The organism is Streptomyces sp. NPDC005374 (assembly GCF_042872225.1).
Lineage (GTDB): Bacteria > Actinomycetota > Actinomycetes > Streptomycetales > Streptomycetaceae > Streptomyces.
In genome coordinates, this window is sequence record NZ_JBIAKA010000001.1 from 111639 (window position 1) to 336206 (window position 224568).

Sequence of the window (224568 nt, forward strand, 5' to 3'; positions counted from 1 at the left end):
CGCCAAGCCCGCGACCGGGCTGCCGCCGTCCGGCCGTCCATCACCATGCGGCTGCGCCGGGGATCGGTCCGCAGGCTGCTCGGGCTCCGGTGCGGCGCCGTGGTCCTCGTTCGGGTCCATACCCGCCTCCTTCTGATCGGCGGGAGCATGGCTGCCCGGCACATCCACTCCAACATCCCCCTGTAAGAGGGCACTCGCGCGGCTCCCCGTTGACGAGCGTGGTTTGTCGGATGTTCGGCCCGACTTCTGTCGCCACTGGTCATACCCGGTCCCGGTGTGGCCAGTTGTAGTCCTTGGTGCGCCATGCGCACTTGCACGCGCCCCAATGTCCCGAACTACCGTTCCCGGCCAGCCAGAGCACGCGGACCGTGGGGGATGCATGGCGAGAACCGCGCGACAGATCCTGAACGCACTCAGCCGCTCGACGAGCGTTCACGTCCACTCGACGACAGAACTGGCCGCGCACGTGGACTCCGCGGCGGCGGCCATCGACAAGAAGCGCCGGGAAAAGGGCCAGGAAGCAGCACGCAGGAAGACCGACCTGCGGCCGGTCGCGCCGGCCGAGCACGGGCGATCCATCGACCTGACGCCGTGGCAAGTCCTGCACGCCGTAGCGCGCGGCTACGTCCTGGCCGGCCAGGGCATGGGACGCGGGCTGGCAGAACACTGGCTCAGCCTGAAGTTCTGCGAGGCACTCGACGGCAACCGCGCCGGTTCCATGGATCTCACCGACAAGGGCCGCTCCTCCGAGAGCTGGTACAAGGGCATGCAGGCCCGGGAACTGGCCGTCGGCTTCGGGCTCACGGTGGCGGAGCACATCGTGCAGCAGCGCTACCCCGACCACATCATCTCGGTCGTCGACACGAACACGCTGCTGCGAGCCGGCTGGCCCCTGAGCGTCTCCCAACGGAACAAGGGCTCACGGCCCCGGCCCGACTACATCATCGAGGCATGGAAACCCGGCGAGCCGTCGAAAGTCACCTTCGTGGCCTGCCGCGGAAACCACCAGAAGCCCAGCAAACGCACCGGCCGAACCCGCAGCACCACGATCCAGCAACTGGTCAAGGGAGCAGAACTGACCGAAGGCATGCAGATCGGCCCCTGGAACACCACGCCCTGCCTGATGCTGTCCACCGAACTCATGGGCCAGGGCGGGGTCGTGGTCAATGTGCTGCAATCCCCAGGCGAGGCTCTGCTCCCCCTCCGAATACCCGGCGCCCTGAATGATGCCGACGAGGAGATCAGGGACAAGCCCGGAATCCCCTACCCCAACGCCATACGCGTACCGGCCCGCGACGGTCGACGGGCGCGGACGGTCGACGGCTTCCAGGTCGGCGAGGACGACCTCGCCTGGTTCGGCCAGCTCCTGGCCCGAACCGCAGCAGCCGGCCTGACCGCTTTCTCCGGCGGACGGAAATACACGGCCGGTTATCTCACCGCCCGCCAAGGACGAGAGCACTACGACACGCCCGCCTTCGCCGCGACATCGAGCGTCGACGATGCGGACATCGAGGTCGGCGACACGAAATTCGTCGGCACGGACAATGTCTTCCGCATGGGGACCGCACGCATCGAGGCATTCTCCGGAATGGACTCAGAACTGTACGAACTGATCAAAGACGGCCGCGTGGAGGAGTACCGGCAAGCGGTCTACGAACTCCACTCCAAACGGCGCGACTCCCATGCAGCTGGGAGATGGAACGACCCGATCTCGTTCCAGGGCGACGGCACCATCATGGCCCTGAGTATTTTGCCCATCCGCAAACGGCGCCCGCTCTGAAGCAAGGGCTCACACGTTCTTGGTGCTTCTGCGTTCGCCGCTTCGGGCAGCGCAACATAGCTCGGGATCGCCGGTTGGCCAAATCGGCGATCCCCTGGATCATTGACAGTCCACCGCCACCACCTGCCCGTACGACGAAAGGCCGCATCCCGAACTCAACTTCACAACTCCACACGAGGTCCGCCCATATTCACGACCGGGCGGGCCAGTCCCCCACACCCACGCCGAGCACCTCCAGGCGACGGGAGATCGGGGCCGTTTCGGCCTTGGTGTGCGTCGGCCGGCCTTCGCCCGCCGGTTTGCGGCCGTCGGCACCCCTGCCCGGCGTCCGCCCCGCCTGTTCGCCGTCGAGGTTCGCGAGGCCACGCCCTTGCGACCAACGCCGATTGCCGCATGGGCCAGCCGGGTGCCCGCTACGGCACCACGTCGACGATGAGCCTCGACCCGCCGGAAGCCGGAAATTCAGCACGGCCGCACGCCCTCAGGGCATCCGGACGAGAAGCGGCGGGACACGCCCGTCGGCCACCGCTGACCCCGGCACCGCGTGGGAGCGCCCCCGCCGAGCCCGGCGCACAACCGGCTCGCTTGGCTTGCCCGCGCGCTCCGGACTGCCTCCCTGTTCGATTGAGCGGCGCACCATATACCCCTACGCTCGTCCGAGGAAGTCGTGATCTACGTCATGGTGCATGGATCGGCAGCCACAGGGAACGATACGGACAAGACAACCAAAGGGGCCATTTCATTCTCGCGGGACATGCGCGGGACGGCGGGCCTGACAACCTGTCAGGTAAGCCGCTGACCTGCGAAAACACGCGGGAATCCCACGGCCTCCGGAGCCGTGTGCGCAGGTTCGAATCCTGCCGGGGGCACCCTTCATATGGTGCCCAAAGACCCCGTCACCAGCGGAAACGCTGAGGCCGGGGTCTTCGCGTATGTGCAGGCAGATGCCGCCAAAAGCAGCCGTTTGCCAGTGATCACGTAATGACGACGTAATGATCTTGATCGGCTTCGCGCCAGGCCAGAAGGCGTTTCGCGAGGTTCCTGTCCCGTCTCAGCCAACCCTGGGCAGTCTCAGTCCCTCTGGGCAATTGGGTCGGCGTCTCAGTCGTTTGGGGGCACGGGAGGTCTGGCCATTCGTGCCTTCGCTGTATCGCGTCAGCGCACCTCTGGACGGATTCCGTATTCGGCCAGCCACGCCACCAAGTCCTCCCGAGAAGCCCCGACCAGTCTCCCGCCGGTGAAGCGAGCGTCGACCGTGACCTCCGCCACGCACTCCACAGGAGGCACGAAAGCCAGGGCCGCTTCATCGCTGGTGAACTCGGCCTCCGCCAGGACCAAGCCCTGCAGAGGACCGTCGAAGACATCAACGCCCAAGGGAGGCACGCTGAACCGCGTCTTGGACAACAGCGCAGCTGGCAACGAGGCAAGCACGTCGTACTCGGCTGGAGACAAGTAGGTATTTGTGATCAGCCCTTGCACGGCACCCGGCCGATCGGCGGGCACTTTCTGGGTGAGTTTGAGTTCACAACCACCGACATCCCGGCGCTCGGCCCGTCGCAGACGCAGACGCGTCCCCACCAGGTACCGGTCTGTGATCACACGGGTGACAGTGACCGACGAAGGAGCCGGAGGCTCTGCCAGCAAGAACCGTCTCTCCCTCTCGACACGCGCATACTTACCCTTGCTGACGACATCACCTTGCACACGACCGGCCCGCTCCATCATGAGCCGAGCTTCTCAGCTCGCCCTGATTCGTACAGGATGCCCACGATCATTTGAGACACGAGCCCGCGCTTGTCTCATCCGATCGTGGGCACCCCAGTTCACCGGCCCGCTCTGCCCAAGATCGATTGAGACAGGACAACTGCCATGGGGACCGTCAGAAGTCACCGAAGGTCGTTTCCTGCGAGGAACCGATGGGCTGCCCGCAGACCTGCCTCGTCCCTGGCCCACAGCCCCCACTTGGCCTGCCTCTCCTGCTGAAACAGTTCAGCGAACGTCCGCCACAGGTGTACTCGAAACCCGTCGGACTCCCACCACCACTCCGTGTTCCCGGAACCTTCCCGGATCAGAGACAGCTGTGAAGCCGCTTCCCTGACCCCTGCAGCGGACTGCCCTACGTTCGGCTCCACCACTGGGATCCAACTCTCGCACTCCCAGTACAGCGCGTCCGCCTCGATCAGGGCGTCGGCGTCCGCGAACACCGCCACGTCTGCGGCGAAGCGGTACACGACCGCGCTGTCGCTCCGCAGGGTCACGGAGTAGGGGTGCGCCACCTCGTGGTCGATGAACTCCCCCAGCGGCCCGTGGCCCACGCTTTCCTGGTAGTACGGCCACGGCTCGAAACGAATCTCCTCCTGGAACGACCAGGCCGAGGTGCGATAGACGAGCCCGCCGTAGCGCTCCTGGGCCCGCCGGAGCCCGGCGAGCGCCATCGTGGTGTCCACCTCGGGAAACGGCGCGAGCCGCGCGATGACCTCGGTGTCGTCCGGGTTGTCCTGCACGGGGAAAGGAACGGTGCGGGCCCGTGCGGCGATGAAGCGCCGGCCCCTGTCCGTCAGCCCTCCCGGTGGGTTGAGGATGTGCTGCATCAGGTCATCATCTCCACGGCCGTTCCACGCTCGCGCTGCAGGGGCGGAACACGGTTATTCGAAACCGTGGAGCTGGACCAGATCAACTGAGACGGCATCCGGCGTCCCTCGGCCAGGACCACATCAGCTGAGATTCGCGGCACCCCCACGTCTCAACCGAACTGGTCGCCGCATGTCAGGGGTCCAACTCGGAACCAGATCAATTAAGACGGGACACCTGTGGACAGGCCGGAGCCCTCGACCGATGGCAGTCCGGGCCCTGGCATTCGATCGAAGACGTCGTCCAGGTCAGACCGAAGAATTGTTGATCTGCTCGCGGGTGAGACGCACCGGCTCACCGGTGGCGTTGTCGAATCGGCGCCGCACCAAGATGCTGAACCCGAGATCGTGCAGAGCCATCTCAGCAACGTTGGTGTTCCACGGGTCCCGGCCATTCAGCGCATCCCGCGCGAGCGCCAGGGCGGGGACATTCTTCCCGCCGACCACGGCGAGCACCTCGTACTTATCGTCCTCAGGCGTATGCAGGGCAGCGACGGCGACGTCCGCCAGTGTAAGGACGGCATAGCTACCGTCCTTCAGGCGAACGCGGGTCTCTGCAGGGGTGCTCATGGGCTCGGACACTTTGGTGTCTCCTCAATCGGACCCGGCCGGATCGCTCTCCGACCCCACAGCCCAGGAGGGTATACAGCTTCCGACACGCCGGGACCCCAGACAACGAGCAGTCTGGGGTCCCGTATTGGTCAAGGCGGCTCGCTCCGCTCCCCGCGCGCGGCCCGGCCCCCGGCCGGGCCTGCGCTCCTGTCTCCGCCCCGCTCCAGCCCGGCCGCCGCCCGTACCGCGCGCACAGCATGCAGCCGCCTGATGCGAGAGAAGGGGGACGTTGTGGCTGGGGCGGTCGGTGGAGCGGCTTTACGGAGCCACTTTGGCGCGAGCCTCGAAGATCATGGCCCCAACGTCGTGCTTTACCGGGCAGGTCCACAGACTGCCCGACGCGCCGGAAGCTTACGGGGCCATGATCACTCGCGCCAAAGCAGCGCCACCCCAAAGCCGCTCCACCGACCGCGTTGTGCCGGGCCCCCGTTTTACCTAGGTGACTTTCGAAGCTCACGGATAAAAAGGTCTACTGACTTACAGCGCCAATCATCTGCCATCAGCATTTCCATGGCCGATTCCAAGGCATACTCGCGTCCTATTTCCGCGCAATCATTGCCGTCGAGGTAGCGCTCATTGAAATCCCGCAGTTGCGGCACTTCGATTCGCTCACCTTCTAGACGCCCCAGCCACTCACTCATTACATGTTCGTCATGCACGTCCACATAGTCCGGCGGGGAGTCCAGAATCTCGACAGGGAGTCCACCGCCACCATTTATCAGTGCACGCGAAGACTCGAATACAGCCTCAAATGCGGAATCAGTACCATTTTGCGCGGGAAAAAGAGACGAGCCACTAGCGGAAATATGCAGAAGCCAGACAGCACCGGGAAGCGTGGTCGGTTCGCGCATTTGCCGACGGTACTCCTCCATGACAATCGAATGCAGATCTGTCGTCAGCCAGCGATAAGACTCGGGATGCCCTCGAAGCAGCATGCCAGCCATGCCGTAGACGTAGGGAGCCACACCTATCACGAAGGAGTCGTAGTCTCGGCTCAGTCCAAAATAGGGTCCAATGGTGCGCATCCCATAACCGGACCTCTCCTGCCACTCCTCCAGCTTCCCAGGCCCGTCCCCATCGGACAGTCGCCCACGGGATATAAGCATCGAGATCTCCAACAGGCCAGGAATATAATCCCCGATGAAGCCACCGTATCGGCCGACCACATCGCGTCCAGCACCGTGAATACACTCCAGGGAATCCAGATAGAGGGATACCAGTGAAGGATTCCGCAAACCAATGCGCGCGAGCCCACCTAGGTAGTTCGCAGAATACTTAAGACCCTGCAGCTTGGAAAGTACAGAAATCTTGTCAACTGCTTCCCATGCGCCATCATCAAGTGTTGCGCTCACGCGCTCCAAGTCGATGCTCTTCGTCACGCGTCGATGCTGCGAAAGGACGTCGACTACAAGACGCTGAATTTCCCCCTCTAACTCTAGCGTGTAGACACGATAGTTGTGCGAGCCCCACTGGCGACGCAGGTTGGCAATGCGTTCATTGGTCGCACTTCCTTTGAGCACGACATGAAACAGGAATAGCGGTTTAACGAAGTCATCGACGTCTCGAGACAGGACCTTCATGGCATTGTTTGCCATGCCAGAGCTGGCTTTGCTCTCTACCTCAAATATCATCAGAGGAATCCACCTGTCGCCTGCGGCGTACCACGCCAAATCGACTGCTGCACCTTTTCCGCCTACGCGACGTTCTCGCTCCACCTCATAGCCGAGACACTCACCGAGCTTGGCAAGGGCATCTATGACTTGCAGCCCCGGGTCCAGGACGTGCTCAGGCATAGGTCACTTCCAGTTAGGCCAGAGGAAGGCTGATAGCCGGATATGCAAAGTCAGAATGAGAGGTTTTCGAGATCTTCGACGATAGCTTGGAGCAAGGCGGCCTGTACAAACTGAAACCGCTCAGGAGCGAGCGTGTGGGGTGACGTATCCCCGGATGCGTACTTAGCGAATGCAGCGCCGATCTTGACTCTCTTCTTTGCTACATCGCCAGCTTTACCATGATCTACATCATGCTGGAGACCTGTCCGAAGAAGGTTAACGTCCTCAAACGACGAGGGGATCTGCTCTAGGCGCTGTCCAGGGCCTTCCCGTAGCGTGAAGTACAAGTCACCGATCATCTTCGAGTAGCCTTCGAAGTTCTCTACTGGCTCACGAATTACTGAAAGTGCCGTCACTGTCCTATTGGTTAGCTTAATAAAGTCCTTCCCTGTCTTCGCTGAATGCTCCTCATTCCTGAGTGATACCAGAGATGCGACACGCTGCCCGAGCCGATCGATCTCTTCCCGAAGCCCTGAAACACCCTCTTGAGTGCCAAAGACATCAATCCATGACGGGTCGGATAGCAGCAGCTTACGCATCAGGATTTCGTGACGGATGCGCGGACCGGCTTTCACATTCGCAGACAATGTACGCTGATAATCCAAGTAAGAGCCATCCGTAGCGCGAGTCCCTAGCTCGTTTTGATGAGCTAGCTCCGCACCAAACTTTTCGACGAATCCTCTGAAGCGTTCCTCCGTGCCATCAGCGCGTCCCGTATCGACAATATTCGCGGCTAGCGTGATGAGGGACTGAATAGTGCTCCGATTCCGCAGGAAGGTGCTTTTCCCCGCAAACACGCGGTCCAAGTAGTCAAGTGTTCCGGTCAGGCGAGCCGCGATCTGTGAATTCTCAGAAAACGCAACGTGGGACTCGGCAAACTCTTTCAAGTCCTCATAACGCAGCCGCATTCCGAAGCCCTCGGATTCGAGCGCCAGCGTCTTCACTGCAATATCGAAGTAGGCTTTCCGAGAATTACTAGCAGCCACTTTCTCCTTGAAGAAATTGTGAGCGGCAAGCTGTCGCGCAAACCTGGTCAGACTACTGTTGATGGAATTCAACTTCTCTGCGGAGGTCAGCATCATTCCTTGCTGCAGGCGCTGAAAGAAGCCCTGGATTTCATCGTCCGTCGCATCAGTGATTTCGTCATACTGAATCTCGAAATCGTCGAAACTGTCGGTCACGGTGTAAGGAAGCTCGGAATATGTATGGCCGCCAAATTTCTGGGCGGTCTCCTCCGAGAGACGGAGTTTGTTTTCAAAAAACTCCCAGATTGCGGAGAGTCGCTGCTGACCATCGACAACGTCGAACTCGTCGGGATCACTCGCAGTTTTGGCAAAATAGAATTTAGGAAGCTTCCACCCGTTAAGGATGGAGTCGATGAGCAACTGCTTTCGCTCTGGCGACCAAACCTCGTCCCGCTGCCAATCCGGGATGTCATACCGGCCTCGGCGCTTGAAGATTTTGTCAAGCGCGATGCTGCGCGGTTCCATCTTCATGTGCTTCTCCAAGACGTTGCCACCAGGCATGGATCTTGAAGACACGGTAGCGTCTGAGCGCACTGTCTGAGCGCGAAATTGCTTATCTTGACGATCCTCGTGCCGTGTCCCAAGAAGATCACAGCCGATCAGCTACGGCCGACCGGCCTACGGGACCCCGAATGACCACCTGGCAGAGGATTCGGGACGACGAGACTGTGCCAGAACCACGGGGAATGGCGGGGACCAAGTCGTTGGCCAGGCGCTTGCCGTATCAGTTCCGCCGCAGGTCAACGCAGCAACTGCCGCCAGAAGACGCAAGCTTCCCAAGCTGAGGGCTCAAGACTGTTGTCACGGGCCGGCCGTCGTGGCTTGCTCTGGTGGACGGCATGGCAGCGTGGCTGAGGCCTGTGGGGGTGCAGTGGAGCACACGCGTGCGTGATCGGTCGGCGGGCCCACCGTCGTGGCTGGCTGTCTTCGGCTGAGGTTGAGGCGGGGCGTATCGAAGGTGCCCTCAGTCGAGCGGGGCAAAGTCGGGCCGTCCCTGGGCCGTCCGAAGGAGTTGTCACTTGTATTGGGGCTCCATCGGCTTGGGTCATAGCGGGGCCGACGTAGAACCGTGGCCGCTGATGGTGCATCAAGGCGGCAGCAAGTCCCGTGCCCCCTGCACAGGTTGAGCGGACTCAAAGACGTGGCTGACTGTCAGTGACTCGGCGTAACATACGGGGTCATCTGTGCGGATGATCTCAAGAGTGGACGAACGATGTCGGACCTGACGGCCAAGCTGGGCCCTGAACAACTGATGCTCATGCAGACCATGGCCGGGCCGTTCTTGAAGGATGGGCGCTGGCCAGTCTGGCACCACGTGGTAGCGGAGATGGATCGTAAGGGCCTGGATGCCGAGAAGCTACTTAAGTCGCTTCCCGTTGTGGGCTCGACTGCCATTGGCGGCCGGTCATACGGACTGGCGTGGTACGACCGCAATACCATCGCGGATGACAGTCGCCCCACGCTCACCGTGGCGGCTGGCCTGCACTTGAAGCAGCTAGAGGATGTCTTCGGCGCCTGGCTCACTCCCGTGGTGCACTACCTCATCAAGCGTCAGCTTGAAGCTCCGTCGTCACCAAACCAGGTACAGAGGAACTTCGTGGAGGCGTCTGAGATCGCCGAGAGGTTTCCCACCATGAGCAAGGAATATCTGACCGTTTTGCCTGAGATCTTCCGGCATGAGCCCCCGCTAGCCCGTGGGGGCCAGGGCTACTACAGCGCGCCTAATGGCCGCCAAACATGGCGGTATGAACTTCACCGGGAGCTGCTCAAACTCAAGGGGATCACCAGTCTGACCGACTATGTGAGCCGGGTTGTTGAGCTAGTCGAGGAGGATGAACGGGCTCTCGAAGCCATCTTGGCGGGCATCCAGCGTAACCAATCGACCGAGGTCCCGCCCGCTATTGCGCCAGTCGTCGACCCGCCGCCGCAGTACGTCAATGAGGACCTCATTAGAGAGCTTGAGGATAAGCAGGGACAGACCCGGCTGAGTCCAGACAAGCTCTTGCAGCTCATGCGCGAACTAAACGCCTGTTTCCGGGACGGGCATGCCTACGCCTGTCATGCTCTGGTGCGCGCCATCATCGACCATGTGCCGCCGATTCTCGGGCAGAAGTCCTTCCAGACGGCGGCCAGCAACCACGCCTGGCCAACCGAGGCAGACCGGAAGTACGCCAAAAAGCTGTTGGAATTCAAGAACCAGGCGGACGACGTGATGCACCGGCAGATCCGGACCAGCCGGGGGGTTATCACGATGCATGATGTCCCCCTGCCCTCGTACATCAACGCGCTATTGCGTGTGTGCATCGACCAGCTCTAGCGATCTGGATGTTGCGGTGCGACCAGAACCGGCCCCTCGCTCCGTTGGTCGCCTTGCTGCTGCGACGTGCGCTCGCACGATCACTCGACTGAAAGCCGTCTCACCAACGAGCCGTTGCGCCTAGTCTCGGCGTGTGGAGCAGGATGAGGACATCTGGAGCAAGCTGATCTTTGTGTCGATCGTCTGCACAGATCGCGGCCAGCATCGTCGTACTCGGTTGACCACGGCGAGAATGCGCCGGAGCGAGCGAGGTATGAACTGGCCGCTGGAGCGCTTCGCGCCTCCCATGCCGGACGCCAAACCGCAGTCGTTCATTTGCCGTGAGGCGTACACGTTCGTTTGCCCCCGTTGCACCCGCACGCCGCAGGTCAAGGCCGACAAGTGGTGGATGCTTCTGGAGGCTGTAGTCATGGGCCACCAGAGAGAGTTCGACATCTCGCTGCTACCCTGACCACGTCACACAACGTTGTGACCCCTGTGCGAGGACGGGGTGACATTCCAGTCGGTTGCTCATTGGCCGGCGTTCGTTACAGCCTGCTCATCCGGTGGGTAGCTTCGAGCTGCCCACGGAGAGTAAGTGCACGGGTTCGCCTACGACTTGGTCGTCAATCTCACCAGCGCTTGTGTAACAGGCGCTCTTCTCGCTACTGGCAAACGTGCGTTAACCATCTGGCGCAGTCGACGTCAACCGGATGCAGGGCACCGCGAAGAAGACGCGGACTCGTGACGCCCCGCTGAGCGCGTGCCGCGAGAGTCCAGGGGGCTGCTGGGCCTGCCGAGCCGTCTGCGTTTTCGTCTCCTCCAACCCCGTTCACTGGCATTCAGGCGTGACCTGGGGCCGGTCACGCACCACGGACAGAAGGTTTCTGACATCCACTGCTGACATCAACGCCGCCGGACGGGGACGTACACCAGCGTCACTGTCCGGCCGTCGCACCAGTCGCCGACGGCATCTGGAGCGGAACTGGATCGAACTCCTAAAGCGGGTGTCGCAGGGCAGCAGTTCCAACGGCAGTGACGGCAGTGCAGCGCTGACGACAACGACGGCGGACGGTAAGGGCACTCAGCAGCTCAGCATGGCGTTGGCGTAGGTCGTTCAGGCGGCGTTACCAAGGCACGCCCGCATCTTCTAAGCTCATGTTCACTTATTGAGTCACGACTGGGAATCCGGCGCCATGCTCATGGAGTTGCGGAATCAAGCGTGCGCCGCGCCGCGGCCGTGAACCACCCGCGGATTCCCTCGCGGGCTTCCTGATTGCTCTTCAGCTCAGTGAGGATCGCAGTCGCTTGGTCAAGGAAGACTGCGAAATCATCGCTGCCCTCGTGCGCCTGAGCGATCGCAGCGTTGGCGAGTTCCTCGGCCCGATCGAAGGCCTCAAACATCGCGTCCGCTCCAGGAGGCACTCGAACGTCCTCGATTGCCTCCGCCGCAAGCTCTTGCATCTGCCTTACCGCCTGCTCCATGGCCTCAACAGCGGATGCCATCGCGGGTGCTGTCGCGTTGGTGATGCGTTCGGCTGCCGGCTGCTGCGCCTCTGCGACTTCCATGAGTTTGGTGGCTAGGTCCACGTCGCGCCGAATGCTGATGGCAAGCTCTTCCGCTGCCCGAGCCACCTCGGCTGGCCCCAGGATGTCGATCCGCCTCGCACGCTCTGCCATGCGGCCAGTAGCTTCCTTCAGAGGGTTGATTCCCGGCGGGTCGGAGTTCCCCGGCAAACCGACGGAGTCAACGATGCGAAGGCACTCGTCCCAGGCTGCCAGAAAACCTTCGTACGCCTGCAGCCGCTGTTGACGAAGCCAGTGAGCGTGATCGACGTTGGCTTGATCGCGAACTTGCTGCAAGGTGACTTCCGCACTGATCAACGCTCCTTTCTTCGCGGCACGCGCACCAACGATTGTGCCTGCTAGTCCGAACACCGCAGCCACAAGGGCGAGGACGAGTTCCTTCATGACCAGACATCATCGCGGCAGCGACCGTCAGGCAGAATGGTGCGGCTCATAGCCTGGTGCGATAGCGCAACAGGCCCCCTCATACCGGGGCCGGAACCCGGCCGTCTGTGGGCCGTCCGAGGGCAGCCACCAACGACAGATGACGACAGTCGGCAACAGTCCTTCCCCTGCTCAGAGAGGGGAGTGTCGATGCCGCCGCGGGTACTCATCAGTGAAGGCGAATTGAGGAACAACGTAGGGGTGGAGCAGATCTGGGCGCTGTGTGGCTGACAGGGCGTACCCGCCTACGGAGCACAGAGCTGCGGCTGGCGGGCAGTGGCCACTGCCTCGGGATGGAGGTCCGTCACACGGCTACACCTTGCAGAAGCCGAGGCCCTTCAATGCGGCGTTGATTTGCTTGGCCTGCACTTCGGTCGTCGTGACGTCCTTGTACGAGAAACGCTGCGAAGCGACGTAGTCCAGGTTGCTGCCCCCACCATTGATTGCCGAGCACTGGTTGCGCGCGGCATCGATCGCCTTGTCCTCGTACTTCACAACGTCAGGGTTGGCCGCGGCGAGCGCCCGGAGGAGTGCGGCGCGGTCGGCGCCGGTGGGCTCCTTCGGGATGCCAGCGTCCGCCAGCGCGTCGTCCTTCTGCTCCTCGGTCAGCTCCTTCACTGACTCCTTCGCCGTGGCGGACTTCGAGGGCTTCGAGGTCGTCTTGTCGTTGCTTGCTGGGCTGGAGCACGCGGCGAGCGCGCAGGCGAGCGCGGCGACGGTGACGGCGATGGTGCGGATGCGCATAGTCCCCCCTGGACACGGTGGCTGAGGGGGCATTATCGCGGCAGGTGGGGCGCGGATTGGTGGTTGTGGCTGTTCCGTGACGGTTACTCACCCAGCTTGCAGGAGGAGTAGAGCTTGAGTTCGTAACCCTCCTCACAACAGCGTCAATGAACTATGAAGCTGATGGATTTCTACGCCGGAAGGGGTGGCTTGACGGCGCCTCAAATCCCCCTGAGCTGGGAAAAGGTTGCATGCCGCGGTGGCTGTCGGCGGCCCCGGTATGATTTCAAGCAGAGACCGAACAGCTCCTCTTTCGAGCCGCGTTGGGGGTGCGGCCTCCTGCTCCGGCCTGCAAAGGGCGGGTCGGCGAGGAAGGGAGGTCTCCCCGATGTGTAACCCGTCCGAAGACTCTGAGGATTACTCCGAGGAGCTTGAGGAGCGTTCGGAAGAGTCGGAAGGACCCGACGGCTCAAACGATCGCGGTCGCTGGACGAGCTACCAGAAGTGGTCGCTCGGGATGGCGGCGTCCGGGGTGGTGGTAACCATCATCATCGGTGCGGCGCAGTTCCTCGCCACTCGCTAAGAGCGTGACGAGTCTTCGGTCGGCCGGTTCCGGGATGCAGCGAGCCCGGTCGGTAGGTGCTCGACCGGGCTCGTGAACTGCGTAGGAGGGCCTGGTCTCGGGTGATGGCCGGGGCCGGGCTCTCCGCCGCGTAGACAGAGCGTCTACGCATACACGGAATAGTACACCGGCGCAAATCTCCGGCCAGGCCGTGGATGGCTCCACGGCAGTAAATCCGCAGCTCCGAGCCCTATGCGACCGTGACACTCAGCTTCACCGATTGCCCACGGATGACTATTCAGCCGAAGGCCGTACGGCTGCTTTCATCTTGCTCTCGACGTCGAACCAGACCGCGCCCTCGGCCTTCGCGTGTTCACCCACAGCCATCTGGACAGCCTGAGCGGCGTCCCGCCAGCCCTCCCCTGCCTTGTCGTATGTGGCGGTCTGCTCGTCGGTCTAGCCGCCCCCCTTGGCTGGGGCTGAGGGCCCTGCCGTTCGTCCGGGCTGCGGCGCTGGGGCGCCGGTCCCGGCCGAGCGGCAGGGCAGCTGACCGCCGAGGAGCAGTTCAAGCCGCAGTTGCTTCCCGCGGAGGGAGCAGAGGGTTGTCCGTCACCGCCTCACGCGATTCCGCAGCCAATCCGGCCGTTATCAGTGCCGCCAGCAGCTCGGCCGCTTCAGGCCGAACGGTCCCGAGGTCCACCAACCCGTCACCGAAGACGTTCACGTCGGCCACCAGGCCGGGAAAGTCGGAGTCCAGCCCGAGTAACACGAGCTGATCAGCCAGAGCGCCGGCGCTTCGTCGTGCGCGGTTCCAGCCGCGTACGTAGGGCACGCCGGGCGACAGGTTCTCCGCTCGCTTGGCTACCACTCCGCGCCGGTCGGTCATGGCGTCAGGCCCTTCCCTTGTGTTCTTCGGTGATGGTTGGTTCGTGATCGTCGTCGTTACGGTCTCGCCCGAAGCCGCTTGCCAGTGCCAGACGCAGGAGCTCTGCGAGACGCTCAGCCGTGTCAGGGGACACTCGGCCCAGTTCGACGAGGCCGTGCCCGAAGGCGTTCAAGTCCGCGCGCAGGTAGGGGAAGTCCTTCTCCAGGCCAGCGCGCACCAGGACGTCCCGCAGGGCGGTGGTCGCGTTTCGGGCCGCGTACCAGCCGTCGCTGTCGAGAGGCGACCACGCGGCAGCGTCTCGACCGCCGGTCGGCTCATCCGACATCCGTGTTCGTCTCCTCGGGGAGGGCAGCGACCGCCGCGTAGGGCGTTGGGTACTGCTCGTCGAAGCGGTCGATGCGCGCTAGGAGTTCCACGGAGGCGACCAGCGCGGTTGCGAGGGCCACAGGGCGCAGTGGATTGGCCTCCGGCCTGCGTGTGGGGGCGCGGAGCCACTGATAGCGGTCATCCGACAAAGGGATGGGGCCGGGGACGACAACGGCGCAGCCGCGGCCGAGGTACCGGTACGGCGGCGTCGATGACGTTTCGCGTTCCAGGTAGTGCGTGAAGGTCTCGCGGCTCTCCGAGCCGAGGAAGAACCCGACGCGCTGCGCCTTGCGGTCGACGACTGTCGGTCCGAACGGCATCCCGCTTCGTAGGAGGCGGTCGAACATCTCGGTCCCGAGACGCTGTTCGACGCTCACCACGTCGAAGAGGCGGCCGGTAGACAACAGGCACGGCATCCGAGGGTCGTCCGCCCAGACTTGCCGACACTCCGCAGGGTTGTCCGCCGCTGCGGAGAGCCACTCCATACCCCTTCTGGCCATCCTCTGCACTTCATCTCACCTCGGTCGGATTCAGTTGCGGCCGCAATGCCGCCCTGCGTCCAGACTCAGGGACCATGCCCCGGTCGGGGCAGATGACGAGGGATGACGGGGGATGACGCGTCGCGCATGGACGCGTCATCCCCCGTCACGAGTCAACGACCATGGATCTTCGGTTACTTGCAGCGCGCGGTCAGGAACAGCGCGTACATTCGGTCGAGAGGCCGAAGAGTCGTGCGCCGCAGAAGTCGCATCTACGGACAGGCGGGGAGGGAATGGTCGCGCCTTCGCTGGAGCCGATCAGCGTTCGCTTACGGCAAGCTCGGGTGGGCCGGGGCTGGAGTCAGCCGCGGTTGGTGCGCGAGCTGCGTCATGTTGCGCTCCGCCGAGGCCACCAGCTTCCCTCTGACGCCAGTGTGAAGCGGCGCATCGCCAGTTGGGAGAACGGGCACAGCACGCCGGACGACTTTTACGCTCCGATGCTGTGTGAGGCGTACGACCTCAGTGCCGGCGAGTTGGGGCTGAACCACGAAGGCGAGCGGGACACCGGACTTCTGGACGCCAGCTATCCGGCGAGTCCCGAAGGAGCGATCGATACCGTCGGCCAGCTGTGGCGCGCGGATCTCAACAGGTACGAGCCCCTGTTACAGGCCGAGCCGTCCGAACCAGCGTGGAACGAAGCCTCGCTCCGGTGGCTGGTCGCGCCCGAGCCGGCCGTTCCTCCGCAACGTCGGGACGGAATGCGCGTCGGCTTTGGAGACGTGGCAGCAATCAAGACCACCGCGGACATGTTCGCCGAGTTGGACGACCTTTTCGGTGGCGACCATGCCCGGCACGCAGCAGTCCAGTACCTCAGTACCGAGGTGACACCGCTCCTGCGAGGGCAGTACACAGAGCAAGTCGGACGGGCACTGTTCTCCACCGTGGCGGAGGCAACCCTCCTGGCCGGTTGGATGTCGTACGACGCCTGCCGCCACGGCTTGGCACAGCGGTACTTCCTTCAGGCTCTCCGATTGGCTCAGGACGCGAACGATCGTCGCCTCGCGGGAAGCATCCTGTCCGCGATGAGTCATCAGGCGACGTTCCTCGGTCGCTACACCCAGGCCGCCACGCTCGCCCGCGCGGCGCTCATGGGCATCTCCCCCGTAGCCACTCCGACGCTTCGCGCCCAGTTTCATGCCATGGAGGCCCGCGCGCTTGCCCGGACAGGGGATGTACGGGCCTGTGAAGCCGCCTTGGGCGCAGCCACGAATTCACTGGCGAGCAGGAACAACGACGACGAGCCCGAGTGGATCAGTTACTTCGACGAAGCTGAGCTTGCCGCTGAGGCCGCTCATTGCTTCCGAGACGTCAACAGCGCGCGGAAGGCCGTACTCCACGCCGAGAACGCCATGAGCGGCAGCCACGTGCGGAGCGACTTCTTTGCGACCATGGTTCTGGCCGACGCCCACCTTCGTGCCGGAGACGTCGAGGAAGCCTGCCGCGTGGCGCTCGATGCCCTCGACTTGGGCGAGCAGCTCAAGTCGGCCCGCTGTGTCAGCTACCTGGCCGAGTTCCGGCAGAACCTTGCGGGGGTCGGCACCAGCAAGGACGTACAGCTCTTCACCGATCAGGTCCGAGAGCACAGACTGTGGATCGCGTCGGACGAGCGTGCTGGTGCTTGAGAGCTTCTCTCAGCGCTTGCTCAGAACGGACCCCACTCGTCTCGGCCCTCCCCCGTGCGAAGTGACCGGACCCGCCGGGCAAACTCAGCGGCAGCCCGGTCGTTCCTCGTAACCTGGTGGCCGAGCCAGGCCACCATCATCAGTTCACGCAGGTCCGCAAGGGTCTCGTACCCGGGCCAGTTCATCAGATCGAAGCCGTACCGGTGCACGAACTCCGCGTACTCGGCCTGCGTGTGCCAGCCGTACCGTTCGTAGAACATCGACGTCTGGACCAGGTCCCACTCACGTGGCGCGAGAGCGAAACCGTCCAAGTCGATGAGCACGGCGTGCCCGTCCCGGTGGCGGAGGATGTTCCCGATGCTGGCATCCCCGTGGATCATGCCGAAGGGGAGGACGAAGTCCAGCCGGTCGTAGTCCTTGCCCAGGCTCGCCGCTCGCTCCTCCAGGAACGTCTGGTCCTCCCCTGAGATGCCCTCCAGGCTCTCCAAGGACGCCGCCACCTTGGCCAGTGGGTCGAAATACGGCAGACGCAGAGATTCCGGCTCATCGAGCCAGTGCAAGCGGCGCAGAAGGTCGGCGAGTTCGCCGACGGTCCCATACTCCTCGTGCTCCTGAACGCTCTCCCAGAAGGTGACCACCCGGCCGCCGACGACGAGTGGTTGGGCGACCTCCGCCGGCACACGCATGGCCGGGAAGTCCTGTGTCTCAAGCCACCGGGTCACGTGCACGGCCCGTTCCATCTCCGCCAGCACCGACCGATCGCGCGCGATGCGGACGATCACCGGTAACGACGTCAGGCGGTAGACCGCGTTCGAGCCGAGGCGTAGCAACTCGGCCCCGCGGGGGTCGAGTTCGGCCGTCGCGCACGCCTCTCGAAGGAGCGGCTCCAGGCCCTCCGCCGTGAACTCCGCGCCGCCGTCCGGTTCCCCACTGCTGCCCGAGATCATGCTTCGACCTTACGGGCCGGACCAGCCGCCCGACAGGCTGCCCACGCAATAGGGACGTAATGATCTTGATGATCGAAGAACATGACCGCACCTCCCCCGCAGGTCAGCAGCCCAAGAGCGCAATGGTCTCTGCTGGCCTCCGGAGCCGTGTGCGCAGGTTCGAATCCTGCCGGGGGCACCTTGCATTAGGTGCCCAAAGACCCCGTCAGCAGCGGAAACGCTGAGGCCGGGGTCTTCGCGTATGTGGGGGCGGATGGAGTCCTGAGCGGCCGTCAGCCTCGGGGCTCCGGACGGATCCAGGGGCCGCACCGTGCAGGGGTGCTGTTCGCTAGTCGGCTGTGACACCCCAGTAGCCGATCTGTTCGGGGCGGCCGTCATGGTAGAGCACCGTGCAGTTTCCTTGGGCACGGCCCGGGAAGGCCAGCCAGTAGGAATCGAGGGCGTCGTCCCACTCCTCGTGTGTGGGTCGGCCTTGGGGAGCCCACGCGCGTACTTCAGCGTCGGTCAGCGGCCGCATGAACGGACCGTCGTCGGTATCCGTGGCGTCGATCATGAGGGGGAAGTCCAGCACAGTGCTCGTACCGCCGGTGAAGATGTACTCCTGCCATTTCGGATCGCGCCACAGTTCTTCGATGGATCGACCCGCGAAGCCGTGGTCGTCCCGCGCCAGGGTCGCTTCCTGAACCTGCCGGAATGCGACCGTCAGGTCCTGCTGGTACGGGCCCGTGTGACGCCACTCGTCGCCGCCCATCGTCGTCCCCTCCTCATCCCCATCTGAACTGCTCGAACGTAACAGCGCACAGCTCTTCGATCTTGCGGTTGCCGGTCTTCTGCCGAACGTCGATGCACTTCGCGTAGCGGTCAGGAGGACCTCAACGCGCTGTCGCCCGCGCGTTCGGCGGCCTCACTTGCGTCGACTCGAACCGCCCCGTCCAGAGCTTGCCGACGCTCGGACGAGCGGATCGCCGGCTCAGGCCCGGTCGACAGATGCTCTGGTCCGAGCCGGCAAGAGGACGAGGTGCAGGTTCTGTCCGGGGTCATGCCCTTGGCAGAGGGGGCGGTCCCCTGACACGATCAAGCCGTGGTCGACGTGGAGAAGATCGCGAGGTGGGCGAAGACCTTCCTCGACGTGGTGGGTGGACCCGTACTCGGTCTGATGCTGCTGTCCCTCGGCATTCAGACCTACCGCGACGGTGGATCCGTAGGTTGGCCCATTGCGGGATCCGCCCTGCTCCTGATCAATCTGTGGGTGGCCTGGCGACGAGTCGCCCAACTCAGGAAGCCGACGTCAGCGACGTAGCCCACGCGCAGGTAGCCACCCATCCGCTGCCTCCCGCCTAAGGGACGAAGGTCGCAGAACCCAGTGCTCCATGTCCTGCTGCCGGGGGCCGTCACGCGCATACGGCCCTCGTGAGCCATCCGCGGACCGAAAGATGGATCTCGCCCACGTGGTGGACGAAGGGGAGGGCGACGCCAGCGTTGCCGAGTGGCGCGAAAGCCGTGAGCGGTTCTGGAGCGTTTCCGCCTCATCTCGGGGCTTCGCGACTCCGGTTGGTCATTCGCCTGGTCCACATGTGCCGCGGTGCCCTGGCGAGTCCGAGTCCGTTCGCACGTGATTGCGAAGTTTGGGGCGTCCTGGGTTGGTGAGGCGCTCGGGATGCGCGAACCACTTCTCACAGCCGGATCTCAGGAAAGACCCGCAGTCGAGCGTCCGAAGGAGCGGGACGCCTTCTTCGACAACGCCAAGTACCTGGCGATCGTGCTGGTCGCGGTGGGGCATGCGTGGGAGCCGTTGCGGGACGGGAGTCGGGGGGTGTCCGCGCTGTATCTGCTCGTGTACGCCTTTCACATGCCGGCGTTCATCGTCGTGTCCGGGTACTTCTCGCGGAACTTCGACTGGAGTCCCGGGCGGCTGCGGCGGTTGGTGACGGGGCTCGTCGTGCCGTATGTGGTGTTCGAGACGGCGTACACATTCTTCACCCGGTGGACCGACCAGGTGCCGGACCGGCCGGTGAGTCTGCTGGATCCGCTGTATCTGACGTGGTTCCTGGTGGCGTTGTTCGTGTGGCGGCTGACCACGCCGCTGTGGCAGCGGGTGCGTCATCCGGTGCCGATCGCGCTGGCCGTGGCGATGCTCGCGACCCTCACGCCGTCCATCGGGGACGACCTCGACCTCCAGCGCGTCCTGCAGTTCCTGCCGTACTTCGTGCTGGGGCTGTTTCTTCGGCCGGAGCACTTCCGGCTGGTACGGCGGCGTGCGGTGCGGGTGGTGGCGGTGCCGGTGTTCGCCGGTGCGCTCGTGGCGGCCTACTGGGTCGCGCCGCGGATGAGCGGAGCCTGGTTCTACCACCGGGACAGCGCCCAGGAGTTGGGCGGACCCGCCTGGTCGGGTCCGGTGATGACGCTGGTCGCCTTCGGGTGCTCGCTGGTGCTGGTCGGCTGCTTCCTCGCCCTGGTGCCGGGGCGGCGGACCTGGTTCACCGTGCTGGGCGCGGGCACCCTCTACGGCTATCTGCTGCACGGCTTCCTCGTCCAGGGCGCCCGCTTCTGGGGCTGGTACGGGCCCGCGTGGGTCCACGGGCCGTTCGGTGTCGGCGTGGCCGCCCTCGTCGCCGCCACCGTCGTGACCCTGCTGTGTACGCCACCCGTCCGGCGGGCCCTTCGGTGTGTGGTGGAGCCGGAGATGCGGTGGGCGTTCCGGCGGGAGGCGGCTCATGCCGGGCGGGCCTGAACCGCTGCGCCCGTCGTCGCCGGTCCCCCTCGGAGCGACGGCGGCGCTCACCCCTCCGCACAGCCGTGTGACAAGATGCTTCGGCCATTGCCCACCAGAAAGGGACGATTCCCATGTCCAGGGTCGAGCTGACCACCAACTTCGGCCGCATCGTTCTCGAGCTGGCCGACGCCGAGGCACCCAAGACCGTCGAGAACTTCCTGACGTATGTCGGCAACGGGCACTACGACGGCACGATCTTCCACCGGGTGATCGACGGCTTCATGGTCCAGGGCGGTGGCTTCACCCAGCAGATGCAGCAGAAGTCCACCCTGGAGCCGGTCCAGAACGAGGCCGACAACGGGCTGAAGAACGACGAGTACACCGTGGCGATGGCGCGTACCAACGCCCCGCACTCCGCGACCGCCCAGTTCTTCATCAACGTCGGGGACAACGAGTTCCTCAACTACAAGTCCCAGACACCGAACGGCTGGGGCTACGCCGTGTTCGGCAAGGTCGTCGAGGGCAAGGACGTCGTCGACCGGATCAAGGTCGTGCCGACCGGCAGCAGCCGTGGTCACGGTGACGTGCCGGTCGAACCGGTGGTCATCGAGTCCGCGAAGCTCGTCGGCTGACGTCGCCGAGTAGCTGACGGGACCGAGACCGGGACCTGCGGCTGCCGAGCCGTTTCGGGGGCAGTACGCAGGTCATGCGGTCTTCTTGCGGGCGGTCGTCTTCGCGGTCGTCTTTTTCGCCGACGCCGTCTTCTTCGCGGTCGCGGTCTTCGCGGTCGCGGTCTTCTTCGCCGATGCCGCCGTCTTCCTCGTTCCCTGTGACGACTTCGCCGTCGCCTTCTTGGCGGCCGTCGTCCTCTTCGTGGCGGACGTCGACTTCTTTCCGCCCGTCTGCTTCGGTGCGGCCCGCGCCGACTTCCGCTGGGGCAGCTGTCTGACCTCCGCCGGTTCCTCGCCCCGCGACTCTTTGGCGTCCCGCACGCTCTTCTCCAGCGCCGCCATCAGGTCGAGGACCTTGCCGCTGCGGGCCGGTTCGGGACTCTGGGGCGGGGCCTCGCCCGCGGCCTTCGCGGCGACGACCTCCTCCAGGGCCTCGCGGTACTCGTCGTGCAGTTCGTCGAGGTCGATCTCGCCGAGGGTGTCCATCAGGGCGTCGGCCAGGTCGAGTTCCTTGTCGCTGACGGTGACCTTGGTGTCGGGGGCGAGTCCCTCGGGCGCGCGGACCTCGTCCGGCCACAGCAGGCCGTGCAGCGCGATGGCGTCCTCCACCACCCGCAGCATGCCCAGCCGTTCCCGCCCGCGCAGCGCGAACTTGGCGATGGCCACCTTGTTGCTGCGCTTCAGCGCCTCCCTCAGCAGGATGTACGGCTTCGCTGCGGGGACGCCGCCCGCCTGGAGGTAGTACGAGGCGTCCATCTGGAGCGGGTCGATCCGGTCGCCCGGTACGAAGGCGACGATCTCGATGGTCTTCGCCGTCGGAAGCGGCAGGTGGGCCAGGTCCTCGTCGGTGATCGGAATGACGGTGCCGTCCGCGTCCTCGTACGCCTTGCCGATCTCGGCCTGGGTGACCTCGCGGTCCTCCAGTTCGCACACCTTGCGGTAGCGGATGCGGCCGCCGTCCTCGGTGTGGATCTGGCGGAAGGAGATCGAGTGGCTCTCGGTGGCGTTCACCAGCTTGATCGGAATGCTGACCAGGCCGAACGAGATGGCGCCGTTCCATATGGATCGCACGATCAGCACCTTTCATGGCGTTATGAGCAACTTTCCGTGGGATTCTCATGGTATGACGCCGATCACAGAGGTGGACGGGCGGAGGGTCACGCTCAGCAACCTGGAGAAGGTGCTGTATCCGGCGACCGGCTTCACCAAGGGCGAGGTGCTGCACTACTACGCCACGACCGCCGAAGTCCTGCTCCCCCATCTGCGTGACCGCGCGGTCTCCTTCCTGCGCTATCCGGACGGCCCCGAGGGGCAGGTGTTCTTCGCCAAGAACGTCCCTCCTGGCACGCCCGACTGGGTCACCACGGCCGAGGTGCCGCGCTCGGAGGGGCCGGCCCGCATGGTGCTGGTCCAGGACCTCGCGAGTCTGATGTGGGCCGCGAATCTGGTCACCGAGTTCCACACCCACCAGTGGGTGGTCGACGCGCCCGACGAGGCCGACCGTCTGGTCCTCGACCTGGACCCGGGTCCGCCCGCCACGATCGTCGCGTGCTGCGAGGTCGCGCTGTGGCTGCGGGAGCGGTTGGCCGCGGACGGTATCGAGGCGTACCCGAAGACCGCCGGGTCGAAGGGGCTGCATCTGCTGGCGGCGGTCCGGGGGGCGTCTTCCGACCAGGTCTCGGAGTACGCCAGGAAGCTCGCGGTGGAGGCGGAGCGGGCGATGCCCCGGCTGGCCCTGCACCGGATGACCCGCAGTCTGCGGCCCGGGAAGGTCTTCGTCGACTGGAGTCAGAACGCGGCCCGTAAGACCACGGCCACGCCGTACACCCTGCGGGCCCGGGAGCGGCCGCTCGTGTCGGCGCCTGTGACGTGGGCGGAGGTGTCGGAGTGTGGGGCGTCGGGGCAACTCGCCTTCCAGGCCGGGGACATGGAGGCACGGCTACAGGATTACGGTGACCTGTTGGCTCCGCTTCTCGATGGTCACGGGGCGGCGGCGTTGCCGTGAGCGGCCCGTCCGGGGTGGGGGGGTGGGTTGGCGAGTGCGGGTGTGTTGTGGCTGGGTGCGCCCCTGGGTGGGTGCCGGTCGGGTGGCTTGGTGGGTGCAGGGCGCTTGTGCTCGGGTGCGCGGTTCCCCGCGCCCCTGGGTGGGTGCCGGGGCGGGAGACCTGGCGGGTACAGCGCGATTGTGCTCGGGTGCGCCGTTCCCCGCGCCCCTGGGTGGGGGCCGGGGCGGGAGACCTGGCGGGTACAGCGCGATTGTGCTCGGGTGCGCCGTTCCCCGCGCCCCTGGGTGGGGGCCGGGGCGGGCGGCTTGGCGGGTGCAGGGCGCTTGTGCTCGGGTGCGCGGTTCCCCGCGCCCCTGGGGTGTCGGGTCAGGTCTTTGTCCAGGTGTGGCGGTCTCTTGCCATGGCGTGGAGGGCCTCCACGTCCGCCGGTTTGAGTACGCCGCCGAGGCGGACGAGGTCGTCGAGGTCCGTGTCCTTGAGGATGCGTGTCTCGCGAGGCCGGAGGGTGATCGCGATGTCCGTGGGGCCGACGAGGGCGAGGACCGGGTGGACCTCGGCCGTGAGGGCGTAGGTGGCCCGGTCGGCGTCGGCACGGACGCGGCGCAGCACCGGCCGGGGTTCGCGGCGGCCGAGGGCGACCATCGGGTCGGCGACCGTGACGCGCTGCTTGCGGGCGTACAGGGTGTGCACGGCGAACAGTCCGCCGGGGCCGATAGTCAGATGGTGGATGCGGTCGCCGCCGGGGAGGGGGACGGAGTGCAGGGTGTGCCAGCCCGCGCCGTCGAGGCGGTCCAGCGCGTCGCCCACCGTCTGCTCGGCTTCCAGGGCGTGCCGACGGGGGTCGCGGCGGAGCCGGTGCGAGGGCCCCGGGTCCCGGTCGAGGGCGATCTGGAGGGACTCGCCGGGCCGGTTGGGTGCGAGGTCGTCGTCGGGATGGAGGGAGAGCCGGGCCAGTTCGGCGGGCGTCGGCACGGGGGGTGGGCCCACGGCCACCCGGCCGGTCAGGAAGGGACCGAGGGCGTCCAGCACGTCCTCTCTGCGGTCCTCGCTCAGCAGATTGATCCGGGCCGCCTCACGGTCGTACCAGGCGATGTTCCTGCCGTCCGTGAGGCAGACGTACAGCCGTTCCTGACCATGGCGCCAGGTCGGTACGACGCGTAGTCCGCTCATGCACCATCACCCCACGGACCATGGGAACAGGCGGGGTGCTGCGCAGGCAAGAAGGCGGTTACCTTTGAGGTGCGTTGCAGGGCTTGTCGCAGGGGCTTGGGGAGGCGCTGTTGCGGACCCGCAGGAAGCAACCCGATGTACCGGCTCCGGACCGGGCGTGGGACGAGATCGTGCCCGGGCTGTGGATGGGCGGGCACGAGTTCCGGGGCCTTTCCGGGCAACGGGAGTTCGCCGTCGTACGGGACGAGTTCGATGTCGTGCAGACGCTGTTGCGGCTGCCGGGGCACGGTCCCGATCCCGGTGTCGAGCACCATGTGTGGCCGATCCCGGACGGCCCGCTGGACGGCACCCAGCTCGCGGGGGTGATGCGCCTCGCGCGGGCCGCGAGCGACGCACTGGACGAGGGCCGCAGGGTCCTCGTCCGCTGTTACCACGGCTACAACCGCTCGGGCCTGGTCGTGGCGCACGCCCTGGTCCGCAGGGGGCATACGGCCGACGAGGCGATCCGGCTGATCCGGGGCCGGCGCTCGCCGTGGGCGCTGCACAACGAACTGTTCGTCGAGTACCTCCGGGCCGGTCTCCCGACGGCCCGGCTGCTGGAGGAGCTGACCGAGTAGGCCGCCCGGAGCAGCCGGAACGCAAAGAGGACTTGCACACGAATAAGGTGGCCGGGGCCGACGCACGCCCCGGCCCGGACCTCAGGCGCAAACCCCAGGAGCACAGTGCCACCCGCCCGCCGCGCGCCCCGTACGACCCGTGCCGTCGCCGCCGTCGCCCTGCTGCTGGTGGCCGCGGCGGGCTGCGGTGACGCGGGTGACCTGGTCGGTGCGGGGTCGACGCCGACCGCGATCAGCCCGGACCGGCTGTGGCCGCGGCTGACGCCCGCCTCCAGCCCCGCCTTCACGATCGACGAGGTGGACCGGCACGTCGTCAAGGGCGTCGCCGTGCCCGGTGACGACATCCGCGCGGTGGACCCGGTCGCGGTCGTGCGCGCCGAGATCAAGTCGGCACCCGCCGACTACGCCGCGGGCGGCTACGTACGGACGGCCCGCCTGATGGCCGACTGCGGCAGGAGCGGCGCGGCCGGGAAGGCGTGCCCCGTCCTCGAGCCGTACTACCGCGATCTGACCGGTGACGGGCGCGACGACCTGACGCTGGGCTTCCTCCAGTTGCCCGGCAACATCACCGCCGTACGCGTGTACACCGTCGAGAAGCACCGGCTCGTGCAGGTCATGCACTGGGAGGACGCGGTCAGCGGGGTGGAGCTGGCCGGGCGGTCCGTCATCATCCGTTCGCCGTCCGAGGTGGCCGGGTACGAGTACCGCCTCCAGTGGACCTGGGACCAGGTGCAGAAGGCGATGCTCCTCACCCACGACGAGATGCTCCGGACGGGCAAGAGCACCCGTGCCCCCGGCGGCTCGCCCAGCCCGTCCGCGAGCGCGCGATGAGACTCGCGCTCCCCCGCTGGTCCGGCACCCTCGCGGTGAAGGCCGCCGTCTTCATCACCGTCATGTGCTGCGCGCTCGCCGCGCTGCTCGGTGTCCTCGTGCACGTCTCGGTGACGAACCAGACCGTCGGCGAGGCACGTGACCTGGCGCTGAGCCGGCTGAAGGACGCGACCGAGGCGTACGAGGCCGGGGACACGCTGAAGTGGGACGCCGGTGTGGATCCGCCGGATCTGCCCGGGTCGTTGCGGGCGTTGGCGGCAGCTGGCGACCGCGGCACGATGGTCGGCGTGCACCGCGGGCGGCCCACGATGTGGGCGGCGGGTCCGGCCGACGGGAACCGGTCGCTGGCCGTGGAGGTCGACTACTCGCAGAACGCGCGGACGATCGCGGCGCTCGACCGGGCGATCCTGTGGTCGTCGGGGCTGGCGATCACGGCGACGCTGCTGGTGGGGGCGTTCGCGGTCACCCGGGTGACCAAGCGGCTGCACACGACCGCGCGGGTGGCCCGGCGGATCAGCGCGGGCGACCTCGACGCGCGCGTCGACGATCCGCGCACGAAGGATCCGTCGCGGCCGCAGGACGAGGTGGCCGCGGTGGCCGCCGCGCTGGACTCCATGGCGGCGTCACTGCAGGGGAAGCTGCTGAGCGAGCAGCGGTTCACGGCGGATGTCGCGCATGAGTTGCGGACCCCTCTGACCGGGTTGCACGCGGCCGCCGAGCTGTTGCCGCCGGGGCGGCCCACGGAGCTGGTGCGGGACCGGGTGGGGGCGTTGCGGACGCTGACCGAGGACCTGTTGGAGATCTCCCGGCTGGAGACCGGGCGGGAGCGGCTGGAAGTGGACACGGAACGGCTGGCCGCGGTGGCCGAGCGGGTGGTGCGGGTGTCGGGGACCGACACCGAGGTCGTCGTGGTGCGGGATGCGGCCGTGGACACCGACCGGCGGCGGCTGGAGCGGGTGCTGGGGAATCTGGTGGCCAACGCGCATCGGCACGGGCGGGGACCGGTGTCCCTGACGGTCGACGGGACGGTGGTGACCGTTCGGGACCACGGGGACGGGTTCCCCGACTATCTCGTCGAGCACGGGCCGCAGCGGTTCCGTACGGAGGGCGGGGCGCGGGGGCACGGGCTGGGGCTGACCATCGCGGTGGGACAGGCGGAGGTGCTGGGGGCCCGGCTCGCGTTCTCGAACGCGGATGACGGTGGGGCGGTCGCGACCCTGACCTTGCGGTAGTGCCTGGCCGGCTTCTCCCAGGAAGGGCCCCACGCCGAGTTCTCCTATGGCCCAGTTCGAAAGGCGACCTTCCCGGCCGCCTCCTAACGTGGCGAATAGTCAGGTTCGTACCCCGTTCACGGAGGCTCCCATGTCCCTGCGCTCACGACTCTCCATAGCCGTCGCCGTCGGCGCTCTCGCCGTCACGGCCCTCGGCACGCCCGCCGTCGCCGAGGACGACTGGGGGGACTCCGGCAGCGACTGGGGGAACCAGCAGGACCAGGGGCAGGGGCAGGGACATGAGCAGGGGCAGGGGCAGGGGCAGAACCAGTGGCAAGGACAGGGACAGGGTCAGAATCAGGACCCGAGTCACCAGAACAGCAACCAGAACCAGGTCAGCAACCAGAACAGCAACCCGCGGCTCTACAAGGGCGTCGTGACGGCCAGTTCGCTCGCGCTGCGCAGTGCGCCGAACCGGGGCGGGCAGATCATCCGGTGGGCCGCGAACGGCGACTCCGTCACGATCTTCTGCAAGACCGGCGGCCAGAACATCGACGGCAACTCCACCTGGTACCTCCTCACGGACGGCACCTGGGCCTGGGGTTCGGCCCGGTACATCCACGTCTTCGGTGCCACGCCACGCACGTGCTGACACCCCGCACGAGCTAGGCAGACATCACGTCTGATTTGGGTAGGTTCCGGACATGACCAAGGCCGGAACCACCGTGGCCCCCGCGGACGCCGCCGTTTCCGCGGCACGCCTGCCCCGGCGCCGTGGCATCGAACTGGCCCTCCTCGTCCTCGCCGTCCTGCTCTGCGTGTACGGCTACTGCGCTGTCGGCCTCGCCAAGAACGGCACCCTCCCGCCCGGCGCCGCCGGTTACGGCGCCGGGCTCGGCACGCTCGCGCTGCTCGCCCATATCGCCGTACGTCTGCGGGCGCCATACGCGGATCCGCTCCTGCTGCCCATCGGTGTGCTGCTCAACGGCCTGGGGCTGGTGCTCATCCACCGGCTCGACCTGGAGACGCCCGGCGACCGCGCGGCCCCCGCCCAGCTGGTGTGGTCCACGGTCGGGGTGACCCTGTTCATCGTGGTCGTGCTCGCGCTGCGCGACCATCGCGTGCTCCAGCGGTACGCCTACGTCTGTGTCGCCGCCGCGCTGGTGCTGCTGATCCTCCCGATCCTGTTCCCCGCCGTGAACGGCGCCCGCATCTGGATCCGGATCGCCGGGTTCTCCATCCAGCCGGGCGAGTTCGCGAAGGTGCTGCTCGCGGTGTTCTTCGCCGCGTACCTGGCAGCCAACCGGAACGCGCTGGCGTTCGCGGGCCGACGGTTCTGGGGCCTGCAACTGCCCACCGGGCGGGTACTGGGCCCCCTCCTCGCCATCTGGCTGGTCAGCGTGGGGGTGCTGGTCCTGGAGCGGGATCTCGGCACCTCGCTGCTGTTCTTCGGCCTGTTCGTCGTTCTCCTGTACGTCGCCACCGGGCTCACCGGCTGGATCGCGCTGGGGCTGCTGCTGGCCGCCGTCGGTGCCTTCGCCGTGGGCTGGCTGGAGCCGCATGTGCACAGCAGGGTGGAGGACTGGCTGCATCCGTTCGCGTCGATCAAGGCGGGCCAGGGCCCGAACCAGCTCGCGCAGTCCCTGTTCGCGTTCGCCGCGGGCGGGATCCTCGGCACCGGGCTCGGGCTCGGGCACTCGATCCTGATCGGCTTCGCGGCGAAGTCCGACTTCATCCTGGCGACGGCCGGCGAGGAGCTGGGCCTGGCCGGACTGTCCGCGATCTTCCTGCTGTACGGCCTGCTCGTGGAGCGCGGCTACCGGGCGGGGCTCGCGCTGCGGGACCCGTTCGGGCGGCTGCTGGCGACGGGTCTCGCCTCGATCGTGGCGCTCCAGGTGTTCGTGATCGCGGGCGGGGTCGGCGGGCTGATCCCGCTCACCGGCATGGCGATGCCGTTCCTCGCGCAGGGCGGCTCGTCGGTCGTCACCAACTGGGCGATCGTGGCGCTGCTGATCCGGGTGAGCGACTCGGCCCGCGGTCAGTACGACGGAGAGGAGACCCCGTGACGACGCGAGGGCCCGGCATGACCCGTTACATCCGGCACGCCGCCGTCTTCTGCGCCCTGCTGCTGACGGCGCTCCTCGTCAACGCCGTCCGCCTCCAGGTCGTCGAGGCCCGCGCCCACGACGAGAACCCGGCCAACCGCCGGGAGAACATCGCCCGTTACGACCGGCAGCGCGGCGACATCCTGGTGGGCGGGCGGCCGGTCACGGGGTCCCGGGACACCGCGGAGCAGCTGCGCTACGAACGGACGTACACGGACGGGCCGTTGTACGCGCCGGTCACCGGTTTCGCCTCGCAGGAGTACGGCACGACCCTGCTGGAACACGCCGAGGACGGGGTCCTGTCGGGCGCGGACCCGCTGCTGACGCCGTTCCCGCTGTGGAACGACTTCACGCGCAGGCACAACCCGGGCGGGAACGTCGTCACCACGCTCAACGGGGCCGCGCAGAGGGCGGCTTACCGCGGGCTCGGCGGGCGCAAGGGGGCGGTGGCCGCCGTGGAGCCGTCGACGGGGCGGATCCTGGCGCTGGTGTCCTCACCGTCGTACGACCCGGGGGCACTGTCGGGCAACGACCCGCGGGTGGGCAGGTCCTGGGCCCGGCTCAACGCCGACGTGGACAGGCCGATGCTCAACCGGGCGGTACGGCAGACCTATCCGCCGGGGTCGACGTTCAAGGTCGTCACCGCGGCTGCGGCACTGGACGCCGGCGTGGTGACGGACGTGGACGCGCCGACCGACTCGCCCGCGCCCTACCGGCTGCCCGGGACCCGGACCTCGCTGACCAACGAGTCCGACGGCTGTGCGGATCTCTCCCTGCGGGAGGCCTTCAGATGGTCGTGCAACACGGTGTTCGCGAAGCTCGGCGTGGACGTGGGGGTGGGTGACATGACGGCCACCGCGCACGCCTTCGGCTTCAACGACCACTCGCTGCGGATCCCGTTCTCGGTGGCCCGGAGCACCTTCGATCCGACCGTCGACAAGGCGCAGTTGGCGCTGTCGTCGATCGGTCAGTACAACACCCGCGCGACCCCGCTGCAGATGGCGATGGTCTCGGCGGCCGTCGCCAACGGCGGTCAGATCCGCACGCCCTATCTGGTGGAGCGGACCACCACGGACGCCGGCGCCATCGTGGCGACGGCGGGCTCCCGTCCGGTACGGCAGGCGATGCAGCCCTCGACGGCCGCACGGCTGAAGGAGCTCATGGCGCAGGTGGTCACCGAGGGCACCGGCACCAACGCCGCCATTGCCGGAGCCACCGTGGGCGGCAAGACCGGCACGGCCCAGCACGGCGTCGGCAACGCCGGGACGCCCTATGCCTGGTTCGTGTCCTGGGCGCAGGGCGATCGGGACATGGAACCGAAGGTCGCGGTGGCCGTGGTGGTGGAGGACGCGTCGACGGACCGGGGGGACATCACCGGCGGCGGGGTGGCGGCGCCGATCGCCCGGGCGGTGATGGAGGCGGTGCTCAACTCCAAGGAGTGAGACGGGGGTTGAGGAGCGCGGGCTACCGACCTAACGTTCGGTCCATGATTGAAGCCCATGCATACGAACTCGCCCAGGTGAACATCGGCCGCCTCAGCGCACCTCTGGACTCGGCGCAGTTGAAGGACTTCGTCGACAACCTCGACCCCGTCAACGCCGACGCGGACGCCGCCGACGGCTTCGTCTGGCGCCTGGAGGGCGAGTCGGGCGACGCGACGGACGTGTCCGTCTTCGGCGACGAGTGGCTGATCATCAACATGTCGGTGTGGCGGGACACCGACGCGTTGACGGCGTACATGTACCAGGGCCGGCACCGCGAGATGCTCGCCCGCCGCCGGGAGTTCTTCGAACGGGTGCAGGAGGCGATGGTGACGATGTGGTGGGTTCCGGCCGGTCACCGCCCCACGGTCGCCGAGGCCGAGTCCCGCCTGCTGCACCTGCGCACGAACGGCCCGACGCCGTACGCGTTCACACTGCGCACGCCGTACCCGGCGCAGGGGGCGCAGCCGGTCACGGCCCTGGAGATCCCGGACGACCTGGGCTGCTCGGTCTAGATCGGCTTGCGCATCTCCGAGCGGATCCGGAGGGTGGTCGCCGCCGCCTTGTCCAGGTCGACCTTGAACGGGTCCTGGTTCATCGTGTCCGGCGCCAACTCGGCCACCGCCGCGCCCGTGTTGCCGTCGCCCCAGGCGCAGACGGGGACCGTCATCGCCGTGGCGGCCTGGCCCTTCGTGAGGACCTCGCAGGTGACGGTGATCCCGTCGGCGCCCTCGGGGTGAAAGTCCTCCGCGGATACGGCGAGCTGGATACCCTCGCCCCGCGCCGCACCCGACAGCAGGCTCTCCCGCATCCGGTCGGGGTGCTTGAACTGCCCGTACATGCCCGAGACCACGAGTCCGCCCTTGGCCTGGTCACCGCCCAGGGTGTACTCGCCGACGGCCGCCTTCAGGTCCTTGTAGCCCCAGGCGCCGTCCGCCTCCTTCTCGATCGACCGGGCGGCCGGGGAGTCGGAGAGGTCCTGGTCGAGTTCGTAGCGGCCGTCCAACAGCGTCTTGGGCAGGTCGAGGGTGTACTCGGCCGCCGGGAAGGGGGTACCCGTCTCCTCGACCCCGCGCATGAGCGAGCCCGCCACGCCCAGGGCGACGAGTCCGCCCACGACGGCGAGGATCACCATGAGCGGACGCCGCTTCGGGGGCGGGGCGACAGGCGGCGCGCCCCAGCCGTACGGCTGCTGCTGGGGGAACGGAGCACCGTACGGCGGCTGTTGGGGGTACGGGTTCCCGTACTGCGGTTGCTGCTGCGGTTGTGGCTGCTGCACGGGCGGTGCGCCGTACGGCTGTTGCTGACCGTACGGGCCCGGGGCGTAAGGGCCCTGCGGAGCCTGGGGAAACTGCTGGCCGTATGGATTCTGCGGCCCGTACGGACCCTGGGGCGTGGACACGTCAGTACGTTACTCCATGTGAGCGGCCCCCTCCTCGATGGCTTCACCCACCTCGGCGACCCGCTCCCGCTCCTCCGCCGCGAAGCGCTCCGCGTCCAGTTTCTCGGCGAGTTCCTCGTCCTGGGCCATGAGGAGGTCGAGATTGGAGTCGCCCATCTCGAAGACGCCCATGTCCACGTAGGCCTGTTGGAGGCGTGGGCCCCACAGGCCGATGTCCTTGACGCAGGGGACGATCCGGGAGAAGAGCAACCGCCGGAAGAGAGCGAGGAATTCGGACTGCTCGCTGTACTCCTCGGCCTCCGCCCTGGGGATACCGAAGTTCTCCAGGACCTCCACTCCACGCAGCCGGTCGCGCATCAGGTAGCAGCCCTGGATCACGAACTCCTCGCGTTCACGGAGTTCGGCGTCGGAGAGCTGCTTGTAGTAGTCCCGCAGTGCCATGCGCCCGAAGGCCACGTGCCGGGCCTCGTCCTGCATGACGTACGCGAGGATCTGCTTGGGCAGGGGCTTGTCGGTGGTGTCGCGGATCATGCCGAAGGCGGCCAGCGCGAGGCCCTCGATCAGGACCTGCATGCCGAGGTAGGGCATGTCCCAGCGCGAGTCGCGGAGCGTGTCGCCCAGCAGGGACTGGAGGTTGTCGTTGACCGGGTACAGCATCCCGATCTTCTCGTGCAGGAAACGGCCGTAGATCTCCGCGTGCCGGGCCTCGTCCATGGTCTGGGTCGCCGAGTAGAACTTGGCGTCGAGGTCGGGGGCGGACTCGACGATCCTCGCGGCGCACACCATCGCGCCCTGCTCGCCGTGCAGGAACTGGCTGAACTGCCAGGAGGCGAGGTGCTTGCGGAGTTCACCCTTGTCCTGGTCGGTGAACTTCGCCCAGTACTTGGTGCCGTAGAGGGAGATGGACTCGTCGGGGGTGCCGAGGGCGTCGCACGGATCGACTTCGAGGTCCCAGTCGATACGCGTCCGCCCGTCCCACTGCTTGTCCTTGCCCTTCTGGTAGAGGGCGAGGAGGCGGTCGCGGCCGTTGTCGTACTCCCAGCTGAAGCGGGCCGCGCCGGTCGCCGGTACCTGCCAGTGGGGGTCCTCGGGGTCCGTGGTGTACAGGTCGAATGTCGGCATGTGGGGCAGGCTGCCGCTTCGTAGACGCCGGGTCAACAAGTCGTGCGCGAGGGATTGACGGGCTTGCTGACAGGCAGTCTCATAAGAGCCATGACGAGTCTGACAGAAGTCGACGCGCTCGCAGGGCTGCGTGACGCGCTCGGTCTGCTCAAGGACCGGGAGCAGGTGGCCCAGCGGCTGCTCGACTCCTCCGCGAAGCACTCCTTCGATCCGGACAGGGAACTGGACTGGGACGCGCCCTTCGAGGAGGGCAAGTGGTTCTGGCCGCCGGAACTGGTCTCGCTCTACGACACCCCGATGTGGCGTCGGATGAGCGAGGAGCAGCGGATCCTGCTGTCGCAGCACGAGGCCGCGGCGCTGGCCTCGCTGGGGATCTGGTTCGAGCTGATCCTCATGCAGCTGCTGGTCCGTCATATCTACGACAAGGCGGCCACGAGCGCCCATGTGCGGTACGCGCTCACCGAGATCGAGGACGAGTGCCGGCACTCGAAGATGTTCGCGCGGCTGATCTCGCGGGGCGGTACGCCCTGGTATCCGGTGAGCCCGGCCCATCAGCGGCTCGGGCGGCTGTTCAAGACCATCTCCACGACGCCGGGGTCCTTCACGGCGACGCTGCTGGGCGAGGAGGTCCTCGACTGGATGCAGCGGCTGACGTTCCCGGACGAGCGCGTGCAGCCGCTGATCCGGGGCGTGACACGGATCCACGTGGTGGAGGAGGCCCGGCACGTGCGGTACGCCCGCGAGGAGCTGCGGCGGCAGATGGTCACGGCTCCGCGCTGGTCGCAGGAGTTCACGCGGGTCACCTCCGGGGAGTTCGCGCGGGTGTTCTCCGTGGCCTTCGTGAACCCGGAGGTGTACACGAACGTGGGCCTCGACCAGCGGGAGGCGCTGGCGCAGGTTCGCGGCAGCGGGCATCGGAGGGAGGTCATGCAGACGGGCGCTCGGCGGTTGACCGACTTCCTGGACGACATCGGGGTGCTGCGGGGTGTCGGGCGACGGCTGTGGAGGTCGTCGGGACTGCTGGCCTGATCGTCGGGTGCGGGCCGGTGGGGGCTGGTCGCGCCCCGCGGCGGAGCCGCTGATGTCACAGCCCCGCGCCCCTGGGTGGGTGCAGTCACGCCTTTTAGGGGCGCGGGGAACTGCGCGACCAGCCACGACGCGCCCGCAGGCGCCGACTACGCTGCACCCATGACCCCTGCCGCGCCCGCCTATCGGAGACTCGGTGTCGAGGAGCGCCGAAGCCAGCTCCTCGAAGCCGCCCTCACACTCTTCGCGCACCGCGTCCCCGAGGACGTCTCCCTCGACGACGTGGCGGAGGCGGCCGGAGTCTCCCGCCCCCTCGTGTACCGGTACTTCCCCGGTGGCAAGCAGCAGCTGTACGAGGCCGCGCTGCGGTCCGCCGCCGAAGAGCTCCAGGACTGCTTCGACGAGCCCCGCGACGGCCCCCTCCTCCCCCGGCTCTCCCGTGCCCTCGACCGTTACCTCGCCTTCGTCGACCAGCACGACGCCGGTTTCAGCGCCCTGCTCCAGGGCGGCAGCGTCGTCGGGACGTCCCGGACCACCGCCATCGTCGACGGCGTACGACGGGCCGCCGCCGAGCACATCCTCAGCCACCTCGGCGTCGCCGAACCCGGTCTGCGGCTGCGGATGACCGTGCGGATGTGGATCACGGCCGTGGAGGCGGCCTCCCTGATCTGGCTCGACGAGGGCAAGGAGCCCCCGGTGGAGGAGCTGCGGGACTGGCTGGTGGAGCAGTTCGCCGCCGTTCTCACGGTGACAGCGAACCGTGACCCGCAGACCGCCGCGCTGGTCACGGCCCTCGCGGCGGATGGCTGACACTGGTGCCGTGAAGAGCGAAGACACCCCCTTCGAGGGCGGCCCCATGGACGGCCGGGTGCTGCCCGTGCTGCTGGGACCGACCGGGCAGCCGCCGAAGACGTACCGCATCCCCGTCCCCGATGCGGCCGGCGGCCCGCCCACCGTGCTGGTGTACAAGCGCGCGCCGAGGGGGCACACCAGGAGGCTGGGGATCCAGACGGGGTGGAAGTACGAGTACTCCGCCGGAGGTGAGGCAGGGGAGGGGAAGGCGGACGGCGGCCTGAAGTGGCCCTGGTCCAAACCCGACAGGCCGGACGCCGGGCAGAACTCCACCGACGGGTGACGACGTTGCGCCGAACCGCCCACACCCGGCGCGCGAAAACCCGGACGCCGCCTGATGCTCGCCGTGCGGACCAGAGGGGCTGCTCCGCGCGGGAGGTGATGACGTGTCAGGAAGGCTTCTGCGTCTGGTGTGTACGGCGGCGGTGGTGGCCGGCACGGTCCTCGCACCGCTGCCCGCGGCCGCCGTACCGGAGCCGGAGCCGCGCGAACGCTCCGTGGCCGACCTGCTGACGGACCTTCAGCGGCTGTACCGGGAGGCCGAGAAGGCCACCGAGACCTACAACGCCACCGAGGAGAAGCTGAGGCTCAAGCGCGCCGAGCTGACCCGGCTGGACTCCGCGCTCACCGAGGCCCGTCTCTCCCTGCACGACAGCCGGGGGGCCGCGGGGCGGCTGGCCCGGCAGCAGTACCAGAACAGCACCGACATCTCGCCGTACGTCCGCCTCCTCCTCGCCCGTGACCCCCAGCACGCCCTCGACCAGGGCCATGTCATCGGCCAGTTGGCGAAGGAGCGGGCCGACACCGTCGGCCGTCTCACCGGCACCGAGCACCGGGCCGACGAACTCGCCCGCAGGGCACGCGGGGCGCTCGACGACCAGCTCACCCTCGCGGCCCGGCAGAAGAAGGACCGGGACGACGTACGGGACAGGCTCGACGACGTGGCCGGGCTGCTCGCCTCCCTCACCGCCGAACAGCTCACCAGGCTGGCCGAGTTCGAGGAGCAGGGCGTTCAGAAGGCGCAGCAGGAGCTGACCGCTTCGGGCGCCCTCGGCGACGACGACCGGGAGCCGTCACGGGAGGGCGAGAAGGCCCTGGAGTACGCCCGCCGCCAGCTCGGGAAGCCGTACGAATGGGGCGCGGAGGGCCCGAAGACGTACGACTGCTCGGGCTTGACGTCCCAGGCCTGGGCACATGCGGGCACCGCGATCCCGAGGACCAGCCAGGAACAGTGGGCGCGGCTCCCGAGGATCGACCTGGAGGACCTGCGCCCGGGAGACCTGGTGATCTACTTCCCGGAGGCGACCCACGTGGCGATCTACCTGGGGCAGGGAGAGGTCATCGAGGCCCCGAGAACGGGCGAGAAGATCAAGGTGTCCCCGATCGCGTCCCACCCGCTCCTCGGTGCCGTACGCCCGGACGAGGCCGGTCAGGCCCCCGCCACCGACGCGAGGTACGCCCCCGTCTTCTCGGGCTCGTAGAAGTAGTTCTCGAAGTCGGCCGGGTCGTCGAAGCCGTTGGCGAAACGGTCCGCCACCGGCTGCAGCTGCCCGGCCGCGCCGATCAGGTTCAGGATGTGCTCCGGCGGCGGCGCGAGCATCGCGTTCGTCCACTTGGTGACGTGCCGGGCGGTGTCCCAGTAGCGTTCGAACGTCGCCCGCATCCAGGCCTCGTCGAACTCCTTCTCCCCCTGGTCGAGGATCGACGCGAGATACGAAGCGGCGCACTTGGAAGCGGAGTTGGAGCCCTGCCCGGTGATCGGGTCGTTGGCGACGACGACGTCGGCGACGCCGAGGACCAGTCCCCCACCGGGCAGGCGGCCTATCGGATTGCGCACTGTGGGCGCGTACCGGCCGGCCAACGTCGCGCCGGCGTCGGTGAGTTCGGTCTTCGTGGCCCGGGCGTACTCCCAGGGCAGGAACGTCTCCATGAGCCGCAGGGTCAGGGAGAGGTGTTCCGCCGGGTCCTTGACGCCGTTGAAGACGTCGAGCGGGCCGCCGGGTACGCCCTCCCAGAACAGGATGTCGGCGCGCCCGGAGGTGGTGAGCGTCGGCATGACGAACAGTTCGCCGACCCCGGGGACGAGGTTGCAGCGGACGGCCTCGGTGTCCGGGTGCTCGGGGCGCGGGCCCAGGCCGTGGACGTAGGAGACGGCGAGGGCGCGCTGCGGCTGGGTGTACGGAGAGCGCTCGGGATCGCGGGCGAACATCGACACCAGCTCGCCCTTGCCCGCCGAGACCAGCACGAGGTCGTACGTGCGGGAGAAGTAGTCGAGGTCGCCGACGGCCGCGCCGTGGATCACGAGCTGGCCGCCGCGCTGGGCGAAGGTCTCCATCCAGCCGGCCATCTTCACCCGCTGGTCGACCGACTGCGCGTACCCGTCGAGGGTGCCCAGCCAGTCGATCGCGCGCTGCGAGGGCCCCGGGTCGAAGGAGCCGGGAGCCGCCACCGAGACACCGAGTCCCTTGATCTTCGGGGCCTGGGACTCCCAGAAGTTCAGCTGGAGGTCGCGCTCGTGCTGGAGTGCCGTGTCGAACATGCACTGCGTCGACATGACCCGGCCGGCGCGGATCTCGTCCGCCGTCCGGTTGGACATCAGGGTGACCTCGTACCCGTGCGACTGGAGGCCGAGGGCGAGCTGGAGTCCGGACTGGCCGGCTCCGACGACGAGTATCTTCCGCATGCGGGTGATGGCTCCTAACCAGGGCTACTCGGGGGTGACGTCCAGCGCGTGGCCGACGAGGGACAGGAGCGTCTCGATCGCCGAGATCCTCCTTCGCGCGTCCATGATCATGACAGGTATGTGCGCGGGGATCGTCAACGCCTCCCGCACGTCCTCCGGTTCGAAGCGGTCACTGCCCTCGAAGTGGTTGACCGCGACGACATACGGCATCCCGCAGCTCTCGAAGTAGTCCAGCGCCGGGAAGCAGTCCTTCAGCCGCCTGGTGTCGGCGAGGACGACCGCGCCGATCGCGCCGCGCACCAGGTCGTCCCACATGAACCAGAACCGCTCCTGGCCCGGCGTGCCGAAGAGGTAGAGCACCAGGTCGTCGTCGAGCGTGATGCGGCCGTAGTCCATGGCCACGGTGGTGGTGACCTTCTCCGGGGTGCCGGTGAGGTCGTCGAGCTGCTCACTGGCCTCGGTCATCAGCGCCTCCGTCTGGAGGGGCTCGATCTCCGAGACGGTGCCCACGAGGGTGGTCTTGCCCGCGCCGAAGCCGCCGGCCACGACTATCTTCGTGGCGACGGGGGCCCGGGTGCGGTCCGTCTGCCAGGACTTCAGGTTGTCGTCGGTGTCCTCGAACGCGAGGTCCCTAAAGGCGACGGAGTCCACTCAGCACCCTTTCCAGCAGAGCGCGGTCGGGACGGCCCGTACCGTGACCGGTACCGGTGCCGTACACACGGATCTTTCCCTGGTCCGCGAGGTCGCTGAGGAGCACGCGGACCACACCGAGCGGCATCTTGAGCAGCGCGGCGATCTCGGCCACCGTGCGCATCCGGCGGCACAGTTCGACGATGGCCCGCAGCTCCGGCATGACCGACCTCAGCGAGCCGTTGGTCAACTCCTTGCGCTCCTCGGGGGCTTCGATAGCCGCAACGAACGTCTCCACCAGGAGGACGTGACCGAAGCGGGTACGGCCGCCGGTGAGGGAGTACGGCCGCACCCGTGCGGGTTTGCGGTCGCCGCCGCGGACCGGGAGCTCGGGCCTGTTCGTCATCGGGCGCTCCCCGTCCCGTCGTTCTCCAGCGACTGCCGTAGCTCGCTGCGGAGTTCGGGGGTCAGGACGTGGCCCGCACGGCCGACGAACAACGCCATGTGGTAGGCCACCACGCTCATGTCGCAGTCCGCGGAGCCGTGAACGCCGAGCAGCGAACCGTCGCTGATCGACATCACGAAGAGGCTGCCCTCGTCCATCGCGATCATGGTGTGCTTCGTGGAGCCGTACTCCATGAGCTTCGCGGCACCGAGAGTGAGGCTGCCGATGCCGGAGACGATGGTCGCGAGGTCCGCGGCGGAGCCACGGGGGCCGGACGGCCTGGCCTCGCGTGTCTCCCGTGCTTCCGCGTTCCGCTCGGCGTCGGAGGAGAGCAGGAGCAGGCCGTCCGAGGAGACGACGGCCACGGACTGGACGCCCGGTACCTCCTCGACGAGATTGGTCAGCAGGAAGTGGAGATTGCGGGCTTCACGACTCAGTCCGAAGGTACTGGGCGCGGTCAACTGCTTGCCTCCTCGGCTGTGCCCCCCGTGACTTCTTCGGATGCGGTGCTGTGCGTGTCCGGCAGTCTGGTCTCGCCGGTCTTTTCCTCGATCTCCACCGCCACGTCGCGGTAGCCTGCCTCCGCCCCCCGGCGGAAGCCACCCAGCCTGCGGCGGAGGGCGTCGGCGTCGACCGCGCTGTTGCGCTGACGGGGTGCCGGGGCGGACGCGGTGATCTTCGGGGTGCGCTTGGGGAGGCCCTTGTCGGTCAGGGGCTCCGCGTCGGCGCGGGTGTGTTCCTCGTCGGCGCGAGCGTGTTCCCCGTCGGTGTTCCCGCCCGTGTCACCCGTACCGCTTTCGCCGTCGGGTTCCGCGGGGCTCATGGGGCTTGTACAGCTCGACGGTTCGTAGGGCGCGACAGGTTCGTAGGCCGCGACGGGCTCGACGGGCACGACGGGTTCGTCGGCCGTCGGCTCCGGCGGCACCGGGGCGAGGAGCTCCATCGTCGTCTCGGCGGGGGACTCCGGCCTGCCGTGTTCCGTCGGCTCGTCCACGGCCGCCTCGCGCACGGCCTCCTCCGCCAGCGTCACCAGCGGGTCGCCGGTCCCCGAACGGCCGCTCAGGACGTTGGAGTTGACCTCCGCGTCCGCTCCCGGCAGGGAGTAGGAGTGGCTCACGTCGCCCACCGGGCCGTCGGCGGCCGGGACGGCGGACGTGGGGGCGGCGGTGAGCAGGGTCTTCGGGAGGACGATGACCGCGGCCACGCCTCCCTGCTTCTGCTCGCGCAGCTGCACGCGCACGCCGTGCCGGTGGGCGAGGCGGGCCACCACGTACAGGCCGAGGCCGAGCCCCTCGTCGCCCTCGTCGTACGACTCGTACGCGGCCTCCGGATCGAAGTCGGCGAGCCGGGAGTTGAGGGTGCTCATCCGCTCGGCGGTCATGCCGATGCCCTCGTCCTGGACGGAGAGCATGACCTCGCCGCTCTCCAGCAGCCAGCCGGAGACCTCGACGGGCAGGTCGGGCGGGGAGAACGAGCTGGCGTTCTCCATCAACTCGGCCAGCAGGTGCGAGAGGTCGTCCGCGGCGAACCCGGCCACATGGGCGTGCGGCGGGAGGGCCGCGATACGGACCCGCTCGTAGCGCTCGATCTCGCTGACCGCGGCCCGCACGACGTCGACCAGCGGGACCGGGCCCGCACTCTGTTGCACGTGTTCCGTACCGGCCAGGACGAGGAGGTTCTCGCTGTGCCGGCGCATGACGGTGGCGAAGTGGTCGAGCTTGAAGAGGGTGGCCAGCCGCTCGGGGTCCTGCTCGCGCTCCTCCAGGCCCTCGATGACCGCGAGTTGACGCTCGACGAGGCCGAGGGTGCGCAGGGCGAGGTTGACGAAGGTGGCGCCGATGGTGGTCCGCAGCCGCTCCAACTGGGCCCCGGAGTCCGCGAGTTCACTCTTGAGCTGCTCGCGGGCGTCCGCCATCTTCTGCCGCTGGCCGACCAGGTGCTTGCGGTCGGACTCCAGGGTGGTGACCCGCTCGGCGAGGGCGACGGCGTGCGCGTGCAGGGCGTTGACGGAACGGACGACCTGCGCGAACTCGTCGTTGCGGCCGGTGAAGGCGACCGCTTCCTCGGCGGTGGGGTCCTCGGCCCCGGCGAGCCGGGCGGAGCCGCGGCGCAGCACGGACAGGGGGCGGGTGAGGGTGCGGGCCATGGCGGTGGCGATGCCGACGGCGAGCAGTATCAGCGCGCCGAGGATCGCGACTCGCAGTTCCAGCGCGGTGACGTCGTCGTCGCGCAGCTGGGCGAGCTCCTTGACCCGGCGCTCGAAGAGCGCGGACTCGGTGCCGCGCATGAGGTCGACGCGGGCGGAGAGGGCCGCGTCGAGCTTGGCGGTGCTGGTGCCCAGGTCGCCGGTGGAGAGGGTGGGCTGGTCGGTGAGGGCGGCGAGGTACTTGTCGGCGGAGTTGACCTCGGGGCCGGTGACCGTGGAGTCGTAGCTCGCCACGGCGGTCGCGGGCGCGGAGTCGTGGAAGTCGGCGAGGCCCGCGTCGGAGCGCAGCCGGGCCTGCTGGGCGGCTGCGCTGAGCGCGTCGCGCTGCTTGGCGTCGGCCGCCGAGGACACCTTCTTGGTGCTGGTGAGGCCGGTGATCGGGTCGTAGACGCTCTGGGTCGTCGTCGGCACGTTCAGCGCGGCGAGCAGCAGCCCACGGGTGGCGGCGGCCTGCTGTACGGCGGAGTCGAGTTCGGCGAGGGAGTAGGTGCCGGAGCCCGCGCGGGCCGGCATCCGCTCGGCCAGTTCCTCGGCGAGCCGGTGGAGCTGGGTGATGGCGGCGGAGTAGGCGTTGTGCGCCTCGAGGGCGGTGCTCTTGCCGGTGAGCGCGGACCGTCGTACGGCGGCGATGTCGTCGAGGTCGGCGCGCAGGGTCGCGGAGACGTCGGTGTCGGCGCGCAGTTCCTCGACCTGGCGGTCCACGCGGGCGCTCGACTGCTCGGTCGGCGCCTTCGTCCTGGGCCGGCCGGCCGCGAGGTAGGAGGTGACCTCGTCGCGTTCGTCGGCGAGCGAATGGGCGAGGTCGAGCGCGTCCTGGGTCTGTCCGGCGAAGGTCACCAGGTCCTGGGAGTCGTGGAGTTCTCCGGAGGCGGTGACCAGGGAAGGGGCACCGGCTCCGGCGACGGCGGCGGCCACGACGGCGGCGGCGAGAATCAGCCGGGTGCGGACGTGGGTGGGGCGGCCCTTGCCGACGGGAGTCTCGGGGGCGCCGGGCGTGGCGGGTGTGCGCTCCGCGCCCGTGCCGGAGGCCGTCTGCTTGCCTGTGCGACGAGGCCGCGTCTTCTGCACCGCTGCTCGCATTCCTGAACTCGTGAAACCCATGGGCCCGTGGTGACGCTCCGTCAACTGGCGTGCACACCGGGGTACGATTCCCGACCCTCCCAGCGCCGGTGGGCGGTGGCCGCGCATCGCCGGGGCCGCCACCCGAAGGAGTGAACCCCGTAGGGGAGTTGGCGGGCAAGTTCCTGAGGCACCCGCACGAACCCTGCACGGCTTGCCGGTTGGACGCCGACCACGACCGGTGGCAGTATTCGCCAGCACGTCCGCCCGGAACAAACCATTCCACCCCAAACCCGGCGCCTGACCTGCGCGACTGCGTCAATTCCGCACCCGTTGCCGCTCTTTGGCGAAGATCGTGAAGGGCTCGTGCAGACTGGCCGAATGCGTACGGAACTTGTCTCGGAGCCCGGCGATCCGAACCGCCCCAACGAGGACTTCGCGAGCGTCGCTCTACCCGCGTCCGGGCGGGGCGGCGCGGTGATCGCCCTCGACGGAGTGACCCCGCCCGACGGTCCGACGGGCTGTCCGCACAGCGTCCCCTGGTTCACGGCACGGCTGGGCGGGGCGCTGACCGAACTGGCCGTTTCGCTCCCGGATGTTCCGCTGACCGGGGCGTTGTCCCGGGCGATCACGCGCACGGCGGAGGCCCACGACGAGGGCTGTGACCTTTCTCACCCGCGTACTCCCCAAGCGACGGTGGTGATGGCGCGCTGGTCCCCGTCGACGGTCGAGTACCTGGTGCTGTCGGACTCGGCACTCCTGGTGGAGGCCCCGGACGGCACGGTGACCCCGTATCTGGACGACCGCCTCGCCCGCCTCCCCCGCGCCTCTCTGGCCACGGATGCCCTGATCGACGCCGGCCTGCGCAACAAGGAGGGCGGATTCTTCACGGCGGCGGCGGATCCGGCGGTGGCGCGGCGGGCGGTGACGGGAGTGCTGCCCCGCTCGTCGGTCCGCACCCTGGTGGCCATGACGGACGGGGCGACCCGATGGGTGGAGAAGTTCGGGGAGGGCGACTGGGGCGACTGCCTCACCTTCGTACGGAAGGAAGGGGCGCAGGCGCTGGTGGACCGGGTCCGGGAGCTGGAGCGGGCGGACGCGGAGACCCGGACGTATCTCCGGCGGAGCAAGACGCACGACGACGCGACGGTGGTGTACGCGGAGCTGGAGCAGGTCGCGAGCTCGGTCGGGGGTACCGGTTCCCGGCAGCCCTAGGGGATGCCCGGGCGGGCGCCGAAGGGGGCGCGGAGACCGTCTCCCGCCGGTTCGCCACCGGTTCACCGCCGGCCGCCTCGGCCCCAGAGGGCATCTCGTAGCTCACCTTCGTGGCGCGGACGGGGGCGCGGCGGCTACCTCTCCATTCCCCGGTTCAGCTGGTGCAGCAGCCGTGCCAGTTCGGTGACCTCGTCGGAGTCCCAGTGCGCCAGCCGGCCCGCGTACCGGGCCCGCCGTGCGTCCCGGACGCGTTTCACCCGGGAGCGGCCCTCCTCGGTGAGGTCGACCAGCCAGGCGCGCCCGTCGGCGGGGTCCGGTTCGCGAGTGACCAGGCCCAGTTCCTCCAGGGCGCGGAGCTGGCGGGACATGGTCGCCTTGCCGACGCCGATGTAGCCGGCCAGTTCGGTGGCCCGCTGGCGGCCGCATTCATCCAGACGGACGAGCAGCCCGTAGGCCGCCGTCTCCAGGTCGGGATGGACCTCGCGGGCCATCTCCCCCTGGTTGGCCCGGGCGCGTCGCAGCAGGACGGTCAACTCCCGTTCGAGCGCCAGGAATCCGGGCTGGTCCACACCGCTCGGCGACGCTTCGGCCGCACCCCGGCGCCCGCCGTCGTTTCCGTCTTCGTGCACGTCAGCCCCTGCCTCGGATTTCGCGGTCCTGGAAGTTCCCGCCAAATTGCGCCATCACCCCAGCTCCGTAAGTATTTCGCAGGGCTGGACCAATGGCAGCCTCCGGTCCCCCTTCCCACCCCCTCGCCCGAGTTCGTAACTTCTCCACCGCGCAGCTACTGGCATGCCCATGCCAGTCGTGGCACGGCACCGCATGTTCCCCCACCCCCCACCGAGCGTCACCGAGCCTTCGGAGGCACGCCATGACCGTGCACAGACCTGGACCGATATCCGCCCGGCGCCTCTTCCTCGCCGGACTCCTGCTCGCCGCGTTCTCCCTGCTGCATCTCCCCCGCCTCGCCGAAGCCTCCGAGGCCTTCGACGCCACCGCCACCCCGGCCCGCGGCTCCGCCCACATGGGAATGGGCGTCGTAGCGCATGACGGCCAGGGCGGCTTCCCCTCCGACACCCGCGCCGCCCGCACGGAGGGTGTCGACGTCGCCAGCTACCAGGGCAACGTCTCCTGGCCGACCCTGTGGAACAGCGGGGTCCGATGGGCGTACACCAAGGCGAGCGAGGGGACGTACTACACCAATCCGTACTTCAGCCAGCAGTACAACGGCGCCTACGGCGTCGGAATGATCCGCGGCGCGTACCACTTCGCCACCCCGGACACCACGAGCGGCGTAACGCAGGCGAACTACTTCGTCGACCACGGCGGCGGCTGGTCCCAGGACGGCAGGACGCTGCCCGGCGCGCTCGACATCGAGTGGAACCCGTACGGCGACGCCTGCTTCGGCAAGAGCCAGAGCGCGATGGTCGCCTGGATCCGTGACTTCCTGAACCAGTACGAGGCACGGACCGGCCGGAACGCCGTCATCTACACGGCCACCAGCTGGTGGACCCAGTGCACCGGCGACTACGGCGGCTTCTCCGCCAACCCGCTGTGGATCGCCCGGTACGCCTCGACTGCGGGCACCCTCCCGTCCGGCTGGAACTCGTACACCATGTGGCAGTACACCTCCTCCGGCCCGACGGTCGGCGACCACGACAAGTTCGCCGGTGACCTGGACCGCGTGCAGGACCTCGCCAACGGCTGACCCGTCGTCGTACGGCGAAGGCCCGGGCCTCCCTCACGAGAACCCGGGCCTTCACTTCATCCGGCAGCGCCCGTCACGCCGCTACCGGAACCTCCGGCACGGCCCCCTCGGTCGCCGGGGACAGCGCCAGCTCCAGGACCTGGCGGACGTCGGTGACGGCGTGGACGTCGAGCTTGTCCAGCACCTCCGCCGGGACGTCGTCCAGGTCGGCCTCGTTGCGCTTGGGGATGATGACGGTGCTCACCCCGGCGCGGTGCGCGGCGAGCAGCTTCTGCTTCACGCCGCCGATCGGGAGGACCCGGCCGGTCAGCGAGACCTCACCGGTCATCGCCACGTCCGTGCGGACCAGGCGGCCCGAGAGCAGCGAGGCCAGCGCCGTCGTCATGGTGACGCCCGCGCTCGGGCCGTCCTTCGGGACCGCGCCCGCCGGGAAGTGGATGTGCACACCCCGGTCCTTCAGATCGCCCACCGGGAGCTCCAGCTCGGCGCCGTGCGACCTGAGGAAGCTCAGCGCGATCTGCGCGCTCTCCTTCATCACGTCACCCAGCTGGCCGGTCAGCGTCAGACCCGCCGCGCCCGTCTCCGGGTCGGCCAGTGACGCCTCGACGAACAGCACGTCCCCGCCCGCTCCGGTGACCGCGAGTCCGGTGGCGACACCGGGGACCGCCGTACGGCGTTCCGCGGGGTCCTGGGCCGACTCGGGCACGTGGTGCGGCCGGCCGATCAGACCGCGGAGCTCCTCGTCGGTGACGGTGAACGGCAGTTCCCGCTCGCCGAGTTCGTGCTGGGCCGCCACCTTGCGCAGCAGCCTCGCGACGGACCGCTCCAGGGTGCGGACGCCCGCCTCACGCGTGTACTCGCCGGCGAGCTTGCGCAGGGCGCTCTCGTCGATGACGACCTCGTCCTTGGCGAGCCCCGCCCGCTCCAGCTGACGCGGCAGCAGGTGGTCACGGGCGATGACGATCTTCTCGTCCTCGGTGTAGCCGTCGAGGCGGACCAGCTCCATACGGTCGAGCAGGGCCTCCGGGATGGCTTCCAGGACGTTCGCCGTCGCCAGGAACACGACGTCGGACAGGTCGAGCTCGACCTCCAGGTAGTGGTCGCGGAAGGTGTGGTTCTGCGCCGGGTCCAGGACCTCCAGGAGGGCCGCCGCGGGGTCGCCGCGGAAGTCGGAGCCCACCTTGTCGATCTCGTCGAGCAGGACCACCGGGTTCATCGACCCGGCCTCCTTGATGGCCCGTACGATCCGGCCGGGCAACGCGCCGACGTACGTCCGCCGGTGTCCGCGGATCTCCGCCTCGTCCCGCACACCGCCGAGGGCGACGCGGACGAACTTGCGGCCCATGGCGTGCGCGACGGACTCGCCGAGGCTGGTCTTGCCGACGCCGGGAGGCCCGACGAGGGCGAGCACGGCACCGCCGCGCCGGCCGCCGACGACACCGAGTCCGCGGTCGTTACGGCGCTTGCGGACCGCCAGGTACTCGGTGATCCGCTCCTTCACGTCCTCCAGGCCCGCGTGCTCGGCGTCGAGGATCTCCTTGGCGCCCTGGATGTCGTACGCGTCCTCGGTCCGCTCGTTCCAGGGGAGTTCGAGGACGGTGTCCAGCCAGGTCCGGATCCACGACCCCTCGGGCGACTGGTCGGAGGACCGCTCCAGCTTCTCGACCTCCTTGAGCGCGGCCTCCCGCACCTTCTCCGGCAGGTCGGCGGCCTCCACACGCGCGCGGTAGTCGTCGGACTCCTCACCGTCCTGCTCGCCGTTGAGTTCGCGCAGTTCCTTGCGTACGGCTTCCAGCTGACGGCGGAGCAGGAACTCCCGCTGCTGCTTGTCGACGCCCTCCTGGACGTCCTTGGCGATGGTCTCGGCGACGTCCTGCTCGGCGAGGTGGTCGCGCAGTTGTCCGGTGGCGAGCTTGAGGCGGACGACCGGGTCGGCGGTCTCCAGGAGTTCGACCTTCTGCTCGGTGGTCAGGAAGGGCGAGTAACCGGAGTTGTCGGCAAGGGCGGAGACGTCGTCGATGGCCTGGACGCGGTCGACGACCTGCCAGGCGCCGCGCTTGCGCAGCCAGGCGGTGGCGAGGGCCTTGTACTCCGTGACCAGTTCGGTGACATGGCCGGGAAGCGGTTCGGGAACGGTCTCGTCGACCCGGGTCCCCTCGACCCAGAGGGCGGCGCCCGGGCCGGTCGTCCCGGCACCGATCCTCACCCGGCCCCGGCCGCGGATGAGAGCGCCCGGGTCGCCGTCGGCCAGCCGGCCGACCTGCTCGACGGTGCCGAGCACACCGGTGCTCGCGTAGGTCCCGTCGATGCGCGGCACCAGGAGGACCTTCGGCTTCCCGATTTCCGAGCGGGCAGCGGCCTGAGCGGCCTCCACCGCGGCGCGTACGTCGGCGTCGTTCAGGTCGAGCGGAACCACCATTCCGGGCAGCACGACCTCGTCGTCGAGCGGCAGCACAGGCAGAGTGAGCGGTGTGGACGTCGAAGCCATGATCTCCCCTTCGGCATGCAAGTTGAGCTATGCCGACTCAATGCACGTGAGCCTCCGAATGTTCCCCGCCCAACTCCCTGTTCGCTGTGGGCGATCACGACTGCCGGAATCGGCGCTTCGCCGCCTATCGTGAGCACGGTAATAGACGAAGATGCTCATCAGTCATTACAGGGGGTCTCGTGAGCGGGATCGTACGGGCATGGGTGGACGGCTGGGTCCTGTCCCGCGGGGCCGCCCCGCCTCAGCGGGAGCCGTGGGGCTTCACGGTGGATGTCGGCCTCACCGCACAGGTGTCGCGCCACGTCTTCGATGCGCTGGGCGACGACGTGGACGAGACGGTCGTGCGCAAGGTGGCGGACGGAGTGACGGGGACCGGCGTGTGGCTCAAGGTGTTCCAGAGCCCGGCGGTGGTCGGGGGCTGGCTGGGCGAGGGCTGGTGGGTGGACCCGGAGCCGGGCTACCTGATGACGGTCCCGCTCGCGGCGGCGGAGACCGGGGGTACGTCCGTCCCGGACGGTTACCGGATGCGCACCTGGTCCGTCGGCCGGGTCACGCGCCTGCTCGTCGTCGCGCCGGACGGCTCCCTCGCTGCGCGCGGCCAGGTCACCCCGACCGGTGCGACCGCCGTCTTCGACCAGATAGAAACCGCCCCCGCCCAGCGGCGCCGGGGCCTGGGCAGCATCGTCATGCGCACGCTCCAGGCCACGGCGGCCGCCGAGGGAGCCGGGACCGGCGTCCTCGCGGGAACGCCGCCGGGGCGGGCTCTGTACGAGTCTCTGGGCTGGCATGTGCAAGCTCCGCTCACCAGTGCGAAGTTCATGGGACCGGACGCCGGGTGACCGTCCGTGGCCGCCCGTGGGGAACCCGGAGGCGGCTGCCTGCGGTGCTCCCCTCCGGCCGCACGTCGGACAACGCCTTGCCGCTCCTCGCTCTTCCCGGCGGTGCGGCAGGCCCTAGCGGGCCGAGGGCACCTGCCGGGCGCGGTGCCGGCGCCGTACCAGCGGCCAGGTCGCGACACCGATCGCCAGGGCGATCAGATGGCCCCAGTTGGTCATCGGGTCGGTGAAGGCGATCAGGTCTGTCACCAGCGTCCAGGTGAAGAGAGCGAGCAACGGCCACCGCAGCCACGGCCTGAGCAGCCCGGTCAGCGCGCCGAGGCTCGCGGCCACGCCGAAGCTGACGCCGTAGTCCAGGCGGTGCAGTGAGCTGGCGGGGAGGTGCCCGACCAGGACCGCGAGCCCGATGGGGAGTTCGGTGGCGAGGGTCGCCCCCACGTGCCCGAGGAGGAAGACCCCTGCCGTGCGCACGCCCCCGATCCGCCGTTCCAGTGCGGTGAGGACGAACAGGAGGGCGAGGGCGTACGGCGAGAGGATCCCGCCGGCGATCCAGAGCGCGCTGGCGAGCAGCACCAGTACGGGCGTCCGCACGAGGTGCGCGACATCGGTGCTGGAGCCCTGGTGCAGGGTGTGCACGAGAGTGGGGTCCAGGTGCGCGGCGACCAGGGAGACGGCGGTCAGGACGGCGCCGTAGCCGAAGGTGAACGGTGTTCCGGTGGGGGTGGGGAGCAACCGCCACACGCGGGGGACGCGCACCCGGCGGGCCGGGGCCGCCGGCGCCGCTTCCGGCGGCTCGACGGTGACCACCGTGCCGCTCCGCTGCCGGGGCATGCCGTCGAGCAGCCCGGCGGCATCCGGAAAGCAGGCGTCCGCGGCAGGCGTGGTCGCGTCGGAAGGAGCTGTCGGCACGGTCCGTTCCAAGGTGAGGTGCTCCTTCCGCTTCACCCCAGCCTTCGCGCCCGACCCCCTCGCTGTCTGTGACCGACGCCACCTCGGCCCCGATTCACAGGCACTTCTCAAGAAGCCCGGCCCTGGACGCCGTAGCTGCCAGGATGGACCGATGCCCACCTCGTACGACATCCCCGAAGTCCTGGACCGCCGCGAGGGCCCGTACGGCGAGGTCGTCCTGCGGCGGCACGGCGACCTGCTCCAGATCGTCGCCAACGGCTGCTTCCTGATGGACACGTCCGACGGCCGGTCGGAGCGGTTACTCGTCGACGCGGCACTCGGCGCGCTCGACGACCGCGCGGACCCGCACGTCCTCATCGGCGGCCTCGGTGTCGGCTTCTCGCTCGCACACGCCGCCGCGAATCCGCGCTGGGGCCGGATCACGGTCGTCGAGCGGGAACCGGCCATCATCGACTGGCACCGCCGAGGGCCGTTGTCCGAGCTCTCGGCCAGGGCATTCGCCGATCCGAGGACGAACATTCTGGAAACGGATCTAGTCGGATTCGTCAATGAGACATGCGCCACTTTCGACGCGCTGTGTCTCGACATCGACAACGGACCCGACTGGACGGTCACGGAGGGCAACGGCGGACTCTACGCGCGTGCCGGACTCACAAGCTGCGCAAGGGTGTTGAAGCCGGGCGGGGTACTGGCCGTGTGGTCCGCCCGACCCTCTGCGGAATTTGAGGGATCCCTAGCAAATGCCGGGTTCCAGCAGGTACGTACCGAGGAGATCCCCGTTGCCCGGGGCGTTCCCGACGTCGTCCATCTCGCCGTCCGACCTGGATAGCAAAGCTGTGATGACTCCCCGTACTCTGCTTCCCTACGCCGATCATTCAAGCGTCAATCGCAGTCATGCGCAGACAAGGAATCACCCCACATGGTTCCGGAAAGCACTCCCCAGGGGCGGGCGATGGAGCAGACACACACCTCCCACAACGGTTCGACGGCCACTCCGGGCGCACAGCGCCGGGTCCTGGTCGTCGAGGACGATCCGACGATCGTCGACGCCATCGCGACCCGCCTGCGCGCCGAGGGATTCCTCGTGCAAACAGCGGTCGACGGTCCGTCGGCGGTGGACACGGCCGAGGCCTGGCAGCCGGACCTGCTGATCCTCGACATCATGCTGCCCGGTTTCGACGGTCTGGAGGTCTGCCGCCGCGTGCAGGCCGCCCGTCCGGTGCCGGTCCTCATGCTGACCGCGCGGGACGACGAGACCGACATGCTCGTCGGGCTCGGCGTCGGCGCCGACGACTACATGACCAAGCCGTTCTCGATGCGTGAGCTGGCCGCGCGCGTGCACGTCCTGCTGCGGAGGGTCGAGCGTGCCGCACTGGCCGCCACCACACCCCGCTCCGGCATCCTGCGTCTCGGCGAGCTGGAGATCGACCACGCGCAGCGCCGGGTGCGGGTCCGCTCGGAGGACGTGCACCTCACGCCCACCGAGTTCGACCTCCTGGTGTGTCTGGCGAACACCCCGCGCGCGGTGCTCTCCCGTGAGCAGTTGCTGGCCGAGGTGTGGGACTGGGCGGACGCCTCCGGCACCCGCACCGTCGACAGCCACATCAAGGCACTGCGCCGGAAGATCGGTGCCGAACGGATCCGCACGGTGCACGGCGTCGGCTACGCCCTGGAGACCCCGACGCCATGAGCGACGGTCCGGCCGGCCGGAGAAGCCCCAAGGAGCCCTGGGGCGGCGTGAGCCCGTTCTCGATCAAGACGAAGCTGGGCGCGCTGGTCGTCATCGCGGTCCTCATCACCACCGGGCTGATGGTGATCGCGATGCGCACAGCCACCGAGCTGCGCTTCATCACGGTCTTCTCGATGATCGCCACACTGTTGATTACGCAGTTCGTGGCGCATTCGCTCACCGCGCCACTGGACGACATGAACGCGGTCGCCCGGTCCATCTCGCACGGCGACTACACCCGCCGGGTCCGCGAGAACCGCCGGGACGAACTGGGCGACCTGGCCCAGACGATCAACCGCATGGCGGACGACCTGGAGGCCCAGGAACGTCAGCGCAAGGAACTTGTGGCAAATGTCTCCCATGAGCTGCGCACACCCATCGCGGGTCTGCGCGCGGTGCTGGAGAACATCGTCGACGGGTTCACCGAGGCCGACCCCGAGACCATGCGCACGGCCCTGAAGCAGACCGAGCGGCTCGGGCGGCTGGTGGAGACGCTGCTGGACCTGTCCCGGCTGGACAACGGCGTCGTACCGCTGAAGAAGCGCCGTTTCGAGGTGTGGCCGTATCTGTCGGGCGTGCTGAAGGAGGCCAACATGGTCGCCACCGCACGCGCGGGCATCGCCTCCGGGTCCGGCAGCCACACCCGCAACGACGTCCATCTGCACCTCGACGTGTCCCCGCCGGAGCTGACCGCCCACGCCGACCCGGAGCGCATCCACCAGGTCGTCGCCAACCTCATCGACAACGCGGTCAAACACAGCCCGCCGCACGGCAGGGTCACCGTCAAGGCGCGGCGCGGGGCGCTGCCCGAGTCGCTGGAGCTCGAGGTTCTCGACGAGGGCCCCGGCATTCCGCGCTCGGACTGGCACCGCGTCTTCGAGCGGTTCAACCGCGGCCAGGTCATGCGGCCGCACGGTCCGGGCAGCGACGGCGGCACCGGACTGGGGCTCGCGATCGCGAGCTGGGCGGTGGATCTGCACGGCGGCCGGATCGGGGTGGCCGAATCCGAGCGTGGCTGCAGGATTCTTGTCACTCTGCCGGGACTTCCCTCTCTGCCAAGTTGACGTAAAGTTCGAACCGGAGCCACAAGATCCACCTCTGTTCTGCGCTGACGGACACGTGTGATCAGGCAGAGGGCCGCGCCGTCGTCGCGAAGGGCCCCGCCGGGCCCTTCCCTCAGGCATGCCTCACACTGCGGAACCCCGCTTGTTTCCCGCCATTTCCACGCGCGAAACCCGCTCTTTCATGTGACTTACACGACGATGGACCGGCCCGGCCTGACCTTCGCGGTCTTGGGGGCGTAGCCTTTATTCCCGCTGTCCATCACCTTGTGAGAAGCGGAAGAGGGCGGTTGCCGCCGTGTCGCCACAGTCCCCCAGTAACTCGAGCATCTCGACCGACGCAGACCAAGCGGGCAAGAACCCCGCTGCCGCGTTCGGGCCGAACGAGTGGCTCGTCGACGAGATCTATCAGCAGTACCTCCAGGACCCGAATTCGGTAGACCGAGCCTGGTGGGACTTCTTCGCCGACTACAAGCCCGGAGCGGCCTCCGCTCCGGCTCCGGCGGGTACTGCGGCCGCGGGGGCCGCAGGGACCACCTCCCCATCGGCTCCGGCGCCCTCCGCGGCTCCGGCTCCCGCCGCTCCGGCCCAGGCCCCCGCGCCGGCTCAGGAGACCGCTCCCGCGGCCGCCAGGCCCGCCGCCGCGGCTCCGGCCCCCGCCAAGGCCGCTGCTCCGGCCGCCGCCCCGGCTCCGGCCGCCAAGCCGGCCGCCGCGAAGCCCGCCGCCACCGGTGGCTCCGGCGCCGAGGGCCCGGAGTTCGTGACCCTGCGCGGTCCCGCCGCCGCGGTCGCGAAGAACATGAACGCCTCCCTGGAGCTGCCCACGGCCACGTCCGTGCGCGCGGTCCCGGTGAAGCTGCTCTTCGACAACCGCATCGTCATCAACAACCACCTGAAGCGCGCCCGGGGCGGGAAGATCTCCTTCACCCACCTCATCGGCTACGCGATGGTGCAGGCCATCAAGGCCATGCCGTCGATGAACTGGCACTTCGCGGAGAAGGACGGGAAGCCCACCCTCGTCAAGCCGCCGCACGTCAACTTCGGCCTGGCCATCGACCTGGTGAAGCCCAACGGCGACCGTCAGCTGGTCGTCGCGGGCATCAAGAAGGCCGAGACGCTGAACTTCTTCGAGTTCTGGCAGGCCTACGAGGACATCGTCCGCCGCGCCCGTGACGGCAAGCTGACGATGGACGACTTCTCCGGCGTCACGGTCTCCCTGACGAACCCGGGCGGCCTCGGCACCGTGCACTCGGTCCCGCGTCTGATGCCCGGTCAGTCGGTCATCATGGGCGTCGGCTCCATGGACTACCCCGCAGAGTTCCAGGGCACCAGCCAGGACACCCTGAACAAGCTCGGCATCTCGAAGGTCATGACGCTCACGTCGACCTACGACCACCGGGTCATCCAGGGCGCCGCCTCCGGCGAGTTCCTGCGCGTCGTCGCGAACTACCTCCTCGGCGAGAGCGGCTTCTACGACGAGATCTTCGAGGCGCTGCGCATCCCCTACGAGCCGGTCCGCTGGCTCAAGGACATCGACGCCAGCCACGACGACGACGTCACCAAGGCCGCCCGCGTCTTCGAGCTGATCCACTCCTACCGGGTCCGCGGCCACGTCATGGCCGACACCGACCCGCTGGAGTACCGCCAGCGCAAGCACCCCGACCTGGACATCACCGAGCACGGCCTCACCCTGTGGGACCTGGAGCGGGAGTTCGCGGTCGGCGGCTTCGCCGGCAAGTCCCTGATGAAGCTGCGCGACATCCTCGGTGTACTGCGCGACTCGTACTGCCGCACCACCGGCGTCGAGTTCATGCACATCCAGGACCCGAAGCAGCGCAGGTGGATCCAGGACCGCATCGAGCGCTCGCACACCAAGCCGGAGCGCGAGGAGCAGCTGCGCATCCTGCGCCGGCTGAACGCCGCGGAGGCCTTCGAGACCTTCCTGCAGACGAAGTACGTCGGCCAGAAGCGGTTCTCCCTGGAGGGCGGCGAGTCCGTCATCCCGCTGCTCGACGCGGTCATCGACTCCGCCGCCGAGTCGCGCCTGGACGAGGTCGTCATCGGCATGGCCCACCGCGGCCGGCTGAACGTCCTGGCGAACATCGTCGGCAAGTCGTACGCGCAGATCTTCCGCGAGTTCGAGGGCAACCTCGACCCGAAGTCGATGCACGGCTCCGGCGACGTCAAGTACCACCTGGGCGCCGAGGGCACCTTCACCGGCCTGGACGGCGAGCAGATCAAGGTCTCGCTGGCCGCGAACCCCTCCCACCTGGAGACGGTCGACCCGGTCATCGAGGGCATCGTCCGCGCCAAGCAGGACATCATCAACAAGGGCGGCACGGACTTCACGGTCCTGCCGGTCGCCCTGCACGGTGACGCGGCCTTCGCGGGCCAGGGCGTGGTGGCCGAGACCCTGAACATGTCGCAGCTGCGGGGTTACCGCACCGGCGGCACGGTCCACATCGTCATCAACAACCAGGTCGGCTTCACGGCCGCCCCGGAGTCCTCCCGCTCGTCGATGTACGCCACGGACGTGGCGCGCATGATCGAGGCCCCGATCTTCCACGTGAACGGCGACGACCCGGAAGCGGTGGTGCGCGTCGCGCGCCTGGCCTTCGAGTTCCGCCAGGCGTTCAACAAGGACGTGGTGATCGACCTCATCTGCTACCGCCGCCGCGGTCACAACGAGTCGGACAACCCGGCCTTCACCCAGCCGCTGATGTACGACCTGATCGACAAGAAGCGCTCGGTGCGCAAGCTGTACACCGAGTCCCTCATCGGTCGCGGCGACATCACCCTGGAAGAGGCCGAGCAGGCCCTGCAGGACTACCAGGGCCAGCTGGAGAAGGTCTTCACGGAGGTCCGCGAGGCCGTCACGGCCCAGTCGGCCGCCGGGCCCGTCTCGGACCCGCAGGCCGAGTTCCCGGTCGCCGTGAGCACCGCGATCTCCTCGGAGACCGTCAAGCGGATCGCCGAGTCCCAGGTCAACATCCCCGACACCTTCCACGTCCACCCGCGTCTGCTGCCGCAGCTCCAGCGCCGGGCGTCGATGGTCGAGGACGGCACGATCGACTGGGGCATGGGCGAGACCCTGGCCGTCGGTTCGCTGCTCCTTGAGGGCACCCCGGTCCGTCTGTCGGGCCAGGACTCCCAGCGCGGCACCTTCGGCCAGCGTCACGCGGTCCTCATCAACCGCGAGACCGGCGAGGAGCACACCCCGCTCCAGTACCTCGCCGAGGAGCAGGCCCGTTACAACGTCTACAACTCCCTGCTCTCCGAGTACGCGGTCATGGGCTTCGAGTACGGCTACTCGCTGGCCCGGCCCGACGCGCTCGTGCTGTGGGAGGCGCAGTTCGGCGACTTCGTCAACGGCGCGCAGACGATCGTCGACGAGTACATCTCGGCGGCGGAGCAGAAGTGGGGCCAGACGAGCGGCGTCACGCTCCTGCTCCCGCACGGCTACGAGGGCCAGGGCCCGGACCACTCCTCGGCCCGCGTCGAGCGCTTCCTCCAGCTGTGCGCGCAGAACAACATGACGGTCGCGATGCCGACCCTCCCGTCGAACTACTTCCACCTCCTGCGGTGGCAGGTGCACAACCCGCACCACAAGCCGCTGGTCATCTTCACCCCGAAGTCGATGCTGCGCCTCAAGGCCGCCGCGTCGAAGACGGAGGAGTTCACCTCGGGGCAGTTCCGCCCGGTCATCGGCGACTCGACGGTCGACGCGGCAGCGGTCAAGAAGGTCGTCTTCTGCACCGGCAAGGTCTACTACGACCTCGACGCCGAGCGTCAGAAGCGCGGTGTCACGGACACGGCGATCATCCGCATCGAGCGCCTGTACCCCCTGCCCGGTACGGAGATCCAGGCCGAGATCGCCAAGTACCCGAACGCCGAGAAGTACCTGTGGACCCAGGAGGAGCCGGCGAACCAGGGCGCATGGCCCTTCATCGCCCTCAACCTGATCGACCACCTGGACCTGGCGGTCGGCGCGGACATTCCGCACGGAGAGCGGCTGCGGCGCATCTCGCGCCCGCACGGCTCCTCCCCGGCGGTCGGCTCCGCGAAGCGGCACCAGGCGGAGCAGGAGCAGCTGGTGCGTGAGGTGTTCGAGGCGTGAGCCTCTGACATCGCCCGACCTGTGGGCCCGTTCCCGAACGACTCGGGGACGGGCCCGCAGTGCCTCCTCCGGCGCCTACGCGCGCGTCTAGGCTGGTAACCCGTCCATCGCCGACACCTACGCAGGAGAGCAGCCCCATGTACTTCACCGACCGCGGCATCGAGGAACTGGAGAAGCGGCGCGGCGAGGAAGAGGTCACGTTCGAGTGGCTCGCCGAACAGTTGCGGACGTTCGTCGACCTCAACCCGGACTTCGAGGTACCGGTGGAGCGGCTGGCGACGTGGCTGGCCCGGCTGGACGACGAGGACGAGGACGAGTAACCCCGCTGAGCAGGAACAGTGCGGACACGAGGCGCTCCTTCGGGGGCGCCTCAAGCGTTTCGGGCGCGCGGGGCGACGCGTCTCAGGCTCGTGGGACGTCCGCTCTCGCCCCTCGACTGGATCCGATCCCAGCCCCCTTCGAGCACACCCCGCCCCGGTCCTGAGTCCCGGACACATCGCATTGAGACCCCCGCATACGCCGGATCCCGGACCGGCGGGCACACATCCGGCCCCAGACCCTGCCGACGCTCCCTGCGTGCCGCAGGCGCCGGGGCGTGGCCTCCAGGCCTGCCTCAGGCATCCCCCGAACGAGTGCCTTGACTTTCGACAGCCACGATATATCGTGAATTGCAGGAGACGCGATATGGCGCGTTGCTACGGGGAGGTCTGCACCATGTCCGAGTGGTCCGTCACTGAGCCCAGGAAGCTCACCTTCGACGAGCCGGTACGAGAACTCCACGTACGCATCGTCAATGGAACGGTGAACGTGGTGGGCACCGAGGAAGGTTCCGCACGCCTTGAGGTCTCCGAGATCGAGGGGCCGCCTCTGATCGTCACCCAGGAGAACGGAACCCTCACGGTGGCCTACGAGGACCTGCCCTGGAAGGGCTTCCTCAAGTGGCTCGACCGCAAGGGCTGGCGACGCAGCGCGGTCGTCTCCCTGGCCGTGCCGGCCGAGACCCGCGTCGAGGTGGGCGTGGTCAGCGCCGGGGCCGTGGTGTCCGGCGTGCGCGGGCCGTCGGTGGTGAAGGGGGTCAACGGCGACACGACACTCGTCGGCCTCTCCGGCACCGTCCGCGCCGACACCGTCTCCGGGAACCTGGAGGCCCAGGCCGTCACCGGCGACCTGCGGTTCAACTCGGTCTCGGGGGATCTCACTGTCGTGGAAGGCTCCGGTCCCTCCGTGCGGGCCGACTCCGTCAGCGGCTCGATGATTCTCGACCTCGATCCGGACGGCCCCACCGACGTACGGCTGACCAGTGTCTCCGGCGAAATCGCCATCCGGCTGCCCCAGCCCGCGGACGCGGAGGTGGAGGCCAACACCGCGAGCGGGACGATCTCCAACGCCTTCGACGGCCTGCGGGTGCACGGCCAGTGGGGCGCCCACAAGGTCACCGGTCGCCTCGGCGCCGGCACCGGCAAGCTCCGCGCGACCACCGTCTCCGGCTCCATCGCCCTTCTCCGCCGCCCGCCCAAGGAGGACGAGGAGGAGCCGTGGGATAAGCCGGACCCCTTTGTGAAGGACACGGACACGCCCCCGGATCCGGCCGCGCACACAGGCGCGGGCAACGCACACAGGGCTGCGGGGGACAATTCCGGTTCCGGCCGGGCCGACGGCCCAGGTCCGACGGACGATCAGACCGGCGACCCGACCAACAACCCGACCCGCGCCCCGGCCGACGGCACGACCGACAAGAAGGTGCTCTGACATGCCCCCCGTCTTCGCCCACGGCCGCCTCCGCCTCTACCTGCTGAAGCTGCTGGACGAGGCCCCGCGCCACGGCTACGAGGTGATCCGGCTCCTGGAGGAGCGCTTCCAGGGCCTGTACGCCCCCTCGGCGGGCACCGTCTACCCCCGGCTGGCCAAGCTGGAGGCCGAGGGCCTGGTCACCCACACCACCGAGGGCGGCCGCAAGGTGTACTCCATCACGGACGCGGGCCGCGCCGAACTGGCCGACCGCAGCGGTGAGCTGGCCGACCTGGAGCTGGAGATCCGCGAGTCGGTCGCCGAGCTCGCCGCCGAGATCCGGGCCGATGTGCGCGGCGCGGCCGGCGATCTGCGGCGCGAGGTGCGGGCGGCCGCCACCGAGGCCCGCCGGGGCAGCGCCGCCAAGGGCGGGGGCGAACACGAGGGGCCCTTCGGGGACTTCACCGAGTTCGGCGACAAGGAGGCGTGGCGGACCGCCAAGGAGGAGATGCGCCGCGTCAAGCAGGAGTGGAAGGAGCAGGCCCGGCGCGCCAAGGACGAGAGCCGCCGCGCCCGCGACGAGGCCCAGCGGGCCCGCCGACAGGCCAAGGAGGCCCAGGAGCGGGCCCGGGAGCAGGCTCAGGAGGAGGTGCAGCGCATCGCCCGGCGGGTCCAGGAGCAGGTGCAGGACCACTTCGCACGCGGCGACTGGCCGACGGGGGTGCGCGAGGGGCTGACCGAACTGGCCAAGGAGTTCGGCGAGTTCGGGAAGGACTACGGCAAGGAGTTCGGGAAGGACTTCGGCTTCGGCAGGGGTGGTGCCAGGTCCGAGAAGGCCGAGGGAACACCGCCCGGCGCCGAGTACTCGCACTCCCCGGAGGACTTCCCCGCCGAGTACGAACCGTCCTGGGCCCACGAGGACCCGACCGGAAACCCGGCCCGCGACCTGGACCGTCTGCTCGACCGCTTCCGCGACGACATCCGCGACGCCGCCCGCGACCACGGCATCACGGCGGATCAGCTCCGTGACGCCCGCCGCCACCTGTCGACGGCGGCGGCCCACATGGGAGCACTACTACGAGCCCCGAAGGCATGAACCACGCCGCCCCTGGCAGTACAGCCTCCCCCGGCCCGCCGGTGAGGTTGTACTGCCGGGCAAAGCGGCCGGCGACCCGCCCCTCCCCTCTCGCTCAGCCGGCCTTCGCCTCTCCCCCGCCGTAGAGGACACGGACGACCGCCTCGTACGTCACGCCGTGGTCGGCGAGAACTTCCGCCGGCACGCCCGGCCGGACCGTGAGGGCCAGCAGGAAGTGCTCGTCGCCGATATGGCGGTCGCGCCGGGCCACGGCCATGCGAAGAGCCTTCTCCACGATCTCCTTGGCACCCCGCCCGAAGGACCGTCGCCCGGACCACCGCCCCCGGTCCGTGCGGTCGCCGGACATCGCTCCGACCCCATGCGCCTCCTCGACCCGGGCGACGATCTCGGAGACGTCGATACCGAGCCCGGCCAGCGCCTCGGCGTCCGCCTGGGACAGCCCGGCCCTTCGTCGCGCCTCACCCAGCGCCTCCCGGACCTCGTCCCCACGCTCGGCGAGTCCGAGAGCGGCCAGCGCGAGGGAGGCCCGGCCGGTCTCCCGGTCCAGCAGCGCGAGCAGCAGGTGCTCGGCATCCACGGCCCCCGCACCCGCCTTCTCGGCGTGCTCGACCGCGCCCACGACCACCGCCCGGGCATCCTTTGTGAACCGCTCGAACATCAATGCCTCCCGTACTTCTTGTGCACGGCCTGTCTGCTCACCCCGAGTTCCGCGGCGATCTCCTGCCACGACCAGCCCTGATTGCGGGCGCTGCGCACCTGCACGGACTCCAGTTGCTCCAGCAGCCTGCGCAGTGCGGCGACGGCGCGCAGTCCGACCCTGGGATCACGATCGCCCGCGCGTTCGGCGAGATCCGTTGCTTCGGTCATGACGTCAACCTACATTGACACCATCGGCACGTCAACCATGGTTGACAAACACCGACGGCCGACCCACAACCGGGCCGGCCGTCGTCAAGAGAAAAGCAGGTCAGCCGTTGGTGAGCACGACCTTCCCGAACTGCTCACCGGAAGCCACCCGTTGGAAGCCCTCGCGGGCGCGGTCCATCGGAAGCACCTCGTCGATGACGGGACGCACCCCCGTGGCAGCGCAGAACGCCAACAGATCCTCCAACTCGTCCTTGGTCCCCATGGTCGACCCCACGACCTTGAGCTCCAGGAAGAAGATCCGGGTCAGTTCGGCGTGCGAGGGACGGTCGCCGCTCGTCGCACCGGAAATGACCAGCGTGCCGCCCGGCTTGAGCGACTTCACGGAGTGCGACCAGGTGGCGGCGCCCACGGTCTCGATGACGGCGTCCACCCGCTGCGGCAGCCGCGCACCCGACTCCACGGCCTCCACGGCACCGAGCTCCAGCGCACGCTTCCGCTTGGCCTCGTCCCGGCTGGTCGCGAAGACCCGCAGCCCCGCGGCCTTCCCCAGCACGATCGCGGCAGTGGCGACACCACCACCGGCGCCCTGCACCAGCACGGAGTCACCGGGCCGGACGCCCGCGTTGGTGAAGAGCATCCGGTACGCGGTCAGCCAGGCCGTCGGCAGACAGGCGGCCTCCGCGAACGACAGTTCCTTCGGCTTGGGCAGGACGTTCCAGGTCGGCACGGCGACCTGCTCGGCGAACGTGCCCTGATAGCGCTCGGTGAGGATGGAACGGGGTTCCTTGGGACCGACCCCGTGTCCGCTCTGCCCGATGACGGAGTGCAGGACGACCTCGTTGCCGTCCTCGTCGATTCCGGCGGCGTCACAGCCGAGGATCATCGGCAGCTTGTCCTCTGCGAGGCCCACGCCGCGCAGGGACCACAGGTCGTGATGGTTGAGGGAGGCGGCCTTGACGTCGACGACACTCCAGCCGGGTCGGGCTTCGGGGGCCGGGCGCTCCCCCGACTCCAGTCCGGAGAGCGGGTCGTCGCGGTCGATTCGGGCGGCGTAGACAGCGAACATGGCCTTGACGATAGGGTCCGCCGGCGACCCGGGGGAACCGGACGACGCTGTGACACACGCCCTCTTGCGAAACCGCTCGCCGACTGACGTGCCTCGCGATGTCGTACGCCAGCTGCGGGCCCACTGTGGCTGATCGCGCAGTTCCCCGCGCCCCTGAGGAGGGGCAGCGAACGCACCTTTAGACGCGCACGAAGTGGGGGCTGGTCGCGCAGTTCCCCGCGCCCCTGAGTGGGGACAGCGAACGCACCTTTAGACGCACGCGGAGTGGGGGCTGGTCGCGCAGTTCCCCGCGCCCCTGAGTGGGGACGGCGAACGCACCTTTAGACGCGCACGGAGTGGGTCGCGCCCCTGGGGAGTTGCAGTCGCCGGCGGCGTGAAGGGGACGGGGTGGGGGGTGTCCGCCCGCAGCGGCCGGCGTCCGGAACCGAGCACCACTCAAGGAACCGAGCCGCCGGACCGAGGACGGACACCCCCCCCCCCCGGGGCCGCCCCCCCCCCCCCCCCCCCCCCCCCCGGCCCCGACCCACCCACCCACCTCAGGGGCGCGGGGAACTGCGCAAAAACCCCCGCCCCCACCGAACCCGCACCCGATCAGCCGCCCCCAAAGGCAAAGAAATGGCCCCGCCCGGACCGAAGACCCGAACGGAGCCACCCCAGCGAAACGATCATGCTCAGCGGCGAGCGACACCCTCCGCGCGAGCCGCCGCGGCGACCGCCGCCGTGACCGCCGGAGCCACCCGCTCGTCGAACGGCGACGGAATCACGTAATCCGCCGCCAGGTCGTCACCGACCACCGACGCCAGCGCCTCCGCCGCCGCGATCTTCATGCCCTCCGTGATCCGCGAGGCCCGCACCTGAAGGGCCCCCGCGAAGATCCCCGGAAACGCCAGCACGTTGTTGATCTGGTTCGGGAAGTCGGACCGCCCGGTGGCCACCACGGCCGCGTACTTGCGCGCGACATCCGGGTGCACCTCGGGATCCGGGTTGGCCATCGCGAACACGAAGGCCCCCTTGGCCATGGAGGCGACGGCCGCCTCCGCGACCGTACCGCCGGACACCCCGATGAAGACGTCGGCGCCGGCCAGCGCGTCCTCCAGCGACCCCGAGAGACCGGCCTTGTTCGTGAACCCGGCCACCTCCCGCTTGACGGACGTGAGGTCGTCCCGGTCGGCCGACACGACACCCTTGCGGTCGGCGACGGCGACATCCCCGATGCCCGCCTCGACGAGCATCTTGGCGATGGCGACACCGGCCGCACCCGCGCCGGAGATCACGGCACGCAGATCCCCGATGCCCCGCCCGCTGAGCCGCGCAGCGTTCCGCAGGGCCGCCAGCGTCACGACCGCGGTCCCGTGCTGGTCGTCGTGGAAGACGGGGATGTCGAGCCGCTCCTGCAGCCGCCGCTCGATCTCGAAGCACCGAGGAGCCGAGATGTCCTCGAGGTTCACGCCGCCGAAGGACGGCGCGAGACGGACCACCGTCTCGATGATCTCGTCGACGTCCGTGCAGGCCAGCGCGAGCGGAACCGCGTCCACGCCACCGAACTGCTTGAACAGGATCGCCTTGCCCTCCATCACCGGGAGGGAGGCTTCGGGCCCGATGTCACCGAGCCCCAGCACGGCCGTACCGTCCGTCACGACGGCGACGACCGACGACTTCCACGTGTAGTCGTGGACGAGTTCCGGCTGCTCGGCGATGGCGCTGCACACCTTCGCCACGCCGGGCGTGTACGCGAGGGACAGGTCGTCCTTGTCGCGGATCGGCACGGTGGCCTGCACAGCCATCTTGCCGCCGCGGTGCAGCGCGAACGCGGGGTCGAAGGTATCGAGGGGCTCCGCCCCGCCGTCCTGGCCCGTATCGCTGTCGCTGCGAGGATTGACGATCTCCGCTGCCACTTTGTCTTACCCCTTAGGTCTTCATGGTTTGAGGGTGACCGCTCCTGGTTGAGGAACGGGCGGGCACCGCGCACGGGCCTGGTCGTGGACACATACGGATACGTACGGGCCGGTACGCGACGGGCGCGCCGCACACGCGCCCTGAGCCCCGGATGAGGGGTGTAAAGAACCTTCTTACCGGACGACCGCCGCCGAGGACGAGCCCAATAGGCGCAAGGTCACATGCCGCTACGCAAATCGATCATCGATCATCGAACGGCGGTGACATGAATCATGGGGGCGCTTTCCGGACAGCCGCCGGAAGCACCCTGCCGACCACCGAGCGGACGCTCAGGTCACTGCGCGTCACCGAGGTCCGCTCACCCGCGCCACGGGAGACACCGAAAATGTTGCGGCCGGAATGCCAGATTCCCGCAGATGGTCCGGTCGTGATGTACGGACATGGTGCGGTTCGGGGGTCACCCGTTATCCGATTTTGACATGACCGTCGCCCAGAATGGTCCAGTCCGAATGGCAAGATGCCGTAATCACAAGAGGTCGCGACACTCGAAGGCGTGTGCTCTCGTCGACCTACGGAACCAAGGCCACACCTCACCGACCGAGGCACAGCCGAGGTTCCGAGGCAGCCGGCGGTCCCGTCGGCAGCCGTCCCGCCCATCGGCAACTCCACCCATCCGCCGGAGGAACCCACCATGACCGCAAGCTCCACCCGTCGTACGACCGTCGCGCGCTCCAGGACAGCCGCGGTAGGTGCGATCGCGGTCGCAGGCGCCCTGATCCTCACCGGTTGCGGTGACCAGACCGGAAGCGGCAGCTCCGAGAAGTCGAACAACAGCGCGCCGCTGTTCGACAAGCTGCCCGCGGAGATCCAGAAGGCCGGTGTCATCAAGATCGGCACCAACGCCGAGTACGCCCCCATGGAGTACCAGGAGGGTGGCAAGATCGTCGGCGTCGACCCCGACATCGCGGCGGCGCTGGGCAAGAAGCTGGGCGTGGAGTTCAAGTTCACCTCCGGCTCCTTCGACGGCCTGATCAGCTCCCTGAACTCCGGCCGGTACGACGTCGCCATGTCCTCCATCACGGACACCAAGGCCCGCCAGGAGGGCCTGGACGAGAAGGGCAAGAAGCTCGGCCCGGGCGTCGACTTCGTCGACTACTTCACGGCCGGCACCGCCATCTACGTCCAGAAGGGCAACCCGAAGAACATCAACTCGGTCGACGACCTGTGCGGCCAGACGGTCGCCGTGCAGACCGGTACGACGTACGAGCAGATGCTGAAGGACCAGTCCAAGAAGTGCACGGACGCCGGTAAGAAGAAGATGACCCTCGAGACCTTCGACAACGACACCGAGGCGCAGACCCGGGTGAAGTCGGGCGGCGCCGCCGCGGGCGTCAACGACTACCCGGTCGCCGTCGACATCGCCCGCAAGGCCGACGGCGGCAACGCCTTCGAGGTGGTCGGCGAGCAGGTCGACGCCGGCCCCTTCGGCCTCGCCGTCAACAAGGACAACAAGGAGCTCACGAGCGCCCTGGAGGCGGCCGTGAACGCCATCATCGAGGACGGCACGTACAAGAAGATCCTGGAGAAGTGGGGCGCCGAGACCGGCGCGATCGACAAGGCCGCGGTCAACGGCGGCAAGTGACGGACCCCGCACCACTGAAGGGCAGTCACTGTGACTGACAAGATCGACAAGGGTCCGGCGGACACCCCTCCGGCCTCCCTCGCCCCCGAGGCGATCAAGGCCGTCCCCGTACGCCACTACGGCCGCTATGTCAGCGCCGTCGTCGTACTGGCCCTGGTGGCCCTGCTGGTCAACGCTTTCGCCACCGCGAAGAAGATCCAGTGGCACGCCGTCGGCGACAAGCTGTTCGACTCCACGGTCCTCACCGGCGCCGGCCACACCCTGCTGATCACCGTTCTGGCGATGATCCTGGGCGTGGTCCTGGGCGTCGTGCTGGCCGTGATGCGGCTCTCCAGGAACCCGGTGACGAGCTGGGTGGCCTGGGCCTACATCTGGTTCTTCCGCGGGACGCCGGTCTACGTCCAGCTCCTGCTCTGGTTCAACCTGGCGCTGATCTTCCCGCTGCTGAATCTCGGTCCGATCTACAAGGACCAGATGACGGACGTGATGACCCCGTTCATGTGCGCCCTGCTGGGTCTCGGCCTGAACGAGGCGGCCTACATGGCGGAGATCTGCCGTGCCGGTCTGCTGGCCGTCGACGAGGGCCAGACGGAGGCCGCGCACGCGCTCGGCATGAGTCACGCCAAGACGCTGCGCCGGATCGTGATCCCGCAGGCGATGCGGGTGATCGTGCCGCCGACGGGCAACGAGTTCATCAACATGCTGAAGACCTCGTCGCTGGTGTACGCGGTGACGTACAACGAGCTGCTGCGTGCCACCTCGACGATCGGCTCGACGTCGTACGCCGTGATGGAGATGCTGTTCGTGGCGTCCATCTGGTACCTGGTCATGACCAGCGTGTTCAGCGTCTTCCAGTACTACCTGGAGCGTCGCTTCGCCCGCGGTTCGTCGCGGAGCCTGCCGCCGACGCCGTGGCAGCGGATCAGGGTCAACATGATGGCGTTCAGCCGTGAAAGGGGCTCGGTATGACCGCCATGGTGAAGGCCGAGGGCGTCCACAAGTCCTTCGGTCTGGTCGAGGTCCTCAAGGGCATCGACCTGGAAGTGAAGCAGGGCGAGGTCTTCTGCCTCATCGGCCCCTCGGGCTCCGGCAAGTCGACCTTCCTGCGCTGCATCAACCACCTGGAGAAGATCAACGCCGGCCGGCTCTACGTCGACGGCGGGCTGGTCGGCTACCGCCAGAAGGGCGACAAGCTGTACGAGCTCAAGGACAGCGAGGTCGCACTGCAGCGCCGGGACATCGGCATGGTGTTCCAGCGGTTCAACCTGTTCCCGCACATGACGGCCCTCGAGAACGTCATGGAGGCGCCGGTCCAGGTCAAGGGCACGGGCCGGACCCAGGCCCGGGAACGCGCGACGGAGCTGCTGGAGAAGGTGGGTCTGGCCGACAAGGCCAAGTCCTACCCGGCGCAGCTCTCCGGCGGCCAGCAGCAGCGGGTCGCCATCGCCCGGGCGCTCGCGATGGACCCGAAGCTGATGCTGTTCGACGAGCCGACCTCGGCCCTGGACCCGGAGCTGGTCGGTGACGTCCTCGACGTCATGCGCGACCTCGCCGAGTCCGGGATGACGATGGTCGTCGTCACCCACGAGATGGGCTTCGCCCGCGAGGTCGGCGACAGTTTGGTCTTCATGGACGGCGGTGTGGTCGTCGAGTCCGGCGACCCCCGCGAGGTCCTGACCAACCCTCAGCACGAGCGCACGCAGGCGTTCCTGTCGAAGGTGCTCTAGCGGTACGACACCGAAAGGGGCGGTACGGGATTCCCGTACCGCCCCTTTCGCGTGGGCGTCTACTTGAGCGCGAGCAGCAGGGTGTCCGAGGGCGAGGACCACACCGGCCGGGCCTCCCCGAAGCCCTTCTCGCGCAGCACGCGCGCGTGCCAGGCGGCGGACGGCATGTCTCCGTCGGCGTGTTCGCCGTAGATCTCGAAGCGCCTGGCCGTCGGCGCGGCGAGGACCGGGTCCTGCGCGGCGAGCTGCCACCATTCGGCCCAGTCGAGGGCGCCGTCCTGCCTGGCCTGGTCCATGTGGGCGTGGCGCCGGGCACGTTCCGCCGCGTTGATCCGGGGCGTGGCTTCGTCGATCATGTGGTCCGCGTTCATGAAGACACCGCCGTCGCGGACGAGTTCCGCGACCTGACCGTAGAGGGCCGCGAGGGGTTCGCTGTGCAGCCAGTGCAGGGCGGTGGCGGTCAGGACGGCGTCGTAGGAGTCGTACGGCAGTTTCGTGGGCCAGTCCGGGTCCTTGAGGTCGGCGGTCACGAAAGAGACCCGCTCGTCGTCCGCGAAGGTGCCCTCGGCGATGGCGAGGAGCGCGGGGTCGAGGTCGACGCCGGTGCTGGTGGCCTCCGGGAACCGGGCGAGCAGCCGGGCCGTGATGGTTCCCGTGCCGCAGGCGAGGTCGAGTACGCGCGGCCGGGGCCCGACGAGTGCCTCGACCATGTCGAGCATGATCCGGAACCGGTCCTCGCGGTCCGGCATGTACACCTCTTGCTGCCGGTCCCAGCTCTTCTGCCAGGCCTTCCAGTCGGTGGTGAGTTCGGCCGTCATGGGAGCCCCTGTCCAGTCGCAGTCGTAATACCCTGGAAGCACGATCAGCTGTTACCCGACCGCACGACGACGATAGAACGCCTCCGTAAGGACTACAAGTGGAACTGGCCTATTACTCGGATTACGCCGTCCGGCTGGTCAACAGCGAGGACCCGGCCCGGGGCAAGGACTCCCTGACCTCGGTGGAGGCCGTTCGCGACCTGTTCGGCGGCAACGGCACGGGGGCCCGCCGGGCCACCGACGCCGACGTCACCCGGTTCCGTTCGGTCCGGGCCCGGCTGCGCTCGGTCTTCGAGGCGGCGGACGGCGACGACGAGACACTCGCCGTGGACCTGCTGAACTCACTGCTGCTCGAGTTCCCGGTGAGCCCGCAGATCTCCGGGCACGACTTCCGTGACGACGACGGCCGCCCGCTGTGGCACATGCACCTGGCGGACCACCCGTCCAACGCCACCGCCGGTTACGCGGCCATCGCCGCGATGGGCCTGGCCTTCCACCTCACCGAGTACGGCGTGGACCGGCTGGGCCTGTGCGAGGCGGCCCCCTGCCGCAACGCCTACCTCGACACCTCCACCAACCGCTCCCGGCGCTACTGCTCCGACCGCTGCGCCACCCGCGCCAACGTGGCCGCCTACCGCGCCCGCAAGCGCCTGGAGGCGGACCGGTCGGGGAAGACGGGCCGTACGGCGGACAGCGCCCAGCGCACGGCGGCCAGCGGCGAGCGCTGACCCGACTGAAGCGGCCGGTACCGGAGCCGTGCCTTCCCGAGGACGAGGTCCTCCGGTACGACGCCGTAGTCCGTGCTGTCGCCGCCCGCGAACGTGTTGTCCCCAAGCACCCACCAGCCGCCTTCGCGCCGCTCCACCGCCCGTTTGACGACGAGCAGGTCCTGCTGGAAGGGATGCCGCAGGATCACGATGTCCCCGGCGCCGATCCTGGCGCCCCAGTGCACGACGAGCTGGTCCCCGTGCCGGAGCGTGGGCACCATCGACGGCCCGGTGACCTCGGCCACCCCCACGAAGGGCAGCAACGACCGCCCCCGCTCGGTCTCCTGCGACAGCTCCGGCATCCCCGGCACCTCCCCGGTACGTTCATCCACCAGTCCCAGTCTGACCCCGGACTTTTGTCCTAAGCCCATGGGGGCACCCGCGATTTCGCCACTCCCAGGGAGTAATGTCGCACCTGAGAAGACGATCACGAGGAAGGAACGCTCCATGCTTTCCCGCCTGTTTGCCCCCAAGGTCAAGGTCAGCGCACACTGCGACCTGCCCTGCGGTGTGTACGACCCGGCCCAGGCCCGCATCGAGGCGGAGTCGGTGAAGGCCGTGCAGGACAAGATGGCCGCCAACGACGACCCGCACTTCCAGGCGCGGGCCACGGTCATCAAGGAGCAGCGCGCCGAGCTCGCGAAGCACCACGTTTCCGTGCTCTGGAGCGACTACTTCAAGCCCCCGCACTTCGAGAAGTACCCGGAGCTGCACCAGCTGGTCAACGACGCCCTCAAGGCCCTCTCGGCCGCCAAGGCCTCGACGGACCCGGCCACCGGTCAGAAGGCTCTGGACTACATCGCCCAGATCGACAAGATCTTCTGGGAGACCAAGAAGGCCTGACCTCCGCGTCAGCCTCCACCGACCCGCGATCGGTGCACCATCGCAGGTCAACGGGATCCGAAGGGGCCCGACCGGTTCCACACCGGCCGGGCCCCTTCGGCGTGAACGAGTCGGAGAACGGCACATGAGCGCAACACCCGGACTGTGGAAAGTCGTCATCTCCCTGGAGGCCACGGCGGAGCAGGTGGAGGCCCTCACCGACCGCTTCGTCGAGACCATCTGCCCGGATCCGGCCCACGAGGGCCCGTGCGGGACACCGTGGGCCCTCCACGTCGTCGAGGGCGGCTCGCTCGGCACCGGCGAGCAGAAAAGGCTTCGCAGGGCCATCGAGGAAACCATGGAGGGCTGAGAACTTCCGGGTATACGGCCGCGCTACCGGGACTTGATCCCCTGGACCACGGGGGTGCCGGCCGGGCTCGCCTACGTCGGGGTGGAGGTCGCCGACGCGGATCTGATGCGAGCCCAGGTGGACCCCGCGTTCCAGCGCACGGAACTCACACCACCGCGGAGCGAGGTCGCCGACCCGGGCGAACGGCTGCGCAGGACGGGCGCGATGGCGCTCGCCGCCGACACCGTGACCGAGGCCGCGCGGCGCCCGTCATCGAGGGCCGGCTGACATCGCACAGCCGGCCGGAGCACCCGCTGTCCGTGGTCGCGGTGAACGCGCTCACCGGTGAGACCCGCATCTTCGACCGTTCCTCGGGAGCCGCCCTGGTGGACGCCGTGGCCGCGAGCTGCGCCATCCCCGGCATCTGGCCCGCCGCGGACCGTCGACGGCACCCCCTGCATCGACGGCGGCGCCCCGATGCCCTGACGAGGACTCCCTCACCGCGTTCGGCGACGATCCGCTGTCCCCGGCCGGCAGGACCCGCGGGGCAGGCCGGTTGCGCCCAGGGCAGGACGGCGGCACGAGCTGTCGCCGCCCTGTGGACCGGGCCGTAGCGCCGGACAGCCGCCGGTCCGTCTAGTCCTCGCCCGCCTCCAGCAGCCCCGCCGCCGCGCCCACGATCCGCGGGTCCGCGGTGCCGACGACCTCGTGGTCCTTGTCGGAGTAGTCGAAGCGGGCCAGCACACTGCGCATGGCCTCGACGCGGGCCCGCTTCTTGTCGTTGCTCTTGACCACCGTCCAGGGAGCGAAGTCGGTGTCCGTCTCGCGGAACATGGCGACCTTGGCGGCGGTGTAGTCGTCCCAGCGGTCCAGGGACGCGAGGTCCATGGGGCTGAGCTTCCACTGCCGTACGGGGTCGATCTGGCGGATGGTGAAGCGGGTGCGCTGCTCGCCCTGGGAGACCGAGAACCAGAACTTCAGCAGGTCCACGCCGTCGTCCACGAGCATCCGCTCGAACAGCGGGGCCTGCCGCATGAAGCGCCGGTACTCGTCCTCCGTGCAGAAGTCCATGACCCGCTCCACACCGGCCCGGTTGTACCAGGACCGGTCGAACAGCACGATCTCGCCCGCGGTCGGCAGGTGCGGGACGTACCGCTGGAAGTACCACTGCCCGCGCTCGCGCTCGGTCGGCTTCTCCAGCGCCACCACGCGCGCGCCACGGGGGTTCAGGTGCTCCGTGAAGCGCTTGATGGTGCCGCCCTTTCCGGCCGCGTCCCGTCCCTCGAAGACGATGACGAGCCGGCGGCCGGTCTCCTTGATCCAGCTCTGCAGCTTCAGCAACTCGATCTGCTGGAGCCGCTTGTGCCAGTCGTACTCCTTGCGCTCCATGCGCTGCGCGTACGGGTAGTTCTCCCGCCAGGTGTCGATCGGGCTCCCGTCCGGGCGGATGAGCACGGGGTCGTCGGGATCGGTGTAGTCGACCTTCAGGTCGGTCAGCAGGGGCGTCACCCTTGCTCCCCTCTCATCTCGATGGATCAGTGACTGAGTGGCTCACTGGCCCTGTGGCTCAGTGGCTCAGCCAGTCGGTGGTTCTCCGGTGAATGGCTCAGCCAGTCAGTGGCTCAGCCAGTGCGTGGACCGGCCAGTGCGTGGACCGGCCAGTCAGTGGAACTGCGGCACGATCAAGTAGATGCCGTACGCCACCACCGCCGCGCAGGCGAGAAAGCACAGGCCGGCCTGGGCGGCGCCGACGGCGGAGGTACCACCACCATCCTCGCGCGCGCCCTCGAAACGGGCGAGGCCGAGGACACCGAGGGCGAAGACGACGACCACGGCGACGGTGACCCCGATGCTCACCGCGGTGACCTGGCCGAGTGCGTTCCAGTCGATGCTCATGCTGCGGACTCCCGGTGACTCAGGCGGCCGTGCCGACGCGGGCCGGCGGCTCGGTGCGGATGGTGACCTCGTGGGCGTCGTTGACGTTGTTCGCGCTCACCGGGTTGCGGCGGGAGATCAGGACGATGCCCGCGGCGACGGCCGCGCCGACCAGGGCGACGACGACGGTGCCGAAGTTGCCGCCGTGCTTGACGGCGCTCGCGGAGATGCCGCCGACGAGCGCGGCGGCAGGCAGGGTGATCAGCCAGGCGAGCACCATCTTGCCCGCGATGCCCCAGCGGACCTCCGCCAGCCTGCGCCCGAGGCCCGCGCCGAGGATGCTGCCCGAGGCGACCTGGGTGGTGGACAGGGCGAAGCCGAGGTGGGCGGAGGTCAGGATGACGGCCGTGGACGCGGTCTCGGCGGCGAAGCCCTGCGGGGACTGGATCTCCGTGAGGCCCTTGCCCATGGTGCGGATGATGCGCCAGCCGCCGAGGTAGGTGCCGAGGCCGATGGCGAGACCCGCGGAGGCGATGACCCAGACCGGCGGACCGGCGTCGTGGCCGAGCGCGCCCGCCGAGATGAGGGTCAGCGTGATGACGCCCATGGTCTTCTGGGCGTCGTTGGTGCCGTGCGCGAGGGAGACGAGGGACGCGGAGGCGATCTGGCCGAGCCGGAAGCCCTTGGTCACGGAGTCCTTGCGGCCGCGGGCGGTGAGCCTGTAGGCGAGGTAGGTGGCGATCAGCGCCGCCACTCCCGCCACGACCGGGGAGGCCACGGCCGGGATCAGGATCTTCTCGACCACCTTGTCGAAGTGCACGCCGTGGGAGCCGGCGCCGACCCACACCGCGCCGATGAGCCCGCCGAACAGCGCGTGCGAGGAACTGGACGGCAGGCCGACCAGCCAGGTCAGCAGGTTCCACAGGATCGCGCCGACCAGCCCGGCGAAGATCATCCCCGGTGAGACCAGGGTGTCGTCCACGATGCCGCCGGAGATCGTCTTGGCGACCTCGGTGGACAGGAAGGCGCCCACGATGTTGAGGGCACCGCTCACCAGGACCGCGGTCCGCGGTTTCAGGGCGCCGGTCGCGATGGACGTGGCCATGGCGTTGGCCGTGTCATGGAATCCGTTGGTGAAGTCGAAGGCCAGGGCCGTGACGATGACGACCGCCACGAGGAACGTGATGTGGTCCATGCCTCTCATGGGAACAAGCGCTTCCGTACGGCAGGCGAACGTGAGGCAAAGGCCGTTCCAGGTCCACGCACCCAGCTCGTGAGCATCGTGCGATCCTGGCGTGATGGTGAGCGTCGAGGACCTGGTACGGCTGCGGCGGGCGCGCGACCGGATGGACCGCGAGTACACCGAGCCGCTGGACGTCACCGCGCTCGCCCGCACCGCGCTGATGTCACCGGGCCACTTCCAGCGCAGTTTCCGCACGGAGTTCGGTGAGACGCCGTACGGCTATCTCATGACCCGGCGCATCGAGCGCGCGAAGGCCCTGCTCCGCCGGGGCGACCTGTCGGTCACCGAGGTCTGCATGGCCGTGGGCTGCACCTCCCTCGGCTCCTTCAGCGCCCGCTTCACCGAGCTGGTCGGCGAGACCCCGAGCTCCTACCGCGCCCGCCCCCACGAGGAGATCGCGGGGATCCCCCCGTGCGTCGTCCGCAGGCACACCCGGCCCCGACGGGCCTAGCGTGGACCCATGGACATCAAGCTCAAGAACTGCTTCATCGCGGTGGACGACCACGACAAGGCGATCGCGTTCTACCGGGACGTGCTGGGCATGGAGGTGCGCAATGACGTCGGGTACGAGGGGATGCGCTGGGTGACGGTCGGCTCGCCGCTCCAGCCGGACGTGGACGTCGTCCTGGAACCGCCCGCCGCCGACCCGGACGCCTCCCCCGCCGACAAGGAGGCCATGGCCCGGCTGCTGGCCAAGGGGCTGCTGCGCGGGGTCAACTTCACCACGACCGACTGCGACGCCCTGTTCGCCCGGGTCCGGGAGTCCGGCGCGGAGGTGATCCAGGAACCGATGGACATGCCGTACGGCGTGCGGGACTGCGCTTTCCGGGACCCGGCGGGGAACATGCTCCGCTTCATGGAACGGTCCGAGGGCTGAAAACCCCGTGGCGGAGGCGGACCACCGACCTACGATCACCGGTATGAGCACCCGCTGGACGTATGCCTTCATCGACCGGCCCGTCGCGCGCTTCGCGCAGGCCTGCGACTTCTGGACGACCGTCACGGGCACGCGGTTGTCCGAATTCCGGGGCGAGCGGCGGGAGTTCGTGACCCTGCTGCCCGAGAACGCCGACGCCTGCGTCAAGCTCCAGGCAGTCTCCTCCGGCCCGGGCGGTGCCCATCTCGACTTTCCCGTGGACGACGTACGGGAGTTCGCGAGGTCGGCCGAGGAGCTCGGCGCGCGCGTGGTCGCCGATCAGGGGACGTTGGTCGTACTGCGCTCCCCCGCGGGCCAGTTGTTCTGCGCCGAGCCGTGGCGCGGGCAGTCCGGGCGGCCGCCGGTGATCCACGGCAGCCGCCTCGACCAGGTCTGTCTCGACGTCCCGCCATCCCTCCACGAGGCCGAAGTCGCCTTCTGGACGGCCCTGTTGCCCGACTGGGACTCGGTGGCCGGCTCGCTCCCCGAGTTCCACGTCCTCAAGCCCCCGCCCGGCCTCCCGGTCCGCATCCTCCTCCAGCGCCTCGGCGAGGAACGCCCCGTCGCCGCCCATCTGGACCTCGCCTGCGCGGACATCGGGGCGACCCGTGCCGAACACGAGCGGCTGGGTGCCGAGTTCGTCGCCCGGCACCGCAACTGGACGGTGCTGCGCGACCCGGCCGGCGGCCTGTACTGCCTGACGGGCCGGGACCCCGAGACCGGTGGCCTGCCTAGCGGTTCCTGAAGAAGCAGAGGGACCGGCCCTTCTCGTCGGGCGTGGAGCAGGCCGAACGCCACCCCTCCGGAAGCGAGAACGTCGGAGTCGCCCGCTCCCGCACGTACGGCCCCGACGACTCGTCCGAGTCCTGGAGCCACAGCGTGAGACCGCCCGCGACGACCACGAGAGCCGCCCACACCACCAGGGCCCGGCGCCATAAGCGACGGCGGTCGGTCACCCCCACGGCTCCACGTCGACGACCGCGTCCACCGGCAGCGGCCCGTAGATGTGCGGGAACTCCTCGCCGCCGGGCTCGGGGGCCTCGTACTTCAGCGGTACGTCCAGCCGTGCGGGGTCGATGACGAGGAGCACGAGTTCGTCGGGCCCGTCGTAGGAGCCGTACACGAAGGCGGCCACGGCCGGCGCCTGCTCGCGCGTCGAACAGTGGATGAAACCCTGCTCCTGGAGGGTGCGGCCGCGCGTCGACATCTCGTAGGTGCCCCGGGCGCGGGCCTCCTCCCAGAGGGAGCGCTCGGTGAGGTGCAGGACGAAGTTCGTTGTGGACATGCCGCCACGTTAAGGCCGCCGAGACCTCAGGCGCGCCGCCCGCCCCCGCAGATACCGCTGCTCGGGCAGGCTCAGGGTCTTCCCGGCCGCCGACTCGTACGCGGCGCGGGCCTCCTCGTACGACCCGGCACGCTCCAGCAGATGCCCGCGCACGGCATCGAGCCGGTGCCCCGACTCGCCCTCGAAGCCGTCCAGTTCCGCGAGCCCCGCCCGCGGCCCGTGCACCATCGCCACCGCGACCGCCCGGTTCAGCCGCTCCGCGGGTCCGGGAACGAGCCGTACGAGAGCGTCGTAGAGGCCGAGGATCTCCCGCCAGTCCGTCTGCTCCGCGGAGGGCGCCTCGTCGTGTACGGCGGCGATGGCCGCGCGGATCTGGTAGGGCCCCGCGTAGCGGCGGGCCAGCGCCCGGGTGACCAGGCCGACGCCCTCCTGGATCGCGGGGCCGTCCCAGCGGGTGCGGTCCTGTTCGTCGAGGGGCACGAGGTCGCCGTCCGGGCCGGTGCGGGCGTCACGGCGGGCGTCGGTGAGGAGCATCAGGGCGAGCAGGCCCGCGATCTCGCAGTCGTCGGGCAGCAGGCGGTGGACCGTGCGGGTCAGGCGGATCGCCTCGCCAGCGAGGTCACGCCGCTGGAGGGCGGGGCCGGAGGTCGCCGTATGGCCCTCGTTGAAGATCAGGTAGAGGGTGTGCAGGACTGCGGGCAGCCGCTCCTCCCAGTTCTCCGGCCGCCCGAATCCGACGCCCCGCACCTTCTGTTTGGCCCGGCTGATCCGCTGGGCCATGGTCGCCTCGGGGACGAGGTACGCCCGGGCGATCTCCGCCGTGGTCAGACCGCCGACCGCGCGCAGGGTCAGGGCGATCTGCGCGGACGGCGTGAGCTGCGGATGGCAGCACAGGAACAGCAGGGACAGGGTGTCGTCCTCGCGCGGCGCACGGTCGGCGACGGCCGTCTCCCGCACGCCGAGCGCCGCCGCCCGCTCCTCCCGCGCCCGCCGCGCCTCCTCCGCCCGCAGCATGTCGGTCAGCCGCCGTGAGGCCACCCTGATGAGCCACCCGCGCGGATTGTCGGGCAGCCCTGCCGACGGCCACTGCCCGGCCGCGGCGAGCAGTGCCTCCTGTACGGCGTCCTCGGCGAGGTCGAAACGGCCGTACCGCCGGACCAGCGCGCCGAGGACCTGCGGCGCGTGCAGGCGCAGCAGGTCCTCGGTCCCGGTGTGCCCTGCCACTGGCCTCAGATGTCCCCGGCGCCGTCCAGGATGGGCCGGATCACCACCGGGTAGACGGGGGCGCCGGCGGGCTGGGGGCAGCGGGTGATGCGTTCGGCGATCTCCGTGACCCGCTTGAGGCTCTCGCACTCCAGCACCCAGTAGCCGCACAGGAGTTCCTTGGTCTCGCTGTACGGCCCGTCGGTGATCACGGCCTTGCCGTCGGCGCCCGGGCTGACGTGGCGGATCTTCGCGGGCTCGGCGAGTCCCTGGCCGTCGAGCATCTCGCCGGTCTCGGACAGGTCGTCGTTGAGGGCGCTCATGAAGGCGTACATCGTCTGGATCTCCTGCTCGCTCCAGGCCGGGGAGCCCTCGGAGCCCTTGCCGCGCATGGCCTCGTAGTCGGCCTGCGATCCCTGCACCATGACCAGGTACTTCATGATTCCGCTCCTTCGGCGTCGGTCGGCTCGGCCGCCCGCGGTGGGCGGCTCTCACAGGGGACGTCGGAGCCGGGGACGGATTCTCGACACGGTTCAGGAGGTTTTTCCGGCGGTCGCGCCGCCGTGGTCCCCGTCGGACTCGGCGCCCTCGTCGGCGCACGCCGCGCACTCGGGGTTGTGGCACGGGCCGCCCTCCCACACGGGGACCCATGCACCCAGCGTCTTACGACGCCGCACGACCGACTGGACCGGCTGTCCACAGGCGGGACAGACGCGTTCGTCACTGCCCATGTCCTCAGGGTAGGGCGAAGGGCGCACCGGCGCTTCCCGCTGTCAGCACTTCCTGCTGTCAGTACTTACCGCCGTACTGGCCGTCAGCGCTTCCGGGCCGGCCGGACCGCCTATCGCGGCTGCCCGGGTTCGCGCCACATCGGCCACATCCGAGGGCCGTCCGGCAGCTCGAGCGGCCGGTCCACCAGCTCGAAGCCGAGCCGCTCGTACAGCGCCCGACTCCGCGCGCTGCTCGCCTCCAGATACGCCGGCAGCTGCTCCCGGTCGCAGCGCTCGAGCACCGACCCGATGAGCGCGGTCCCCAGGCCCTCCCCCTGTCGCCCGGGTGCCACGCCGATCATCCACAGGTACTCGTGGGCCCGCCCGGACGGATGCACCTCGGCCGTGAGCCGCCCGATCAGTTCGATCCGTTCGTTGTCCGGATCGAGAGCCTCGCGCAGCTGGGCGAACTCCTCGCTGTCGCCGCCCTCGTCGGCCCCCTCCGCCGGCACCGGCAGCCACAGCGCGCAGGCGGCCCCGTCCTCGGCGACATCGACACGTCCCTCTGCCAGCACGGCGTCGACGAACGCGGCCATCAGCCGGGGGTGGGTCGTGCGGCGGTACTCCTCCTCCGGGAAGATCCACCCACTGACCGGATCGTCCTGGAAGGCCGCGTCCAACAGCCGCGTGACCAGCTCACGATCGGCTCTGTCCGCCGTCCGTATCACCACGCCCATGCCCACCCCTGTGTCTCAACAGCCTCTGCTTGCAAGGTCGTTGAGCCTAGCCGGTGAACGCGCGGAAACGGGCCCCGCACACCGTGGGGATGTGCGGGACCCGCCGGCCGGAGCCTCCGGAGCGCCGTGCGGGGTCAGGAACCACACGGAACCGGACGCTCCGGGGCCCTCAGACGCTGCGTCGCGTCACGAACTCGGCGAGGGACAGCAGCCCGCCCGCCGCCTCGGGCCGCGGCACCGCGCGGGCCAACTGCCCGATCGCCCGGGCCATCCGGTCGGCCGCCTGCACCTGCGCCCAGTCCCGCCCCCCGGCCTCCTCGACGGCGAGGGCCGTGCGTGCCAGATCCCCCTCGTCGTACGGCGCCGAGTACAGCGCGGCCAGTTCGGCGGCCGCGGGCGTGCCCGAGGCGAGCGCGGCGACCACCGGGAGGGACTTCTTGCGGGCGACGAGGTCCGCTCCGGCCGGTTTGCCGGTGCGGCTCGGGTCGCCCCATATGCCGATCACGTCATCGATGAGCTGGAAGGCGAGCCCGGCCTCCCGGCCGAACGCGTCCATCGCCTCGACGTCCTCGGCGCACGCCCCCGCGTACAGCGCCCCGAGCGCGCACGCACACCCCAGCAGCGCCCCCGTCTTGGCCTCGGCCATGACGAGCACCTGGTCGAGGGTGACCTCGCCGGGGCCGAGCCTCTCCATGGCGGTGTCCTCGTGCTGGCCCTCGCACAGTTCGACGACACAGGCCGCGAGCCGGGCCACGGCGGCCCCGGACGCGGGGTGCGGGTCCTCGGCCAACAGCCGGAGCGCCAGCGCCTGGAGGGCGTCCCCGGCGAGGATCGCGTCGGCGTCGCCGAACACGGTCCATGCGGTGGGCCGGTGTCTGCGGCTGGTGTCCCGGTCCATCACGTCGTCGTGCAGCAGCGTGAAGTTGTGGACCAGCTCCACCGCCGCGGCCGCCCGCACGGCCGCCGCCCGCGCCCGGTCCCCGCCGAGGGCGGCGGCCGCGGTGAGGACGAGCGCGGGCCGTATCGCCTTGCCCGCGTTGCCCGCGTTGCCCGCCGCCGGGGTGCCGTCGGCGTGCTCCCAGCCGAAGTGGTACAGCGCGATCCTGCGCAGGGAGCCGGGCAGCGACGCCAGGGCGGAACGCAGCTCGGGGTCGACCGACGCCCGGGCCCGCTCCAGAATCACCCCGGCCTCCTGCGCGTCGAGCGGGCTCGTCCCGTCCGCATCGGGCCTGTCCTGCGAGCGCCTCTCGCGCTCGTCCTGCGGGCCCGGCTCACGCCCGTCGAGCACCTCCGTCTCGCGGGCCGACGCCCGCTCCCCCGTCCGCCCGGCGGCCGACGCCTCCGTCCTGAACTCTGCCAAAGGACCCCCCTCGGTCACTTGGCGGACGGTGGCGTGTCCGCTGTGGGTGGGCGCGTGCCACCGGGGCGTCTGCGCCCCGGTGTCCGACCGGGATGTACCCGCCCCGGAGGGCGGGGACACGGCTCCCAGGTGCAGAAACGTCACCTCCACCGGCCGATCTCGACGTTCTCCAGAACGCCGAGCGCGTCCGGCACCAGGACGGCCGCCGAGTAGTAGGCCGTCACGAGGTACTTGATGATCGACTGTTCGTTGATGCCCATGAACCGCACCGACAGGCTCGGCTCGATCTCGTCCGGGATGCCGGCCTGCTGGAGGCCGATGACACCCTGGTCCGCCTCGCCCGTACGCATGGCGATGATCGAGGTCGTGCGCTCCGGGGTGACCGGGATCTTGTTGCACGGGTAGATCGGTACCCCACGCCAGGTGGGGATGCGGTTGCCGCCGACTTCGAGGGTCTCGGGGACCAGACCGCGCTTGTTGAGCTCACGGCCGATCGCGGAGATCGCGCGCGGGTGGGCCAGCAGCAGCTTGGTGCCCCGGCGGCGGCTGAGCAGCTCGTCGAGATCGTCGGGACTGGGCACGCCGTCGTGCGGCTGCAGTCGCTGGTCGTACTCGCAGTTGTTCAGCAGGCCGAACTCGCGGTTGTTGACGAGCTCGTGCTCCTGGCGCTCCTTGAGAGCCTCGACGGTCAGCCGGATCTGCTGTTCCGTCTGGTTCATCGGCTGGTTGTAGAGGTCGGCCACACGCGTGTGGATGCGCAGGACGGTCTGGGCGATGCTCAGCTCGTACTCGCGGGGCCGCGCGTCGTAGTCGACGAAGGTGTGCGGGATGTCGGGTTCGCCGTCGTGGCCCGACGCGAGGTCGATCGCCTTCTCGCCGTACTTGTTGGTGCGCTGCGAGGGGACCGCCCGCTGTTCCTGGAGGTGCTCGCGCAGGGCTTCGGCACGCTCCGCGACCTGGTCGACGTCCTGGCGGGGCAGCACGAGGACCGTGCAGGCCGTGGCCGCGCGGGCGGTGTACTCCCAGATGGCGTCAGGGTCCAGGAGCGCCTGGTCGCCGAAGTAGGCGCCGTCGGCGAGGACACCGAGGACCGCGTCGTCGCCGTAGGGGCCAGTGCCGACCTTCTCCACCCTGCCGTGCGCCAGCAGGTACACCTCCTCGGCCCGGCCGCCGAACGAGGCGATCACCTGCCCCGGGGCGAACTCCCGCTGCTGGCAGCGCTGGGCGAGTTCGGAGAGGACCTCGTCCTCCTCGTACGACCTGAGCGCCGGCAGCTCGCGCAACTCGGCGGGGATCACCTCGACCCGGTCGCCGGTCTTCACGAAGGTCACCCGGCCGTCGCCGACCGCGTAGCTCAGACGTCGGTTCACCCGGTACGTGCCGCCCTGTACGTTCACCCAGGGCAGCATGCGCAGCAGCCAGCGGGAGCTGATCTCCTGCATCTGGGGTGCGGACTTGGTCGTGGTGGCCAGGTTCCGCGCGGCTGCCGTGCCGAGGCTCTGCTGCGGCCGGTCCTGCTCGGTGCGGACCTCTTCGCCTACCGACATAAGGAATTGCCCTCCCAATACATGCCCGAGCGCGATCTGCGCCCGGGCATCGACGTGCATCGGCAAGCCTTCCTCACAGGACGTGTCGGTGCTATTACCCGAAAGAGGGGGAATGGATCACCGCAGGGCTGGGCACATGAGCGGTTTTTGTCGGCTCACGTCCGGTCAAGTCCGTTTCCGTGAACGGAATTCGACTGTCCGAATCGACTCGCACGCTGTACGAACCAGGAGTCGAGTCCGCCGTTTTCGGTACAGGCACCGGTACGAGCCGACCGCGCCCGGCGGCCGGCGCGCAGTGCGAAGGAGACGGTCATGGCCTCACCCATGTCCGCGGCCAGATTCCTGGCCGTCCTGCGGGCGGAGGGCGCCACCGTCGTCGAGGTCGGCGACTGGGAGCACCACAACCGCAATCATGTCGGGGCCTGGGGGCCCGTGAACGGCGTGATGATCCACCACACGGTGACCAAGGGCAGTGCGGCGACGGTGGAGCTGTGCCGCAAGGGCTACAGCGGCCTGCCCGGTCCCCTGTGCCACGGGGTCATCACCAAGGACGGCACCGTCCACCTCGTCGGCTACGGCCGCGCCAACCACGCCGGTCTCGGCGACGACGACGTGCTGCGTGCCGTGATCGCGGAGAGTGCGCTCCCTCCGGACAACGAGGCGAACACCGACGGCAACTCCCGCTTCTACGGCTTCGAGTGCGAGAACCTGGGCGACGGCGAGGACCCCTGGCCCGCGGCACAGCTGGCGGCGATCGAGAAGGTCTCCGCGGCGGTGTGCCGCCACCACGGCTGGACGGAACGGTCGGTCATCGGCCACCTGGAGTGGCAGCCGGGAAAGATCGACCCGCGCGGCTTCACGATGGCCTGGCTGCGGGGGCGTATCAGGGCGCGCCTGACATGACCCCGCAGGTCACAATGGGAACGTGACCGGTCCCGACACCCTGCGCCCCCACCTGCCGTCCCCCCTGCAGGAGCTGTCGGACCCCCGCTTCGCCCGCCACGGCCTGCGTCTTCTCCTCAAGCGCGACGACCTGATCCACCCCGACCTCGTCGGCAACAAGTGGCGCAAACTCGCCCCGAACCTCACCGTCGCGGCCGGTCGCGGTCTCGTCACCTTCGGCGGGGCCTACTCCAACCACCTGCGTGCCACGGCCGCCGCCGGACGCCTCCTGGGCCTGCCCACGGTCGGGGTGGTCCGGGGCCAGGAACTGGCCGACCGTCCACTGAACCCCTCGCTGGCCCGGTGCACGGCCGACGGCATGCGACTGCACTTCGTCGACAGATCGACGTACCGCGGCAAGGCCGAGCCGGACATCCTCGCGCGCGTGCTGCGCGCTGCGGACGCCGAGGACATGCACGTCGTCCCGGAGGGCGGCAGCAACGCGCCGGCCGTACGGGGGTGCCGCGCGCTGGGCGAGGAGCTGGCCGGGCGGGCCGACGTCGTGGCGATCGCCTGCGGTACCGGCGGGACCCTCGCGGGCCTGGCGGCCGGACTGGCCCCGCACCAGCGCTGCCTGGGCTTTCCCGTCCTCAAGGGCGGCTTCCTGACGGCCGACATCCAGTCCTTGCAACAGCGCGCCTTCGGCGGTCCGCGCGGCGACTGGACGCTCGATGACCGCTTCCACTTCGGCGGTTACGCCCGCACCACCCCCGAACTCGACGCCTTCGCCGAGGACTTCGAGAACCGCCACGGCCTGCCCGTCGAACGTCTCTATGTCGCCAAGTTGCTGTACGGACTCGTCGCGCTCGCCGAGGAGGGGGTCTTCGCTCGCGGGAAGACACTCGCGGCGGTCGTCACGGGCCGCCCCTTCCCCTGAGGGCGGCCGAGCGCTGTCTCACTGCTCCGCCTCCCGGTAGGCCGCCGCCTCCTCCAGGTCCAGTCTGCGCAGCAGAGTCCGCAGCATCTCGTCGTCGATGTGCCGTCCGTCCCGCAGCCTCACGAAGACCGCGCGTTCGGCGCCGATCATCTCCCCGGACAGCCGGCGGTAGGTGTCGTCGACCGTCTCACCCGTCAGCGGGTTGACCTGGCCGAGGCGCTCCCAGACGGCGTTGCGGCGGCGCTCCAGGACCGTGCGCAGGCGGTCGGCGAGAGGCGGCGGAAGGGCGTTGCGCTCGTCGGAGAGGAGTTCGTCCAGGTGGCGTTCGGCGGCCCGGGAGGCCTGCGCCTGGGCGTTGGCCTCGGCGAGGGTCTCGGTCTGGGCGTCGCGGCCGGGGAGCTTCAGCATGCGGATCAGCGGGGGCAGGGTGACGCCCTGGACGACGAGGGTGCCGATGACGGTCGTGAAGGTGAGGAACAGGATGAGGTTGCGGCCCGGGAAGGGCTCGCCGCCGTCCAGGTGCTCGGGGATCGAGAAGGCGATCGCCAGCGAGACCACGCCCCGCATCCCGGCCCAGGCGACGACGAACGGCCCCTTCCAGGTGGGGTTTTCCTCCCGCCCTCGGATCCGGGAGGACAGCATGCGCGGCAGGAACGTCGCCGGATAGACCCAGACGAACCTCGTCGCGACGACCAGGAGGAAGACGACGACCGCGTACCAGGCGGCGCGGCCGCCCTCGTACTCTCCGAGGCCCCTGAGCACGACGGGCAGTTGCAGTCCGATGAGGGCGAAGACCGACGACTCCAGGACGAAGGCGACCATTTTCCAGACGGCGTCCTCCTGGAGGCGCGTCGCGAAGTCGACCTCCCACGCGCGGTGTCCGAGGAAGAGTGCCACCACGACCACCGCGAGCACTCCGGACGCGTGGAACTGCTCGGCCGCCGCGTAGGCGACGAACGGGATCAGCAGGGAGAGCGTGTTCTGGAGCAGCGGTTCCTTGAGGTGTGTGCGCAGCCAGTGGATCGGCACCATCAGCGCCAGGCCGACCACGACACCGCCGACCGCGGCGAGCAGGAACTCGCCGATGCCGCCCGCCCAGGTGGCGCCCTCACCGACCGCGGCCGCGAGCGCGACCCGGTACGCGGTGATCGCGGTCGCGTCGTTCACCAGGGACTCGCCCTGGAGGATGGTGGTGAGCTGGGAGGGCAGCCCCACCCGGCGGGCCACCGCGGTGGCCGCGACCGCGTCCGGCGGCGCCACCACCGCGCCCAGCACGAGCGCCCCGGTCAGCGAGAGGCCCGGCACGATCCGGTAGGCCGCCCAGCCGACGACGAGGGTCGCGAAGAGCACGTACCCCACCGACAGCAGCGCCACGGGCCGCATCTGCGCCCGCAGGTCGAGATAGGAGCTGTCGGTGGCCGCGGAGTGCAGCAGCGGCGGCAGGATGATGGGCAGCACCACGTCGGGGTCGAGCGTGTACTCCGGGACCCCGGGCAGGTACGAGATCACGAGCCCGGCCGCGACCAGCAGCAGCGGCGCCGGCACCGGGGTCCGCCGGGCGGCCGCGGCGATCACCGCGCTCCCGGCCACCAGCAACAGCAGTGGCATCACGTCCATGACCCTCGCCCGCCCTCGTCCATCGTCCTGTGCCCGCCCTCGATTTTGCGCGCGGCCATCCGCGTGACCGTCGTAACCTGGCAATCATGAAACAGTGCCTGCATGCCGACGCGCTGCCGCACCCGGAACCCGAGCCTCTCAACGAGACGTGTCCGGAGTGTCTGAGGGACGGCACCCACCCGGTGCAGCTGCGCCTGTGCCTCTCCTGCGGTCACGTCGGCTGCTGCGACTCCTCGCCGGGACAGCACGCGACGAAGCACCACAAGGACACCGGCCATCCGATCATGCGCACTCACGAACCGGGGGAGAACTGGCGTTGGTGCTTCGTGGACCACGTCCTTGTGTGACCCTGGACCCCCGGGTTCCAGGACGGTTCGACCGTCTGACGTCTGGGTACGTCAACCCGGCGCGCGTTCTTCCCAATTGGAGCCGCAAACCCCTAGACACGGAGCGTGTCCACAGTTTTACTGTGAGTGACGGCAAGGGGTTGGGGTCCCGGGGGACAGGAAAGTCGAGAGCGCGGTAGCGTCACCGCTGAACCACACATCGCGTTACTCCGGGGGGCGACCCTCGGCCCCGAAAAGCTTGTACCACCTTGGAGGTGAGGGTGTCCCAGATCGCAGGCGAGCCCGCGACCCAGGACTTCGTGGAAGTCCGGCTGCCGGCTGCGGGTGCCTACCTGTCGGTGCTGCGGACGGCCACGGCCGGCCTCGCGGCCCGTTTGGACTTCACCCTCGACGAGATCGAGGATCTGCGCATCGCGGTCGACGAGGCCTGCGCGATCCTGCTTCAGCAGGCCGTGCCCGGCTCGGTGCTCAGCTGTGTCTTCCGACTCGTCGACGACTCGCTGGAGGTCACCGTCTCGGCCCCGACCACGGACGGTCACGCGCCCGCGCGGGACACCTTCGCCTGGACCGTCCTCTCGGCTCTGGCGGGCAAGGTCTCCTCGGCCGTGGACGAGGACAAGACCGTTTCGATCAGCCTCTACAAACAGCGCGGCGCGGGACCCGGGCCGGCGTGAGGAACGGGGACGGGCCGGTGCGGGACGAAGAGCGCGGCACACGGGAGCTGCCGGCCGAGGGTGGACACCGCCCTCCCTCCCCTGGCGACGGCCTGGGCGAAGACGGCCTCGGCGGTTCCCGGCGCATGGCGGACGGCATCGACGGCATCCCCGAGCAGGCCCGGCCGCACCCGGAGGAGGGCGTCGGCGACACGACGGCGGCCGGCTTCCTGGACGACGGGGAGCGGGATCGGAAAGGTGCCGTGCAGGGTGCGCCTCCGGCAGGGCGGACCGGGGTCTCCCCGGCCCGGACGGAGGCGACGGCTCGTGGAAGGGCGACGGGCGGGACGATGAGCGAGCACGAGCGAAACGCAGAGGACGGCGCGGCGGGCGCGAACAACACGCCGGCCCCGCGGCACGATCCGCACGACCGCAGCGGGGCTCGCGCCCTGTTCGTCGAGCTGCGCACGCTGGACGCCGGCGGCCCGGAGTACGCGGAGCTGCGCAACCGGCTGGTCCGGATGCACCTGCCGCTCGTCGAGCACCTCGCGCGCCGCTTCCGCAACCGCGGTGAGCCGCTGGACGACCTGACCCAGGTCGCCACCATCGGCCTGATCAAGTCGGTCGACCGCTTCGACCCGGAGCGCGGCGTCGAGTTCTCGACCTACGCGACGCCCACGGTGGTCGGCGAGATCAAGCGCCACTTCCGCGACAAGGGCTGGGCGGTGCGCGTACCGCGCAGGCTCCAGGAGCTGCGTCTCTCGCTCACCACGGCGACGGCGGAGCTCTCGCAACTGCACGGCCGCTCCCCCACGGTCCATGAACTGGCCGAGAAGCTGGGCATCTCGGAGGAGGAGGTCCTGGAGGGCCTGGAGTCGGCCAACGCGTACTCCACGCTGTCCCTGGACGTCCCCGACACGGACGACGAGTCCCCGGCGGTGGCGGACACCCTCGGCGCGGAGGACGAGGCGCTGGAGGGCGTCGAGTACCGGGAGTCCCTGAAGCCCCTTCTGGAGGACCTCCCGCCCCGCGAGAAGCGAATCCTCCTGCTGCGCTTCTTCGGCAACATGACCCAGTCGCAGATCGCGCAGGAGGTCGGCATCTCCCAGATGCATGTCTCGCGCCTGCTGGCCCGCACACTCGCCCAGCTGCGGGAGAAGCTCCTCGTGGAGGAGTAGGCGTCCGATCCGATGCGAGCGGCGGGCCGAAGGCCCGCGACCAGCTCGAAGGACAGGCCGGAAGCGGCGCTCACCACTTCCGGCCCACGGGTTCACACCTGGCGCCCGGGCCTTTCCGCCACGGCCACCGGGTCCCCGGCGATACGGCCGCACCAACCGGTCGGCCGGCCATTCACCCCTGATGCCGCCGCGCTGTCGGTCGGTACGGCTACTGCTTGCCGTCCTGTGCGCGGCCCGGTCCCCTGATGCCGAGGGCCTCGGTCGTCGCCGGGTTGATCAGCAGGACCAGCGCGGCCACGGCGACGATCGCGAGGGCGATGCCCGCCGGGATCGCCACACTGTCGGCCTGGAGCAGGTTGTAGGCCACGGGCAGGGCCATGATCTGGGTGATGACGGCCGGGCCCCTGCTCCAGCTCCGCCGGGCGAGCAGCCCGCGTGCGGCGAGCAGCGGCAGCAGCGCGAGGACGATCAGGGTGATGCCCCCGGTGACGGCCGACTGCCGGTCGTCCGGGTCGCCGGCCAGGCCCTCCACGAGGATCCAGGCCCCTCCCACAACGAGCGCGAGCCCTTCCAGCGCGGCCAGGGCGGCGGCGTACGTCAGGCGCCGCGGGCGCGGACCGGGGCTTTCGGGGACGGCGGGGATCTGCTCGCTGCTCACCCCTGAAGAGTAGCCCTGGGCCCCCACGCCCCCGAGGTGAGGAGCGGGCAACGCACGCCACCGCTCCGAGGTTGACTCACGCCCCCGTGGCAAGGTTCACGCTCCGCAGTCTTACGTGATCCCTACCTCGGCCTGTGCCCGGTACCACCCAGTAGGTACGCTGCAACCCATGCGTGCACTTCTCGTGGTCAATCCGGCGGCAACCACCACAAGCGCACGTACGCGCGATGTCCTGATCCACGCGCTCGCGAGCGAGATGAAGCTGGAAGCGGTCACCACCGAGTACCGCGGCCACGCGCGCGACCTGGGTCGGCAGGCGGCGGAGAGCAAGGACATCGACCTGGTCGTGGCCCTGGGCGGCGACGGCACGGTCAACGAGGTCGTCAACGGCCTCCTGCACGCCGGCCCCGACCCCGAGCGCCTTCCCGGCCTCGCCGTCGTCCCCGGCGGTTCCACCAATGTCTTCGCCCGCGCTCTCGGCCTGCCCAACGACGCCGTGGAGTCCACCGGCGCCCTCCTGGACGCTCTGCGCCAGGGCAGCGAGCGTACGGTCGGCCTGGGTCTGACCACGGGCACACCCGGCACCGAGGACGAGGCCGTGCCGGGACGCTGGTTCACCTTCAACGCGGGTCTCGGATTCGACGCCGGCGTCGTGGGGCGGGTGGAGCAGCAGCGCGAGCGCGGCAGGAAATCCACACACGCCCTCTACGTTCGCCAGGCCCTGCGCCAGTTCTTCGGCGAGGCCCACCGCCGCCACGGCACGATCACTCTGGAACGTCCGGATGCGGAGCCGGTGACCGATCTGGTCCTTTCCATAGTCTCGAACACCTCTCCGTGGACCTTCCTGGGCAATCACCCGATGTACGCGTCGCCTAAGGCTTCGTTCGATAAAGGCCTCGACGTACTCGGTCTCAGCCGTATGACGGCGCCCGCAATCACCCGGTATGGCACGCAATTGCTCACTTCCTCCCCCGAACGCGGCCCTCACGGCAAGCACGCTGTATCACTGCATGACCTGGACCAGTTCACCTTGCATTCGAAGGTGCCTCTGCCCCTCCAGATGGACGGCGACCACCTCGGACTGCGTACGAGCGTGACGTTCACAGGCGTACGCCGTGCACTGCGTGTGATTGTGTGAGCAGAAGAGGCTAAAGTCCTTTCACTCGAACGTTTAGGCCAGGGTCCACCCCATGGAAGTACGGCTGTGACCTAGTCGACACCGAGGAATCAAAAAAAACTTTCCGGAAGGGGTTGTATCCGCCGCTGAGGTTTGCGAGTCTCTACGTGGCGGTCGGGACAGCCCGCAACACCAGCGTCCACAGACCACCGGAACCCCTCTTCAATCCACAGGACCACACCGGGTGCAACTCGGTGGACGGCCCTTCACTTGTTGAGGGATTCGTGAAAGCGTTCACATTCACAAGCAACTTGCACGTAATACCAAGGAGAGGTAGCAGCCATGGACTGGCGTCACAACGCCGTTTGCCGCGAGGAAGACCCCGAGCTCTTCTTCCCCATCGGCAACACCGGTCCTGCGCTGCTGCAGATCGAGGAAGCCAAGGCCGTCTGCCGTCGCTGTCCCGTAATGGACCAGTGTCTGCAGTGGGCGCTCGAGTCCGGCCAGGACTCCGGCGTCTGGGGTGGTCTCAGCGAGGACGAGCGTCGCGCCATGAAGCGCCGTGCCGCCCGCAACCGGGCCCGTCAGGCTTCTGCCTGACACCCGCCCCTAAAACAGCCTGAGCTTGGCGGCGCGTACACCGCGTACGCTTCTCCCGCCCCCGAGCCGCAGCGCGCAGTACCCCCCGATGCGCAGCACACGCTGGCAACGAGCATGTGAGCCCCGGACCCCTGAACGGTCCGGGGCTTTTTGCTGCTCCCTGATCCCGCCTGCCAGGTACGCCCTACTTGTTGGCCCGCACCGGCACGTCGAGGATCACCCGGGTTCCGCCCTCCGGCGCCGGGACCATGTCGAACGTGCCGCCCAACTCGCCCTCCACCAGGGTCCGTACGATCTGCAGGCCGAGGTTGCCCGCGGTGTGCGGGTCGAAGCCCTCGGGCAGGCCGACCCCGTCGTCCTGGACGGTGACGAGGAGACGGGCGTCCTTGCCGGTGCCGCCGCGGACCGCGGAGACCTCGACCGTGCCCGTCTCACCCTCACGGAAACCGTGTTCCAGGGCGTTCTGGAGGATCTCGGTCAGGACCATCGACAGCGGGGTGGCGACCTCGGCGTCCAGGATGCCGAAACGGCCGCTGCGCCGGCCGGCGACCTTGCCCGGCGAGATCTCCGCGACCATCGCGAGGACCCGGTCGGCGATCTCGTCGAACTCCACGCGCTCGTCCAGGTTCTGGGAGAGCGTCTCGTGCACGATCGCGATCGAGCCGACGCGGCGGACCGCTTCTTCGAGCGCCTCGCGGCCGCGGTCGGACTCGATGCGGCGGGCCTGCAGCCTGAGCAGGGCCGCCACCGTCTGGAGGTTGTTCTTCACCCGGTGGTGGATCTCCCGGATGGTCGCGTCCTTGGTCATCAACTCGCGCTCGCGGCGGCGCAGTTCCGTCACGTCCCGCAGCAGGACCAGCGAACCGATGCGGGTGCCCTTGGGCTTGAGCGGGATCGCCCGGAACTGGATGACCCCGTCATGGGCCTCGATCTCGAACTCACGGGGCGCCCAGCCGCTGGCGACCTTGGCGAGCGCCTCGTCCACCGGGCCCCGGGTCGGGGCGAGTTCGGCGGTGGTCCTGCCGAGGTGCTGTCCGACGAGGTCGGAGGCGAGGCCCATGCGGTGGTAGGCGGACAGCGCGTTCGGGGAGGCGTACTGGACGATGCCGTCCCCGTCGAGGCGGATCAGACCGTCGCCGACGCGCGGGGCCGCGTCCATGTCCATCTGCTGGTTGGGGAACGGGAACGAGCCGGCCGCGATCATCTGTGCCAGGTCCGAGGCGCTCTGCAGATAGGTCAGTTCGAGACGGCTCGGGGTGCGCACGGTGAGCAGGTTGGTGTTGCGCGCGATCACACCGAGGACGCGCCCTTCACGTCGTACCGGGATCGACTCGACGCGGACCGGAACCTCCTCGCGCCACTCGGGATCGCCCTCGCGCACGATCCGGCCCTCGTCGAGCGCCGCGTCCAGCAGGGGACGGCGGCCGCGCGGGACGAGGTGGCCGACCATGTCGTCCTGGTAGGAGGTCGGGCCGGTGTTGGGCCGCATCTGGGCGACGGAGACATAGCGGGTGCCGTCGCGGGTGGGAACCCACAGGACCAGGTCGGCGAAGGAGAGGTCGGAGAGCAGCTGCCACTCCGAGACCAGCAGATGGAGCCACTCGAGGTCGGAGTCGTCGAGAGCGGTGTGCTGGCGGACCAGTTCGTTCATGGAGGGCACGGATGTGAGCGTACCTGGCGGTATGTGAGCGGCCTAAATACGCCGTGTCCCGAAGACACCCGCGGGCCGCGGCGCCTGGGAAGGACCCTCAGCCTTCCCGGCACCGCAGCCCGGAGCAACATCGGCCGCGGGGTGTGCGGTCCCGGTCGGCCGAGGATGAGGATCCGGGGCAGTCAGGGCAGAGAGCTCCGGGTCCTCGATCCGTCTTCCTGTGCGGGGAAGACGGAAGTCACGCTTCAATTGTGGACTAGACCACTAGGTGTGTCCATGCGTTGGAGCCTGTTTGTTGTTGGAGCCTTCCCTCGCGGGAGTCACCTGTTCGGACGCCCAAACAACCACACGCAGCCTAACGCGTGGTGGTTCATGTGCGGGGCCGGATTTCCCCGGCAATTTCCCCGACGGGAGGTCCGACGCCCTGGGCGGCGATGACGTCTGTCCTCGGTACGGCCCTCGGACGGCTTTCAGACCCTGGGCCGGGGGGGCCCGATTCTGCTAGATTGGTCTAAACCACATGGGCCGTACCGGGTCCGGTCAAGCCCTCCTGGTTGAGACCGTTTCTCCAGATCAGAACGTTTCCTCAGATCGGCAGGCGCAGCGTGGAAGTTGTCATCGTTCCGGACGCCAAGGCGGGCGGCGAGCTCATCGCCAAGGCCATCGCCCAACTGCTCCGGCGCAAGCCCGACGCCCTGCTCGGCGTGGCGACCGGTTCGACCCCGCTGCCCGTCTACGAAGCGCTGGCGGCGAAGGCGCGGTCCGGTGCCGTGGAGGTGCGGCGGGCGCGGATAGCCCAGCTCGACGAGTACGTGGGGCTGCCGGCCGAGCATCCGGAGTCCTACCGGTCGGTGCTGCGGCGCGAGGTGCTGGAGCCGCTGGGGATACCGATGGCCGCGTTCATGGGGCCGGACGGGACGGCGCAGGACATCCCCGGCGCCTGTGAGGCGTACGACGCGGCGCTGGCGTCGGCCGGGGGTGTGGATCTGCAGTTGCTGGGAATCGGGACCGACGGGCACATCGGGTTCAACGAGCCGTGTTCCTCGCTGGCCTCGCGGACGCGGATCAAGACGCTGACGGAGCAGACCCGGGTGGACAACGCGCGGTTCTTCGACGGGGACATCGAGCAGGTGCCGCATCACGTGATCACGCAGGGTATCGGCACGATCCTGGAGGCCCGGCACCTGGTGCTGCTCGCCACGGGCGAGGGGAAGGCGGATGCGGTGGCGGCGACGGTCGAGGGGCCGGTCGCCGCGGTGTGTCCTGCGTCGGCGTTGCAGTTGCATCCGCATGCGACGGTTGTGGTGGATGAGGGCGCCGCGTCCAAGCTGAAGCTGGCGGACTACTTCCGGCACACGTTCGTCAACAAGCCTGACTGGCAGGGGATTTAGGGCGGGTCCTGCTGCGTGCCGGGTGCGTGCTGTCCGTGGCTGGTCGCGCAGTTCCCCGCGCCCCTGGCGAAGACAGGTGCCGGTCCCTCGAAAGGAACCGGCACCTGTTCTGTCGTGAGGCCTACTCCCCGGCGATGACCTCCGCGGCCGCTCTGCCGCAGACCCGGGCGGCGCCGTGGGTCGCGATGTGCAGAGCTCCTCGGGCGGGGGCCTGAGGGAGACCCATTTCGATCACGACGGTGTCGGGGCGGGTCCGGAGGACGGTGTCCAGGGCCGTCCCCATCCAGGGGTGACGGTGTTCGTCGCGGACCACGGCCACGATGCGGCGGGGGCCGGCCGCGGCCAGGGTGGCGAGGCCCGCGTCCTCGCCCGCGAAGCTGCCCGTTTCCGTGCCGGGGAGCAGCCGGGCGAGTTCGGCGGCGACGCCCCAGGGTGTTTCGTCGCCGACGGCCATGTTGGCCATCGGGGTGAAGGCCGCGACGTAGGGCGCCGTGGTGAGGGGGGTGAAGCCGTCGGCGCCGGTGATGCGCAAAGCCCTGCGGGCCGCGCGCAGTCCCACCTCCTCGTCGGCCGGCAGCTGTGTGTCGGCCGCGCCGGCCGCCGTCCAATGGGCCAGCGTACGGACGCGTTCCGCCGCTTCCGCCAGGCGCTCCTCGGGGAGCTCGCCCGAGCGGACCGCCGAGACCAGGGCGTCCCGCAGGCGCCGTACCGTCTCGTCGTCGGCGAGGCCGCCGCCCACGCAGATCGCGTCGGCGCCGGCGGCGACGGCCAGGACACTGCCGCGTTCGATGCCGTAGGTCCCGGCGATGGCCTGCATCTCCATGCCGTCGGTGACGATGAGGCCGGTGTAGCCGAGCTCGCCGCGGAGCAGGTCGGCCAGGACGCCGTGGGACAGCGTCGCCGGGCGGTCCGGGTCCAGGGCCGGGACCAGGATGTGGGCGGTCATCACGGCGCGGGTGCCGGCGGCGATGGCCGCGCGGAACGGGGAGAGTTCGCGCGCCCCGAGAAGGGACGCGTCCACGTCGATGCGCGGGAGCGCGTGGTGGGAGTCGACCGCGGTGTCGCCGTGGCCCGGGAAGTGCTTGGTGCAGGCCGCCACGCCCGCCGACTGGAGGCCGGTGACATAGGCGGCGGTGTGGCGGGCTACCAGTTCGGTGGAGGCACCGAAGGAGCGGACGCCGATGACCGGGTTGGACGGGTTGGAGTTCACGTCGGCCGAGGGGGCCCAGTTGAGGTTGACCCCGCAGGCCGCGAGACGGCGGCCCAGCTCGGCGGCGACCTGCCTCGTCAGTTCCACGTCGTCCACCGCGCCCAGGGCGTGGTTGCCGGGGAAGGACGAGCCGGTGTGCACCTCGAGGCGGGTGACGTCGCCGCCCTCCTCGTCGATCGCGACCAGGACGTCGTCGCGTTCGGCGCGCAACTGTGCCGTCAGGACGGCCAGTTGTTCCGGTGAGGCGATGTTGCGGCCGAACAGGCCGACCGAGGCGAGCCCTTCACCGAGGCGCCGCAGCAGCCAGTCGGGGGCGGTGGTGCCGGTGAAGCCGGGCTGGAGGACGGTGAGGGCGTCCCGCGTGAGTACATCTTTTGAATTGGACCCAGTGGTGCCGCTGGCGAATGTCGTCATCGGAGGGCGTTATCCCTTCACGGCGCCCGCGGTGAGGCCCGCGGCCATCTTGCGCTGGACGAGGAGGAAGAGGACCACGATCGGCACGGCCATCATGGTGGAACCGGCCATCATCGGGGCGTATTCCGTGCCGTGTTTGGTGGTGAAGTTGCCGAGCCACACGGTCGCGGTCTGGTGCTCCTGGCTGAGCAGCATGAGGGCGTAGAGGTACTCGTTCCAGGCCAGGATGAAGCCGTAGACCGAGGTGGCGACCATGCCGGGGGCGAGCAGCGGGAAGACCACGCGGATGAAGGCGCCGGTGCGGGAGCAGCCGTCCACCATGGCCGCCTCCTCCAGTTCCTTCGGGATGTTGACGATGAAGCCGCGCAGCGTCCACACCGTGAAGGGCAGGATGAAGGTCAGGTACGTGATGATCAGGCCCGACAGCTTGTCGTACTGGTCGAGGTCGTTGAGCAGCAGGAAGACCGGGATGATCATCGCGACCAGGGGGACCATCTGGACCGCCAGGATGGCCACGATCACGACTTTGCGGCCGCGGAAGTCGAAGCGGGAGATGGCGAGCGCGGCCAGGGTGCCGACCACCATGCCGATCGCCACGACCGACAGGGACACGATGAGGCTGCGGCCGACCGGGCCCCAGAAGTCGGCGATGTCCAGCGCGCGCCGGAAGTTGTCGAGCGTGAGGCCGGTCGGCAGCAGGCTCGGGTCCGGGTCGATGGCGTCCTTGGCGGGCTTGAACGCCGTGTTCACCATCCAGTAGACGGGGAAGCCGGCGGCGAGGAAGACGAGGAGACCGAGGAGGTTCCAGCCGAGCTTCGACCTGCGGGGCGTCCCGGGAGCGAGGGTGCTCATTCGACCTCTCCGATCTTCAGCATCTGGCGCATGTAGACGGCGACCACGCCGAGCAGCAGCAGCACGGTGATGAGCGCGATAGCCGAGCCCTGCCCGTAGTCGTTGACCACGAAGGCGCGGTCGTAGGAGTAGGTGGTCAGGAGCTGGAACTCGGCTTCCGGGTGGCCGCCCCGCATGACGAAGACCTGGGGGAAGACGCCCATGTCCCAGATGACCGAGAGGGTCGTGAGCATCACGATGATCGGCTTGAGGATCGGCAGCGTGACGTACCGGAAGACGCCCCAGGCGCCCGCGCCGTCCAGCCGGGCCGCCTCCTCCAGTTCGGCGGGGACCTGGGTGAGACCGGCGCTGAGGGTGATCACGACGAACGGCACGGCTCCCCAGACCACGAGAAGCATGATCACGGCCAGGCCCTGGGGCCCGCTCGCGAACCAGTTGTGGCCGATCATGTCGACCCCGGGCAGCTTGCTCAGCAGCGCGTTGAGGATGCCGTAGTCCGCGTCGAACAGCCACTTGAAGACGGTGGTGGCGACGATGATCGGCATGCCCCAGCTGGCCACCAGCGCGATGTTGACCAGGGTCTTCACCCAGCCGGAGACCCGCTGGAGCAGCAGGGCGATCAGCATGCCGGAGACCATCGTGAAGATCACGCAGCCGGCCGCGAAGACGATGGTCCGGACGACGACCGCCCAGAACTCGCCGTCGTTCAGAACGCCGGTGAAGTTGTCGAAGCCGGTCCACTCGGCCGGCTGGAAGCCCCACAGCTGGGTCTGGCCGAACTTCTGGAAGGACAGGGTGACCAGACGGACCAGCGGATAGCCCATGACCAGGGCGAGGACGAGCAGGCAGGGGGCGAGCAGCAGCCACGGAGTGCCGCTGAAGACGCGCTTTCTGCTCGGCGGCGCCGGCCGGGGCGGCGGTACCGACAACGGCGGCGGCGCCTTGGCGGGGGTGGTCGTGTCTGCGGCACTCATCGCGCGCTCCTCAGCGGTCCTTCTGGTCGTACGGAAGCGAAGCCCGCACCGGTCGTGCGGAGTCGGGGCCCGCGTGGGCCGAACGGGGCCGGGGCCCGCATGGGTGAGACGGGGTCAGGACCCGCACCGGCCGTACGGGGGTCGGACCCGCGTGGCCGTACGGGGATCGGACCCGCGTGGCCGTACGGGGGTCGGACCCGTACAGGTGGGCCGGGGCCCGGAGCCCGCACTGGCCGTGCGGGGTGGAGGCCCGCACGGGTCATGCGGAGTCGAAGCCCGCACTCGGCGCACGGGGCCGAAGCTCGTGCGGGTGGTCCGGGGGTCGAACCCCGCACGGGGCGGGGCGGGAAGCAGGGCCCCGCACGGGTGACCGCGCAGGTCCGGACCCGCACCACCGGCGCGGGGTCGGACCCGTACCACCGGCGCGGGGTCGGACCCGTACCGCCGAAGCGAGAGTCGGACCCGGACCACCGGCACCGGGATCGGATCCGCACCGGCTGTACGGGAAGCAGGGCCCCGTCGGTCTCAACGGGGCCCTGCCGTGGGTCACTTGGTGTTGATGACCTTGTCGATCGCCGCGTCGGCCTCCTTGGCCGCCGCCTCCACCGACTTCTTGCCCGTGCCGATGTTCTGGAGCATGGTCTGCAGGATCTGCGCCTTCTCCACCTGGCCCCAGCCGGGTGCCATCGGGACGAACCAGTTGGACTCGGCCGCGGTGGCCGGGACCGCGGTCGCCGGGTCGTTCTTCAGGGTGGCGAGGTCGGTCTTGTTGTTGGGCAGGTTGCCCTTGGCGATCAGGCCCTTCTGGCCGGCGGGACCGGTGAAGGCGTTGATCCACTCGGCGGCGACGGCCTGCGCCTTGGACTTGACCGGGACGGCGAGGTCCGAACCGCCCAGGAAGACGGGCATGTTCTTGCCGGACGGGCCGGGCATCACGAAGTTCTCGACGTGGCCGGCGAGCTTGCCGGTCTTGTCGTTCTCCTTCGTCGCGGCGGTCGCGCCCTCCCACGCGGGGGCGAAGATCATGCCGGACTTGCCCTGGCCGTAGACGATGTAACGGTCGGACTCGTCCTTGGTCTTGTCACCGTGCATGTACTTGTCGATGACGTTCTTGAACTCGGTCAGGCCCTTGACGGACTCGGGCGAGGAGAGGCTGCCCTTCCACTGGCCGCCCGACTCGGTGGCGATGGCGCCGCCGGCGTCGTAGACGAAGGACATGGCCGCGTACCAGTCGCGGGTGGGCTGGTACCAGGCGGAGAACTTGTCGCCCTCCTTCTTCTGGACCTTGTCGAGGGCGGCGGTGAGCTCGGCGTACGTCTTCGGCGTGGACTTGACGCCGGCCGAGGCGAAGAGGTCCCCCCGCCAGTTGGCGACGCGGCCACCGGCGTAGTAGGGCACGCCGTAGGTCTTGCCGTCGTAGGTCACCGAGGCCTTGAGGCCGTCCAGCCAGGCGTCCGAGTTGGTGAACTTGGAGGCGTCGAGGGGGGCGAAGGCGCCCTTGACCATGTAGCCGAGCATCTCGGTGTTGCCCATCTCGACCACGTCGGGGGCCTTGTCGGTGGCGAGGACCGCGTCGAGCTTGGTGTTCTTGTCCGGCCATCCGTAGTACTCGTGCTTGATCTTGATGCCGGGGTGCTTCTTCACGACTGCGGCGTCCGCGGCCTTCACCAGCGCGGGCCAGTTGTTCTGGGCGTCGACGGTGAGCCAGACGGTCAGCTCCTTGGCGTCCGCACCGCTGTTGTCCGAACTTCCGCTGTCGCCGCCGCCACACGCAGCGACCGAGACCATCATGCCCGCGACACCGATCGCGAATATCAGCTTGCGCTTCACGCCACCCTCCTCAGGGATGCCCCACACCTCCCGCCCATGGGCCGGGACCTGGACCAATGGTGTAGACCAGTAGGGGGAGCTTGGACCAGACCAGGAAGCCTGTCAAGAGGGTCCGAAACGGCTCTGACCAGCCGTTATGCGACCTACATATGCAGGAACCTTTAAGTAAGAAGCCAGCGAAAACAGCACGGCCGGAGTACTCTCGTCCACTAGACCACTCACCTTTATGGACTAGACCAAAAGAGGTGGCGACGGTATACAGAAGGGATCACGATGTGACCCGCATCCGGAGCCGGGAAGGCAGACCATGAGCAGCGACGTCAGCAGGGCGGAGACCGAGGGCGGGGCGGGCGTCCGCATCGCGCGCGTGCCCAAGTACTACCGCCTGAAGAAGCACCTGCTCGACATGACGGAGACCCAGTCGCCCGGCACACCGGTACCGCCCGAGCGCACGCTCGCCGCCGAGTTCGACACCTCCCGCACCACCGTGCGCCAGGCGCTCCAGGAACTGGTGGTCGAGGGACGCCTGGAGCGCATCCAGGGCAAGGGCACGTTCGTCGCCAAGCCGAAGGTCTCGCAGGCGCTGCAACTCACCTCCTACACGGAGGACATGCGCGCCCAGGGTCTCGAACCCACCTCGCAGCTCCTGGACATCGGCTACATCACCGCCGACGACCGTCTCGCCGAGCTCCTCGACATCACCGCAGGCGGCCGGGTGCTGCGCATCGAGCGGCTGCGTATGGCCAACGCCGAGCCGATGGCCATCGAGACGACCCACCTCTCCGCCAAACGCTTCCCGGCCCTGCGCAGGTCGCTCGTCAAGTACACGTCCCTCTACACGGCGCTCGCCGAGGTCTACGACGTCCATCTCGCCGAGGCCGAGGAGACCATCGAGACCTCGCTGGCCACCCCGCGCGAGGCAGGTCTTCTCGGCACCGACGTGGGCCTGCCGATGCTGATGCTGTCCCGGCACTCGTTCGACAAGAAGGGCGAGCCGGTGGAGTGGGTGCGGTCGGTGTACCGGGGGGACCGGTACAAGTTCGTGGCGCGACTGAAGCGACCGCTGGACTGACCGTCCGCGCCGCCCGCCCTTGTTTTCGGGGTGTTTCACAGAATCGACATACCGATACGCGGACGAGGTCTTTCGCTATCGCGACGCCCTCGCCTAGATTGCCTGCGCGTTGCACAGGTGATCAGTGAGGGGACGGGAGTCGCGGAATGTCAGATGCGCCTGAAGTGAGACCACCCACGGTGACACCCGTGCGCGTGGTCATCGCCCTCTGCCTCGTCGCCCCGTTCGTGGCGATGCTGTGGGTCGGCTCGTACGCCAAGGTGGACCCCACGTTCATCGGCATCCCGTTCTTCTACTGGTACCAGATGCTGTGGGTGCTGATCTCCACCGCGCTGACCATGACCGCGTACAAGCTGTGGCAGCGTGACCAGCGCGCCCGGCACGGGGGTGCCAAGTGAACGACGGCGTCAACGGCGTGGCACTCGCCGTCTTCATCATCTTCTTCGTCGCCGTCACGGCCATGGGCTTCCTGGCCGCGCGCTGGCGCAAGGCCGAGAACGAGCAGAGCCTGGACGAATGGGGCCTGGGCGGCCGGTCGTTCGGCACCTGGGTCACCTGGTTCCTGCTGGGCGGTGACCTCTACACGGCGTACACCTTCGTGGCCGTCCCGGCGGCGATCTACGCGGCGGGCGCGGCCGGCTTCTTCGCGGTGCCGTACACGATCCTGGTGTACCCGCTGATCTTCACCTTCCTGCCCCGGCTGTGGTCGGTCTCGCACAAGCACGGCTATGTGACGACCTCGGACTTCGTGCGCGGCCGCTGGGGCTCGAAGAGCCTGTCGCTGGCGGTGGCGGTCACCGGCATCCTGGCGACCATGCCGTACATCGCGCTCCAACTGGTCGGCATCCAGGCCGTGCTGGACGTGATGGGCGTCGGCGGCGGCGAGAACACCAACTGGTTCGTGAAGGACCTCCCGCTGCTGATCGCCTTCGGCGTCCTCGCGGCCTACACGTACTCCTCCGGTCTGCGGGCGCCCGCGCTGATCGCGTTCGTGAAGGACACGCTGATCTACATCGTCATCGCGGTGGCGATCATCTACATCCCGATCAAGCTGGGCGGGTTCGACGACGTCTTCGCCTCGGCGAGCGAGAAGTACACCGCGGCCAAGGCGGGCGGGCTGGTCCCGGCCGAGGCGGGCCAGTGGACGTACGCCACGCTGGCGTTGGGCTCCGCGCTGGCGCTCTTCATGTACCCGCACTCGATCACCGCGACGCTCTCCTCCCGGAGTCGTGAGGTGATCCGCCGCAACACCACGATCCTGCCGCTGTACTCGCTGATGCTGGGCCTGCTCGCCCTGCTGGGCTTCATGGCGATCGCGGCCGGAGTCAAGGTCACCAACCCGCAGTTGGCGATCCCGCAGCTCTTCGAGGACATGTTCCCGGACTGGTTCGCGGGCGTGGCCTTCGCGGCGATCGGCATCGGCGCCCTGGTCCCGGCGGCCATCATGTCCATCGCGGCCGCGAACCTCTTCACCCGCAACATCTACAAGGACTTCATCAAGCCGGACGCCACCCCGGCCCAGGAGACCAAGGTCTCCAAGCTGGTGTCCCTGCTGGTGAAGGTCGGCGCCCTGGTCTTCGTCCTGACCATGGACAAGACGGTCGCGATCAACTTCCAGCTCCTGGGCGGCATCTGGATCCTGCAGACCTTCCCGGCCCTGGTCGGTGGCCTCTTCACCCGCTGGTTCCACCGCTGGGCCCTGCTCGCCGGCTGGGCGGTCGGCATGGTCTACGGCACGGCCGCCGCGTACGGGGTCGCCTCGCCGACGCAGAAGCACTTCGGCGGCTCGGCGAAGGAGATCCCGGGCATCGGCGAGATCGGCTACATCGGTCTGACGGCCTTCGTCCTGAACGTGGCCGTCACGGTGGTCCTCACCTTCGTCCTGAAGGCGGTGAAGGCCCCCGACGGCATCGACGAGACCAGCCCGGAGGACTACACGGCGGACGCGGGCGACCCGGGAGTCCAGACGGAACTTCCGCCCGCGACAGCGGGAACCTCGCACTGACGCCGTAGGAACGCACCCAGCGGGCCGCCGTGGAGAACAACCTACGGCGGCCCGCTCCGTTGTGCGCGCTTCTTCACTCTCCTCACCTGGAAGTTGACGCTCCGAAACGGCCGCGACACAACATCTGGGGGTGCCACCGGAACACGACACAAGATGTATGCTCATGCTCGCTGTCGCCGCAGGGGAATCCGGTGCGAATCCGGAACTGTCCCGCAACGGTGTACTCATGCACGCTTAGGCGCATATGAGAGTCAGTCCGAGGACCTGTCGACAGTACGCCCGGCCACCTGGCCCGGGTGTCATGACGTCCGGGCCTCGTGGAATGGGCCGGTGGACGCGACGCCGTGCGCGCTCGTGTGCTGCCCCCTGCCCTCCGCAAGGCCCCCGTGCCCAGCGAGGGAGAGCCCCACGTGACCATCGCGCCTGCGGACCCGGTTTCAGCGACCACTGCGGTGGACGAGGACGGTCCCGGAACCGCGTTGCTGCGGACCCTGACCGCGCTTACCGCCGACCTTCCCGACGCCGACCCCGGCCGGGTCGCCGCCGCCGCGCTGCGTGGCCGGTCCGCGCGGGCCGACGAGTCGGAGTTGCGTGAGCTGGCCACCGAGGCGGCGGCCGGTCTCATCTCCGAGGACCCGGCGTACAGCAGGCTGGCGGCCCGGCTGCTGACCGTCTCCATCGCCGCCGAGGCCGCCTCGCAGGGCGTCACCTCGTTCACCGGATCGGTCGCCGTCGGACACCGCGAGGGCCTCATCGCCGACCGGACCGCCGAGTTCGTGCGGGTCCACTCCGAGCGCCTCGACGCCCTGATCGACACCGACGCCGACGACCGCTTCGGCTACTTCGGCCTGCGCACCCTCCACAGCCGCTATCTCCTGAGGCACCCGATCACCCGCAAGGTCATCGAGACGCCCCAGCACTTCATGCTCCGGGTGGCCGCAGGTCTCGCCGAGGACGACACGGTCCGGGCACTGGACGAAGTCGCCGCGCTCTACGCCCTCATGAGCCGTCTCGACTACCTCCCCTCCTCCCCCACCCTCTTCAACTCCGGCACCCGGCACCCCCAGATGTCGTCCTGCTACCTCCTCGACTCCCCGGTCGACGAGCTGGACTCCATCTACGACCGCTACCACCAGGTCGCGCGGCTCTCGAAGCACGCCGGTGGCATCGGGCTGTCGTACTCCCGTATCCGCAGCCGCGGTTCGCTGATCCGCGGCACCAACGGGCACTCCAACGGCATCGTCCCGTTCCTGAAGACCCTCGACGCCTCGGTCGCCGCCGTGAACCAGGGCGGCCGGCGCAAGGGCGCGGCCGCGGTCTACCTGGAGACCTGGCACTCCGACATCGAAGAGTTCCTGGAGCTGCGCGACAACACCGGTGAGGACGCCCGCCGTACGCACAACCTGAACCTCGCGCACTGGATCCCGGACGAGTTCATGCGCCGGGTCAACGCAGACGCGCTCTGGTCGCTGTTCTCCCCCGTCGACGTGCCCGAGCTGGTCGACCTGTGGGGCGAGGAGTTCGACGCGGCGTACAAGAAGGCCGAAGAGCAGGGTCTCGCCCGCAGGACCATCCCGGCCCGTGACCTCTACGGCCGCATGATGCGCACCCTCGCGCAGACCGGCAACGGCTGGATGACCTTCAAGGACGCCGCCAACCGCACGGCCAACCAGACGGCCACGCCGGGCCATGTCGTCCACTCCTCCAACCTCTGCACGGAGATCCTGGAGGTCACGGACGACGGGGAGACGGCGGTCTGCAACCTGGGGTCCGTCAACCTCGGCGCGTTCGTCGACACGGCGACCGGTGACATCGACTGGGAGCGGCTGGACGCCACCGTCCGCACCGCCGTGACCTTCCTGGACCGGGTCGTCGACATCAACTTCTACCCGACCGAGCAGGCCGGGCGGTCCAACGCCAGGTGGCGTCCCGTCGGCCTCGGCGCGATGGGCCTGCAGGACGTCTTCTTCAAGCTGCGCCTGCCCTTCGACTCGCAGGAGGCCCGGGACCTGTCCACCCGTATCGCCGAGCGCATCATGCTCGCCGCGTACGAGGCCTCCGCGGACCTCGCCGAGCGGAGCGGTCCGCTGCCGGCCTGGGAGAAGACCCGTACGGCGCAGGGCGTGCTGCACCCCGACCACTTCCCGGACGCCGAACTGACCTGGCCGGAGCGGTGGGCGGCCCTGCGCGGCCGTATCGCCGCCACCGGACTGCGCAACTCCCTGCTCCTCGCCATCGCGCCCACCGCCACCATCGCCTCGATCGCCGGCGTGTACGAGTGCATCGAGCCGCAGGTCTCCAACCTGTTCAAGCGCGAGACGCTGTCCGGTGAGTTCCTCCAGGTCAACTCGTATCTGGTGCGGGAGCTCAAGGACCTCGGCGTGTGGGACGCCCGCACCCGTGAGGCGTTGCGCGACGCGAACGGTTCGGTGCAGGACTTCGCGTGGATCCCCGAGGACGTACGGGCGTTGTACCGCACGGCGTGGGAGATCCCGCAGCGCGGACTGATCGACATGGCGGCGGCGCGGACCCCGTTCCTCGACCAGTCCCAGTCGCTGAACCTGTTCCTGGAGACGCCGACCATCGGCAAGCTCTCCTCGATGTACGCGTACGCCTGGAAGTCGGGCCTGAAGACGACGTACTACCTGCGCTCGCGCCCGGCGACCCGTATCGCCCGCGCCGCACAGGCGTCGGTCCCCGTCCAACAGCCGGCTCCTGAGGACGCCGTCGCCTGTTCCCTGGAAAACCCCGAATCCTGCGAGGCCTGCCAGTGATGACCAGCGAAGCCAAGAACCTTCTCGACCCGGGCTTCGAGCTGACCCTCCGCCCCATGCGCTACCCGGACTTCTACGAGCGCTACCGGGACGCCATCAAGAACACCTGGACCGTCGAGGAGGTCGACCTCCACTCGGACGTCTCCGACCTCGCGAAGCTGTCCGAGGGCGAGCAGCACATGATCGGCCGACTGGTCGCGTTCTTCGCGACGGGCGACTCGATCGTGGCCAACAACCTGGTGCTGACCCTCTACAAGCACATCAACTCCCCCGAGGCGCGGCTGTATCTGAGCCGCCAGCTCTTCGAGGAGGCCGTCCACGTCCAGTTCTATCTGACGCTCCTGGACACCTACCTCCCCGATCCGCAGGACCGGGCGGCCGCCTTCGACGCCGTCGAGAACATCCCGTCCATCCGCGAGAAGGCCGGGTTCTGCTTCAAGTGGATCAACGAGGTGGAGAAGCTGGACCGGCTGGAGACCCAGGCCGACCGCCGCCGCTTCCTGCTCAACCTGATCTGCTTCGCCGCGTGCATCGAGGGCCTCTTCTTCTACGGCGCCTTCGCCTACGTCTACTGGTTCCGCAGCCGGGGTCTGCTGCACGGCCTCGCGACCGGCACCAACTGGGTGTTCCGCGACGAGACCATGCACATGTCGTTCGCCTTCGAGGTGGTCGACACCGTGCGCAAGGAGGAGCCGGAGCTGTTCGACGACCGGCTCCGGGAGGAGGTCACCGCCATGCTGGCGGAGGCCGTCGAGGCGGAGCTCCAGTTCGCGCGTGACCTGTGCGGCGAGGGTCTGCCCGGCATGAACACCGAGTCGATGCGGCAGTACCTGGAGTGCGTCGCCGACCAGCGCCTGAGCCGCCTCGGCTTCGCCCCGGTGTACGGCTCGGAGAACCCCTTCTCCTTCATGGAGCTGCAGGGCGTCCAGGAGCTGACCAACTTCTTCGAACGGCGTCCGTCCGCCTACCAGGTGGCGGTGGAGGGCACGGTCGACCTGGACGAGGACTTCTAGCCTTCAGGCACTGGACGGCCCATGGAGCTTCCATGGGCCGTCCATGAGCCTGCTATGGAGCAGCAAAGATCTCCCCCCGCCGCTTCTCCCGCCTTCTCAACGGCCGCTAGCTTCTGGCACGTCATGCTCATGACTGCGTGATCTGCCGCCGCTACGCGCGTCACGGGCCTGCCTGTTACCCCACCGATGGAGGCAGTACCCCATGCGTGAAAAGCCCCGCCGGAGCCTGCGAAGACTCCTGGCCACCGCCATCCCCGCCCTCGCCCTCGGCCTCGCCGGGCTGGTCGCCGTACCGGCCCAGGCGGCACCCGCGGTGTCCGTGACCGCCCACACCACTCGCACCGCCCAGAACTCCAAGGCGCTCACCTCCCCCGGCCGCCAGACGTTCCACTCGACCGGCAAGGCCGGCCAGAAGGTGCCTACCACGCACCTGTGCGGCACCCCGTCCCCCGGTCACGCGTCCTGCTTCGCCCAGCGCCGGACCGACATCAAGCAGCGGCTGGCGTCCGCGGCCGCCGCCGCGGCGCCGTCCGGGCTCAGCCCGGCCAACCTGCACAGCGCCTACAACCTGCCCTCGACGGGCGGCACGGGCCTGACGGTCGCCGTGGTCGACGCGTACAACGACCCCAACGCGGCCGCCGACCTGGCGACCTACCGCTCGACCTACGGCCTGTCGGCGTGCACGGTCGCCAACGGATGCTTCAAGCAGGTCAGCCAGACCGGTTCCACCACCTCGCTGCCGACCAACGACACCGGCTGGGCCGGCGAGGAAGCGCTCGACATCGACATGGTCAGCGCCGTCTGCCCGAACTGCAACATCATCCTCGTGGAGGCCAACTCCGCGAACGACTCCGACCTCGGCATCGCCGAGAACGAGGCCGTGGCGCTCGGCGCCAAGTTCGTGTCCAACAGCTGGGGCGGGGACGAGGCCTCCTCCCAGACCAGCGAGGACACCTCGTACTTCAAGCACCCCGGTGTCGCCATCACCGTCTCCGCCGGTGACTCCGCCTACGGCGCCGAGTACCCGGCGACCTCCCAGTACGTGACCGCCGTCGGCGGCACCGCGCTGTCCACGTCCTCGGCCTCCCGCGGCTGGACCGAGTCCGTGTGGAAGACCAGCTCCACCGAGGGCACCGGCTCCGGCTGCTCGGCCTACGACCCCAAGCCGAGCTGGCAGACCGACACCGGCTGCACCAAGCGCATGGAGGCCGACGTCTCCGCCGTCGCCGACCCCGCCACCGGCGTGGCCGTGTACGACACCTACGGCGGTTCCGGCTGGGCCGTCTACGGCGGCACCAGCGCCTCGTCGCCGATCATCGCGGGTGTCTACGCACTGGCGGGCACCCCGGGCTCCAGTGACTACCCGGCGAAGTACCCGTACAGCCACACGAGCAACCTGTACGACGTGACCAGCGGCAACAACGGCTCCTGCTCCACCTCGTACTTCTGCACCGCGACCACCGGCTACGACGGCCCGACCGGCTGGGGCACCCCCAACGGCACCACCGCCTTCACCGCGGGCACCAGCACCGGCAACACCGTGACGGTCACCAACCCGGGCAGCCAGTCCACGACGACCGGCGGTTCCGCCAGTCTGCAGATCAGCGCGACCGACAGCGCGGGCGCGACCCTCACCTACAGCGCGAGCGGCCTGCCGACCGGGCTGTCCATCAGCAGCTCCACCGGCAAGATCACGGGCACGGCGTCCACCGCGGGCACCTACCAGGTCACCGTCACCGCGAAGGACTCCACCGGCGCCACCGGCTCGGCCTCCTTCACCTGGACTGTCGGCTCCAGCAGCAGCACCTGCACCTCGTCCCAGCTGCTCGGCAACGCCGGCTTCGAGTCCGGCAGCACCACCTGGACCTCCTCCAGCGGCGTCATCACCAACTCCACCGACGAGTCGGCGCACGCCGGTTCGTACTACGCCTGGCTGGACGGGTACGGCTCCGCGCACACCGACACCCTGTCCCAGTCGGTGACCGTGCCGAGCGGCTGCAAGGCCACCTTCACCTTCTACCTGCACATCGACACCGCGGAGACCGGCAGCACCGCCTACGACAAGCTGACGGTCACCGCCGGTTCGACCACGCTGGCGACCTACTCCAACGTCAACGCGGCTTCCGGGTACGCCCAGAAGTCCTTCGACCTGTCCTCGTACGCCGGTTCCACCGTCACCCTGAAGTTCAGCGGTGTCGAGGACTCCTCGCTCCAGACCAGCTTCGTCCTCGACGACACCGCCGTGACGACCAGCTGACGTCCCCTTCCACGCCCCCGGGCCCCGGTCGCCGCTTTCGCGACCGGGGCCCGGTCTGGATCCAGGTGTACGGGTCATACGTCCAAGGGGAACAGGAGGCACTCATGAGCCGTACGAACCGTCACACGACCCTCGCGCTCGCCGCGCTGACCCTGCTGCTCGCGGGGTGCGGGAGCGAGGCCGGCAGCCAGGGAAGCGACAGTGACACGGTGTCACCGTCGCCCTCTTCGGCGTCCGCGTCACCGGGCTGTACGCCCGCTTCGGAGCTCGACGCGGCCGACAGCGGCAGTACGGTCTGCCTCGCGGTGGGCGACACGGTCCGGATCTCGCTGGACGGGACGAAGAACCGCCCCTGGAAGCCGGTCAGCACCGAGGGCAGCGGGCTGGAGGCCGCCAACAGCGGGATCGTGCTGCTGCCCGGTGACGCGAGTTCCGCGTACCGGGCGGTCTCGGCGGGCCGGGTGCGGCTGAGTTCACAGCGCCCCCTGTGCGCCACCGGGACCGGCGGCGTCTCCTGCAAGGGCATTCAGGAGTGGCGGGTCACCGTGGAGGTGAAGTAACGCCTCTGCGCTTCCCGGATCTGACGGTCGACGCGACGGTCGTGCACGATCCCGATCACCGACGGGAGCGCCAGCAGGACGAGGATGGCGAGAACGGTCAGCATGGCAATCAGTCCTTCTGTCTGTGCCGAAGTCGTGTCACTACTCTCGCGCCATTGACTCCTTACAAACAGTGGCAGGACTGCCGCACACCCTCGATTTACTGCCAACCCTCGGGCACACTGGCAGCATGCTGAAAAACGTGGCCGCCGTCGTCCTGGACGGTGTGAATCCCTTCGAGCTCGGTGTCGTCTGCGAGGTCTTCGGCACCGACCGCAGCGACGACGGACTGCCCGTGTACGACTTCGCGGTCGCCTCGGCCGAGGGGCCGACGCTGGCCTCGCGGTCGGGCTTCTCCCTGCACGTCGAGCACGGACTCGAGCGGCTGGAGTCGGCCGACCTGATCGCCGTGCCGGCCGGCGCCCGCTACGAGACCCGGGACTTCCCGCCGGAGCTGCTGGAGGCCCTGCGGCGCGGGGTCGAGCGCGGGGCCCGGGTGCTCAGCGTGTGCTCCGGCGTCTTCGTGCTCGCCGCCGCCGGGCTGCTCGACGGCCGGCGCTGCACCGTGCACTGGCACCACGCGGAGGAGCTGGCGCTGGCGTATCCGCGGCTGACCGTGGAGCCCGATGTCCTGTACGTCGACGAGGGCCTGGTGATCACCTCCGCGGGCACCGCCGCCGGCATCGACGCCTGCCTGCACATCGTGCGCAAGGAACAGGGTCCCGAGGTCGCCAACAAGATCGCCCGGCGCATGGTCGTACCGCCGCACCGGGACGGCGGACAGGCGCAGTACATCGAGCGGCCGCTGCCCCGGTCCAAGTGCGACACCGTCGGCGAGGTGCTCGTGTGGATGGAGGGCCATCTCGACGAGGACGTCACCGTCGAGCAGCTGGCCGAGCGCGCGCTGATGTCCCCGCGCACCTTCGCCCGCCGCTTCCAGCAGGAGACGGGTACGACTCCCTACCGCTGGATCCTGCGCCAGCGGGTGCTGCTGGCCCAGCGGCTGCTGGAGGCGACGGAGGAGACGGTGGACGCGATCGCCGGCCGAACGGGGTTCGGCACGGCGGCCGCGCTGCGCCACCAGTTCCTGCGCGCGGTGGGCACCACTCCGAACGCCTACCGGCGCACGTTCCGGGGTCCGGAGGCGGCCGCCTGACCCCTCACCTGGGCACGGGCCTCACCAGGAGCGCGTTCGGACGCAGGGTGATGCCCGGGTGGGGGGTGTCGTCGGACCCGGCCACCTGCTCGAAGCGGTACTTCCTGGCCAGCGCCGCCGTGATCAGCGTCAGCTGGGCCATCGAGAAGTGGTCGCTCGGGCACTTCCGGTTGCCCGTGCTGAACGGGCTCATGGCGTGTTTCGGAACCGTCCCGGCGCGTTCCGGACTCCAGCGCGGCGGGTCGAACTCCGCGCTGGAGTCGAAGGACTCCGGATCCCGCTGGATCGCGTACGGGCTGTACACGATGTCCGACCCGGCCGGAATGCGATAGCCACCGAGTTCGGTGTCCCGTACCGCACGCCGGGTCAATATCCATACCGCGGGCCACAAACGCATGGTCTCGACCACCACTTGGTTCGTGTACCTCAGCGACCGGACGTCCTCGAATGCCACGGGACGGCCACCGGTGACCGATTCGACTTCCGCGCACACCTTGTCGGCGTGTTCCGGATGTTCGGCGAGCACCTGGAGCAGCCACATGATCGTGGAGGCGATGGTTTCACCGCCGGGGGTGAGTATCGCGACGACCTGGTCGTGGATCTCCTGTTCCCCGATGGGGTCGCCATTCGCGTCCTTCGCCGCCAGCAATGCCGTCAGCAAATCGTCCGGATTTTGACCGGATGCCCGGCGCTCGGCGATGATCTCGTCGACCACCAGATGCAGATCGGCCAACGCCCGATTGAATGCGCGGTTGGCCGGCAGAGGCAGCTTGTACAGCGGCCCGGCGGGTATCACCATCCGCCGGTACATGCCCCGGAAGACGGTCGTGAACGCGACGCACAGCCGCTCGGCACGCTCGTCCATGTAGTCGCCGCGCAGCAGACAGCGGGCCGCGATGCGCACGGCGACGCGGAAGGACTCGGAGGTGCAGTCGACCGTCTCGCCGGGCCGCCAGCGCTCGGCCAGCGCCTGTGCCTCCTCCGCCATGACCGGCCCGTACGCCGGTATGGCGTCGAGCCGGAACGCGGGCTGTATGGTGCGCCGCTGACGCCGGTGCTGGGGGCCGTTGGCGGTGGCCACGCCCTGTTTGCCGACCAGCCCCTCCAGGGACTCCCAGAGCGGACCGGCGATGATGAAGTCGGGGTTGAGCGCCACCGCTCCGGTCAGTTCCGGGGTGGTGGGCGCGTACACCGTCTTGGGGCCGAGCTTGAGGCGTACGACGTCGCCGTGCCGCCGGAGCCCGGTCAGGAGGCTCAGCGGATCGCGCGCGAGCCTGAGGCCGTGGCCGAGGAGCGGCACGCGGCCGCCGGCCAGGGGCGGTTCACCGCTGTCGCCCGGTTCCCGGACCGCGGGGGTCTGGGTGTGCACCGACTCGAGAGTCATTTCTCACCTGCCGCTTCGTTGTCGACGTACGGGGGTGTGGACCGGTCGTCCCAGCTGTCGACCATGTAGCGGCCGGACTCGTGGTGGAACCAGTAGACGGTGCTGAACCAATTGCGCATATTGCTGACGCAGGCCCGCACGGCGGCGCTCAGTTCTTTTCCGTGTACGGTGCCGTCGTCGAGGCCGTCGGCGAATCGCCGGGCGTCGCTCTCGGCGACGAGGAACGCGTCCACGCATTTCTTGACGCGGTATCGCATTTCCCGTATCGCCTCTTCGAGTGTCAGTCCCTCATGTGTGATGAGACTGATTCCGAGATTGTGCACCTCGTCGCCCGCGATTTCCTTGGGCAGCGAGCAGAGGTCGTTGTACCAGGCGGCGAATTCCTGGCTCAGCAGAGCCGCCCGCCGGTACGCCGGGTGTTTCCTCATCTCGTCCGGGAGTTCACGTCCGGCGCTCGGCTCCAGGAGGTCGGTCCATATCTGGTGCGCGAAGGTGAGGCGGCGCAGGGTCAGGTATTCCTCGACCGTGGGAACCACTCCCCTGGTGCGGTTGCGGAATTCCCGGTCGTAGGCCTCGATCACCTCGTGGAAGTGCCGGGCGAAGCGCGCGTTCCAGGTGCGGGGCAGAAAGGAGTACAACCGTGACACGCTGTCCGCGAGCCCGGCCACCAGGGGATCCCGGTGGTGCAGATGCCCCTGCGGGGAGTCGACGGCCCGATGCAAACGGAACCTGAGCCGCCGCCAGGCGGCCGTGCGGCCGTGCACGATGTCACGGTCGTGGCGGTCGTCCCAGACGAAGAACCACGCGCTGAAGTCCGTTATCGCCTGGAGGACGTCGTCGGGGGCGCCGAGGTAGTACCCCGCCATCAGGTTCGTGTAGCACAGTCCGTCGGCATATTCCTCCACGGCGTCCGCCGGCATGAGCCGCTTTTCCAGAAGCCAGGTACGGATGTTCTCCTGGAGCCGGGGCCAATACGGGTGCAGTTGCCTGGGAAACGCTGCCTCGACCACCGGGAGAGAGAGCGACGGTGGAACCGCGATCGCCGTCGGCGTCGATGTGGTGCTGTATGGGAAAGCAGGCACGAACAAACCCCTTCCAGCCGCCAGTTGACGCACCCCTCCCGCTGGACCGGGCGTGCGCCGTTGCGTATCCCCGCACTTCCCATTCAGCACCACAACTGACCGTTTTGGGAACGGATTTGCTTCATTCACTACCCCTACGTGCCTCGATTCTCCCCTTGCGTGACCGGAATCGGATCACTATGTGAGCACATCCGATCGCACGTACGACGCACATGCGAACGGCGCCTGTTCAGGGAGTGATCCCTGAACAGGCGCCGTTCGTACGGGCGTTGTGGGACGTCAGTCGTTCGCGACCACGGGGTACCGGGGCTCGTTCTCGGCCATCTGCCGCAGCGCGTCCTTGCGTTCGCGCTTGGAGAGCCGGTCGATGTAGAGGTAGCCGTAGAGGTGGTCGGTCTCGTGCTGCAAACACCGGGCGAAGTAACCGGTGCCGCGGACCTTGACCGGGTTGCCCTGCTCGTCCTGGCCGGTGACCTCGGCGTAGTCAGGGCGGGCGAGCGGCGCGTACGCGGTGGGCACCGACAGGCAGCCCTCGTTCGCGTCGTCGAGCCTGCGCTGGTCGGCGGGCAGGTCCACGAGCTTCGGGTTGCAGACGACACCCACGTGCCGCCGGCCCTCGTCGTCCTGGCAGTCGTACACGAAGACCTTCAGATCGACACCGATCTGGTTGGCGGCGAGACCGACACCCTCGGCGGTGCGCTGGCTGGCGAACATGTCCGCGACCAGCTGGTCCAGCTCCTCACCGAACTCGGTGACGTCCTTGCACTCCTTGTGCAGCACGGGGTTCCCGACGACGGTGACGGGCCGCGAGGTGCCGCGCTCACGCCAGGCGTTCTCCCGCTCCTCGGTGTCCTCGGTGTCGACGACGAACCCCTCGTCATCGACGGGGAGCACGCCCACGTGCTGCTGATCGGTGTCCTGCTGGGCCATGACCGACGATGCCTTCCTCAAACCAAAACACGGGGTGACTGCTGATACAGGGTAAGGGGGCCGTGCCCTGTAGGGGCGCGGGGAACTGCGCGACCAGCCACGACGGCGCCGCACCCGACCAACGACCTAGCAGACCTCTTCCAGATCCCGCCAGTCCCGGGAATCAGGGCTGTCCGCGACCCACCCGTCCAGCAGCCCCCGAACCAGCGAGGCAGGCGCAGCCACCCCGCACTCCCGCTCCGGCACCCACAACTGCCCGTCCGTCCGATGCCCCAGCGGCCCGGGATGCCCCGGCTCACTGTGATCGTGCGGATCGAGATGCTCCCCGTCGCCCTCGTCGGACGGCATCCGGGACTCGGAACACATCCGGCACAGCAGCCGCACCGAGGAAGACCAGTCCTCCGCGGCGAACCCGGCATCGGAGGCCAGCTGCTCCAACGCGTCCCGGTCCGCCTCGGTGGCCGCCTCAAGCAGCACCACCCACGTAGGCACAGGCGACGGCGCCCACAGCTCGATCTCGTCGAACACCGGATAGGCGTGGCCCGACGCGGTCGTCCGCTCCCCGTGCGGCACCCCGTCGTGCAGCACGACCTCACCCCAGCGCCGCCCCGAGGACGGCAGCGGGATGGACAGCACCTCGATGCGGGCGGGGTCCAGGCGCCGCCCCCACACCACCTCGGCCTCCCCTTCGGGAGACAGCCGTACGGCCGCGCTGCCGAGGTCCATGCCGACCGGTTCGCCGGACGCGGTCGCCCCTCCCGGTACCCGCAGCCCGTACGCCTGCCAGGCCCGCCGGGCCAGCGGCCAGTCCTGGAGCGCGGTCGCCGCGATGCCCACGTTCCACCAGTCGGGCGCCCCGGTCTCCCGGTCGAGCAGCGCGACGGCCCTGAGGCCCGCGGCCCGGGCCTGTTCCCAGTCGTGCCGGAACTTGTGCAGGAGGGCGAGGTTGAACCACGACTCCGACAGCCACGGCTCCAGGTCCGCGGCACGTGTCAGCAGCGCGCCCGCGTCCTCGTACCGACCGTCGCCGATCAGCGTGAACGCGCGGTCCGTGGCCTGCCGCCAGGAGGCGGAGGGCCGGTGCCGTCCCTTGCCGAAGATCCTCACGATTCCCGCCTGCCGGTTCCGTCGAGTGGGCTGGCTGTGCCCCCGGACACCCTCTCTCCCGCATCCAACCACGTGTGCTTGGAAGGGCGCTCATTACCCATGGGTTACCCCGTCGCGGGGGAGGTCAGACAGTCTCTCGACAGCACCCTGGCCAGCGCCTCCACGACTTCCGGAGCGTAGTCCCCCGCGGTGCCCAGGCGCAGCTCCTCCAGCGCGGTCAGCGGCCCGCCGGGCCCGGCGTCCCGCGCCTTCTCCTCGTACGCGTTCACCGCCCGCACGATCCGCGCGGCCAGCGGCTGCTCCCGGCAGGGGTCGGCCTGCCGCTCCACGACCACCGCGACGGCCGCGTCCACACCCGTCTGCCGTACGACGGCCCCGCCGAGGAGCGCGATGCGGCGCTGTTCGGCGACGGGCAGACCTGCGGTGGCGCCCGCGGGCACCGGGTCGACGAGGCTCAGCTGGCCGATGTCGTGCATGAGGGCGGCGTACTCCAGGACGGTGAGTTCGGGCCGGGACAGTCCGAGGTCCCGTCCGACCTCCCGGCTGAGCGCGGCGACCCTGCGCGCGTGTCCGGCGGGCGTGTACCCGGCGATCTCGGTGGCCCGGGCGAGGGAGGCGATGGTCTGGCGGTAGGTGGAGCGGACGGCGGCGTACCGGCGGACGGAGAGCTGGGTGAGCAGCAGCGGCACGGAGAAGACGGGCAGCGCCCACAGCCCCACGACGGCCACCGCGAGCGCCATCACGGCACCCGTGGCGACGACGGCGGAGCCGATCCCGAGCAGCGCCCGCAGCTCGTCCCTCAGCACCGGGCCGAAGGGCCAGCCGGCGCGGGAGTGCGCCAGGGCGGCCGCGAGGACGGCGTCGCACAGCGCGGTGAGCGAGAGCAGGGCGAGCAGCAGCACGGCGTACGCGGGGCCGCCCCACTGCGCGAACGTCCCCTGGTTGTACAGGGGTTGGAAACACACGGCGGCGAATCCCACGGTGAGGAAGCGGCGGGCGAGCTGGTCGGTGGTGGGGCCCTGCCCGCGCCCGATGTGCGGCACGCCGCCGACGAGGGAGGCGGCGAGGACGACGGTGACGACCTGGGCGGCGCCGTGATGGGTGGGCGCGCCGGCGTTCTCGCCGAGCAGGGCGTACGACAGCGCCCCGGCGGCACCGAGCGGCGCGGCCTCCCTGACGTGGGGCCCGCTGCGCCGGTTGAGCTCACCGACGGTGATCAGCACCCCGAAGGCGAGGGCGGTGCCGCGCTCCTCGATGCCGGTCCAGAGGGTGAAGGCGAGGGAGCCGAGCACCAGGAGGGCGGCGCAGGCGTGGACGAGGGTGAGGAGGAACGGAGGGCGGGGGACGCGCCTGCGTGTGCCGCCCTCCGGCCCCGGGGACCGGGTGGGCCCGGACGTGCTCCGGTCCGGTCGCGGGGCCGCGCTCACCGGCGTGCTCCCGGCCGCCCCACGGCTGCCGGCCGAGGACGCGGCAGGCCGGCCTCGTCCGCCGTGACCGCGGGATGCCAGCCGTGCCGGGCCAGCGCGCTGACAAGGGCCGTCACCATGCGCGGGTCGAACTGGCTGCCCGCACACCGCTCCAGCTCCTCCAGCGCGGCAGCCACCGGCCGGGCCCGTCGGTAGGAGCGGGTGGACGTCATGGCGTCGAAGGCGTCGGCGACCGCCACCACCCGTGCCGACTCCGGAATACGACCACCCGTCAGCCCGTACGGGTATCCGCTCCCGTCCAGCCGTTCGTGATGGTGCAGTACGGCGGCCCGGGCCTCCCCGAGGAAGGAGATGCCCCGCACCATCTCGTGCCCGTACTCGGGATGGAGTTCGATGACCCGCCGCTCCTCAGGGGTCAGCGGCCCGTCCTTGCGGAGCAGCCGCGTCGGCACCCCCAGCTTCCCCACGTCGTGCAGGATCCCCGCGAACCGCAGTACCTCGATGCGGGCGTCGTCCATGCCGAGCTCCCGCGCGATCATCATCGACGCCTGCCCGACCCGTTCGCTGTGCCCGCGCGTGTACTCGTCCTTGATGTCGACGGCCTGTACCAGCGCGCGGATGGTGGCCTGGTGGGCGGCCCGCTCCCGGTGGTACTGGGCGAACACCCACCACGACACACACATCGGCAGCAGCACGAGCAACGCGGCGACGGGACCGTAGGGGCTGCGCCACAGCACCGCCATCATCAGCCCGGCCAGTCCGTGCACGGCGACGGGGGCGAGGGAGCGGAGGAAGAGGCCGCGCCAGGCCCGCCGTACGGGAATCCGCTCGGCGAGCGCCAGGATCCCCCCGTCCAGCAGGCTCAGTACCAGGCAGAACGTGAGGACCGCGACCCCGGCCGGGACCAGCGCGTACGGGAAGTCCGACGTCACGACCGCGTCCCGGCCGCCCATCGCCCAGTGCACCCGTGCGGCCGCCCACACACCCACGGCGAGCCGCGCGGCCCGCCAGATCCGGCGCAGTACCCGGGGCCGCTGTTCCACGGGGGACAGCAGGGCCGCCGGCAGCGGTACGAGGGCGGCGGCGGGGGGCGGCAGCAGGAAGGCGCCGGCGAGCAGGACGGGGTAGAAGGTGCCGGCGAACCGCCATCGGGCGGCGGCCCGCTCGCATCCGGCGTACAGCGCGACGAGCAGCGCGACCGCCCACCAGGGGGTGCGGACGGCCGGCAGCGGGAGCAGACAGACCAGCGCGGCCACGGCCGCACAGGCGACGTACGCGCGCGCCCGTGCCGGTACCGCCTCCACGCCAACGCCCTCCCCCGCCACGCCTGTTCCGGCTCGGAGCCTAGGACGCCGGGTGGACCGGAAGAACCGCTATGGGTGAATCCGCGCGCCTGCGCCGTCCGGATTAGCCCGATCGAGTGACCGGCGTGCGAACGTCGTGCCGACGTGCGGTCAGTGCGGGACGTCCGCGGCGAGTGCCTTGCTGAGTTCCTCCACGGCGGCCGGCGACTCGCGTTGGAACGCGGCGATGTCCAGGCCCTCGTCGCCCATGACGGTGAGCAGCGCGCGGTCGCCCACGGCCGTCACGACGACATGCCCGGAACCGCCCCGCACGATCACCTCGCGCAGTGTCCCGGCGCCGCCGAGGTCGGCGATACGGCGGCCGACGCCGAGGGTCGCGGCGGCGAGCGCGGCGACGGACTCGGGGTGCACGGAGTCGACGTCGGCGACGACGAGCAGTCCGTCCGCGGTGGACAGCACGCTCTCGCTGACGCCCAGCACCCGGTCCCGCAGGGAGGCGAGGATGTCGATGAGGGCGGCGTCCGGCTCGGGTGACGGGGTTTCGGTCATGGACACGTGCTCCTCGGGGGTTCGGCAGTGCTCCCGCTCTCGGGGAGAGCCTGCAGCCGCTCATGGACGCGCTGCAGCGTTTCGATCGAGGGTTGCTCGGCGGCCAGTTCCTCGGGCGAGGGGGCCGGATACGCGAACGGAAGCGAAGAGGACGGAACAGCACCGCGCACGGGCAGGGCCGGACGTGCGGACGGGGGGTCGGAGAGCGGTTGGGGCGGAGCCCCGGCGGGGCCCCCAGCGCTTACGGTGCCCGAGGCCTTCGGAGACTTGGCGGCTCGCGCACCTTTCCGAGAACGCGGGGCCCTGACGGGCTTCGGGGCGTCGGAGGGCTCGGCAGACTCCGAGAGCACAGAAATCTCCGCGAGCTCTGACGGCTTCGGCGGCTTCGAGGATTCCGGGGGTTTTGTGGCCCGCGGGGACTTCGAGGACTTCTTGGCCTGCGAGGACCTCGAAGACGTCGTACCCCTCGCAGACTTCGACGCGCGCGGCGACCCCGAGGACTCCAGGACCTCTGCACGCCCCGACGACTTCGCGAGCCCTGAAGCCTCCGCCGCCTTCGCAGGCCGCGGAGAACCCGAAGACCTCGTCTCCCCCGCAGACTTCGACGCACGCGGCGACCCCGCAGACTTCGGCGACTTCGCGAGCCCGGAGGTCTCCACGGGCTTCGTGGCTCGCGGAGATCCCGAAGACTCCGGGGCCCCCGAGGACTCCGCCGGCGACTCCGGGACCTCTGCACGCCCCAACGACTTCGCGAGCCCTGAAGTCCCCGCCGCCTTCGCAGGCCGCGGAGAACCCGAAGACCTCGTGTCCCCCGCGGACTTCGACGCACGCGGCAACCCCGCAGACTCCGGGGCCCCCGAGGACTCCGCCGGCGACTCCGGGACCTCTGCACGCCCCGACGACTTCGCAAGCCCTGAAGTCCCCGCCGCCTTCGCAGGCCGCGGAGAACCCGAAGACCTCGTCTCCGCCGCAGACTTCGACTCCCGTGGAGTCTTCGAGGGCGCCGTGGCTCGGGGGGACCCCGAGGACCTCGTGGGTCGTGTCGGCTTCGGCGTGTGTGGAGACTCCGTGGCCTTCGAGGGCTCCGAGCCCGCCGACGGCTCCGGGGGCTCGGCCCGGCCCCGGGCCCGTGTTGGCTTGGACGGGCTCGCGGGTTCTTCGGGTTCTGGGCTCACTCGCCGCCCTTCTCTCCGCGTTCGCCGTGGTTCCGGGCGGGAGATGTGCCGCCGGGTCTGCGTTTCGGCAGCGGGCCGACGGCGGGGACGGGCCCGGCGGGGCTCTCGGGGGCCACGCGGGGCGCGGTGCTGGGGCGGTTGCCGGGAGCGGCCCTGACCTCCCACCGGATCAGCTCCAGGGCCTCCAGCCGGTTCAGGTCCAGCATGACCGCGAACAGCCCACGCCCGAGGGCGAAGGCGAGATCCCGGGGCGTGCGGCGCCCGTTGACACCGTCCAGGAGTTCCCGGTGCCGCCGCGACAGCCACACACCTGAGCGGCCGTCACCGGAAGTCTCCGGCCGCAGCCGGGCCAGCTCCCCCGGTGCCACCCCCGCTCGCGCCAGCACCCCCGTGCGGCGGGCGACCTCCTCGGTCAGCGCGCGGGGCTCCACTCCGGGTGTCGCCACCAGCGTCGGTTCGCGGTCGCCGGTGTCCCAGCCGCCCGCCGGGCCGAGGGCCATCGCGAAGGCACCGTCGAAGACCGCGGCCGTGCAGATGATCTCGAGTTCCGCCGCGCCGATCAGCCCGGTGGACACCAGCAGCGCACCCACTCGGTCCGCGTCGGGTTCCGTCGCGCAGGCGGTGAGCCACGCCTCGTCGTCGATGCGGCCGGTGGTGAGGAGGGCCGAGGAAGCCGTGGGAGCGCCGGGGGTCTCGATCGCGCCGACCAGACCGCCACGGAGGTGAATCGTTCCGCCGGGGGATCCGGAGACCCGGACCGTGCCGGTGAACTCCTCTTCCCGCAGCGCCTGCAGGAGTGCGGGGACGTTGCGGACCGGGGGCGCGTTCACGCCAGTACCTCGGTGACGCGGTCGCCCAGACTGCGCAGGGCGAGCGCCACGTTGGCCCGGTCGCGGTCCAGCGCGGCCGCGAGGAGCAGGGGGTCACCGGCCGGCCGTACGACGGTGAACAGCATCTGATGGCGGCGCCGGCTGGTCAGGACCACGCTCTCCAGATCCCCCTCGGCCCCGGCCTCGCCGAGCCGCTGCGCGATGAGGTTCGCGAGTTCGCTGCCGGCCGCGCCGTCCCCGGCCTCCACGGCGTCGCCCGCGGTGCCGTAGACCAGACCGGTCACCGCGTCGATCAGGGCGACACCCGTGACTCCGGGGGCGTCGAGCAACCGGTCCAGGGAGGTCTGGAGCGCGGTCGCGTTTTCCCCCATTGGCCCTCCACGGTCCGACACCACGCACTACTTTGAACGACAAGTTTCGGAACACACGCCAAAGTTGACGCTAAGTGACCCAGAAGTCGCTTGTCTTCGATCGTAGTTGGCCGAGCATCGACCGGTCAGCAGCACGGAAGAATTGAGGGAACCGGTGAACATAGAGACCGCGCTCAAGGAAGCCATGAGTCTGGACGGCGCGATCGGCGCCGCCATCGTGGACTATGACAGCGGCATGTCGCTCGGCGCCATCGGCGGCGGACAGGGCCTCGACCTGGAACTCGCCGCCGCGGGCAACACCGAGGTGGTGCGCGCGAAGATGCGCACCCTGGCCTCGCTGGACATGGACGACGTGATCGAGGACATCCTGATCACGCTCGGAAAGCAGTACCACCTGATCCGCCCGCTCACGAGCAGCCAGGGCACGTTGTTCTTCTACGTGGCCCTGGACCGGGCCCGCAGCAATCTCGCGCTGGCCCGGCACGGGCTGAAGAGGATCGAGAACGGCCTGGAGATCTGACCGCGCGGGCCCCCGCGGGACCCGGCGACGAGGCCGCCGGTGGCGCTCAGGACTCCTGCGGTGTCACCGGCGAAGCCGTCACGTCATGGTCGGGCACAGCCTGTCCGGTGCGGATCAGGTCGAGCCGGCCAAGAACCTTGGAGCGCAGGTCGGTCGGCACGTCGTCCTGACCGCAGCACCGCTTGACGAGCTTCTTCACGGCCTCTTCGAGGCCGTACTTCTCCAGGCAGGGCGAGCACTCCGTGAAGTGCTGCTTGAACTTGACGCGATCGACGTCCGGCATCTCACTGTCGAGGAACTCGTAGAGATGATCGAGTACCTCACTGCAGTCCGTCTCATGCGGCTCTCCGCAGCTCATGAGCCCGAGCCTTTCGCTTCGTTCGACTCTCCGGCACCGGCCGGGACGAGCCCGCGCTCACGGGCGTAGTCCTCGAGCATGCCGCGCAGTTGACGGCGGCCGCGGTGCAGGCGGGACATCACCGTACCGATGGGTGTCCCCATGATGTCCGCGATCTCCTTGTACGCAAAGCCCTCGACGTCGGCGAGATAGACGGCGATGCGGAATTCCTCGGGAATCGCCTGGAGCGCTTCCTTCACGTCCGAGTCGGGCAGGTGGTCGAGCGCCTGCGACTCCGCGGAGCGCAGACCGGTCGACATGTGCGACTCGGCGCGGGCGAGCTGCCAGTCCTCGATCTCCTCGGCCGCGGAGCGCTGGGGTTCACGCTGCTTCTTGCGGTACGAGTTGATGAACGTGTTGGTGAGGATCCGGTACAGCCACGCCTTGAGGTTGGTCCCCTCACGGAACTGGTGGAAGGACGCGTACGCCTTGGCGTACGTCTCCTGCACCAGGTCCTCGGCGTCGGCCGGATTGCGTGTCATACGCAGAGCGGCCGAGTACATCTGGTCGAGGAATTCGAGCGCGTCCCGCTCGAAGCGCGCGCTGCGCTCCGATGTGGACTCCGTGCTCGTGCCCTGGCCCCCGGGCTGCTCCGCCTGGCCGTTGTCGGTCCCTGCGTCGATCCCAGTGACCGGACCCACCTCCTCAAGATTCCGGGCAGCACCGAAACCGGTGCCACCGGAATTGGAGGATAGACGACTACCCGCCCCGGCCGCCCCTCGAATAGGAGTGGTCTTGGTCGCGCGCAGCACCGTCCAGTCCAGGTCAGCGCGGCTGCTGCGGCTCGGGCAGTAGGTCGAACCCATGCTGCGGACTTCCTCTCCACGACGGTCGGTGCTGGTTCTTCAGCACTTCTGTCCGCCTCAACAGAGGTTCGCGGCTCAACATTCCCCGGCCTTCACGCCAGTGACCCGGCCCACTTCACGACCGCGTCCGTGATGACTGTCACGGCCTGCTCCTGGGTGGTCGCGGCCCTCTTCGGCACCGCGAAGCCGTGATCGCCGTACGCCACCTCGACCAGTTCGAAGGGGCCGGCCGGGAACTCCTCCGGCTTTCCGAACGGGTCGTTGCCGCCCTGTACGACCAGGGTGGGCACCCCGGATCCGAGCAGTTCGCCGGCCCGCGACTTCTCCGGCCGGCCCGGCGGGTGCAGCGGGAAGCTGAGGGCGAGGACAGCGGCCGCGCCCAGTTCCACGGCCGTACGGCAGGCGACGCGGGCCCCCGCGCTGCGCCCGCCGGAGATCACCGGCAGGCCGGGCTTCACGAGAGCGGGCCAGATCCCCCGCCATCCCACGTCCAGTGTCTTCGGGGCGGGCGCGACCTTCTTGCCGGCCACCCGCCAGGGCTGCTCCACCAGGGCCACGGTCACCCCGTGCCGGGGCAGTACGTCGGCGAGGGCCTGGAGGTCCCGCGCCTCGATGCCGCCGCCGGCGCCATGGCTCACGGCCAGCACGAGCCGTGCCCCGGTCGCCGCCGGGTACCAGGTGACGCGGGCATCCCCGGCGTCCGTGCCGATGATCTCGAAGGTCATGTCAGAAGAGTGTGCCCTCTTCGGGTCCTTCCAGTTCCTTCAGCAGCTCCGGCCCGTTGTTGCGGACGTTGCTGACGGCGGTGGAGACCGGGTAGGCCCGCATGAGCCCCTCGGGCGGGGGCGCGAGCAGCGAGCGCAGGTCCTCCATGTCCGTGCGGGACGGGTCGAGCCAGGTGTCCCAGCGGTCGGGCGTGAGCATGAGCGGCATCCGGGGGTGGATGTCGGCGAGCGTGCGCGGGCCGTCGGCCGGGGAGACGGCGAGCGGGCCGGTCTCCGCCTCGGTGGTGATCACGGAGCAGGTCGCCCACCAGGCCAGCGGGTGGTCGTCGGGCAGCGTCTTGTCGCGCCAGAACTCGTAGAGCCCGGCCATCGCGAACACCGACCCGTCGGCGGGCAGCACGAAGTAGGGCTGCTTGCGCGGCCGCTTCTTCCGCCCCTCGACCTCCAGGTCCCGCTCCTGCGTACCGGTGACCCACTCGTAGTAGCCGTCGGCCGGGACGATGCAGCGCCGGGTGGCGAAGGCCCGCTTGTACGACGGCTTCTCGTGCACGGTCTCCGCGCGGGCGTTGATCATCCGGGCCGCGCCCTCGGGTGTCTTCGACCAGCTCGGGACCAGCCCCCACTTCAGCTTCCGCAGCTGGCGGACCGGTCGCGGGTCGTCCACGCCCTTGAGAGGCCGGTCCAGGACGGCGTAGACCTCCTTGGTCGGGGCCACGTTGTAGTCGGGCTCCAGGGACTCCTCGGGCTCCCAGTTCTCTATCTCGAAGATTCCCGCGAGATCCTCCGGCCCACGGCTCGCCGCATACCGTCCGCACATGTTCGACTACCTTCTCGACGCTCCGGTGTCCGAGTCACTTGGACACGTCCAAGAGTGGCAGACCGGTGCCGGGGACCGATATGCGGGCGGAGGGTGGAGGCCGGACGACAGTCCCCCTGCCACGGGTTCATGCGGCGCACGGCGGGTCGTAGGAGCGGTTCGGCAGGTACTGCCGCCATTCGGTACGGGTGATGGCCGCGCCCGCGACCGCGCAGATGCGGGCGGCGACGGCGTCCGGGGCGGTGTTCCACAGCCGCACGGTGTGGTCCGCGCTGCCGGCGGCGAGGGTGTGGCCCCTGGGGCTGAAGGAGACCACGTACACATGGTCGGCCGGGCCGGTCAGTGTCGCCACGACGGTGGGTGACGCCGGTCGCGTGACGTCCCACAGCCAGACCGTGTGGTCGGTGCTGCCGGCGGCGAGGGTGTGCCCGTCGGGGCTGAAGGCCACCGAGTAGACGTAGTTGGTGGGGCCGGTCAACGGCTCGCCGAGGAGTTCGGGTGCCTCCGGCCGGCTCACGTCCCACAGCCTGACCGTGTGGTCCGCGCTGCCGGCGGCCAGGGTCTTCCCGTCGGGGCTGAACGCGACCGAGTAGACGGTGTCAAGGCTCTCCGTCAGCGGTCGGCCGACCGGCCGGGGCGTTGTCGGCCTGCTCATGTCCCACAGCCGGACGGTGTGATCGGCGCTTCCCGCGGCCAGGGTCCTCCCGTCCGGGCTGAACGCGACCGAGAAGACGTAGCTCGTGAAGCCGGTCAGTTTCGGCAGCGGAGCCGGGTGGGCCGGGCTCGTGACGTCCCACAGCCGAAGCGTCTGGTCGTCGTTGCCGGTGACCAGGGTGCGGCCGTCGGGGCTGAAGGCGACGGTCTGGACATAGCCGGCCGTCGGACCGGTGAGCGCGGGTCCCAGCGGGACGGGGTGGGCCGCGTCGGCGATGTTCCAGAGCCGCACGGTGCCGGTGGTGCCGGCGATCGCGAGCGTCCGGCCGTCGGGACCGAAGGCCACCGCCGTGACAGCGCCGCCCGGAACGGCGATCCCCTGGCCGAGCGGTTCCCCAGTGGCGACGGTCCACAGGCGGAGCCGGTCGGTGCCGATGGCGAGGAGCCGGCCGTCCGGGCTGAAGGCGATGCCGTTGACGACACCGTCGGTGGTCAGGACCGGGCTGGGCAGGTGCCACAGCCGGGTGACCCGGTCGGCGTCGCCGCTCACCACCGTCGACCGGTCGCGCCAGAGCAGTGCGGTGACCGGCCCGGTGTGCCGGAAGCCGGCGGTGACCCGGCGGGTGCGCAGGTCCCACAGCCGGACCAGGTCGTCACTGCCGCCGACCGCCAGCGTGGTGCCGTCGGGGCTGTACGCCAGCGCGTTGATCCAGCTCGTCGCACCGGTGAGGGGCTTTCCTTCCCGCCGGGGAGCGGTCGGGTCGGCGACGTTCCACAGGCCGACCTGCTGATCGCGCCCGCCCACGGCGAGTGTCGCACCGTCCGGGCTGAACGCCAGTGTGAGGACGTCCTTGTCCGCCGCGGTGAATCCCGTCCCCGTCACCGCGGGCGTGCCGGAGGCGCCGATCCGCCAGAGGTGGACCTTCCCGTCGCCGCTGCCCGCGGCCAGGAGAGTGCCGTCCGGGCTGAAGCCCACCGCATGGATGTATCCCGCCGGTCCGGTGAGCGCGGGCCCCGACGTCCTCGGGTGGCCGGGAACGGTGACGTCCCAGAGATGGACGGAGTCGTCCGCGCCACCTGCCGCGAGCGTGTGTCCGTCGGGGCTGAACGCGACGCTGTAGACGGTGTCGGCCGGGCCGGTGAGCGGTGAGCCGAGCGGACGGGGCCGACCGGGCGTGCTGACGTCCCACAGTCGTACGGTCCGGTGCGCGCCGGCGGCCGCCAGCACCTTCTCGTCCGGGCTGAGAGCGACCGTGTACACCGCGTCGGGGAAGGCGGCCAGCGGGCGCCCGTACAGCGCCGGGTGGCGGGTGTCGGCGGTGTTCCACAGCCGTACCGTGCCGTCGGCGCCGCCCTGGGCCAGCAGGTGACCGCGGCTGCCGAGACTCAGGGCCTGTACCCCGCCTTCCGGGGAGAGCAGGCGGGTGACCGCGGGTGCGGCGGAGGAGTTCAGGAGGCTGGAGACGGCCTCCGGGGTGGGCGCGATCCGGTAGGCGGCCAGCGCCAGTTGGGCGCCCAGCGCCACCTCGTCGGTACGCACCCGGTCCGCCGCGACGGCGGTCAGGCGCGAGTCTGCGGCGGTCTGCTGTCTCTCGGCGGTCCTGTTGCGCTGGATGCCGTACCAGGCACCGGCGATGACCAGGGCGAGCACCACGCCCAGCGCGGTGACCAGTTGGTACGACCGACGGGTGCGGCGGCGCTCGGCCAGCCGCTCCAGGCGCTCGTTCTCGATACCGGCGTCCAGGAACTCCCGCTCCAGCGGCGTGGGATCGAGGTGGTGGGCGGCGTCCTCCGCCCAGGTGCGGGAGAGCGCGAGGCCGGTCCCCCGTAACAGCATGTGGCGGTCGCGTCCGCTGTCGTGCCAGGCCTCCGCCGCCTCGGTGAGCCGGTGATGGGTCCGGATCCCGTCGCGGTCGGACTCGATCCACTCCTGCAGGCGCGGCCAGGCGGACAGCAGTGCCTCATGGGTGATCGTCAGCGTTTCCGCGTCGGCGGTGATCAGTCGCTGCTCTATGAACTGGTCCGCCACCAGGCTCAGTTCGCTGGGTCCCGGACCGTCTGCGGCACGCAGGAGTTCGCTGTGCCAGATGCGGCGCCGGACGTCGGCCGTCGTGCTCGACAACCGGACCAGCCGCAGGAAGAGGGTGCGGGCCAGGACCTGCCGCTCCGGGCTGAGGCCGTTGTAGACGTTGTCGGCGGTGTGTGCCACGGCTCCGGCGATTCCGCCGCTGGCCTGGTAGTCGGCCACGGTGAGCTGCCGGTTCAGGCCGCGCTCGGCGGTGGCGAACAGGGCGTGGGACAGCAGCGGCAGCGCGCCGTCCTCGTGGCCCTGGTCCGTCTCCCCCCGGATGGCGGGCGCGAGGTCCCGCAGCAGCAACTCGACCAGTCCGTCGTCGAGTTTGACTCCTGCGCAGCGGGCGGGCTCGACGATCGCCCGGCGCAGCTGTGACGTGCTCATCGGACGGACGATCTCCTGGGCCTCCGCCAACGCGGTCGCCAGCAGCGGTCTGCGCAGTGCCTCCGCGTAGAAGTCGGCCCGCAGTCCCAGCACGGCCGAGACGACGGGCCCGGGCACGGATCCTGCGGTGCCCTCGGCCGGTGCGAGCGGACCGGCACCGGTGAGCGCGCCGAGCGCCTCGATGAACGCCTGCCGCTCCGCCTCGTCCCGGCAGGTGGTGAAGGTCTCCTCGAACTGGTCGACCACCAGGACCAGCGGCTCGGCGACGAAGCGTGCGCAGCCGGTCGGATCCGACCGCAGCTCCTCGACGATCTCCCGGACCGGCCGTCCCGTGCCCGGGGCGAGGTGGGTGGCGAGCTCGGTCAGCGGATGCGTCCGCGGGGTGAAGAGCGCCACCCGCGCGCCTTCCTCGGCCCTCAGCACGGGTATCAGTCCCGCCCGCAGCAGGGAGGACTTGCCGGAGCCCGAGGGACCCACCACGACGACCAACGGCCGTCCGGCGGCGTGCCGTTCGGCCAGTCGCCGGCGCACTCGCTCGGTCGGCTCCTCCCGGCCGAAGAACAGGTCGGCCTGCTCGGGCTCGAAGCTGGCCAGCCCGCGGTACGGGGAGAGCGCGCCGCTCCGCCCGGCCGACGTCTGCCGTAAGCGGATCAGGTCGCCCGTCAGCGCGTCGACCGTCGCCGTGTCGGTGATGCCGCAGGCGTTCAGGAGCGACGGCAGCAGACGGACGGGTGGCAGGTGCCGGCCCCCGAAGTACCCGCCGACCGTGCTGGCCCGCTGATCGAGGATCTTCGCGATCTCCCGGACGGTGAGTCCGGCGTGTTCCTTGAACGACGTCAACTCCCGGGCGAACTCCGCCCGGTCGGCAATGCGTCTGCGTGCTGGGTCCTCCGACACCGATCCCCCGCTCCCCGCCGTCCCGGGGGGCCCGATCCTCGGCGCCCCCGGCCGGCACGAGTTTCCTGTACGGCTCTGTACGGACCTGCGCGGCTCCGCCGTACGGCTCCGTACGGAGACTGTCCGGCCTTGTACGGGCTTGTGGCAACCGCTTCACGAATATTCACCATGCCGGTTGCCTGATGTCATGTCCCGTTTCATACAGGTGTTTCTGCCCTGGCTGCCGGAGGCGACACCATGACCAACGTCCCCGCCCTTCTCGCGGCGGCAGTCCTTCTCACGGTCGGCATCCTCATGGTGCTGCGCCGCGTGGCGATCGCCGACGAGCGACGTCCCGTGATCCTGGTCGTGGCGTGGCTGTGCGTCGCCCTCGGCGTCGACCTGGTCCTGTTCGGATTCTTCCCCGGGGAGACGATCAGCGGTACGGCCTTCGGGTTCCGGATGGGCGGCGCGGCCGCGCTCTTCCTCCTCGTCTGGCAGGGCTGCTTCCGGGTGCACAGGCAGGCCCTGGCGCTGGACCGGCCGGGCGAACTGCTGCGGCAGAGCAGGGCCGAGGCGACGCGGCTGCGCACCCAGCTCGCCGAGGCCACGGCCATGCGACAGCCCCGGCGGCTGACGGCGACCCACGTGCACCGCAGCCCCGTGGCCGGGCGCCCCGGCCGCGAACTGGGCATCATCACCGGCGATCTGAAGAACGTCGACTTCGTCGACGTCTGGGTCAACTCGGAGAACACCGACATGCAGATGTCACGCTTCCACGAGCAGTCGGTGTCCGGCCTCATCCGCTACGAGGGCGCCCGCCACGACGCCTCCGGCCGCGTCGTGGAGGACTGCGTCGCCGACGCGCTGGCCTACCGGGTGGCGGGCCACACGCCCGTCATGCCCGGCACGGCGATCAGCACCGGCCCCGGAAAGCTGGCCACGCGCAACAAGGTGCGCCGGATCGTGCACGTCGCCTCGGTGATCGGCGAGCCCGGCAACGGCTACCGGCAGGCACGCGCGCTGGCCCGATGCGTGACCAACGCGCTGCGGGAGGCGGAGCGTTCGGGGTCGCCCGACTCCGGCTCACTGAGCGAACCACCGGCCTCGATCGTGTTCCCGCTGCTCGGGGCGGGAGAGGCCGGCGCCGATCCGGCCGAGACCGCCACGGCTGTCCTGACGGCGGCGTACGAGTACCTCATCTCCGACCGTCCCACATCGCTCCGGGCGGTCTACGTCCTCGCCTACACCGACGCCGAACTGGCCGCCTGCCAGGGCGCGCTGGAGCTGTTGCCCGGCGTCGAACGCGCCGCGCGCTGAATCCCCGCACAGCCACCGACCCGACCTCACGCACCCACCCGCGACACAAGGAGACCCACCCATGCACTCCGTCTACCCGACCCAGCCGCTGGCCCCCGACCTGGCCCGGGTCCGTGCCGCGGGCCGCCGCCCCTGGTACCTCCGGCTCGGCGAGGAGCGGCCGAACGTGACGTCCGGCTGCCCCGAGAACGACTGCGACCCCGGGCCCATCGAGGCTCACGACGTGTACTGCCACACCCACGAACGTCTGCTGCCGTTCTCGACGTCCGCGCCGAGCAGGGCACGGTGGTTCGTGGTCAACCTGCTGCGTGCGCTGGTGTGCGGGGTGTTCACGCTGGCCGCGCAGACCGCGAGCCCGGTGCCGGTGACGGTGCTGGCCGTGCTGACGGGGGCGGCGGTGCTCGGGCTGCCCCTGCGGCACTACACCGTCGGCCGGGCGGTCGCCGTCACCTTGTGGGCACTGGCCTGCGCGGTGAGCACGCTGACCGCCGTGACCGGGACGCACGCCCACCGGATCACCGGCACGGTGGCGCTCGCGCTGATCGCGCTGGGCTGGCTGGGCCGGCTGAGCGCCACCCTCACCGAGAAGGCGGACAACGGCTGGGCCCGTCGGGCACGTCGGGCACGTCGGCAGAACCCCGGCGACCGCTCCGGTGGCCGGGCGGTGGGAGTGATCGCCTCGGGCATGGCCACCGTGCCGACCGCGCTCGCGCTGAGCCTGCTCCTGGCCCACGGGCCTTCGGGCTGGCTGCTGCGGCTGCCCGCGGTCCAGGGCTGGCTGCTGGTCGGCGCCGTCGGCGGCCTCGCCGGGACGGTGCTGGCCGCCCTGCTGGTGGGGACACTGGACGGCTGGGGGCTGGTCGATCTCCGGACCGGCCAGGCCGGGCTGCCCCGCAGGCCCGCCGTCCTGCGGTGGACACCGGCGGACAGGCGCCGACGCGGAGCGCCACCGCACTCCTTCGCGGGCCGGGTCGAGGTCCTGGTGCTCGAACTTCGCCACCAGTTGGTCACGGCGGCCCTGCGCTGCGCGTCCTTCGTCGTCAACGTCCTGCGGCTGACCGGCCACCACGCCACCAGGGCCGTCGTCGTACTGGCGAACTTCCTGTACCGGCAGGCCGTGATCCTGCTGCGCCGGGCCCGTATGTCGGTGGTGTGCACGGGAGTTGTCCTGGGCCGGGCGGTACGGCTGCTGCTCGCCGCTCTCCCGCGCGGCGTCCGCATCGTCCTGCTGCCACCGGCCGTACTGGCCCTCGCGGCCGCCCTGGTACCGGCGGTGGCCCGGCGGACCACGAGCTATCTGACCGTCGGCGGCCCCGCCCGGCTCGGCCTGGCACTGCTCGGCACCCTGGCATGCCTGCTGCTGTTGACGGTCGCGTGGGCGGCGCTGACGGGCGAACCGTTCGCCCGCACACGGGACTCGGCGCTGCGCACCGCCGGGCTCGCCCTGCCCCACGTGGTGCTGCTGACCACCGTCGGCGGCTGGGTGCTGGGGCTGCCCGGCACCTTCGGCCACGGCCGCATCCACGTGGGCTGGCTGACGCTCACCCTCACCACCCTGGTCCTGGTCTTCCTGGTGCGCGCCAGGCCGGACCGCAAGCCCGCGCCGAAGGACTGACCGGATGCGCTGCCCCGGGGGGCGTCTCCAAGAGCGCCTCTCGGGCCCGGTGGCACCACCCCCCCCAGGTCATCGGTTCGACAGGGGGGACCAGCCATGCCGGGCCCGAGGCCAGCGGTCCTCTTGCAGGACCGCGGAAAACATAACGGGGGACACCATGACCATCAGAGCGCGGGATCTGTTCCTGTTCGTCGGGGCCGGCGCCTCGCGGTCCGTGCCCGCCGGGCTGCCGATGTTCGACGGACTGCGAGGACGGATCCTCCTCGAGCTGGGGCTGGTCGGCGACCGTCCGGACGACCCCCGGGCGAGCGCCTACGCCCAGCTCGCCCCGGAGGTCTTCATGCTCGCCCTGTCGAAGGGCGGCGTGGCGGTCGTGCCCTGGCTGAACGACGTGCTCGGGGCCGGGGAGCCCAACGCGGCCCACCACGCGGTCGCCCGGCTGGCGGCTGCCGGGGCCACCGTATGGACCGTCAACTTCGACCACCTGATCGAGCGGGCCGGCGGCCCCGGACTCGTCCCGTGCGCCTGGCCCGCCGCCCCCGCCGACGGCGCGAAGGTGTTCAAGCCGCACGGCACCCTCGGAGGAGAGCTCGTCGTCGACGCCGAGGCGGTGCTCCACGGCCTTCCTCCGGCCTGGGAGGAACGGCTGCGGGCCGACGTGAGGGGCCGCACGGTGGTCTTCCTCGGCTACCGCGGCTTCGACCTGGACTTCCAGCCGATCTGGGACGACGTGCTCGCGGCGGCGGAGGACGTGCTCTGGTTCGACCTGCCGGACCCGGCAGCGGACCGGCACAAGAGGCTGCTCCTGGCCGGCAAGGAGGCGGCCGGCCGCCTCCACCTGCGACCCCCCGTGCCCAGACCCGTCGACGCTCCGCCCGGCGGACCCAACCCGTCCTGGGACTTCGTCCACTGGTGCCGGACCGAAGGGCTCGCCGATGTCGACCAGGCGCTGGTACTGCGGCTGTTCGAGCAGCCCGAGCCGGTGTTTCCCCGGCTGCCGGGAAAGCCCTACGCGCGGGCGAAACCCGTGGTGCAGGGACTGCTGGGCGAAATCGGCGCGGCCCGCAGGAGTTACCGTGCGCTGCTCGGACACCCCGCCCATGTCCGGCATGCCGCGCGCGGGCTGCTCGAACTCCGGCTCAACCACGGAGGCCGCCGGGTCGCCTGGGCGCTGAGCGGCGCCCGGCTCCTGCCCCCGTGGGGGCGGCTGGCCACGGTACGGAAGCTGGCCGCGGTGAAGCGGCTCACCGTGCTGTCCAAGGCGGGCAGTTACCGGGCGGTGCTGCACGGCACCGGGAACCTGACCGCCGACAGCCTCTCCACCCTGTGGATCCTGCGCTCCGCCGCCCTGCGCAGTTCCGCGTCCCTCGACGCCGCGGCGGACGCGGCGGCCACGGCCTGGGACAGTGCGCGCGCCGAGCACCACCCCGTCCGGATCGCCCACGCGGCCTTCCAGCGGACCCTCGCCCTGATGTGGGCGGACCGCCTGGACGAGGCCCGCACCTGCCTGGAACAGCACCTGGACCCGTATGCCGCTCTCGCGGCCAACAGGTGGGTCGCCTGGGCCGACTTCGTACGGGGCGGCCTGGCCGTCCGCGACGGGGACGCCACAGTCGCAGAGGGCCACTTCCAGCGCAGCAAGGACCGCTTCCACGCAGAGGCACTCGACGACGGGGTGGCCAGCGTCCTCGTCGCGCGCCTGGCCCTACTGAGGCTGCAGGGTCGGGCCGGCGACTTCGAGGCGGCACTGGAGGAAGTCGAACGCTTCGAGCGGACCGGGGACAGACAACGCCTGCGCTACGCGAGGAAACACCGCTTCATGCGCCACGCGGTCCTGCTCGAACGCGCCGAGTTCGCACGTGTGCACACGCGGAACGCCGACGCGGCTCTGCGCCTGTACCGGAAAGCGGCCGGCTCCCCCTACCCGCTGCACGCCTCGCAGGGCCACCTCGGCCTCGCGATGCTGGAGGCCGAACACCACCACCCGCCCGCCCACGCCCACGTGGCACTGGCCACCGCGACCCGGATAGGCGCCCGCCGTCACGCCCGCCACGCACGAGCCCTGCTGGCGGCGCCCGGCCCGGCCCAGGCACCGGAGTTCTTCTTCTGCTGAGCCGGGGCACAGGCGTCTCGGATACCGTCCGCACAGACGTGCCACACTGCCAGACTCCGTACGGGGAGAGGGAGCCACCGGGAAACATGGACAGCACCGCATCGACCGCGCTGCCCGACCTCTGGGACCGGCTCACCGGTCTCCAGCCGGACCCCGACCTGTGGGTGGTGCTGGGCACCATGGTGGCGGCGCTCGCCATAGTGGTCCCGCACACGCTGTGGCGGGTCTCGCGCAACGCGATCACCATCGCCCACGAGGGCGGCCACGGCCTGGTCGCCCTGTGCACCGGCCGTCAGCTCACCGGTATCCGGCTGCACTCCGACACCAGCGGCCTCACGGTCAGCCGGGGCAAGCCGCACGGCATCGGGATGATCCTCACCGCGGCGGCCGGCTACACCGCTCCCCCGCTTCTCGGCCTGGGCGGCGCCGCCCTGCTGGCCGCCGGCCGCATCACCCTGCTGCTGTGGGCGGCGACGGCCCTGCTGGTGGCGTTGCTGGTGATGATCCGCAACGCCTACGGGGCGCTGACGGTGCTCCTGACCGGCGGCACCTTCGTGGTGGTCTCCTGGCTCGCCGGCCCCCAGGTCCAGGCGGCCTTCGCGTACGCGGTGGTGTGGTTCCTCCTGCTCGGCGGGGTACGTCCCGCCTTCGAGCTGCAGGCAAAGAGGTCCAGGGGCGGCGCGGGCGACTCGGACGCGGACCAACTGTCCCGCCTGACCCACGTCCCGGCAGGCCTGTGGCTGTTCCTGTTCCACGCGGTGAGCCTGTGCTCACTGATAGGCGGCGGCAGGTGGATGCTGGAGGTGTGATGCAGGCCCGAAGGGCCGCATCACAGGGGCGCGGGGAACTGCGCGACCAGCCACGACGGCGCAGCACTGGAACCACAACCCCCCACTAAAGTGGACCCATGGCTTTGAACCCCTCAGAAACCGCCCTCTGGCCCGCCCCCCACGCGAGTGGAGCCGTCGACGCCACAGTCCATGTCCCGGGGTCGAAGTCAGTCACCAACCGCGCCCTGGTCCTCGCAGCCCTCGCCTCAGAGCCCGGCTGGCTGCGCCGCCCCCTCCGCTCCCGCGACACCCTCCTCATGGCGGCGGCCCTCCGCGAAATGGGCGTAGGCATCGAAGAAGGCGTCGGCCCCGACGGCACAGGAGAAACCTGGCGCGTCCTGCCGGCAGGCCTCCGCGGGCCCGCCACCGTCGACGTCGGCAACGCCGGCACCGTGATGCGCTTCCTGCCCCCCGTCGCCGCCCTCGCCGACGGCGAGATCCGCTTCGACGGCGACCCGAGGTCGTACGAGCGCCCGCTGACCGGCGTCATCGACGCCCTGCGCGCCCTGGGCGCCCGGATCGACGACGACGGCCGCGGTGCGCTGCCGCTCACCGTGCACGGCGGGGGTGCCCTGGACGGCGGCCCGGTGGAGATCGACGCATCGAGCTCGTCCCAGTTCGTGAGCGCGCTGCTGCTGTCCGGCCCCCGCTTCAACCAGGGCGTGGAGGTCCGCCACGTCGGCTCCTCCCTCCCCTCCCTCCCCCACATCCGCATGACCGTGGACATGCTGCGCGCGGTCGGCGCCCAGGTCGACACCCCGGAGTCGGGCGGCGAGCCGAACGTCTGGCGGGTGACGCCGGGCGCCCTGCTGGGCCGGGACCTCACCGTCGAGCCCGACCTCTCCAACGCGCAGCCGTTCCTGGCGGCGGCCCTGGTGACCGGCGGCAAGGTCGTGATCCCGGACTGGCCGACCCGCACCACCCAGCCCGGCGACCGGCTGCGCGAGATCTTCACCGAGATGGGCGGTTCCTGTGAACTCACCGAGTACGGCCTGGTGTTCACCGGTTCGGGTGGGATCCATGGCATCGATGTCGACCTGGGCGAGGTGGGCGAGCTGACCCCCGGCATCGCGGCGGTCGCGGCCCTGGCGGACTCCCCCTCCACCCTGCGCGGGGTGTCCCATCTGCGGCTGCACGAGACGGACCGGCTGGCCGCGCTGACCAAGGAGATCAACGAACTCGGCGGTGACGTCACCGAGACCGCCGACGGTCTGCACATCCGCCCGCGCCCGCTGCACGGCGGGATCTTCCACACCTACGAGGACCACCGCATGGCCACGGCCGGCGCGATCATCGGCCTCGCCGTGGAGGGTATGCGGATCGAGAACGTCGCGACGACGGCCAAGACCCTGCCGGACTTCCCGGACATGTGGACCGGGATGCTCGGGAGCGAGAAGGCGTAGGGGCACAGGGAGATGCGCCGCTACGGCAAGAACACCGACGAGGACGACATCCGCAGCCGCCCGAACCGCAAGGGCAACCGGCCGCGCACCCACATCCGCCCGAAGCACGAGGACGCGACCTGGGGCATGGTCCTCACCGTCGACAGGGGCCGGCTGACCTGCCTGGTCGAGGACCGGGTCGTGATGGCGATGAAGGCCCGCGAACTGGGCCGCAAGGCCGCCGTGGTCGGTGACGTGGTGGCGATCGTCGGCGACCTCTCCGGCCAGAAGGACACCCTCGCGCGGATCGTCCGCATCCAGGAGCGGACGTCGGTCCTGCGCCGTACGGCCGACGACGACGACCCCTACGAGCGCGTGGTCGTCGCCAACGCCGACCAGCTCGCCATCGTCACGGCACTCGCCGACCCGGAACCCCGCCCCCGTCTGATCGACCGCTGCCTGGTCGCGGCCTTCGACGGCGGCCTGACCCCGCTCCTGGTCCTGACGAAGTCGGACCTGGCCCAGCCCGACAAGCTACTGGAGCTGTACGGCCACCTGGACATCCCCTACGTCGTCACCAGCCGCGAGGAGCTGGAGAACGGCGAGGCGGTGAACCGGGTGCGCGAGGAACTCGACGGCAGGATCACGGCGTTCGTCGGCCACTCGGGCGTCGGCAAGACGACTCTTGTGAACGCGCTGGTGCCCGAGGACCGTCGCCGGGTGACGGGCCATGTGAACGCGGTGACCGGCCGCGGCCGCCACACCACCACGTCGGCCCTCGCCCTGCCCCTGGCGGGCGACGACGGGTGGGTGATCGACACCCCGGGCCTGCGGTCGTTCGGACTGCACCACGTGGATCCGTCCCGGGTGATCCACGCGTTCCCCGACCTGGAACCGGGAACCGAGGGCTGTCCGCGCGCGTGCAGTCATGATGAGCCGGACTGCGCGCTGGACGCCTGGGTGGCGGCGGGCCACGCCGATCCGGCCCGGCTGTACTCCCTGCGTCGGCTGCTCGCGACCCGGGAGCGGACCGAGGGGGACTGAGGAGGACTGAGGAGGACTGACCTCCGCGTTGTTTGGCCGCAGTCGAGTTCGGTAAGTGCATACTCGCACCGAGCCGGACATACGGGAGGACAGCACATGGCGTGGCTGCTGGTGGTGGTGGCCGGGTTGCTCGAGACCGGTTTCGCGGTGTGCCTGAAGCTCTCCCACGGTTTCACCCGGCTGTGGCCGACGGTCGCGTTCTGCATCTTCGCGCTCGGCAGCTTCGGTCTGCTGACCCTGTCCCTGAAGAAGCTGGACGTGGGCCCCGCATACGCCGTGTGGACCGGTATCGGCGCGGCGGGGACCGCGATCTACGGAATGATCTTCTTCGACGACCTCGTCTCGACCCTGAAGATCGTCTCGATCAGCCTGGTGATCATCGGCGTGATCGGCCTCCAGCTGTCGGGCTCGCAGCACTAGGGCCTGTCCGGCGGATCAGGCCGGCTCCAAGGAACGGCCCCTTGTCAGCGCAGGTGAGCGGGGCCTGGTGCGTGCAGCTGCAAGGCGGAGGAGGGAGTCGACGCGGAGCGCCGGCACGTGACGACGCAGATGTGCGTGCCGGGCCCGCGCCGCCGGCATGATCCGCCGGACAGGCCTTAGGCCTTAGGTCCTGTCCGGGCCGGACCTCACACCGGCTGCCGGTGCAGCGCACCGCGGACCAGGTCCACGACCCCGCCCTCGCCCGGCGGGGCCGCCACACAGGACAGGGCGAGCCGGACGGCCAGTTCGCAGGCGCGGGCGAGGTCGGCGACGTCCGACTTGTGCACACCTGGACCGGCGAGAACCGACACCGCGCGGTCGCGCACCAGCGCCAGGAAGTCGCCGGGCGACGGCAGCGGCCCGTCGGCCCGGCGCTGGGCCGGGACCGCGGAGGAGGAGGGCACGGCGGAGAGCGTCGGCGAGGGCAGCCGCTCGCTCCAGCAGCCGGTGAGCATGGCCCGCACAAGCGCGTTCTCCCGGGCCGAGGACGCGGTCCACTCGGCGGTCGCGGTCAGCCGCTCCCGCACGTCCCCGTGCGTGGTGAGCGCCCGCTCCACACCGACGAGATATCCGTCGGCCTCTCGCCTGACGAGAGCGCGGGCCAGCCCGTCCTTGCTGCCGAACTCGTTGTACAGCGTCTGCCGGGACACTCCGGCCACCGCCGCGACGTCCACCATCCTCACGGCGGACCACGGGCGGCGCGCCAACGCCGTATAAGCGGCATCCAGCAGTGATTCCCGCGCAGCAGGCATCGGCGCCTCCCAGGGAGCAAGCGGCTCTGCGCCCAGATTTGACGCGCGCGAGGGCACTGTCAAGGGTTCGCGAGAGCATGGGGCAGCGCGCGAGATCCCGAGTACCTCGGCCGCACCCACCCGGAGGGGCGCGGCGCTGTGACATCAGCGGCTCCGCCGCGGGGCGCGACCAGCCCCACCGCCCCGCAGCCTCCGCACAACCCGCCCGGCACCCCACCAGGCGGTCCACACTCCGACCCCTATAGCACCGTACGGACTACGGCAGATACCGTTCGCCACATGCCGGACTACCTCGACGACCTCCGCCTCGCCCACGTCCTCGCGGACGCGGCCGACGCAGTCACCATGGACCGCTTCAAGGCACTGGACCTCAAGGTCGAGACGAAACCGGACATGACCCCGGTCAGCGAAGCCGACAAGGACGCCGAGGAACTCATCCGCGGCCACCTCCAGCGCGCCCGCCCTCGCGACGCCGTCCTCGGCGAGGAGTACGGCGTCCAGGGCACCGGCCCGCGCCGCTGGGTCATCGACCCCATCGACGGCACCAAGAACTACGTACGGGGCGTGCCCGTCTGGGCCACGCTGATCTCCCTGACGGAGGCTGCGGAGGGCGGCTACCAGCCCGTCGTCGGCGTCGTCTCCGCGCCCGCCCTCGGCCGCCGCTGGTGGGCCGCGAAGGGCCACGGCGCCTTCACCGGCCGCAGCCTCTCCTCCGCCTCCCGCCTGCGCGTCTCCCAGGTCGGCAAGCTCACGGACGCCTCCTTCGCGTACTCCTCCCTCACCGGCTGGGAGGACCGGGGCCGGCTGAACGGCTTCCTGGACCTGACCCGCGAGGTCTGGCGCACGCGCGCGTACGGCGACTTCTGGCCGTACATGATGGTCGCCGAGGGTTCGATCGACATCTGCGCCGAACCGGAGCTCTCCCTCTGGGACATGGCCGCGAACGCGATCGTCGTGACGGAGGCCGGCGGCACCTTCACCGGCCTCGACGGGCGCCCCGGCCCGCACAGCGGCAACGCGGCCGCCTCCAACGGACTCCTGCACGACGAGTTCCTGGGGTATCTCAACGAGCGTCACTAGGGCTCACCAGGGCCTGTCCGGCGGATCAGGCCGGCTCCGAGAAACGGCGCCTTGTCAGCGCAGATGGGCGCACCAGGCCCCGCGCCGCCGGCATGATCCGCCGGACAGGCTCTGGCGTCCGCCCCACACATGGGCGACCTCAGGAGCACAGATGAGCGCGCGCGCCCTCAATCGGCGACGCGCGCCCTCTTGTTGACCCCCGCTTTGCCTGCCACCCTGAGGGGACCCTCATTTGTGAACTTGTGAACCGCTGAACCAACTCAGCGGCTCCCAGGAGGTGACTTTCGAAGCCATGCTCGTCCTCGACGCCATGAGCACCGTGGTCCTCACCATCGGTCCCGCCCACACCCTCCGCCAGGCCGCCGCCCTGATGTCCGCCCGCCGGGTCGGCGCGGCCGTCGTGCTCGACCCCGACGGCATCGGCATCGGCATTCTGACCGAGCGCGACATCCTCAACTCCGTAGGCCTGGGCCAGAGCCCCGACACGGAGTGCGCCCACGCCCACACCACCACCGACGTCGTCTTCGCCACTCCGGCCTGGACCCTGGAGGAGGCCGCGGACGCGATGGCGCACGGCGGCTTCCGGCACCTCATCGTCCTCGACCACGGCGAGCCCGCCGGCATCGTCTCGGTCCGCGACATCATCCGCTGCTGGGCACCGGAACGGCAGCGCGTACCGGCCCGCCACTAGCTTGGACTCAATCCAATTCGATCCGAGCTCCAAACTCACACCCATTCGGATTCTGGTCCCTTCCTGTTAGGCTGGGACACATGAGCGACCTTCTGGAACGACTGCGCGGCCGCGGCTGGCGGATGACCGCGCAGCGGCGCGTCGTGGCCGAGGTCCTCGACGGCGAACACGTCCACCTGACGGCCGACGAGGTCCACGCGCGCGCCGTGGCCAAGCTGCCCGAGATCTCCCGGGCGACCGTCTACAACACGCTGGGCGAGCTGGTGACCCTAGGCGAGGTCCTCGAGGTCGCGACCGACAAGCGCGCCAAGAGGTACGACCCGAACGCGCACCGGCCGCACCACCACCTGGTCTGCGCCCAGTGCGGCGCCATCCGGGATGTCCACCCCATCGGCAACCCGCTGGCCGACCTCCCCGACTCGGAGCGCTTCGGCTTCGCGGTCTCGGGCGTCGAAGTGACATACCGGGGCGTCTGCCCGAACTGCTCGGCCGCGTAAGCTCCGGCTCCCGAAGCCCCGGCACCGCACAGGTGCCGGGGCTTCGTGCTGCGTACAGGCACTTGTGCGGTCCGCGCCCTTCCCGAATCTGACGGACCGTCATATCGTCGTGCGGCCACCCCTCTCCGTACCGAACTCCGCAAGGAGCAACCGTGGGAGATCCGCACCCCGAACCCACCGCGGGACATCCGCCGCCCAAACTCCACGCCACCGGCCTGACCCGAACCTTCGGCCGCCCGCCCCGCCCGGTCTCCGCCCTCGGTCCCCTCGACCTGAGCGTCGCCCCCGGCGAGTTCGTCTGCCTGGTCGGCCCCTCGGGCTGCGGCAAGTCGACGCTGCTGCGCATCGCCGCGGGCCTGCTCCGGCCGAGCACGGGCACCCTGGAAATCCGCACGTCCGCGCCCCGCCCGGCCGCCATGATCTTCCAGGACTACGGCATCTACGACTGGAAGTCCGTCCGCGCGAACGTCCGCTTCGGCCTGGACATCCAGCGCGTCCCGCGCCGCGAGGCGAACACCCGGGCCGACGAGTGGCTGGCCCGCATGGGCCTCGCGGACTTCGCGGACGCCTACCCGGCGACCCTGTCCGGCGGTATGCGCCAGCGCGTGGCGATCGCGCGGGCCCTCGCCGTCGAACCCGAACTCCTGCTGATGGACGAACCCTTCGCCGCCCTCGACGCCCAACTCCGCATGATCCTCCAGGACGAGCTCCTTGAGATCACCCAAACCCTCCGGACCACCACCCTGTTCATCACCCACAGCCTGGAGGAGGCCATCGTCCTCGGCGACCGCGTCCTGGTGATGTCCGCGCGCCCCGGCCGCCTCATCGCCGAACACCGCCCGCCGTTCCCCCGCCCACGCACCGGTGACATCCGCTCGGCGCCCGAATTCACGTCCCTGAAGAGCGAGTTGTGGGACCTGCTGCGCAAGGAGGCGATATCGGCATGACGACCGTGGCACCCGAGAAGGTCTCCGTCCTCGTACGCCGCCCCGGCCCCGAAGAGCTGCACCCGGTACGCACCCACCGTCGCAGGCGCGCCCTGGAGCTGACCCTGGCGGTGGCCGTACCCCTGTCGCTGGTCCTCCTGTGGCAACTGGCCGCCACCCAGGCCTGGATCGACGACCGCGTCTACCCGGCCCCCTCCACGATCCTGGCCGACGGCTGGGACCGGGCGGCCGCCGGCGACCTGTGGCCCGACGTGTGGGCGACCCTGAAACGCGTCCTGGCGGGTTACGCGATCGGCACCGCCACCGGCTACGCCCTGGGCCTCCTGATGGGCTCGCTGTCGCTGGTGAGGGCAGCCCTGGAGCCCCTCCTGGACGCCCTGTACGTGGTACCGAAACTCGCCCTCCTCCCCGTCTTCCTGAACATGTTCGGCCTGGGTGAGGGCCCCCAGATCGCCCTGGTGGCGGCGACGGTCTTCTTCTTCGTCTGGATCCAGACGATGTCGGCGGTCGTGTCCATCCCCTCCGGCCACCGCGACGCGGGCCAGGTCTTCGGCGCCTCCCCCTGGCAGACGTTCCGCCACATCCTCCTCCCCGCCTCCCTCCCGTCCGTCCTGGTCGGCGCACGGATCGCGGCGGGCGTAGCCGTCCTGGTGATCGTCGCCTCGGAACAGATCGCCGCGACCAACGGCCTGGGCCACCTGATCTTCGACTCGCGCGCCCTGTTCCAGAACGACGTGATGTTCGTCGGCATCGTCTGCGTGGCCGTCCTCGGAGTCCTCTTCTCCGAACTGGTCCGCGTGCTGGGCCGGTTGCTCACCCCGTGGGCACCGAGGGACCGCGGAAGGAGCCAGACGTGAAACGGCGTGCATACGGCCCCGCGCTCGTCGTAGGCGTCCTGCTGACATCGGCATCCTGCGCGGGGTCACAGACCTCCGGAAGCCCGGAGTCGAAGTCGGGCGGGGGTACGCGGACGGTACGGCCGGTGCAGGGCTGCGGGGCGAAGTCCTGGACGGATCCCGCCGACCTCTCGCCGGACCGCGCCCCGGCCCGCTGCGATCCCGGGGCCCCCGCGCCCCAGCCGCTGCCGAAACCCCGCAAGCTGACGATCGCGACCGGAACCCTGAGCGCGGAGTATGTGGCGCCGCTCCAGGTGGCCGTGGACAAGGGGGAGTTCAAGAAGGAGGGCCTCGACGTCACCCTGAAGGTGCTGCCGACTCCGGACTCCCTGCCGCTGCTGGCCAAGGGGGACATCGACGCACTGTGGGCGGCTCCCGAGGCGGCGGTCATGAACGGCGTCAGGGGCGGCTTCGACATCCGCTGGGTCGCGGCGAACTTCTCCCCCGACCCCAAGTCGAAGAGCGGCCTGTGGGTGAGGCTGAAGGACGGTGAGACCGCGAACGACGTGACCATGGCCGGCCGCAGGATGGGCACGATGATCGGCAAGGGCTCGGTGATCGCGTACCCCATGGAGAAGGCCCTGGAGAAGCACGGCGGCGGCCTCGACAGGATCCAGTACCAGCAGCTCGGCTCGGCCGATGTCCTCACCGCCCTCCAGAACGGCGGCGTCGACTCGACCTGGCTCCTCGACCCGGTCTGGCGCAAGGTCGACGGCAATCCGGGCTATGCCTTCCTCGGCGGCCAGCCCCCGGGCGAGCCCCTCGGTGGCATGCTCTACGGCCCCGGCCTGCTGAACGACGACGTGGACGCGGGAGTCGCCCTGCTCCGGGCGTACATCCGCACGGTGAACACCTACTTCGCGGCCGACTACAAGTCGGACGAGACCTTCGTCACCTACGTGGCGAAGCTCCTGAGGACGGACGCGGAGATCCTTCGCTCGACTCCGTCCCTCCGCATGGACTGGGAGATCCGCGCGGGCACGACGGACCGCCTGCAGGCGGCATACAAGACACAGGGGGTGGCGGAGTCCGCGCCCCTACCGGAATCCCGGACGGTGGATCGGTCCCTCTACGAGGAGGCGGTGGGCCACAAGCCCTGAAAACACCGAGGGCCGGAACCCTTTCGGATTCCGGCCCTCGGCCTTCAGTAGCGGGGACAGGATTTGAACCTGCGACCTCTGGGTTATGAGCCCAGCGAGCTACCGAGCTGCTCCACCCCGCGGCGATGAATGCAACGTTACGTGAGAGCAGCGGAAAGAAGCAAATCGTTTGTCTGCGGGCACATCGTGGCTGGTCGCGCCGGTCCCCGCGCCCCTGAGTGGGGACAGCGAGGCCGACGCGACTACACCCACCAAGGGGCGCGGGGCTGTGACATCAGCGGCTCCGCCGCAGGGCGCGACAAGCCCCCAACGGTCCGCAGCCGCAGAACAACCGGCCCCGCACCCCGTTACGCGGACAACTCCTCACGCAACGCGTCCCGCAACCGGGCCGCCCGCTCGGAGACCTCCGCGGGTCCCAGCTCCACCGCCCGGTCGGCCCACCGCTGCCCCTCGGCCAGCTCACCCCGACGCGCGTAGACCAGGGCCAGCCGCAACGCCGCCCGCCCGTGCCCCGCGTCGGCCGCCCGGGCCCACCACACGGCGGCCTCCGGGTCACTCCCCTCGCGCGCGAGCAGCAGCCCCAGGTTGAAGGCTCCGTTCCGGGACCCGGCCTCGGCGGCCTCCCGGTACCAGCGGGCCGCCTCCACGACATCGCCCCGAGCGGCGGCGAGCATGCCCACCCGCACCTGAGCCCGGCGGTGCCCCTGAGAGGCCGCCCGCTCGTACCACTCCTCGCACTCGCTCTTCTCCGTGTGCACGGGCTCCCCGAGCGAATGCGCGGGCACCGGTGGCCGCCGTGCGTCGAGCACGGTCGCCAGCCGGTACGCGGCCTCCGCGCTGCCACCTCCCGCCGCACACCGCAGATGCCGCTCGGCGGTGGCCTCGTCGCCGTCCCGCAGCCGCGCGATGCCCACCTGAAGCGCGGCCTCGGTGTGCCCGGCGGCGGCGGCACGCTCGTACCACCGCAGCGCGACGGCCTCCTCGCCGCGCCCGGCGAACAGGATCCCGAGGTTGAACGCGGCGTCCACGCTCCCGGCCTCCGCGGCCTTGGAGAACCAGGGCTCCGCGCCGGCCGTGTCCCCACCCTGCAGCAGCAGAATGGCGAGCGCGTTGGCCGCCTCCCGGTGCCCGGCGTACGCCGCCCGCCGGTACCACTGCTCGGCCTGCGCGGTCCGGCCCTGCTCGGCGCAGAGCAGCCCGAGGTTGTGCGCGCCGTTGTCGTCGCCGGCGTCCATCGCCGCCCGGTACCACCGCTCGGCGGTCTGCGGCTCCCCGCGCTCGGCGTGCAGGGCGCCCAGCGCGTTGGCCGCGTTGCCGTCCCCGTCCTGGGCGGCGCGCAGCCACCACACGGCGGCGCTCTCGGTGTCCCCCGCGTCGCGCAGCAGGAAGCCGAGGGCGCAGGCGGCCCGCGCCTCGCCGTCCTTGGCGGACGTCAGGTACCAGCGCCCGGCCTCCTTGAGGGCACCGCGCCGCTCCAGGATCGCCCCGAGATGCAGCGCCGCCCGCCGATGTCCGCGCGCGGCGGCCTGGCGGTACCACTGCTCGGCCTCGGCCCCGGCGCCGTGGTCGTCCCCGATGTCCCCCTCGGGCCCCAGCCGGCGGTCGAGCGTGCGGGCCAGCCGGTAGGCCGCCTCCCGGTGTCCTCGCTCGGCCGCGGTCCGCATCCACGGTTCGGCGCCCGCGTCCCCGCGGTGCTCCAGCAGGTCGGCGAGCGCGTAGGCGCCCAGGGCGTGCCCCTGCTCGGCGGACTGCCGCAGCCAGTACTCGGCGGCGGGCTCGTCGCCCCGCTCGCGGTGGTGACGCCCCAGGGCGTGCGCGGCCGCGGCGGAACCGGCGACGGCGGCGATCCGCCACCACCCGGCGGCGTCGTCGGCATAACCGCGCTGGTACAGCAGGACACCGAGGTTGTTGGCCGCGGCCCGGTCCCCGGCGGCGGTGGCGGCACGCAGATGGGGCTCGGCTCCGTCGAGATCACCGCGACGCAGCAGCAGGGCGCCGAGCACACTCATCGCCTCGACGTCGCCGGTCTCCGCGGCGACGCGCAGACGTGCCTCCTCGGCAGCCTCCCCGGTCTCGTCCCGGTCCATGGGCTGCGACAAGTCGCCCGTCGACTCCGAAAAATCGGCAGGCTGCACAAAACGCCCTGTCTCCAACAGAGTTGCCTTGTCCCCCATAACGTCCATCGTCGCACCACCTGCAACCTGGGTACACCTGGTATACCGCAACCAGTGATGTCACTTCAGCGTTTTGTCGACATGCCCACAGAGAGACAAGTCAAACACCGTTCGCCAACTCCCACGGGGCGGCACGGCCGTTCCGCGGGTCGGTACATGCGTTCGCACATCACGAAGGCCCGGATCCTCAAGAGGATCCGGGCCTTCGTTTTCAGTAGCGGGGACAGGATTTGAACCTGCGACCTCTGGGTTATGAGCCCAGCGAGCTACCGAGCTGCTCCACCCCGCGCCGTTGTGTTCCAACCTTATCATGGCGCGAGGTGGGCTTTTGATCAGCCGCTGGGACTGCTGCTCGGGCTACTTCTGGGGCTGCTGCTCGGACTGCCGCTCGGACTCGGACTGCTGCTGGGCTTCGCGCTGCTGCTGGGCTTGGCCGCCGCGGCCTGCGCCTCCTCGGCCCGCTTGAGCGCGGCCTCCAGGTCCTTCTGGGCCTGGCCGTACGCCTCCCAGTCGCCCTTCTTCAGGGCTTCCTGGCCGGTGTCGAACGCCTTCTGGGCGTCGTCCAGGGCCTGTTGGACCGTCGGGTTGCTGGATGTCGGCGGCGGAGTGGTGGTCCCCCCGCCGTCGTCCTCCGGTGGCGGCGTGGTCGAACCGTCCGCTCCGAACACCTTGTTGAGGGCTTCGTCGAGGGTGTCCTCGAAGGCGGTGTTGCCTCCGTACGTCACCAACACCTTCCGCAGCAGCGGGTACTTGAGTCCACCACCGCGTACGTAGACCGGCTCCACGTAGAGCAGTCCTCCGTCGAGCGGCACCGTCAGGAGGTTGCCGTACTCCACGTTGGAGTCGCCTCTGTTGAGGAGGCTGATGGTCTCGGCGATGTCCTGTTCGGAGTTGAACTGGCTCTGCACCTGTTTGGGCCCGCTGACCGTGGTGTTGGTCGGCAGTTTCAGGATTCTGATCTTGCCGTAGTCAGGAGTGCCCGCCTCGGCGTCGACCGTCATGAACGCGCTGAGGTTGTCACGGCCGTTGGGCGTGAACGTCGTCGTGAGCGAGAACGCCTGCGCCGACTGGTCGGGCATCTTCATGCTCAGGTAGTACGGCGGCACCGCGTCGCCCGACTTGTTGGTCGGGTCGTCCGGCACCTGCCACACCTCGCTGCCGCTCAGGAAGGTGTCGGCGTCCTCGACGTGGTAGCGCGCCAGCAGTTCACGCTGGACCTTGAACAGGTCCTGCGGGTACCGCAGATGGTCCATGAGGTCGGTGGAGATGTCCCCCCTGGGCTCCACGGTGCCCGGGAACGCCTTCATCCAGGTCTTGAGGACCGGGTCCTTGGTGTCCCACTGGTAGAGCTTGACCTCGCCGGTGTACGCGTCGACGGTCGCCTTCACCGAGTTGCGGATGTAGTTGACCTGGTTCTGCTGGGCCACCACCGCGCGCGAGTTGTTGGTCGCCGTCAGCGAGTCGGCCGTCGTGTCACCGAGGGTCGTACGGGAGGAGTACGGGTAGCCGTTGGTCGTCGTGTACGCGTCGACGATCCACTGGATCTTGCCCTGCACCACCGCCGGATAGGCGTCGCCGTCGATGGTCAGCCAGGGTGCGACCGCCTCGACGCGCTGCTTGGGCGTGCGGTTGTACAGGATCCGCGAGCCCTCGCCGATCGCTCCCGAGTAGAGGATCTGCGGCTCGTTGAACGCCACCGCGTACGCGGCCCGGTTGACCGGGTTGGAGAGGTTGACCCCGCTCTTGGCCTTGTAGCTGTAGGTCTTCTCGCCGTCGTCGTCGGAGTAGTCGATCTCCTTCTGGGGACCGCCGACGATCGAGTACTCGGTGGTCTTCTCGCCGTAGTAGACGCGCTGCTGGTACGTCCCGAGGTCGCCCTGGGAGGGCAGGTTGGACTCGGTGAAGACCGGGCGGCCCTCGGAGTCGGCCTCGGTGCCCTTCGCGGCGACCACGCCGTATCCGTGGGTGTAGCGGAAGTGGTCGTTGATCCAGTTGTTCTTCGGAATGCCGGCGAGATTCAGCTCGCGCAGACCGATGACCGTGTCCTGGCCCCCGGCGTTCTTGTCGTCCTTGCCGTAACGGTCGACGTCCAGGTTGGTCGGGAACGCGTAGTAGTTCCGCATCTGCTGGAGCTGCTGGAACGTCGGGGAGACGACGTTGGGGTCCACGACCCGGATGCTCGCCGTGGCGTCGACGTCGTCGCGCAGCTTGGTCTTGTCCGTGGTGGTGGCCTTGCCGGAGTACTCGTTCACCGAGGCGTCGTCGATGCCGTAGGCGGCGCGCGTCGCCTTGAGGTTCTTCTCGACGTACGGCGCTTCCTTGGCCTGCTCGTTCGGCTGGACCTGGAACTTCTGGACGATCGCCGGGTAGAGCCCGCCGATGAGGATCGCCGAGAGCACCATCAGGCCGAAGCCGATCACGGGCAGCTGCCAGGTGCGCCGCCACAGGGTGGCGAAGAACAGCAGCGCGCAGATGACGGCGATGCAGAACAGGATCGTCTTGGCGGGCAGATAGGCGTTCGCGTCGACGTACCTGAGGCCGGTCCAGCTGTCGGTCGCCTTGAAGTCGCTGGACTTCACGGCGAGGCCGTACCGGTCGAGCCAGTAGGCGACCGCCTTCAGCGCGACGAAGACACCCAGCAGCACCGAGAGGTGTCCGGTCGCGGCGGCCGTGGCCCGCGCGCCCGGCGAGGTGACCCTGAGGCCGCCGTACAGGTAGTGGGTGAGCGCGGCGGCGATCACCGAGAGGATCGCGGCGGCGAAGCCGAAGCCGAGCAGGAACCGGTACCAGGGCAGGTCGAAGGTGTAGAAGGAGATGTCGAGGTGGAACTGCGGGTCCTTCTGGCCGAAGGACACGCCGTTGACCCACATCAGCCAGGTACGCCACTGGCTGGACGCCGACGCACCCGCGATCAGACCCACCAGCGCGGTGATACCGAGCAGCAGCCACCTCTTGTAGGGCGCGATGCCCATCCGGTAGCGGTCGAGGTTCTGCTGCTCCATCGACATGGCGCTCAACGGCGGGCGCAGGCGGTGGGCCAGCCAGATGTTGAAGCCGACGGCGAGGGCCATCAGAAGGCCGAAGACGAAGAACAGCCCGACCTTGGTCCACAGGGTGGTGGTGAACACGGACGAGTAGTTCACCGAGCGGTACCAGAGCCAGTCCGTCCAGAAGCCCGCGAACATGGTGAACGCCATGCCGAGTACGGCAAGGACGCCCAGCGTCATGAGCAGGGTCCGGACGCGCCGGGACGGGCGGCCCACTCTCATCCGCGGCCCCGTCGGGCCTCCGCCGCGGTCCGGCATCTGGAAAGCCAAGGTGCGCACCTCGAAGTTCGCTGTCGATCCGTCAGACCCTCGTGTTCGCGGGCCCGGCGTGGCCCCCCGTGATCGCGGGCCCACACCTATGCAACTTACTCACCGTTTACTCGGTTCCCGATTCCGGTGACTAACGAGGCAGGATTGTGACCATGTCCAACACTCCCATGGCGGCGAGCCCGCTCACCCGGGCCGTACTCGAGATCGACGAGTACGCCTCCGGCCTCGGCTGGGACCAGCCCGCCCGCCTCTTCGCCCTCGTAGACACCGCCCGGCTGCGTACCCAGGAACCCGCTCTCGCGAGCCAGCTCGGTCTGCGGGACGGGCAGGAGTCCACGGCTCTCACCCCCATCGAGCAGGACGAGATTCCCGCGGGCAAGCCGCTCGACGAGTTCCTCGGCACCATCGCCTGGCCCGCCGCGGTCGTCGGCTGCGCGCTCACCGTCGAGCGCCTGATGCTGCCGCCGTCCGCCGAGGCGTCCGTTCCGCAGGGACTGAGCGAGGCCCGGTTGGCGAAGTGGGTCGCCGAGCACCCGGACCGGCAGGAGGTCCGCATGACGGTCGGGGTCCTGCGCAACGGCACCCGTGACTCGGCCCTTCGCCTGCGCGAGAAGGACTCCCCTACGGAGGTCCTCACGGGCGGCGCCCTGGTCCCGGGCCTGGCGGAGGCACTCGCGGCGACGTTCGAGGACTGAGCCGATACGACGACGGGGGGCGCCCTTCGGTGCGAAGGGCGCCCCCCGTCATGCGCACGCGCGCGTGGTCAGCCCTTGGTGGTGCACTTCGGCAGGTCGGACGTCCTGCCCTCGCGGATGTCCTTGAGCGCGCCGAGGGCGTCGTCGATGGTCTTCACCTTGACCAGGGTGAGTCCGCCGGGGGTGTCCGCGGCGGCGGCCGCGCAGTTGTCGGCGGGCGTCAGGAAGTACTGGGCGCCCTTGTCGCGGGCGCCGACCGTCTTCATGTCGATGCCGCCGATCGGGCCGACCTTGCCGTCGTCGTCGATCGTCCCGGTGCCGGCGACGAACTTGCCACCGGTCAGGCTGCCCGGGGTGAGCTTGTCGTAGATGCCGAGCGCGAACATGAGACCGGCGCTCGGGCCGCCGACGTCGGCAAGCTTGATGTCGATGGTGAACGGGAAGGTGTGGTCGGTCCCGGCGGCGATGCCGACGACGGCCCGCTTCTCGCCCTCGTCGTCGGAGGCCCTGGTCGTGATCGTGATCTTCTTGGTTCCCGTCGCCGCCCTGTTCGCCTTCTCGGCGGCGGCCTGCTCCTTGGCGGGCACGACCGTGAAGACGACCTTCTCGCCGGGCTTGTGCTTCGTCACCAGCTTCGCGACGTCGTCCGGCGCCTTCACCGTCGTACCGTCGACGGCCTTGATCACGTCACCGGCGTGCAGCTTGCCCTGGGCCGCGGAGTCCTTGACGACGGTCGAGACGATCACCCAGGACTGCACCGGGACGTCCAGTTCCTTGAGGGCGGCGACCTTGGCGCTCTCCTGGGACTGACTGAACTCCTCGGCATTCTCCTGGGTCGACTGCTGCTCGGTCTTGCCGTCCGGGTAGAGGGTGTCGTGCGGCACTACCTTGCTGTCGTGCGCGAGCCAGCCGTAGACGGCCTCGACGAGGTTCATCTTGTAGTCGGCGCTGGTGACGCGGACCGTGGTCATGTTCAGGTGACCGGTCGTCGGATAGGTCTTGCGCCCCGCGATCTGCAGCACCGGCTCGCCGCCGTGGTCCCCGAGGGTGTTCACCGTGGGGCCCGGCGACATCTCGGCGTAGGGCACGTTGATGAGGACACCCGCGCACAGGAGCGCGATCAGCATCAGGGTGGAGGCGAGCATCGTCGCGGTGCGGCGTGGCATGGCACGACAGTACGGGACGCTCCTCTCGGACCATCGTCAGGGCGCCGCTGTCACGTGAGCCTCAAGTACCGGAGTGCGACTTCTCCATGGCGGCACGGAACCGGGCGTATCCGTCGAGCTCGGGGCCGTCGCTGCGCACCTTGCGGGTGCGGTTGGCCCAACTGCCCCAGAGCCCGGCGGCGACCGCTGCGACGAACGGAATCAACAACCAGACGAGCGCACCCATGCCGACCTCCCGACCCCATAGTGAGCAACCGCGAAAAACTGACAGATCAGCAGATTAACCAGCTGCACTGACAACGCTCACGCCAGGGGTGCGGTTACGCAACCTGAGGGGTGGAGAAAGGGTTCAGCAGGCACCGACCCATTCCTCCGTACCGTCAGAAAACGTCTGGTGCTTCCAGATCGGCACCTCGTGCTTGAGATCGTCGATCAGTTTCCGGCAGGCCTCGAAGGCCTCCCCCCGATGGGGGCAGGAGACGGCGACGACGACGGCCAGATCCCCGACCTCGAGATCCCCGACCCGGTGCACCGCCGCCAGCGCCCGCACCGGGTACTCGGCGACCACCTTCTCGGCGACCCGCCGCATCTCGGCCTCGGCACTGGGGTGGCACGAATACCCGAGCTTGTCGACATCGACGCCCCCGTCGTGATTGCGCACGGTCCCCACGAACAGGGCGGTGCCCCCGGCGGCGTCGTCGCCGACGGCTCGGAAGACCTCGTCGAGGGAGAGCGGCGTCTCACGGATGGCGAGGAGCCTGATGGGATCCTGCGCGGCCTGCTCGCCGGGATGGTCGTTGGTGGGTGCCATACGTCCATCGTGCCGCACGCAGGAGAGGACGGGTAATAGCGTGATCACCCGGCACACACGCGTACACCTTTGGAGCGTCCTACAGCCAACTCAGCCCCTCCGGCGTTTGAGGAGCGGGGGTCCAGGGGGCAGAGCCCCCTGAAGGACGGGACGGGTAGGGGCGGCGGGGGCGAGAAAAACCCGACGCCACCCCCAGCTCCAGGTCAGATCCGACGCCGCGCCTTCCGAGCCCGCCGTACGACAGCCGCCGCACCGAGCAGCGCGACCGTCGCCCCCGCGGCCCCCGCCGCCGTCGCGTCCTTCCGCCCCAGCCGCCGCCCGGCCACCGTGTGCCGTCCGGCGACCTCCTCCAGCAGCTCCGCGAGCACCTCCTCGTTGGTCCACTGCGGCCGCCACCCGGCGTCATGCAGCCGGCTGCCGCTCACCACCCACGGGTACATCGTGTACGCGAGGTCCCCGGCGGGAGACGGCGTCAGCCCGATGCGGTGCAGCCGGGCCGCCGCCCCCAGGGCGACCGCCGAGGGCAACTCCATCCGCCGGATCCCGCTGAGCTCCTCGATCTCCTCCTGCTCCAGCCACCCGTCGCATCCGACGGCGAGCTCGCCCTCGACCTTCTCCAGGACGGCGTACTCCAGCGCACTGCACAGGTCCTCGAGGTGGCAGAACTGCCAGGCGGGACGGGACCCGGCCACGACCAGCAACCGCGGCGACTCGAAGTAGCGGGTCAGCGCGGTGTCGGTCCCCCCGCCCACCAGCACGGCCGGCCGCACTACGGTGACGTTCAGCCCCGGATGCGCCCGTGGGGCCCGCCGCGCGAGCCGCTCGATCTCCAGCAGGTCCCCGACGCCGGTCGCCTCCGCCGTGGCCCGCAGCTCGGCGTCCTCCGACAGCGGCAGTTCGTTGTCCGGGAGCGCCCCGTAGACCATCGCGGAGGTGCACAGCACGACCCGGTGGACGCCGGCGGCCGCCGCGGCGGTCAGGACCGTCTGTGTCCCTCGCACGTTGTACGCCGTACGGGCGGCGGGGTCCGTCTCCAGATCGAGGTCGAGCGCCAGATGCACCACGACGTCGGCACCCCGCAGCTTCTCCGCGATGGCCGGATCACGCACATCGAGGATGTGCCATTGCGCCGCCTCGCACTCGCCACGCCGCTCGTCCAGCGCGATGACCTGCTTGATCTCCTCCGAGGCGGCGAGCCGCTCGGTGAGCATGGCTCCGACGCCGGACGCGGCACCGGTGACCGCGACGACTGGCCCGCGCGCGGCGGGATTGGTTGACTGGTTTCGCGCTGCGCGAACCTGCGGATCAGGGGAACTCACCGGGCGTCTCCAGCGGTTGTCTTCAGTAGGAACGCGAGTGACGCGTACGTACCAGGTGGCATCCATCCTGCCGCAGGCCGCGAGTCGGCGGAGCACCGAGGCCCGAACCGCCCACGGTGTCTACGCTGGGTGGTGTTATCGGGCAGCCGCGCCGCCGGAGGAACCGGTGGCCTTACCAGCCGAGGAATCCCGTGAGTGACACCCCATTCGGATTCGGCCTTCCGCCGGAGGAGCCGGACGACGGCGACGAGGGCAAGAAGAAGGACCAGGAGAGCGGTGGTGGTCAGGGCCCGGCCAACCCGTTCGGTTTTGGCGGGCTGCCCGGCGCCGGAGGCTTTGGCGGCCCTGGTGCCGACAATCCGCTCGCAGCCATGTTCGGTTCGCTGAACCCCACCGACCTGGGCGCCGCCTTCCAGCAGCTGGGCCAGATGCTCTCCTACGAGGGCGGCCCGGTGAACTGGGACATGGCCAAGCAGATCGCCCGCCAGACCGTCTCCCAGGGCACGGCCGACGGCACCAAGGACGCGAGCGTCGGCCCCGCCGAGCGCACCGCGGTCGAGGAGGCCGTCCGGCTCGCCGACCTGTGGCTCGACGACGCGACGTCCCTGCCGTCCGGTGCAGGCTCCGCCGTGGCGTGGTCGCGCGCGGAGTGGGTCGAGGCGACCCTGCCCGCGTGGAAGGAGCTCGTGGACCCGGTGGCCGAGCGGGTCGGCACCGCCATGGGCGATGTCCTGCCGGAGGAGATGCAGGCCATGGCGGGCCCGCTGATCGGCATGATGCGCTCGATGGGCGGCGCCATGTTCGGCACCCAGATCGGACAGGCCGTCGGCGTGCTCGCGGGCGAGGTCGTCGGCTCCACCGACATCGGCCTGCCGCTGAGCCCGGCCGGCAAGGCGGCGCTGCTGCCGGTGAACATCGAGGCGTTCGGCAAGGACCTGGGCGTGCCCAAGGAGGAGGTGCGGCTGTATCTCGCCCTGCGCGAGGCCGCCCACCAGCGCCTGTTCACGCACGTGCCGTGGCTGCGCTCGCACCTGTTCGGCGCGGTCGACGGCTACGCACGCGGGATCAAGGTCGACACCGCAAAGCTGGAGGACGTGGTCGGCCAGTTCGACCCGCAGAACCCCGAGCAGCTTCAGGACGCCCTCCAGCAGGGCATGTTCCAGCCCGAGGACACCCCGGAGCAGAAGGCGGCTTTGGCTCGTCTGGAGACGGCTCTGGCGCTCGTGGAGGGCTGGGTGGACGCGGTGGTCCACGCGGCCGCGAAGCCACGCCTGACGTCCGCCGACGCGCTGCGTGAGACCCTGCGCCGCCGCCGCGCCTCGGGTGGCCCGGCCGAGCAGACCTTCGCCACGCTGATCGGCCTGGAACTGCGCCCGCGCCGCCTGCGTGACGCCTCCCGCCTGTGGGCCTCGCTCACGGACGCGCGCGGTGTCGACGGCCGGGACGGTCTGTGGGCCCACCCGGACATGCTGCCGACCGCCTCCGACCTGGACGACCCGGACGGCTTCGTGCACCGCGAGCAGCTGGACTTCTCCGAGCTGGACAAGATGCTCGGCGAGGCCGCGGACGGCTCCGCCGTGAAGCCCGACCTGAAGAAGGACGACGACACCGAGTGAGCCTCCATGACGACGCCGCCCTGGTCCTCAAGGGATACGAGGACCAGGCGGATCTTCGCCAGGCCTACCTGGACCATCTCGCGGCCCACCCGGACGGCATGTGGAAGGCCTGTCACGCGGGGCACATCACGGCGAGCGCGCTGGTGATCGACCCCTCGCGCGGGCAGGTCCTGCTCACCCTGCACAAGAAGCTGCGCATGTGGCTCCAGATGGGCGGCCACTGCGAGCCCCAGGACCTTTCCCTGGAGGCCGCGGCCCTGCGTGAGGCGACGGAGGAGTCGGGCGTAACGGGGCTGACCCTGCTGCCCGGCGGCCCGGTCCGCCTGGACCGGCATCCCATCCCGGCGCCCTGCCACTGGCACCTCGACGTCCAGTACGCGGCACTGTCCCCGCGCGGCGCCGTGGAGACGATCAGCGACGAGTCGCTCGACGTGCGGTGGTTCGCCTACGACGAGGTGGCGGGTGTGGCCGACGAGTCGGTCGTACGACTGCTGGAGGCGACGCGCGCAAGGCTGTGAGCTTCTTCCCTGCTCATGTGTAAGGGGCGCCCGCCCATGGTGGTCGCCCCTTACATGTGCCATCCGGACGGTCAGCTGTTGCTGCCGCCGAGGGAGTTGCCGCGCATGCCGAACTGGCCGAGCATCCCGCCGTTGCGCATGCCCTGAGGCGGCAGGAGTTCGCTGGGCTGGACCAGGACGTGGCCCGTGCCGCCGAAGTGCATCTCCCAGCCCTCGCCGGTGGTGCCCCTGCGGCGCCACACGCCGGAGGTGGAGGTGGGCGCCTGGAGCTGGGTGCGCAGGGACGTGGACCAGGCGATGACGGCGTCGGAGTCGACGCAGACGTTCTTGTCCGGTCCGACCTCCAGCACCAGCGGCTCGCCCGAGGTCATCAGGACGACCTCCCCGGAGCCGGAGAGCTCCAGGTTGTAGGCGCCCGCCGCGGCCACCTCGACGGCACTGTCCACCGCGACGATGCCGACGCCGAGGGAGCCGTCGAAGGCCAGGACGTAGGAGCTGTCGACGGTGATGCCGCGGCCGACCTCCATGACGTGCAGGTGCTGGGCGAGGTTGGCCAGGTAGACGATGCCGTTGCCCTTGCAGCGCATGAGTTCGAGGCGTTCGCCGGTCATCCGCTCGACGTTGCGCCAGCTGCGGTTGCGGTACTGGCTGTCGAACTCGACCTGTCCCTCGAAGGCCACCATGGCGCCCTGCCGGGCCAGGATCGGGCTGCTGCCCTGGGTGACGTCGGTCTTCAGGAGCTGCGGGTTCTGCAGGGTGTACCGCCCGGTCGACTCGACCGGGACGTGTGCGAAGAGTGTGCTGTGCATGGTGTGCCTGGTGCTCCCTTCAGCCCCGGATCTTGAATCGGTCGCCGGTGTCCTCGCTCGGCTGGACGACGACGAAGCCCTGCCCCTTGAAGCCGATCTGGAAGGCCTCGCCGCTGCCCCGGCCGATGAGGGCGCTCGCCTTGATGGTGCGGCGGGCCTTCATCTCCATTCCGGTGGTCCAGGCGACGAGCGCGTCCGGGTCGACGTACGTCTCGCGTTCGGCGCAGTCCAGGGCCATCGGGATGCCCCGGCTGACCAGGGCGACCCAGCCGGTGCCCTTGACGACGAGGTTGGTGAGGCCCGAACCGGACAGCTTGGCGAGTCCCTTGACCGGTTCGATGGTCAGTTCCAGCGAGGCGTCGCAGGCCAGCAGCGTGGCCCCGTTGACCGACAGCGCCTCGCCGTTCAGGTGCAGGACGAGGACGTCGCCGCCGTAGTCGGCCAGGTAGAGGTCTCCGTCGCCGCGCGCCAGCATCAGCCGGCCGCCCTCGCCGGTGACCATCGCCTCCGCCGAACGGCGCAGGCTCGCGGGCGCCCCGTCGAACTGCACGTAGCCGTCGTACGCGATCATCGAGCCGGCCTTGGCGATCAGGTCCTGCCCGCTGACCATGGTGACCTTGAGCGTCTTGGAGCTGTGCACACTCATACGGACGCCGGTCGGGGCGGCGCGGTGTGCACTCAGAGTCTGGGAGTCCATGGCCTCACACCTCGAAGGGCTGTACGACGACGAAGTTGCCGGGGGCGCCGCGGAACTGGAGGTTCACGGCCTCGGTGGCGTGCTGGGCGTACCCGGAGCGACGCAGCCTGAGCGAGGTCGTGGTGACCGCCTGCGCACCGGCGGACCAGGCGATCACCGCGTTGCCGTCGACGTAGGTGGCCGGGCCGACAGGGATGACGACAGGCACGCCGCGTGTCTTGACGACGACCGCCCCCGTGCCGGAGAAGAGCATGCTGAAGAAGCCCCCGCCGGGCAGTCCCTCGCCCTCGATACGGCGGACCTCGGTCTCCAGGGACTCGTCGAAGGCGAGCACTCCCTGAGCACTGGTGTAGAGCTGCTCGCCCTGGAGGCGGATGACGAAGACACGGCTGGCCTCGTCGGCGAGGAACACCTCGCCGTTGCCGGTGCAGCGCATCAGGGACATGCCCTGGCCGGTGAGCGCCCCGGTGAGTTTGCCGAGCAGTCCCGAGCCCTTGTGGGCGAAGTCGATGTCGCCCTGGTAGGCGACCATGCTGCCCTGCTTGGCGAGGATGGGGGCGTCCTTGGTGAGGGTGGCCCGCACCAGGTTCGCGTTCTGCTCGGTCCAGCGGTCGCCGACCGGGGCTTCCGCGTACTTCGTCAGGACGACACGGACGTTCGCCTCCGGCGGCACGGGAGCGAGCTGCGTGCCTCCGAAGGGCTGCGCCTGGCCGGGGAAGGCCCCGGGAGGTGCGAACTGCCCCGCGACGGCACCTGGGGGCGTGAACTGACCCGCGGGCGCACCGGGGGGCGCGTACTGACCTGCCGGGGGTGCGCCGGGCGGCGTGAACGTCTGCGGGCTCGTCGGCGCGGCGGGCGCGGGCGGGGCGGTTCCGGCGAGCGTCGGAGCGGTGTGGACGGACGGCGCCGGAGCGGGCGGTGCGCCGAACGACGGAGCCGGCGCGGCGGCCTGCGGGGGCGGTGCGAAGGCCGGCGGCTGGGACTGGGCCGGTACGGCGGCCTGGGGCGCGGACTCCGGCTCCTCCTCGGCGACCTCGCCGCCGAAGTTCTTCAGCAGCGCGTCCAGGCCGCCGTCGAAGCCCTGGCCGACCGCGGCGAACCGCCAGACGTCCTTCAGGTACAGGTCGCCCACCATCACAGCGCGCTCGGTGGAGAACTCACTGCCGTCGAACGGGTACCGGGCCACTTCCTCGCCACCGGCGACGATACGGAGACAGCCGGGGGCGATCTGCGACATCTGGCCGTCGCCGTCGATCGTCGCCGTGAACGAAAGCTTCTGGATCTGCGACGGAATCCGGTCGAGCGTGACCCGGAACGACTCCGTGTCGCCCGCCTGCGCACCCAGGAGCTGAATGGAGTCCTCGGGAGACTTCGGCTGGTTGAAGAAAATGAAGTAACGGTCGTCCGAGAGCTGTTCGTCGGCGTCGAGCCCGAAGCAGCTGATGTCGAAGGTCAGTCCGGGGCCGGAGATCTGTACACCCACGTACAGATCCGTGCCCGCGGTCAGGTCACTGATCTTGGCCTTGTGGCCGCGTTGGAATTCCCTGGCCATGCGTAACGACCGTCCCCCATCCGGAATGCGAGTGCGTCGCGACAGGCTAACGGCAAACTCGGACACCGACGGAGGTCGGTACAGATCCGGTACAAAAACCCGTTCGAGTCGGCAGTCACTCTCCGCGAGTGCCCGGGGGATGCGGCAACCGGTCCGCGGCGACCACGCCCTCCAGGTAGCCCTTGGCCCGTTCGGTGCGCGGATAGGCCTCCAGCAGCCGCCAGAAACGGGGCCCGTGCCCGGGTACCAGCAGATGCGCGAGTTCGTGCAGCAGGACGTAGTCGACGACGTACTCCGGCATGCCCTGAAGCCGGTGCGACAGCCGGATGCTGCTCTCGGACGGCGTGCACGAACCCCAGCGCGTGTTCTGGTTGGTGACCCAGCGGACCGTGGCGGGCCGCGCCCTGCCGTCGAAGTACTGGTCCGACAGCCGCCGGGCGCGCTCGGAGAGCTCGGCGTCACCGAGGACCCGTTTGCTCTCCTGGGCTGCCAGCTTGTCGAGCATGACGCTGACCCAGCGCTGCTCCTCGGCCTCGGACATCCGGGCAGGGATGAGCACGACGGTGCGATCGCCCTCGCGGTACGCGGAGACCGTCCGGCGGCGACGGCTGCTCCTGCGCACCTCGATCGCGCTCGCCCCCGAGCCGCTCGGCGGCTGACTCGTCGTGCTGCGCTGTGGCGTTCCGGCGCTGTGCAGTGGGTCGGCGGGCACGCCCTGACGTTACCCGCTGCACACGGGGGAAGTCCCGACTCCGGGACGGTTCGGTTCCGATCGCCCGCCAAGCGTCTGATTTGTACGACGAATAGCCCTTACCTGTGGACAACTTTCGGCACGTGAGGGCCGGGTCCGGGCATGCTGGCCTCGCCGCTGGAGCCCCGACCGACCATCGCCCGGCTCCGGCCGCGGACAGTGACGTTCTACGAGGGCTACGGGGGCCTGTCATGCAAGCAGTGGTTCCGCTCGTGCAAGCAATGGTTCCGCAGATGAAACCCGCGCTCCGGCGCGGCTGGCGCGATCTCAATACCGTGCAGTTCGGGATGACCCCGGCGCACGCGATGACGCTGGGCCCCATGGACACGGCGACGGGCAGCTTCCTCGACCTGCTCAACGGCACGCGCGGTCTCGCGCTGCTGCGGAAGGAGGGACACCGTATGGATCTGCCCGAGGGCCATGTCGACACACTGGTGAACCGGCTCACGCGGGCCGGGCTCATCGACGACGCGAAGGGCGGCGGGCCGGCCGCGGACGCCCTGCGGGAGAAGAAGGAGGTCCTCGACCGGCTGGCACCCGACCTGGCGTCTCTCTCCCTGACCACGTCCGAGCCGGGTGAGGCGATCGGACTCCTGGCCGCCCGCCGCGAACTGCGCGTGCAGGTCAGGGGCGCGGGTCGGGTCGGCGTGGTGCTGGCCGCACTGCTTTCGGGCGCCGGCGTCGGGGAGGTCGATGTGCGGGACTTCGGCCGGGTGGAGCCGGGGGATGTGACCCCGGGCGGACTGCCCGCGGCCTCCGTCGGCGACCGCAGGGAGACGGCCGCCCGCCGAGCGGTCTCGGCGGCGGCTCCGGGCCGACTGCCACGCCACACCTCCCGTGCCCCGGCCGGGGCGGACGATCCGGGGTTCTCCCTGGTGATCCTCGCCCCGCGCGACGACGTCGATGTGTACGCACCCGCCCCGGCCACCGGCGAACCGCTTGTACGGTCCGGGACACCTCATCTGTACGCGGGCGTGGCCGAGGCGACCGGAGTGGTCGGCCCGTTCGTCCTGCCGGGCGAGACGGGCTGCGCGGGCTGCCTCCACGAATCCCGGACCGACCGGGACGAGGCATGGCCCCGGCTGGTCGCCCAGTGGCGTTCGGGCAGCGGGCCGCATCCGACACGGCCCTGTGACCTGGCCCTGGCCACGACGGTCGCCGGGCTGGCGGCCGCCCACGCGCTCGCCTTCCTGGACGGCCGGGTGCCCTCGAGTGCGGGCGCCCGCTGGGAGGTCTCGCTGCCCGGCCTCAACTGGCACGCTCGGCCGGTCTGGGCGCATCCCGCATGCCCGTGCGGGGCCTCGGAGAAAGGTAAGGGAGAACACACCTCCAAGGAGGAGGATGCGCGCGAGACAATGAGGGAGCAAGGGCCGTCGGAGGAGTTGTGCCGTGAGGCAACCGCGCCGCGGCCGGCTGGGACCTGGAGGGCGCATGTCTGATCTTCCCCGGAAGGCGGTCACCCGTACCGCCAAGCTCGCCGCGCTCCCGCTCGGCTTCGCCGGGCGGGCCACCTGGGGACTCGGCAAGCGGATCGTGGGCGAGTCCGCGGAGATCGTCGGCCGCGAGCTGCAACAGCGCACCGCGGACCAGTTGTTCAAGGTGCTCGGGGAGCTGAAAGGCGGGGCCATGAAGTTCGGCCAGGCCCTGTCCGTCTTCGAGTCGGCACTTCCCGAAGAGGTCGCCGGTCCCTATCGCGCGGCCCTGACGAAACTCCAGGAGGCTGCGCCTCCGATGCCGACCCGCACCGTGCACACAGTGCTGGAGGAGCGCCTGGGCGAGGACTGGCAGGAACTGTTCGCCGAGTTCGACGACAAGCCCTCCGCCGCGGCATCGATCGGCCAGGTGCACCGGGCCGTGTGGCACGACGGACGCGAGGTGGCGGTCAAGGTCCAGTACCCGGGAGCCGGCGAGGCCCTGTTGTCCGACCTGACGCAACTGGGCCGGTTCGCCCGCCTGTTGGGCCCCCTCGTTCCCGGCATCGACATCAAACCCCTCATCGCCGAGATGCGCGACCGGGTCTCGGAGGAACTCGACTACGGTCTGGAGGCACAGGCCCAGCAGGCCCATGCCGAGGAGTTCGCGGACGATCCCGACGTCGTGGTGCCGGCCGTGGTCCATCAGAGCGATCAGGTCCTGATCACGGAGTGGATCGAGGGCGTTCCCCTGTCGGAGGTGATCTCCGACGGCACTCAGGAGCAGCGTGACCGCGCCGGCCAGCTCCTGGCCCGCTTCCTCTTCTCCGGCCCGGCCCGCACCGGCCTCCTGCACGCCGACCCGCACCCCGGCAACTTCCGTCTGCTGCCCGGCGGGCCCGACGGCAAGGAGGACTGGCGCCTGGGCGTTCTGGACTTCGGCACGGTCGACCGGCTCCCGGGCGGTCTGCCCGCCCCCATCGGCGCCTCCCTGCGCATGACGCTGGACGGCGAGGCGGAGGCGGTCTACGACCTTCTTCGCGCGGAGGGCTTCGTGAAGGACTCGATAGAGCTGGACCCGGACGCCGTACTCGACTACCTTGTGCCGATCATCGAACCGGCCGAGGTCGACGAGTTCACCTTCTCCCGCGGCTGGATGCGCAGCCAGGCCGCCCGTATCGCCGACCCCCGCTCCCCCGCCCACCAGTTGGGCAAACAGCTCAACCTGCCCCCCGCGTACCTCCTGATACACCGGGTGACCCTGAGCACCATCGGTGTGCTGTGCCAACTGGGTGCGACGGTCCGGCTGCGCGAGGAACTGGAGGAGTGGCTGCCGGGGTTCCTGCCGGAGGAGGAACTCGACGAGGAGGTACCGGCCGCGGAGGCGTGACCCGGCTTCGTCAGCTCTCGTGGAAGTAGACGGTTCCCGACCGCCACGGGCCGTGCTCGGTCATCTCCGACGCGATGACGACGTCCTGGATCTCAACCGGCCCCAGCTCCTCGATGGAGTCCGCCAGCCGCCGCAACAGTGCCGGCACGCTGTCGCAGCCCGGGCCCTCCGGGTTGGCCTGGGAGAAATACTGCACGGACCAGTGCTGTGAGGAGCTCGTCATGGGCCGATCGTAGGGCGGCACTACCACCAGGCCGAGTCCAGCCGCCCCTCGATCGCCCTCAGGTTCTCCCGGGAGCACACGTCGCAGAAGTACTGGCGGTCGCCGTCCTCCAGGGAACAGGTCCAGGTCAGAACGGGGCCCTCGGCCCTGGTCCCGCAACGGGCGCACACAAAGGGTCCCGGCTGTGCCTGGCAACCGCCGCCGTCACCGACTCCGGGAAGACTCGTCACCCTGGGGACGATAGCGCCGCCCCCGGTGGAGCGCCGTACAACGCACCGCGGGGGCCGGTCCGTTCGGACGGACCGGCCCCCGCGGGGAGAGCTGCTGCCTCCCGGCCGGGCTCGGATCTGCTTGATCCGGCTCGGTTCGGGAGGCCACCGCTTCAGGTGTGGTCGGACTACTGCATGACGGCCATGGCGAGCGCGCGACGGGCACGCATCGAGGCGCGCTCGGCTCGGCGCTGCATCCGGCGGGCAGCCGCCAGGCGCACGGCCTGGCGTTCCCGCTCGGCCTCCTGCAGCCGGTCGCGCATATGCGCGCGAGCCAGCGCTTCTGGGATGAGTTGCATCTCTCGGGTCCTGTTCTGACGCGACTCGGTCGCGCCGATGGTGGTGAAGTCTGGGGTCGCGGAGCCTGCGGGCTCGCTGGCGGACGGCTTCATCGGGGCCTGTTTCCTGGGGTCGTTCGTGAGAGGGCGGTCGATCGTTCCTGCGACGTTCATGCCATGACCGGGTTCTTGCGCGGGCGACCACGCGGCCGCTTCCGGGCGACGACAACACCCTGGACGAACAGCTCGCCACCCCAGACGCCCCAGGGCTCACGCCGCTCCTTGGCGCCGGCGAGGCAGGCCTCCATCAGCGGGCAGGTGCGGCAGAGGGACTTGGCGTACTCGACGTCGGCCGGCGACTCGGCGAAGAAGACCTCCGGGTCGTAGGAACGGCAGGGGACGGGTACGCCGAGGTTCTCGATGGCGTCGTCGAGCGCGGTGAGCGCGGTGAGCGGGATCAAGGTGGAGTCCTCCGTGAGACCGGGCGGGGGGAGCGTTTCGGAAGGCGGTACGGACGGGGCGTGCGCTTCGAGTTGCACGGTTCGTCTTCCTCGTCTGGTCGGTTCCGGCCCTGTTGGACCGGTAGTCGGCTTGGTACCGGGTTCTTTTCTTGTCCCGAGGCCCCTTCGCTCCGCTCTCCCCGTTCGGGGAAAACAGAAGGGCCGCGGATCCCGGGTGGGGTTCCGCGGCCCTGAAGGCGCCGGCCTGAGTCGATCAGGCTGGATCACTCCAGGGTTCTGGCCCACGGAAGGCCCACATCTGGTGGTGCTGCGTCGTCTGCTTCCGGAATCCGGCACCGGCCGCCGCAAAGGCATAGGCATGCGCCTGTGCCGCTACTGCTTCCAGTGCCTTGGTCGGTCGCTCATTGCGCTCACGGACGGGAAGGACCGCGAGAGACACGGGGGACGCCGGACGCGCGGCAGAGATGCCGGACAGACCGGTGCCCAGGTTGGAAACGCCGAGCATGCACGCGGAGACGACCGAGCGATCGGTCATTTTGGCCGGGCTGATGAAGCTGGTGTTGATGCTGATCACTGGAATCGCCTCCTCTCGGCGTCTCGGGGGACCGCGACGCGAGTCACAGTCCGACGGATATGCAAGTAGAGCACGGAACCGGGGCCTCCGAGAAGGCCTCCGTCCCCGTGGTTAAGAACCTATGGGGATTGCTGGGGCATGCGCAAACTATTTTTCCGACGAGTTGGAATCAGTCCTCGTCTTCCTCTCCCGAAACCTCCTGGCCTGCGCAGATGGCCAGGACGTCGGTGCCGTAGCGGTTGAGCTTGCGCATGCCGACGCCCGGGATCCGCGCCAGCTCGTGCTCCTCGTCGGGGACGGCCTCGGCGATCGCCATCAGGGTTTTGTCGGTGAAGACGCAGAAAGCGGGCTGTCCGCTGCGCTGCGCCTGCACCGCGCGCCAGTCGCGCAACCGCTCGTAGAGCCCCTCGTCCATGTCGGAGGGACAGTCCTCACAACGCATGAGCTTCATCTCGCCCGCGTCGGTGAGCGTGCGCCCGCAGACCCGGCAGCGCGCCGGGGTGCGCTGGGTGCGTCTCGGAACGGCGCCCACCGGACTCGTGAAACCACGCTCGACCCCTCCGGGGCCGCCTGCGGCGGCCCTCCCCGCGGTGGGCGTGGAGCCGGGCCGCAGACCGTCGAGGAAACGGCTGGGGCGGCGGTTGGGACGGCCGCCGGGCGAGCGGGAGAGCGACCAGGAGACATGGAGGCGCTCCCGGGCGCGGGTGACGCCGACATAGAGGAGCCGACGCTCCTCCTCGACCTGCTCGTCGGTCTTCGCGTAGGTGATCGGCATCATGCCCTCGGCGACACCGACCAGGAACACGGCATCCCACTCCAGGCCCTTGGCGGAGTGCAGGGAGGCGAGGGTGACGCCCTCGACGGTCGGGGCGTGCTGGGCGCCTGCCCGCTCGTCGAGTTCGGCCACGAGGTCGTTCAGGGTGGCGCCGGCTCTCGCGGTGGCGAAGTCCTGCGCGAGGTTCACCAGGGCGGCCAGCGACTCCCAACGCTCTCTGACTGCACCGGAGCCTGCCGGTGGCGCGGTGGTCCAGCCCTCGCCCGACAGCACGGCACGCACCTGGGAAGGCAGGTCGACGGCGTCGTCCAGCCGTGAGTCGTTGCCGCCGAAACGGGCCGCACCCCGGAGGTTGACGATGGCCCTGCGGACCTCGGGCCGGTCGAAGAACCGCTCGGCACCGCGCAGTTGGTAGGGCACTCCGGCATCGGCGAGTGCCTGTTCGTAGGTCTCGGACTGGGAGTTCGTGCGGAAGAGGATGGCGATCTCGCTGGCACGGACGCCCGCGCCCATGAGGTCCCGGATGCGGTGGGCGGCACCCTCGGCCTCGGCGGGCTCGTCGGTGTATTCGGTGTAGACGGGTTCGGGGCCCGGCCGGCGTTGGGAGATCAGTTCCAGCCGGTGGTCGGCGGCGCGGCCGTGGGCCTGGGCGAGCAGGCCGTTGGCGAGGTGGACGACCTGCGGGGTGGAGCGGTAGTCGCGGACCAGCTTGACGACGGTGGCGCCGGGGTGGCGGGTGCGGAAGTCGAGCAGATGGTCAGGAGTTGCGCCTGTGAACGAGTAGATCGTCTGACTGGCGTCTCCCACGACGCACAGGCTGTCCCGGCGCCCGAGCCAGAGCTCCAGGAGTCGCTGCTGAAGGGGACTGACGTCCTGGTACTCGTCGACGACGAAGTGCTGGTACTGGGAACGTACCTGTTCGGCGATGTCATGCCGGTCCTGGAGGATGGCGACGGTCAGCAGCAGCACGTCCTCGAAGTCGATGACGGCCCGGCCCCGCTTGAGGTCTTCGTAGGCGGCGTAGAGCTGGGCGATCTCGGCCGCCGCGCGCGGAGTCTCACGGCCCGCCTTCGCAGCTGCGAGGGCGTATTCGCCGGGGACGGTCTGGGTGACCTTGGACCATTCGATCTCGCCGGTGACGTCTCTCAGCTCGCCCCGGTCGAGCCGGATGCGGCAGGCGGCGGCCGCGTCGGCGACGAGCTGGATCTTGCGGTCGACGAGCCGGGGCATGGATCCTCCGACCGCTTTCGGCCAGAAGTACTGGAGCTGGCGCAGGGCGGCCGAGTGGAACGTACGTGCCTGGACGCCCGCCGCACCGAGTTGGCGCAGGCGCCCGCGCATCTCCCCGGCGGCGCGGTTGGTGAAGGTGACGGCGAGCACGCTGGAGGGCTGGAGGATTCCGGCCCGCACCCCGTAGGCGATGCGGTGGGTGATGGCCCGGGTCTTGCCGGTACCGGCCCCCGCCAGCACGCACACCGGCCCGTGCAGGGCGGTTGCCACCTCGCGCTGCTCGGGGTCGAGCCCTTCGAGCACCGCGTCGGCGGAGTCCGGTGTGCGCGGGAAGAGCGTGGAGTGCGTTGCTGCTGTCACACGGCCATGCTGCCAGGTCGGCGGAGACGGGTGAGCCGGTTGTCCACAGGGAGGTAGGCGCAGTCGTACTAATGCGGCAGGCGTCACCCTGCGGGTCCCTCCCGGTCGGGAATGGTGCCCCGGCCGCATACGTTGCCCCTGTGCACGGCCTCTTCCCCGAGCCACTGAAGGAGCGCGCGAGACATGCAGGGCACTGTGACGATGTACAGCACCACCTGGTGCGGTTACTGCCAGCGGCTGAAGAAGCAGCTGGACCGCGAGGGCATCGCGTACACCGAGATCAACATCGAGCAGGACCCGGCTTCCGCGGCGTTCGTGGAGAAGGCGAACGGCGGGAACCAGACCGTTCCGACCGTCCTCTTCGCGGATGGTTCGACGCTGACGAACCCGTCACTGGCGCAGGTGAAGCAGAAGGTCGGCGTGTAGGCACTGCCGGGCGGGGGCGGTCCCTGAGGGAACTCAGGGACCGCTTTCTCGTGGTCTGTCCCAGACCACCGTGTAGCGCCACAGCAGGCGACGCCGGAAACGGCAGCCGGGCAGGAGGCGTCGGGCGGCGTGCCGGGCCTCGCTCCAGTGCATGGCCGAGTCCTCGACGGGCATGCCGGGCGGGCCCCGTCTGCCACCGCGCAACCGCCTGAGGAGCAGGCTGGCGAGCAGGCCGCAGCCGCTGAGCACCCAGTCCAGGCGGGTCTTGTTGTACGCCATGCCGACGATGACCAGGCGCCCGCCCGGAGCCGTCAACCGCACCAGGCCGCCCACCGCGTCCTCGAAGCGCGCGTGGTGCACCACCGCGACCGCGCTGACGAAGTCGTACTCACCCTCGGGCAGGGCTGACCCGTCGAGGTAGTCCGCTTCGAGGAACGTGATGGTCCCGGGGGAGGCCACGCGGGCCTGCCGGATCATCTCCGGTGAGCGGTCCGCACCCGTCACGGACACGGCCCGCGCCGCGAGTTTGCGGGCCAGCAGCCCGTCCCCGCACCCCACGTCCAGGGCCTTGCCGCAGCCCTTCGGCACGGCGCCGAGTACTACCCGGTGATAGTGGACGTTGTGGTTCCAGTACGGGTCGGGCATGCCCGTCCTCAGACGAAACTCCTTGTCGGCAACGGCTTTCCGTACCAGAGTTCGATCAGGCGGGCGGCGATGGAGATGCCGTACGGGGGGAGGACCTCGCCGGACTCGAAGGCGGCCTGGAGTTCGTCGCGGGAGAACCAGCGGGCCTCGTGGATCTCGTCCCCGTCGACGTTGATCTCCGTCGAGGTGGCGCGGGCCATGAAGCCGAGCATGAGGCTGGAGGGGAACGGCCAGGGCTGGCTGGCCACGTACTCGACGGGGCCGACGGTGATACCGGCCTCCTCGAAGACCTCGCGGCGCACCGACTGCTCGATGGCCTCGCCGGGTTCGACGAAGCCGGCGAGGGTGGAGAAACGGCCCTCCGGCCAGTGCACCTGGCGGCCGAGCAGGATGCGGTCCTCGTCGTCGGTGACGGCCATGATCACGGCCGGGTCGGTGCGCGGGTAGTGCTCGGCGCCGCAGGCCTGGCAGCGGCGGATGTGACCGGCCGCCGCGATGACCGTGCGCTCACCGCAGCGGGAGCAGAAACGGTGGGTGCGCTGCCAGTTCTCCAGGCCGACCGCGTGCACCATCAGGCCCGCTTCGCGCGCGGACAGCAGCAGGCCGGCCTCGCGCAGGCCGGCCGGGCGCGCGGACTGGTCGATGCGGCCGGGCAGCGCGTCCTTCTGGAGCGCGAAGTAGCGGACTCCTTCCTCGTCGATGCCGAGGAAGTAGCGGTGGGCCTCGGTGAGCGGGGCCTCGAACGACGGGGTCATGACGAGTTCGGTGCGGCCGTCCGTCGCCTCGTCGATGAGGACCTGACCGCCGGAGACCACGAAGCAGCGGGTCGTGGGGTGGCTCCATGCCGCCGCGAGCCAGGCCTCGTCGAGCCGGTGGTGTGCGGCGCGGTCGATGCCGCTCGGAGCGGTGAGCGAGACGGGACGGTCGGCGGTGTGGTCGGTCCAGGTGGTCACGGGTGCTTCCAACTCCCCCGGTGCAGCGGATTGTGTCGTCGGGTGGTTCGGCGGGACGTACGGCGCGGGGCGGTCCATCCGGTGTGCCCCGCGCGCGCAGCCGGTCCGGGCGGCGCGGGACGGTCAGGGCGCATGGCTCCAGTGCTCGGCGAGATCACCCCACAGGTATGCGGAGGTCTCGACGCCCTTGAGGAGCAGATCGATATCGACCTTCTCGTTCGGCGCGTGCCAGCCGTCGGAGGGGACGGAGATGCCGAGGAACAGCACGGGCGCGCCGAGGACTTCCTGGAGGTCGGCGGCAGGGCCCGAGCCGCCCTCGCGGGTGAAGCGGACCGGCTTGTCGAAGGCGCGGCCCATGGCCCGTACGACGGACTTCAGGGCGGGGTGGTCGAGCGGGGTCAGACACGGGCGGGTGGCCGCGCCGAAGGTGATCTCCTGCCGGATCCCGGCAGGGACCTGGTCGGCCGCCCAGGCGCGAACGGCCTTCTCGATGTGACCGGGGTCCTGTCCGGCGACCAGCCGGAAGGAGAGCTTGACCATCGCGGAGGCCGGGACGATCGTCTTGTTGCCGGGGCCCTGGTAGCCGCCGCCGATGCCGTTGACCTCGGCGGTGGGGCGGGCCCAGATCCGCTCCAGGACGGTGTGTCCGGCCTCGCCGTGGGTGGCGCGCGACTTGGCGGTGCGCAGCCACTGCTCCTCGTCGAAGGGCAGTTCGGCGAAGAGCGCGCGCTCGCGGTCGGTCAGTTCGACGACGCCGTCGTAGAAGCCGGGGACGGCCACGCGTGCGTGGTCGTCGTGCAGGGCGGCGACGAGGCGGGCGACGGCCGTGGCCGGGTTGGGGACGGCACCGCCGAAGGAACCGGAGTGGATGTCCTGGTCGGGGCCGTACAGCCGGATCTCGCACTCGGCGAGGCCACGCATGCCGGTGCACACGGTGGGGGTGTCCTCGGCCCACATGCCGGTGTCGGAGACGATCACGGCGTCGGCGGCGAGCCGCTGCGTGCGCTCCTCGACCAGGGCGCGGAAGTGCGGGGAGCCGGACTCCTCCTCGCCCTCGATCAGCAGCTTCAGGTGCACCGCCGGGGCGGTGCGGCCGGTGGCGGCGAGGTGGGCGCGGACGCCGAGGGTGTGGAAGAACACCTGGCCCTTGTCGTCGGCCGCCCCGCGCGCGTAGAGCCGGTTCTCGCGGACGACCGGCTCGAAGGGGTCGCTGTCCCAGCCGTCCTCGCGGACGGCGGGCTGGACGTCGTGATGGCCGTAGACGAGCACCGTGGGCGCCGCGGGGTCCTCGGCGGGCCACTCGGCGAAGACGGCGGGCGCGCCCTGGGTCTCCCAGACCTCGGCCGTGGGGAAGCCGGTCTCCTTGAGCCTGGCGGCGAGCCAGTCGGCGCTGCGGCGTACATCGGGGCCGTGGTCGGGCTGGGCCGAGACGGACGGGATGCGCAGCCATTCGGCGAGGTCGTCGAGGAAGGCGGCGCGGTGCTGCTCGATGTACGTACGGACGGCGCTGACGGCACTGTCAACGGGATGGCTCATGGTCATGAGCCTATCGGCCCGCACCGACATCCTCGTTGGGCGGTTGCTCACAGTCTGCTGGCGCGGAACCGTCCGGGTCCTGTGTGAGGAGCCGTTCCAGGGCGGCCCGGTCCGGCAGGTTCCTGGGGCGCACGACCTCGCCGGTACGGATGTACACGAAGGTGGCCGTGACCGATTCCACAGGCACTCCCTGCCGCTCGGCCCAGGCGAGCCGGTACAGGGCGAGTTGGAGGGGGTCGGCGGTGCGGGTGCGGCTGGTCTTCCAGTCGACGATCTCGTACGTCGTCGCGTCCCCGTCGGTCTGCTGGTAGACGGCGTCGATACGGCCCCGGACCACCCGGCCCGCGATGGCGAGCTGGAAGGGCGTCTCGACGCGGTGGGGTGTGCGGTGGGCGTACTCGGTGCGCTCGAAGGCGTCCTTGAGGTCTTCGAGGTCGCGTTCGTCGGCGATCTCGGCGTCGCTGCCCGGCAGGTCGTCCGGTTCCAGCATGGGCAGGGTCAGCGCTTCGAAGCGGGCTTCGACCCAGGCGTGGAACCGGGTGCCCTGACGTGCGGCGGGTTGTGGAGGGCGCGGCATGGGGCGCGCGAGCTCCTGCGCGAGCCCGTCCGGGTCGGCGGCGAGGCGGAGCACTTGGGACGCGGTGAGCGACGCGGGCAACGGCACCTCGGTGACGGATTGCCGCGCACGCAGGATCTCCCCGGTGAGGGCGTCGAGGTCACGGTCCCAGGAGGCGATGGTGCGGGCTTCCTCCAGAGTGGGGCGGGGGTGCGCGCCGGGCCGCTGCGGGGCAGGGGGACGGGCGGGCGGGTGTGCCGGACCGCCGGTGGGCGCCGCTTGCGGCTGCTGCTCGGGGTGGCCGCGCGGTCCCTCCGTGGCGTCGGAGTGCTCGTCGGTGTCCGGGGCCGTGGCCTGGTGGGGGACGGCCGGGCGGGCCGAGGTCCAGGTGTCCCAGTCGGCCGGGTCCTCCGGGAGGGGCTCGTCCTCGGAGTTCACGAGGACCTCGAAGTCCGGTTCCCCCTCGTCGGGTTCTTCGTCGTCCGGTGGCGGGGGCCAGTCCGGGTCGTCGTAGGCGTCCGGGTCGTGAGTGGTCGCGGGGTGGCCGTCGGTGTGGGAGGCGAGTGTCTCCAGGTGGGCCAGGACCGTCTCGGCGGCGGCCCGTCGACGGGCCAGGGCGATGTCGTCGAGGGGCAGGGGCCAGACCTGGTCCAGGGTCTGCTGGTGGAGCGCCGGGTTCTCCTCGTCCTCGGCGGGCTCGTCGGCCCAGGCCTCGATCTCCCCGTGGCCGGCCGTGCAGTGGTCGTACAGGGCCTGGAGGAAGTCCGAGGGTCCTCGGGGCTTCTTCTGCGTCGGTCCCCACCAGTGGCCGGAGCCGAGGAGCAGGGAGCGGGGGCGGGTGAAGGTGACGTATCCGAGGCGGAGTTCCTCGGTGTGCTGGTGGTCCTTCATCGCCTCGTGGAAGTCCTTCATGCCGCGCGAGTCCCAGGAAGCGATGTCGGGCAGGGTGTCGGTGTCGCCGCGCAGGGCGTGCGGCAGCACCTTGCCCTGGGCGGTCCACTTCTCGCGGCCCTTGGCGCTCGGGAAGGTGCCGGTGACCAGGCCGGGAACGACGACGACGTCCCACTCCAGACCTTTGGACTTGTGCGCGGTGAGCACCTTGACGGTGTTCTCGCCGCCGGGCAGGGCGTTGTCGAGACCCTTCTCGTACTGGGCGGCGGTGCGCAGGAAGCCGAGGAAGGCGAGCAGGCTCGCCTCGCCGTCGCCCGCGGCGAACGCGGCGGCGACGTCGAGGAAGTTCGACAGGGTCTCGCGGCGGCGGGCCGCAAGGGCGTGCGGGGACGCCGACAGTTCGACCTCCAGACCGGTGACGGCGAGGACGCGGTGCAGGACGTCCATCAGGGGGTCGGCGAGCGAGCGGCGAAGATCGCGCAGCTCGGCCGCCAGGCGCGCGAACCGCACGCGCGCGTCCGGCGAGAAGGGCAGACCGTCGTCGTCCTCGTCGTCGCTGTAGAGGGGGGTCTCCAGGAAGGTCTCCAGGGCGTCCGCGAGCGATATCACCTCGGCCGGGTCGACCCCCTCGACGGCCTCGGCGAGCCGGCGGTCGGGGTCGTCGTCGCCGGCCACGCGCGCGTGGGACACCAGGCGCCGGGCGCGGCGTCCGAGGAGGGCGAGGTCGCGCGGGCCGATGCGCCAGCGCGGGCCGGTCAGCAGACGGACGAGGGCGGCGTTGGCGCCCGGGTCCTGGAGGACCTCGCAGACGGCGACGAGGTCGGCGACCTCGGGGAGGTGCAGCAGGCCCGAGAGGCCGACCACCTCGACCGGGACGTCCCGTTCGACCAGGGCGCCCTGGATCTCGGCGAAGTCGGTCGCCGTGCGGCACAGGACGGCGATCTCGCCCGGTTCCTTACCGGTACGCACGAGATGGGCGATCGAGTCCGCGAGCCAGCCGATCTCCTCGGCCTGGGTGGACAGGAGGGCGCAGCGCACCATGCCGTCGCGTTCGGCGCCGGGAGCCGGGCGGAGGGCCTCCACGCCCGCGTGCATGGCGCGCAGGGGTTCGGCGAGGCCATTGGCGAGGTCGAGGAGGCGGCCGCCGCTGCGGCGGTTCTCGCTGAGCGCCTGACGGGTCGCGGGCCGGCCGTCGGGGTGGGCGAAGTGCTCGGGAAAGTCGTCGAGGTTGGCGACGGAGGCGCCGCGCCAGCCGTAGATGGCCTGGCAGGGGTCGCCGACGGCGGTGACGGGATGGCCGGTGCCGTCGCCGAACAGACCTGCCAGCAGGACGCGCTGGGCGACGGAGGTGTCCTGGTACTCGTCGAGGAGCACCACCCGGAACTCCTCGCGCAGGTTGCGGCCCACCTCCGGGATCCCTGCGAGCCGCGCGGACAGCGCGATCTGGTCACCGAAGTCGAGGAGGTCGCGTTCGCGTTTGGCTGCGCGGTAGCGGACGACCAGCTCGGCCAGTTCACGGCGGCCGGCGGCCGTCTCGGGAACCTTGCGCAGGGCGTCGTTGGTGAGTCTGGCGCCCTGAAGGGTGAGCAGCAGCTCGGCGTCGTACGCCCGCAACGCCTCGGGGCGTACGAGGTGTTCGGAGAGTTCGGCGTCGAGCGTCAGGAGGTCGCTGACCAGGTCGGCGAAGGAACGGGTCAGGGCCGGGTAGGGCCCGGGAGCCTCGCGCAGCACGCGCGCGGCGAGCTGGAAGCGGGTGGCGTCGGCGAGCAGCCGGGAGGTGGGTTCCAGGCCGATGCGCAGGCCGTGATCGGTCAGCAGCCGGCCGGCGAAGGCGTGGTAGGTGGAGATCACGGGCTCGCCAGGCGGGTTGTCCGGGTCGATGATGTCGGGGTCGGTGACGCCCGCCTTGATCAGCGCTTTGCGGACGCGCTCGGCGAGTTCACCGGCAGCCTTGTTGGTGAAGGTGAGGCCGAGGACCTGCTCGGGGGCGACCTGGCCGGTGCCGACCAGCCAGACCACGCGGGCCGCCATCACCGTCGTCTTGCCCGAGCCGGCTCCGGCCACGATCACCTGCGGGGCGGGCGGCGCGACGATGCAGGCCGTCTGCTCCGGGGTGAACGGGATGCCGAGGAGCTCCTTGAGCTGATCGGGATCGGTGATGCGGGCGGCCATGTCGGAGAGGCTAGCGGCGCGCACTGACAACCGATGACGAATCGCCCCGGGGGCCGGAAGAAGCGCTGGTCGGCACACATGGTGCGTCCGATCACACCGGCGTTCTCACCTCACTCCACGACGTGCCGTCCTTCCGGTCGCGCGCTGCACGACGCCCGGAACGCGCAGTGGGTGCAGTGCTGGCCGGCGTTGGGCGTGAACCGTTCGTCGAGGACCTTGCCGGCCGCCGTGGCGAGCAGATCTCCGACCCACTCCCCTTGCAGCGGCTCCTGAGCCTGCACCTTGGGGAGCGTCTCGCCGCCGTCCCGCTTGGGGGCACCCTGGCGCAGCTGGACGAGTTCGGCGCCGCCCGGCTCGGGCCGGGCGCCGTCGAAGGCCTCGTCGACGGCGCCCTCGCGGACGGCGAGCTGGTAGACGGCGAGCTGGGGGTGGCGCTCCACCTCGGCGGAGCTCACGGGCTGCTTGCCGGTCTTGAAGTCGACGACGTACGCGCGGCCCTCGCCGTCGGTCTCGACGCGGTCCATCTGGCCGCGGATGCGCACCTCGACGTCGCCCGCGGCGAGAGTGACGTCGAAGTCGTGCTCGCTGGCCACCGGTGTGCGTCCGGAGCGGGTACCACCGGAGTCGATGTGCCACTTGAGGAAGCGTTCGAGCGCCACGCGCGCGTTCTCCTTCTCCTGTGCCGACTTCCAGGGCGCGTCGAAGGCGAGGGCGTTCCACACGGAGTCGAGGCGCTCCATGAGGACGGCGAGGTCGGCGGGGGTGTGCCCGGAGGCGACCTCGTCGGCGAGGACATGTACGACGTTGCCGAAGCCCTGGGCGACCGTGGCGGGCGCGTCGGCCTTCACCTCGCGACCCAGGAACCACTGCAGGGCGCAGGTGTTGGCGAGCTGGTCGAGGGCGCTGCCGGAGAGCACGACGGGCTGGTCGCGGTCGCGCAGCGGCACCTTGGCCTCGGTCGGCTCGAACATGCCCCACCAGCGGTAGGGGTGGGCCGAGGGGACGAGCGGACGGCCGTCCTCGTCGGCGAGCGCGGCGAGCCGGGCCAGCCTGCGTGCCGCGGCCTCCCGCAGGCTGTCGGAGACCCGGGGGTCGACAGTGGTGGCGCGGAGTTCAGCGACCAGGGCGGCGACCGACAGCGGCCGGCGTGGCCGGCCCGTGACGTCCTTGGGCTCGACGCCGAGTTCGGTCAGGAACCGGGAGGGCTGGTCGCCGTCGTCGGCAGGCGCCTTCACCGCGGTGACGACAAGACGCTCACGCGCGCGTGTGGCGGCGACGTAGAACAGGCGGCGCTCCTCGGCGAGCAGGGCCCCCGGGGTGAGCGGTTCGGCGAGCCCGTCGCGGCCGATGCGGTCGGCCTCCAGCAGAGAGCCGCGGCGGCGCAGGTCCGGCCACAAGCCCTCCTGGACGCCCGCGACGACGACCAGGCGCCACTCCAGGCCCTTGGAGCGGTGCGCGGTCATCAGGCGTACGGCGTCGGGGCGTACGGCACGCCGTGTGAGGGTGTCGGCGGCGATGTCCTCGGCGTCGATCTCCTCCAGGAAGTTCAGGGCGCCCCTGCCCCCGGTGCGCTCCTCCGCGCGTGCGGCGGTCGCGAACAGCGCGCACACGGCGTCGAGATCGCGGTCCGCATTGCGCCCCGCCGCACCGCCGCGCCGGGCTGCTCTGGCCAGGCGCCCGGGCCACGGTGTGCCCTCCCACAGGTCCCACAGGGCCTCCTCGGCACTGCCGCCGCCTGCCAGGCGCTCCCGGGCCTTGGCGAGGAGCGCGCCGAGCCGCTGGGCGCCGCGCGCGTACACGGGATCGTGCACGGCCAGCCGCTCGGGCTCGGCGAGAGCTCGCGCGAGCAGCTCGTCCGAGGGCGGCGGCAGGGCGTTCCCGCCGGCCCGCTCCTCGTCGCGCAGGGCGCGTCCGAGACGGCGCAGATCGGCGGCGTCCATGCCGGCGAGGGGCGAGGCGAGGAGGGTGAGGGCGGTCTCGGTGTCGAGCCAGGAGAGGGCGGACGACTGCGGCTCGGCATCCGACGGCAGCGTCTCGGAGACGGTCTCCTCATCCGACGCCCGCTCTTCAGGGGAGGTCTCCGCGCCCGACGACTGCTTCTCGGCAGCAGCCTCACCGTCGGGCCGTACTGCTTCCGGCCGTGGCTCTTCGAGCCGTACTGCTTCGGGCCGTACGACACCCCCCGCAGCCTCCGCCGCAGCCACCGCCCTCAGTGCCGTCAAAAGCGGCGCCACCGCCGGCTCGTGCCGCAGCGCCAGGTCGTCGCCGTCGATGTCCAGGGGCACGCCGGCCGCGGTGAGTGCGCGGCGGACCGTCGGGATCGTGCGCGCGCCCGCGCGGACCAGAACGGCCATCTCGCCCCACGGAACACCGTCCTCCAGGTGGGCCCGGCGCAGGATGTCGGCGATGTTTGCCAATTCCGTGCCGGGGGTCGGGCAGGTGAAGACCTCGACGCGGCCGCCCTCCCGGACCGGGGCGAGTTCGCGGTGGGCGCGGACCTTCTCCGCGGGCAGCCGGGTCAGCGGCATGCGCTGGGTCACCAGCCGGGTCGCGGCCAGCAGGCCTGCGCCGGAGCGGCGGGAGGTGCGCAGGACCTCGACCGGGGCCGTGCGGCCGTCCACGCGCGGGAAGGCGTACGGGAAGTCGAGGATGCCGTTCACGTCCGCGCCCCGGAACGCGTAGATCGACTGGTCGGGATCGCCGAAGGCGACGAGGTTGCGTCCGCCGCCGGCGAGGGCCTGCAGCAGCCGCACCTGGGCCGGGTCGGTGTCCTGGTACTCGTCGACGAACACGGCGTCGTACTGCGCTGCGAGGTGCTCGGCGACCTCGGGGCGGCGGGCGAGGAGCACCGCGCGGTGGACCAGTTCGGCGTAGTCGAGCACACCCTGGAGGTCGAGGACGTCGAGGTACTCGGCGAGGAAGGCGGCTGCGGCCCGCCAGTCGGGGCGGCCGATGCGACGGGCGAAGGCGTCCAGGGCGCCCGGCCCGAGGCCCAGTTCGCGGCTGCGGGCGAGGACCGCGCGGACCTCGTCGGCGAAACCGCGGGTGGTCAGGCAGGCACGCAGTTCGTCCGGCCAGCGCACATGCGCGAGGCCGAGCCGCTCCAGGTCGGGCTGCCCTGCGAGCAGTTCCCGTACGGCGACGTCCTGTTCGGGTCCCGACAGCAGCCGCAGCGGCTCCACGAACAGGTCGCTGTCCTGGTGGGCGCGGACCAGGGCGTAGCAGAACGAGTGGAAGGTGGTCGCCTGGGGGGCACGGGCCGCTCCGATGCGCAACGCCATGCGGTCGCGCAGCTCGACGGCCGCCTTGCGGCTGAACGTCAGCACGAGCACGCGCGCGGGGTCCCCTCCGCGGGCGATTCGTGACGCCACCGACTCGACGAGCGTGGTGGTCTTCCCGGTGCCCGGACCTGCGAGAACGAGCAAAGGGCCGCTTCCGTGCTCAACCACGGCACGTTGTGCGGCGTCCAGACGAGGGGGAGCCACACGGGTCGGCTGGGTATGCACCAGCCGGTAAGCGCCACGGGTCCCCTGCCGCACCTGGGAGTGCGGCAGTCGCCTGGTGGAGGAAGAGGAGCTCACGTGGTTCGCCGGTCCTGGTGGGTGTGCTGTTGGGCGCCCCGCCGCGCGTGGAGGGCGGCGGACGGGGGATGAGGGGGACGCGTGCAGCCGACGCTACGCCGACGCACGGTGCGGAAGCAGGGCTTCCTCTTCTTCCCGCGCGGCCCACGTGTCGCTCGCGGCGCGTACGTCCCTCACCCCACGAACGTACGGCATGCCACGGATGTGCCCCGTTTCCCCCGGACGGGTCTCAGGGTCCCCCAGGGTCCGCGGGATGGCGGAAGCTGTCAGGTGTGACCTTCCGCCCGATCGCCGCCGTCCCAGCGCGCCCGTCGCATGTCGAGGCGCGGCAGATGGTTCTCGGCGGCCCTGCTCGCCTCCTTCAGGGGCGTGCCCTCGGCGCGGTAGTGGTCGAGCGCCCGCAGTTCGTGCCCCGGAAGCAGGGCGCCGTCCGAGCGGACGACACGCCACCACGGGACGGCACCGCCGTACAGCGCCATGACCCGGCCGACCTGACGGGGGCCGCCCTCCTCCAGCCACTCGGCGATGTCGCCGTATGTCATGACACGCCCGGGTGGGATGCGTTCGGCCACGTCGAGGACCCGCTCGGCGTACTCCGGCAGCGTGTCCGCGTACTCCGGGTGGGCGTCCTGAGGAAGGCTCTGCTCGCTCATCCGCCCCATCCTGCCCCACCCCACCGACAATGTGACGGGCTCGCGACCCTGCGTATCCCTCGCCGAGGGACGGCGCTTCGGGCAGACTGTGCGCCCCCGCATGTGCACCCTGACACCTCCGTGTGTCGGTGGGGCATGCCACCATCGTGCGGGCGGTGACTGGTGATACGAGATCAAGAAGAGACGATGAAGCCACAGGGTGTGCACCCGGAGGGCGCCGAGAGCACCTCTGCCGCCTCGTCGCGTCCTGACGCCGCCGAAGCCGAAGAAGTGCACGTCGACGACGCCGAAGAGCTGCACGTCGACGAGGTCGAGGGCGACGAGCCACTGCTCCCCGCGCGCGTGCACAGGCCCTCCGACCTCATGCGGCTGCTGGTCGGCGTCCTGGCCGTCGTCATCCTGCTCGCGATCGCCGCGTTCGCGCACGGCACCACCTCGGGTCTCGAACAGGACATCAACAAGGGCACCGGTCAGGCACCCGACCTGCTCATCAAGATCGCCGGTCTGGCCTCCAGCATCGCGATCCTGCTGGTGCCGGTCGCGTTCGCGATCGAACGGCTGATCAAGCGCGACGGACTGCGGATCGCCGACGGCGTGCTCGCCGCCGTCCTCGCCCACGGTGTGACCCTCGCCACCGACCTGTGGGTCGCCAAGGCCGCGCCTGGCTCGATCCAGGAAGCGCTCACCCAGCCCTCCCCCGGCGACATCCACGCCCTCACCGACCCCGTCCACGGCTATCTGGCGCCGGTCATCGCCTACATGACCGCCGTCGGCATGTCCCGCAGGCCGCGCTGGCGGGCGGTGCTGTGGATCGTGCTGATGCTCGACGCGTTCTCGATGCTCGTCACCGGCTACACCACACCGTTCTCGATCATCCTGACGGTGCTGATCGGCTGGACGGTCGCCTACGGGACGCTGTACGCGGTCGGCTCACCCAATGTCCGGCCGACCGGGCAGACCCTCATGGCGGGCCTCAGGACGGTCGGCTTCCACCCCGTCAGCGCGGCCCGCGAGGAGGCTTCGGAGACCGCGGAGAACGGCGACCGGGGCCGACGCTACTTCGTCACCCTGGAGGACGGCCCGCCGCTGGACGTGACGGTGGTCGACCGGGAACAGCAGGCCCAGGGCTTCTTCTACCGTGTGTGGCGCAACCTCACGCTGCGCGGCTTCGCGACCCGCAGCAGCCTCCAGTCCCTACGTCAGGCGCTGGAGCAGGAGGCGCTGCTCGCCTACGCCGCCATCGCCGCTGGCGCCAACGCGCCCAAGCTGATCGCCACCTCCGAACTCGGCCCCGACGCCGTGATACTCGTCTACGAGCACACCGGCGGGCGCACCCTCGAATCGCTGCCCGAGGACGAGATCACCGACGAACTGCTGCGCAACACCTGGCGCCAGGTGCAGTCGCTCCAGTCGCGGCGCATCGCGCACCGCAGGCTCGCGGGTGACGCGATCCTGGTGGATCGTTCCGGCGCGGTGATCCTCACCGATCTGCGCGGCGGTGAGATCGCTGCCAGCACCCTTCTGCTGCGCATGGACGTCGCTCAACTGGTGACGACCCTGGGGCTGCTGGCGGGCGCTGAGCGCGCCGTGGCCTCCGCCCTCAGCGTCCTCGGCCCCGACGCCGTCGCCGACTGTCTGCCGATGCTCCAGCCCATCGCGCTGACGCGCTCCACGCGCGCGACGCTGCGCAGACTCGCCCGCGAGCGGGCCCAGCGCGAGCGCGAGGCGGTCCTGGAGGCATCCCAGCAGGCCAAACAGGCCCGTCTGGACGAGGCACCCGACCACGCCAGACCCGTGCTGGAGAAGCCCGACAAGAAGGCCGTACGCGCGGAGGCGCGGGCCGAGAAGCGGGCCATCGACGACGCCCTGGAGGAGGCGCGCGAGGAGGATCTGCTGACGCAGATCCGCCACGAGGTGCTGCTGATCAGGCCGCAGGCGCCGGTCGAGCCGGCCCGTCTGGAACGGGTCAAGCCGCGCACGCTGATCAGCTTCATCGCGGGCGCCATCGGCGCGTACTTCCTGCTGACGCAGCTCACCCACATCGAGTTCGGGCCGCTCATCGAGAACGCCGAGTGGGGCTGGGTCGCCGCGGCCGTGCTGTTCTCGGCGGCCAGCTACTTCGCCGCCGCCATGTCCCTGCTGGGCTTCGTGCCCGAGCGGGTGGGGTTCCTGCGGACGGTCGGGGCCCAGGTCGCCGGGTCGTTCGTGAAGATCGTGGCACCGGCCGCGGTGGGCGGCGTGGCACTCAACACGCGCTTCCTCCAACGTCAGGGGGTGCGGCCGGGGCTCGCGGTGGCGAGTGTCGGGGCCTCGCAGTTGTTCGGACTCGGCTGCCACATCCTGATGCTGCTGTCCTTCGGTTACCTGACCGGCACCGAGAAGACGCCGTCGCTGTCACCGTCCCGGACGGTCATCGCGGGTCTGCTGACGGTGGCGGTGCTGGTGCTGGTGGTCACCTCGGTGCCGTTCCTCAGGAAATTCGTCGTCACGCGCGTGAGGTCGCTGTTCGCGGGTGTCGTGCCGCGCATGCTGGACGTGCTTCAGCGGCCGCAGAAGCTGGTCACCGGCATCGGCGGCATGCTGCTGCTGACGGCCTGTTTCGTGATGTGCCTGGACGCCTCGATCCGTGCGTTCGGCCAGGAGGGCGCGTCGCTCAGCATCGCCAGTGTCGCGGTCGTCTTCCTCGCCGGCAACGCGCTGGGTTCGGCGGCCCCGACACCGGGTGGTGTGGGAGCCGTGGAGGCGACCTTGACGGTGGGTCTGATCGCCGTGGGGCTGCCCAAGGAGGTCGCCGCCCCGGCCGTCCTGCTGTACCGGCTCCTGACGCTCTGGCTGCCCGTGCTGCCGGGCTGGCTGGCCTTCAACCACCTGTCGCGCAAGGGCGCGCTGTAGCTCCTGCCGCCCGGCACACGACGGCTCGTTCCACGGCGTGCACGGCGTGCCTCGTACGGCTCGCGCCCCGAGCGTGCCCACGCGCGTGACCGCAGGATGGGATCATGCCGAACCCCCCTCGACCGCGCGCCGCCGCCCTGACCGCCACCGCGCTGTTGCTCTCCTGCCTGCTGGCAGGATGCGGCGACGGCTCCCAGGACGAGGATCTGTCGGCCCAGAAGCTGAGTTGGAAGGACTGCCCGGCTCCGTCCCGGGCCGAGGGCGGCGGGGACGCCCCCACGCCGCTGCCGGGCGGCGAACAGTGGCAGTGCGCCACTCTCAGGGCCCCCCTCGACTGGGCGAAGCCCAAGGGCGACACGATCGGCCTCGCGCTGATCCGGGCGAGGACCAGCGGCGCCGAGAACAGGCGCATCGGCTCGCTCGTCTTCAACTTCGGCGGCCCCGGCGGCTCCGGCGTCACGACCCTGCCCGCCTTCGCCACGGACTACGCGAAACTGCGCACCCGCTACGACCTGGTGAGCTTCGACCCTCGCGGGGTCGGCCGCAGCGCCCCGGTGGAATGCCTGAACGACCCCCAGCTGGACGCGTACTTCGAGCAGGACTGGACCCCCGACGACGCGGCCGAGCGCACCGCCCTGCTGGACAACACCAAGGAGTTCAACGCGGCCTGCGAGGAGAACGCCAAGGAGACGCTGCGGCACGTGCGCACCACCGACGCGGCCCGCGACATGGACCTGATGCGTCAGGTCCTCGGCGACGACAGGCTGCACTACTTCGGCATCTCCTACGGCACCGAACTCGGCGGCGTCTACGCCCACCTGTTCCCGAAGAAGGTGGGGCGTCTGGTGTTCGACGGGGTCGTCGACCCGACGCAGAACAGTGCGCAGGGTTCGCTGGGACAGACCAAGGGCTTCCAGCTCGCGCTCGACAACTTCGCCGAGGACTGCACCTCCAGGACCGAGGACTGCCCCGTCGGCGACACCGCGCAGGATGTCAAGGCCCGTATCGCGGGGCTGCTCGCGCACCTCGACAAGAAGCCGATCCCCGGTATCGGCATGCGACGGCTGACCCAGACCGCCGCGACCAACGGCATCGTGCAGTCGCTGTACTCGAAGGATTTCTGGGAGTACCTCATCGAAGGGCTGGAGCAGGCCTACGACGGCGACGGCAGGGTCCTGATGCTGTTGTCGGACTCGATGAACGGACGGGGCGACAACGGCGAGTACAGCAACATCACCGCGGCGAACATCTCCATCAACTGCGCCGACAGCAAGCCTCGGTACAGCGTCGCCGACGTCGAGCGGAAGCTGCCCGAGTTCCGTGCCGCGTCCCCCCTCTTCGGCGACTTCCTGGCCTGGTCGATGGTGAGCTGCACCGACTGGGCCGTGGCGGGCGCCGCGGACCATCCCGACGTGCACGCCACCGGCTCCGCGCCGATCCTCGTCGTGGGCAACACCGGCGACCCGGCGACCCCGTACGAGGGCGCCCGGAAGATGGTGGAGGCGCTCGGTGCGGGCGTCGGGATCGAGCTGACGTACAAGGGGCAGGGGCACGGGGCGTACGACAGCAAGAACAAGTGTGTCCAGGACGCGGTGAACGGTTATCTCCTGACCGGGAAGGCGCCGACGGCGGGGACCGTCTGCTCCTAGCGCCCCACTGACCCCAGAACTCCGGAAAAGCACTGGTCAGAGAGTTATCCACAGGCCCCGACAGGCGTCACGTGATCGGCCTACCATGGCCGGACCGACGTTCGTGGCTCGACGCGGACGGCCTGGGAGGGGGACTGCTATGAGGCGTTTTGCACGGGGGGCGGCTGTGACCGCCGTGGCGGCACTGCTGGCGGCGGGGTGCAGCGGCGGCTCGTCCGGCGGCGGTGAGGTGGACGAGCGGTCCGGCAGCGCACGGCCCAGCGCAACGGACTCGAAGGCGCTGCCCGCCGCGCTGACCTCGCAGCGGCCCGACTGGGAGCACTGCAAGGCCACGGCGAACTTTTCGCCGCCCGGCCGCGACTGGCAGTGCGCGACGCTGAAGGTACCCCTGGACTGGTCGAAGCCGCGCGGCGAGACGATCAACCTCGCGCTGATCCGCTCCAAGGCCCGCGGTGGCGACCGCATCGGCTCGCTCCTGTTCAACTTCGGTGGCCCCGGCACCTCGGGCGTCGCCGGCCTGCCCGGGTACGCCGCCACCGTCTCCCTGCTGCGTGAGCGGTACGACCTGGTGAGCTGGGACCCGCGCGGGGTCGGCGCGAGCGAAGGTGTCCGCTGTCGCAGCGACAAGGAGACCCAGGCCGCCGAGGCGGTGGACCCCACACCCGACACTCCGGCCGAGGAACGGGCGTACCTCCGGGACGCCGCCGACTTCGCACGGGGCTGCGAGAAGGACGCGGGCAGGCTGCTGGCGCACGTCTCGACCACCGACACCGCACGCGACATGGACCTCATGCGCCAAGTCCTCGGCGACGACAGGCTGCACTACTTCGGCATCTCCTACGGCACCGAACTCGGCGGCGTCTACGCCCACCTGTTCCCGAAGAAGGTGGGGCGTCTGGTGCTCGACGCGGTCGTCGACCCGGGCGCCGACATGGTGGCCCACCGGGAGAACCAGGCCCGGGGCTTCCAGCGCGCGCTCGACGACTACCTCCGGTCCACCGGCCAGGACCCCGATCTGGGCACGCGCAAGATCGCGGAACTGCTGGACCGGATCGACACGGACCCGCTGGACACGTTCTCCGGGCGGCGGCTGACCCAGGTGCTCGCTTTCACCGGCATCGTCTGGCCGCTGTACCGCCAGGACAGCTGGCCCTCGCTGACCAGCGCCCTCGACACGGCCGAGCAGGGGGACGGCTCCGAACTGCTGGCGCTCGCCGACGACTACAGGCAGCGTGACCGCTCGGGGCGTTACGGCTTGCTGCCGCAGGCACAACGGGTCATATCGTGCTTGGACGACAAGCAGCGGCCCACGCTCACGGAGGCGAAGGGGCTGCTGCCCGAGTTCGAGAGGATCTCGCCCGTGTTCGGCCCCTTCCTCGGCTGGGACGCGGCCGGCTGGTGCCACGACTGGCCGGTGGCCGGGCAGTACGAGACACCGGTGGTGAGCGCGCCCGGTGCCGCACCGGTGCTGGTGGTCGGCAACACGGGCGACCCGGCGACGCCGTACGAGGGCGCCCGCAGGATGGCGGACGAGTTGGGCAAGGGGGTCGGCGTGGAACTCACCTGGCGGGGCGAGGGACACGGGGCGTACGGGAACGGGAGCGACTGTGTGGACTCCACGGTGAACGCGTATCTGCTGAAGGGCACGGTGCCGAAGGACGGCAGGGTCTGCGCCTCCTAGCCGACGCGGATGCCGGCGCGGTCCGGGCAACGGAAAGGGGCCCGGCACACCTGGTGCCGAGCCCCTCCCGGGAAAGCCTGCGCCTAGTACACCGGCTTGTCCGGCTCGATCTGGTGGACCCAGCCGATCACACCGCCGCCGACGTGCACGGCGTCGGAGAAGCCCGCGGACTTCAGGACGGCGAGGACCTCCGCACTGCGGACACCTGTCTTGCAGTGCAGGACGATCTTCTTGTCCTGCGGGAGGCCCTCAAGGGCGGTGCCCATGAGGAACTCGTTCTTGGGGATCAGCTTGGCGCCCGGGATGGAGACGATCTCGTACTCGTTGATCTCGCGGACGTCGATGATCTCGATGTTCTCGCCGTCGTCGATCCACTCCTTGAGCTGCTTGGGAGTGATCGTCGAGCCGGCGGCCGCCTCCTGCGCCTCTTCGGAGACGACGCCGCAGAAGGCCTCGTAGTCGATGAGTTCGGTGACGGTCGGGTTCTCGCCGCAGACCGCGCAGTCGGGGTCCTTGCGGACCTTGACCTGGCGGTACTGCATCTCCAGGGCGTCGTAGATCATCAGTCGGCCGACGAGCGGCTCGCCGATGCCCGCGAGGAGCTTGATGGCCTCGTTGACCTGGATGGATCCGATGGACGCGCACAGCACGCCCAGCACGCCGCCCTCGGCGCAGGAGGGGACCATGCCGGGGGGCGGGGGCTCCGGGTAGAGGCAGCGGTAGCAGGGCCCGTGCTCGGACCAGAAGACGGATGCCTGGCCGTCGAAGCGGTAGATCGAGCCCCAGACGTACGGCTTGTTGAGCAGCACGCACGCGTCGTTGACCAGGTAGCGGGTCGCGAAGTTGTCGGTGCCGTCGACGATCAGGTCGTACTGGCTGAAGATGTCCATCACGTTCTCGGCCTCGAGCCGCTCTTCGTGAAGGACCACATTGACGTACGGGTTGATGCCCAGCACCGAGTCACGGGCGGACTGGGCCTTGGAGCGGCCGATGTCGGCCTGGCTGTGGATGATCTGGCGCTGGAGGTTCGACTCGTCGACCTCGTCGAACTCCACGATGCCGAGCGTGCCCACGCCCGCCGCGGCCAGGTACATCAGCGCCGGCGAGCCCAGGCCGCCGGCGCCCACACACAGCACCTTGGCGTTCTTCAGCCGCTTCTGCCCGTCCATCCCGACGTCGGGGATGATCAGGTGGCGGGAGTACCTGCGGACCTCGTCTACGGTGAGCTCGCCAGCGGGCTCGACCAGGGGTGGCAGCGACACGGGGACTCCGTTGGTCGGTCAATCACTACAGTTGTTCTCCCCGTAACACTGCCATGGGCTTCTTCATTCCGAGACACCCGTTCCGATCCGCGAGACGAGCTCGTCCCAGTAGCCGGGCAGGGTCTCCCAGGGGTCGACACGGCCGTGGCGATCCGTGCGGTCGGTGAACCAGATGGTGGCGGCGCCCTGCCAGCGGGCGATGCGCAGGGCCTCGTCGAGGTGCGGGCCGGGCAGGCCGTGGACGAGGTGGCAGAAGCGGTCGGGCGGGTAGTCGGCGGTCCACTCGGCCACCTGCGACCAGCGGTAGTCGCTCCAGGGACCGGAGAAGGTGACCAACTGGTCGGCGTTCTCGGCGTATCCCGGGTACGGGTGGGTGCCGTGGCCGAGGACGATGTGGGCGTCGTCACGGATCGCGCGGAGCGTGGTGACGGTGCGGCGGACCTCGGGGAGCGCGGCGCGTTCGGTCGGGCAGCGGTCCAGGAGGAATCCGTCGACCTGGTACCAGTCGAAGTAGCGGTGCGCCTCGGAGACCAACTCGCCGTAGGTCCGGGCCCCGTAGGTGGTGTCGAGGTGTCCGAGGACGCGGACGCCCGCGTTGCGCAGCCGGCCGGCCGCTTCGAGGCAGTGCGGGTCGGGGCGGGCGCCGGGGCCGTCCGCGACATTGAGGACGGACCAGTGCAGGGGGGTGCCGGGACGGGTGAGTTCGGCCCATTCCGCTGGGGCGACCAGCGGGTGGGCGAAGCCGGGCACACCGAAACCGGTGCTCAGTTCGGTGCTCGACGTGCTGGTCTTCGTGCTGGTCAGATGCGGCATGCCGCCTCCATCCAGATGTCGGCGAGGGACTCTTCGAGGTTGATCCGGGGGCGCCAGCCGAGCCGGTCGCGGGCCGTGCGCACATCGGCCTGCTGCCAGCTGCCGCAGCCGTCGGGGTACGGGTACGCGGCCGGCGCCGCGTGGTCCGGTTCGGAGCGGGGGTGGCCGATGGATGCCCTCAACGGGCCGGGCGGGCCGTCGAGTTCGTGGAGGGCGCCGCCGTATCCGGCGACCCGGGCCAGGACGGCGGCGGCGTCGCGGAGGCGTACGGCACGGCCCGAGCCGATGTTGATGACGCCCTGTGCGGCGGAGAGCGAGGCCGCGTGCACGGCCCGGGCCACGTCACGGACGTCGATGAAGTCGCGCTGGGCGCCCAGGCCGGCGAGCTTCAGTTCGCCGTCGCCTGACTGCATGGCTCGGCGCATGGCCTCGGCGAGACGGCCGAGCGGAGAGCCGGCGGGGGTGCCGGGGCCGGCCGGCGAGAAGACGCGCAGGACCACCGCGTCCAGGCCGGAGCCCAGAACCAGTTCGGTGGCGGCGAGTTTGCTGACGCCGTACGGGCCGCCGGGGCGGGGGACGGCGTCCTCGGCCGTGGAGGAACCGGGCTGGCTGGGTCCGTACTCCGCGCCGCAGCCGATCTGCACCAGACGGGCACCGCAGCCGCTGCGGCGCAGGGCCTCGCAGACGGTGGCGACCGCGACCGTGTTGTGGCGGGTGAGTTCGCGGGCACCGCCGCGGACTGCGCCGGCGCAGTTGACGACCACGCCTGGATGGACCGCGTCGAGGAACCTGGTGAGGGCTCCGGGGCTGCCGGACGCGAGGTCGAAGCGGACGTCCGCGTCGTCGCCGCGGCCGAGGGCGGTGAGCTGGACGGCGGGGTCGGCGAGCAGACGGTCGGCGACGAAGCGGCCGAGGTAGCCGTTGGCTCCGATCAGCAGGACTCTCATCGGGCTGCTCCCGGGGCCTTGGGGGCGGGTCGGGAGGTGGTCATTGCGGGTTCTCCTTCGGGAGGGGCTTGCGAGTCGCCTCCGGCGGTGGGGCCGGGGTGCCTGCGGCGGCCTGTGCGGGTTCTGGCGGGAGCGCGAGAGGAATCGCTCGGGGAGGGTGGGCCGTTGCGCCGTCGCAACCGGACGGGCGGGGGCCTCGCGCCCGACGGAACGGCGGACGGTTGGCCGGGGCCCACTGCGGCGGATGACCGCCCTACGGCGGGCGCGTGGGGCAGAGACGGGTCAGCACGGGGTCTCCGCCCGTGCGTGGGCATGGGCGGATGCCCTCGTCAGCTTGCGGATCGCGTGCACCAGCAGGGCCAGGGCACCGATCCCGCAGGAAAGGGTCTGCAGGCCGCCCGGGCCCCAGTGGTCCACAAGGGCGTCCACCGGGGTGGCCAGGAAGCCGCAGCCTGGCAGACGGGACCCGAAGGCCGCGGCCAGAGCCGTCGCCTGGGTTGTCGTGGCGGCGATGAGGACCACCGTGGGGGCGTGGGTGAATCCGTGGGCGGTGAGGAGACGGGCGAGGAAGAGGAGGGCGCCGAGGGTGATGGTCTGCGCGTAGGGAGCGGGTTCGTCCAGGACCGCGCCGGACAGGGCCAGGAGGGCCGTCAGGGCGCACAGGTACAGGGCGAAGGTGCCGAGCAGCAGGGGGCGTACGGAGGCCGCGAAGTCCTCCAGGCCGCGGCTGACGGTGAGTTTGCGGCGGGCGCGGGCCGTGAGGAGGTGGGCGGACCAGGCCGCCGGGGCGCAGGACAGGGTGAGGGCGAGGAGGGGGGCGGTGGCCACGGGCCAGGGGGTGTCGGCGGCGCCGGTGGGCAGGGCGTCGGGCCCGCCGGTCACGGCCGCTGCGAGGAGGCCGTCGCCGAGGGCGGCGTAGGCGAGGAGCCAGTACGTCCAGGTGGAGGTGCCGGTCCTGGGGGCGCGGTCGGGGATGCCGAGGGGGCCTCGGAACAGAGCCGCGCGGACGGCCATGGAGACGGCCAGGGCGCCCACCAGGGCGACGACGAGACGGGACTGGCCGTCGGTGAGACGAATACCGGTCACCGTGGCCGCGCAGAGAACGCCGGGGAGGAGGGTGAGCAGGGCCCAGTCGGCACGGGCCCCGGGTGCCGTCTGCGCCGAGGGCGGCGGGGGGGTGTCGCCGTTCCTCGGGACGCGGGCGTACATCTCCTCGGCGAGCGAGAAGACGTCACGGTGGCGGAAGCGGACGGCGGTGCGGTCGGTGACGCCGTGGGCCTCGAGACCGGCCGCGATCTCCAGGGGGTCGACGGCTCGCTCGCACAGCTCACGGTGACGGTGCATCAGGGCCTTCACCGGGTCCGCGGTGGAACGTCGGGCGGGTCCGGGAGCGGGCTTGCGGCTGGCGGAGACCCCGGTCGCGCGGCGGGAGGGCGCCGAAGAAGTGGGCGACTCGGCGTCTTCGAAGGCTTCGGCGTCTCCGGACGCGTCGGCGATGCGTACGTCGGCGGCGTCCTGCTCCATGTCTGCGGAGCCCTTCGGTGTGATCGGCTCCGCCGCCTCCGCCGTCTCGACGCAGGACACGTCCGCACCTGCTCCGCGCTCTCCGGATGCCCGCACGTCCGGTACAGCCGGTACGTCCGGTACAGCCGGTACGTCCGGTACGGCCTCCTCCCCCGCCAGCCACTCCTCCGAGTCCGTGTCCCGGGCCCCGGGGTTGCCCGGGGTGCCGGGGCGGTCGAGTCCCAGGTCGCTCATCCGGGGGTTCCTTCCGTGGCGGCGAAGGGAGGCGTCGCGCGGACCGGGGGCCCCGCGGCCCAGCCGGGACCACCGCGGGCCACGACGCGCGCGCTGCGCTCGGCCCAGCGGCCCGGGACGTGGACCTCGGCCGGGGCCGCGAACGGCAGAGGTTCCCCGGCGCCGTCGAGGACGACCCGACGGACCGGAGTGCTTGAGACGATCTCCAGGTAAATGCCGTGAAATGCCGTGATGTTCTGTTCCACGGTGAACAGTTCGAGTGCGCGGGCGCGCGCGGCGGCTCCCAGACGCTCACGGCGCTCGGGGTCGCGCAGCAGCGTGACGCACGTCTCCGCGAGCGCCTTCGGGTTGCGCGGCGGAACGACGAGCCCCGTGCCGCCGATGACCTCCACGACCGCGCCGACGTCGGTGGACACGGTGGCCCGGCCGCAGAACATGGCCTCGACGAGGCTGATCGGGAAGCCCTCGACGACGCTGGACAGGACGGTGACGGCACCCGAGGCGTACGCGTCGGCGAGGTGGGGCACCTCGGGGCCGCCGATCTCCTCGAAGGAGACGGGGTTGTCGCCGACGGCGTGCAGTCCGTCCGCCTCGTCGGGGAAGAGCTGCGCGGCCAGCGCCTTGCAGTGCCCCAAGTAGGCCGCCCCTTCGGGGCCGGAGGGCGCGCCGACGATTCTCAGCCGCGTCTTGGGCTCCTCCTTGCGGATCTCCGCGAAGGCGTGGAGCAGTGAGATCAGGTCCTTGGCGGGTTCGACGCGGCCGACCCACACCAGCGTGTCGGGGTCGACGCACTCCGCGGACTCCCCCACCTCCGCGAAGTGGGTGGCGTCCATCCCCGGGTAGACCGTGCGCAGCTTCTCGCGGTCGGCGCCGCAGCGCTCCTGCCAGCGCCGGGCGTGGGTGTTTCCGGGCGTGACGACCGCGGCCCGCCGGTAGGTCTCGGTGGCCAGCCGGCCGTGGAAGGCGGCGAGCAGGGTCCGCACGGCGGGCGAGGACTCGGTGTCGGCCAGGTAGTGCGTACGCAGCCGCACGCCGTACTCGGTCACCAGCAGGGGCACACCGCAGAAGTGGTGCGTGAGAAGTCCGGGCAGGACGGCCGGGCCGCCGGAGGCCGCGTGGCACAGGTCGACCGCGCCGAGGCCGTCGTCCTCGTACCAGTCGAGCGAGAGGGGGCGCAGGGCGCGCTCCAGGTGCGCGGCCACGGCGAGCAGATCCGGTACGCGCGCCTCGCGCGCCGCCTGCCGGGCGCCTCGCGCGCGACAGGCGCGCTCCAGGGCGCGGACGGCGGTCTCGGAGCGGAGCGCTCCCACCAGCCCGCCCTCGTCGCGGGCGAGGTCGGCGAGCCCGTACAGGGCGTTGGCGAAACGGTCCGCCTCAAGGGCCGACAAATCCTCGGAGCCCTCCGCGGCGGCCCCCTCGCACAGCGCCGCCGCCAACTCGCCGTAGGACTCGGCGAACCGACGGCGCGCGCGCCGCCCGTACACCACCCCGTCATCCTCGGCGGTCCACAGCGGGGCGGTGATCACCCTGCCGACCTGCGGCGGCAACTGCACCCAGCCCTCGTCCTCCTGGTGCTCGCCGCGGCTGAGGGCGTAGATGTCGAACTCGTGCTGCCCGAGCCCGCGCACGAGCCGGTCGCACCAGAGCATGGCGTCACCGCTCACATACGGATAGCCACCCTCCGTAATCAGTCCGATACGCACGAGTGCACCCCCGATCTCCCGTATGAGGAGCCGTCGTTGGCCCGGCGGCTCGCAGCGGGACGAACGTATGCGGACAAGGCGGTGGTGCGACGGACGGTTGTCCATCGCACCACCAGAAGGGGTGAACGGTCGTAACTTTCCCGTGCGGGTCGCGTTCGGTCGCGCTAGGAGATCATCCGGATACGCAGCGTCAGATGACGGCCGCTTCCCGGCGTTCCGCTCTGCGCCGGGCCGCGATCCGTGGATCGAGCGCCGGTACGGCGGCCAGGAGCTGCTTGGTGTACGGGTCCTGCGGGTTGTCGTAGACCTGGTCGGCCGGGCCCTGTTCGACGATCCTGCCGTTCCGCATCACGGCGACCCGGTCGCTGACCTGGCGTACGACGGCGAGGTCGTGCGCGACGAAGACCAGAGCGAGTCCGAGCTCGCGCTGCAACTCGCCCAGCAGGGCGACCACCTGGGCCTGGGTGGTGACATCGAGTGCGGAGACGGGCTCGTCGCAGACGATGACGCGCGGGTCGGCCGCGAGGGCCCGCGCGATGCCCACGCGCTGGCGCTGGCCGCCGCTGAACTCGTGCGGATAGCGGTCGTAGTGCGCTCCCTCGAGCCCCACGCGCTCCAGGAGTTCCCTCACGCGCCCCCTGATCCGCTTCTCGTCCCTCTCCCCACGCGCGCGGAGCGGGTCGGCGATGGACTCGCCCACGCTGCGGCGGGGGTTGAGGGAGGAGACCGGGTCCTGGAAGACCATCTGCACGGCCGGGTTCACACCCACACGCGTGTGGCCGTCATGACGGACCTCTCCCGTGGTCGGCTCCAGCAGTCCGACCAGCATCCGCCCCAGGGTTGTCTTGCCGCTGCCGCTCTCGCCCACGACGCCCAGGGTCTCGCCCCGGTGCACGGTCAGCGAGACACCGTCCACGGCGGCGAAGGCCCTCTTCCCGCGCCCGAACTCGCGCCGGAGGCCCTTCGCCTCCAGGACCACCTCGCCGGACGCCTGAGAGGGTGCCCTGGGCGCGTCCACGCGCGGGACCGCGGCGAGCAGTTCGCGCGTGTACGCCTCCGCGGGCGCCCCGAGCACCGTGCCGACCGATCCGTGCTCGACGGCCTTGCCGTGGCGCATGACCAGTACGTCGTCGACGCTCTCGGCGGCGACACCGACGTCGTGGGTGACGAGCAGCAGGCCCATGCCGGTCTCCTGGCGCAGGGTGTGCAGCAGGTCGAGGATCTGGGCCTGGACGGTCACATCGAGCGCGGTCGTCGGCTCGTCGGCGATCAGCAGGTCCGGCTCGCAGGCCAGCGCCATCGCGATGAGGGCGCGTTGCCGCATGCCGCCGCTGAACTCGTGCGGACGGGACCGGGACCGCCGTACGGCGTCCGGAATCCCCACCCGGTCCAGCACCTCCACCGCACGCGCGCGTGCCGTTCGTCGCGACACACGCGTGTGCACGCGGTACACCTCGGCGATCTGGTCGCCGATCGCGTAGTACGGGTCCAGGGACGACAGCGGGTCCTGGAAGACCATCGCCGCCTTCGCGCCCCGCAGCCGCCGCAGTTCGTCGTCGGACGCCTTCTGTACGTCCACCGCGGCGACCTCGACGGAGCCGCCCACGCGCGCGCCCGTGCCGCGGTGCAACCCGAGCAGGGCCGCGGCGACGGTGGACTTGCCGGAGCCGGACTCGCCGACCAAGGCGAGCGCGGCGCCATGCTCCAGCCGGAAGGAGAGGCCGTCGACGGCGCGCAGGTCGCCGAACTCGACGGTCAGGTCAGTGACGTGGACGAGACTCACGTGAGCACCACCCGTCGGTCGGCCACCGCGTACAGGACGTCCGCGAGGGCGTTGGCGAGAACCACGAAGAAGCCGATGACCAGGACCATGCCGACGACGACCGGGAGGTCGACGACGGTGACGGCGTGGACCAGTTCCTGGCCGATGCCGGGAAGGCCGAACAGCGACTCGACGAGGACGGCCCCGCCCATGGCACTGCCGAAGTCGTTGGCGTTCAGGGCGATGATCGGCGCCAGGGCGCCGCGCAGGGCGTGCCGGCCGACGATCGACCGCTCACCGACGCCGTAGGCGCGGAAGGTCCGGATGTGGTCCTCGGCGAGCGTCTCGAGCATCGATGCCCGGGTGAGCCGCGCGAAGTAGGCCGACTCGGCGAGCGCGAGTGTGACCCATGGCAGCAGCAGGCCCCACATCCACTGTTCGGGGTCGTCGGTGAAGGAGACGTACTCCGGGAAGGGCAGCAGTTCCAGCTGTCCGCAGACCACGATCATCAGGACGAGGCCGATGACGAAGACGGGCGTGGCGACTCCCGCGAGGGTGAGGCCGGTCAGCGCGCGTTCGGTGAACCGGCCGCGCCGCCAGGCGGACAGCACGCCGGTGCCGACGCCCAGCAGCAGCCAGAGCACCATCGCGCCGACCACCAGGGACAGGCTGACGGGCAGCTTGTTCAGGATGATCCGCGTGACCTGCTGGTCGCTCTGGTACGACAGCCCGAGGCAGGGCGCCGAGCAGTACTCGACGGACGTGCCGGTGGAGTAGTCGTGTCCTACGACGATGCCCTGGAGGAAGTGCCAGTAGCGCAGGTACAGCGGATCGTCGAGCCTGAGCTGCTGGGCGACCTGGTGCACCTGTTCCGGGGAGCAGCGCGGGCCGCAGGTGATCTGGGCGACGTTGCCGGGGGTGGCGTAGAAGACGACGTAGATGATGACCGAGAGGGCCAGCAGCGTGAGTACGGCGCTCACGGTCCGGCGCAGGGCGAATCCCGTGAAGCCGCTCATGAGGTGCCCTCCTGGCCTTCCTGGCCTTCCTTGGACGGGTCGGCCTCGGAGTGGCCGGCCTTCGAACCGGCCGCCTTGGCCTCCTGCTTGCGGCCCGTCCCGATGCGCAGTCGTGAGGCCGCCCGTGGGTCCAGGGCGGTGCGCACGCCGTCGCCGAGGACGGTGAGGGCGAGCACGGTCACGAAGAGCGCTCCCGCGGGCAGCAGTAGGTACTGCGGGGCCGCCTGGTACCAGACGTTGGCCGTGGAGAGCATCTGTCCCCAGGACGGCGTGGGAGGCTTCACGCCGACGCCGAGGAAGGACAACGACGCCTCAATGCTGATGTTCGCCGGGACCATCAGCGCCGCATAGGTGATGACGGGCGCGGCGAGGCCGGGCAGCAGTTCCCTGCGGGCGATGCGCAGGGTGCCCCAGCCGCTGAGCCGCGCGGCGGCCACGTAGTCGAGTTGCTTGAGGGTGAGCGTCTGGGCGCGGGCGATCTTGCCGATCGTGCCCCAGGCGACGAAGCCGATGATGAGCGCGACCAGGACCGGCCTCGGGAAACTGCCCGGCACGACGGCCAGCAATGCCAACGCCATGATCATCAACGGCATGGCCACGATGATGTCGGTGATCCGGCTCAACAGTTGATCAACCCATCGGCTGCCGAGCGCGGCGGCGACACCCACGACGACGCCGAGGAAGACCTGCACGGCGGTCGCGGCCAGTGCGACCCCCAGGGAGACCTGGGATCCGTACACCAGACGCGCGAACAGATCACGTCCTGTCTGCGGTTCGACGCCCAGCCAGTGGTCCCCGCTGATCCCCCCGAAGGACCCGATGGGAACGCCGCCACGCGCGGAGTCGATGAGCGACGGGTGGTAGGTGGTGGCGTCCTGGCCCTCGAGGGCCGTGAGGAGCGGCGCCGCGAGCGCCACCAGGACGAGCAGGGCGACGACGGCCGCCGCGACCATGGCGGCACGCTGCGCACGCAACCGCCGCCAGAACTGACGGGCCCCCGAGATCCCCGAGACAGCCGTCTCAGGGATCTCGGTGGCGACAAGTGCCTCGCTCATCGGGTTACTTGACCGCGACCTGCGAGATGTCCAGGACACCGGTCCAGTCGCTGATCACGACGTTCTTGATGTCCTTGCCGACCAGCCGCTTGTAGACCGGGTGGAACAGCGGGACGGTCAGCGCCTGCTCGCCGATCTTCTTGTCCAGTGCACCCCACCGCTTGGCGGCAGCGTCAAGGTCGGTCAACTTGTTGATCGAGTCAATCTCCGCATTGACCGTCTTGTCGTTGAGCAGACCCGAGTTGAAGTTCGCGCCGTCCTTGACGATCTGACGGCCGTCGAAGATCGGGGCGAGGAAGGGACCGCCGGAGGGCCAGTCGGCACCCCACGCGGAGAGGAAGAAGCCCGGCTCGGTCTTCACGCTGTGGATCGTGTCGGAGTAGTTGTTGTCCTCCAGACCCTGCAGCTTGACCGTGATGCCGGCCTTCTTGAGCGCGTCCTGGACCGCGGTCGCGATCTCGGGGCTCGTCTTGAAGTTCTGGGCGTTGTCGTGGGTCAGCGTGACGGTGAGCCCGTTGGGGTGACCGGCCTCGGCCAGCAGTTCCTTGGCCTTCGCCGGGTCGCCCGTCGCGCCCGCCGGGAAGAGGTCGTACGGCTCGTAGCCGAAGGACTTCTGGTTCGGCAGGAAGGTGGTGGCGGCCTCCGCGAGGGCGGAGCCACCGGCCGCGTTGACCACGGAGGAGCGGTCGATGGCGTACGAGATCGCCTGCCGCACCTTGACGTCGTCGAACGGCTTGACCGTCGGGTTGAACGCTATGTAGTTCGTGTAGCCGAAGTGCCCGGTGCCGACGCGCGAGGCGAGCTCCTTGTCGCCCGTCACCTTGGCGAGTTCGGCGGGGCCGAGGTTGGTGTCCGTGGTGACCGACGCCGCGTCCGCGCCCTGGGACGCGGACAGCCGCTGGTTGATCACCGACGAGTCGAGACCGGACTTGACGTCGATCTTGTCCGGGTGCGCCTTGCGCTCGGCGTCCGTGGCGGCGGACCAGTACTTGTTGCGCTCCAGGACGATGGTCTCGCCGTCGTTCGCGTTCGAGACGACCTTGTAGGGACCGGACGAGACCGGGTGCTCCTCGTACTTCGTACCGGTGTCCTTGGCCTTCGGGACGGGCGCGAACTGCGTCTGCGTGGCCAGGTACGGGAACTCGCCCTCGGGCTTGTTCAGATGGAAGACGATCGTGCGGTCGTCCGGCGTCCCGATGGCGGCGAGGCCCTTCTTGTCCTTGTACGGCCCCTGGTAGTCGGCCGCCCCGACCAGCCAGTCCCGCAGGTAGGGGGCGCCGCCGGACAGCTCGGGTGCGAAGGAGCGCTCGATGCCGTACTTGATGTCGGCCGAGGTGATCGCGGAGCCGTCCTCGTACTTGAGGCCCGCCTTCAGTGTGTACGTCCACTCCGTCGCGTCCTTGTTGGGGCGCCCGGTGTCGGTGGCGAGGTCGGGGACGACCTTGGCTCCGGCGGCGCCGCTCTCGCGGTTGCGGGTGGTGAGCGTCCGGAACACGAGGGTGGGGATGTTGCCGCCGCCCGAGGTGTAGAGACGGGCCGGGTCGAAGTCCGTCTGGGGCTCGGAGTTCAGGACCGTGAGGGTGCCCCCCTTGTGGGGCGTGGAGTCGCCTCCGGAGCTCTTGGCATCGTTGTCCTCAGGGCCGCAGGCGGCGGCGCCCGCTGCCAGAACGAGGCTTACGGACAGCGCGGCCACGCGGCGCGTTGTGAAGGACGGTTGACGCATCGGAGACGACCTCTCGAATGACATGTCTCGAATGGCGAGACGAATTGACGAAGGGTGAGACGAAAACGGACGGACGTCTGCCCCGGCGTCGGGTCGTCGAAAGGGCCGTGATCCAGGTCACGGAGAAATACGGGATTCGCGACGCACGCGCCTGAGGGCGGGCGTCAGCGACAGAGAATGTCGGCCACGCAGATCGGGGTCACGCCGATGAGCGCCAGCTCTATGGCGGCGCTGCTCTCGACGGCATGACTAGACCACATGCGCAGCAATATGTACGACCGGGTCAACGCATGTCAATGCGGCCTCTGCGCCATCGGTCAACTCCCTGGGTAGGCCCACGGGTTGGCTCGGCAGTGGATCCCGTCGTGGTCGAGGAACTTGGTCTGCTGCTGCATCACCGGCGCGAGCTCGCCGTTCTTGTCGCATGTCACGTGGGAGTAGCCGAGACGGTGGCCCACTTCATGGTTGATCAACATTTGACGGTACGCATGGATCTGATCACCGTATGTGGTTGATCCCTGGGCCCATCGATACGCATTGATCATCACGCGCTCGGTGGCGGCCGAGTCGCACGAGACGTTGTCCTGCGTGGTGTCGAGGCCGGACTTGGCACACCACTCCGCGGTGGTGCCGGGGCTGGCCAGCGTGATCACGAAGTCGGGCTTGCCGGAGTAGATGCGCTCGAAGGTCCTCGCACCGTCGTGCGCCCAGCTGCGGTCGTCGTTGAGCGTCTTCTGCACGGCCTGGGCGAAGAGTCCGCCGTCGAGTCCGAGTCCTTGCTCCACGTCCACGCGGTAGGTGTACTTCCGCCCCTTGCCTGGCGCCTTGGCGAACCCCTGGACCGCGTCGAACTTTCCCGACCCGTCGAGCTTGGCGCTGAGCGGATACTTCGTGCCCATCTTCTGCTCGTACGTCAGCGTCGTCACATCGGGCGAGGCCGACGGCGCCGATCCGCCGTCCGCATCCGTGCCGGAGTCCCTGGCGTCCCGCGCCTGGTCGGTCGCGGACTGCGTGCCCGCGGCGGTGTCACGTCCGGCCGTGACCTGACCGGCCACGACGACGGCGAGCACGGTGACGACGGCGGCGGCCGCGATGCCGGTGAACGTCCGGCCCTTGCCGCCCTTGGCCGTCGGCGGGGCGTCGAGGGGCGGTACGTCGCCGGAGCCCGAACGCGTGCCGGCATCCGTGTCGTCCGGCCAGTCGGTGACGGAACCGTCCGGGTCGGAGCCGTAGGAGTCGGAGGGGTGCGCGGCAAGGGTGGGCCCGGCCCCTCGGACGGGACCGGGCTCCGGAACGCGACTACGAGGCCCACGAGGGCCGCCCGGCACTAAATCGTCGAAGCCGTCGGGGCTGCCGGAACCGCCCGAGAACGCGTCGAGGTATTCCTGCCGGGGCCCCGACCGGGATCCCGGCGGCGCCTGCCGCTGCCGCGGCAGAGCGACCCCCTGGCCCTGCCCCTGCCCCTGCCCCTGCCCCTGCCCCTGCCCGCTCAACTGCCCCCAACCGCCCCCGGATTCACGCGGCTCAGGATGCCCGCCACGCACCCGCGGGACCCCGTGAGCCGGAGTGCCGTCGGAAAGCCGCGGGAAGCCGTGGGCGGGCGTGCCGTCCGGAAGCCGAGGAAGCCCCCGCGCGGGCGTCCCGTCGGGCAGCCGGGGAAATCCGTGCGCCGGAGTGCCGTCGGCAAGCCTCGGACCGCGCGGCGCGGGCGCCCGGTACCCAGTGGCACCGGCCCCGGGCCCGGAACCCCCCGGCACCCCTTGCCGGACCGGCTGCGGCGCCGGAGCAGGAGGGGCTGGTGTCCGTCCCCGGCCCGTCGCGTCCGCGCCGGGGCTCTCCCCGCCCCGCGCCCCCTCGGCGCCCGGCGCACCTGAACCGCCTTTACCGGAACCGCCCTTGTCGGACCCCTTCTCAGGAGCGGGCCCGCGTCGACTGTGGCGTCCCACGCCCCGCCTCAACTCCCCACAGTGGTGGCGTCGGCCCCGCCACCGGAAGCCGTCGCGGCATCCCGCCCGGCACCGGAAACACCCGAAGCACTCGAAGCACCCGCGCCCGACGCACCGCCCGCCTCCACGGCGCCGTCCCCGTCGAGGGCCCCCTTGGCCACGGCGAACTCACGGAACGCGCCCGCCACCGTCTCCGGGTACTCCATCATCGCCACGTGCCCCGCCTCCGGCAGGGTCAGCAGGCGGGAGTCACGGAAGGCGCGGGCCGCCTTCTGGGCCATGCGGAAGCCGACGAGCTGGTCACGGCCGCCGTAGACGAGCAGCGTGGGTGCGAGGACGCGCTCGGCCTGGCGCCAGAGCGCGTGCTGGCCGCCCAGCGTGTACGCGTTCACCAGCCCCCGCGCGGAACGCGTCAACGCGTCCCAGAAGTAGGGCAGTTGGAGCCGCCGCTCCATCTCCTCGACGGCCTGCTGGAAGCCTTCGGGCGTCACCCGCCCAGGATCGCCGTAGCAGAGCGCGGTGACCCCGCGGACGCGCTGCTCGGCCGTCCACCCCTTGCTGTACCGGGTGAACAGGCCCGCCACCCCGGGCACCGCCAGCAGCCCCGTGGGCACGGCGGTGCGCTGGACGCGGATCTCCGGGAGCGCCGGCGACACGAGGGTGAGGGTCCGCACCAGGTCGGGCCGGACCGCGGCGACGCGCGTGGACACCGCCCCGCCGAGGGAGTTCCCGAAGAGGTGCACGGGCCCGCGGCCGGACGCGTCGAGGAAACGGATCACCGCGCGCGCGTGCCCGGTGATCGAGTAGTTGCCGTCGTCGGGCGGCGGCGAGTCCCCGAACCCGGGCAGATCGACGGCCTCGCCGTCGACCTCGTCCTCCAACTGCTCCATCAGCGCCGACCAGTTCTGCGAGGAACCGCCGAGGCCGTGGACGTACAGCGCGGGCGGCAGCCCCTCGCGCGCGGCCGGTCTCGAACGCACCGTCAGAGTCACCCCAGGCAGCCCCACCGACCTGAGCCGCTCACCCTCACCGACCCGGACGGGCGCCACCCTCGGAAGGACGGTGGCGGGCGGCACGAAGGGCAGCTCGGTCGAAGACATGCGGCAATGTTACGAGACGATCACGCACTGGTTCATGTGTTCGCCATCACAGAATGCCCGTGCGACCCCTGTGTCGCGGCCTACACATCGCATGGCATCCGGATCGCGTGTCTCCTAGGCTCGTACACAGGGCACCCGCATGTGGCCCCCTGAACACATCAGGGACGTTCTAGGAAGGGAGCCCGCCATGCCGTACGACCCCACCGACCCCGAGACCTTCGACCCCGAGACCTTCGATCCCGGGACCGCCGAGGAAGCGGACGACGCCGTCGAGCTCGACGTCGAGGCGCCCGAGGTCGACGTCGCCGAGCAGCGCACCGACATCGCGCCGGACCGCGACGACCCGTTGACCGGCGTGGACCCCACCCGGGCCAACGAGGCCGACCTCGTCGAACAGGCCAGGGTCGTCTCGATCGACGAGGAGGACTACCGGTGACATCGGCACGGTCGTGAGCGGTCGACAAAGCACTCATCAGGGCATTCCTGAGCACGAAACGGGGCGACCAGTGCCCGTCAGATCACCGTCTGAAACATTTGTGAGGCTTTCGTCACCGTCCGGTCCGTGAAATTCTGCGTTCGCACCGCGCACAGCAGGGTTACCGAAAAGTACGATGGCGGCGCGGCGCACACCGCGTGTGGACGACATTGGGAGGCGGCGTGACAGCCATCGAGCAGACAGAGGCAGCACGCCCGCGGGGGACGCGCCTGCCGCGCCGTGCCCGACGGAACCAGCTGCTGGGCGCCGCGCAGGAAGTCTTCGTGGCCCAGGGCTACCATGCGGCGGCGATGGATGACATCGCCGAGCGCGCAGGTGTCAGCAAGCCGGTGCTCTACCAGCACTTCCCGGGCAAGCTCGACCTCTATCTCGCCCTGCTGGACCAGCACTGCGAGTCCCTGATCCAGTCCGTCCGCACCGCGCTCGCGTCGACGACCGACAACAAGCAGCGGGTACGGGCGACCATGGACGCCTACTTCGCGTACGTCGAGGACGACGGCGGCGCCTTCCGCCTGGTCTTCGAGTCGGACCTGACGAACGAGCCGGCGGTGCGTGAGCGCGTCGACAAGGTGGCCAACGAGTGCGCCGAGGCGATCTGCGACGTCATCGCGGAGGACACCGGCCTCTCGCGCGCGGAGTCGATGCTCCTCGCCTCGGGCCTCGGCGGTCTCGCCCAGGTGGTGGCCCGCTCGTGGCTGCACAGCGACCGCAGCGTCCCGCGCGACCAGGCGGTCCAGCTGCTGACGTCCCTCGCATGGCGGGGCATCGCCGGTTTCCCGCTGCACGGCATCGACTCCCACTGAAAGCGTCCGCTCACCGGCCGCACCACTCGACCCGCACGCACGCGTGCGGGTCGTTTGTTCCCGTCGGTTGTTCGCTGTTGGCGTTCTTGCGCGGAACGTGTACGTCCCCTCACCGGGCTAATGTGTGCTGGGTACGGCGCGGAAGGCCGCGCACTTCACTGACCGTCGGAGGGACATAGCCGTGGAGGTCAAGATCGGCGTGCAGCACGCGCCCCGCGAGATCGTTCTGGAGAGCGGTCAGAGCGCCGAGGAAGTCGAGCGGGCGGTGGCAGAGGCGCTGGCCGGCAAGTCTCAGCTGCTGAGCCTGGTGGACGAGCACGGCCGCAAGGTCCTCGTCCCGGCCGAACGTCTCGCGTACGTCGAGCTCGGCGAGCCGGCTCCGCGCAAGGTGGGCTTCGGCGCGCTGTAGGCAGACATGCGCAGAGGGGCCCGGCGACTCGAAGTCGCCGGGCCCCTCTGCGCATGTTCCGCAGGAAATCCGCCGCCACGGATGGAGCACGACTCGCGCCTGGAGGAGGATTGCATTCCGCAGGTCACGGGTATGACGGGCTACGACCGTGATGAACAGTGTGGCCGCGTGGGAGGGACCCCATGATGTTGATCGAAGCGCTCGGCTCCGCATTGCTCGGTCTCGTGCTGGCGGGGGTGGCGGTACGCCGGCTCTCGCACCGTCTGCCCACCCGCTCCCTGGTCCTCGCGACGGGCACCGCGGGAGCCCTTTTCGGCGCCTTCGTGACCCACACCGCGCTGGACCCGAGCACCGTCCTGCTGACCTTCATCGGCGCGGCAGTGGTCTCGGTGGCCTCCCTGTCCCTGCTGCTGCGGCCGAACGGAAGACTGCGCCGCTCAGCACCGGCGTAGGCAACGCCCTTTCGGGGCGCGGGGGTGTACTGACATACGCCCCCGCCGTGTGAGCGCGACAAGCCGCGCCGGCCCCGCAGCCACCGACGAGGTTCAGCCTCCGCCGCGAGGCGCCCCGAACCTGCCAGGTATCCCGCCCCTGCCGGGCGCCCCGTGCTTCCAGGCGCTACGCGGCCAAACCCAACGCGGCCATCCGCTTGGTGTGCGCCTCGGTGATCCGCGAGAACATCCGCCCCACCTCGGCGAGATCGAACCCGTCCGCGACGCCCCCGACGAGCATCGTCGACAGCGCGTCCCGGTCGGCGACGACCCGCTGCGACTGCGACAGCGCCTCCCCCATCAACCGCCGCGCCCACAGGGCGAGTCGCCCGCCCACGCGCGGATCCGCGTCGATGGCGCCGCGCACCTTCTCGACGGCGAACTCCGCGTGCCCGGTGTCGTCGAGCACCGCCAGCACCAGTTCGCGGGAGTCCGAGTCGAGCCGGGCCGCGACCTCCCGGTAGAAGTCACTGGCGATCGAGTCGCCGACGTAGGCCTTGACGAGCCCCTCCAGCCAGTCCGACGGAGCCGTCTGCCGGTGGAAGCCGTCCAGCGCCGCGACGAACGGCTCCATCGCGAGCGTGGGCTCCTCACCGATCTCGGTCAGCCGGTCGCGCAGCTTCTCGTAGTGGTGGAACTCCGCCGACGCCATCTTCGCCAGCTCCGCCTTGTCCGTCAGCGTCGGCGCCAGCTTGGCGTCCTCCGCGAGCCGCTCGAAGGCCGCCAGCTCGCCGTACGCGAGCGCGCCGAGCAGGTCGACGACCGCGGCTCGGTACTGCGGATCGGCGGCGGCCTTCGTCCAGTTCTGGGCGGCGACTGCGGTGCGTTCGGCAGGGGTCTCGGAGGCGTTGTCGGGCTTGTCAGAGGTCGTCATGAAGCGCACAATAGCCCGCTCTCCGGAGGGCGGAAGGCCCTGGTCAATCAGTGTGACGACGACTACGTGACCAAATCGGCCATCACATGTGCACGATTCCGGGGTATGGTGGTAATGCGCCTGCTGATACGACCGCACTTGATTACCGCGCCGTATCTCGACAGGCCGCACGTATGAGGATGCCCGGTCGGTGGCCCGATCGGCTCCGACCCGACAGCCCTCCTCGCCCGTACGGCACATTGCGTACGAAGTTCGGAGGGGGATCCCTCAGCGGTACGAGCGCTAGAGCGTCGGCAGTGGTCCCGCGCCATTACGGCTTGTCCGTAAGGCAGCCGACGTCCCCAGCACGGCAGGACGACCCCCGCGCTCGCCTCGCACCGCGCACACAGAAGAGGCAGCACCCTGACTACGACTTTTCGCGATCTCGGGATTCTCACCGAGACGGCCGAAGCCCTCGAAGCCGTCGGCATCGTCAACCCGTTCCCCATTCAGCAGATGACGCTTCCGGTGGCCCTCTCCGGCTCCGACGTCATCGGCCAGGCCAAGACCGGCACCGGCAAGACGCTGGGCTTCGGCCTCCCGCTCCTCGAGCGCGTCACCGTCCCCGCCGACGTCGAGGCCGGCCGCGCCAGGCCCGAGGACCTGACCGACGCCCCCCAGGCGCTCGTCGTCGTCCCCACGCGCGAGCTGTGCACCCAGGTGACCAACGACCTGCTGACCGCGGGCAAGGTGCGCAACGTACGCGTTCTCGCCATCTACGGCGGCCGCGCCTACGAGCCCCAGGTCGAGGCCCTCAAGAAGGGCATCGACCTCGTGGTCGGCACCCCGGGCCGGCTCCTGGACCTCGCGGGCCAGAAGAAGCTCGACCTCAGCCAGATCAAGGCGCTCGTCCTGGACGAGGCCGACGAGATGCTCGACCTGGGCTTCCTGCCCGACGTCGAGAAGATCATCAACATGCTTCCGGCCAAGCGCCAGACCATGCTGTTCTCGGCGACCATGCCGGGCGCGGTCATCGGACTCGCCCGCCGCTACATGTCGCAGCCCACGCACATCAACGCCACGTCGCCGGACGACGCCGGCAGGACCGTCGCGAACACCAAGCAGCACGTGTACCGCGCGCACAACATGGACAAGCCCGAGATGGTCGCGCGCATCCTGCAGGCCGAGGGCCGTGGCCCGGTCATGGTGTTCTGCCGCACCAAGCGCACGGCGGCCGACCTCGCCGACCAGCTCCAGCAGCGCGGCTTCGCGTCCGGCGCGGTCCACGGCGACCTCGGCCAGGGCGCCCGCGAGCAGGCCCTGCGCGCGTTCCGCAACGGCAAGGTCGACGTGCTCGTCTGCACCGACGTCGCCGCCCGCGGCATCGACGTCGAGGGCGTCACGCACGTCATCAACTACCAGTCCCCCGAGGACGAGAAGACGTACCTGCACCGCATCGGCCGTACCGGCCGTGCGGGCGCCAAGGGCATCGCCGTCACGCTCGTCGACTGGGACGACATCCCGCGCTGGCAGCTCATCAACAAGGCGCTGGAGCTCGACTTCAGCAACCCGCCGGAGACGTACTCCACCTCCCCGCACTTCTACGAGGAGATGAACATCCCCGCGGGCACCAAGGGTGTCCTGCCGCGGGCGGAGCGCACGCTGGCGGGCCTCGGCGCGGAGGAGCTGGAGGACCTGGGCGAGACGGGCGGACGCGGTGCGCGTGGCCGCGGTGACCGGGACCGGGGCGACCGGGGTCGTGGACGTGGCGGCCGGGACGAGTCCCGCTCCGCCGACCGCGAGCGTCCGGACCGTACTCCGCGCCGTCGCCGCCGTACCCGCAGCGGGTCCGTGCTGGACGGGACGCCCTCCGCCGAGGCGGTCGCCCCGTCGGAGACCGGCGCGACCGAGGAGACCACCTCGCCCCGCACCCCGCGCCGCCGTCGCCGCACCCGCGGCGGCCCGGCCGACTCTGCGCCGGTCACGGCGACCACGGCAGCGGCGCCGGTCCAGCCGGCCGCGTCCGAGGCCGCCGAGTCCGCCGTCACGACGGCGGAGGGCCCGTCCCTGGACACCGAGAGCCCGGCGAAGCCGCGCCGCCGCCGTACCCGCAAGGCCGCGGAGACGCCGGCCGTGGTGGAGACGGCCGTCGAGGCGGCGCCGGTGACCGAGGTCGCTCCGGAGGCTCCGGCGACCAGGCCGCGCCGGACCCGTAAGGCAGCTGCCGCGGCTCCGGCCGCCGAGGCCGCCGTGGACACCGTCGAGGCCACGGTGACCACGCCGCGTCGCCGTACCCGCAAGGCCGCCGAGCCCGCCGTGGCCGCCGTGGAAACGGTGGAGACCGCGGTCGCGGAGGTCGCCGAGGTCGCGGAGGCCAAGCCGCGGCGGACCCGCAAGACCGCCGCCACCAAGGCGGCCGAGGCAGCGGTGGACACCGCAGAAGGCACGGTCACCAAGCCGCGCCGCACCCGCAAGACCACCGCCACCGCACCGGAGGCCACCCTCACCGCCGACACGGCCGAAGCCGCGGAGCCCAAGCCCCGCCGCACCCGCAAGACCGCGGCCACCAAGGCAGCCGAGGCCGCCGTCGACACGGCCGAAGCCACCGAGGCCAAGCCGCGCCGGACCCGTAAGGCAGCCATTGCGGCTCCGGCCGTCGAGGCCACGGAGACCACACCGCGCCGCCGTACCCGCAAGGCGGCCGAGCCCGCCGAGATCCCGGTCCAGACGGTTCCGACGGTCCAGCCGGTCCAGGAGCCTCAGGTCGCCGAGGTCGCGGAGGCCAAGCCGCGGCGGACCCGGAAGACCGCCGCCACCAAGGCGGCCGAGGCAGCCGAAGCAGCGGTGGACACCGCGGAAGGCACGGTCACCAAGCCGCGCCGCACCCGCAAGACCACCGCCACCGCACCGGAGGCCACCCTCACCGCCGACACAGCGGAAGCCGCGGAGCCCAAGCCCCGCCGCACCCGCAAGACCGCGGCCACCAAGGCAGCCGAGGCAGCCGTCGACACGGCCGAAGCCACCGAGGCCAAGCCGCGCCGGCGCACCACCCGCAAGGCCGCCGAGCCCGCGGTGAGCGCCGCTATCCCGGCCCAGGCCGACCAGGAGCCGAAGGCCGCCGCACCGCGCCGCCGGGTCCGCAAGACGGCCGCCGCGGAACCCGCGGACAGCTGAGCCCGGACCTGACGGCCCGGCCCCCTCACAGGGGCCGGGCCGTCGGCGTTCCCGGCACCGCCCCTCGGGGGCCCCTGCAGCGCCGTACCGTCGCCTTCCCCCGATACCCTCACCCCGTGAGCATCCGAGCCGTCTTCGCCCCACCGCCCGGCGCCCGCGCGTACTCCCTGCGCACCGCGCGCGGTGAGTTCGCGGTCGTGGATTCCGAGGTGCGCCCCGGTGTCGCCCAGAGGGGCACCGCGCTGGTGCTGCCCGGGTTCACGGGGAGCAAGGAGGACTTCACGCTGCTCCATGAGCCGTTGGCGGCACGCGGGTACCGGGTCGTGGCCGTGGACGGACGGGGGCAGTTCGAGTCGGACGGGCCGGGGACCGACGAATCCGCTTACGAGCGGGGCGAGTTGGCGCAGGACGTACTCGCCCAGGCCGCGGCGGTCGGCGCTCCCGTACACCTGGTCGGCCACTCGCTCGGCGGTCAGATCGCGCGCGCGGCCGTACTGCTGGACCACTCGCCCTTCCTGTCCTTCACCCTCGTCTCCTCGGGCCCCGCGCAGATCTCCGACTCCCAGCAGCAGCGCGTGAAACTGCTGCGGGACGCGCTCGGTGTGATGACGATGGCCGAGGTGTGGGCGGCGATCCTGGCCATGGGACCGCCGGAGGAGGTCGGCGGCCCCGCGAAGGGCATCGGCGACATCGAACAGCTCCGCCGTCGCTGGCTCGGCAACCAGCCCGCCCAACTCCTCGCGACAGGCCGCCAGTTGTGCACGGAGCCGGACCTGGTCGCCGAACTGGCCGCCGTCCCGCTGCCGTTCCACGTCCTCTCGGGCTCCCAGGACGACACCTGGCCGGTGAATCTCCTCGACGACATGGCCGTACGGCTCCACGCGCGCCGCACGGTGATCCCGGGCGCCGACCACTCCCCCAACGTCGACCAGCCCCTCCCCACGGCCCGAGCCCTGGCCGACTTCTGGGACAGCACCGCCGACGGCATCACCCCCCGACCCTGAGCATCGCACCCACTCCGTCGGCGCCCCCGCCGAGCGCCCGTCAGTACTGCCCCTGCAAGTGCTCCCAGAACCCGTCCCGCAGTGCCCGCCGCAGGTCCGACTGGCCGCGCAGGGAGTACTGGAGAAGTCCCTCCGCCTCCACCAGCAGGTCCTGGTCCACCGAGCCCGGCAGATACGGATGCCCGGGCAGCAGTTCCTGAAGGGCCGCCCTCCCCCGCTCCGCCAGCCACTTCGCGGCGATCTGGGCACCGACGAAGCGGACGCCCTCACGGGTGGGCCGGGTGACCGCCGCCTCGTAGGCGGCCGCCGCGCGCCGTGAGACGTACGGTTTGAAGAAGTCGAGGTCGAGGGTGCGCTGGCTGTCGACCTCCCAGAGCAGGGGCTCCGCCTGGTTGCGGCCCTCGGGTGCCTCGATGCCCCAGAGGTGGACGCGGGCGCCGTAGCCCTGGGCCGCCTCGACCGCCGAGACCAGGTCCTCGTCGCCGCCGAGGAGTGCCGCGTCACTGATGGCGCGGTGGCGGGCCAGCGACTCGAGGTCGCTGCGGATCAGCGAATCGACGCCCTTCTGCTGGTTGTTGGCGTTGAGGTTGCCCAACCGGACCTTGACGTCCGGGAGTTCGGCGATGGACTGCTGCTCCGACGTGTGGATACGCCGTCTCGCGCCGTCGTACCAGTAGACCCTCAGGAGTCTGCTGTCCGCGAAGATCGTGCGGGCCTTGTCGATGAGGGCCTCGATCAGACCCTCGGCGTCGAGGTCGAAGGCGCGCCGGTCCTCGGTACCGGCGACGAGTCGTCCCGCGGCCGCGTAGAGGTAACCCGCGTCGACGAAGATCGCATGCGTCGAGGGCGTCTTCGCCACCTCGGCGAGCATGCGCTGGAGCAGCTCGTTGGTGCGGTCGATGCGGGCGCTCAGGGGCGCGAGGTCGTCGTTCATCACCTCCCATTGTCCCGGCGGTCACGCTGCGAACACAACCGGTCCCAAGGAGTCTCCGAAGACTCACTTACCGGTCAGTAGTTAGTCGTTCGAAAAATTTCTTTAGCGTAGGGAATGTTTGTAACACGCACCCCGTTGACTACCTACGTACGCAGCAATTCTCCGCAGGAGGATGACCAGACGAAGGGAGAAGCCTGTGCGCTTCGAAATCATGCGACTCGACGACGTCGACGGTACGCCCGTGGACAGCACCGTTGTGGACGCCGCCTCCGTCAACCGGATCGTTCAGCAGGCCGCCGCCATAGGGCAGCGGCTGTGGATCCGTCCGGCCGACACCACGGCCTCGTAACACCGACGCGGATCACCGCAGACAGCTTCAGAGCCCCCGCCCAGGCACCGACGCCGGGCGGGGGCTCTGCGCATGTCCGAGCAGATCCCCCCACCTCAGCTCGCCCGGATCACCTGGGTCACCCCGTTGATGATCTGCTGCACGGCGATCGCGGAGAGCATCATGCCCGCGAGGCGTGTCACCAGCACCACCCCGCCGTCCTTGATGACCCGGATGATCAGCAGCGAGTACCGCATCACCAGCCACAGCACGACATGGATGGCGAGGATCGCCGTCCACACCGACACCTGCGAGGCGAGACCGTCCGCCTTCTGCACGGCGAGGATGACCGAGACGATCGCACCGGGACCGGCCAGCAGCGGCATGCCCAGTGGTACGAGCGCCACGTTGACGTCCTTGGTCTGCTGCGGCTCGTCGGTCTTGCCGGTGAGCAGGTCAAGGGCGATCAGCAGGAGCAGCAGCCCGCCCGCGATCATCAGCGCGGGCACGGAGACGTGCAGGTAGTCGAGGATCTGGTGGCCCAGGAGCCCGAACACGGTGATGACACCGCCCGCCACGCAGACAGCCTGGAAGGCCATCCGCTTCTGTACCTTGCCGGGCCGGCCGGCGGTCAGCGCGAGGAAGATCGGGGTGATCCCTGGGGGATCCATGATCACGAACAGGGTGAGGAAGAGCGAGCCGAAGACGGCGACGTCGAACATGGGGAGCCTTGCAGCCTTGCAGGAATGGGGACGGGAAGCGGGGCCGAGGCTCAGATTCCGCCGGTCCCCGGGACGGGAAACGCACCCGTCGCCCGGCGCGTGATCTCCCCGTACACCTCGGGATCCGTCGTGTACTCGCCGAGGGTGACCGTCTTCCGGCTGCCGTGGTAGTCGCTGGACCCGGTGGTCAGCAGCCCCAGTTCCGCGGCGAGCCCACGCAGCCGTACGCGTGTCCGCTCGTCGTGGTCCATGTGATCGACCTCGATGCCGTCGAGCCCGGCGGCGGCCATCTCGGCGATCGCGGACTCCGGGACCGTGTGGCCGCGCTTGCTGGCGCCCGGGTGGGCGAACACGGTGACCCCGCCGGCACCCTTGACCAGGCGGATCGCCTCGAAGGGATCCGTCTCGTGCTTCTCCACATGCGCCCGCCCGCCGTCGGCGAGCCAGTCGGTGGTGAACGCGGCGTCCACGCTCGGCACGACCCCCAGCTCGACGAGCGCGGTGGCGACATGCGGCCGCCCGACGGACCCGTCTCCGGCGATCCGCGCCACCTGCTCCCAGGTGACCGGTACGCCCAGCTCCTGGAGCCGGGCGACCATCCCGCGGGCCCGGGGCACCCGGTCGTCCCGCACCAGTTCCCGCTCGGCGAGCAGCGCCGGTTCCTCGGGGTCGAAGAGGTAGGCCAGCATGTGCATGGACACCCCGCCGACACGGCAGGACAGCTCGGCCCCGGTGACCAGCGTCAGCCCCTCGGGCAACGCGGCGAGCGCCTCGCCGTACCCGCGAGTCGTGTCGTGATCGGTGAGGGCGACGACGTCCAGCCCGGCAGCGGCGGCGTTGCGCACCAGCTCGGCAGGCGTGTCGGTCCCGTCGGAGGCAGTGGAGTGACAGTGCAGATCGATACGCACGAGGGGAAACTCCACCGGGCCAGGGGGACAGAAAAGGACGCCCAAGGGTAACCCCCTGGGCGCGCGGGGCTGTTTCGATGTGCGGCTACCGCCGCGTGGGCGCGCCCGGCCACGACAAAGCCGCACCCGCCCGGCGACAGAAGCCCACCCCCGTAGGCGCTACGGCTTCAGCAAGCGCGGCGACAACGCCCCGCAGGGCACCAGTTCCACCTCCGCGCCCGCGTCCCGCAGATCCGTCAGCACCAGTTCGTCGTACATCAGCAGCCCGGACTGCTCGGGCCACACCACGGCCCAGAGCCACAGCCCGAGGGCCTCACCGGCGAAGACGGCCCGGTCGTCCGGCGCTCCCGCGACATGCCACAACGGCGTCGGCCGCCCCGCGGCCAGCACCTTGGCCTGCGGCGGCTTCTCCACGCTCATGTACGGCCCCGGGTCCGGGGCGTCGATCCCCGCGTACCGCGCCCCGAGCCCGACCCCGAGTTCCTCGGCGACCAGGATCAGCTCGCCGACGCCCCCGAGCGGGCCGGGTCCCGTGCACGCCACAGCCGTCGCGCGACCGCCGCTGCGGTCGTCGCCCGCGCAGACCACGCCCGTGAACAGCCAGCCGACCGGCAGCGGCCACGGCATCCACACCGGCACCTGGGTGCGGTGCACCACGACATCGAGAGCCTCGACGCTCGGCGGGATCACGGGCTGCAGCGGATGCACCGTCCCGTGCACGTCGCACTGCCAGGAATCGGCGAAGAGTCCGGGAGCCCTGACCCGGCCACCACACTTCGGGCAACTGGGTTCGCCCCTCATAGGGCCCAACGGTCCTACCCTCACCCCGCCACGTCAAGGACGATCACCCGTCCGGAGGGAAGCGGTTCACTCCCGATCCCGGCGGCCCTCACCAGCGGAACTAGATGTAGCTTGCATTCATTAGCCGCTCTAACTTACTATGTGCATATACCAACTATCTCCGTGAGGAGTGGAGGAAGACCATGGACCCCTTTGATGCGGGAGCCGGCGGCATCCTGCGCCAGCCGAAGGCCGTGTGGGCGACGGCAGGTGCCTCCGTCGTCGCCTTCATGGGCATCGGACTCGTGGACCCGATCCTGCCGTCGATCGCCAAGGGCCTGGACGCCACGGCCAGCCAGGTCTCCCTGCTGTTCACCTCGTACTTCCTGATCACCGCGATCGCGATGCTGGTCACCGGCTTCGTCTCCAGCCGCATCGGCGGCAAGAAGACCCTGCTGGCCGGACTCGCCGTCGTCGTGGTCTTCGCCGGACTCGCGGGCACCTCGGGCTCGGTCGCCGAACTGGTCGGCTTCCGGGCCGGCTGGGGCCTCGGCAACGCCCTCTTCGTCTCCACCGCCCTCGCCGTCATCGTCGGCGCGGCGGCCGGCGGCAGCGCGGCGGCGATCCTGCTGTACGAGTCCGCCCTCGGCCTCGGCATGGCGTGCGGCCCGCTCGTGGGCGCCCTGCTCGGTGACGCCAGCTGGCGCTACCCGTTCTTCGGCACGGCGTTCCTGATGGCGATCGGCTTCCTGTGCATCTCGGTGTTCCTGAAGGAGCAGCCCACGCCGGCCCGCAAGACGTCCCTGCTCGACCCGATCAAGGCGCTCGGCCACGGCGGCCTGGCCTCGGCCGCGGCCTCGTCGTTCTTCTACAACTACACGTTCTTCACCGTGCTGGCCTTCACCCCGTTCGTGCTGGACATGACCCCGTACAAGTCGGGTGCCGTGTTCTTCGCCTGGGGCGTGCTGCTCGCCGTCTTCTCGGTGTTCGCGGCCCCGCGGCTGCAGGAGCGGTTCGGTTCACTGAAGGTGCTCGGCGGCTCGCTGGTGCTGCTCGCGGCCGACGTGCTCGTCCTCGGCTACGGCAACCACACCATGGCCATCGTCTGCACGATCCTGTCCGGCGCCTTCATCGGCGTGAACAACACGGTCTACACGGAGCTGGCGCTCGGCGTCTCGGACGCCCCGCGGCCCGTGGCGAGCGCCGGCTACAACTTCGTGCGCTGGTTCGCCGCCGCGGCGGCCCCCTTCTTCGCACCGAAGATCGAGGAGTGGAGCAACATCCACATCCCCTTCGTGGTGGCGGCGGTGACCGCGGTGCTGGGCGCGCTCGTGGTCGTCGTACGGCGCAAGGCGCTCACGCACGAGGCCGAGGAGCTGGAGCCGAGGCACGCGACCGAGGACAGCGTCGCCGTCTTCGCCAACTGACGCTTTCCGGCCACCGGTTGGTGAGCTTGCTCACCCGATGGTCAGGCGAGCGGGACGGACTTCCGGGAGGGATCCCTGAGGTCCGTCCCGTTCGTCAGCCAGCGCTCCTGGAGCGCCTCGGCGCCGTGCACCCGCTTCCAGGCGGCCTCGTTGGGCGTCATGGGGAGCAGCGGCAGGAAACGGACCGGGTCGAGAGGATCGTCCAGCTCCAGGTCCTCGACGAGTCCGCCCGGCTCGGCGACCAGGACCGAGGTGAACGAGGCGCCGGGCCACAGCGGTTCGCCTACGTCGAGCGAGGCACCCGGGGCCACGATCACACCCTCGACCTGCGGGGACGCGGCGAGCACGGCGAGCGGGCGGAGCACCTTGTCGGTCTCGGCGAGCCCGCCCCGTACGGAGATGACCAGTTCGGCGCGCGGTCCCTTCAGCGGGTCGGCGAGCATCGAGGTCGGGTCGCCCATCGGCTGGGCGGACATGCCGAGCGTGGCGTAGCGGACGACGTCCCCGTCGGTGAAGCGGAGCACCTCGATGCGGTCCGTGCCCAGAAAAGTGACCGCCGCGCGCGCGTCCGGCTCGCCCAGGGCGCTGCGCAACCGGGCCTCGACCAGAGGAAGAACATCAGCCATGCGGCGAGCATAGAACTCGTCACCACCGGGCAAAGCAGCGCCTTGACACTTCGGCCTGCTGCTAGTCTGGCCCGGTCGTCGGGGCAGCACGTAGAAACGTCGCGCATCAAGTCCCGACGCCTGGTGAGACTCCCTTACGGGAATGGATCGTCCCTTACGAGGGACCGGCCGGAGGAGGTGGGGCTGTCATGGATCGAAGTCGACCTGGTAGTACCACTCGTTCTTCCGGCCGCTGATGCAGCCTCTGTGACGTTCGGCAACCGCCGCCTCTCACGTTCGCGTCTTCGTGCGGAAGAGCACTTCGTTTCGTTTTGCCTGATCTGTCTGATCTGAAGCAGTAGCTGCAGCAGTACCTGAATCAGTGACGAAGTTCGCCACCGCGATGGTGCGGTGCTCCCCGCTTTGCGGACGTGCCAAACACACGAGTTTCCGGACGTCCCCATTCCGGGTAGTTCCACCCGTCGCAGGTGCCCTTTGTCGCCCGTCACGAAGGAGCCTGCCATGTCGATGATCCGTGACCTGCGTGCCGCAGTCCGCCCGTCGCGTCCCTCGCTGCGCAAGGACACCGGCGCGTACGACGCGACGCGCGACCCCTCGACGCCCTCCGCCGTCGTCGACTGCGCGGTCTACCGCGACGGCCGGCGCGTGGTCACCCCGGTCCCGCTGAGCCCGCACGAGGCGATGCGCCAGGTGCGCCGCGACGGCGGGTTCGTGTGGATCGGCCTGCACGAGCCGAGCGAGGCCGAATTCTCCGGTATCGCGGGCGAGTTCGGACTCCACCCGCTCGCCGTCGAGGACGCCGTCCAGGCCCACCAGCGGCCCAAGCTGGAGCGCTACGACGACTCCCTGTTCACCGTCTTCAAGACCATCCACTACGTCGAGCACGACGAACTCACCGCCAACAGCGAGATCGTCGAGACCGGCGAGGTCATGTGCTTCACCGGCCGGGACTTCTTCATCACCGTCCGGCACGGCGGCCAGGGTTCGCTGAAGTCGCTCAGGCACCGCCTCCAGGACGACCCCGAACTGCTCGCCAAGGGCCCCTCGGCGGTGCTGCACTCGATCGCCGACCATGTCGTCGACGGCTATGTCGCGGTCGCCGACGCGGTGCAGGACGACATCGACGAGGTGGAGACGGAGGTCTTCACACCGGGCCGCGGCGGCAAGGTCTCGCGCGGTGTCGACTCGGCGCGGATCTACCAGCTCAAGCGTGAGGTACTGGAGTTCAAGCGGGCCGTCGCGCCGCTGCTGCGCCCCATGCAGCTGCTCAGCGAGCGGCCGATGCGGCTCGTGGACCCCGACATCCAGAAGTACTTCCGGGACGTCGCCGACCACCTCGCCCGCGTCCAGGAGCAGGTCCTCGGCTTCGACGAACTGCTCAACTCGATCCTCCAGGCCAACCTCGCGCAGGCGTCCGTCGCGCAGAACGAGGACATGCGGAAGATCACGTCCTGGGCCGCGATCGTCGCCGTACCGACGATGGTCTGCGGTGTCTACGGCATGAACTTCGACTACATGCCCGAGACCCACTGGAAGCTCGGCTACCCCGTGATCATGGCGATCACCGGGGTCATCTGCCTGGGCATCCACCGCACGCTCAAGCGCAACGGCTGGCTCTAGAGTGGCCGCCATGACAAGCGAGCTGCTGGACCGGGCCCTCGTCGAGGAGGCCACGAAGAAGTCCGGCCTCATCTGGGTCAAGGGGCCGGACGGCCCGGCCCGCGCCCTGTGGCACGTCTGGCACGAGGGCGCGGCCTGTCTGGTCGGCGACGGGCCCGGCGAGCAGCCGCTCCCTGGGCTGACCGACGCGGGCCCGGCCGAGGTGACCGTCCGCAGCAAGGACAAGGGAGGCCGGCTGGTCTCCTGGGCGGCGAGGGTCGTGGAACTCGCTGCCGGCTCCGAGGCATGGGAAGCGACCGTCGCCGAGCTCAAGGGGAAGCGGCTGAACGCCCCCGACGGCGAGGCGATGACGGACCGCTGGTCCCGCGAGTGCCGGGTGCTGCGTCTTGAGCCGACCGGGGTCACGGCACCGCTGCCCGACGGTGACCTGGCCGAACCGCCGCTGCCGACACCGGCGACCACGCGTGAGCCGGCCCCAGCGGGTCTTCCGCGCCTCCTGATGAAGCGCCGCAAACGCGGCTAGGACGTCGGCAGTTGTCTGCCGTAGTCCACCGTCTCGTCCTTCTTCGGCTCGGTCAGGGCGAAGTTCTTGCCCCAGGCCGAGAAGGTCAGCGTGCCCGCGCCGCCCGCCCGTACCAGGCGCAGGGGGTACGGCTGCCCCTCCAGCGAGACGTCCAGCGTGCCGCCGTCGCCCTCGTCACCGGTGATTCGGATCGTGCGGGTACCCGCCTGCTCATGGTGACCGTCGGTGCCCAGCGTGCCGTGCAGGGTCAGAAGCCCGTCGAGGAGAACGTCCTTGTCCGTGAAACCGCTGAACTTCTTGTACGCCGGGTCGCCCGACGGCACCTTCACGTACTTGCCGTCGAGCTTGTCCGCCGCCGCGTCCGGCTCCGAGCCGTCGCCCTTGCCGTCCGCCTGCGTCCAGAAGCCCGCGTCGGCCTTCAGATACAGCTCCTCACCGATCCGCAGCAGCTGGAAGGTGTCCCCCTCCGCGGTGACCGACCCGGAGCCGCCGCCGGAGCTCAGGCGCATGTCGAGCTTGTACGTACGCCCACTCGTCACCACGTTCCCGGACAGGCGCAGCGCGTGGGCGGACCCGGCGGCCGTCCGCGTCCTGGACTGGATCTGCTCGGCGGACAGTTTGCCGACACCGTTGGTGTCCGCGTCGGGATCCTCACTGCAGCCCGTCAGCCCCGTCCCCGTCACGACCAGGGCGCACATCGCGCCCACCAGCACGGCCCTGCGGGTACGGCCCTGGGGAATCGCAGTCACAGAGGGGGCTGCCTTTCTGACGAGGGTCCTTCAGCGGCGTACGGCAGCGTACCGGGGCCCGGGACCCCGGGCGGAGCCAGCCCGTCCAGACCGCTCACCAGGGCGTATCCGATCGGTACGGGCTAGCCTGAAGCCCTCCCGAGCGGGCAATCCGGACAACGACCGACGAACGAAACACCCCGTACGCAAAGGAAGCACAGCCATGGCAGCGGGAGCCCCCCGGATCTTTGTCTCGCATCTCGCCGGAGTCGCCGTCTTCGACCCCAACGGCGACCAGGTCGGCCGCGTCCGCGACCTGGTCGTCGTGCTGCGCGTCGGCCGTCGGCCCCCGCGTGTGCTCGGCCTGGTCGTCGAACTGTCCACCCGGCGCCGCATCTTCCTGCCCATGACCCGGGTGACGAGCATCGAGTCGGGCCAGGTCATCTCCACCGGTGTGCTCAACGTCCGCCGCTTCGAGCAACGGCCCACCGAGCGCCTGGTCTTCGGCGAGCTCCTGGACCGGCGGGTCACCCTCGTGGAGACCGACGAACAGGTCACCGTCCTGGACGTGGCGGTGCAGCAGCTGCCGGCCCGCCGCGACTGGGAGATCCACCGCGTCTTCGTCCGCAAGGGCGGCAAGGGCGGGGCCTTCCGGCGCAAGGGAGAGGCGCTGACCGTCGAGTGGTCCGCGGTGACCGGCTTCACCCTGGAGGAGCAGGGACAGGGCGCGGAGAGCCTCCTGGCCACCTTCGAGCAGCTGCGCGCCGCCGACCTCGCCAACGTCCTGCACCACCTCTCCCCCAAGCGCCGCGCGGAGGTGGCCGCGGCCCTCGACGACGACCGGCTGGCCGACGTACTGGAAGAGCTCCCCGAGGACGACCAGATCGAGATCCTCGGCAAGCTGAAGGCGGACCGGGCCGCCGACGTCCTGGAGGCCATGGACCCGGACGACGCGGCCGACCTGCTCTCCGAGCTCCCCACGGAGGAGCAGGAGCGGCTGCTGAGCCTGATGCAGCCCGGCGACGCGGCCGACATGCGGCGCCTGCTGGCCTACGAGGAGCACACGGCCGGCGGTCTGATGACGACGGAACCGATCGTCCTGCGGCCGGACGCGACCGTCGCCGACGCGCTCGCCCGGGTCCGCAACTCCGACCTCTCCCCGGCCCTCGCCGCCCAGGTCTACGTGTGCCGCCCGCCCGACGACACCCCGACCGGCAAGTACCTCGGCACGGTCCACTTCCAGCGCCTGCTGCGCGATCCGCCGTACACCCTGGTCAGTTCGCTCGTCGACGACGACCTGCAGGCCCTGGACCCGGACGCGCCCCTGCCGGTCGTCGCCGGGTTCTTCGCCACGTACGACATGGTCGCGGCGCCCGTGGTCGACGAGGCGGGGTCGCTGCTCGGCGCGGTGACGGTGGACGACGTACTGGACCACATGCTGCCGGAGGACTGGCGGGAGACGGAGTTCGACGCGGAGGGGGCGGCCCACCATGACGCCTGAGCGCGAGACCCCGAACCGCGAGCGCACCCCTTCCGGCGCCACGGCGGCCCCCCGCCCCCGCGCCCGCCTCGACCAGCCCCGCCCGCCGCGCCGCCGGCTGCTGCCCGAGTGGGACCCGGAGGCGTTCGGACGGCTGTCGGAGCGCATCGCGCGGTTCCTGGGCACCGGGCGGTTCATCGTCTGGATGACGGTCGTCATCATCGTGTGGGTGCTGTGGAACATCTTCGCGCCCGGCGACCTGCGCTTCGACCACTACCCGTTCATCTTCCTCACGCTGATGCTGTCCCTCCAGGCCTCCTACGCCGCCCCGCTGATCCTGCTCGCGCAGAACCGGCAGGACGACCGGGACCGGGTCAACCTCGAACAGGACCGCAAGCAGAACGAGCGGTCGATCGCGGACACCGAGTACCTGACCCGCGAGATCGCCTCGCTCAGGATCGGCCTCGGGGAGGTGGCGACCCGCGACTGGATCCGCTCGGAGCTCCAGGACCTGATGAAGGAGCTGGAGGCACGGCAGCACGACGGGCATGTCGTATTCCCGGCAGAACGCCCGGATCGGCCGTCGGGACGTGACGTAGAAGACCGTTGAGAGCCGTACAGGGGTCGGTGCGCGGCCCCGTACCATCGTCTGTATGGCTAGCGAAGACGCGGTGCGCGAGGCACTGGCGACGGTGAACGACCCCGAGATCAACCGGCCCATCACAGAACTCGGGATGGTCAAGTCGGTCGACATCGGCGCGGACGGAGCGGTCGCGGTCGCCGTGTATCTGACGGTCTCCGGCTGCCCCATGCGCGAGACGATCACGCAACGCGTGACCGACGCGGTCGCGGCCGTCGAGGGCGTCACCCGCGTCGACGTCACGCTCGACGTGATGAGCGACGAGCAGCGCAAGGAACTGGCGAACGCCCTGCGCGGCGGCACGGCCGAACGCGAGGTCCCCTTCGCGAAACCGGGGTCTTTGACGCGTGTCTACGCGGTCGCCTCCGGCAAGGGCGGCGTCGGCAAGTCCTCGGTCACCGTGAACCTTGCGGCGGCGATGGCGGCCGACGGCCTCAAGGTGGGCGTGGTCGACGCCGACATCTACGGCCACTCGGTGCCGCGCATGCTGGGCGCCGACGGTCTCCCGACCCAGGTCGAGAACATGATCATGCCGCCGTCGGCGAACGGCGTGAAGGTCATCTCGATCGGCATGTTCACACCGGGCAACGCGCCTGTGGTGTGGCGTGGCCCCATGCTCCACCGTGCCCTGCAGCAGTTCCTGGCGGACGTGTACTGGGGTGACCTGGACGTCCTGCTCCTGGACCTCCCCCCGGGCACCGGTGACATCGCGATCTCGGTGGCCCAGCTGGTCCCCAACGCGGAGATCCTGGTGGTGACCACCCCGCAGCAGGCAGCCGCGGAGGTCGCCGAGCGAGCGGGCTCCATCGCCGTCCAGACCCACCAGAAGATCGTCGGCGTCGTCGAGAACATGGCCGGCCTGCCCTGCCCGCACTGCGGCGAGATGGTCGACGTCTTCGGCACGGGCGGCGGCCAGTCGGTCGCCGACGGCCTGACCCGCACGACGGGCGCGACGGTCCCGGTCCTCGGCTCCATCCCCATCGACGTCCGCCTCCGCGAGGGCGGCGACGAGGGCAAGCCGGTCGTCCTGACCGACCCGGACTCCCCGGCGGGCGCGGCCCTGCGGGGCATCGCGGGAAAGCTGGGGGGACGGCAGCGGGGGCTTTCGGGGCTGTCCTTGGGGATCACCCCGAAGAACAAGTTCTGAAAACACGTGACAAGAGGGGTTCCACGGGCCCGGTAGGGTCCGTGGAATGCCGAGAGTCAAAGTCAGCGTCATCGTTCCCGTGTACAACACCGGGAAATACGTCGACGAGTGCGCCCCGTCGCTGCTCGGGCAGAGTCTGCCCGCCGACGAGTACGAGGTCGTCTACGTCGACGACGGGTCGACCGACGACACGCTGGCCCGGCTCCAGAAGATCGCCGCCGCACATCCGAACGTCCAGGTGCACACCCAGCCGAACTCCGGCTGGCCGGGCGCACCGCGCAATCTCGGCATGCGGCACGCGAAAGGCGAGTACATCCAGTTCGTCGACCACGACGACATGCTCGGGCCCGAGGCCCTGGAGCGGTTGTACGAGCACGCGAAGCGGAACGACGCCGACGTGGTGCTCGGCAAGATGTCCAGCACGATGGTGCGGCCCCGGCGGCTGTTCCGGCACACGGTGGACGCCTGCACGATCGAGAACGACGAGCTCATGCAGAGCATGTCCCCGCACAAGATGTTCCGGCGCGCCTTCCTCGACGAACACAGCCTGCGGTTCCCCGAGGGCCCCTGGATCCTGGAGGACCTGGCCTTCGTCAGCGCCGCCTATCTGAAGGCCGAGCGGATCTCGGTCCTCGCCGACTACCCCTGCTACTACTGGATGAAGCGGGACGACGGCGGCAACAACACCCAGCACCGCTTCAACCCCCGGCACGGCTTCTGGTCCAACTGCCGCACGATCGTCCAGCAGATCAAGGACGGCACGACCCCGTCCGACGACGTCGACGCGCTCCAGAACCGGCTCCTGCACCGCCTCTACCACGTCGAGATCCTCTCCCGGACCCGTGAACCCGAGATCCTCCGCGAGGACCCCGCCGAACAGCGGGAGCGGTTCGAGGCGGCCCGTCGGCTGGCGCTGGAGGAGTTCCCCGCCGCCGTGCGGGAGGGCCTGCCCGCGGTGTCGCGGCTGCGCGCCGGGCTGCTGGAGAGCGGTGACTTCGACGGGGCCGTGGCCCTCGCCGAGCGCGTCCGTGAGGTCAAGGCCCGCAGCACGGTGGGCGGACTGCGCTGGGAGCAGGGCCGGCTGGTCGCCGACGTGACGCTGGACCTGTTGCGCGGGGACGGCGAGCCGCTGGTCCTCGTCCAGCGGGACGGGAAGTGGTGGCTGGACCCGGAGCTGGTGGCCGGCGTGCCGGGGGCCGAGGACGGCTGGGAGGTCCTCGATCCGTTCCGGCTCGCCTACGCCGAGCTCGTGGTCAAAGACCGGGACCGGGAGGACTGGTGGTACCCGGAGGGCGATCTGGAGGTACGCCTTGAGCCCGGCGGGGAGGGGCAGTCGAGGCTCGTCGCAGCGGGGCAGCTGCGGCTCGACCCGGAGCGGCTCGCGGGCGGGCGGCCGCTGGAGCGCGGGGTGCACGACGTGTGGGCGTTCGTCCAGCTGCTGGGCGTCGACCGGATGGTCCGCCTGAGCGGTGACGGCAGCCCGGGTGCCCCGGCCACGGGCCCGGCGCTGACCGGTGGGCGGCTCGCGCTGCCGTACTGGACGGGGAGCGGTCAGCTCGCCCTCGACGTGGACCAGCGTCAGCGAAGGCTCGGTTCCGACACCGCCGGTGCCGCCGCCGCGAACACCGCGCGCGGTGAGCGGTCGCTCGCGCTGCCGTATGTGGCGGCGAGCGCCTCCGGCGCCCCGGCTCGGGTCAAGGTCGACGTGTCCGCCCTGACGGTGACCGCCGAGCTGGTCCCTGGCGAGGACGGAACGACGGCGGCCCTGCGTCTTCCCGCCCGCCTCGGTCTTCCGGCCGGACGCCACCCGGTCAGCCTGCCGAAGTCGGACACCCCGGTCGCGTACGCCGTCGTCCGGGACGGCGCCCTGCTGCGACTGGAGGGCCCTGCGCACGCGACCGGCGCCGGACGCCGGCTGCTCGACGCGGTCGCCGACAACCGCCAGGTCCGGCGGGTGCGGCGACGGCTGGGCCGCTAGGTTTCGTGTGGGGCACCGCACAGGTCTGCGGTGCCTCCGCCGGTCCTAGGCGTACGCCGAGATGTCCTTGATCATCGCGAACCCGAGGCCGTAGGCGCTCATGCCTCTCCCGTACGCCCCCACGTGCACTCCCTCCTGCGTGGAGCCCGCGAGTACCCAGCCGAACTCGGACTCCCGGTAGTGGAAGGGTGTGGGCACCCCGTCCACCGGCAGGGAGAGCGTCGACCAGTCGGAGCCGTCGAGGTCGTTCGCCAGGACCCAGGCCGTCTCGGTCTGCTGGTCCAGCCAGTCGTCGCGCAGGGAGTGGTCCATCTGACCGGGCCAGGTGAACGACAGCAGCCCCACCCCGGCCAGCCAGGCGGCGGAGGAGACGGACGTGGCCTCCAGCAGTCCCGTGCCGTCGGCGCTTCTTCGGGACGGGTTCGCGGCGACGGTCACGACGACCGCGAACTTCTCTTTCGGCTCCCCGGTGGAACCCGCCTCGTTCTTCACGGAGGGCTCGTCGCCGTGTCCGATCGAGCCGTGCTCGACGGCTCCGTCGGCCGACGTGCCGACCTGCATCAGCCAGCGCGGCCCCGTGAACGCCTCGTCGAGGCCGTACCAGGGGAAGGGCGCCTGAAGGTAGCCGTCGACCGTGCGCCGGGCGGAGGGAACCTGCCGGCCACCCTCCGCGGCCGGCGCCTGCGCGACTGCCCCACTCGTCGTCTCCATGTGCCGGACGCCTCCTACTAGCTCTCGTCGGACCGGACCGGCCCCGCCCCCCTTCGGGCGGCGTCGCTGGTTCGCGTACGGCCCGCACAACAACTCGGCAGCATAGCCACACCGCTGCGAGCTGCCGGGAAACCGCCCGGCGCGCGGGGCGCGTGGAAGGTGGGTTCAGGCCGCGCGGGGCGGGAGAGGGGTATGAAACGCGTCACGTACGACGCCACGTACGACGTCCCTGACCACGGGAAAAGGCGCCCGCGAGCCGAACTGCCCGGCGGACGCCTTCCGGTGGCGCGTACGGCTCAGGTGGCGTCCGCGTCGAAGGGCGGGCGGTCTTCCTCGCCGGGCTCCTCGGGCTTCTTCGTCATGTCGATCCGGCCACCGGACGAGGACGAGGATGAGGACGATTCCGTGCTGTGCACCGCGTCGGTGACCTCGGCCATCTCCTTCTTCAGGTCGAAGCCGTTGCGGATCTCCTTGAGCCCCAGTTCGTCGTTGTCCATCTGCTTGCGGATGAACGTCTTGGGGTTGAGGTCCTCGAACTCGAAGTCCTTGAACTCCGGGCCGAGCTCGGACCGGATGTCCTGCTTGGCGCTCTCCGAGAACTCACGGATCTTGCGCACCGTCCGCATGACGTCCTGGATGACCTTCGGGAGCTTGTCCGGACCGAAGACGAGCACGGCGAGGACAACGAGCGTGATCAGCTCGAGCGGTCCTATGTCATTGAACACCTGAAGCTCCTTGCGATGTCCTCGGTCCTCGGCCCTCGGGTGGTCTGCGCGGGTCTTCCGTGGTCCGGGCCGGGTCCACGGTACCTGCCGATCCCGTACGACCGGTACTGTCCCGAGGGCTCCGAGTGCGGGCGGGTGGGCGGTTTTCCGGGTTGTTTGCCTTGTGAAGCGGGGTTCGGAGCCGTATCTGTGAGGTTTCCGCCAACCCTGCCCCTGACGATTCTCATGCCATTCTCTTAGCCGCCGTCCGAGGATCCGAGCACCAGCGAGACGCTCGTCTCCTTGCCGTCGCCCGCCTCGAGCCCGGCTCCGTCGGCTCGCCCAAGACCGTTCGGGGCGCGCGGCTGACCGGACTCGCCCGAGGGCTCGGGAGCGCCGTGGGAGGGCTGCGGGGCAGCGGGGCATACGGGACGGGCCCGTCCGAGGCGGAGACGGTGACGATGGCGGGCGGAATGAGGCCTGCGGGTGGGGCGCCGCCAGCAGCCGAACCTCCCGGCGCCGGGAGCTCGAAGTCACCGTCCGAACCCGCCGCCCGGACGTCGGCGCGGTCTCCTCACACGGCCTGGGCCGACTCCCCGTTTCGCCGTCGCGGGCTTCCCCTCGGCAGCGTCCATGCTCTCCCCACAGCTGACCGGCCGCGGTTCGCGGCCGGTCGACCTACCTGTGGATCCAACCAGGTTCACGCGCCGCTGAGCAGGGCGCCGGTCAGCGGGCGGTGCTGGGAGGACTGGGCGCGGACGTGGTGGGGGGGACGGGTGCGGTGAGGAGGCCGGAGGTGGTGAGGTCCGGGGTGGTGGACAGGGACGTCAGGGTGAGCGGAGGGGTGACGCTGAGCGGGCGTATGAGGGGGGACATGGCGGCGGCACCCGCGATCACAGGGGCCGTGAGGGTGTGCACGACCGCGTCCTGGACCTGCGCGGGTATTCCCGGCAGCAGGGGTGCGGACGCCTCCGTCGGGGCGACCGCGGTGTTGCCGAACGCCCGCTGTCCCTGTTCCTGCACGCCCAGCGGGCCCGCACCGCGGCGCCGCTGGTTCTCCGGCACCGCCGTCCCCGTGCCCGGGGTGCGCGCCGGCGTCACATTGCTGCCGGCCCCGGTACCGCCGCGGGCGTCCGTGGTGTCGCCCGGCGCCCCCGTGGTGACGCCACCCAGCGCGATGGCGGCCAGCGACACCGCCCCGGCGGCGACGAACGCGAACCTCATCCCGCGCGAGGCCGAACGCTCGGCCTCGTGGCGGCTGACGTCATGGATGCGGAAGCCCCGGCCGACGGACGGCGGGAGCACCGCTGCGTGCGGGCGGGCCGGGACGTAGTCGAACTCGAAGCGCTCGCCACGTCTCACGCCGAAGACTCCGGCGCCGGGCCGTCCCGACAGTCCTCCGGTGAGTCCTCCCCCGCCGAACGGCGAGCTGTCGCCGTCCTCCGGGTCACCTCCCGGAAGCCCCTGGAGGCGGGCCAGGAAGCTCTCGGAGGGCGGCGGCGGGGCGGCCTCCGCGAAGACGTTCTTCAGGCGGCGCTGGGCGTCCGCCTCCGCCTTGCACTTCGGACAGGTGGCGAGATGTGCGAGGACACGCTCGCGCGTGGCATGACCGAGCTCGCCGTCCACCAGGGCGGCGAGTCGGTCTCCCAGATGCTGGTCCGCGAGGCTTCCCTCGCCGGGTTTGGGCAGTGATCCACTCACGCGGTCGCGCCCCCTCCTCCCAGCGCGGGAACCCGGGCCATGAAGGAGCGTCGCTCGGCACGGGCCTCCGGCGAGCGGTGCGCGAGGGCCTTGCGCAGCTGGGAACGGCCGCGGTGGATCCGTGAGCGGACCGTACCGAGCTTGACGCCCAGGGTGGCGGCGATCTCCTCGTACGACAGTCCTTCGATGTCGCACAGGACGACCGCGGCACGGAACTCCGGCGCGAGGGTGTCGAGGGCCTGCTGGACGTCCGCGTCGAAGTGGGCGTCGTTGAAGACCTGCTGGGGCGACGGCTCGCGGCTGGGCAGTCGCTCGGCCGCGTCCTCGCCGAGGGCGTCGAAGCGGATGCGCTGCTTGCGGCGGACCATGTCCAGGAAGAGGTTGGTGGTGATGCGGTGCAGCCAGCCCTCGAAGGTGCCGGGCGTGTACGTGGACAGCGAGCGGAAGACGCGGACGAAGACCTCCTGCGTGAGGTCCTCGGCGTCGTGCTGGTTGCCGGTGAGGCGGTACGCGAGGCGGTAGACGCGGCCGCTGTGCGTGCTGACGATCTCCTCCCAGGTGGGCGGAGTCCACGCCTGCCCGTCCGCGTCGGTGGAGAAGGTCGCGGTCTGGGCGTAGTCGCCGGCGTGGCTGCGGTCAGCGGTGTTGTTCACGGATTTCGGCCTGCCCGCCGATCCGAGGAAGCGGCTCAGCACTCCCCCACGATCTCCAGGCGCGGCCGCACCTCCCCTGTCGGCTCTGGTTGTCTCCAGTGGAGCCCCTACCATAGCCACCTCGCCCGTTAGCTCCGGATAAGCGGTTTTACGAGAATTTGATCTGGGCTGATACCACTCGGACCCCTGCGTCAGCAGTTGCTCGAGGGCCTGCTCGGCTTCGTGATCCAACTGTGTCCCCCCGGGTGCGTCTCCACCCCTCTAAACGCCCGGTCCCATCTGCGGGTTCCCGACACCAACGGATACAGTCACGCCCAGGCAACCACGGGGCAAGGAGAGGGTTATTACCGGCAACCGGCTGACGAGCTGGGCGTTCGCCGACGCCTACGTCGCCGAGGACGAAGTCCTGCGCTGGGCCCGCGACCGGGCCCGTGAGGCGGGGCTGCGCTCGGTGTCGCCCGGCGCGGGCGCGGCGCTGCGGTTGCTGGCCGCCTCCGTGGACGCCAAGGCCGTCGCCGAGATCGGTACCGGCACCGGGGTCTCCGGCATTCATCTGCTGCACGGGATGCGCCCGGACGGGGTGCTGACCACCGTCGATCCCGAACCGGAGCACCAGCAGTTCGCCCGTCAGGCCTTCCGCGCCTCCGGCTTCGCCAGCAACCGGGCCCGTTTCATCCCGGGCCGGGCCCTGGACGTCCTGCCCCGCCTCGCCGACGCCGGCTACGACCTCGTCTTCTGCGACGGTGACCGGCAGGAGGTCATGGACTACCTCGCTGAATCGTTGCGCCTGCTGCGCCCGGGTGGGCTCGTCGTCTTCGAGGGCGTCTTCGCCAACGGCCGCACGGTCGACTCGGGACCGCAGCCCACGGAGGTGGTACGCCTCAGGGAGCTGCTGCGGGCCGTACGCGAGAGCCAGGAGCTGGTGCCGTCACTGCTGCCGGTGGGTGACGGGCTGCTGTGCGCGATCAAGCGCTGAGCCCGGCGGGCCGGTAGCCGGCGGGCCCGGAGCCTGTGTACCCGGAGCCGACCCACCCGTAGGACGAGCGCGGCCGGGACTGTTCGAACGGACCGGGCGTGAGAGCCGCGAGAACCGGCACGAGGGCTGCGGAAACCCGGATGAGAGCCGTACGGCCATCCGTGGTTCCGCCCGGGCAGACCGCTGCCCCGGCACCGTCCACGATGCCGGGGCAGCCGAAAGGGTATGGTCGCTCCCGCGTCAGCCGACGACCTTCTTGAGGGCGTCACCGAGCGCGTCGGCCTCGTCAGGGGTCAGCTCGACGACGAGCCGCCCGCCGCCTTCGAGCGGAACGCGCATGACAATGCCCCGCCCCTCCTTGGTCACCTCGAGCGGGCCATCGCCCGTCCGCGGCTTCATGGCCGCCATGCTCGTTCCCCTTCCTGAAACCAGCTCATCGTCAAAGCCGACGGCCCTGGGAGGGCGCGCGTCCAAGTGAGACACGTGGCACCGGCGTCGAACATATTGCTTCCAAGCCATTATCCCGCATCAAAGGACCCGATGACCAACATCAGTCGGCATCGCTTGGGCAACGCGCGCGAGCAAAACCACCCAATTCGGCGATGTGGCTGCGATACTCCGCCGCCGCACCGACTCTCGGCCGCCCGAACACACTCCCGGATTCTTTGACGCAGGTCACACGTCCCGTCCGGTCCGCGGACAGTGATCTCCGCCATGCTGTCCTTCGGACACCGGACGCATCGGACACACCGGAGGGGACAGGCAATGACCGACACCGTGCTCTACGAGGTGAGCGACGGACTCGCGACGATCACGCTGAACCGGCCCGGGGCGATGAACGCGCTCGACATCGCGACGAAGGTCGCGTTGCGGGAGGCCGTGGAGTCGGCGGCCTCGGACGACGCCGTGCGGGCCGTGCTGCTCACCGCCGCCGGGGAACGGGCGTTCTGCGTGGGACAGGACCTCAAGGAGCACATCGGGCTGCTGCTCCAGGGGTCCGACGTCGTCATGAGCACCGTCAAGGAGCACTACAACCCGATCGTGCGGGCGCTGACGGAGATGCCGAAGCCGGTGGTCGCCGGGGTGAACGGGGTCGCGGCGGGGGCCGGCTTCGGGCTCGCGCTGGCCGCGGACTACCGGGTGGTCGCGGACACGGCCGCCTTCAACACGTCGTTCGCCGGGGTCGCGCTGACCGCGGACTCCGGGATCTCCTGGACGCTGCCGCGGGTGGTCGGGCCGGGGAGGGCCGCGGATCTGCTGCTCTTCCCCCGGACCGTCTCGGCGCAGGACGCGTACGAGCTGGGCATCGTGAACCGTCTCGTGCCCTCGACAGAGCTGCCCGCGGAGGCGGAGAAGGTGGCGCGGGCGCTGGCCTCGGGGCCGACGGTGGCGTACGGGGCGATCAAGGAGTCGCTGGCATACGCGCTGTCGCACACCCTGTCGGAGACGCTGGAGAAGGAGGACGAGCTGCAGACGCGGGCCGGGGCCTCCGAGGACCACGCGATCGCGGTGCGGGCTTTCGTGAACAAGGAGACGCCCGAGTTCCTGGGGCGGTGAGCTCCGTGGGGGCCGCGGGCGTGTGCCGGCCGGCGTCCCCCTAGGAAGTTCTCGCCACGCAGGTCCGCAGGTGGTCGTCGACCAGTCCGCACGCCTGCATGAGGGCGTACGCCGTCGTCGGGCCGACGAAGCGCAGGCCCCGCTTCTTCAGGGCCTTGGAGAGGGCTGTCGACTCCGGGGTGACCGCCGGGACGTCGCCCAGCGTCTCGGGGACCGTGGGGGAAGCCGGCACGTGGCTCCAGATCAACTCGTCCAGCTCGCCCGGCGCCCAGTCGGCCAGCACGCGCGCGTTGCCCATGGTCGCGTCGACCTTGGCGCGGTTGCGGATGATGCCGGGGTCCAGGAGCAGGCGGTCGCGGTCGGCCTCGCCGAAGGTCGCCACCTTGGCGATCTCGAAGCCCGCGAAGGCGGCACGGAAGCCTTCGCGGCGGCGGAGGATGGTGATCCAGGACAGGCCGGACTGGAAGGCCTCCAGGCTGAGGCGTTCGAAGAGGGCGTCGTCGCCGTGGACCGGGCGGCCCCACTCCTCGTCGTGGTACGTCACGTAGTCCGGTGTGGACAGGGCCCAGGGGCAGCGCAGCGCGCCGTCCGGGCCGGCCAGGGCGGCGCCGGAGGTCACTGCTGCTCCCCCAGGCCGAGACCATTGCCGAGACCGTTGCCCAGACCGTGGTCCGGCTTCTCCATGGAGACGTGCGCGGCGGCCTGGGCGCCGGCCAGCGCGGACTCCAGGTCGGCGATCCGCGCGTCCCGCTCGGCGAGCTCGGCGCCGAGGCGGCCCAGCGCGTCGTCCACGTCGGCCATGCGGTAGCCGCGGGCGGTGAGCGGGAAGCGCAGGCTCTCGACGTCGGCGCGGTCCACCGGGCGGTCCTGCGGCAGGGGGTCCTGGAGTCGCTCCGGGGCGACGTCGGGCAGCGGCCCGTCGCTCTCGCCGCCGCCCACCACGGCGAGCGTCACCGCGGCGACCACGACGGCGAGCGCGATGACCAGGAACAAGAACATAACCATCGCTGAGGTCCCCACGGTCCCTGCCGGCGGCCGGCCGCCGGCGTCGAATGTGTCAGGGTCCGATCGTGCCATGCGAGTCTGACAGTTAGGGTCGCAGGCGGCCGCAGACGCCGAACACACAGACGGACGAAGTGAGGTCACAGGGGATGCTCAGGCTGGGCAGGCGCGAGTTCGACGCGCACGAACCGGTGATCATGGCGATCGTGAACCGGACGCCCGACTCCTTCTACGACCAGGGAGCCACGTTCCTCGACGAGCCCGCTCTCACGCGCGTGGAGCAGGCGGTGGCCGAAGGGGCCGCGATCATCGACATCGGCGGCGTCAAGGCCGGGCCGGGGGAAGAGGTGTCCGCGGCGGAGGAGGCCCGGCGGACCGTCGGCTTCGTGGCGGAGGTGCGGCGGCGGTTCCCGGATGTCGTGATCAGCGTCGACACCTGGCGGGCGTCGGTCGGCGAGGCCGTCTGCGAGGCGGGCGCGGATCTGCTCAACGACGCGTGGGGCGGGGTCGATCCGGGGCTCGCGGAGGTCGCCGCGCGGTACGGCGTGGGGCTGGTGTGCACGCACGCCGGGGGTGCGGAGCCCCGTACGCGGCCGCATCGGGTGACGTACGACGACGTAGTGGCCGACATTCTGCGGGTGACCGTGGGGCTCGCGGAGCGGGCGGTCGCTCTGGGGGTGCCCCGGGAGTCCGTGATGATCGATCCCGGGCACGACTTCGGGAAGAACACGCGGCACAGCCTCGAGGCGACTCGGCGGCTCGGGGAGATGGTCGGGACGGGCTGGCCCGTGCTGGTGTCGTTGTCCAACAAGGACTTCGTGGGCGAGACCCTGGACAAGCCGGTGAAGGAGCGGGTGGTGGGGACGCTTGCGACCACCGCGGTGTCGGCGTGGCTGGGGGCTCAGGTGTACCGGGTGCACGAGGTCGCGGAGACGCGGCAGGTGCTGGACATGGTGGCGTCGATCGCTGGGCACCGGCCGCCGGCGGTCGCCCGGCGGGGGCTGGCGTAGGGGCCGGCGTGGGCTTCTCTCGCCCCCGCCGCCCCTACCCGTCCCGTCCTTCAGGGGGCTCCGCCCCCTTGACCCCCGCTCCTCAAACGCCGGAGGGGCTGAGGTTCAGCAGACGCCGGAGGGGCTGAGGCTCAGCGGCCCGCTTCCTTCGACACCAGGGCCACCGCCTCGTCCACGTCGTCCGTCACGTGGAACAGCAGCAGGTCCTTCTCCGACGCCTTGCCCTGCGCGACCAGCGTGTTCTTGATCCAGTCGATCAGTCCGCCCCAGTACTCGCTGCCGAAGAGGACGATCGGGAAGCGGGTGACCTTCTGGGTCTGGACGAGGGTCAGCGCCTCGAAGAGCTCGTCCAGGGTGCCGAGGCCGCCGGGCAGGACCACGAACCCCTGCGCGTACTTCACGAACATCATCTTGCGGACGAAGAAGTAGCGGAAGTTGAGGCCGATGTCGACGTAGGGGTTGAGCCCCTGCTCGAAGGGGAGCTCGATGCCGAGGCCGACGGAGGTGCCCTTCGCCTCGCAGGCGCCCTTGTTGGCCGCCTCCATGGCGCCCGGGCCGCCGCCGGTGATCACGGCGAAGCCGGCCTCCACGAGGCCTCGGCCCAGCCGCACCCCGGCCTCGTACTCCGGGGAGTCCGCGGGCGTCCGTGCCGAGCCGAACACGCTGATCGCGGGCGGGAGTTCGGCGAGTGTGCCGAAGCCCTCGATGAACTCCGACTGGATGCGCAGCACGCGCCAGGGGTCGGTGTGGACCCAGTCCGAGGGACCGCCCGCGTCCAGCAGGCGCTGGTCGGTCGTGCTCGCCGTGACCTGTCCCCGCCTGCGGAGGACAGGTCCCAGGCGCTGCTCCTCCGGCGGCTGCTTCTTGCCCTCGGGGTTCCCGGTAGCCATGTGCGCTCCCTCCGCTTGCCTGGTCTTTCCATCTCAGCGTAGATCTACGCGGG

210 protein-coding genes, 3 tRNA genes, 1 pseudogene and 1 riboswitch (1 of these 215 cut by a window edge) are annotated in these 224568 nt (G+C 70.1%); of the genes and pseudogenes, 98 read left to right on the forward strand and 116 right to left on the reverse strand.

Annotation, left to right across the window (positions count from 1 at the left end; translation table 11 throughout):
- Positions 1–120: the 5' portion of a tyrosine-type recombinase/integrase gene (locus ACFYRX_RS00555; RefSeq protein ID WP_389095266.1), read on the reverse strand. Its footprint begins 1272 nt before the window's first position; only the first 120 of its 1392 coding nucleotides appear in the window; the start codon lies at positions 118–120; the stop codon falls past the left edge of the window.
- A gap of 259 nt (positions 121–379) precedes the next feature.
- On the opposite strand from ACFYRX_RS00555, the gene ACFYRX_RS00560 reads away from it, so the two are divergent.
- Positions 380–1780, forward strand: a complete 1401-nt coding sequence (locus tag ACFYRX_RS00560) for a hypothetical protein (protein ID WP_389095268.1) — start codon at positions 380–382, stop codon at positions 1778–1780.
- 785 nt (positions 1781–2565) lie between these two features.
- Positions 2566–2646 (forward strand) — tRNA-Arg (locus ACFYRX_RS00565).
- 289 nt (positions 2647–2935) lie between these two features.
- On the opposite strand, the gene ACFYRX_RS00570 is transcribed toward ACFYRX_RS00565, so the two are convergent.
- From ACFYRX_RS00570 to ACFYRX_RS00590, 5 genes are all read right to left on the reverse strand, one after another.
- Complete coding sequence (locus tag ACFYRX_RS00570) at positions 2936–3379, reverse strand: hypothetical protein (RefSeq protein WP_389095270.1); 444 nt, start codon at positions 3377–3379, stop codon at positions 2936–2938.
- A gap of 287 nt (positions 3380–3666) precedes the next feature.
- Entirely contained in the window at positions 3667–4371 is a 705-nt protein-coding gene (locus ACFYRX_RS00575) for a hypothetical protein (RefSeq protein WP_389095272.1), read from the reverse strand.
- Between the two features lie 288 nt (positions 4372–4659).
- Positions 4660–4992: a hypothetical protein gene (locus tag ACFYRX_RS00580; protein ID WP_389095274.1), complete on the reverse strand. Its 333-nt coding sequence runs from the start codon at positions 4990–4992 to the stop codon at positions 4660–4662.
- 461 nt (positions 4993–5453) lie between these two features.
- Entirely contained in the window at positions 5454–6815 is a 1362-nt protein-coding gene (locus ACFYRX_RS00585) for a hypothetical protein (protein WP_389095276.1), read from the reverse strand.
- Positions 6816–6865: 50 nt separating this feature from the next.
- Complete coding sequence (locus tag ACFYRX_RS00590) at positions 6866–8350, reverse strand: DUF262 domain-containing protein (protein WP_389095278.1); 1485 nt, start codon at positions 8348–8350, stop codon at positions 6866–6868.
- 742 nt (positions 8351–9092) lie between these two features.
- On the opposite strand from ACFYRX_RS00590, the gene ACFYRX_RS00595 reads away from it, so the two are divergent.
- Positions 9093–10196 (forward strand): hypothetical protein, encoded by a 1104-nt coding sequence (locus tag ACFYRX_RS00595; protein WP_389095280.1) that lies wholly within the window; start codon positions 9093–9095, stop codon positions 10194–10196.
- A gap of 133 nt (positions 10197–10329) precedes the next feature.
- On the forward strand, positions 10330–10647 hold the full coding sequence (locus ACFYRX_RS00600) for a hypothetical protein (RefSeq protein WP_389095282.1): 318 nt from the start codon (positions 10330–10332) through the stop codon (positions 10645–10647).
- Positions 10648–11375: 728 nt separating this feature from the next.
- On the opposite strand, the gene ACFYRX_RS00605 is transcribed toward ACFYRX_RS00600, so the two are convergent.
- The 5 genes from ACFYRX_RS00605 to ACFYRX_RS00625 form a co-directional block, all read right to left on the reverse strand.
- Complete coding sequence (locus ACFYRX_RS00605) at positions 11376–12146, reverse strand: hypothetical protein (RefSeq protein WP_389095284.1); 771 nt, start codon at positions 12144–12146, stop codon at positions 11376–11378.
- 351 nt (positions 12147–12497) lie between these two features.
- Complete coding sequence (locus ACFYRX_RS00610; RefSeq protein ID WP_389095286.1) at positions 12498–12929, reverse strand: hypothetical protein; 432 nt, start codon at positions 12927–12929, stop codon at positions 12498–12500.
- A gap of 1106 nt (positions 12930–14035) precedes the next feature.
- Positions 14036–14356 carry a hypothetical protein gene (locus ACFYRX_RS00615; protein ID WP_389095288.1) on the reverse strand — a complete coding sequence of 107 codons (321 nt, stop codon included), beginning with the start codon at positions 14354–14356 and terminating at the stop codon, positions 14036–14038.
- Positions 14357–14360: 4 nt separating this feature from the next.
- On the reverse strand, positions 14361–14681 hold the full coding sequence (locus ACFYRX_RS00620) for a hypothetical protein (protein ID WP_389095290.1): 321 nt from the start codon (positions 14679–14681) through the stop codon (positions 14361–14363).
- Positions 14671–15231, reverse strand: coding sequence for a bifunctional DNA primase/polymerase (locus ACFYRX_RS00625; protein ID WP_389095292.1), 561 nt, complete (start codon positions 15229–15231; stop codon positions 14671–14673). Before ACFYRX_RS00625 ends, ACFYRX_RS00620 begins: the two co-directional genes overlap by 11 nt.
- 404 nt (positions 15232–15635) lie before the next feature.
- On the opposite strand from ACFYRX_RS00625, the gene ACFYRX_RS00630 reads away from it, so the two are divergent.
- Complete coding sequence (locus ACFYRX_RS00630; protein ID WP_389095294.1) at positions 15636–16883, forward strand: hypothetical protein; 1248 nt, start codon at positions 15636–15638, stop codon at positions 16881–16883.
- Positions 16884–16903: 20 nt separating this feature from the next.
- Here ACFYRX_RS00630 and ACFYRX_RS00635 read toward each other — a convergent pair whose 3' ends face one another.
- A complete protein-coding gene (locus ACFYRX_RS00635; RefSeq protein WP_389095296.1) occupies positions 16904–17830 on the reverse strand; it encodes a phosphotransferase in 927 nt (308 codons plus the stop codon).
- Positions 17831–18158: 328 nt separating this feature from the next.
- Positions 18159–18581: a hypothetical protein gene (locus ACFYRX_RS00640; protein WP_389095298.1), complete on the reverse strand. Its 423-nt coding sequence runs from the start codon at positions 18579–18581 to the stop codon at positions 18159–18161.
- 330 nt (positions 18582–18911) lie between these two features.
- Between ACFYRX_RS00640 and ACFYRX_RS00645 the strand changes: the two genes are divergently transcribed.
- The 4 genes and pseudogenes from ACFYRX_RS00645 to ACFYRX_RS00660 all read left to right on the forward strand — a co-directional run bounded on the left by ACFYRX_RS00645 (position 18912) and on the right by ACFYRX_RS00660 (position 21175).
- Positions 18912–19130 (forward strand): hypothetical protein, encoded by a 219-nt coding sequence (locus ACFYRX_RS00645; RefSeq protein WP_389095300.1) that lies wholly within the window; start codon positions 18912–18914, stop codon positions 19128–19130.
- Positions 19131–19260: 130 nt separating this feature from the next.
- Positions 19261–19344: pseudogene (locus tag ACFYRX_RS00650) on the forward strand (RNA-binding protein); the annotation flags it as partial.
- Between the two features lie 143 nt (positions 19345–19487).
- Entirely contained in the window at positions 19488–20561 is a 1074-nt protein-coding gene (locus ACFYRX_RS00655; protein ID WP_389095302.1) for an acyltransferase family protein, read from the forward strand.
- Between the two features lie 113 nt (positions 20562–20674).
- A complete protein-coding gene (locus ACFYRX_RS00660; protein WP_389095304.1) occupies positions 20675–21175 on the forward strand; it encodes a peptidylprolyl isomerase in 501 nt (166 codons plus the stop codon).
- Between the two features lie 72 nt (positions 21176–21247).
- On the opposite strand, the gene ACFYRX_RS00665 is transcribed toward ACFYRX_RS00660, so the two are convergent.
- Positions 21248–22294 (reverse strand): Ku protein, encoded by a 1047-nt coding sequence (locus ACFYRX_RS00665; RefSeq protein ID WP_389095306.1) that lies wholly within the window; start codon positions 22292–22294, stop codon positions 21248–21250.
- Positions 22295–22337: 43 nt separating this feature from the next.
- On the opposite strand from ACFYRX_RS00665, the gene ligD reads away from it, so the two are divergent.
- A complete protein-coding gene (gene ligD, locus ACFYRX_RS00670; protein ID WP_389095308.1) occupies positions 22338–23219 on the forward strand; it encodes a non-homologous end-joining DNA ligase in 882 nt (293 codons plus the stop codon).
- A gap of 367 nt (positions 23220–23586) precedes the next feature.
- On the opposite strand, the gene ACFYRX_RS00675 is transcribed toward ligD, so the two are convergent.
- On the reverse strand, positions 23587–24390 hold the full coding sequence (locus ACFYRX_RS00675; protein ID WP_389095310.1) for a nuclease-related domain-containing protein: 804 nt from the start codon (positions 24388–24390) through the stop codon (positions 23587–23589).
- Between the two features lie 110 nt (positions 24391–24500).
- Here ACFYRX_RS00675 and ACFYRX_RS00680 point away from each other — a divergent pair, with 110 nt between their 5' ends.
- The 7 genes from ACFYRX_RS00680 to ACFYRX_RS00710 all read left to right on the forward strand — a co-directional run bounded on the left by ACFYRX_RS00680 (position 24501) and on the right by ACFYRX_RS00710 (position 31150).
- Positions 24501–25007, forward strand: coding sequence for a dual specificity protein phosphatase family protein (locus ACFYRX_RS00680; RefSeq protein WP_389096863.1), 507 nt, complete (start codon positions 24501–24503; stop codon positions 25005–25007).
- A 105-nt stretch (positions 25008–25112) separates the two neighbouring features.
- Positions 25113–25838, forward strand: a complete 726-nt coding sequence (locus ACFYRX_RS00685; protein WP_389095312.1) for a hypothetical protein — start codon at positions 25113–25115, stop codon at positions 25836–25838.
- The gene (locus ACFYRX_RS00690) at positions 25835–27070 is read left to right on the forward strand and encodes an ATP-binding protein (RefSeq protein WP_389095314.1); all 1236 of its coding nucleotides are present in this window, start codon (positions 25835–25837) and stop codon (positions 27068–27070) included. Before ACFYRX_RS00685 ends, ACFYRX_RS00690 begins: the two co-directional genes overlap by 4 nt.
- 130 nt (positions 27071–27200) lie before the next feature.
- Positions 27201–27701 (forward strand): SH3 domain-containing protein, encoded by a 501-nt coding sequence (locus ACFYRX_RS00695; protein WP_389095316.1) that lies wholly within the window; start codon positions 27201–27203, stop codon positions 27699–27701.
- A 52-nt stretch (positions 27702–27753) separates the two neighbouring features.
- The gene (locus tag ACFYRX_RS00700; RefSeq protein WP_389095318.1) at positions 27754–29115 is read left to right on the forward strand and encodes an FtsW/RodA/SpoVE family cell cycle protein; all 1362 of its coding nucleotides are present in this window, start codon (positions 27754–27756) and stop codon (positions 29113–29115) included.
- Positions 29116–29132: 17 nt separating this feature from the next.
- On the forward strand, positions 29133–30596 hold the full coding sequence (locus ACFYRX_RS00705) for a peptidoglycan D,D-transpeptidase FtsI family protein (protein WP_389096865.1): 1464 nt from the start codon (positions 29133–29135) through the stop codon (positions 30594–30596).
- Between the two features lie 44 nt (positions 30597–30640).
- The gene (locus ACFYRX_RS00710) at positions 30641–31150 is read left to right on the forward strand and encodes a DUF3291 domain-containing protein (RefSeq protein WP_389095320.1); all 510 of its coding nucleotides are present in this window, start codon (positions 30641–30643) and stop codon (positions 31148–31150) included.
- Here ACFYRX_RS00710 and ACFYRX_RS00715 read toward each other — a convergent pair.
- Positions 31147–32037 carry a hypothetical protein gene (locus ACFYRX_RS00715; RefSeq protein WP_389095322.1) on the reverse strand — a complete coding sequence of 297 codons (891 nt, stop codon included), beginning with the start codon at positions 32035–32037 and terminating at the stop codon, positions 31147–31149. The genes ACFYRX_RS00710 and ACFYRX_RS00715 overlap by 4 nt on opposite strands.
- Positions 32038–32046: 9 nt before the next feature.
- Entirely contained in the window at positions 32047–33159 is a 1113-nt protein-coding gene (locus tag ACFYRX_RS00720) for a ferritin-like domain-containing protein (RefSeq protein WP_389095324.1), read from the reverse strand.
- 90 nt (positions 33160–33249) lie between these two features.
- Between ACFYRX_RS00720 and ACFYRX_RS00725 the strand changes: the two genes are divergently transcribed.
- From ACFYRX_RS00725 to ACFYRX_RS00740, 4 genes are all read left to right on the forward strand, one after another.
- Positions 33250–34188: a diiron oxygenase gene (locus tag ACFYRX_RS00725; protein ID WP_389095326.1), complete on the forward strand. Its 939-nt coding sequence runs from the start codon at positions 33250–33252 to the stop codon at positions 34186–34188.
- A 159-nt stretch (positions 34189–34347) separates the two neighbouring features.
- The gene (locus tag ACFYRX_RS00730; protein ID WP_389095328.1) at positions 34348–34995 is read left to right on the forward strand and encodes a TetR/AcrR family transcriptional regulator; all 648 of its coding nucleotides are present in this window, start codon (positions 34348–34350) and stop codon (positions 34993–34995) included.
- A gap of 10 nt (positions 34996–35005) precedes the next feature.
- Positions 35006–35320 (forward strand): hypothetical protein, encoded by a 315-nt coding sequence (locus tag ACFYRX_RS00735; RefSeq protein WP_389095330.1) that lies wholly within the window; start codon positions 35006–35008, stop codon positions 35318–35320.
- A gap of 103 nt (positions 35321–35423) precedes the next feature.
- Complete coding sequence (locus ACFYRX_RS00740; protein ID WP_389095332.1) at positions 35424–36518, forward strand: C40 family peptidase; 1095 nt, start codon at positions 35424–35426, stop codon at positions 36516–36518.
- On the opposite strand, the gene ACFYRX_RS00745 is transcribed toward ACFYRX_RS00740, so the two are convergent.
- The 5 genes from ACFYRX_RS00745 to ACFYRX_RS00765 are packed head-to-tail and all read right to left on the reverse strand — an operon-like array spanning position 36467 to position 42069.
- Positions 36467–37720: a styrene monooxygenase/indole monooxygenase family protein gene (locus tag ACFYRX_RS00745; RefSeq protein ID WP_389095334.1), complete on the reverse strand. Its 1254-nt coding sequence runs from the start codon at positions 37718–37720 to the stop codon at positions 36467–36469. The two genes, ACFYRX_RS00740 and ACFYRX_RS00745, sit on opposite strands and share 52 nt — an antisense overlap.
- A gap of 24 nt (positions 37721–37744) precedes the next feature.
- Positions 37745–38371 carry an ATP/GTP-binding protein gene (locus tag ACFYRX_RS00750; protein WP_389095336.1) on the reverse strand — a complete coding sequence of 209 codons (627 nt, stop codon included), beginning with the start codon at positions 38369–38371 and terminating at the stop codon, positions 37745–37747.
- Positions 38352–38756 carry a DUF742 domain-containing protein gene (locus ACFYRX_RS00755; RefSeq protein ID WP_389095338.1) on the reverse strand — a complete coding sequence of 135 codons (405 nt, stop codon included), beginning with the start codon at positions 38754–38756 and terminating at the stop codon, positions 38352–38354. The genes ACFYRX_RS00750 and ACFYRX_RS00755 overlap by 20 nt, the downstream gene beginning before the upstream one ends.
- Positions 38753–39256 carry a roadblock/LC7 domain-containing protein gene (locus ACFYRX_RS00760; protein ID WP_389095340.1) on the reverse strand — a complete coding sequence of 168 codons (504 nt, stop codon included), beginning with the start codon at positions 39254–39256 and terminating at the stop codon, positions 38753–38755. Before ACFYRX_RS00760 ends, ACFYRX_RS00755 begins: the two co-directional genes overlap by 4 nt.
- The gene (locus ACFYRX_RS00765; protein ID WP_389095342.1) at positions 39253–42069 is read right to left on the reverse strand and encodes a nitrate- and nitrite sensing domain-containing protein; all 2817 of its coding nucleotides are present in this window, start codon (positions 42067–42069) and stop codon (positions 39253–39255) included. The genes ACFYRX_RS00760 and ACFYRX_RS00765 overlap by 4 nt, the downstream gene beginning before the upstream one ends.
- 372 nt (positions 42070–42441) lie before the next feature.
- Here ACFYRX_RS00765 and ACFYRX_RS00770 point away from each other — a divergent pair, with 372 nt between their 5' ends.
- The gene (locus ACFYRX_RS00770; protein WP_389095344.1) at positions 42442–43275 is read left to right on the forward strand and encodes a hypothetical protein; all 834 of its coding nucleotides are present in this window, start codon (positions 42442–42444) and stop codon (positions 43273–43275) included.
- Positions 43276–43409: 134 nt separating this feature from the next.
- Here ACFYRX_RS00770 and ACFYRX_RS00775 read toward each other — a convergent pair whose 3' ends face one another.
- Positions 43410–43904: a MarR family winged helix-turn-helix transcriptional regulator gene (locus tag ACFYRX_RS00775; protein ID WP_389095346.1), complete on the reverse strand. Its 495-nt coding sequence runs from the start codon at positions 43902–43904 to the stop codon at positions 43410–43412.
- Between the two features lie 242 nt (positions 43905–44146).
- Between ACFYRX_RS00775 and ACFYRX_RS00780 the strand changes: the two genes are divergently transcribed.
- Positions 44147–44983: a lysozyme gene (locus tag ACFYRX_RS00780; RefSeq protein WP_389095348.1), complete on the forward strand. Its 837-nt coding sequence runs from the start codon at positions 44147–44149 to the stop codon at positions 44981–44983.
- Between the two features lie 73 nt (positions 44984–45056).
- Here the strand turns inward: ACFYRX_RS00780 and lon are convergent, their stop codons facing one another.
- Positions 45057–47471, reverse strand: coding sequence for an endopeptidase La (gene lon, locus ACFYRX_RS00785; protein WP_389095350.1), 2415 nt, complete (start codon positions 47469–47471; stop codon positions 45057–45059).
- Between the two features lie 179 nt (positions 47472–47650).
- Between lon and ACFYRX_RS00790 the strand changes: the two genes are divergently transcribed.
- Entirely contained in the window at positions 47651–48310 is a 660-nt protein-coding gene (locus ACFYRX_RS00790) for a GNAT family N-acetyltransferase (protein ID WP_389095352.1), read from the forward strand.
- Positions 48311–48424: 114 nt separating this feature from the next.
- Here the strand turns inward: ACFYRX_RS00790 and ACFYRX_RS00795 are convergent, their stop codons facing one another.
- Entirely contained in the window at positions 48425–49228 is an 804-nt protein-coding gene (locus tag ACFYRX_RS00795; RefSeq protein ID WP_389095354.1) for a rhomboid-like protein, read from the reverse strand.
- 139 nt (positions 49229–49367) lie between these two features.
- Here ACFYRX_RS00795 and ACFYRX_RS00800 point away from each other — a divergent pair, with 139 nt between their 5' ends.
- From ACFYRX_RS00800 to ACFYRX_RS00830, 7 genes are all read left to right on the forward strand, one after another.
- Positions 49368–50045, forward strand: a complete 678-nt coding sequence (locus tag ACFYRX_RS00800) for a spermidine synthase (protein WP_389095356.1) — start codon at positions 49368–49370, stop codon at positions 50043–50045.
- Positions 50046–50168: 123 nt separating this feature from the next.
- On the forward strand, positions 50169–50906 hold the full coding sequence (locus ACFYRX_RS00805; RefSeq protein WP_352390195.1) for a response regulator transcription factor: 738 nt from the start codon (positions 50169–50171) through the stop codon (positions 50904–50906).
- Entirely contained in the window at positions 50903–52009 is a 1107-nt protein-coding gene (locus tag ACFYRX_RS00810; protein ID WP_389095358.1) for an ATP-binding protein, read from the forward strand. The genes ACFYRX_RS00805 and ACFYRX_RS00810 overlap by 4 nt, the downstream gene beginning before the upstream one ends.
- Before the next feature lie 295 nt (positions 52010–52304).
- The gene (locus ACFYRX_RS00815) at positions 52305–56123 is read left to right on the forward strand and encodes a multifunctional oxoglutarate decarboxylase/oxoglutarate dehydrogenase thiamine pyrophosphate-binding subunit/dihydrolipoyllysine-residue succinyltransferase subunit (RefSeq protein WP_389095360.1); all 3819 of its coding nucleotides are present in this window, start codon (positions 52305–52307) and stop codon (positions 56121–56123) included.
- A gap of 137 nt (positions 56124–56260) precedes the next feature.
- Complete coding sequence (locus ACFYRX_RS00820) at positions 56261–56443, forward strand: DUF6104 family protein (protein ID WP_003961784.1); 183 nt, start codon at positions 56261–56263, stop codon at positions 56441–56443.
- Between the two features lie 394 nt (positions 56444–56837).
- Positions 56838–57872 (forward strand): DUF4097 domain-containing protein, encoded by a 1035-nt coding sequence (locus ACFYRX_RS00825; RefSeq protein ID WP_389095362.1) that lies wholly within the window; start codon positions 56838–56840, stop codon positions 57870–57872.
- A 1-nt stretch (position 57873) separates the two neighbouring features.
- Positions 57874–58947 (forward strand): helix-turn-helix transcriptional regulator, encoded by a 1074-nt coding sequence (locus tag ACFYRX_RS00830; protein WP_389095364.1) that lies wholly within the window; start codon positions 57874–57876, stop codon positions 58945–58947.
- Between the two features lie 94 nt (positions 58948–59041).
- On the opposite strand, the gene ACFYRX_RS00835 is transcribed toward ACFYRX_RS00830, so the two are convergent.
- The 4 genes from ACFYRX_RS00835 to ACFYRX_RS00850 all read right to left on the reverse strand — a co-directional run bounded on the left by ACFYRX_RS00835 (position 59042) and on the right by ACFYRX_RS00850 (position 62775).
- Complete coding sequence (locus ACFYRX_RS00835; protein ID WP_389095366.1) at positions 59042–59605, reverse strand: Clp protease N-terminal domain-containing protein; 564 nt, start codon at positions 59603–59605, stop codon at positions 59042–59044.
- On the reverse strand, positions 59605–59814 hold the full coding sequence (locus tag ACFYRX_RS00840) for a helix-turn-helix domain-containing protein (protein ID WP_007384656.1): 210 nt from the start codon (positions 59812–59814) through the stop codon (positions 59605–59607). Before ACFYRX_RS00840 ends, ACFYRX_RS00835 begins: the two co-directional genes overlap by 1 nt.
- 100 nt (positions 59815–59914) lie before the next feature.
- A complete protein-coding gene (locus tag ACFYRX_RS00845; RefSeq protein WP_389095368.1) occupies positions 59915–60880 on the reverse strand; it encodes a zinc-binding dehydrogenase in 966 nt (321 codons plus the stop codon).
- 671 nt (positions 60881–61551) lie between these two features.
- On the reverse strand, positions 61552–62775 hold the full coding sequence (locus ACFYRX_RS00850; protein WP_389095370.1) for an NADP-dependent malic enzyme: 1224 nt from the start codon (positions 62773–62775) through the stop codon (positions 61552–61554).
- Positions 62776–63467: 692 nt separating this feature from the next.
- Here ACFYRX_RS00850 and ACFYRX_RS00855 point away from each other — a divergent pair.
- From ACFYRX_RS00855 to ACFYRX_RS00865, 3 genes are read left to right on the forward strand one after another with little or no spacing between them, the layout of a single operon-like run.
- Positions 63468–64418 (forward strand): ABC transporter substrate-binding protein, encoded by a 951-nt coding sequence (locus ACFYRX_RS00855; RefSeq protein ID WP_389095372.1) that lies wholly within the window; start codon positions 63468–63470, stop codon positions 64416–64418.
- Positions 64419–64448: 30 nt separating this feature from the next.
- Complete coding sequence (locus ACFYRX_RS00860) at positions 64449–65387, forward strand: amino acid ABC transporter permease (protein WP_389095374.1); 939 nt, start codon at positions 64449–64451, stop codon at positions 65385–65387.
- The gene (locus ACFYRX_RS00865; RefSeq protein WP_389095376.1) at positions 65384–66145 is read left to right on the forward strand and encodes an amino acid ABC transporter ATP-binding protein; all 762 of its coding nucleotides are present in this window, start codon (positions 65384–65386) and stop codon (positions 66143–66145) included. Before ACFYRX_RS00860 ends, ACFYRX_RS00865 begins: the two co-directional genes overlap by 4 nt.
- A 59-nt stretch (positions 66146–66204) precedes the next feature.
- Here the strand turns inward: ACFYRX_RS00865 and ACFYRX_RS00870 are convergent, their stop codons facing one another.
- Positions 66205–66963 (reverse strand): class I SAM-dependent methyltransferase, encoded by a 759-nt coding sequence (locus tag ACFYRX_RS00870; RefSeq protein ID WP_389095378.1) that lies wholly within the window; start codon positions 66961–66963, stop codon positions 66205–66207.
- Between the two features lie 98 nt (positions 66964–67061).
- Here ACFYRX_RS00870 and ACFYRX_RS00875 point away from each other — a divergent pair, with 98 nt between their 5' ends.
- Positions 67062–67691: a CGNR zinc finger domain-containing protein gene (locus tag ACFYRX_RS00875; protein ID WP_389095380.1), complete on the forward strand. Its 630-nt coding sequence runs from the start codon at positions 67062–67064 to the stop codon at positions 67689–67691.
- Here ACFYRX_RS00875 and sodX read toward each other — a convergent pair.
- Positions 67595–68032, reverse strand: coding sequence for a nickel-type superoxide dismutase maturation protease (gene sodX, locus ACFYRX_RS00880; protein WP_389096867.1), 438 nt, complete (start codon positions 68030–68032; stop codon positions 67595–67597). The genes ACFYRX_RS00875 and sodX overlap by 97 nt on opposite strands.
- A gap of 145 nt (positions 68033–68177) precedes the next feature.
- Here sodX and sodN point away from each other — a divergent pair, with 145 nt between their 5' ends.
- The 4 genes from sodN to ACFYRX_RS00900 all read left to right on the forward strand — a co-directional run bounded on the left by sodN (position 68178) and on the right by ACFYRX_RS00900 (position 69515).
- Entirely contained in the window at positions 68178–68573 is a 396-nt protein-coding gene (gene sodN, locus ACFYRX_RS00885) for a superoxide dismutase, Ni (protein ID WP_005480378.1), read from the forward strand.
- Between the two features lie 124 nt (positions 68574–68697).
- Positions 68698–68922, forward strand: coding sequence for a hypothetical protein (locus ACFYRX_RS00890; protein ID WP_389095382.1), 225 nt, complete (start codon positions 68698–68700; stop codon positions 68920–68922).
- Between the two features lie 33 nt (positions 68923–68955).
- Positions 68956–69189: a hypothetical protein gene (locus ACFYRX_RS00895; protein ID WP_389095384.1), complete on the forward strand. Its 234-nt coding sequence runs from the start codon at positions 68956–68958 to the stop codon at positions 69187–69189.
- A gap of 32 nt (positions 69190–69221) precedes the next feature.
- Entirely contained in the window at positions 69222–69515 is a 294-nt protein-coding gene (locus ACFYRX_RS00900; RefSeq protein WP_389095386.1) for a hypothetical protein, read from the forward strand.
- 22 nt (positions 69516–69537) lie between these two features.
- On the opposite strand, the gene ppk2 is transcribed toward ACFYRX_RS00900, so the two are convergent.
- The 3 genes from ppk2 to ACFYRX_RS00915 all read right to left on the reverse strand — a co-directional run bounded on the left by ppk2 (position 69538) and on the right by ACFYRX_RS00915 (position 71971).
- Entirely contained in the window at positions 69538–70410 is an 873-nt protein-coding gene (ppk2, locus tag ACFYRX_RS00905; protein ID WP_389095388.1) for a polyphosphate kinase 2, read from the reverse strand.
- Positions 70411–70563: 153 nt separating this feature from the next.
- Positions 70564–70797 carry a hypothetical protein gene (locus ACFYRX_RS00910; protein WP_389095389.1) on the reverse strand — a complete coding sequence of 78 codons (234 nt, stop codon included), beginning with the start codon at positions 70795–70797 and terminating at the stop codon, positions 70564–70566.
- Positions 70798–70816: 19 nt separating this feature from the next.
- On the reverse strand, positions 70817–71971 hold the full coding sequence (locus ACFYRX_RS00915; RefSeq protein ID WP_389095391.1) for an anion permease: 1155 nt from the start codon (positions 71969–71971) through the stop codon (positions 70817–70819).
- A 103-nt stretch (positions 71972–72074) separates the two neighbouring features.
- Between ACFYRX_RS00915 and ACFYRX_RS00920 the strand changes: the two genes are divergently transcribed.
- Genes ACFYRX_RS00920 through ACFYRX_RS00930 form a run of 3 tightly spaced genes read left to right on the forward strand, consistent with a single transcriptional unit; the run spans position 72075 to position 73680 of the window.
- The gene (locus tag ACFYRX_RS00920; RefSeq protein ID WP_389095393.1) at positions 72075–72470 is read left to right on the forward strand and encodes a helix-turn-helix transcriptional regulator; all 396 of its coding nucleotides are present in this window, start codon (positions 72075–72077) and stop codon (positions 72468–72470) included.
- 9 nt (positions 72471–72479) lie between these two features.
- Entirely contained in the window at positions 72480–72896 is a 417-nt protein-coding gene (locus ACFYRX_RS00925; protein ID WP_389095395.1) for a VOC family protein, read from the forward strand.
- 43 nt (positions 72897–72939) lie between these two features.
- A complete protein-coding gene (locus tag ACFYRX_RS00930) occupies positions 72940–73680 on the forward strand; it encodes a VOC family protein (protein ID WP_389095397.1) in 741 nt (246 codons plus the stop codon).
- Here the strand turns inward: ACFYRX_RS00930 and ACFYRX_RS00935 are convergent.
- From ACFYRX_RS00935 to ACFYRX_RS00970, 8 genes are all read right to left on the reverse strand, one after another.
- Positions 73667–73855, reverse strand: a complete 189-nt coding sequence (locus ACFYRX_RS00935) for a hypothetical protein (protein WP_389095399.1) — start codon at positions 73853–73855, stop codon at positions 73667–73669. The two genes, ACFYRX_RS00930 and ACFYRX_RS00935, sit on opposite strands and share 14 nt — an antisense overlap.
- 32 nt (positions 73856–73887) lie before the next feature.
- Positions 73888–74220 carry a DUF952 domain-containing protein gene (locus ACFYRX_RS00940; protein WP_389095401.1) on the reverse strand — a complete coding sequence of 111 codons (333 nt, stop codon included), beginning with the start codon at positions 74218–74220 and terminating at the stop codon, positions 73888–73890.
- Positions 74221–74229: 9 nt separating this feature from the next.
- On the reverse strand, positions 74230–75444 hold the full coding sequence (locus ACFYRX_RS00945; RefSeq protein WP_389095403.1) for an RNA polymerase sigma factor: 1215 nt from the start codon (positions 75442–75444) through the stop codon (positions 74230–74232).
- 5 nt (positions 75445–75449) lie between these two features.
- Complete coding sequence (locus ACFYRX_RS00950) at positions 75450–75863, reverse strand: YciI family protein (RefSeq protein ID WP_389095404.1); 414 nt, start codon at positions 75861–75863, stop codon at positions 75450–75452.
- A gap of 93 nt (positions 75864–75956) precedes the next feature.
- Positions 75957–76154, reverse strand: a complete 198-nt coding sequence (locus ACFYRX_RS00955; protein WP_389095405.1) for a hypothetical protein — start codon at positions 76152–76154, stop codon at positions 75957–75959.
- Positions 76155–76264: 110 nt separating this feature from the next.
- A complete protein-coding gene (locus ACFYRX_RS00960; protein ID WP_389095407.1) occupies positions 76265–76870 on the reverse strand; it encodes a GNAT family N-acetyltransferase in 606 nt (201 codons plus the stop codon).
- Positions 76871–77039: 169 nt separating this feature from the next.
- Complete coding sequence (locus ACFYRX_RS00965; RefSeq protein WP_389095409.1) at positions 77040–78230, reverse strand: family 2 encapsulin nanocompartment cargo protein polyprenyl transferase; 1191 nt, start codon at positions 78228–78230, stop codon at positions 77040–77042.
- 140 nt (positions 78231–78370) lie between these two features.
- Positions 78371–79777 (reverse strand): family 2B encapsulin nanocompartment shell protein, encoded by a 1407-nt coding sequence (locus ACFYRX_RS00970; RefSeq protein ID WP_389095411.1) that lies wholly within the window; start codon positions 79775–79777, stop codon positions 78371–78373.
- 312 nt (positions 79778–80089) lie between these two features.
- Between ACFYRX_RS00970 and ACFYRX_RS00975 the strand changes: the two genes are divergently transcribed.
- Together ACFYRX_RS00975 and ACFYRX_RS00980 are read left to right on the forward strand one after the other, a co-directional pair.
- Positions 80090–80680 (forward strand): N-acetylmuramoyl-L-alanine amidase, encoded by a 591-nt coding sequence (locus ACFYRX_RS00975; RefSeq protein WP_389095413.1) that lies wholly within the window; start codon positions 80090–80092, stop codon positions 80678–80680.
- Between the two features lie 22 nt (positions 80681–80702).
- Entirely contained in the window at positions 80703–81596 is an 894-nt protein-coding gene (locus tag ACFYRX_RS00980; protein WP_389095415.1) for a 1-aminocyclopropane-1-carboxylate deaminase/D-cysteine desulfhydrase, read from the forward strand.
- A gap of 18 nt (positions 81597–81614) precedes the next feature.
- Here the strand turns inward: ACFYRX_RS00980 and ACFYRX_RS00985 are convergent, their stop codons facing one another.
- A complete protein-coding gene (locus ACFYRX_RS00985) occupies positions 81615–83213 on the reverse strand; it encodes a Na+/H+ antiporter (protein WP_389095416.1) in 1599 nt (532 codons plus the stop codon).
- An 86-nt stretch (positions 83214–83299) separates the two neighbouring features.
- Here ACFYRX_RS00985 and ACFYRX_RS00990 point away from each other — a divergent pair, with 86 nt between their 5' ends.
- The 3 genes from ACFYRX_RS00990 to ACFYRX_RS01000 all read left to right on the forward strand — a co-directional run bounded on the left by ACFYRX_RS00990 (position 83300) and on the right by ACFYRX_RS01000 (position 85391).
- A complete protein-coding gene (locus ACFYRX_RS00990; protein ID WP_389095418.1) occupies positions 83300–83560 on the forward strand; it encodes a UBP-type zinc finger domain-containing protein in 261 nt (86 codons plus the stop codon).
- 260 nt (positions 83561–83820) lie between these two features.
- Positions 83821–84234, forward strand: coding sequence for an anti-sigma regulatory factor (locus ACFYRX_RS00995; protein ID WP_019058277.1), 414 nt, complete (start codon positions 83821–83823; stop codon positions 84232–84234).
- 17 nt (positions 84235–84251) lie between these two features.
- Positions 84252–85391, forward strand: a complete 1140-nt coding sequence (locus tag ACFYRX_RS01000; RefSeq protein WP_389095420.1) for an RNA polymerase sigma factor SigF — start codon at positions 84252–84254, stop codon at positions 85389–85391.
- Between the two features lie 208 nt (positions 85392–85599).
- Here ACFYRX_RS01000 and ACFYRX_RS01005 read toward each other — a convergent pair whose 3' ends face one another.
- Positions 85600–86049 (reverse strand): hypothetical protein, encoded by a 450-nt coding sequence (locus ACFYRX_RS01005; RefSeq protein WP_389095421.1) that lies wholly within the window; start codon positions 86047–86049, stop codon positions 85600–85602.
- 169 nt (positions 86050–86218) lie between these two features.
- On the opposite strand from ACFYRX_RS01005, the gene ACFYRX_RS01010 reads away from it, so the two are divergent.
- Positions 86219–87187, forward strand: coding sequence for a diacylglycerol/lipid kinase family protein (locus tag ACFYRX_RS01010; RefSeq protein ID WP_389095423.1), 969 nt, complete (start codon positions 86219–86221; stop codon positions 87185–87187).
- A 321-nt stretch (positions 87188–87508) separates the two neighbouring features.
- Positions 87509–87766 (forward strand): WhiB family transcriptional regulator, encoded by a 258-nt coding sequence (locus ACFYRX_RS01015; protein ID WP_006142322.1) that lies wholly within the window; start codon positions 87509–87511, stop codon positions 87764–87766.
- Positions 87767–87950: 184 nt separating this feature from the next.
- Here the strand turns inward: ACFYRX_RS01015 and ACFYRX_RS01020 are convergent, their stop codons facing one another.
- On the reverse strand, positions 87951–89417 hold the full coding sequence (locus ACFYRX_RS01020) for a sensor histidine kinase (RefSeq protein WP_389096869.1): 1467 nt from the start codon (positions 89415–89417) through the stop codon (positions 87951–87953).
- Positions 89418–90022: 605 nt separating this feature from the next.
- On the opposite strand from ACFYRX_RS01020, the gene nagB reads away from it, so the two are divergent.
- Complete coding sequence (gene nagB, locus ACFYRX_RS01025) at positions 90023–90808, forward strand: glucosamine-6-phosphate deaminase (RefSeq protein ID WP_389095425.1); 786 nt, start codon at positions 90023–90025, stop codon at positions 90806–90808.
- Between the two features lie 121 nt (positions 90809–90929).
- On the opposite strand, the gene ACFYRX_RS01030 is transcribed toward nagB, so the two are convergent.
- The 4 genes from ACFYRX_RS01030 to ACFYRX_RS01045 all read right to left on the reverse strand — a co-directional run bounded on the left by ACFYRX_RS01030 (position 90930) and on the right by ACFYRX_RS01045 (position 96088).
- A complete protein-coding gene (locus ACFYRX_RS01030; RefSeq protein ID WP_389095427.1) occupies positions 90930–92432 on the reverse strand; it encodes a glycoside hydrolase family 3 protein in 1503 nt (500 codons plus the stop codon).
- A 9-nt stretch (positions 92433–92441) separates the two neighbouring features.
- Positions 92442–93284 (reverse strand): carbohydrate ABC transporter permease, encoded by an 843-nt coding sequence (locus ACFYRX_RS01035; protein WP_389095429.1) that lies wholly within the window; start codon positions 93282–93284, stop codon positions 92442–92444.
- Positions 93281–94258, reverse strand: coding sequence for a carbohydrate ABC transporter permease (locus ACFYRX_RS01040; RefSeq protein WP_389095431.1), 978 nt, complete (start codon positions 94256–94258; stop codon positions 93281–93283). Before ACFYRX_RS01040 ends, ACFYRX_RS01035 begins: the two co-directional genes overlap by 4 nt.
- A 546-nt stretch (positions 94259–94804) precedes the next feature.
- Positions 94805–96088, reverse strand: coding sequence for an extracellular solute-binding protein (locus ACFYRX_RS01045; protein WP_389095433.1), 1284 nt, complete (start codon positions 96086–96088; stop codon positions 94805–94807).
- A 307-nt stretch (positions 96089–96395) separates the two neighbouring features.
- Between ACFYRX_RS01045 and ACFYRX_RS01050 the strand changes: the two genes are divergently transcribed.
- From ACFYRX_RS01050 to ACFYRX_RS01080, 7 genes are all read left to right on the forward strand, one after another.
- Positions 96396–97160 (forward strand): GntR family transcriptional regulator, encoded by a 765-nt coding sequence (locus tag ACFYRX_RS01050; protein ID WP_389095434.1) that lies wholly within the window; start codon positions 96396–96398, stop codon positions 97158–97160.
- Positions 97161–97306: 146 nt separating this feature from the next.
- Positions 97307–97558: a DUF3311 domain-containing protein gene (locus ACFYRX_RS01055; protein ID WP_389095436.1), complete on the forward strand. Its 252-nt coding sequence runs from the start codon at positions 97307–97309 to the stop codon at positions 97556–97558.
- Positions 97555–99165 carry a monocarboxylate uptake permease MctP gene (gene mctP, locus ACFYRX_RS01060; RefSeq protein WP_389095437.1) on the forward strand — a complete coding sequence of 537 codons (1611 nt, stop codon included), beginning with the start codon at positions 97555–97557 and terminating at the stop codon, positions 99163–99165. The genes ACFYRX_RS01055 and mctP overlap by 4 nt, the downstream gene beginning before the upstream one ends.
- A 182-nt stretch (positions 99166–99347) precedes the next feature.
- A riboswitch (cobalamin riboswitch) is annotated at positions 99348–99430 on the forward strand.
- A 145-nt stretch (positions 99431–99575) separates the two neighbouring features.
- Entirely contained in the window at positions 99576–101939 is a 2364-nt protein-coding gene (locus ACFYRX_RS01065) for a ribonucleoside-diphosphate reductase subunit alpha (RefSeq protein ID WP_389095439.1), read from the forward strand.
- Positions 101939–102952 carry a ribonucleotide-diphosphate reductase subunit beta gene (locus ACFYRX_RS01070; RefSeq protein ID WP_389095440.1) on the forward strand — a complete coding sequence of 338 codons (1014 nt, stop codon included), beginning with the start codon at positions 101939–101941 and terminating at the stop codon, positions 102950–102952. The genes ACFYRX_RS01065 and ACFYRX_RS01070 overlap by 1 nt, the downstream gene beginning before the upstream one ends.
- A gap of 202 nt (positions 102953–103154) precedes the next feature.
- Entirely contained in the window at positions 103155–105209 is a 2055-nt protein-coding gene (locus ACFYRX_RS01075; protein ID WP_389095442.1) for a putative Ig domain-containing protein, read from the forward strand.
- A 104-nt stretch (positions 105210–105313) separates the two neighbouring features.
- Positions 105314–105769 carry a hypothetical protein gene (locus ACFYRX_RS01080; RefSeq protein ID WP_389095444.1) on the forward strand — a complete coding sequence of 152 codons (456 nt, stop codon included), beginning with the start codon at positions 105314–105316 and terminating at the stop codon, positions 105767–105769.
- On the opposite strand, the gene ACFYRX_RS01085 is transcribed toward ACFYRX_RS01080, so the two are convergent.
- On the reverse strand, positions 105736–105873 hold the full coding sequence (locus ACFYRX_RS01085) for a hypothetical protein (protein ID WP_389095445.1): 138 nt from the start codon (positions 105871–105873) through the stop codon (positions 105736–105738). The genes ACFYRX_RS01080 and ACFYRX_RS01085 overlap by 34 nt on opposite strands.
- A gap of 125 nt (positions 105874–105998) precedes the next feature.
- Here ACFYRX_RS01085 and ACFYRX_RS01090 point away from each other — a divergent pair, with 125 nt between their 5' ends.
- Positions 105999–106964: a helix-turn-helix domain-containing protein gene (locus tag ACFYRX_RS01090; protein ID WP_389095447.1), complete on the forward strand. Its 966-nt coding sequence runs from the start codon at positions 105999–106001 to the stop codon at positions 106962–106964.
- 4 nt (positions 106965–106968) lie between these two features.
- Here ACFYRX_RS01090 and ACFYRX_RS01095 read toward each other — a convergent pair whose 3' ends face one another.
- The 9 genes from ACFYRX_RS01095 to ACFYRX_RS01135 all read right to left on the reverse strand — a co-directional run bounded on the left by ACFYRX_RS01095 (position 106969) and on the right by ACFYRX_RS01135 (position 117123).
- Positions 106969–108348 carry a cytochrome P450 gene (locus ACFYRX_RS01095; RefSeq protein ID WP_389095449.1) on the reverse strand — a complete coding sequence of 460 codons (1380 nt, stop codon included), beginning with the start codon at positions 108346–108348 and terminating at the stop codon, positions 106969–106971.
- Positions 108345–109430, reverse strand: coding sequence for an epi-isozizaene synthase (cyc1, locus tag ACFYRX_RS01100; RefSeq protein ID WP_389095450.1), 1086 nt, complete (start codon positions 109428–109430; stop codon positions 108345–108347). Before cyc1 ends, ACFYRX_RS01095 begins: the two co-directional genes overlap by 4 nt.
- A gap of 279 nt (positions 109431–109709) precedes the next feature.
- Entirely contained in the window at positions 109710–110360 is a 651-nt protein-coding gene (gene def, locus ACFYRX_RS01105; RefSeq protein ID WP_389095452.1) for a peptide deformylase, read from the reverse strand.
- Positions 110361–110486: 126 nt separating this feature from the next.
- Positions 110487–111467: a tetratricopeptide repeat protein gene (locus ACFYRX_RS01110; protein ID WP_389095454.1), complete on the reverse strand. Its 981-nt coding sequence runs from the start codon at positions 111465–111467 to the stop codon at positions 110487–110489.
- 104 nt (positions 111468–111571) lie between these two features.
- Positions 111572–112894: an HD-GYP domain-containing protein gene (locus ACFYRX_RS01115; protein WP_389095456.1), complete on the reverse strand. Its 1323-nt coding sequence runs from the start codon at positions 112892–112894 to the stop codon at positions 111572–111574.
- Positions 112891–114198, reverse strand: coding sequence for an HD-GYP domain-containing protein (locus tag ACFYRX_RS01120; RefSeq protein ID WP_389095458.1), 1308 nt, complete (start codon positions 114196–114198; stop codon positions 112891–112893). Before ACFYRX_RS01120 ends, ACFYRX_RS01115 begins: the two co-directional genes overlap by 4 nt.
- Positions 114199–114348: 150 nt before the next feature.
- The gene (locus ACFYRX_RS01125) at positions 114349–114747 is read right to left on the reverse strand and encodes a roadblock/LC7 domain-containing protein (RefSeq protein ID WP_389095460.1); all 399 of its coding nucleotides are present in this window, start codon (positions 114745–114747) and stop codon (positions 114349–114351) included.
- 1171 nt (positions 114748–115918) lie between these two features.
- Positions 115919–116752 (reverse strand): hypothetical protein, encoded by an 834-nt coding sequence (locus ACFYRX_RS01130; RefSeq protein ID WP_389095462.1) that lies wholly within the window; start codon positions 116750–116752, stop codon positions 115919–115921.
- Positions 116749–117123 (reverse strand): hypothetical protein, encoded by a 375-nt coding sequence (locus tag ACFYRX_RS01135; RefSeq protein WP_389095464.1) that lies wholly within the window; start codon positions 117121–117123, stop codon positions 116749–116751. Before ACFYRX_RS01135 ends, ACFYRX_RS01130 begins: the two co-directional genes overlap by 4 nt.
- A gap of 154 nt (positions 117124–117277) precedes the next feature.
- Here ACFYRX_RS01135 and ACFYRX_RS01140 point away from each other — a divergent pair, with 154 nt between their 5' ends.
- A complete protein-coding gene (locus ACFYRX_RS01140) occupies positions 117278–117643 on the forward strand; it encodes a hypothetical protein (RefSeq protein WP_389095466.1) in 366 nt (121 codons plus the stop codon).
- 46 nt (positions 117644–117689) lie between these two features.
- Here ACFYRX_RS01140 and rsrA read toward each other — a convergent pair whose 3' ends face one another.
- The 5 genes from rsrA to ACFYRX_RS01165 form a co-directional block, all read right to left on the reverse strand.
- Positions 117690–118001, reverse strand: coding sequence for a mycothiol system anti-sigma-R factor (gene rsrA / locus ACFYRX_RS01145; RefSeq protein WP_389095468.1), 312 nt, complete (start codon positions 117999–118001; stop codon positions 117690–117692).
- Complete coding sequence (gene sigR / locus ACFYRX_RS01150) at positions 117998–118681, reverse strand: RNA polymerase sigma factor SigR (protein WP_389095470.1); 684 nt, start codon at positions 118679–118681, stop codon at positions 117998–118000. The genes rsrA and sigR overlap by 4 nt, the downstream gene beginning before the upstream one ends.
- Positions 118682–118938: 257 nt before the next feature.
- Positions 118939–119571 carry an alpha/beta family hydrolase gene (locus ACFYRX_RS01155; RefSeq protein WP_389095472.1) on the reverse strand — a complete coding sequence of 211 codons (633 nt, stop codon included), beginning with the start codon at positions 119569–119571 and terminating at the stop codon, positions 118939–118941.
- 1 nt (position 119572) lies between these two features.
- Positions 119573–120388, reverse strand: coding sequence for an SOS response-associated peptidase (locus ACFYRX_RS01160; RefSeq protein ID WP_389095474.1), 816 nt, complete (start codon positions 120386–120388; stop codon positions 119573–119575).
- 127 nt (positions 120389–120515) lie between these two features.
- Positions 120516–124397: an AAA family ATPase gene (locus tag ACFYRX_RS01165; protein ID WP_389095476.1), complete on the reverse strand. Its 3882-nt coding sequence runs from the start codon at positions 124395–124397 to the stop codon at positions 120516–120518.
- 237 nt (positions 124398–124634) lie between these two features.
- On the opposite strand from ACFYRX_RS01165, the gene ACFYRX_RS01170 reads away from it, so the two are divergent.
- The 7 genes from ACFYRX_RS01170 (at position 124635) to ACFYRX_RS01200 (ending at position 133100) form a co-directional block, all read left to right on the forward strand.
- Positions 124635–125696 carry a macro domain-containing protein gene (locus tag ACFYRX_RS01170; protein ID WP_389095478.1) on the forward strand — a complete coding sequence of 354 codons (1062 nt, stop codon included), beginning with the start codon at positions 124635–124637 and terminating at the stop codon, positions 125694–125696.
- Positions 125697–125757: 61 nt separating this feature from the next.
- On the forward strand, positions 125758–127311 hold the full coding sequence (locus ACFYRX_RS01175; protein WP_389095480.1) for a hypothetical protein: 1554 nt from the start codon (positions 125758–125760) through the stop codon (positions 127309–127311).
- A gap of 157 nt (positions 127312–127468) precedes the next feature.
- Positions 127469–129424, forward strand: a complete 1956-nt coding sequence (locus ACFYRX_RS01180; protein WP_389095482.1) for an SIR2 family protein — start codon at positions 127469–127471, stop codon at positions 129422–129424.
- An 86-nt stretch (positions 129425–129510) separates the two neighbouring features.
- A complete protein-coding gene (locus ACFYRX_RS01185; RefSeq protein ID WP_389095484.1) occupies positions 129511–130233 on the forward strand; it encodes a M50 family metallopeptidase in 723 nt (240 codons plus the stop codon).
- Positions 130234–130331: 98 nt separating this feature from the next.
- The gene (gene aroA, locus ACFYRX_RS01190) at positions 130332–131657 is read left to right on the forward strand and encodes a 3-phosphoshikimate 1-carboxyvinyltransferase (RefSeq protein ID WP_389095486.1); all 1326 of its coding nucleotides are present in this window, start codon (positions 130332–130334) and stop codon (positions 131655–131657) included.
- Positions 131658–131669: 12 nt separating this feature from the next.
- The gene (rsgA, locus tag ACFYRX_RS01195) at positions 131670–132680 is read left to right on the forward strand and encodes a ribosome small subunit-dependent GTPase A (RefSeq protein ID WP_389095488.1); all 1011 of its coding nucleotides are present in this window, start codon (positions 131670–131672) and stop codon (positions 132678–132680) included.
- A gap of 96 nt (positions 132681–132776) precedes the next feature.
- Positions 132777–133100, forward strand: coding sequence for a DMT family transporter (locus ACFYRX_RS01200; RefSeq protein ID WP_389095489.1), 324 nt, complete (start codon positions 132777–132779; stop codon positions 133098–133100).
- A gap of 206 nt (positions 133101–133306) precedes the next feature.
- On the opposite strand, the gene ACFYRX_RS01205 is transcribed toward ACFYRX_RS01200, so the two are convergent.
- The gene (locus ACFYRX_RS01205; protein WP_389095491.1) at positions 133307–133912 is read right to left on the reverse strand and encodes a TetR/AcrR family transcriptional regulator; all 606 of its coding nucleotides are present in this window, start codon (positions 133910–133912) and stop codon (positions 133307–133309) included.
- A gap of 279 nt (positions 133913–134191) precedes the next feature.
- On the opposite strand from ACFYRX_RS01205, the gene hisN reads away from it, so the two are divergent.
- The 6 genes from hisN to ACFYRX_RS01235 all read left to right on the forward strand — a co-directional run bounded on the left by hisN (position 134192) and on the right by ACFYRX_RS01235 (position 139123).
- A complete protein-coding gene (gene hisN / locus ACFYRX_RS01210; RefSeq protein ID WP_389095492.1) occupies positions 134192–134992 on the forward strand; it encodes a histidinol-phosphatase in 801 nt (266 codons plus the stop codon).
- 292 nt (positions 134993–135284) lie between these two features.
- Positions 135285–135683, forward strand: a complete 399-nt coding sequence (locus tag ACFYRX_RS01215; RefSeq protein ID WP_389096871.1) for a cyclic nucleotide-binding/CBS domain-containing protein — start codon at positions 135285–135287, stop codon at positions 135681–135683.
- 80 nt (positions 135684–135763) lie between these two features.
- On the forward strand, positions 135764–136180 hold the full coding sequence (locus tag ACFYRX_RS01220) for a Fur family transcriptional regulator (RefSeq protein ID WP_389095494.1): 417 nt from the start codon (positions 135764–135766) through the stop codon (positions 136178–136180).
- A gap of 152 nt (positions 136181–136332) precedes the next feature.
- Positions 136333–137127 (forward strand): ABC transporter ATP-binding protein, encoded by a 795-nt coding sequence (locus tag ACFYRX_RS01225; RefSeq protein ID WP_389095496.1) that lies wholly within the window; start codon positions 136333–136335, stop codon positions 137125–137127.
- Positions 137124–137984, forward strand: coding sequence for an ABC transporter permease (locus ACFYRX_RS01230; RefSeq protein ID WP_389095497.1), 861 nt, complete (start codon positions 137124–137126; stop codon positions 137982–137984). Before ACFYRX_RS01225 ends, ACFYRX_RS01230 begins: the two co-directional genes overlap by 4 nt.
- A complete protein-coding gene (locus ACFYRX_RS01235) occupies positions 137981–139123 on the forward strand; it encodes an ABC transporter substrate-binding protein (protein WP_389095498.1) in 1143 nt (380 codons plus the stop codon). The genes ACFYRX_RS01230 and ACFYRX_RS01235 overlap by 4 nt, the downstream gene beginning before the upstream one ends.
- Positions 139124–139171: 48 nt before the next feature.
- Here the strand turns inward: ACFYRX_RS01235 and ACFYRX_RS01240 are convergent.
- The 4 genes from ACFYRX_RS01240 to ACFYRX_RS01255 all read right to left on the reverse strand — a co-directional run bounded on the left by ACFYRX_RS01240 (position 139172) and on the right by ACFYRX_RS01255 (position 144566).
- A tRNA-Met gene (locus ACFYRX_RS01240) sits at positions 139172–139245 on the reverse strand.
- Between the two features lie 225 nt (positions 139246–139470).
- Positions 139471–141306 carry a tetratricopeptide repeat protein gene (locus ACFYRX_RS01245; RefSeq protein ID WP_389095500.1) on the reverse strand — a complete coding sequence of 612 codons (1836 nt, stop codon included), beginning with the start codon at positions 141304–141306 and terminating at the stop codon, positions 139471–139473.
- 206 nt (positions 141307–141512) lie between these two features.
- Positions 141513–141586, reverse strand: a tRNA-Met gene (locus ACFYRX_RS01250).
- A gap of 43 nt (positions 141587–141629) precedes the next feature.
- Positions 141630–144566: a UPF0182 family protein gene (locus ACFYRX_RS01255; protein ID WP_389095501.1), complete on the reverse strand. Its 2937-nt coding sequence runs from the start codon at positions 144564–144566 to the stop codon at positions 141630–141632.
- 200 nt (positions 144567–144766) lie between these two features.
- On the opposite strand from ACFYRX_RS01255, the gene ACFYRX_RS01260 reads away from it, so the two are divergent.
- Positions 144767–145309: a PPA1309 family protein gene (locus ACFYRX_RS01260; RefSeq protein ID WP_389095503.1), complete on the forward strand. Its 543-nt coding sequence runs from the start codon at positions 144767–144769 to the stop codon at positions 145307–145309.
- Between the two features lie 68 nt (positions 145310–145377).
- Here the strand turns inward: ACFYRX_RS01260 and ACFYRX_RS01265 are convergent, their stop codons facing one another.
- From ACFYRX_RS01265 to ACFYRX_RS01280, 4 genes are all read right to left on the reverse strand, one after another.
- Entirely contained in the window at positions 145378–146475 is a 1098-nt protein-coding gene (locus ACFYRX_RS01265; RefSeq protein ID WP_389095505.1) for a PDZ domain-containing protein, read from the reverse strand.
- Positions 146476–146536: 61 nt separating this feature from the next.
- Complete coding sequence (locus ACFYRX_RS01270; RefSeq protein WP_389095506.1) at positions 146537–146701, reverse strand: hypothetical protein; 165 nt, start codon at positions 146699–146701, stop codon at positions 146537–146539.
- A 123-nt stretch (positions 146702–146824) separates the two neighbouring features.
- Positions 146825–147286: a molybdenum cofactor biosynthesis protein MoaE gene (locus tag ACFYRX_RS01275; protein WP_389095508.1), complete on the reverse strand. Its 462-nt coding sequence runs from the start codon at positions 147284–147286 to the stop codon at positions 146825–146827.
- Positions 147287–147489: 203 nt separating this feature from the next.
- Complete coding sequence (locus ACFYRX_RS01280; RefSeq protein WP_389095509.1) at positions 147490–148605, reverse strand: SDR family oxidoreductase; 1116 nt, start codon at positions 148603–148605, stop codon at positions 147490–147492.
- A gap of 191 nt (positions 148606–148796) precedes the next feature.
- Between ACFYRX_RS01280 and ACFYRX_RS01285 the strand changes: the two genes are divergently transcribed.
- Together ACFYRX_RS01285 and ACFYRX_RS01290 are read left to right on the forward strand one after the other, a co-directional pair.
- Positions 148797–150221, forward strand: a complete 1425-nt coding sequence (locus tag ACFYRX_RS01285) for a zinc-dependent metalloprotease (RefSeq protein ID WP_389095511.1) — start codon at positions 148797–148799, stop codon at positions 150219–150221.
- The gene (locus ACFYRX_RS01290) at positions 150218–150739 is read left to right on the forward strand and encodes an NUDIX hydrolase (RefSeq protein WP_389095512.1); all 522 of its coding nucleotides are present in this window, start codon (positions 150218–150220) and stop codon (positions 150737–150739) included. The genes ACFYRX_RS01285 and ACFYRX_RS01290 overlap by 4 nt, the downstream gene beginning before the upstream one ends.
- 71 nt (positions 150740–150810) lie before the next feature.
- On the opposite strand, the gene ACFYRX_RS01295 is transcribed toward ACFYRX_RS01290, so the two are convergent.
- The 4 genes from ACFYRX_RS01295 to ACFYRX_RS01310 form a co-directional block, all read right to left on the reverse strand.
- The gene (locus tag ACFYRX_RS01295) at positions 150811–151548 is read right to left on the reverse strand and encodes an AIM24 family protein (RefSeq protein ID WP_389095514.1); all 738 of its coding nucleotides are present in this window, start codon (positions 151546–151548) and stop codon (positions 150811–150813) included.
- Between the two features lie 19 nt (positions 151549–151567).
- A complete protein-coding gene (locus ACFYRX_RS01300) occupies positions 151568–152245 on the reverse strand; it encodes an AIM24 family protein (protein WP_389095516.1) in 678 nt (225 codons plus the stop codon).
- A 4-nt stretch (positions 152246–152249) separates the two neighbouring features.
- Positions 152250–153797 (reverse strand): TerD family protein, encoded by a 1548-nt coding sequence (locus tag ACFYRX_RS01305; RefSeq protein ID WP_389095518.1) that lies wholly within the window; start codon positions 153795–153797, stop codon positions 152250–152252.
- A gap of 115 nt (positions 153798–153912) precedes the next feature.
- Positions 153913–154509 carry a M48 family metallopeptidase gene (locus tag ACFYRX_RS01310; protein WP_389095520.1) on the reverse strand — a complete coding sequence of 199 codons (597 nt, stop codon included), beginning with the start codon at positions 154507–154509 and terminating at the stop codon, positions 153913–153915.
- Between the two features lie 260 nt (positions 154510–154769).
- Between ACFYRX_RS01310 and ACFYRX_RS01315 the strand changes: the two genes are divergently transcribed.
- Both ACFYRX_RS01315 and ACFYRX_RS01320 read left to right on the forward strand, forming a co-directional pair.
- Entirely contained in the window at positions 154770–155987 is a 1218-nt protein-coding gene (locus ACFYRX_RS01315; RefSeq protein WP_389095522.1) for a TOMM precursor leader peptide-binding protein, read from the forward strand.
- The gene (locus ACFYRX_RS01320) at positions 155980–157350 is read left to right on the forward strand and encodes an ABC1 kinase family protein (RefSeq protein ID WP_389095524.1); all 1371 of its coding nucleotides are present in this window, start codon (positions 155980–155982) and stop codon (positions 157348–157350) included. The genes ACFYRX_RS01315 and ACFYRX_RS01320 overlap by 8 nt, the downstream gene beginning before the upstream one ends.
- Before the next feature lie 10 nt (positions 157351–157360).
- Here the strand turns inward: ACFYRX_RS01320 and ACFYRX_RS01325 are convergent, their stop codons facing one another.
- The 6 genes from ACFYRX_RS01325 to ACFYRX_RS01350 form a co-directional block, all read right to left on the reverse strand.
- On the reverse strand, positions 157361–157573 hold the full coding sequence (locus tag ACFYRX_RS01325; protein WP_389095525.1) for a hypothetical protein: 213 nt from the start codon (positions 157571–157573) through the stop codon (positions 157361–157363).
- A 20-nt stretch (positions 157574–157593) separates the two neighbouring features.
- Positions 157594–157803 carry a hypothetical protein gene (locus tag ACFYRX_RS01330; protein ID WP_389095527.1) on the reverse strand — a complete coding sequence of 70 codons (210 nt, stop codon included), beginning with the start codon at positions 157801–157803 and terminating at the stop codon, positions 157594–157596.
- A 167-nt stretch (positions 157804–157970) separates the two neighbouring features.
- Complete coding sequence (locus ACFYRX_RS01335; RefSeq protein ID WP_389095528.1) at positions 157971–158294, reverse strand: hypothetical protein; 324 nt, start codon at positions 158292–158294, stop codon at positions 157971–157973.
- Entirely contained in the window at positions 158291–158659 is a 369-nt protein-coding gene (locus ACFYRX_RS01340; protein ID WP_389095530.1) for a WhiB family transcriptional regulator, read from the reverse strand. The genes ACFYRX_RS01335 and ACFYRX_RS01340 overlap by 4 nt, the downstream gene beginning before the upstream one ends.
- 175 nt (positions 158660–158834) lie before the next feature.
- Positions 158835–159155: a hypothetical protein gene (locus ACFYRX_RS01345; RefSeq protein WP_389095531.1), complete on the reverse strand. Its 321-nt coding sequence runs from the start codon at positions 159153–159155 to the stop codon at positions 158835–158837.
- Between the two features lie 169 nt (positions 159156–159324).
- Positions 159325–161649, reverse strand: coding sequence for an ATP-dependent DNA helicase UvrD2 (locus tag ACFYRX_RS01350; protein WP_389095533.1), 2325 nt, complete (start codon positions 161647–161649; stop codon positions 159325–159327).
- 54 nt (positions 161650–161703) lie between these two features.
- Between ACFYRX_RS01350 and ACFYRX_RS01355 the strand changes: the two genes are divergently transcribed.
- Positions 161704–161946 carry a mycoredoxin gene (locus ACFYRX_RS01355; RefSeq protein ID WP_067028802.1) on the forward strand — a complete coding sequence of 81 codons (243 nt, stop codon included), beginning with the start codon at positions 161704–161706 and terminating at the stop codon, positions 161944–161946.
- Between the two features lie 33 nt (positions 161947–161979).
- Here ACFYRX_RS01355 and ACFYRX_RS01360 read toward each other — a convergent pair whose 3' ends face one another.
- The 6 genes from ACFYRX_RS01360 to ACFYRX_RS01385 form a co-directional block, all read right to left on the reverse strand.
- Positions 161980–162591, reverse strand: a complete 612-nt coding sequence (locus ACFYRX_RS01360) for a class I SAM-dependent methyltransferase (RefSeq protein ID WP_389095535.1) — start codon at positions 162589–162591, stop codon at positions 161980–161982.
- Positions 162592–162599: 8 nt separating this feature from the next.
- Positions 162600–163544 carry an NAD(+) diphosphatase gene (gene nudC / locus ACFYRX_RS01365; RefSeq protein ID WP_389095537.1) on the reverse strand — a complete coding sequence of 315 codons (945 nt, stop codon included), beginning with the start codon at positions 163542–163544 and terminating at the stop codon, positions 162600–162602.
- 123 nt (positions 163545–163667) lie between these two features.
- Positions 163668–165080 (reverse strand): dipeptidase, encoded by a 1413-nt coding sequence (locus ACFYRX_RS01370; protein WP_389095539.1) that lies wholly within the window; start codon positions 165078–165080, stop codon positions 163668–163670.
- Between the two features lie 10 nt (positions 165081–165090).
- Positions 165091–168699 (reverse strand): UvrD-helicase domain-containing protein, encoded by a 3609-nt coding sequence (locus tag ACFYRX_RS01375; RefSeq protein ID WP_389095541.1) that lies wholly within the window; start codon positions 168697–168699, stop codon positions 165091–165093.
- A 110-nt stretch (positions 168700–168809) separates the two neighbouring features.
- Positions 168810–172280, reverse strand: a complete 3471-nt coding sequence (locus ACFYRX_RS01380) for an ATP-dependent helicase (RefSeq protein WP_389095542.1) — start codon at positions 172278–172280, stop codon at positions 168810–168812.
- Positions 172281–172546: 266 nt separating this feature from the next.
- Positions 172547–172933, reverse strand: coding sequence for an MGMT family protein (locus tag ACFYRX_RS01385; protein ID WP_389095544.1), 387 nt, complete (start codon positions 172931–172933; stop codon positions 172547–172549).
- A gap of 186 nt (positions 172934–173119) precedes the next feature.
- Between ACFYRX_RS01385 and ACFYRX_RS01390 the strand changes: the two genes are divergently transcribed.
- The 3 genes from ACFYRX_RS01390 (at position 173120) to ACFYRX_RS01400 (ending at position 179155) form a co-directional block, all read left to right on the forward strand.
- The gene (locus ACFYRX_RS01390; RefSeq protein WP_389095546.1) at positions 173120–175825 is read left to right on the forward strand and encodes a flippase-like domain-containing protein; all 2706 of its coding nucleotides are present in this window, start codon (positions 173120–173122) and stop codon (positions 175823–175825) included.
- 104 nt (positions 175826–175929) lie between these two features.
- Positions 175930–177474 carry an alpha/beta hydrolase gene (locus ACFYRX_RS01395; RefSeq protein WP_389095547.1) on the forward strand — a complete coding sequence of 515 codons (1545 nt, stop codon included), beginning with the start codon at positions 175930–175932 and terminating at the stop codon, positions 177472–177474.
- Positions 177475–177613: 139 nt separating this feature from the next.
- Positions 177614–179155, forward strand: a complete 1542-nt coding sequence (locus tag ACFYRX_RS01400; protein ID WP_389095549.1) for an alpha/beta hydrolase — start codon at positions 177614–177616, stop codon at positions 179153–179155.
- Positions 179156–179238: 83 nt separating this feature from the next.
- Here the strand turns inward: ACFYRX_RS01400 and moeZ are convergent, their stop codons facing one another.
- The 12 genes from moeZ to ACFYRX_RS01460 form a co-directional block, all read right to left on the reverse strand.
- The gene (gene moeZ / locus ACFYRX_RS01405; protein WP_389095551.1) at positions 179239–180417 is read right to left on the reverse strand and encodes an adenylyltransferase/sulfurtransferase MoeZ; all 1179 of its coding nucleotides are present in this window, start codon (positions 180415–180417) and stop codon (positions 179239–179241) included.
- Positions 180418–180480: 63 nt separating this feature from the next.
- Positions 180481–181230 (reverse strand): spherulation-specific family 4 protein, encoded by a 750-nt coding sequence (locus ACFYRX_RS01410; RefSeq protein WP_389095552.1) that lies wholly within the window; start codon positions 181228–181230, stop codon positions 180481–180483.
- Positions 181218–182177, reverse strand: a complete 960-nt coding sequence (locus ACFYRX_RS01415) for an NAD-dependent epimerase/dehydratase family protein (protein ID WP_389095554.1) — start codon at positions 182175–182177, stop codon at positions 181218–181220. The genes ACFYRX_RS01410 and ACFYRX_RS01415 overlap by 13 nt, the downstream gene beginning before the upstream one ends.
- Before the next feature lie 282 nt (positions 182178–182459).
- Positions 182460–183935, reverse strand: a complete 1476-nt coding sequence (locus ACFYRX_RS01420) for a hypothetical protein (protein ID WP_389095556.1) — start codon at positions 183933–183935, stop codon at positions 182460–182462.
- On the reverse strand, positions 183932–185638 hold the full coding sequence (locus ACFYRX_RS01425; protein WP_389095558.1) for a DUF3492 domain-containing protein: 1707 nt from the start codon (positions 185636–185638) through the stop codon (positions 183932–183934). The genes ACFYRX_RS01420 and ACFYRX_RS01425 overlap by 4 nt, the downstream gene beginning before the upstream one ends.
- Before the next feature lie 190 nt (positions 185639–185828).
- Positions 185829–187421, reverse strand: a complete 1593-nt coding sequence (locus tag ACFYRX_RS01430) for a dipeptide ABC transporter ATP-binding protein (protein WP_389095560.1) — start codon at positions 187419–187421, stop codon at positions 185829–185831.
- Positions 187418–188416 carry an ABC transporter permease gene (locus ACFYRX_RS01435; RefSeq protein WP_389095561.1) on the reverse strand — a complete coding sequence of 333 codons (999 nt, stop codon included), beginning with the start codon at positions 188414–188416 and terminating at the stop codon, positions 187418–187420. The genes ACFYRX_RS01430 and ACFYRX_RS01435 overlap by 4 nt, the downstream gene beginning before the upstream one ends.
- Entirely contained in the window at positions 188413–189471 is a 1059-nt protein-coding gene (locus ACFYRX_RS01440) for an ABC transporter permease (RefSeq protein WP_389095563.1), read from the reverse strand. Before ACFYRX_RS01440 ends, ACFYRX_RS01435 begins: the two co-directional genes overlap by 4 nt.
- Before the next feature lie 4 nt (positions 189472–189475).
- Positions 189476–191194, reverse strand: a complete 1719-nt coding sequence (locus ACFYRX_RS01445) for an ABC transporter substrate-binding protein (protein WP_389095565.1) — start codon at positions 191192–191194, stop codon at positions 189476–189478.
- A gap of 164 nt (positions 191195–191358) precedes the next feature.
- A complete protein-coding gene (locus tag ACFYRX_RS01450) occupies positions 191359–191454 on the reverse strand; it encodes an Ms4533A family Cys-rich leader peptide (protein ID WP_389095567.1) in 96 nt (31 codons plus the stop codon).
- Between the two features lie 57 nt (positions 191455–191511).
- Positions 191512–193140 carry a DUF3152 domain-containing protein gene (locus ACFYRX_RS01455; RefSeq protein ID WP_389095569.1) on the reverse strand — a complete coding sequence of 543 codons (1629 nt, stop codon included), beginning with the start codon at positions 193138–193140 and terminating at the stop codon, positions 191512–191514.
- Positions 193141–193148: 8 nt separating this feature from the next.
- The gene (locus ACFYRX_RS01460; RefSeq protein ID WP_389095570.1) at positions 193149–194240 is read right to left on the reverse strand and encodes an alpha/beta fold hydrolase; all 1092 of its coding nucleotides are present in this window, start codon (positions 194238–194240) and stop codon (positions 193149–193151) included.
- A gap of 187 nt (positions 194241–194427) precedes the next feature.
- On the opposite strand from ACFYRX_RS01460, the gene ACFYRX_RS01465 reads away from it, so the two are divergent.
- The 4 genes from ACFYRX_RS01465 (at position 194428) to ACFYRX_RS01480 (ending at position 196400) form a co-directional block, all read left to right on the forward strand.
- The gene (locus ACFYRX_RS01465) at positions 194428–194676 is read left to right on the forward strand and encodes a hypothetical protein (protein ID WP_389095572.1); all 249 of its coding nucleotides are present in this window, start codon (positions 194428–194430) and stop codon (positions 194674–194676) included.
- Positions 194677–194897: 221 nt separating this feature from the next.
- Entirely contained in the window at positions 194898–195539 is a 642-nt protein-coding gene (locus tag ACFYRX_RS01470; RefSeq protein ID WP_389095574.1) for a TetR/AcrR family transcriptional regulator, read from the forward strand.
- Positions 195540–195720: 181 nt separating this feature from the next.
- Positions 195721–195948 carry a DUF3107 domain-containing protein gene (locus tag ACFYRX_RS01475; RefSeq protein ID WP_019980336.1) on the forward strand — a complete coding sequence of 76 codons (228 nt, stop codon included), beginning with the start codon at positions 195721–195723 and terminating at the stop codon, positions 195946–195948.
- 182 nt (positions 195949–196130) lie between these two features.
- Positions 196131–196400: a hypothetical protein gene (locus ACFYRX_RS01480; protein ID WP_389095576.1), complete on the forward strand. Its 270-nt coding sequence runs from the start codon at positions 196131–196133 to the stop codon at positions 196398–196400.
- Positions 196401–196566: 166 nt separating this feature from the next.
- On the opposite strand, the gene ACFYRX_RS01485 is transcribed toward ACFYRX_RS01480, so the two are convergent.
- Positions 196567–197322, reverse strand: coding sequence for a ferritin-like fold-containing protein (locus tag ACFYRX_RS01485; RefSeq protein ID WP_389095578.1), 756 nt, complete (start codon positions 197320–197322; stop codon positions 196567–196569).
- A 486-nt stretch (positions 197323–197808) separates the two neighbouring features.
- Here ACFYRX_RS01485 and ACFYRX_RS01490 point away from each other — a divergent pair, with 486 nt between their 5' ends.
- Together ACFYRX_RS01490 and ACFYRX_RS01495 are read left to right on the forward strand one after the other, a co-directional pair.
- Positions 197809–200466 (forward strand): DEAD/DEAH box helicase, encoded by a 2658-nt coding sequence (locus ACFYRX_RS01490; protein ID WP_389095580.1) that lies wholly within the window; start codon positions 197809–197811, stop codon positions 200464–200466.
- Positions 200467–200582: 116 nt separating this feature from the next.
- Positions 200583–201470: an alpha/beta fold hydrolase gene (locus ACFYRX_RS01495; RefSeq protein ID WP_389095582.1), complete on the forward strand. Its 888-nt coding sequence runs from the start codon at positions 200583–200585 to the stop codon at positions 201468–201470.
- Between the two features lie 40 nt (positions 201471–201510).
- On the opposite strand, the gene ACFYRX_RS01500 is transcribed toward ACFYRX_RS01495, so the two are convergent.
- On the reverse strand, positions 201511–202404 hold the full coding sequence (locus ACFYRX_RS01500; protein WP_389095584.1) for an NYN domain-containing protein: 894 nt from the start codon (positions 202402–202404) through the stop codon (positions 201511–201513).
- 196 nt (positions 202405–202600) lie between these two features.
- Here ACFYRX_RS01500 and ACFYRX_RS01505 point away from each other — a divergent pair, with 196 nt between their 5' ends.
- Positions 202601–202753 (forward strand): hypothetical protein, encoded by a 153-nt coding sequence (locus tag ACFYRX_RS01505; protein ID WP_020136747.1) that lies wholly within the window; start codon positions 202601–202603, stop codon positions 202751–202753.
- Positions 202754–202848: 95 nt separating this feature from the next.
- Here the strand turns inward: ACFYRX_RS01505 and ACFYRX_RS01510 are convergent, their stop codons facing one another.
- From ACFYRX_RS01510 to ACFYRX_RS01520, 3 genes are all read right to left on the reverse strand, one after another.
- Entirely contained in the window at positions 202849–203454 is a 606-nt protein-coding gene (locus ACFYRX_RS01510) for a MarC family protein (protein WP_389095586.1), read from the reverse strand.
- Positions 203455–203504: 50 nt separating this feature from the next.
- Complete coding sequence (locus ACFYRX_RS01515; RefSeq protein ID WP_389095588.1) at positions 203505–204362, reverse strand: PHP domain-containing protein; 858 nt, start codon at positions 204360–204362, stop codon at positions 203505–203507.
- A 159-nt stretch (positions 204363–204521) separates the two neighbouring features.
- Positions 204522–205163 (reverse strand): DUF6758 family protein, encoded by a 642-nt coding sequence (locus ACFYRX_RS01520; RefSeq protein ID WP_389095590.1) that lies wholly within the window; start codon positions 205161–205163, stop codon positions 204522–204524.
- Positions 205164–205345: 182 nt separating this feature from the next.
- On the opposite strand from ACFYRX_RS01520, the gene ACFYRX_RS01525 reads away from it, so the two are divergent.
- A complete protein-coding gene (locus ACFYRX_RS01525; protein WP_389095591.1) occupies positions 205346–206569 on the forward strand; it encodes an MFS transporter in 1224 nt (407 codons plus the stop codon).
- A gap of 41 nt (positions 206570–206610) precedes the next feature.
- On the opposite strand, the gene ACFYRX_RS01530 is transcribed toward ACFYRX_RS01525, so the two are convergent.
- Positions 206611–207195 (reverse strand): suppressor of fused domain protein, encoded by a 585-nt coding sequence (locus ACFYRX_RS01530; protein ID WP_389095593.1) that lies wholly within the window; start codon positions 207193–207195, stop codon positions 206611–206613.
- Between the two features lie 501 nt (positions 207196–207696).
- Here ACFYRX_RS01530 and ACFYRX_RS01535 point away from each other — a divergent pair.
- A complete protein-coding gene (locus tag ACFYRX_RS01535; RefSeq protein ID WP_389095595.1) occupies positions 207697–208815 on the forward strand; it encodes a magnesium and cobalt transport protein CorA in 1119 nt (372 codons plus the stop codon).
- A gap of 10 nt (positions 208816–208825) precedes the next feature.
- Complete coding sequence (locus ACFYRX_RS01540) at positions 208826–209338, forward strand: hypothetical protein (protein ID WP_389095597.1); 513 nt, start codon at positions 208826–208828, stop codon at positions 209336–209338.
- Here ACFYRX_RS01540 and ACFYRX_RS01545 read toward each other — a convergent pair.
- Positions 209335–210087 carry a hypothetical protein gene (locus tag ACFYRX_RS01545; RefSeq protein WP_389095599.1) on the reverse strand — a complete coding sequence of 251 codons (753 nt, stop codon included), beginning with the start codon at positions 210085–210087 and terminating at the stop codon, positions 209335–209337. The two genes, ACFYRX_RS01540 and ACFYRX_RS01545, sit on opposite strands and share 4 nt — an antisense overlap.
- 202 nt (positions 210088–210289) lie before the next feature.
- On the opposite strand from ACFYRX_RS01545, the gene ACFYRX_RS01550 reads away from it, so the two are divergent.
- Genes ACFYRX_RS01550 through ACFYRX_RS01565 form a run of 4 tightly spaced genes read left to right on the forward strand, consistent with a single transcriptional unit; the run spans position 210290 to position 215311 of the window.
- Positions 210290–211567: a magnesium transporter MgtE N-terminal domain-containing protein gene (locus ACFYRX_RS01550; protein WP_389095601.1), complete on the forward strand. Its 1278-nt coding sequence runs from the start codon at positions 210290–210292 to the stop codon at positions 211565–211567.
- Complete coding sequence (locus ACFYRX_RS01555) at positions 211557–212156, forward strand: DUF1003 domain-containing protein (RefSeq protein ID WP_389095603.1); 600 nt, start codon at positions 211557–211559, stop codon at positions 212154–212156. The genes ACFYRX_RS01550 and ACFYRX_RS01555 overlap by 11 nt, the downstream gene beginning before the upstream one ends.
- 43 nt (positions 212157–212199) lie before the next feature.
- Positions 212200–213333: an Mrp/NBP35 family ATP-binding protein gene (locus ACFYRX_RS01560; RefSeq protein ID WP_389095604.1), complete on the forward strand. Its 1134-nt coding sequence runs from the start codon at positions 212200–212202 to the stop codon at positions 213331–213333.
- A 46-nt stretch (positions 213334–213379) separates the two neighbouring features.
- Positions 213380–215311, forward strand: coding sequence for a glycosyltransferase family 2 protein (locus tag ACFYRX_RS01565; RefSeq protein ID WP_389095606.1), 1932 nt, complete (start codon positions 213380–213382; stop codon positions 215309–215311).
- 45 nt (positions 215312–215356) lie between these two features.
- Here the strand turns inward: ACFYRX_RS01565 and ACFYRX_RS01570 are convergent, their stop codons facing one another.
- The 4 genes from ACFYRX_RS01570 to sigE all read right to left on the reverse strand — a co-directional run bounded on the left by ACFYRX_RS01570 (position 215357) and on the right by sigE (position 219194).
- Entirely contained in the window at positions 215357–216022 is a 666-nt protein-coding gene (locus ACFYRX_RS01570) for a hypothetical protein (RefSeq protein WP_389095607.1), read from the reverse strand.
- A 296-nt stretch (positions 216023–216318) separates the two neighbouring features.
- A complete protein-coding gene (locus ACFYRX_RS01575; RefSeq protein ID WP_389095609.1) occupies positions 216319–216747 on the reverse strand; it encodes a sec-independent translocase in 429 nt (142 codons plus the stop codon).
- A gap of 705 nt (positions 216748–217452) precedes the next feature.
- Positions 217453–218427 carry an anti-sigma factor family protein gene (locus tag ACFYRX_RS01580; protein ID WP_389095610.1) on the reverse strand — a complete coding sequence of 325 codons (975 nt, stop codon included), beginning with the start codon at positions 218425–218427 and terminating at the stop codon, positions 217453–217455.
- Positions 218424–219194, reverse strand: coding sequence for an RNA polymerase sigma factor SigE (gene sigE / locus ACFYRX_RS01585; protein ID WP_389095612.1), 771 nt, complete (start codon positions 219192–219194; stop codon positions 218424–218426). Before sigE ends, ACFYRX_RS01580 begins: the two co-directional genes overlap by 4 nt.
- A gap of 163 nt (positions 219195–219357) precedes the next feature.
- Here sigE and ACFYRX_RS01590 point away from each other — a divergent pair, with 163 nt between their 5' ends.
- On the forward strand, positions 219358–220056 hold the full coding sequence (locus ACFYRX_RS01590; protein WP_389096873.1) for an O-methyltransferase: 699 nt from the start codon (positions 219358–219360) through the stop codon (positions 220054–220056).
- A gap of 240 nt (positions 220057–220296) precedes the next feature.
- Here the strand turns inward: ACFYRX_RS01590 and ACFYRX_RS01595 are convergent, their stop codons facing one another.
- A complete protein-coding gene (locus ACFYRX_RS01595; protein ID WP_003966491.1) occupies positions 220297–220464 on the reverse strand; it encodes a DUF3117 domain-containing protein in 168 nt (55 codons plus the stop codon).
- A gap of 357 nt (positions 220465–220821) precedes the next feature.
- On the opposite strand from ACFYRX_RS01595, the gene ACFYRX_RS01600 reads away from it, so the two are divergent.
- On the forward strand, positions 220822–221613 hold the full coding sequence (locus tag ACFYRX_RS01600) for an enoyl-CoA hydratase/isomerase family protein (protein WP_389095613.1): 792 nt from the start codon (positions 220822–220824) through the stop codon (positions 221611–221613).
- 40 nt (positions 221614–221653) lie between these two features.
- On the opposite strand, the gene ACFYRX_RS01605 is transcribed toward ACFYRX_RS01600, so the two are convergent.
- Entirely contained in the window at positions 221654–222232 is a 579-nt protein-coding gene (locus ACFYRX_RS01605) for a DNA-3-methyladenine glycosylase I (RefSeq protein WP_389095615.1), read from the reverse strand.
- Positions 222229–222618 carry a DivIVA domain-containing protein gene (locus ACFYRX_RS01610; RefSeq protein WP_389095617.1) on the reverse strand — a complete coding sequence of 130 codons (390 nt, stop codon included), beginning with the start codon at positions 222616–222618 and terminating at the stop codon, positions 222229–222231. The genes ACFYRX_RS01605 and ACFYRX_RS01610 overlap by 4 nt, the downstream gene beginning before the upstream one ends.
- Positions 222619–222764: 146 nt before the next feature.
- Here ACFYRX_RS01610 and folP point away from each other — a divergent pair, with 146 nt between their 5' ends.
- Positions 222765–223625 (forward strand): dihydropteroate synthase, encoded by an 861-nt coding sequence (folP, locus tag ACFYRX_RS01615; RefSeq protein WP_389095618.1) that lies wholly within the window; start codon positions 222765–222767, stop codon positions 223623–223625.
- Positions 223626–223756: 131 nt separating this feature from the next.
- Here folP and ACFYRX_RS01620 read toward each other — a convergent pair whose 3' ends face one another.
- A complete protein-coding gene (locus tag ACFYRX_RS01620) occupies positions 223757–224515 on the reverse strand; it encodes a TIGR00730 family Rossman fold protein (protein WP_389095619.1) in 759 nt (252 codons plus the stop codon).
- Between the last annotated feature and the right edge of the window lie 53 nt (positions 224516–224568).

What these genes read in the sequence shown, in the direction of transcription:
- ACFYRX_RS00560 (WP_389095268.1), top strand. Translation starts at nt 380, where the DNA reads ATGGCGAGAACCGCGCGACAGATCCTGAACGCACTCAGCCGCTCGACG.
- ACFYRX_RS00575 (WP_389095272.1), bottom strand. Translation starts at nt 4,371, where the DNA reads ATGCAGCACATCCTCAACCCACCGGGAGGGCTGACGGACAGGGGCCGG.
- ACFYRX_RS00585 (WP_389095276.1), bottom strand. Translation starts at nt 6,815, where the DNA reads ATGCCTGAGCACGTCCTGGACCCGGGGCTGCAAGTCATAGATGCCCTT.
- ACFYRX_RS00590 (WP_389095278.1), bottom strand. Translation starts at nt 8,350, where the DNA reads ATGAAGATGGAACCGCGCAGCATCGCGCTTGACAAAATCTTCAAGCGC.
- ACFYRX_RS00595 (WP_389095280.1), top strand. Translation starts at nt 9,093, where the DNA reads ATGTCGGACCTGACGGCCAAGCTGGGCCCTGAACAACTGATGCTCATG.
- ACFYRX_RS00605 (WP_389095284.1), bottom strand. Translation starts at nt 12,146, where the DNA reads ATGAAGGAACTCGTCCTCGCCCTTGTGGCTGCGGTGTTCGGACTAGCA.
- ACFYRX_RS00610 (WP_389095286.1), bottom strand. Translation starts at nt 12,929, where the DNA reads ATGCGCATCCGCACCATCGCCGTCACCGTCGCCGCGCTCGCCTGCGCG.
- ACFYRX_RS00615 (WP_389095288.1), bottom strand. Translation starts at nt 14,356, where the DNA reads ATGACCGACCGGCGCGGAGTGGTAGCCAAGCGAGCGGAGAACCTGTCG.
- ACFYRX_RS00620 (WP_389095290.1), bottom strand. Translation starts at nt 14,681, where the DNA reads ATGTCGGATGAGCCGACCGGCGGTCGAGACGCTGCCGCGTGGTCGCCT.
- ACFYRX_RS00635 (WP_389095296.1), bottom strand. Translation starts at nt 17,830, where the DNA reads ATGATCTCGGGCAGCAGTGGGGAACCGGACGGCGGCGCGGAGTTCACG.
- ACFYRX_RS00640 (WP_389095298.1), bottom strand. Translation starts at nt 18,581, where the DNA reads ATGGGCGGCGACGAGTGGCGTCACACGGGCCCGTACCAGCAGGACCTG.
- ACFYRX_RS00655 (WP_389095302.1), top strand. Translation starts at nt 19,488, where the DNA reads ATGCGCGAACCACTTCTCACAGCCGGATCTCAGGAAAGACCCGCAGTC.
- ACFYRX_RS00660 (WP_389095304.1), top strand. Translation starts at nt 20,675, where the DNA reads ATGTCCAGGGTCGAGCTGACCACCAACTTCGGCCGCATCGTTCTCGAG.
- ligD (WP_389095308.1), top strand. Translation starts at nt 22,338, where the DNA reads ATGACGCCGATCACAGAGGTGGACGGGCGGAGGGTCACGCTCAGCAAC.
- ACFYRX_RS00675 (WP_389095310.1), bottom strand. Translation starts at nt 24,390, where the DNA reads ATGAGCGGACTACGCGTCGTACCGACCTGGCGCCATGGTCAGGAACGG.
- ACFYRX_RS00690 (WP_389095314.1), top strand. Translation starts at nt 25,835, where the DNA reads ATGAGACTCGCGCTCCCCCGCTGGTCCGGCACCCTCGCGGTGAAGGCC.
- ACFYRX_RS00695 (WP_389095316.1), top strand. Translation starts at nt 27,201, where the DNA reads ATGTCCCTGCGCTCACGACTCTCCATAGCCGTCGCCGTCGGCGCTCTC.
- ACFYRX_RS00700 (WP_389095318.1), top strand. Translation starts at nt 27,754, where the DNA reads ATGACCAAGGCCGGAACCACCGTGGCCCCCGCGGACGCCGCCGTTTCC.
- ACFYRX_RS00705 (WP_389096865.1), top strand. Translation starts at nt 29,133, where the DNA reads ATGACCCGTTACATCCGGCACGCCGCCGTCTTCTGCGCCCTGCTGCTG.
- ACFYRX_RS00710 (WP_389095320.1), top strand. Translation starts at nt 30,641, where the DNA reads ATGATTGAAGCCCATGCATACGAACTCGCCCAGGTGAACATCGGCCGC.
- ACFYRX_RS00720 (WP_389095324.1), bottom strand. Translation starts at nt 33,159, where the DNA reads ATGCCGACATTCGACCTGTACACCACGGACCCCGAGGACCCCCACTGG.
- ACFYRX_RS00725 (WP_389095326.1), top strand. Translation starts at nt 33,250, where the DNA reads ATGACGAGTCTGACAGAAGTCGACGCGCTCGCAGGGCTGCGTGACGCG.
- ACFYRX_RS00730 (WP_389095328.1), top strand. Translation starts at nt 34,348, where the DNA reads ATGACCCCTGCCGCGCCCGCCTATCGGAGACTCGGTGTCGAGGAGCGC.
- ACFYRX_RS00745 (WP_389095334.1), bottom strand. Translation starts at nt 37,720, where the DNA reads ATGCGGAAGATACTCGTCGTCGGAGCCGGCCAGTCCGGACTCCAGCTC.
- ACFYRX_RS00755 (WP_389095338.1), bottom strand. Translation starts at nt 38,756, where the DNA reads ATGACGAACAGGCCCGAGCTCCCGGTCCGCGGCGGCGACCGCAAACCC.
- ACFYRX_RS00770 (WP_389095344.1), top strand. Translation starts at nt 42,442, where the DNA reads ATGCGTACGGAACTTGTCTCGGAGCCCGGCGATCCGAACCGCCCCAAC.
- ACFYRX_RS00780 (WP_389095348.1), top strand. Translation starts at nt 44,147, where the DNA reads ATGACCGTGCACAGACCTGGACCGATATCCGCCCGGCGCCTCTTCCTC.
- lon (WP_389095350.1), bottom strand. Translation starts at nt 47,471, where the DNA reads ATGGCTTCGACGTCCACACCGCTCACTCTGCCTGTGCTGCCGCTCGAC.
- ACFYRX_RS00800 (WP_389095356.1), top strand. Translation starts at nt 49,368, where the DNA reads ATGCCCACCTCGTACGACATCCCCGAAGTCCTGGACCGCCGCGAGGGC.
- ACFYRX_RS00805 (WP_352390195.1), top strand. Translation starts at nt 50,169, where the DNA reads ATGGAGCAGACACACACCTCCCACAACGGTTCGACGGCCACTCCGGGC.
- ACFYRX_RS00810 (WP_389095358.1), top strand. Translation starts at nt 50,903, where the DNA reads ATGAGCGACGGTCCGGCCGGCCGGAGAAGCCCCAAGGAGCCCTGGGGC.
- ACFYRX_RS00820 (WP_003961784.1), top strand. Translation starts at nt 56,261, where the DNA reads ATGTACTTCACCGACCGCGGCATCGAGGAACTGGAGAAGCGGCGCGGC.
- ACFYRX_RS00825 (WP_389095362.1), top strand. Translation starts at nt 56,838, where the DNA reads ATGTCCGAGTGGTCCGTCACTGAGCCCAGGAAGCTCACCTTCGACGAG.
- ACFYRX_RS00830 (WP_389095364.1), top strand. Translation starts at nt 57,874, where the DNA reads ATGCCCCCCGTCTTCGCCCACGGCCGCCTCCGCCTCTACCTGCTGAAG.
- ACFYRX_RS00835 (WP_389095366.1), bottom strand. Translation starts at nt 59,605, where the DNA reads ATGTTCGAGCGGTTCACAAAGGATGCCCGGGCGGTGGTCGTGGGCGCG.
- ACFYRX_RS00840 (WP_007384656.1), bottom strand. Translation starts at nt 59,814, where the DNA reads ATGACCGAAGCAACGGATCTCGCCGAACGCGCGGGCGATCGTGATCCC.
- ACFYRX_RS00845 (WP_389095368.1), bottom strand. Translation starts at nt 60,880, where the DNA reads ATGTTCGCTGTCTACGCCGCCCGAATCGACCGCGACGACCCGCTCTCC.
- ACFYRX_RS00855 (WP_389095372.1), top strand. Translation starts at nt 63,468, where the DNA reads ATGACCGCAAGCTCCACCCGTCGTACGACCGTCGCGCGCTCCAGGACA.
- ACFYRX_RS00865 (WP_389095376.1), top strand. Translation starts at nt 65,384, where the DNA reads ATGACCGCCATGGTGAAGGCCGAGGGCGTCCACAAGTCCTTCGGTCTG.
- ACFYRX_RS00870 (WP_389095378.1), bottom strand. Translation starts at nt 66,963, where the DNA reads ATGACGGCCGAACTCACCACCGACTGGAAGGCCTGGCAGAAGAGCTGG.
- sodX (WP_389096867.1), bottom strand. Translation starts at nt 68,032, where the DNA reads ATGCCGGAGCTGTCGCAGGAGACCGAGCGGGGGCGGTCGTTGCTGCCC.
- sodN (WP_005480378.1), top strand. Translation starts at nt 68,178, where the DNA reads ATGCTTTCCCGCCTGTTTGCCCCCAAGGTCAAGGTCAGCGCACACTGC.
- ACFYRX_RS00890 (WP_389095382.1), top strand. Translation starts at nt 68,698, where the DNA reads ATGAGCGCAACACCCGGACTGTGGAAAGTCGTCATCTCCCTGGAGGCC.
- ACFYRX_RS00910 (WP_389095389.1), bottom strand. Translation starts at nt 70,797, where the DNA reads ATGAGCATCGACTGGAACGCACTCGGCCAGGTCACCGCGGTGAGCATC.
- ACFYRX_RS00915 (WP_389095391.1), bottom strand. Translation starts at nt 71,971, where the DNA reads ATGGACCACATCACGTTCCTCGTGGCGGTCGTCATCGTCACGGCCCTG.
- ACFYRX_RS00920 (WP_389095393.1), top strand. Translation starts at nt 72,075, where the DNA reads ATGGTGAGCGTCGAGGACCTGGTACGGCTGCGGCGGGCGCGCGACCGG.
- ACFYRX_RS00925 (WP_389095395.1), top strand. Translation starts at nt 72,480, where the DNA reads ATGGACATCAAGCTCAAGAACTGCTTCATCGCGGTGGACGACCACGAC.
- ACFYRX_RS00930 (WP_389095397.1), top strand. Translation starts at nt 72,940, where the DNA reads ATGAGCACCCGCTGGACGTATGCCTTCATCGACCGGCCCGTCGCGCGC.
- ACFYRX_RS00940 (WP_389095401.1), bottom strand. Translation starts at nt 74,220, where the DNA reads ATGTCCACAACGAACTTCGTCCTGCACCTCACCGAGCGCTCCCTCTGG.
- ACFYRX_RS00950 (WP_389095404.1), bottom strand. Translation starts at nt 75,863, where the DNA reads ATGAAGTACCTGGTCATGGTGCAGGGATCGCAGGCCGACTACGAGGCC.
- ACFYRX_RS00955 (WP_389095405.1), bottom strand. Translation starts at nt 76,154, where the DNA reads ATGGGCAGTGACGAACGCGTCTGTCCCGCCTGTGGACAGCCGGTCCAG.
- ACFYRX_RS00960 (WP_389095407.1), bottom strand. Translation starts at nt 76,870, where the DNA reads ATGGGCGTGGTGATACGGACGGCGGACAGAGCCGATCGTGAGCTGGTC.
- ACFYRX_RS00970 (WP_389095411.1), bottom strand. Translation starts at nt 79,777, where the DNA reads ATGTCGGTAGGCGAAGAGGTCCGCACCGAGCAGGACCGGCCGCAGCAG.
- ACFYRX_RS00975 (WP_389095413.1), top strand. Translation starts at nt 80,090, where the DNA reads ATGGCCTCACCCATGTCCGCGGCCAGATTCCTGGCCGTCCTGCGGGCG.
- ACFYRX_RS00985 (WP_389095416.1), bottom strand. Translation starts at nt 83,213, where the DNA reads ATGGACGTGATGCCACTGCTGTTGCTGGTGGCCGGGAGCGCGGTGATC.
- ACFYRX_RS00990 (WP_389095418.1), top strand. Translation starts at nt 83,300, where the DNA reads ATGAAACAGTGCCTGCATGCCGACGCGCTGCCGCACCCGGAACCCGAG.
- ACFYRX_RS01010 (WP_389095423.1), top strand. Translation starts at nt 86,219, where the DNA reads ATGCGTGCACTTCTCGTGGTCAATCCGGCGGCAACCACCACAAGCGCA.
- ACFYRX_RS01015 (WP_006142322.1), top strand. Translation starts at nt 87,509, where the DNA reads ATGGACTGGCGTCACAACGCCGTTTGCCGCGAGGAAGACCCCGAGCTC.
- ACFYRX_RS01020 (WP_389096869.1), bottom strand. Translation starts at nt 89,417, where the DNA reads ATGAACGAACTGGTCCGCCAGCACACCGCTCTCGACGACTCCGACCTC.
- ACFYRX_RS01030 (WP_389095427.1), bottom strand. Translation starts at nt 92,432, where the DNA reads ATGACGACATTCGCCAGCGGCACCACTGGGTCCAATTCAAAAGATGTA.
- ACFYRX_RS01035 (WP_389095429.1), bottom strand. Translation starts at nt 93,284, where the DNA reads ATGAGCACCCTCGCTCCCGGGACGCCCCGCAGGTCGAAGCTCGGCTGG.
- ACFYRX_RS01040 (WP_389095431.1), bottom strand. Translation starts at nt 94,258, where the DNA reads ATGAGTGCCGCAGACACGACCACCCCCGCCAAGGCGCCGCCGCCGTTG.
- ACFYRX_RS01050 (WP_389095434.1), top strand. Translation starts at nt 96,396, where the DNA reads ATGAGCAGCGACGTCAGCAGGGCGGAGACCGAGGGCGGGGCGGGCGTC.
- ACFYRX_RS01055 (WP_389095436.1), top strand. Translation starts at nt 97,307, where the DNA reads ATGTCAGATGCGCCTGAAGTGAGACCACCCACGGTGACACCCGTGCGC.
- ACFYRX_RS01070 (WP_389095440.1), top strand. Translation starts at nt 101,939, where the DNA reads ATGACCAGCGAAGCCAAGAACCTTCTCGACCCGGGCTTCGAGCTGACC.
- ACFYRX_RS01075 (WP_389095442.1), top strand. Translation starts at nt 103,155, where the DNA reads ATGCGTGAAAAGCCCCGCCGGAGCCTGCGAAGACTCCTGGCCACCGCC.
- ACFYRX_RS01080 (WP_389095444.1), top strand. Translation starts at nt 105,314, where the DNA reads ATGAGCCGTACGAACCGTCACACGACCCTCGCGCTCGCCGCGCTGACC.
- ACFYRX_RS01085 (WP_389095445.1), bottom strand. Translation starts at nt 105,873, where the DNA reads ATGCTGACCGTTCTCGCCATCCTCGTCCTGCTGGCGCTCCCGTCGGTG.
- ACFYRX_RS01090 (WP_389095447.1), top strand. Translation starts at nt 105,999, where the DNA reads ATGCTGAAAAACGTGGCCGCCGTCGTCCTGGACGGTGTGAATCCCTTC.
- ACFYRX_RS01095 (WP_389095449.1), bottom strand. Translation starts at nt 108,348, where the DNA reads ATGACTCTCGAGTCGGTGCACACCCAGACCCCCGCGGTCCGGGAACCG.
- def (WP_389095452.1), bottom strand. Translation starts at nt 110,360, where the DNA reads ATGGCCCAGCAGGACACCGATCAGCAGCACGTGGGCGTGCTCCCCGTC.
- ACFYRX_RS01125 (WP_389095460.1), bottom strand. Translation starts at nt 114,747, where the DNA reads ATGACCGAAACCCCGTCACCCGAGCCGGACGCCGCCCTCATCGACATC.
- ACFYRX_RS01135 (WP_389095464.1), bottom strand. Translation starts at nt 117,123, where the DNA reads ATGGGGGAAAACGCGACCGCGCTCCAGACCTCCCTGGACCGGTTGCTC.
- rsrA (WP_389095468.1), bottom strand. Translation starts at nt 118,001, where the DNA reads ATGAGCTGCGGAGAGCCGCATGAGACGGACTGCAGTGAGGTACTCGAT.
- ACFYRX_RS01155 (WP_389095472.1), bottom strand. Translation starts at nt 119,571, where the DNA reads ATGACCTTCGAGATCATCGGCACGGACGCCGGGGATGCCCGCGTCACC.
- ACFYRX_RS01160 (WP_389095474.1), bottom strand. Translation starts at nt 120,388, where the DNA reads ATGTGCGGACGGTATGCGGCGAGCCGTGGGCCGGAGGATCTCGCGGGA.
- ACFYRX_RS01170 (WP_389095478.1), top strand. Translation starts at nt 124,635, where the DNA reads ATGACCAACGTCCCCGCCCTTCTCGCGGCGGCAGTCCTTCTCACGGTC.
- ACFYRX_RS01175 (WP_389095480.1), top strand. Translation starts at nt 125,758, where the DNA reads ATGCACTCCGTCTACCCGACCCAGCCGCTGGCCCCCGACCTGGCCCGG.
- ACFYRX_RS01180 (WP_389095482.1), top strand. Translation starts at nt 127,469, where the DNA reads ATGACCATCAGAGCGCGGGATCTGTTCCTGTTCGTCGGGGCCGGCGCC.
- ACFYRX_RS01185 (WP_389095484.1), top strand. Translation starts at nt 129,511, where the DNA reads ATGGACAGCACCGCATCGACCGCGCTGCCCGACCTCTGGGACCGGCTC.
- aroA (WP_389095486.1), top strand. Translation starts at nt 130,332, where the DNA reads ATGGCTTTGAACCCCTCAGAAACCGCCCTCTGGCCCGCCCCCCACGCG.
- rsgA (WP_389095488.1), top strand. Translation starts at nt 131,670, where the DNA reads ATGCGCCGCTACGGCAAGAACACCGACGAGGACGACATCCGCAGCCGC.
- ACFYRX_RS01200 (WP_389095489.1), top strand. Translation starts at nt 132,777, where the DNA reads ATGGCGTGGCTGCTGGTGGTGGTGGCCGGGTTGCTCGAGACCGGTTTC.
- ACFYRX_RS01205 (WP_389095491.1), bottom strand. Translation starts at nt 133,912, where the DNA reads ATGCCTGCTGCGCGGGAATCACTGCTGGATGCCGCTTATACGGCGTTG.
- hisN (WP_389095492.1), top strand. Translation starts at nt 134,192, where the DNA reads ATGCCGGACTACCTCGACGACCTCCGCCTCGCCCACGTCCTCGCGGAC.
- ACFYRX_RS01215 (WP_389096871.1), top strand. Translation starts at nt 135,285, where the DNA reads ATGCTCGTCCTCGACGCCATGAGCACCGTGGTCCTCACCATCGGTCCC.
- ACFYRX_RS01220 (WP_389095494.1), top strand. Translation starts at nt 135,764, where the DNA reads ATGAGCGACCTTCTGGAACGACTGCGCGGCCGCGGCTGGCGGATGACC.
- ACFYRX_RS01230 (WP_389095497.1), top strand. Translation starts at nt 137,124, where the DNA reads ATGACGACCGTGGCACCCGAGAAGGTCTCCGTCCTCGTACGCCGCCCC.
- ACFYRX_RS01245 (WP_389095500.1), bottom strand. Translation starts at nt 141,306, where the DNA reads ATGGACGTTATGGGGGACAAGGCAACTCTGTTGGAGACAGGGCGTTTT.
- ACFYRX_RS01255 (WP_389095501.1), bottom strand. Translation starts at nt 144,566, where the DNA reads ATGAGAGTGGGCCGCCCGTCCCGGCGCGTCCGGACCCTGCTCATGACG.
- ACFYRX_RS01260 (WP_389095503.1), top strand. Translation starts at nt 144,767, where the DNA reads ATGTCCAACACTCCCATGGCGGCGAGCCCGCTCACCCGGGCCGTACTC.
- ACFYRX_RS01265 (WP_389095505.1), bottom strand. Translation starts at nt 146,475, where the DNA reads ATGCCACGCCGCACCGCGACGATGCTCGCCTCCACCCTGATGCTGATC.
- ACFYRX_RS01270 (WP_389095506.1), bottom strand. Translation starts at nt 146,701, where the DNA reads ATGGGTGCGCTCGTCTGGTTGTTGATTCCGTTCGTCGCAGCGGTCGCC.
- ACFYRX_RS01275 (WP_389095508.1), bottom strand. Translation starts at nt 147,286, where the DNA reads ATGGCACCCACCAACGACCATCCCGGCGAGCAGGCCGCGCAGGATCCC.
- ACFYRX_RS01295 (WP_389095514.1), bottom strand. Translation starts at nt 151,548, where the DNA reads ATGCACAGCACACTCTTCGCACACGTCCCGGTCGAGTCGACCGGGCGG.
- ACFYRX_RS01300 (WP_389095516.1), bottom strand. Translation starts at nt 152,245, where the DNA reads ATGGACTCCCAGACTCTGAGTGCACACCGCGCCGCCCCGACCGGCGTC.
- ACFYRX_RS01305 (WP_389095518.1), bottom strand. Translation starts at nt 153,797, where the DNA reads ATGGCCAGGGAATTCCAACGCGGCCACAAGGCCAAGATCAGTGACCTG.
- ACFYRX_RS01315 (WP_389095522.1), top strand. Translation starts at nt 154,770, where the DNA reads ATGGTTCCGCAGATGAAACCCGCGCTCCGGCGCGGCTGGCGCGATCTC.
- ACFYRX_RS01320 (WP_389095524.1), top strand. Translation starts at nt 155,980, where the DNA reads ATGTCTGATCTTCCCCGGAAGGCGGTCACCCGTACCGCCAAGCTCGCC.
- ACFYRX_RS01325 (WP_389095525.1), bottom strand. Translation starts at nt 157,573, where the DNA reads ATGACGAGCTCCTCACAGCACTGGTCCGTGCAGTATTTCTCCCAGGCC.
- ACFYRX_RS01335 (WP_389095528.1), bottom strand. Translation starts at nt 158,294, where the DNA reads ATGAACGTCGCAGGAACGATCGACCGCCCTCTCACGAACGACCCCAGG.
- ACFYRX_RS01350 (WP_389095533.1), bottom strand. Translation starts at nt 161,649, where the DNA reads ATGCGGCCGGGGCACCATTCCCGACCGGGAGGGACCCGCAGGGTGACG.
- ACFYRX_RS01355 (WP_067028802.1), top strand. Translation starts at nt 161,704, where the DNA reads ATGCAGGGCACTGTGACGATGTACAGCACCACCTGGTGCGGTTACTGC.
- ACFYRX_RS01360 (WP_389095535.1), bottom strand. Translation starts at nt 162,591, where the DNA reads ATGCCCGACCCGTACTGGAACCACAACGTCCACTATCACCGGGTAGTA.
- ACFYRX_RS01370 (WP_389095539.1), bottom strand. Translation starts at nt 165,080, where the DNA reads ATGAGCCATCCCGTTGACAGTGCCGTCAGCGCCGTCCGTACGTACATC.
- ACFYRX_RS01375 (WP_389095541.1), bottom strand. Translation starts at nt 168,699, where the DNA reads ATGGCCGCCCGCATCACCGATCCCGATCAGCTCAAGGAGCTCCTCGGC.
- ACFYRX_RS01385 (WP_389095544.1), bottom strand. Translation starts at nt 172,933, where the DNA reads ATGAGCGAGCAGAGCCTTCCTCAGGACGCCCACCCGGAGTACGCGGAC.
- ACFYRX_RS01390 (WP_389095546.1), top strand. Translation starts at nt 173,120, where the DNA reads ATGAAGCCACAGGGTGTGCACCCGGAGGGCGCCGAGAGCACCTCTGCC.
- ACFYRX_RS01395 (WP_389095547.1), top strand. Translation starts at nt 175,930, where the DNA reads ATGCCGAACCCCCCTCGACCGCGCGCCGCCGCCCTGACCGCCACCGCG.
- ACFYRX_RS01400 (WP_389095549.1), top strand. Translation starts at nt 177,614, where the DNA reads ATGAGGCGTTTTGCACGGGGGGCGGCTGTGACCGCCGTGGCGGCACTG.
- ACFYRX_RS01410 (WP_389095552.1), bottom strand. Translation starts at nt 181,230, where the DNA reads ATGCCGCATCTGACCAGCACGAAGACCAGCACGTCGAGCACCGAACTG.
- ACFYRX_RS01415 (WP_389095554.1), bottom strand. Translation starts at nt 182,177, where the DNA reads ATGAGAGTCCTGCTGATCGGAGCCAACGGCTACCTCGGCCGCTTCGTC.
- ACFYRX_RS01420 (WP_389095556.1), bottom strand. Translation starts at nt 183,935, where the DNA reads ATGAGCGACCTGGGACTCGACCGCCCCGGCACCCCGGGCAACCCCGGG.
- ACFYRX_RS01435 (WP_389095561.1), bottom strand. Translation starts at nt 188,416, where the DNA reads ATGAGCGGCTTCACGGGATTCGCCCTGCGCCGGACCGTGAGCGCCGTA.
- ACFYRX_RS01440 (WP_389095563.1), bottom strand. Translation starts at nt 189,471, where the DNA reads ATGAGCGAGGCACTTGTCGCCACCGAGATCCCTGAGACGGCTGTCTCG.
- ACFYRX_RS01445 (WP_389095565.1), bottom strand. Translation starts at nt 191,194, where the DNA reads ATGCGTCAACCGTCCTTCACAACGCGCCGCGTGGCCGCGCTGTCCGTA.
- ACFYRX_RS01450 (WP_389095567.1), bottom strand. Translation starts at nt 191,454, where the DNA reads ATGTGGTCTAGTCATGCCGTCGAGAGCAGCGCCGCCATAGAGCTGGCG.
- ACFYRX_RS01460 (WP_389095570.1), bottom strand. Translation starts at nt 194,240, where the DNA reads ATGTCTTCGACCGAGCTGCCCTTCGTGCCGCCCGCCACCGTCCTTCCG.
- ACFYRX_RS01465 (WP_389095572.1), top strand. Translation starts at nt 194,428, where the DNA reads ATGCCGTACGACCCCACCGACCCCGAGACCTTCGACCCCGAGACCTTC.
- ACFYRX_RS01480 (WP_389095576.1), top strand. Translation starts at nt 196,131, where the DNA reads ATGATGTTGATCGAAGCGCTCGGCTCCGCATTGCTCGGTCTCGTGCTG.
- ACFYRX_RS01490 (WP_389095580.1), top strand. Translation starts at nt 197,809, where the DNA reads ATGACGCTTCCGGTGGCCCTCTCCGGCTCCGACGTCATCGGCCAGGCC.
- ACFYRX_RS01500 (WP_389095584.1), bottom strand. Translation starts at nt 202,404, where the DNA reads ATGAACGACGACCTCGCGCCCCTGAGCGCCCGCATCGACCGCACCAAC.
- ACFYRX_RS01510 (WP_389095586.1), bottom strand. Translation starts at nt 203,454, where the DNA reads ATGTTCGACGTCGCCGTCTTCGGCTCGCTCTTCCTCACCCTGTTCGTG.
- ACFYRX_RS01520 (WP_389095590.1), bottom strand. Translation starts at nt 205,163, where the DNA reads ATGAGGGGCGAACCCAGTTGCCCGAAGTGTGGTGGCCGGGTCAGGGCT.
- ACFYRX_RS01525 (WP_389095591.1), top strand. Translation starts at nt 205,346, where the DNA reads ATGGACCCCTTTGATGCGGGAGCCGGCGGCATCCTGCGCCAGCCGAAG.
- ACFYRX_RS01530 (WP_389095593.1), bottom strand. Translation starts at nt 207,195, where the DNA reads ATGGCTGATGTTCTTCCTCTGGTCGAGGCCCGGTTGCGCAGCGCCCTG.
- ACFYRX_RS01535 (WP_389095595.1), top strand. Translation starts at nt 207,697, where the DNA reads ATGTCGATGATCCGTGACCTGCGTGCCGCAGTCCGCCCGTCGCGTCCC.
- ACFYRX_RS01540 (WP_389095597.1), top strand. Translation starts at nt 208,826, where the DNA reads ATGACAAGCGAGCTGCTGGACCGGGCCCTCGTCGAGGAGGCCACGAAG.
- ACFYRX_RS01550 (WP_389095601.1), top strand. Translation starts at nt 210,290, where the DNA reads ATGGCAGCGGGAGCCCCCCGGATCTTTGTCTCGCATCTCGCCGGAGTC.
- ACFYRX_RS01555 (WP_389095603.1), top strand. Translation starts at nt 211,557, where the DNA reads ATGACGCCTGAGCGCGAGACCCCGAACCGCGAGCGCACCCCTTCCGGC.
- ACFYRX_RS01560 (WP_389095604.1), top strand. Translation starts at nt 212,200, where the DNA reads ATGGCTAGCGAAGACGCGGTGCGCGAGGCACTGGCGACGGTGAACGAC.
- ACFYRX_RS01565 (WP_389095606.1), top strand. Translation starts at nt 213,380, where the DNA reads ATGCCGAGAGTCAAAGTCAGCGTCATCGTTCCCGTGTACAACACCGGG.
- ACFYRX_RS01570 (WP_389095607.1), bottom strand. Translation starts at nt 216,022, where the DNA reads ATGGAGACGACGAGTGGGGCAGTCGCGCAGGCGCCGGCCGCGGAGGGT.
- sigE (WP_389095612.1), bottom strand. Translation starts at nt 219,194, where the DNA reads ATGGTAGGGGCTCCACTGGAGACAACCAGAGCCGACAGGGGAGGTGCG.
- ACFYRX_RS01595 (WP_003966491.1), bottom strand. Translation starts at nt 220,464, where the DNA reads ATGGCGGCCATGAAGCCGCGGACGGGCGATGGCCCGCTCGAGGTGACC.
- ACFYRX_RS01600 (WP_389095613.1), top strand. Translation starts at nt 220,822, where the DNA reads ATGACCGACACCGTGCTCTACGAGGTGAGCGACGGACTCGCGACGATC.
- ACFYRX_RS01610 (WP_389095617.1), bottom strand. Translation starts at nt 222,618, where the DNA reads ATGGTTATGTTCTTGTTCCTGGTCATCGCGCTCGCCGTCGTGGTCGCC.
- folP (WP_389095618.1), top strand. Translation starts at nt 222,765, where the DNA reads ATGCTCAGGCTGGGCAGGCGCGAGTTCGACGCGCACGAACCGGTGATC.
- ACFYRX_RS01620 (WP_389095619.1), bottom strand. Translation starts at nt 224,515, where the DNA reads ATGGCTACCGGGAACCCCGAGGGCAAGAAGCAGCCGCCGGAGGAGCAG.